Below are 227,070 nucleotides of genomic sequence, written 5' to 3' on the forward strand. Positions count from 1 at the left end.
ATGCGGCGGTCATATTACTATTGACCGTGGTATTGAGGTCGGTCAGGTATTTCAATTGGGCACAAAGTACAGCGAGTCGCTGGGAGCCATGTTCCTGGATCAAAACGGCAAGTCGCACCCCTTTTATATGGGTTGTTACGGTATCGGCGTATCGCGGACGATGGCGGCGACAATTGAGCAAAGTTATGACGACGATGGGATTATTTGGCCGGTTGCGATTGCGCCGTATCAGGTGGTCGTCGTAGCAGCTAACAGCAAAAATGAAGAACAGCAACAGGCGGCGGAACAATTATATAATGAGTTGACTCGGGCGGGCATCGAAACGGTCTTTGATGATCGTAAAGAACGAGCCGGTATCAAATTCAAAGATGCCGACTTGATCGGTTATCCTGTTCGTGTGACCGTCGGTAAAACATTCATTGAAGACGGCGAAGTAGAAATCAAGGTTCGTCGGAGTGGTGAAGTCACGAAAGTGAAGTCTGACAAAGCTTTGTCAACAGTGCAAGACTTGTTAGCATCACTGGCATAAAGGCACAAATAAAAAAGAGTCGATGCATCGACTCTTTTTTATTTGTAGCACTGACGGCTGCGTCAAAGGCCTATGTTATAATAAAGACTTGAAGAGGTGAAACAATGGAATTGTTAGCGCCAGCAGGGTCGCTGGCACATTTAAAAACGGCGGTTGCTGCCGGCGCTGATGCAGTATATCTCGGCGGGAAAGCATTCAGCGCACGCCAAAGTGCAGCAAATTTCGATCACGAGGAACTGCGGGAAGCGGTTACGTTGTGCCACTTACATGATGTGGCCGTTTATGTGACCGTTAATATATTGGTGGCGGATGCGGAAACGGAGCCTTTTAAACATTTTATCCGTGAGCTTGCGGAGCTTTCTGTGGACGCCGTTATCGTACAGGATATCGGTGTTGCCCAAATCATTCGTCGCGAAGCGCCGCTGCTTGCTATTCACGGCAGTACGCAAATGTCGGTAAGCGATCTTGCAGGGGTGGAATTTTTAGCGAAGGAAGGGTTTACGCGAGTCGTTTTAGCGCGTGAGCTTTCCCTGACGGAAATTCAAGAGATTACAGAGCAGGCATCGATTGAGATTGAAATATTTATTCATGGTGCGCTATGTGTATCGTATTCCGGTCAATGCCTGATGAGCAGCTTTATCGGTGGCCGCAGCGGTAATCGCGGCGCATGTGCGCAGCCTTGCCGGATGCCGTATGACTTGGTGGATGCGTCCGGCGGACGTAAGAATCCTGCGGCGGAACAATATGTATTAAGTCCCAAGGATATGATTTCAACGGATGTTATTGCGGAACTTGCGCAAACTAAAGTCGCCTCGCTTAAAATCGAAGGACGAATGAAGCAAATTCCCTACGTATATACTACGGTGAAAACATATTGGCAACTGATCGACGGTGAAATCAATGCGCAGGCCGCGCAAACTATGTTGGCTAAAAGTTTTAATCGCGGTTTTACAAAAGCGTATTGGTACGACTCCGTCGGTCGTGATTATTTAACACGTTTTGCACCGAACTATCATGGCGAACCGATCGGTATTCTTACAAAAATTGATAAAAACAAGGAATTGGCAGTGTTTGCGATGTCGCATATTCCGGCGAACGCAAACGGTGTCTATAAATATATCGCCAAAGACGGTGGTTTATGTTATGTCGCCGGTAAAGATGTAACGTATCAATCTGGGAAAAAAGAGTTGTACTTCCACTATGCCGAATTTCCAAAGGAAGACACAAAACTTTATTGGCAATCTTCGGAGCAGCCGGCAAATGTTACAGCGGATATCATCGCCATTCCTACCTACTGGGATGTGCATGCCGTTGTCGGTGAACCGCTGCGGGTGAAGGTTCGTACAGAAGAAGGTATTGCAGTTGAAATTGTAAGTGATTTCAACGTACCGATGGCTCGCACACAGCCGACAGATCTGAATCTTGTAAAAACGCAACTTTCACGTTTGGGCAACACCGCTTTTGTACTGGAGGGTGTGACTTTAACGGAAGGCCATTTTATGCTGCCTAAAAGTGTTTTGAATCATGTGCGTACGCAAGCACAGACAGCATTAACAGAAGCTATTTTGCAAACCTATAAAGAACGTCATTTTCAGGCGGTACCGACGGTTTACGACAGAGTAAAACCGCATGTGCTACCATCGCTCAAAAGTGCAGTAGTACGAGCTCGAACGCTTGCACAGGTAGAAACGGCATTGGCAGAAAAAGCCAACGAAATTATTTTTGGTGGCGATATATTTACCGGTGAAACGTATACGGCACAAGATTATGCTCAAGTGGTAATGCGTTCGCGGCAGCATCATGCTCGCGTAGGCCTGGCTATGCCGCGTCTGACGCGACAAAAAGAAGCTGCTGAAGTTGACCGTATGCTTCAAGATATGGTTGCCGCACAACCGGATTTTATTTTGATTCATGCGTACAGTGATGCGCAACGATTGGCAGAGTTCGCGCCGCAGATGCCTTTTTATGTAGCGCCGACGCTAAATGTGTTTAATCAGGAATCGTTGCGCTTTTGGCAACAACATGGTGCGAGCGCCATCTTTCTTTCACAGGAGCTTACACTGGCACAAATTCGTGGAATTTTACGCCAATACGACGGCTCATTGGGAGTATACGCTTGCGGTCGCACAGAATTAATGGTGACCGAAAATAATTTATATAGCGCCTATGGAGACGAAAAATGTACAGATCATGGAGTGCGGAATTGGTCACTGCGGGATCGATTGGGAAAGGAATTCCCTTTGCAGACGGATCAGTTCGGGCGTATGCATATTTTCAATTCAGTGCCTACAGATATGGCGCCGGCGCTCGCCCGTCTCTCGCAATACGGTGTTCACAAAGTGGTCATAGATGCGGCATTGCTTTCACAAAATGAGTTGGCGCAAGCAGTCAAAATTTACACGGCTCTATGGTTACAAGACGCCGAGTTTACGAATGAAGTGTTCCCGCAGGCAACGCGCGGACATTTGCAACGAGGGATTATGTAATGGAACGTAAGACGTTAGAGGCCTTAGATTACGGAAAAATTCAAGAACGGTTACGAGAGCGTTGTGCATCGAACGGTGCCAAGGAATGGGCACTGCAATGGTATCCCAGCAGTGATCCGAGAGAGGTTGAACGACGCTTAGCCGAAACAGCGGAGGCATTACTGCTGATTCAAAATGCACAGGCACCGCATTTCGGAGGCTTGCGGATGATTCGGCAGTCGCTGGAACGAGCGCAGAAAAAAGGAATCTTAACGGTGGAAGAAGTGCTGGCGATTCGCTCGTCACTGGAAGCCTATCAAGAAATTCGCGACCGCTTTATGGCGGCGCAGGAAACGCCTCGTTTGACAGCGGTTGCGGCAGAAATTGAGCCGCAACCGCAACTTTTAGCACGGCTTGAGACGATGTTTGATGAACGTGGCCGTATGCGCGACACTGCAAGTCCTAAACTGAATCAATTGCGTCGCACTCAGGAACGGTTGCAGGAACGCGTGAAGCATTCACTGGAAGCAATGATCCAGGATCGTACCACCGCTAAATATTTGCAGGAAGCGTTGGTTACACAACGTAATGAGCGCTATGTCGTGCCGGTTAAAGCGGAATATAAATATGCGGTGCCGGGGATTGTGCATGATCGTTCCGCAACCGGGCAAACGCTTTACATTGAGCCGCTCGTTTCCGTAGAATTAAATAATGATTTGCAAGAAGCAGCTTTGGCGGAGCATACGGAGATTGTGCGGCTAATGACGGTGCTTTCCGAACAGGTGGCCCAGGTCGCGCAACCGTTGATGCATACAGAAAAATGTACCACAGAGCTGGATTTCATTTTGGCACGAGGCTACCTTGCGGCGGAGGATCACGGACGGTCAGCCCAACCTGCCGCCGATGCTGAAATTATTTTAGAGTCCGTTCGTCATCCGCTTTTATCCCAAGAAAGTGCAGTACCCATCACTGTTGAAATCGGTAACGGGTATTCGATTTTGGTGGTAACCGGATCGAATACCGGCGGCAAGACGGTTGCTCTAAAGACGGTGGGTCTGGTAGCGGCGATGAATCAAGCGGGACTTTTTATCCCTGTTGCGGGACGTGCAGTTTTACCTATATTCCAAAATATTTGGGTGGCGATCGGCGACGAACAAAATATGGCGGAAAATCTGTCCACGTTTTCCGGGCACATGAGTCGCCTGATTCAAATCATGAAAGATGCAGGCAGCAACGATCTGGTATTGCTCGATGAGCTGGGATCAGGAACGGATCCTGTGGAAGGGGCGGCGCTTGCAATTGCGATTTTGGAGTACTTCCATCGCTTGGGGTCACTCGCCATGGTAACCACGCATTACAGTGAGTTAAAGCAGTATGTTTATACGCATCCCGGCATGGAAAATGCGCATGTTGAATTTGATGATGAGACACTTACACCCACATACCGTTTGCAGATCGGTATTGCAGGGAACAGTCAGGCGCTCAATATTACAAAACGTCTTGGCATGATTCCTGAAGTATTGGCTCGCGCGCAGGAATTGAAACAAGCTTCCGCGTATTATGAAATGGAAAAGGTACTCGAAGAACTGAATCATAAACGCCGCGAACTTTCCCGTATGGAGGAAGACCTGCAAATGCGGCTTTCCAAAGCGGAAAAATCGCATGCCAAATGGAATGAAAGCAACCAGGAATTGCAACGTAAAAAGCAAGCCATTCTGCAGAAAGCACGTGATGATGCGCGGCAATTAAAGCGTGAGCTTAAAGTAAATGCCGAACAAATCATTAAAGATTTGAAACGCAGCGCTAAAGAGGCAAAAGATAAACAGCAGGCGGTCGTTGATGAGAAGCGGCAAGCGATTGACCGTTTGTCGATACCGAGCGCGAATGAACGAACAAAAATCCCGCTTCGCAAGATCGAAATCGGGCAAGCGGTGTATGTAGATACGTTGGAAAAGGTAGGCACTGTTATTGATATCCAGGGGAAACAGTTTAAAGTTGATTTAGCCGGTCTGCCGATTACGGTGGCGGCCAGAAATTTATTTTACCCGTTACCGCAAGAAGCAAAGCCAAAGGAAGCAAACACAAAAGAACGGATTCGCAGCAAGGCAGTAGCTCCGAAAATGCGTGTGGCCGCGCAAAGCATTAATCTGATCGGAGAGACGGTGGCGGATGCCGAACCGCAAGTAGCTGCTTTTTTGGATGCGGCGATGCTGGCAGGTTTGACCTCGGTGGAAATTATTCATGGGAAAGGTACCGGCGCATTACGCAAAGGGATTCACGCACAATTACGCAAAATTCCTTATGTAAAATCCTTTTCATTCGCACCGGCAGTGGCCGGTGGCAGCGGCGTGACAGTGGTGACACTCGGATGAATAGCGTAGAGGAAAGTTCACGCAGTCGAGCGGTCAAATGGTTGTTGCGCTTAAGCGGAGTGAAGGCACTGACGGAATGGACCGACGGGGATATCCTGAGTTGGATTATCAAGCGACAGTTAGTGTGGGATGCCACCGTACCGCATTGGCTAACACAACGTCACGAAGTAAGCGATATGACAGAGGACGGCATTCGTACTGTCCGTATTGCGGCATCAAAAGAAAGCAACAAACAGTATTTGTACTATGTACATGGCGGCGGCTTTTTAATGGAGATGTATTTCCTGTACTGGCTTTTCGCCGATCGAATCACGTCGTCATTGGGGGCGGAACTCGCCCTGCCGATTTATCCGCTGTTGCCGGAAGCAAATATGGAAGCAGGTTTTCAGGCGGTTCTCGCTTCCTATCAACGCTGGTATAAAACAATTCCCAAGGAGGCCAAGATCCATATCATAGCGGATTCGTCGGGCTGCTCGTTAGCGTTACGATTAGCGCAGGAAACTGTCGCAAGCGGCGTACCGGCTCCGAAAAATTTAATTTTGATCTCGCCTTGGGTGGATATGAACGTATCGGATAAACGCCTCGATATCTATGAACAGGATGATCCTTTTATATCCGTGGAAGCATTACGTGAATGTGCTGCGATGGCGGTGCCCAATCAAGATTACGATGACCCGCGGTATAGTCCTTTATACGGAAATTTGTCAGGTATCGGGCGATTGAGTGTTTTCACAGGAACGGCGGATACACTGTATCCGAATGCATTGGCATTACGAAATCAAGCTACATTAGCGCATGTACCGATCAATTATTACGAACATACCGGGATGTTCCATATTTATCCGCACTTTCTCGTGGAAGAAGGGCGACAGGCATTTGTGATGATTAAAAAAATCATTGCGGGTAAAGCGCCCGATCCGAGAGGTCGCGGATTTACAATTATACGCTAAGGAGACAATTATGTTGAACAGTACAGAAAAGATGGTAGATGTAGGCGGCTTCCCGATTCCTGAGGATCAGGCAGAACAGTTTTGCGAAATGCGCGAAGCAATGGCAGAAGCAGCTACGGAAGTATTAAAAAGCTTTTGCACAAAGGTGGAGCGTAAAAATCTGGATGAAGTGCTGGGAGAAGGCGTTATCGGTTATTTTGCTGACGGTGACGAGGTGCATGTTTCGCTGGACCCCTTTGAAGTGCCGGCGATGCGTGTTGCGCATGAACGCGGTAAGTTGTTGGAATATATTCTGGCAGCTAACGGAATTCCCGTCGAATATTATGAACAACATCTTCGCAGAGTGTAAAAGTTGTTACGAAATACATAATAATGTACAATAATAAGGAAAACGCCCAAAGAGCGTTACGAGAAAGTAAAGGAGATGCGCATGATTCATATTATTTGTGACACCACCGCATGCTTAAGTGATGAATTTGTAGCTAGTCATGGCAATCTGCATATGATCCCCCTGTATATTTCACTTGGGGGCGGTGAAACTGTGAATGACAACAGTATCAGTACGAAAGAAGTTTTTGAAAGCTATGAAGCTACAAAAATTCAGCCGTTGACCAGTCAGCCGTCGATTGGCGAATGGATGCAAATTTTTAATTCGATTCCTGAAAAGGATTCGATCATCATTATCACGATTAGCAAGATCGTCAGCGGTACCGTACAGACGGCCCGGGTCGCAGCGAAGCAATCGAAGCGGAAACATATTGCAGTGATCGATTCGCATTCCACTAACGGCGGTATGCAGATTTTGGTCGAAGAAGCATTGACTATGATTGAAGATGGCAAAGACTTCGATACTATTGTGGCACAACTGCACGAAAATATTGCCAATTCGATTACAATGTTTATGCCCACTGACTTAAAATATTTGCAACGTGGCGGTCGTATCGGCAAAGTCGCAAGTTTAGTCGGTTCGATTTTACAAATCCGTCCAATTCTTTACCTCGAGTCGGATGCAATTGGTATACTTGACAAAGTACGCACGACAAAAAGGGCGATGCAAAAAATGAAAGAAAAAGCGATGTCTCGTCCTATAAAACGTCTTCACGTCGCCACTATTTTAGCGGATGAACTGGGACGCCAATTCCAGAGAGAATTGGAAAGCGAACTTCCGGATGTCACTATTACTCATTCGGAAGGATCGCCGGTCCTAGGGGCACACTTGGGACCGCAAGTGGTCAGTTTAATGTTGGAATGGGAACATGAAGACGGTACCGAGGAGGACACGCATGTACAGTGAAATTGACGGCACACATTATAAACAAATGCTGATTGGCGCTTATCAGGCATTTAAAGAGAATTATGAAAAGATCAATGAATTAAATGTATTTCCCGTTCCGGATGGTGATACCGGTACCAATATGCTGAATACATTACGTTCGATGTACAGCATGATTGTCAATAATGACAGTGAATTTATCGGTGTCATTGCGGAAACGGCAGCCACCGGTGCTATTATGGGCGCACGCGGCAACTCCGGCGTCATTTTATCGCAAATTATCCAGGGCTTGGCGAAAGGTTTGCGCGGTAAAAAACAGGCATCTTCCCGGCAGATGGGCAAAGCATTCCAGTATGGGATTTTATACGCATACCGTTCGGTCGTAAAGCCGGTCGAGGGTACTATTTTGACGGTCGCACGCGGCATTGCGAGAGGAACGCGTGACGTAACTCGCACGGAGCGTGACTTCAGTAACGTTTTGCGCAAGGCGATTCAAAGCGGTCAAGAAGCATTGGCGCAGACACCTGAACAATTGCCGATTTTAAAAGAGGCCAATGTCGTGGACGCAGGTGGACAAGGCTTACTGCTGTTTTTAGAAGGCTGCTTGGCTGGATTGACAGGCGAAGTAAGCATTACTCAGGAACAGGTGCCGGCTGCCGTTAAAAAATTGCAAGTAAAAGGTGAAACGTTCTCGATTGATTATCCTTATTGTACGGAATTTATTCTCCAACCGGCTAAAATCAAAGGTGCGGAAGCGCGTAAAGTACTGGAGGCATGGGGCGAATCGATGGTTGTTGCCGAAGGTACCAACCTGTTAAAAGTTCATATTCACACCCAACGTCCGGGGCATGTACTGGATATGGCAGCCGATTGGGGCACGCTGCATGATATTAAAGTCGATAACATGATGGACCAATTTGAACGAAATAAAAATATCGCTCGCAGTAATGAGAAAAAAGCATTAGGCTTATTGGCTGTGGTATCCGGCGACGGTTGGGAAGAAATCATGAAAAATATGCATGCCGAAGTGTTAAGCGGTGGGCAAACCATGAACCCTTCCGTCCAGGAAATTATGCAGGCGCTGGACGCTCTTTACGCGGACAACTATATTATTTTGCCGAATAATAAAAATATTATTCTTGCCGCCAAACAGGCGCAAAAAATCCTCGGCGAAAAATTACAAATTGTGCCGACTGCAAATCCTGCAGAAGGTGCCGCGGTAGCTATGCAATATGATCCGAATAATGATGTGACCAGCAATGTGGAACGCATGTGCGAAGAGCTTGAACACATCCGTGCGGCAGGAATTACTCAAGCGGTGCGAGACAGTTCGGTAGATGGCGTCAAAATTGCCAAAGATGATTATATGGGCATTATTTCCGGTGAGCGTGTGATTACCGCCACCGAACTTTCCGACGTGTTGGCTGACGTGTTGGAAAAACTGGTGAGTATGCAACCCGATGCCGAATTGATCACGCTTTATTACGGCGCCGATCTGGATGAAATGCAGGCCAATGAATTATTGGCCCAAGCCCAAGCGAAACATACGAATATCGATTTGGAATTACAATATGGCGGTCAGTCGTTGTATCCGTTCTTTATTTCGATTGAATAAAAATAAGAATAATAAAAAAAGACCAACAAGCGTTGGTCTTTTTTTATTATTCTTATTTATCACTGCGATGGGGGCGAAAAGCATTCAAAACCTTATCACGCGTCTTTTTAATTTGTGCTCCGGTAGTTTTTACACGCCGCCATTGGGTCGTATGAGATTTTGTTTTCGGTTTCATATCGCGATTGGGGTCGACTTTGCCCCGTTTGATACTGGTCGCACGAATCTTATCCGGTCGGAATTGGCGGCGGAAAATTTTCATTGTTTGCGTAGGATTGGCATCTGTACGGAATGTGAAGACATCCACAGCTACATATCCTAAATTGGGATAGGAGTGCAGGCAAACGTGACTGTCTTTACCGATTGCAATCACAACGAGTGCTTCATCATATTTATGTACGTGAGTATCATACAAATCTAAATCCAAATCCAAATATGCCATCGCCGTATGAATAGTATCCAGTAAGTCGGGGAAATTATCGACTAGCGAAATACGGCAGCCATAGCAGTCAATCAGAATGTGTTTGCCCATCGATAGGCTCATATGTTCACCTGCTTTCTATGCATCTATTATAACAAATGCAAAAAAGATAAAAAATAGTTGCAAAAAGTCAAAAGGTCAGCTATAATGATCATAAAGACAAAAGGTCAATGGTTATGTAAGTGAGGTGATTCTATGGGTAAGATGGTAGCCGATCGGATTGAACGGTTTATCATGCGCCGATTTTTAGAAGAAAAAGCACAGGAGATTATATTACAACGTAAAGAGATTGCAGATGCATTGAATTGTGCGCCGTCGCAGATCAGTTATGTATTAAGTACGCGTTTTTCCCCGGAAAAAGGTTTCAGCGTGGAATCACGCCGCGGCTTGGGAGGCTTCATTCGGATCACAGTTATTCGCCCGCTGGTCGGGGAAGATAATGATAGATTAACGATCGCTGATATCGATAAAGCGCTATACAATTTACTGCAGGAAGCGGTGATCACACAACGTGAGGCGCAGTTTTTACATGAAGCATTTTTGACTATTTGGCAAGAAACGGAAGGCAATATGCGAAGGCATCTCATGTTGCAATTACAGAAACGAATTAATCAACTTTTTTAGGGAGAAGGTGAGCGATGATGCAATGCGATCGTTGCCATAAGAATGAAGCGGTTTTGCATGTCACTCAAGTTCATAACGGGCATAAAGAGGAGCGACATCTTTGCGAAAAGTGTGCGCAAGAGACAGGGGAACTGCCGCAATGGACACAGAGCCCGTTTGATTTATGGGATACCGATTTTTTCAAAAGTTTGGTAAATCCGCAGCAAAGCCGACCGGAGCAGGCACAATGTTGTCCGCAATGCGGCTTGACATGGGCAGAGTTTAATGAACGCGGACGTCTTGGTTGCGCCCGGTGTTACGAAGTCTTTGCCGATTCTTTATTGCCTTTATTGCAGCGGTTGCAGGGGGCGACGAACCATGTCGGCAAAGTACCTTCAAGAGGGTCCGGTGTTTTTACTACCAATCACCAGATTAAGCGGTTGCAGCAGCAACTGCGTACTGCGCTGGAGAAAGAAGAATATGAAGAGGCGGCGCGCCTGCGCGATGAAATTTACGCGTTGCAACATGAGCCGCCAAGAAAAAAAACGGAGGAGGGGCAGAGATGAATATTCAAAATGTTTTGACGAGCCCCGCTCAGCCGTGGTTTCAGGGAAGCCATCCGGATAGTGATGTCGTGCTTTCCAGCCGAGTTCGTTTAGCCCGTAATATTGCCAATATTCAGTTTCCGAACATGGCCAACGAAAGTGAATTGATGGCCGTGGAAATGGCAGCCAATGAGGCCAAGCAATCTCTTAGCGAAGAGTATCAAGAAGAGATGACGTACGTAAAAATGTCGGATCTGGATCGTGTCGACCGTGAAATTTTATTGGAAAAACATTTAGTGAGCCCGCAACTGATTTCCGTGCCTGTACATCGCGGTATCGTAATCAATGAAGCAGCAGATATAACGTTTATGGTTAACGAAGAAGATCATTTTCGGTTACAAATGTTAGCCGGCGGGTTACAGCTGGAATCATTGTGGGAAAAAGCCAACCGTGCAGACGACGCATTGGAAAGCAAAATAAACTTTGCATTCACAGATAAATGGGGCTACCTAACGGCATGCCCAACCAATGTCGGTACCGGGATGCGGGCCTCGGTTATGGTGCATGTGCCGGCATTAGTCAGGACTAAAAAAATGAAGCGGATTATTCAGGGCATTTTGAAGTTCAGTTATTCTGTGCGCGGAATTTACGGTGAAGGATCGGAGATGCTGGGAGATATTTTACAAATCTCCAATCAGGTCACACTGGGAGTCCGTGAAGCAGAAATTGTAGAAAATTTAACGAACCTGACTCATCAGCTGATAAAAGAAGAAACGGCAGCGCGGGAAGAACTGCGCCGCACACAGGCGGTGGAACTGCGCGATGAAATTTGGCGCGCGTACGGTATTTTACGATATGCTCGAAAACTATCGGGACACGAAGCATTGACATTATTGAGTACTGTGGAGTTGGGGCGCATCTTGGGGTGGCTGCCTCATATTCCCGAAAATTTATTTCGCGAGATGATGGTTACGACACGTCCGGGGTTTCTCCGACGCTATGCCAACACCGCAACACTTAATGAAACGGACCGCGATCGGTGGCGATCAGCTGTCGTTCGTGAAACATTAGACAACAAAGTAAAGGAGTGAAAATATATGAACAATAAATTAACGGAGAGCGCAAAAGCAGCACTGACCTATGCGCAAGAAACCGCGATGGAAGCAGGTTCAGATGTCGTCGGCACGGAACATATCCTGTTGGGGATTGCTTCACAGCCGAAAAGTATCGGTGGCAAAGTATTAAATGAAGTCGGCTTTACGCTTGAAAAAGGTCGTGCCATGTTGCTTGGGAATCGTCCGGCAAATCCGTCTTCCGATATCGGCATGAGTCCGCGCACTAAACGTGTCTTGCAAAGTGCAGTTGGGGAAGCAGCTCGTTTAGGACAAAATTATATCGGTACTGAGCATTTGCTTTTGGGTATTCTGCGTGACAGTGGCGGCATCGCGGTGCGGATGTTGCAGGAACTTGGTATTGGCGGTCGAGAGCTGACCCAAGCATTTCAGAAATATCTCGGCACGGAAACGGATCAGGAAGCCGGCGACACCAATTCGGATTTGGGTGACTTGGGTGAGTATGCACGTGATTTAAATAAAATGGCAGAAGAAGGCAAAATTGATCCTGTCATCGGTCGTGAAAAAGAAATTGAGCGAGTGATTCAAATTTTGAGCCGTCGCACTAAAAACAATCCGGTGCTGATCGGTGAGCCGGGGGTAGGTAAAACAGCGATTGCGGAAGGCCTTGCGCAACGCATTGTGTCAGGTAATGTGCCCGAAATTTTGAGAAATCGTAAAATTATTTCGCTGAACATGTCATCGGCGGTCGCGGGTACTAAATACCGTGGAGAATTTGAAGAACGCTTGAAAAAAATTATTGACGAAGTACGTAAACATGAAGAGTGGATTTTATTTATTGATGAATTACATACCTTAATCGGTGCGGGCAAGACGGAAGGCGCTATGGATGCGGCCAACATTATGAAGCCTGCTTTAGCGCGCGGAGAATTGCAATGCATTGGTGCGACTACGTTGGACGAGTATAAAAAACATATCGAAAAAGACGCCGCTTTGGAACGTCGTTTCCAGCCGGTTTTAGTCGGTGAACCGACCGAAGAAGATGCGGAACAGATTTTATTAGGATTACGGGATCGCTATGAAGGGTTCCATAAAGCTAAAATTACAGATGAAGCGATTCATGCCGCAGTCCAACTTTCGGCTCGTTATATCGCGGATCGATTCTTACCGGATAAGGCAATCGACGTAATGGATGAAGCAGCGGCAAAAGTACGCATTGCGGCCGCGGCTACACCTCCCGACATTAAATCGAAAGAAGAAGAGCTTAATAAGGTATTGAAAGAAAAGGAAGAAGCAGTAACTTCGCAGGAATATGAACGTGCCGCTCAATTGCGCGATCGCGAACACGAGTTGCAGGATGAATTGAATAAAATTAAATCCGGCTGGAATAAAGGGGATGCCGATAATTTGGTCGTCAATAAGTCGGATATTGAAGAAGTCGTCGCAAGCTGGACCGGTATTCCGTTAAAACAAATGCAGCAGGAAGAAACCGAACGATTGCTGCATTTGGAAGAAGATTTACATGCGCGTGTTGTAGGGCAGGAGGATGCTGTACAGGCGGTTGCGAAAGCCATTCGTCGTGCTCGCGCGGGATTGAAAGATCCGAAACGGCCGATTGGTTCATTCCTGTTCCTAGGACCGACCGGTGTCGGTAAAACCGAATTGGCACGCACACTGGCAGAAAATCTGTTCGGGGACGAGAATTCCTTGATTCGTTTGGATATGTCCGAGTACATGGAAAAACATACTGTTTCCCGTCTTGTTGGGGCACCCCCCGGATACGTCGGTTATGAAGAAGGCGGTCAGCTGACAGATGCGGTACGTCGTCGTCCGTATAGTGTTATTTTGCTGGACGAAGTGGAAAAAGCGCACGCTGATTTCTTCAACATCCTTTTACAGGTATTGGACGACGGGCGGCTGACGGACAGTCAGGGACGTACTGTCGATTTCCGTAATACCGTAATTATTATGACCAGTAATTTGGGTTCACGGCGCTTACAGAATGATTCTGCGGAAATGGGCTTTTTGGTAGGAAAAAATAACGATACCTCAAGCGAACGAATTGCCCAAACGGCACGTAAAGAAATCATGGACGAAGTAAAACGCTTTTTCCGTCCGGAATTTTTAAATCGAATTGATGATATCATTATTTTCCACCCGCTGGAAAAAAAGGACTTGGAACATATCATCGATATTATGTTGACAAAGATGAACCGTCGCCTGAGCGAACAGAAAATGACGGTCGAAGTAACGCCGGCGGCCAAGGATTTTCTGATTACGAAAGGCAGCGATACCCAATATGGAGCACGACCGCTGAAGCGTGCTATTCGAAAATTCATCGAAGATCCGATTGCCGAACAGATTTTAGCCGGGAATTTGAAGCTGGGCGCTACCGTTGTAGCAGATAAAAATGATGATGATACATTGCGATTTACATCGAAGCCAGCGATGAAAAACAGCTCGGATGCGGCAACGTCGGATACACCTTCTGAGAGTGAAGAAAAATAGCAAAAAGCCGGTAGATTTTCTACCGGCTTTTTGCTATTTCAACAATACGTCGGCTATGCTAGACTAAAGGGAAGAAAAGAGGAGTGTAATGGCAAAAAATAAAACTGTATTTTATTGCACAGAATGCGGCGCGCAAACGTTGCGTTGGAGCGGTCAATGCATGCAGTGCGGCGCGTGGAATACGCTTGAGGAGCGCGTAGTGAGCTCGAAAACTTCGCGCACTGTGAAGGCGACCTCGGACACGCGCGCATTGCGCTTCAGTGAAGTTAATGCCGATGCGACTCGACGTTGGCCGATCGGTGATCGTGAATGGGACAGGACGTTAGGGGGCGGCATTGTTCCGGGAAGTCTGATCCTACTCGGCGGAGATCCGGGCGTCGGTAAATCCACACTGATTTTGCAAGTAGCCGCTGTTCTTGCGAAAAGTCACTCCGTTTTATACGCCAGCGGTGAAGAGTCTGCGTCTCAAGTGTTGCTGCGGGCACAGCGTTTGGGTATACCCACGGACAATTGTTATCTTCTTTCCATGACTGATTTGGAACAGGTACTGGCCGAAGCAAAACGGCTGGAGACCGATGTTCTTGTTATTGATTCTATTCAAACAATGCAGATGTCGGATGCTGACGGCATAGTGGGCAGTGTCAGCCAAGTCAAAGAATGTACGCAGGCACTGTTGCATTTCGCAAAAGAGACCGGTACAGCGGTCATTATTATCGGTCATGTCACCAAGGAAGGGAATATTGCCGGACCGCGTCTTTTAGAGCATATGGTCGATACGGTTTTGTATTTGGAAGGAGAAGCAGGGCATCCGTTGCGTGTTTTGCGGGCTGCCAAAAACCGTTTCGGAGATACCGCGGAAAGCGGTGTGTTCAGTATGCAAACAGACGGCCTTACCGCAGTCAGTGATTTGTCACGCATGTTGCTCGCCGATCGTAGTGAAGCGCAAATCGGCACGGTGGTATTTGCCGGCTTGGAAGGGATCCGTCCGCTGCTCGCCGAGGTACAGGCGTTGACCGATCCTACTGCATTCGGGTATGCAAAACGCACGGCCGTCGGATATGATCAAAATCGATTGACGGTGTTATTGGCAGTCTTGGCAAAACACGCGGAAGTCGGCGTGACCGAGCAGGATGTGTATGTTAATGTCGCGGGAGGCTTACGTATTACCGAGCCTGCGATTGATCTGGCCGTGGCATTGGCGATTTTCTCCGTGTTGTACAATATCCCGGTTTCCCCGCAAACAGCGGCTATTGGCGAGATCGGTTTGACGGGGGATGTCAGGCGGGTGCCGCAAATCGAAAAACGCTTGCAGGAACTTTCTAAAATGGGATTTAAAACCGTTTTCTTGCCGGCCGCCAATTATGCGGCATTGAAAGAAAAGCCGGATCATTTACAATTAGTTCCGTTAAAGCATTTACGAGAATTACGGCAGAAAATTTTAAACAATCCTGATTTGTAGTCATAATATTGCTGTGCTATGATATTATTTATGCGAAAGGTGGTGAAACTATGATCGAAAAGCTACTGCGCTTTTTGTTTATTGGACTTTTTATTATTCTTGGCGTAGTACTTGCCAATCAACTTCACCCGTATTTAGCGGATTCGGCATTCTTCGGAATTGCATTTTGGCAGTGGGGCGTTTTCGGCGTCACATTGCTTTGGCTGTGCACCATCCTTTTGGGGGCTTTTCTGGGATACGTTGTCGGTAGTGTAGCCGCTCCGTATTTGTTCCGAAAATTACGCGCGTTTACCGCTTGGGGAGAACGTACAATTACCGGGATTTCCTCACTTGACTTGATTCTGGGGATTGTCGGACTTTTTATCGGTCTTATTATTGCCAATTTACTTGGTCTGGCATTTAATAATTTACCCTTGATCGGACCGTATATTCCGATTGTGCTGAGCATTGTTTTAGGATACACGGGGATTTATTTGGCGATCGGACAAAAAAATCAGCTTAGCACCATTATTGCTAATTGGCGTCAGGGACGGGAAAAAGAACCGAAGGAAACAAAATTAGGTCCTTACGGCAAGATTTTGGACACCAGCGTTATTATTGATGGGCGTATTGCCGATATCGCAAAGACAGGATTTTTGGAAGGACCTCTGATTGTACCGGTTTTCGTCTTGGAAGAATTGCAATATATTGCGGATTCATCGGATGTCTTAAAACGCAATCGCGGTCGCCGCGGGCTTGATATTCTCAATGAGATGCAAAAACGTAAAATTATTGATGTCAAAATTGTGACGGAAGACTTTGATGAACAATCGGAAGTGGACGCAAAATTAGTGCAACTCGGTCTGGCACATCAGGCCACCGTGATAACAAACGATTATAATTTGAATAAAGTGGCGGAATTACAGGGCGTTCACGTTTTAAATATTAATGACTTGGCGAATGCGGTCAAACCGGTTGTCATTCCCGGAGAGCAACTTCTCGTGCAAATTGTTAAGCAGGGCAAAGAGGAGGGACAAGGAGTGGCGTATTTGGATGACGGCACGATGATTGTTATCGAAAACGGCAAGTCGCAAATCGGTAATAATGTTTTTGTAGTAGTTACCTCAGTATTGCAAACTTCGGCGGGGAAAATGATCTTTGCTCGGTATGAAGCGCAACAGGGAGGATCATGACAAGTATTATCGTAGTGGCCGCGGGGAGCGGCCGACGCGTTGGTGCCGATGGTAACAAACTGCTGCTACCGGTTGGCGGCCGTCCTCTTTTGGCGTATACGTTATTGGCTGTCAGCAAAGCCCAATGCTGTGACGAAATTGTTATTGCTGTGCACGCGGGCGAAGAAGACATTATCCAAAACATAGTGAATGATTTATTGTTGACGGTTCCCGTAACTCTGGTTACCGGTCGCGAGACACGGCAGGAGTCGGTGCAGGCGGCGCTGGAAGCCGTCGATCCGGCGGCAGAATTTATTTTAATTCATGACGGTGCACGTCCCTATGTTGCACCGGACGATATTGATGCGGTGGCGGCGGCTCTTTGCAGTGCCAACGGAGCACTATTGGTGAAATCCGTGCAAGACACCGTTAAGTACAAGAATTCGCAAACACGTCGCATTACGACGATCCCGCGAGACGATATTTATTTGGCACTTACGCCGCAAGGATTTCGGCGTGAGACGCTTTATCAGATGTATCGGCAAGAACAATCAGTGCTTCAAAAGGCGACCGATGACGCAAGTTTATTGGAACTAATGGGAGAAGATCCTGTGTTGGTGGTAGCACAATCACCAAATAAAAAAATTACGACGTGGAAAGATTATCTTGCATTCCAAGAGTTCGTTGCGCAATCGGGGATCGTTCGCACCGGCAGCGGATATGATATTCATCGCACTAAACCGGGGGATGCAGTAACACTTTGCGGTGTGACCATTCCGGCGCCGTTTGCGTTGGAAGGTCATTCGGATGCCGACTGTGCCTTGCATGCATTGACGGATGCGTTGTTAGCGGCGGCAGGTAAGCCGGATATAGGGACGTATTTTCCCGATACCGATGAACAATATCGTGGAGTCCGGAGTGGTATACTGTTGCGGAGAGTTGTGCAGGAACTGCTTGCGGACGGATTTCTCCTGCAAAATGTAACGATTACTATCATTGCGCAAGCGCCCAAATTACAGAAATATATTTCCGATTGTATCGCAACACTTGCTCAATTATTATGCTTACCTGATGCACGCATTGCCGTGCACGCGACGACCCATGAGAAATTGGGGCCGATCGGCGAAAAGAGAGGAATTGCGGCAATGGCCAGTGCCACTATTATAGAAAGGATGAACAATAAATGACAGAACCAGTACGTGTGCGTTTTGCGCCCAGCCCGACCGGTCCGTTCCATATCGGCGGAGCGCGCTCGGCATTATTTAATTGGTTATTGGCAAAAAACACCAACGGAAGCCTTATTTTGCGCATCGAGGATACGGATTTGGAACGCTCGACACGGGAGTCGGAAGAAAACATCAAAGCCGCGTTGCGTTGGTTGGGAATTACCTGGGATGAAGGTATTGATGTCGGCGGTCCGGAAGAACCGTACCGTCAAAGTGAACGTTTGGATATTTATCGCCGGTATACAGAACAGCTATTAAAAGAGGGGAAGGCATATCGTTGCTACTGTACTGCCGAGGAATTGGAAGCATCTCGACAAAAGCAACTGGACGAAGGTAAAACGCCGGTTTATGACGGTCATTGTGCACACTTAACACCGGAACAGGAAGAAGAGTATAAAAAAGAAGGGCGGGTACCGACCATTCGTTTGCGCTGCCCGCAAAATGAAACACTTTCCTTTGAGGATTTGGTGCGTGGACACGTCAGTTTCGAATCCAACGGTGTCGGTGACTTTATCATTGTTAAATCGGACGGTATGCCGGTCTACAACTATGGTGTTGTGATCGATGATGCTCGTATGCAGATCACGCATGTTATTCGCGCCGAAGAACACTTATCCAACACGCCGCGTCAGCTGGTGATTTATCGTGCGCTTGGCTTTAAAGAGCCGAAATTTGGTCATATTTCTTTGATCCTTGGTAAAGATCACAAGAAAATGAGTAAGCGCCACGGTGCGACGGCGGTAGAACAGTACAAAAACATGGGCTACCTGCCGGAAGCGATCATCAATTTCTTGGCCTTATTAGGCTGGTCAAGTCCGGAGGAAAAAGAAATTTATTCGGTGGAAGAATTGATTCAACAATTCTCTATGGATCACGTTTCGAAAAATCCGGCGGTATTTGATATCGATAAGCTGAACTGGATCAATTTTCATTATATGCAAAACCTGTCTACGGATGAATTGGTAGATATACTGTTGCCGCAGCTGCAAAAAGCAGGATTTGTGTCGGCGGATGTCAGTACAAAAGATCGTGCTAAAGTTGCCGAAATCGGTGAACTTTATCGCAAACATTTATCTTACGGTGAACAAATCATCGAACTTGCGCGTCCTTTGTATGAAGCGGCGCCGGAACTGACAGAAGAAATGCAGGGGGTACTCTCGCAGGATACCAGCAAGACCGTTTTGGAAGCGTATCGCGCGAAGTTGGAAAATGCGCCGGAAGATACGGCTGAATACTACAAAGCTGCTATTAAAGAAGTACAAAAAGAAACCGGCATTAAAGGTAAAGACCTTTACATGCCGTTGCGAATCGCTCTGATCGGTGCAATGCACGGTCCGGATATTGGCGGACTCGTGCACAGTATGGGTAAAACGGAAGCGATATCTCGACTTTCGCAAAAGCAATAAGAACAGCCAGACAGATAGAAAGAGAACACGGTGAATACCACCGTGTTTTTTATTTTGTAAAATATTTGACTTAAAATACATGATTATGTATAATTATAAAAAATATTTCAAGGGTGGTGAATTTCGTTTTATAGATTAAGAAAATCAATAGTATATTTTATTTGACGCAAGGCGATAAAGGAGTGAGAGTTATGAAACAATGGTGGAGATGGATGGTTCTGTGTATCGCGATATTAGCAGTTGCCGGTTGCGGTGGTACAAAATCGGATGCGCCGCAGTCCGCTACATGGAAAGTAGGAACGAATGCCACGTTCGTACCGTTTGAGTATACCGATGAGTCGCATCAATTAAACGGTTTTGATATCGAATTATTTAATGCGATCGCTAAAAAAGCGGGCATGAAGGTAGAATACAAAAACATTTCTTTTGATGGCTTGATTCCTGCTTTGGGAACAAAACAAATTGATGCTGTAATTTCGGGTATGACGATCACCAAAGCTCGTACCGAAAAAGTAGACTTCAGCTTCCCTTATTACCAATCCGGGCTAGGTGTTCTGACGAAAGACGGCACAGCAGTGGAAGACCTCTCCGAATTGAGCGGAAAAAAAGTAGCGGTTCAATTGGGAACAACGGGAGCGGAAAAAGCGTCTGAAATTTCCAACATTGAATTACGGAGCTTTGATAATAATTCCGAAGCGTTACTGGAACTCACAAAAGGCGGCGTAGATGCGGTGATCGCTGACTTGCCGGTATTGCAATACTATCTGACAACAAAAAAAGACAGTGTTGCTAAACTAAGCGTGATTGAAAGCAAGGATCCAGAATATTTCGGTATCGCAGTGAAAAAAGGTAATAAAGAAGTGAAAGATAAAATTAATTCAGCGCTGAAGGAACTTAAAAAAGACGGCACCTTGGATGCGCTGTATCAAAAATATTTCAACCAGGATGCGCCGACTATGCCGGAGAAGTAAGCTTGAAATTTTAAGGGCGATTACGTAAAATAAACGTATTAAAAGATGAGGAGCGTGAACGGAATGGCAAAAAAATGGACACAATTGTTAATGCTGGTCATCTGCTCGCTGGCGTTGTTGATTGCCGGCTGTGGCGGTAATAGTGCGGACAAGGGCGCCGCCGGGGGAGACAAAGTACTACGGGTAGGTGCGGAAACGACATTCCCGCCGTTTGAATTTGCAGATGAAAAAGGCAACTACAGCGGCTTCGATTTGGATTTGATCCATGCAATTGCGGCGGATCTCGGGTACAAGGTCGAATTCAAAAGCATGGGCTTTGACGCGCTGATTCCGGCGTTGAACAGTAAGCAGATCGATGTCATTATTTCAGCGATGTCGATTACGGACGAACGTAAAAATGTGGTTTTATTCAGCGATCCCTACTACAAATCCGGTGTTGCGATTGTTACTAATAAAACGAACCAGGATATTCAAGGCAAAGCAGATCTCGAAGGTAAAACAATTGCTTGCCAAATCGGAAATACCGGTTCCATGCTGGCCTCGGAAATTTCGAACGCCAAAGTGATTAATTTCGATGGAGCTAACCAGGCATTTTTACAGTTGAAAAACGGCGGGGCCGATGCGGTCATGATCGATTTGCCGGTAGCGCAGGATTATATGAAAAAAGATGCGGATAAAGCGTTTCAAGTCGTAGGTGATGTCTTAGAAGCGGAAGATTACGGTATTGCGGTTAGCAAAGAGAATCAAGAATTGATGAAGAAAATCAACGCTTCGCTCAAAAAACTCAAAGACAATGGTGAATATCAAAAGATTTATGAAAAATGGTTTGGTACACAGAAATAACGATAGTCCAGCAAAAAGAACCGTCTGTAGAAGACGGTTCTTTTTGTATAAAACTAAATTATATTATAAAATATGAATAAATCTCCTTGACTTCGTATAAAAATGCAAATATAATAAGACGTATCAAATATTAAAAAAGGTGAGATTATGAGCTTCAACTTGCAATTAATTTGGGATTCGTTGCCGTTACTTTTGGCAGGAGCCCTGGTGACTATCGAAATCACGGCTTTAGCAGTCGGTATCGGTTTTTTTATCGGTTTGTGCGTGGGCATTGCACGCCTTTCGAATATCAAGCCGTTAAAATATTTAGCGATTATTTATGCCGATACCATTCGCGGTACGCCGCTTCTGGTGCAAATCTTTTTGATTTATTTTGCACTGCCGCTTTTAATTCACCAGCAGATTAATCCTTTTACCGCCGCTGTTATTGCATGCAGCATCAACAGTGGTGCGTATGTTTCGGAAATTTTCCGCGCGGGTATCCAGGGGATTGACGCCGGTCAAATGGAGGCGGCCAGGTCGCTGGGACTTACATGGTGGCAAGGCATGCGCCTGATTATTTTACCGCAGGCGTTTGGTAAAATTTTGCCGCCGTTAGGAAATGAATTTATTGCGATGCTTAAAGACACCTCGTTGGTATCGGTCATCGGTTTTGAAGAGTTGACTCGTCGCGGTCAGTTAATTATTGCTAAAACATACGGGTCCTTTGAAATTTGGACCACGGTTGCGATTATTTATTTAATCATGACGGTCTCCATTACACAGTTGGTGGCTTTCTTGGAGAGGAGAAATACGATTCATGATAAGCGTTAACCATTTATATAAAGATTTCGGCTCGTTGAAGGTGCTAAAGGACGTCACTTTCTCCGTTGCGGAAAAAGAAGTCGTCGTTATTATAGGGCCCTCCGGATCGGGTAAGAGTACCGTTCTGCGTTGCATCAATTATTTGGAAACACCGACATCCGGGTCCATCGTTGTGGATGGCTTAGATCTTTCCAATAAGGCGAACTTAAATGATGTCCGTAAAGAAGTCGGAATGGTTTTTCAACGGTTTAATTTGTTTCCGCATAAAACGGTGCTGGAAAATATTATTTTGGCGCCGATGCAGGTGCGCAAAGTAAGCCGCGACGAAGCGGTTGAAAATGCACGCAAGTTACTGCAAAAAGTCGGTCTTGCCGATAAAGAAGGCGCTTATCCGGAACAATTGTCCGGCGGTCAGCAACAACGTGTCGCGATCGCACGTGCATTGGCGATGACGCCGAAAGCACTTTTGTTTGATGAACCGACTTCCGCGTTAGATCCCGAAATGGTGCGTGAAGTATTGGATGTCATGAAAAAACTTGCTTTCGAGGGCATGACGATGGTTGTTGTCACTCATGAAATGGGCTTTGCTCGCGAGGTGGGTGACCGCGTAATCTTTATGGATGACGGTATGCTGATTGAAGAGGGAACGCCGGAACAGATTTTTACCGCACCTCGGGAAAAACGTACGCAGTCCTTTTTGTCTAAAATTTTATAGAAACAGACGAACATACAACATCATCATTAAAAATAAATTGACAATTTGTATTGTATTATGCTAATATACTAAAAGTAACCGCATGTGCGGTAGTTGTTTTGTGTCAGGAGGAATTGGCATGCAAGGTAAAGTAAAATGGTTCAGCGCTGAAAAAGGCTACGGCTTCATCGAACGTGAAGATGGTGGCGACGTATTTGTACACTTCTCTGCAATTCAGGAAGATGGTTACAAAAGCCTCAGCGAAGGTCAAGAAGTAGAATTCGACATTGTCGACGGACCGCGTGGACCGCAAGCTGCGAACGTTTATAAACGTTAAGATTTTCTTTTCAAATATAAACATCAATAAACACATCCTTCGGGATGTGTTTTTCGTTATAAAAAGGATAATGCTTGTCGATGGCGAATATATTATTAAGCAAGAAAAAAGCTATGCAGGGAGGAAATCATATGAAACTATCAGTTCGTGGTAAAAGTATGGATGTAACACCTGCTTTGCAGCAGTACGTTGAAAAACACACGGATAAGATTCAACGCTACTTCGACAAAGAGATTGCTTTGCATGTTCTTTTGTCGGTCACCAAAAACACGCAAAAAGCCGAAGCGACGATGCAGGTGGATGGTATTTTCATTCGTGCCGTAGAAAAATCGGCAGATATGTACAAGTCTATTGATGTCGTTTTTGATAAATTGGAACGCCAAATTCATAAATATAAAACGCGTTTGGCTAAACGGTTTAAAGGTCGTCAGGTCTTGAGTGATAAATTCCTCACGCCCCATACTCCAGCGGCCAATGAAGCGGAAGCAGAAAGTGAATCGTTCGAAGTGGTTCGTCATAAAAGTTTCGGCATGAAACCGATGTCGACGGAAGAAGCGATTCTGCAGATGAGCCTTTTGGATCACGATTTCTTTATCTTTAAAAATGAAGAAACCGATCTGATTTCCGTTATTTATAAACGTGATGACGGAAAATACGGAATTATTGAAACAAAAGAATAAAAAATACAAAAAAGGAGGGGGGGGATAACCCCTCCTTTTTTGACTACAAAATTGCCATCTGATACAATAAATTAGATATGTCCCGTGATAGAGGGAAAATGATCAAAAGGAGTGGGAATTGGTGTTTAGTTTTTTAGAAAAATTATTTGGCGGCTCACAAAATAGCCAACTGAATAAAATGCGCAGTACAGTGGCCGAGATCAATGCCATGGAGGACAGCATCAAACAATTGAGTGATGCTTCTTTGACAGCCAAAACCGATGAGTTCAAGCGCCGTCTTAATAACGGCGAAACATTGGATGATATTTTACCGGAAGCGTTTGCCGTTGTGCGCGAGACCTCGCGTCGTGTATTAGGCATGCGCCACTTCGACGTGCAGCTTTTAGGCGGCATGGTCCTTCACAGCGGTAATATCGCCGAAATGAAAACGGGCGAAGGTAAGACGCTGGTTGCGACATTGCCTGTATACCTGAATGCACTCACCGGTCAAGGCGTGCATGTTATTACCGTCAATGACTACCTGGCCAAGCGTGACAGCGAGTGGATGGGTAAACTTTACCATGCACTGGGTCTTTCTGTCGGTTTAATCGTTCATGATCTGGACTTTGCGCAACGGAAACAAGCATATGCGGCCGATATTACCTACGGCACTAATAATGAGTTCGGATTTGATTATCTCCGTGATAACATGGTCATTCATGCCGAACAAATGGTGCAACGTCCGTTGCATTATTGTATCGTCGACGAAGTGGACAGTATTTTGATTGATGAAGCGCGTACACCGCTCATTATTTCCGGCCCCGGCGAACGCTCTACGGATCACTACTACACGATGGCGAAAGTGGTACCGAAGCTGATCAAAGATGAAGACTATACGATCGATGAAAAAGCGAAAACGATTGCTCCGACCGAGCAGGGTATTGCCAAAGTCGAAAAAATGCTGAATGTAGAGAACCTCTATGACTCGGAAAACCTTGAATATAACCATTTACTCGTCCAGGCATTGCGCGCCCATGCGATGATGGTTCGCGATAAAGACTACGTGGTCAAAGACGGCGAAGTCGTTATTGTCGATGAATTCACCGGCCGCTTGATGTTCGGTCGCCGCTATTCGGACGGTTTGCACCAGGCGATTGAGGCGAAAGAAGGACTAAAAGTTGAACGCGAAAGCCAGACGCTGGCCGCGATTACTTTCCAAAACTACTTCCGTATGTATGACAAACTCGCCGGTATGACCGGTACCGCGAAAACGGAAGAGCAGGAATTCATTAAAATCTACGGTTTGGAAGTATTTGTCATCCCGCCGAATAAGCAAATTCAGCGTGTTGATATGCCGGATGTGATTTATAAAACCAAAACGGCCAAATATCGTGCGGTTATTAACGAAATTCAGAAACGCTACGCGAACGGACAGCCTCTATTGGTCGGCACCACATCCATTGCGCAGTCGGAAGAACTCAGCCGTATGCTCAAAAAACTGGGAATTCCGCATAATGTTTTGAATGCTAAATTTCATGAACAGGAAGCGGAAATTGTCGCACAAGCCGGTCAAAAAGGCCAGGTCACGATTGCCACCAACATGGCCGGACGCGGTACCGATATTGTTTTGGGTGAAGGAGTACCGGAATTAGGCGGTTTACATATTATCGGTACGGAACGTCACGAAAGTCGTCGTATTGATAATCAGTTGCGCGGTCGTTCCGGCCGGCAAGGAGATCCGGGCTCTACGCAATTTTTCCTTTCGCTGGAAGATGACCTGATGCGCATCTTCGGCTCCGACAGTATTTCCAAAATCATGGATAAACTGGGAATGGAAGAAAACGAAGAAATTCAGAGCAGTCTGGTTACGAAATCCATTGAAAAAGCACAGAAGAAAGTGGAAAATCGCAACTTTAATATCCGCAAATACATCCTTGAATACGATGATGTCATGAACCAGCAGCGTGAAGTACTGTATGATCAACGCCGCCGAATTTTGATGGGTGAAGATTTGAAAGATCAGATCCTGTCTATGACCGATCGAATCATATTGGATGCAATGAACCGTTTTGCGGATGAAAAATTATATCCGGAAGAATGGGATTTTCCGGGACTGCTCAAACACTTGGAAAGCTATTACCTCGCACCGGGACAAATTACGCTGGCGCAGATTGAAGATTTAAGCCGTCAGGATATTCTGGATTTACTCTTGGATACCGCGCATCGTATGTATGAAGAGCGCGAAAAACAAATCGGTTCGGAAAACATGAGGGAGCTGGAAAAAGCGATTCTGCTCAAAGTGGTCGATGCCAAATGGATGGATCACTTGGACGCCATGGATATGCTCAAAGAGGGGATCGGCTTGCGTTCCTACGGACAAAAGAATCCGTTGGTTGAATACAAGTTCGAAGCCTACGAAATGTTCCAGGAAATGATGCAGTCGATTCAGGAAACGGTTGTCATGTATCTGTACCATATTCAGATTACGTTTATGCAACCTGTGGAAACCGAAGATCATCTGGAGCACGCGACATCGCACCTCGGCGATGAACCGGCACCGATTGAACCGGTGGAAAAGAAATTACAAAAATAAGGATGTGATGACCACATGCTGGAAGATTTAAAACAGCCGTTGGAAAGTTTGAGAGAGAGAATCATAGAAATCAGGGATTCACTTTGACCTGCCCATACTAAAGGAAAAACTGGTCAATTACGATATCAAAATGAGTGATCCGAACTTCTGGAATGATGCCGACAATGCGAAAAAAGTTTCCAAAGAAGCGACCGATTTGAAAGATACGATCGAAACGTATGAATCGCTTTCGGAACGTATTAAAGAAGTGGAGCAACTTTGGCAGTTGGCTCTTGCAGAAGAGGATGCTTCGTTAGAAGAGGAAATTCAAAGCGAATTGGACGAGCTTTCCGCTATCGTCGAGGCCAAAGAGATCGAGCTTATGTTGTCGGGCGAATATGACGGCAATAACGCGATTTTGACACTGCATGCGGGAGCTGGCGGTACCGAAGCGCAGGATTGGACACAAATGTTGTTACGTATGTTCACTCGTTGGGGTGAGCAGCATCATTTCAAAGTGGATTTGGCCGATATTTTGCCCGGCGATGATGCTGGTGTAAAAAGTGCGACCGTTACTTTTGAGGGCAAAAATGCATACGGCATGTTGCGCGCGGAAAAAGGCGTGCATCGCTTGGTGCGCATTTCACCGTTTGACGCAGCGGCACGGCGACATACCTCATTTTCCGCGGTCGATGTTATGCCGGAAATCGCTGATGATGTAGTCGTCGATATCAATATGGACGAAGTTCGTGTAGATTATTTTCGCGCCAGCGGCGCAGGCGGTCAGCACGTCAACAAAACGAGTTCCGCCGTGCGAATGACACACTTGCCTACCGGTATTGTGGTGCAATGCCAAAATGAACGTTCCCAGATGCAAAACCGCGAGCAGGCCATGCGCTTCTTACGGGCGAAATTGTTTGAGTTAGAGCTGGAAAAACGCGAACAGTTGCGGAAAGATATTGGCGGTTCGCATGAAGCTATTGAATGGGGTAGCCAGATTCGTTCCTATGTATTCCATCCGTATACGATGGTAAAAGATCATCGTACCGGTGTAGAAACCGGTAATGTGCAAGCGGTTATGGATGGTGATTTAGATCCGTTTATCGAAGGCTATTTAAAACAGAAAATGAAGAAATCTGAGGCGAAACCATGAAAAAATTTCTCCTGCTTATCATCATTCTGCTTCTAATCGTTTTTGGGATAGGCTGGTTCGCATTACCGAAAATGGTAGAAAGCGGCCTGGAAGGCTATCTGGCGGAAAAAGTGCCGTCGGAAAAAATCGAAGTCAAAATGGATTTACAAAATCCGCTGCTGCTTCTTGCGGGAACGGTGAGCCATATTCGTGCCGACGGCTCGCGAGTAACGTTAGATCCATTGACGTATGATCACTTGACAATTGATTTAAACCATGTCAAATTCAATATGCTTAAATTAGTTACCGAGCATCGTTTTGAGCCTGAATCTATCGGCGGCGGTACGTTGGGGGCGACATTGACCGCAGCGGATTTGCAAACCTACCTGCAGGGGCGCGTCGATAATATTGATAATTTACAAGTAGAAATCGATGATCGTCAAATCAACGTTACCGGCGATGTCGACTTGGCCGGATTATTATCCGGTACGGTCTTGGTTTCAGGCGAGCCGCTTTTATATGACAATGTCCTGCAAATTCGACCGACTGATTTGAAATTTAACAATATGGGCTTTGCCGGTGTTACGACTAATTTCATGAAACCGATTAAGGTGTATGATTTCCGTGATTTCCCATGGCCGGTTACGGCAAATAAAGTAGAACTCAGTAATCACAGCGTCGTTATGACGGCGTTGGTTCGTTAGGATGTGCCGATGTTTGGTTATTTGAAAAAGTATGCGATTTTTATAGCATTGTTGGGAATTGCATTCATAGCTGCAGGTGCCATCAATTGGCAACGAATGGTTGTCGAAGACGCCAATCACAGTGTAGAGATGGTTTATGATTACGGGCATGTCACGCAACTTGCGGCAAGCGAAGGTAAAACTGTAGACGAGGCGCTCGCCCTGTTCCGCAAGGCAGGCGTCACGTCTTTTGCCGTTTATGACGCTACCGTTGAAAAACTTGTCGATACCGGTTATGTAAAGATAGTATCCCAACTTTCAACAGAGGATAAAGCGCGCTTAGGCCTGACTCCGGAGGCCATTGTCATGACGGCTACCGGGAAACCGGGTGCAAATGAACGTTTGCAGGAGGCAAGCGAAGATTTGATTTTGCGACTGCCACAAGGCGCCGTGACAAAAGTTACATCCCCGGACGGAAAATTCATGCTGGCGGTTAAGGACATTGACGAAAATGCTCTCAATCAAATGAATCTTGGTATTTCGTCTGCTGAAATAAAAGACATTCAGAACCGCGGTTTCGGCGTGGTTGTACGCCCCAAAAATTATACTGCTATGACTAAGGCGAAGGCGGATCATTTTCTGACACGCTTGGATGCAAATGAACCTGTGCGCGCTATTATTTTTGTCGGCCAGGAAGCATTCGGATACCCGGACCAGATGGATTATATCGGCGAAGGATTAAAGGCACGCGGCATACCGGTGGCGTTGCTGGAATCGCCGACACAGTTGCAATTTGAAAAGCAGCTGGGCGCCGTAGATATGGTGAAACACCTGGACTATTATGGTGTGCGCGCTTATAGTATGTTTCGCGATGAACTGGTGAAATTGAGCGCGGAGGAGGCTTCGCAGCGCCATTTCATCAGCGATACGGAACGCAATATCCGATTGAATTTGTTTTCTACGTATAAACGACCGATTCCCGGCAAGACTCTTTTGGAGTCGGACGCGAGCTACATCGCTTTAACGGCTGAAAAACTACAGGCGCACGGTTACACACTCGGTAAAGCAAGCATCATGCCTCGTTTTCATGAAAGTCGTGCTTTACAGTTGCTCGTATTATTGGGTGTGGGAGCATTAACCGGAGCGGCGTTTTGTGCATTGACGGGAGCGCGCCGAAAAATCGGTTATGGGTTGGCACTGCTTTCATTTATTACTTTAGGAGCTTTGCTTTTCACCCACTGGCAAATTCTTGCTCGTCAGGTAGCAGGCTTGTTGATTGCGGTGACTACGCCGACGGTAGCCATGTACGGCGTTTTCCGTTATTGGCGGCAAGTCGATTGGCACGAAATGGAATCGCGTTGGAGTTTATTCGGGAAAGCGATTGGGCAATTGGCGCTTGTCAGTCTGTTTTCTCTTCTTGGCGGCTGGCTTTTAAGTGCAATATTAGCGGCGACGCCTTTCTTTATGGAAATGGAAATTTTCCGCGGCGTTAAAGCGGCATTTTTATTGCCGGTTATATGTGTAGCTATTTTATATTTACGCATTTTCCCGACGTTTCGCAGTCACGCGTACGAGAATTGGCAAGATTTTCCTGATTTCGCTGCTCGGTTTTTACACCTGCCGGTACGCGTAGGAACCCTGATGTTGGCTGGATTTATCGGCATTGCAGGACTGATTTTCATTGGTCGCAGCGGCCATGAAGAAGGAGTACCGGTATCGCAGTTGGAAATTTCATTACGACGTTTCTTGGAATCAACGCTTGCGGTGCGTCCACGGTCAAAAGAATTCTTGATCGGACATCCGGCTTTTTTGCTTGTACCTCTTGCTTTGGCGAAACGTTGGCCGCAGTGGTTGCACTTCTTATTGGTCATCGCTGCGGGTATTGGCCAAGCTTCGATAGTAGAAACGTTTGCACATATGCGCTCCCCGTTATGGATGAGTACGTTACGGGGTGTGAATGGTGTATTGATTGGTATCTTAGTAGGGGTTATTGTGATTCTAGGAACTTATGTGTTAAGTGCATTGAACGGATACAGGAGTCGGGCGAATGAAGAGGCCTAGCATCCTTATATCCGGTTATTACGGATTTGGAAATGCCGGCGACGAAGCGATGCTGACGGCTATTTTGGGCGCATTGTATGAACGTGAACCCAACGCAGTGGTGACCGTCATATCCGGCAATCCTGCACGCACACGTGAAACCCATGGCGTACAGGCCATTTCACGCCTGGCAATGCCCAGAATTTTACGTGAAGTAAGTCGTTGTGATTTATTGATCAGCGGCGGTGGCAGTTTGTTGCAGGACGTAACGAGTAAACGTAGCTTGTATTATTATTTGGGCATTATCCGTCTGGCACTTTGGTGTAAAAAACCGGTATTCTTATATGCGCAGGGCATCGGCCCGTTGTTCCGACCGGCGGCGCGCAATACGGTACGAGATGTCTTAAATCGCACGCAAGCGATTACCGTTCGAGATAAAGGATCGCAAGAACTTTTGACTGAACTGGGTGTTACAACCCCACCGATTACCGTGACAGCGGACGCCGTGTTGGCGATGCATCCGGGGGATCCTGATATCGGCCGCATGTTAATGCGACGGTACGGTATTTCCGGCATTGCACCGAAAATCGGTGTGTCGGTGCGTGAATGGCGTGGAAACGGTCAGTATAAGCAGAAACTTGCACAAGCCTGCGATGAATTACAGCACCGGACAGACGGCCAAATTATTTTTGTACCGATGCAGTATCCGGAAGATAAAGTTGCGGCTGAAGATATTGCAAGTGCCATGAAGAAACCGGCTGTAGTTTTGGACGAAGCGTATACCACAGCAGAGCTCATGGGAATTATCGGCGCCATGGATGTGGTAATAGGTATTCGTCTCCATGCGCTGATTTTTGCCGCTTTAATGGGAGTTCCTTCGGTGGGAATTTCGTATGACCCTAAAGTAGATCGTTTTTTGGAAAGCGTCGGTGAAAACGCCATCGCAACCATTGATAATGTGGATGCCGATGCATTGGCAGAACTTACTTTGAAACGTTTACAGCAAGGTATTTCTGATACGGAGCGCAAACAAGTAGCGATCTTGCGTTCCCGCTCGGAAGCAACAGCAGATTACGCACTCCGGTTATTGGGAAGGGAGAAGCATAATGACAGCACTCACAGATAAACAATTTAAAGAGGTCACAACCTTTGCCCGGCAAATGCGTCGTGATATTTTAAAAATGGTGACAGACGCGAAAAGTGGGCATCCCGGCGGATCACTGTCGATTACCGATTTGCTGGCATTGCTTTATAACGTGGAAATGAATATCGATCCCATGGATTCGCATCGTCCGAATCGTGATCGCTTGGTTCTTTCCAAGGGTCATGCTGCGCCCGGCTTGTATGCTGCCTTGGCCGGAAGAGGTTTTTTTGCCAAAGAAGAGCTTTGGCATTTGCGCAAAATTGATGCCATGCTGCAAGGCCATCCAGACATGAAGCATACGCCGGGGGTAGAAATGACGACAGGCTCTCTTGGACAGGGCTTCAGTGCAGCATGCGGCATGGCCTTGAATGCAAAGCTTGAAAATGACTTGTATCATACGTTCGTTATTGTAGGTGACGGTGAATCGCAGGAAGGGCAAGTCTGGGAAGCCGCAATGTTTGCGGGCCATTATAAACTGGATACCTTGACGGCATTTATCGACTTTAACGGACTGCAAATTGACGGTAAAATTACCGATGTTATGTCGCCGTTACCATTACCGGATAAATTCCGCGCCTTTAATTGGCATACTATTGAAGTGGACGGTCATGATATCAATGCGCTGCACGAAGCAATTACCGAAGCGCGAGAAACAAAAACTATGCCGACTGCTATTATTATGAAAACCGTAAAAGGCAAAGGAATTTGTGAAATGGAGAATCAGGCAGGTTGGCACGGCAAAGCTCCATCGCTCGAAGAATACAACTTGTATATAAAAGAATTGGAGGATGAATAATGGCCAAAGCAACGCGCGATGCATACGGCGAAATCCTGAAAGAATTGGGGGCCGAGAATCCAAAAATTGTTGTTTTGGATGCTGATTTATCTTCGTCTACCAAAACAGCAGAATTTAAAAAAGTCTTTCCTGAACGGCATTTCAACTGCGGTATTGCCGAGCAAAACATGATGGGGGTTGCCGCAGGTTTTGCGACAACGGGAAAAATTCCCTTTGCTTCGACGTTTGCTGTATTCGGCGCCGGCCGTGCCTACGAACAAATCCGAAATTCTATTTGCTATCCTAAGCTCAACGTTAAAATTGCGGTGACGCATTCCGGTCTGACTGTCGGTGAAGACGGAGCGACGCACCAGATGCTTGAAGACATTTCATTGATGCGTACATTGCCGAATATGACAGTAACCGTTCCCGCGGATGCCGCCGAAACGAAGGCTATTATTCGCTGGGCCGCTGACTATGAAGGTCCGGTTTATATTCGTATGGGGCGTGCCAAAGTGGAGGACGTTATGCCCAAAGGCTGTACGTTTACACCGGGCAAAGCGACATTATTGCGTGATGGCGCCGATGTAACGCTTATGGCGTGCGGCGTTATGGTGGCACCGGCATTAGAAGCAGCGGAAATTCTTGATGCGGAAGGCATTTCGGCAAGAGTGGTCAATGTGAGCAGCATTAAGCCGATTGACGCGACGGCCATTCAGGAAGCGGTCAAGATGACCGGTGCGATTGTTTCCTGCGAAGAACACAATATCATTGGTGGTTTAGGGGCGGCGATTGCCGAAGTGTTGGTACAATCTACGCCGGCGCCCATGGAAATGGTAGGTACTAAAGATACTTTCGGGGAATCCGGAACACCGGATGCGTTGTTGGAGAAGTACGGTTTAACGGCAGCACATATTGTACTAGCCGCGAAACGTGTTATCAGCCGAAAGAGTAGGGTATAATGATCCGCTTTGAAAAAGTTACCAAACGATATGGTACTAACATCGCGTTGCGAAATTTAAATTTACATATTGAAAAAGGTGAGTTTGTCTTTCTCGTCGGACCGAGTGGGGCGGGAAAATCTACTTTTATTAAGTTACTTTCCCATGAAACAGTGCCGGATGAAGGCAAAGTTTTCGTCGACGGAATTGAAGTCAACCGTTTGAAAAAAAGCAAGATCCCGTATCTGCGTCGTAAGCTTGGGATTGTTTTTCAGGACTTCCGCCTTTTGCCGAACAAAACGGCATTTGAAAATGTCGCTTTTGCTTTAGAAGTCATGGAAGTTTCGCGCACCGAAATCAAGCAGAAAGTACATAATGCGTTGGAACTTGTCAATCTGACAGCTAAAGCCAACCAATTACCCGCCAATTTGTCGGGGGGGGAACAGCAACGTGTAGCGATTGCCCGCGCACTGGTTAATCGCCCGGTGGTATTAATCGCCGATGAGCCGACAGGAAACTTGGATCCGGCTACAGCACAAACCATTATGGAGTTGTTTAACCACATCAATCATCTCGGCACCACAATTATCATGGTGACGCATGCCAAAGAACTCGTTAATCGTATGCATAAACGTGTTTTGACGATTGAAGACGGAGAGATTGTTCGCGATGTACAGAAAGGGGCTTACGATGAAATTTAGAACCTTTTTGTACTTCCTCAAAGAAGCATTTCGTTCGTTCTTTCGTAACGGCTGGATGACAATCGCTTCGATTTTGACAGTGACCTTATCTCTGTTTATCTTAGGTATGTTCATGACTACGGTCTGGAATTTAAATCACGCTGCTTCTTACCTGGAAAATCAGGTGGAGCTGAGTGTGTATTTAAAAGACGGGCTGACGTCAGAGCAGATTCATGCAGTGGAACAGAAAATTAAAAGCGTTCCTCAGACCAAATCCGTGGTTTTTGTAAATAAGGATCAGGCACTCGCGGAATTTAAAGATCGCTTGGGTGATCAAAGCTACCTGTTGGACTCGTTAAATGGTAATCCGTTGCCATCTTCATTTACGGTTGTTTACGAAACACCTGAAGGAGTTCATCACGGTGCAGAATTATTTGTGAACTATCCGGAAGTGGAAAGCGTTCAATACGGACAAGAAACGATTGAAAAATTATTTCAATTCACTCAGATTGTTAGAATCGGCGGAATGATTTTAATTATCTTCCTGGCCTTTGCTACTATTTTTATCGTTTCCAATACGATTCGTTTGACCGTTTACGCACGGCGTAAAGAAATAGAAATTATGAAATACGTCGGCGCCACTAACGGATTTATTCGTTGGCCGTTCCTTTTAGAAGGCATGATTCTCGGTACAATAGGCGCCATTTTTGCAGGCGTTAGCTTGTGGCAATTGTACGTATCGGCTCTGCGGGAATTAGTTGCCAATGGATTTGCATTTTTGCCCTTGATTCCGGTATATCCTTTTATTGCGCAAGTGGCAGCCATTTTACTTGTGGCCGGTATTTTGATCGGCGTTGTCGGCAGTGCGATTTCGGTGCACAAGTACATGAAGGTATAGCTTATGAGACGATGGAAAAAAGGAGTAGCATGGCTTCTAATATGGGCGTTCTGTCAAGGGTTTGCAGTACCTTCGTTGGCAGAAAACTTAGAAGCTGAGCTTTCTGATGTTCAATCACAAATGAATGAAGCGCAGCACCGTAAAGAACTTGCCGAGGAGCAAATCGGTTCTGTTTCCGAACTGTTGCGTCAGATTCAAAGTGAGCTGGATGTGGCTTTGAATGAGTTGCATGCAATAGAGGTGCAGCAATCGCAAGTCAATGCTCAAATTCAGCAAACTGAAGTGGAACTCACTGCTGCGCAAAAGCGCTTGGACGAACGTGAACGGATTTTAAATAAACGCTTGCGTGACGTGTATATGCACGGCAAGCTGAATTATTTAGAAGTTATTTTAGGTGCGAAAAACTTTACCGATTTCGCCAATCGCTTGGAATTTTTAAAACGAATCGTTTCGGCCGATCTGAATTTGATTACGGAAATTCGCGCCGAACGTGAGCTTATTTTGCAGAAAAAACAGCAGTTGGAAGTACAACGTCAGCAGTTGGCAAAACTGCAAGCCGAAGCGGAAGCAAAGAAGACAGTTGTCGAAAATAAAAAACAGGATCAACTGATCGTCTTAGCACGCTTACAGGATGAAAAGGCGTTAGCAGAAGCGTCTTACGCGGAATTACAAGCCACCAGTCAGGATATAGAAGCACGCATTAGAGCGCGGCAACAACAAGGTGCCAGCGCCGGACAAGTTGTGCATGGCAGTGGTGTTTTCATTTGGCCGACAAGCGGTCCGATCACATCGCCGTTCGGCTATCGTATTCACCCGATTTTTGGCACGCAGATTTATCATTCCGGTATCGATATCGGAGTTGATACCGGTACGCCGATTATGGCAGCGGATAGCGGTGTCGTCGTTGAGGCGGATTGGCTCGGTGGTTACGGCTATGCCGTCGTTATTGATCATGGGAATGGCTTGAGCACTTTGTATGGACATAATTCCGAGCTGGCGGTCTCGCCGGGGCAGAGCGTGCAACAGGGACAGGTTATAGCATATGCAGGATCTACCGGTTATTCGACCGGACCGCATTGCCATTTTGAAGTGCGTGTTGACGGTTCCCCTGTGGACCCGATGGGATATCTCTGATGAAACAGGCATGGGGCTTTAAATACCTGCTGCGTACACTGGTGACGGGGATTGTTTTTGCTATTTTGGTTTTATTGGCAACATCCTATCTTCTGTTTGGCAGTGTTGAAGATGGCGTGCGATTTACGCGTGTGTTGCTTACGGTACGGCATGATTACGTCCATCGCCCCGATCCGGAGCAATTGACTGACGGGGCTATTGGCGGTATGGTGCAAAGTTTGAATGATCCGTACTCCTACTATTTGCCGGCCGGTGAGTTTACCCGTTTTACGCAGTCCATAGAAGGAAAGTTCGTGGGTGTCGGCATTATTTTAACAACCGACAGTGAGTTTCCTCGCATCATGCGGGTTTTACCCGGTGGAAGTGCGGAAGCAGCGGATGTTCCGGTAAACGGATACATTGTTGCTGTAGATGGGGAAACAACTAAGGGAATGCCATTGCCTAAAACAGTGGAAAAAATCACCGGCCCTGCGAATACACAAGTAACGATTACGGTACGAAGTGATAACGGGGACCGAGATTTTACGTTGAAACGTAAAGAGTTTTCTGTTCCGACGGTAACGCATGAGATGATGCCCGAGCAGATTGGCTATTTACGTATCGGTCAGTTTACGGAACATACCCCGGAGGAAGTAAACCGGGCGCTGACGGAATTAAAATATCAGGGTATGCAGCGTCTGGTCTTGGATTTACGCAAGAATCCGGGAGGCTCGCTGGCAGCCGTAACGGCGGTGGCGGATCACTTTGTGTCGCAGGGGGAATTGGTACGAATTGTGCCGCGTTCCGGTAAAACCGAGGTTATCAAAGTGAACGGCAGCAACGAGCGCGTGCCTCTTGTGGTTTTAATTGATCATGACAGTGCGAGCGCCAGTGAAATTTTAGCAGCAGCGATTCGGGATCACCAAACCGGCATCTTGATAGGCACGACAACGTATGGGAAAGGGACCGTACAAAGCGTGCTGCCGGTCTCCGATGAGACAGGACTGCGTTTGACGATCGCAGAATATTACAGCCCGAATGGAAGCAGTATCAACGGGTATGGTGTCACGCCTGATATCGACTTGGGAGAAAAAGTGGATACACCGCAAGCACTGCAGATAGCTATTGAAGAAGTCAAAAAAATCAAATAGAGGCGATAGGTGCCTCTATTTGATTTTTTTGAATGAATTATGTAACATGAAATTAATTTAGTAGAAACTATTACATTAAGCGCTTCATGCGCTTTCAAGAAAGGCGGAACAAGATGTTTATCGACCGCGCAAGAATTTTAATAGAATCAGGTTCCGGCGGCAACGGGATGAGCAGTTTCCGTCGTGAAAAGTATGTACCCAAAGGCGGCCCGAGTGGTGGTGATGGCGGGCACGGCGGTGCTGTCATTTTACGTGCAACGCGCAACATGAACACGTTGATTGATTTTCGCTATCGCAGGATTTTCAAAGCAAAACCGGGTGAAAACGGGCAATCAAGCAATAAATTCGGAAAAGATGCCAATGATTTATACATTGATGTTCCCTTGGGAACATCTGTGTATGATGATGAAAGTGACAAGTTGTTGGCCGATTTAGTAGCGGACGGCGAAGAGTATGTTGCACTTAAGGGGGGACGCGGTGGCCGCGGAAATGCGCGCTTTGCTACCAGCGCCAATCGGGCACCAAAATTTGCGGAGCAGGGGGAACCGGGACAGGAACGTTGGTTGCGTTTGGAATTAAAAGTTTTAGCCGATGTGGGAATTATCGGGTATCCGAGTGTGGGTAAATCCTCACTGATTCGTAAAGTATCCGCCGCTAAACCGGAAGTAGCCGCGTATCCGTTTACTACACTTACGCCGAGTTTAGGTGTCGTTCGTTTGGATGAAGAGAGACAGTTTGTAATGGCCGATATCCCCGGCCTCATCGAAGGTGCCAGCAAAGGTGTCGGCTTAGGACACCAGTTCTTACGTCACGTGGAGCGCAGTAAAGTGTTGTTGCACATGGTGGATATCACTGGTTCTGAAGGGCGAGATCCATTAGAAGATGTTGAAATTATCAACACCGAACTGGCATTATATAGTGATCTGCTGCCCCAAAAACGCCAATTAATTGTTGCGAATAAAATTGATGCTTTGTCCGACGTTGAAGAACTGAGGAATTTTACGAAAATACAAACAGAAAAAGGGCGCGAGGTTTTTCCTATTTCCACTGTGACCGGCGAAGGGATTCCCGCATTGCTGCAGCGGACCTGGGAAGTTTTGCAAGAGGTCGCAATGGAAGCGCAGGAAGAGCCGGCCGTCATTGATGAAGCGATATATGATGAAACACCGCAACCCGATTTTACGGTGACGCGTGGTGATGATGCTGCTTATGAATTACATGGTCGACGGATCGAACGACTGGTTGGTATGACAAATTTTGACGATGATTACTCCGTATTGCGTTTCCAAAAAATTTGGCGCTATATGGAACTTGATGAATTTTTGCGTGAGCATGGCGTGAAGCAAGGCGACACCATTCGCATCGGTGAAGTAGAATTTACTTTTGAGGAGTAATTATGCTAACAAATCAGCAGAAAAAATTTTTACAAAAATTGGCCATGAACATAGATCCGGTGGTACAAATCGGTAAAAACGGTTTGGAGGACACAGTCATTGAAAGCGCGCGTAAGGCCATTGCCAAACGCGAATTGATTAAGGTTAAAATCCATCAGAATTCGCCGGCGGAAAAAGAAGAAACAATGAATGTGCTAGCGTCTGCGTTACATGCTGAAAAAGTACAACAGATCGGTGGGACAGGTGTGTTTTTTCGCGCGAAAGAAAAAGACTCCAAGATTGAGTTGCCTGAGTCATGAACCGGGACTTTCAGGCTGGTAAACGCATTGTTGTGAAAGTGGGCAGTAGCTCTATCACACATGAAACCGGCATTATCGATCTGGCTAAGATTAATGCGCTGGTGTATGATCTGGCAACGCTTGCCGCGGAAGGCTATGAAGTGGTTTTAGTGTCTTCCGGCGCTGTTGCGGCAGGGATGCCGGCATTGAAAATGATTGAACGGCCGCAGCGCTTAGAAGAAAAGCAAGCTGCGGCAGCGGTCGGGCAAGGACTCTTAATTCATATGTATGAGGCAGCGTTTCAGGCTTATGGTATTACCGTGGCGCAAGTTCTTTTGACCAAAGGAGACTACTTACATCCGCGGCGATATATGTATGCGCAACGAACATTGCACTCTTTGTTGCAATTTGGTGCTTTGCCGATCGTCAATGAAAACGATACGATTGCCGTCGATGAATTTAAGGTTGGCGACAATGATAATTTGGCAGCGATGGTCGCGAGTATTATCGGCGCGGATATGCTCATTATTTTATCGGATGTAGATGGTCTGTATACGGCCAATCCGATGACAGATCCTGAAAGTACACTTATTTCTGAAATTACGCAGATTACGCCGGCGGTTTTGGCATTGGCACAGGGCACAGGGAGCAATCGTGGAACCGGCGGCATGCTTACTAAACTGGAAGCGGCAGATATTTGTATTCATTCGGGCGTCCATATGCTCATTTGTGCATCCGATGAGCCGCATGTAGTAACGCGTGCCGTACATGGAGAAAACATCGGCACTTGGTTTAAAGCACGTAAAGTCCATCCCCAAATGCGTAAACGACAATTACTGTTTGGTACGCAGATGAAAGGCACACTGTTTGTGGATGAAGGTTGTAAAGAGGCTATTTTGCAACATGGTTCCAGCATTTTACCGATCGGTATTATCGGGGTCGAGGGAACGTTTGAAGAAGGTGACGGCGTTTCAATTCGCTACCAAGGACAGGAGATCGCTCGTGGAACAGCTGCATTAACCAGTGAAGAATTGATGCAGGTCAAGGGTGTACATTCAGCTGATATTGAAAAACGATTGGGATATACGCCGCGCTTTTTGGTTGCGGTGCACCGAGACAATTTGGTGCGGAAGGGGTAATATGCGAGCGGCAGACTATGGAATGCGTGCACAGGCGGTCAAAAATCATTGCGCAAGCTTGACTACGGAAACTAAAAATGAATTGTTACGTGCTCTCGCAGAACGTTTACAAGTTTCGATGGCCGAAATTCTGGCGGCTAACGAACAGGATCTTGCCGCTACTCATGGACTTTCCAGTGCAATGCAGGATCGGTTGCGTTTAACTGCCGAACGAATTGAAGCGATCGCACAGAGCGTAGAGCAGGTAGCAACATTGCCGGATCCGTTAGCTGATGCACAAGAAAAACGTATCTTTACAAACGGTCTTACTCAATATAAAGTCACCGTTCCTTTTGGTGTGATTGCGATTATTTATGAAGCACGTCCTAACGTAACGATTGATGCGGCGGCGTTGGCTTTGAAATCGGGCAATACGGTGATTTTACGAGGTGGCAAAGAAGCGCAACATACAAATCTGGTGTTGACTCAATGTGTGAGGGACGTTTTGCACGACGCCGGGTTGCCGGAAGATATAGTACAATATGTTCAGACTACCGACCGCAGCCTGGTGGGAGAACTTCTACGGGAGCGTTCCACCATTGATTTGGTGATTCCCCGCGGTGGACGTGGTTTGATTCAGTTTGTGCTGGAAAACAGCACGGTTCCCGTCATTGAAACCGGAAGCGGCATTTGTCATGTATATGTGGATAAAGCGGCGGATCCGATGAAAGCAACGGCGATTGTAATGAACGCCAAAACCCAACGGCCCTCGGTTTGCAATGCACTGGAAACGTTGCTGGTACACCGTGCTGTAGCGCCGCAGTGGCTACCTGTTATAGCAGAAAAACTTACTGCAGCAGGAGTGGAGCTGCGGGGGGATGAAGCAACATGCCGATACGTTTCCGGATGCAGGCCGGTTACCGCCGAGGATTGGGCGACCGAATATAATGATTTGATTCTGTCCGTTAAAGTAGTAGATGATTTGGATGCTGCACTTGCTCACATTGCGAGGTACGGTACGCGCCACAGTGAATGCATTATCAGTGAAGATAGGCATGCCATCGAACGTTTCTTACGCGAAGTCGATGCGGCAGCAGTGTATGCGAATGCTTCCACGCGTTTTACAGATGGTTTTGAATTTGGCCTGGGCGCGGAGATCGGGATCAGTACGCAAAAACTACATGCACGCGGCCCTATGGGATTGGAAGCTTTAGTGACATATAAGTATTGTCTTTACGGTACAGGACAAGTAAGGTCCTGATGTTGCGTAGATGGAAGATTTGGTGGAACTATCACCTCAGAACTGAAAAAGGTCGTCATGATGCCAAAGAATACATACTGCTCATCGTTTTTTTGGTACTGTTGATTGTGATTTTGGGGATAGGAAGATAGCTTATGACAATGCCGCAACGAATCGGAATTTTCGGTGGGACATTTAATCCCATTCACCTTGGCCATTTAGTAATCGCGGAAGCGGCCTGGCAAGAATATGACTTGGCTAAAGTGGTATTTGTTCCGGCTTCGCATCCACCGCACAAACAGCAAGACTCAGATGTCGCGCCGAATGAGCTGCGATATGAGATGGTGCGTTTGGCGATCGCCGACAACCCGCATTTTGACATTTCCGATGTCGAATTGCGACGTGAAGGACTGTCTTATACGGTAGACACGTTACGGTATTTTCACACGCAATATCCCGCCGGCACCGAATTTTATTTCATTATCGGTACGGATACATTGGAACAATTACCGACCTGGAAGTACATAGATGAATTGATTGAATTATGCCATTTTGTGAGCGCGTTGCGGCCTCATTACCAGGTCAACCGGGAACATCTTACGGAACGATTTGGGGATTTGGCGCAAACTCGCATCCATTATTTGGCAACGCCGCAATTGGAAATTTCCGCGACAGATTTGCGCAGGCGTCTTTGCAGAGGTCAGTCTGTACGCTATTTAATGCCGGACCCCGTACGGCGCCGGCTGACAGAAAAGGGAATTTATGACTGTTAAAACAGTTTCCACGAAAGAACTTCGTAAAAAAATGAAAGAATTACTTTCCGAGAAGCGATATCGTCACTCTCTGGGAGTAGCTCACACGGCAAGCGTTCTGGCGCAGCAATTCGGCGGCGATCCCAAACAGGCGGAACGCTGCGGCCTGGTTCACGACTGTGCAAAAGAAATGTCACTTACAGAAATGCAGGAGTTATTGGCAGATCAAAAGCAACAAATTTCGCCGATGATGTGGCATATGCGCAGCTTACTGCACGGTCCTGCAGGTGCTGTATACGCAAAAAATAATTTCGGTTTTACGGACCCTTTAGAATTGGCCGCCATTGCGTATCATACTACGGGGCGAGAGGCGATGAGCCATCTTGAATTAATTATATTTGTAGCCGATTACATTGAACCGACGCGTGAATATGACGGTGTTGAACAGATCCGCGCAATAGCCAAAACGGACTTGCGCAAGGCTGCTTTAGCGGGTATCGATTCGACTATTCGTCATCTTTTGAATTTGGGACAGGAAATTTATACGCCGACAGTAGACGTGCGTAATTATTTAATAAAGGAAACGCAGCACGCATGAATGACAAAAGAATAAAGCATCCGCAGCGGCGACGTAAGAAACGCAGAGGTTGGCGTTGGCGGTTAAAATGGATGGTCATCTTGTTGCTCTTTTTGTTTTTGATCGGTGCAGTATATTGGTTCGGACAGCAAAAAGCACCTGGTAACGCCACGAAAGAGCTGGAGCAAGGAACGGCAGATACACCGATTTATATTTTGGCAACGGGGATTGACCAAAGCGACCCGAAAGCGGCGGATACCATTATGCTCGTTGCCGTTAACTTTCAAAAACAAACCGCGGCCGTGATTTCCCTTTTCCCAAATATGGGAACACCTACCGAAGACGGACATGTACCGCTTTTAAAAGATGCGTATACGGCGGGCGGGATAGCAGCATTAAAAGAACAGGTAGAGCGCTCATTTCAGATTTTTATTCCCTATTATGTGACACTTGACGAAGCACATTTTGCATCTTGGCTTGATACTCGGGGCCCGGTATCACTGTATGTGGAAAAAAACATGGAACACGATGACGGCGTGACTACACCGATTCGCTTGGCACAAGGCTATCAGGAACTCGACGGTAAGCAAGCGGTTGCCTACTTACGTTATCGCGACGATGTTGCCGGTGAACTGGGGCGTACCCAGCGTCAGCAACGATTTTTGAAAGCATATCTTGCGCAATTGCAAAAGCAATATAGTTGGGTAAATTACATGTATACGTATTTTTCGTGGCATCACTTCGCTAGCAATATTTCGGCCGGTGACGGAGCGAAGCTGGTGTATGAATTGACGAAAATGCCACCTGAAAACATTGCTTTTTACATCGTACCGGGAGAACCGCAAACAGCAGGAGAAATCCATTACTGGCAGGTAGATCCGATTGGCAGTCAAACGTTGATCGGCAAAACCTTGACTACGAATATGGCGGAATAGGAAGGAGATAATATGGAAATTAAGCAATTAACGGAACAGATTGTAACCTTACTGGAAAGCAAAAAAGGCAAACAAATCAAAGTTTTAAATATGGAAGGCATCACTGCCTTGGCCGACTATTTCATTTTGGTAAATGCAGGTAATAAAAAGCACTCACAGGCATTGGCTGACGAAGTAACTAAGTTGTTAACTGATAATAATGTGGAACTTTTGCGAGAAAACGGATACCGTGAAGGAACCTGGATTTTGCAAGATTTCGGATCGATTATTGTCCATATTTTTGTGCCGGAAGAACGCACTTACTATGATTTGGACACAATGTGGGGAGACGCCAAAATTGAGCAGCAAATCAGCGGGGCCCAATAACGTAACGCTAAAAGAAAACACACTTGTCTCTCTTAAGGTCGCGCGTACCGGTGAACTGGGAGCTTTTTTGGATGCCGGCACCGGAAATACTTCGGATGATATTCTGTTGCATCATGATCAACAAACGGCTCCGGTCGAAGTGGGAGACATTGTTGATGTTTTCTTGTATCATGATCCCAAAGGCAGGTTGACCGCAAGCATGCGCTTACCCCGCATTCAGCCGGGCCAAATTGCATATGCTGAAGTAATTCAACGGACGCGCTTTGGAGCATTCGTTGATTTGGGAACCGAGCGCGGTATTTTTTTGCCGTTTGCCGAAATGAAAGGAAATCTCCAGGAAGGTGATCGTGTTTGGATTCGCCTTTACGAGGATAAATCCGGTCGACTGGCGGTGAGCATGGATGTAGGTTTAGCCATGCAATCCATTGCCAAACCCAGCGAAGGGATTGAACGAGGCGATGAAGTGACGGCGGCGATTTATAATATTACCGCCGACGGAGCATTGGGAATCACGCCGCAAAAATATTTGGTCTTTATTCATCGCGATGAATGGGACCACACGATTTTGGTAGGAGAAATGGTCAAGGCTCGGGTTACGTTCGTGCGCGAAGACGGTCGCTTGAATGCCTCGTTACGAGCGCAAAAAGAAACGGCCATGACCACGGATGCGGCCACGATCCTTGCCTATTTGGAGGCGCGCGGTGGCGTCATGCCGTATACGGATAAGACCGATCCTACAGTGATTCGCCGACAGTTTAAACTCAGTAAAAGTGCGTTTAAACGTGCGCTCGGGCACTTAATGAAACAGGGAAAAATTACGCAAGATAATGCGCAGACACGCTTAGTGGAGTGAATTATGAAGATTGTGATTATCGGTGCCGGCAAAGTGGGATACACGCTTGCCCAGCGCTTGACGGAAGAAGATCATGATGTCATCCTCGTAGATGAAAATTCCGAGCGGATTGATTTGATTCGCAGTTATCTGGAAGCCATGCTAATGGTAGGCAACGGAGCTAATCCCGGCCTGCTTATGGATATCGGTATGGAAGATACGGAACTTTTTGTTGCGGTGACCGATCGTGATGAAGTAAATCTTTTATCCTGCTATATTGCTAAGCAATTGGGAGCGACACAAACCATTGCCCGTGTTCGTGCCAAAGAATACATCCTGCAAAATAATAATCCGGCGTTGGCTTCACTTGGTCTGAATCTCGTTATTAACACGGAAATGGTTACTGCCAATGAAGTAATGCAGATTATCAAGATGCCGAATGCCTTGGATGTTGAAAACTTTGCGAATGGCAAAGTTAGACTTTTGGAAATTAAAGCACGCGATAATGAAGACATGTTGGGTAAACGAATTCGCGACTTGGAAATTCCCGATAAGGTTCTTATCGGCGGAATTTTTCGGCATGGACGTATGATCATTCCGAACGGTGATGATACGCTTCAAATGCTTGATAACGTTTTCTTCCTTGGCGAACGCAAAGCGATCGAAGGGCTTGAAGAAGAACTGGCGACGACTCGTACGCGAATCCAAAATGTTTTGCTGGTGGGCGCAGGACTGGTTGGCCGTAATTTGGCTATTCTTTTAGAGAGAGCCGATTATCATGTCAAAGTTATTGAAAAAGATTATGAGCGCTGCGAGCTCCTTTCGGCGGAAACCGACAACGTGATCGTCATTAATGGTGACGGCACTGATGTCGATCTTTTGCGTGACGAGGAAGTGGGCGATTATGATGCGATTGTTTGTTTGACCGATGATGATAAACTCAATTTACTCGTCGCATTAATGGCACGTCATTTTGGTGTTCAACGAACTCTTGTACGTGTCGGACGACCCGAATACATAGACTTGATGGAACAAGTTGGGATCGATATCGTATTTTCGCCGCGTTTACTGACTTCGAACGAAATTTTACGACAGATTCGCAAAGGGGAAGTGCTTTCCATCAGTAGTTTTGAGGACTCGAAGGCGGTTGCTTTGGAATTGAAAGTAACCGAGCAAAATCCTCTTGTGCATCGTCCGTTGGCGGAAATTAATTTGCCGGGGACAACCTTACTGGCAGCTATTGTTCGCGGTGAGGAAACGATAGTACCAAATGGACGTACGGTGTGTGAGCCGGGCGATCAAATTGTACTATTCACACTGCCGGAATATAGTGATGCGGTAATTTCGTATATGGAAGCATAGTATGAATAAAAAGATGAAAGCCGTTTGTGCCTTGTTAGGGAAAGTGGTTATGGTGTTTTCCCTTGTCATGCTGGTGCCTTTTTTCTATGGCATTTGTATTAACGAGTGGATTTGGCCGCTTTTCTTTAGTGCTTTAATTACATTGGCATTGGGAATATTGATTGACCGCAACGGTCAAAAAATCACATCCATTTCACTTAGTCAAGGGTTCGTACTGGTTTCGTTTACTTGGATTTTAGCCTCCTTGGTGGGCGCACTGCCCTACTACATGTGGAATGAACTTCCCAGTTTCGTGGATGCGCTTTTTGAATCGGTTTCCGGCTATACGGCGACCGGTGCTACCGTGATTTTGGACGTCGACGGGATGCCACGTCCGTTACTGTTGTATCGCAGTATGACACACTGGTTTGGCGGTATGGGGATCATTATTCTTTTGCTCGCGTTTCTGCGCAGCTTAGGGCCGGAGGCAGCGAACCTTTTTAATGCCGAAGCAGCGATTAACGGCTATGGTCAAATTATGCCGCGCATTCGCAAATACGCCATTACGCTGTGGGGAATCTATTGCCTTTTTTCGGCCGTATTGTTTGGGCTCTTATGTTTGGCGGGAATGCCGATTTTTGAAGCGCTGAATTATGCTATGTCGATTATTGCAACCGGCGGCTTTGCGGCTCGCAGCGCCGGAACGTTTATTTATGAAGAAAATTATGTCATTCAGGCAATTTTTATTTTATTTATGGTTCTTTCCGGCGGTAACTACGGTCTGTATTATTTAGGGTGGAAAAAAGGGTTTCGCCTCATTTTTAAAGATACCGAATTTCGAGTGTATATTTCCATTTTGTGTGTAGGCGCGTTAGTTATTGCGAGCACACTCTTTTTCAAGCAAAATACTACGATTTTAGAGAGTTTAATGGATGGATTCTTCACCATGACATCCATGCAAACCGGCTCAGGGTTTGCAGTAGCTGATTATGATCTTTGGCCCCCGTTTGCCAAAACTATTTTATTTATTGTCATGTTTATCGGTGGCTGTTCCGGATCCACGACCGGCAGCGTCAAAGTGATTCGCTACATTTATATCGGTAAAGCCATTTGGGCCTATTTGCAGCAAATGATTCATCCCGGTATGGTAAAAGTAGTCAAATATAATGGGGAGGCGGTACCGAATAAAAAAGTTATGGTAACGCTTATTTTCTTCATCTTGTACATTTTGATTTTGTTTACATCGACATTATTGGTAACCTTGACCGGCATGCCGATTATGGAATCTCTGACGGGAGTTGCCAGTACTTTGGGTAATGTCGGCTTGGCGTTCGGCCATTTAGGACCGACCGGTTCGTATGCATTGGTACATCCCTGGGCCAAGGTCGTATTTATTGTCGACATGTTGTTGGGACGCTTAGAGCTACTGACCTTGCTGGTCATGTTGCATCCCGGCTTTTGGTCGAACTTTTTGCGCAAAGACAAAAAGCGCTTACAGAATGCAAAAAAGCGACGCTACTTGTAATGAAATCTTGACACTGTACAGGAAAACCGATATACTATCAAAGTAAGTCTTGCGGCCCGGTGGTGTAGTGGTTAACATGCCGCCCTGTCACGGCGGAGATCGTCGGTTCAAATCCGATCCGGGTCGCCATTTTCTTTTTTTATTTGCCTCGGTAGCTCAGTCGGTAGAGCAGAGGACTGAAAATCCTCGTGTCGGCAGTTCGATTCTGCCCTGAGGCACCATCATGCGGGAATAGCTCAGTGGTAGAGCATCGCCTTGCCAAGGCGAGGGTCGCGAGTTCGAATCTCGTTTCCCGCTCCATTGTGGCGGCATAGCCAAGCGGTAAGGCAGAGGTCTGCAAAACCTTTATCCCCAGTTCGATTCTGGGTGCCGCCTCCACATTTGCCGGGGTGGCGGAACAGGCAGACGCAACGGACTTAAAATCCGTCGAATCGAGAGATTCGTACCGGTTCGATTCCGGTCCTCGGCACCAATTTTTGGTCATAAGATTTATTACGAAATAAAAACCGATTCATGCGAATCGGTTTTTTTGTTGCCCCAAATGGCACGAATAAATATGCTGCGAATCAAAAATCGTAGCCGAAGTTTTTAATAGAAACGATTTTGAGTGACATCAACACGCATCATAAATACACAATGACATGATGCGTGTTGTAATATGCTCAAATCAATAATTTATTAAGGATATAAAAGTTTTACGAGTAGCAAGAAATTTGTTCTTAGAGTTGATGAAGCCTTAGTAATAGGACAAAATAATTTACAAAAAAAGAACCGATTGATACGGTTCTTTAACTTTCTTTTTGCGGTGGGACAAGCAACGTTTTTTGGTGAGTATAATGCACAAATCCGGGTGGCGCGCCTTGTGGCTTTTTGATGTATTTACGCAAGGTATAATCGACTTCGACCTTCGGGGCTGTTTTGGCTTTGCTGTAGTACGCAGCCAGTTGCGCCGCATAGGTAATGACCTCCTCGGTGAAGGACTCACCGGGATTGGCAAAAATGATAACGTGCGAGCCTGGAATTTCTTTGGCATGGAGCCAAAGGTCATCAGGACCTGCCGTTTTGAGAGTCAAGGTTTCATTTTGCACATTGTTGCGTCCGACCTCAATCCGGTAACCGTCGTAGTTCAGTGACAGCGGTTGCGATTTTGTGTTTAATGAACGATGATTGTGATTCTTTTGCTTTTTAGGCCGCAAGGCATCCAATTCGTTTTCTAAATCGGTCAGTTCCGGTACTTGCAAAGACTCCTCAAGAAAATACGCAAGGGAATCTAAATACCGGAGATTCTGCTCCGATTTTTTCAAAAAAGGCAAAGCCTGTGTTTTTCTTTTTTTCAAACGATTATACCGCTTGTAATAAAGTTGCGCATTTTCCGCCAGCGACCATTCCGCGCGCAGAGGTATGGTAACATCTTCCTGCTGATCGGAAAGCAAATTGGGAAGTGTAATTTTTGTGCGATATTCATGTGGTAAATACGCATGAATAGACAAAAGATCACCGTATAATTTGTCAGTTTCAAGACGATCCGTTTCCGCCATTTCCCGGCGGATTTTTTGTTGCTTAGTGCGCTCCTTTTTTTGCATAGAGCGAATACGTTGGCGCAGGCGTTGGATGCGTTCTTCGTATTGCGAAAAAAGTTCTGCAGAGGCGAACGCCTGATTAGGATTGGAAAATTCTGCGACTTTATCCATCTGCCATTCCGAAAATAGGAAAGGGGACAGCCACGCTTCGCGGCCACGCTTATAAAAATATACGTTAGATTGCGTCATGAAAAGTTTCTGCAATGTTGCCAAGCATGTCATCAACTCTTTTTTTGACGCAGAGGAAAGCTCTGCCAACGTCATTTCCGGAACGAGTTGTAAGCGTGTGTTTAACAGCCTGGTTAACGGACGAGAAAAACCGTTAAAATAAGTGGCAAGTGTTTGTGTAAGAGTGAGCTCCTGTGGTAATTCGTCGATTAAGTTCAATATTTCCTGTGGTGTCAATTCGAGCCAGAATATTTTTTCGCTGTGCGGCGGTTCACTATAGGTTTGACCGGGAGTGAGGTCACGGCGCGAAGAGGGCTTGCGATGTAACGCATCGATAACTTGTCCGTCAACAGTTAATACCAGATTTGGTGCATTCGGAATCAGTTCTAATTCGAGCTTTTTAGAGACAATTTTTCCTTGGGCTTCAATGCGCTGAAATGTGGCGGTGACCCATTTATCACCATAGCGTGCTGCAATTTCCGTAAGTGTGGCGCCCTCCAGATGTTTGCGTAAAACCATGCAAAAATTGTTGGTAGGAGTATTGTTTCCTGCCGGCTTTTTATGACTCCACCAAGTTCGTGGCGATGACTGTAAGGAGACTTGCCAGGCGCGAGTACCTCTAGGCAAAAGCATTGTTAAGCTGAACGTGGATGTATCTAAAATTCGAATGTTGCCGAGCTTTGCGCCTTGTAATTCTTCTTTTGCAAGTAAAGCCCATTTTGTAAAAAGCAAACTGTCAATATTCATCTAAACCTTCCATTTCCTCCGTCTATATCTGCTAAGTCTCTTCATTTTACATCAGTTACTGAAAATGGTAAAATAGCTTAAATGGAGGTATTGTATGCAGTTTACAAAGTGGCATGGTTTGGGAAACGATTTTGTTTTACTGGACGGACTTATTGAAGAAGTGGTGATAACACCTTCTTTAGCACGCCAACTATGCGATCGTAAACGCGGCATCGGCGCAGACGGTGTAGCGATCATACTGCCTCCCGAAAATTCTCACTATGATTTGGAAATGCGGATTTATAATGCGAACGGAACTATTGCGGAAATGTGTGGCAATGTAACCCGTTGTGTGGCTGCCTATGCAACACAGCAGCAGCCGGACAAAAAGCATTGGCGTATTTTGACAGTTGCCGGAGTCATGCAAGCGGATGTGATTGACCATACGCCGCAGGAATCAGAGGTTACCGTGATTATGAGCGTACCTAAATTACGACGCGGTGACATCGGTATAACTGCGGATAAGGAGCAACCTGCGCAAAATATTCAAATTAATCTCGACGGAAAGGCGCTTACATTTACCGGTGTTTCTATGGGAAATCCGCACGTTGTTACATTCGTTGATGATGTTGATACAGTGCCGGTGGGAGATTGGGGGCCTCGGGTCGAAACCAATCCGCTATTTAGCGAAAAAACGAATGTGGAGTTTGCGCAAATTTTATCTCCGAATGAAATCCGCATGCGTGTTTGGGAACGCGGTGTAGGCATTACGGAAGCGTGCGGAACAGGTTCATGTGCAGCATTGGTAGCAGCTGTTGCCAACCAACTGATAAAAGATACAGCGACGTTAATTTTAGACGGCGGACGGCTGCAAATAACTTGGCCGGGTGTTGGCAAGCCGGTACAAATGACAGGTCCGGTAGTAGAGGTATTCAGTGGCGAATATAAAGGAATCGGAGAAAACGATGATAAATGTACGATTAATTAATATCGGATTTGGCAATATGGTATCTGCCGGTCGACTGATGGCAATTATCAGTCCGGAATCAGCTCCCATCAAGCGTATGATCCAAGAAGCCCGCGAAGAGAGCATTCTGGTGGATGCAACGTATGGCCGGAAAACGCGCGCCGTTCTGATTATGGACAGCGGACAGATTATTCTATCGGCCATCCAGCCGGAAACAATTGCCAATCGCTTACATGAATTCGGCGAAGAATGGGATGAAGAAAAAGAATGAGTGCGGCGCACAAACATGACGAAGGCGTACTTTTAGTGGTCTCCGGTCCTTCCGGTGCAGGAAAGGGCACGATTTGTGATGCGCTGCGCCGACTTCATCCGGAAATTCGTTACTCTATTTCGGTCACTACTCGGCCACAACGAGTAGGTGAGGTTGACGGGGTCAATTATTTTTTTACTTCCGTCGATAAGTTTAAAGATATGCTGCAACAAGATGCCTTCCTTGAATATGCCGAAGTTTATAACAATTACTACGGCACACCGAGAAAGCAAGTACTTGATTTGGTTCATGAAGGTAAAACGGTCTTACTTGAGATCGATATTCAAGGCGCAATGCAGGTCAAGAAAAAATATCCCGAAGGGATTTTTATTTACATTGTCCCGCCGTCTTTACAGGAGCTTTCTCATCGTCTATATGCTCGGGATACTGATTCCAAAGAAGTGATCCAAATGCGTCTTGCGAAAGTGATTAGCGAGCTTGAGTTGGCGCACCAATATGACTACATCGTTGTCAATGATAAATTGGATGAGGCCGTAGACAAGGTTCGCGCCATTATGGTGGCAGAGCGTTGTAAACTGTCTCGTAATAAAGAGCAAATCGATACTATTTTTGAAAAGTATATTACCAGGGAGGTTATGTAGTTATGGTATTCCCATCAATTGATGACTTATTGAAGCGTGTAGATAGTAAATATACCTTAGTTTCTATGGTGGCTAAACGAGCACGCGAACTTACCGAAGGCGCTGAGGCCTTGGTAGAAGCGGATGCGAAAAAGCCGACAACGATTGCTTTAGAAGAAATTTATTACGGTAAAGTCAAGAAAGCGGCTACCCATCCGGCGGGAAATATACAATAATGGGACGCTTACAAGGGAAAAAAGTAGTTCTTGGTGTAAGCGGCGGCATTGCTGCTTATAAAGCACTTTTTTTGGTTCGAGAGCTGCGTCGACATGGCGCGGAAGTTCATGTGATTATGACGGAACACGCAACGAAGTTGGTGACGCCGCTTTCTTTTCGTGAACTTTCCGGTCAGCCGGTTACGACAACGATGTGGGGAGAGATTACCCATTGGAATGTAGAGCACATTGCTCTGGCCAACTTGGCAGATGTTTTCGTCTTGGCACCGGCGACCGCAAATTTAATTGGCAAAGTAGCCAACGGGATTGCCGATGATATGCTGACGACAACCGTAATGGCAACAACTGCCCCGGTAGTTGTCGTGCCGGCGATGAATACCCGGATGTATGAAAATCCTTTTACGCAAAGCAATTTACAAAAGTTGGCCAGTGCGGGCTATACCGTCATCGAACCGGAATCGGGAGATATGGCTTGCGGCACAAACGGTAAGGGGCGCTTCCCGGCCGTAGAGACAATTGTTGCCACCATTGAAAGAGTGGCATCGCAAGGTTTGTTACGAGGTAAAAAAGTGGTTGTCAGCGCCGGTGGAACACGCGAGGCTATTGACCCGGTACGCTATCTCTCCAACCGCTCCAGTGGCAAAATGGGGTATGCGGTAGCCGCTGCTGCAGCTTGGCAGGGAGCCGAAGTGGTCTTGGTCAGTGCGACAACATCGCTGCCGGAAGTTCCCGGTGTACGTACCGTTCATGTCAATAGCGCGCGGGAAATGAAGGACGCCATTGATGCCGAATTTGATACTGCCGATATTGTCGTCAAAGCGGCAGCTGTTGCGGATTATCGCCCGGCGAAAACCGCATCTCAAAAAATCAAAAAACAGGACGAAGATATGCAAATCAAGCTGGTACGCAATCCTGATATTTTATATGAACTGGGCCAACGTAAAAAGCAACAAATTTTGATCGGGTTTGCGGCGGAAACCCAAAATGTTTTGGAATATGCCAAGGGCAAATTGATCAAAAAAAATCTGGATATGTTGGTGGCCAATAACGTAGCGGCCCCCGGCGCCGGCTTCCAGACGGATACTAACATCGTAACGTTCGTCTATCGTGACGGCAGTCACGAATCTTTGGATATCATGACTAAAGACCGGGTAGCGGAAGAGATCATTAAACGGGCCGCGGAATTGGTGAGCGCTTGCAAAAAATAGCATAATATCATAAAATAATAACTGTACTCATCCAGAGTGGTGGAGGGATTCGGCCCGCAGAAGCCACAGCAACCGGTTCAATTCGGTGCTACATCCGACAGGCAACTGGAAGATGAGGGAAATCCCTCATGGAGGGATTTTTTTATGCAAAAGGAGCGAATATTTTGGCAGAAAGAGAATTTTTCACTTCGGAATCGGTAACGGAAGGACATCCGGATAAAATTGCCGATCAAATTTCAGACAATATTTTGGACGCGATTTTGGCACAGGACCCGGATGGACGAGTTGCCTGTGAAACAGTAGTCAGCACCGGTTTAGTACACGTTGTTGGTGAAATATCAACATCTTGCGATATTGATATCAATAAAATTATTCGTGAAACGATTCGGCGCATCGGTTATGATCGTGCGAAATATGGATTTGATGCGGATACTTGCGGGGTGTTGGTGTCGATTGATGAACAGTCGCAAGATATCGCTATCGGTGTAGACAGCTCGTGGGAAGCAAAAGAAAAAAGTGAAGACCGCTTTGACGAAATCGGTGCCGGGGACCAAGGCCTGATGTTCGGCTATGCAGTTCGCGAAACGCCTGAATTGATGCCGTTGCCGATCTCGTTAGCACATCGTTTGGCGCGACGTTTGGCGGAAGTTCGCAAGGACGGTATTTTGCCGTATTTGCGTCCGGACGGTAAAACACAAGTAACAGTAGAATATGTGGATGGTAAGCCGGTACATATTGATACAATCGTTATCTCGACACAGCATAGCCCCGAAGTAGAGATAAAAGAATTACGTGACGATATTATCGAGCAGGTCATCAAGCCTATTTTGCCGGATAACTTGTATGACAATAAAACGAAGCTCTATATTAATCCTACAGGGCGCTTTGTCATTGGCGGTCCGCAAGGGGACGCCGGCTTGACCGGTCGTAAAATTATTGTGGATACCTATGGCGGGATGGCTCGTCACGGCGGCGGTGCATTTTCCGGTAAAGATCCGACAAAGGTGGATCGCTCGGCTGCCTATGCAGCACGCTATGTGGCGAAAAACATCGTTGCGTCGGGGATTGCGGATCGGTGTGAAATTCAGCTGGCATATGCGATCGGTGTAGCACACCCGGTATCGATTTTAGTTAACACCTTCGGCACGGGTAAAGTTCCCAACGAAAAAATCACAGATCTGGTTCGTACTCATTTTGATTTACGCCCGGCAGCGATCATTCATGATCTTGATTTAAAACGACCGATTTATGCACAGATAGCGGCGTATGGCCATTTTGGCAGAACGGATATTGATTTACCCTGGGAACACACCGATAAGGCAGATAAATTGCGTAAAGATGCGGGATTATAAGAAGACGGTACATGCCGTCTTCTTTTTCACATAGGAGAAGCTATGACGGTAGCGGAAATTATCATTAATCGACCGACTAAACATTTGCAAAAATGTTTTTCATATCGTATTCCTACCCACATGGAATACATTACTCCCGGTTGGCGAGTGATCGTTCCATGGGGAACCGGTCACGAAGAGGGTATCGTTTGGAAGACTCGACCGGAAATATCTGAGGATGCAGCGCTTGATCTAAAAAGTGTTTTTGTGACAATAGGAGATACTGCTTGGTTTACATCGGAAATGCTGGCACTTGCAGAATGGATTGCAAGCTACTATGTATGTCCTTTGATCGAAGCTTTGCGTTTGTTTTTAGTGGATAAAAAAACAGTCAAAAGCCAAACTCGCTATACTTTGACGGTATCAGGGCAAAAAAAAATAGCACTGGGGAATATTCCTGCAAACCATCAAAAACTTCTGAAGGAATATTTTCCCAATATGCTGGAGGCGCTTGCCAATGGCTGGATTAAAGGTGAACTAAAACGGCTGAGTGATTCACGATTTGCGAGTGAAGTCGTTTGGGACGCAGCCATTGATCCCGCACTATCACAACTTATGCGTACCCCTCGTCAGCAGGAGTTGGTTCTCTTTTTAACAGAGCATCCTGAGCAAACATCGGCAGAATTAAATGCCGCGGGATTTTCTGCCGCATTACGCAAATCGGCACTCAGCAATGGATATATAAGTACTCACGAAAAGTGTAACACTCATGCCGTTATTCGGGATCATTTGCCCTCACTTACATCGTCACAAGAGCAAGCGTTGGCAAACGTCACGTCAGCGCTAAACGAAAAACGGCACGAAACGTTTTTGCTACATGGAGTGACGGCCAGCGGCAAAACGGAAATATACTTGCGCGCTACCGCTAACGCCGTAGAGAAAGGCAAGAATGTCTTGGTTTTGGTGCCCGAAATTTCGTTAACGGATCAATTAGTTCGTCGATTTACGGCACGCTTCGGAGCGGAAAAAATATTTTGCCAACACAGCGGCCTGACGGAGCGGGAACGCTTTGATAACTGGAGGCGTGTGCGTGCGGGCCGGGGAAATATTGTGATCGGACCTCGTTCCGCCATATTTATGCCGGCAGAAGAAATCGGCCTTATTGTTATCGATGAAGAATACGATGCCAGTTACAAACAAAGTGAGCAGACACGGTATCATGCTAGACGTGTGGCGGAGTGGCGTGCACGTTGGCATCATTGTCCGCTCGTTTTAGGCGCGGCAACACCTTCGATGGAAAGTTATTATCGCGCTGAAAATGGTGAAATCGCTACACTACTGCTCCCGGAACGTATCGGCGGTGTATCCTTACCGAAAATGCATATTGTCGATATGCGCAGCGAGCTGGAGGCGGGGAATCGTTCCATTCTTTCACGGGAATTGTATCAGACGATGCAAACGATGCTTTCGCAGGGACGTCAAATTATTTTGCTTTTAAACCGACGCGGCTATGCCACTCATGTTTCCTGTCGGACATGCGGTTATGTTTTAACCTGTCCTCATTGCGACTTGCCTTATACTTACCATTTACCAACCCATACTTTACAATGCCATCGTTGCGGCGGTGAAAGGGAGATGCCCACAAGCTGTCCGAATTGTGCCAGTAAAGCGATTAAATATTTTGGACTCGGCACGCAACGCGCGCAAAAAGTGGTAGCGGAAGCATTTCCTCGGGCGAAAGTCCTGCGTTTGGATACGGATAATGCAGGGAATGCAAGGCGGCGCGCAGAAATTTTAGATGCCTTTGCGCAGGGGAAAGCCGATATCTTGTTGGGAACGCAGCTGGTGGCGAAAGGCCATGATATTCCTAATGTCGGCTGTGTCGGAATTTTAAGCATCGATGCATTATTAAATCGCCCGCAATATAATACGGCGGAACAGGTATTTCAATTGGTTGTGCAAGCAGCCGGACGCGCAGGACGTAAAGACGGTGACGGGCGCGTCATTGTGCAGACATACCATCCGGGGCATTATGCATTGCAGGCGGCCTGCACCAATGAATGGCAGAATTTTTATACCGAAGAACTTGAACTGCGCGAGTATTTGCATTACCCGCCGTTTTTTAAACGCGCTAAAATCAGTGCTTTTGCGGAGAGCCAAGAAAAAGCGCAAAGTCATTTACAAGTTCTATTTGATGACCTTGTAAAAATCCTTGCAGAAAAAGGGGTAGAAGTGGAATATACGGATATTTATCCTGACTATCAGGCTAAATTGCGTGGCCGGTTCTATATGTCTTTTCAAGTAGCAGCCAAAAATCTTGACGTGGTTAGAGCGCATATGAAGCAAAGCGCTCTATGGCAAGTAAATGGTATAATAATAGATATGGAAATGAGTTAATATACAAAAGAGGTGACACGATTGGCAGTCCGAAAAATTGTGTTGGCGGGTGCGCCCGTGCTGAAAGCAAAGGCGCAACCTGTTACAAAAATGACAAAATCGATTAAAACTTTGCTGAAAGATATGAAAGATACGTTATATGATGCCAACGGCGTGGGCCTTGCAGCACCACAAGTCGGTGAATCCTTACGAATCTTTGTCATTGATGACGGCAACGGTTATGTGGAATATATTAATCCGGAAATTATTACTTTATCTGATGAAAAAGAAGAAATGACGGAGGGGTGCTTAAGTGTTCCCGGTTTTGTGGGAGTGGTCGAGCGCTCTACCGGCGTTACCGTACGATATGAAGATCGAAATGGGCGTACGCATGAGGTAAGCGCAACGGGCCTGTTGGCGCAGGCCATCCAACATGAAAATGACCATATTGACGGTACTCTTTACATCGAACGTGCGAAAAATCTATACAAAGAAAATGAAGGAACGATCGAATGAGAGTTGTCTTCATGGGGACGCCGCAATTTGCTGTACCCTGTCTGGAGTCGGTACTAACACATCCGAAAGCGGAAATTGTCGGCGTATATACCCAACCGGATCGGGTCAATCGTCGCGGTAAAAAAATGAGCTTTTCACCGGTGAAAGAGTGTGCCCTTACGCATGATTTGCCGTTGTATCAGCCGGCAACACTGCGCGATGCCGACGCGCAAAAAGAATTACAGAAACTTGCACCGGAACTTTTGATCGTGGTGGCTTATGGTCAAATTCTTCCGGCGAAAGTTCTTGAAATTCCGCGTCTTGGTGCGATCAATGTTCATGCATCATTATTGCCCAAGTATCGCGGCGCCGCACCGATACAGTACAGTCTGCTCAATGGCGATGAGACGACCGGTGTCACTATTATGCATTTGGATGAAGGCATGGATACCGGCGATATCATCTTACAACGTCGAATTGATATTCCTATTGATTGGGAATTCAATCAATTATCTGCGCACTTGTCCATACTTGGTGCAGAAGCCTTGCAAGAGGTCTTGGCTGACGCGGCTACAGCGATTGGTAATACTACACAGCAAGCACACGATCGGGCCACATATACCGGGAAAATTGCTAAAGAATGGGGACGAATCCACTGGAGTAAAAATGCGCGCACCATTCATAATTTAGTGCGTGCATTGCATACGAATCCGGGAACCTATACATTTTTCCGCGAAAAACGTTTGAAAATTCATCAGACCGTTCTGACAAAAGCGCATGCGAGGCTTTTACCGGGCGAATTATTGGTGGACGGTACGGATATTTTTGTCGGTACGGGTGAGGGGAGCTTGCAGCTTTTGCAAGTGCAGCCGGAAAGCAAACGGAATATGCAGACGGCTGAGTTTATTAACGGATACCAAATAAAATCAGGTGAAGTCCTTGGCGAACAAACAGATTGACGAAACGTTACAAAATCGCAATCTCTACCTGCGTTTGACCTTGTTGACGTGGGTAACATTAGGCGCGATCGTTTTTGCGATTGCGTATTTATTGGCGCCCGGCTTAACTTTGCTGCATCCTATTTTGCCGAATCTTGCATACGTTTTGGCGGCAGCGGGCGTGATCTTCAGCGGCGGCCTGATTGCATGCATCGGCGTGGCGTTGGAAACCCATCACGAATTGCCCTTGGGAATTTTGCGTAGCGCCAGTAAAACGGTACATATGTTTTTACCGTATTGCATTTTGTGGGGCAAAGTATTCCGTATTCCGAAAGAACATGTCGCCCAGTCGTTGGTAGATTTAATTAATACGTTGTCAGAGCGTTATTTGCCGAAACTCAAGCCGGAAGATATTATGCTGCTGACACCGCATTGCTTGCAAAATGATACTTGTCCGATCAAAGTAACGCGCGATGCGTTTGCCTGTCGTGAATGCGGGCGTTGTCCGGTGGGAGGGCTGGTTCATCTTGCCAAAACATATGGAGTTTCCTTATATATCGCCACCGGAGGAACCTTTGCGCGCCTTTTAGTAAAAAAACATCGTCCTAAAGCGATTATTGCGATCGCTTGTGAGAGAGATCTGGTTTTGGGAATGAGAGATGTTTTTCCGATTTTAGTGTTCGGAGTTTTAAATAGTCGTCCCTATGGTCCCTGTTTCAATACCCAAGTGGATCTGCAAAAAGTAGATAAAGTATTAGCTCATTTGTTAGGAGAAAAGAAGTCTGTTGAAAACTGCTCGAGAAATAGCGCTCGTCGTCTTGCGTAAGGTGCTTGTGGAAGAGGCTTATGCAAATATTGCCTTGCAACAAGTATTTACCACATGGCCTGCTGAAGATCGCGAACGCCGGTTTGCCACCGAAATTATTTACGGTGTAATTCGTAAGAAAAATTATTTGGAATGGATATTAGGCCGTTTAAGTCGCCAGCCGTTGGCAAAATTGGATGCGGATGTACGACTCATTTTGTTGTGCGCATTATATCAAATTATTTTTCTAAACAGTGTACCTGCGCGCGCGGCCATTAACGAAGCCGTCGAGATGACGAAAAAAGTATCGCATCGTGGCAGTGCGGGTTTTGTAAATGGTTGCTTGCGTAGCTATTTACGCAAGCAAAAAGAGTTTGAAATTCCCCAACGGACAAATGGTCCTATTACCTATTTAAGTCTTACATATTGTCAGCCCAAATGGTTCGCTCAATGGGCTGTTCGTACATGGGGCATGGAGCGCACGGAAGAGCTGTTTGCTTATTTTACGCAGCCGGCACCACTCACTGTGCGTGTGAATACGCTTATGCAAACACGGGATGAGGTTATAGGAAAATTAGCATCTCGCGGTGTAGACGTAGTAAAACTTGCCGTTCCTGAAGGACTTTCCATTAGCAGGGGAGGGATTGCCGCCATTCGTGAAGAGCTGCAAAGCGGAATTTTATATGTCCAGGATGAAGCGGCTATGTGGGTGGCACATGCGGTTTCTCCACAACCGGGTGAAACCATATTGGATTTATGTGCAGCGCCCGGCGGCAAAACCACTCACTTAGCACAAATCATGGAAAATCAGGGAGAAATTATTGCCTGTGATTTATATTCTCACAAACAACAGCTGATTTGGGATAATTGTAAGCGGTTGGGCGTAACTATCGTTTCTGCAGTGGTGCAGGACGCCACTAAAGAAAATCCGGATTGGCAAAAAAAATTTGATAAAGTACTCGTTGATGCCCCTTGTTCCGGATTAGGAGTTATCGGACGTCGCCCGGATCTTAAATGGCGACGTACGTCAAAGGAATTAAAAGACTTTCCGCTCTTGCAGCAGGCAATCGTAGAACGTGCCGTTACGTATTTAAAACCGGGCGGTCGCTTAGTGTACAGTACCTGTACACTGAATCCGGAAGAGAATGAAGGCGTAAGAGAAAGAATTTCACAAGCACACTCCCGATTGCAGCCGTGCACTATTTCGCTGGAAAATACGATCAATACAGATGAGTATAGATTTTGGCCGCCGGAATCGAAAACAGACGGTTTTTATATTTGCGCTTGGGAAAACAAAATATGAAACAAAATATTTGGGGTAAAAACCTCCCGGAATTACGGACTTTAATGAAGGAACTTGGCGCTCCCGGATACCGCAGTCAGCAGTTGTTCGATTATATGTATAAGCGTGGTATTTTACATTTTGACGAAATGGCGCAATTGCCGAAAGCATTGCGCAACAAACTGATAGAATCGTGGGTCATCGATTTTCCGACCATTGTGCGTGAACAACGGAGCAGCGACCGGAAAACCGCCAAACTGTTGCTGCGTTATAGCGATAACTCATTGATTGAAACAGTACTGATGAACCAGCCGTACGGTTATTCCGTATGCATTTCCACACAGGTAGGGTGCGCGGTCGGCTGTACATTCTGTGCCTCCGGTTTAACCGGTTTGCAACGTAATTTAACGGCCGCAGAGATGTTGGCACAGATTTATTTGTGGCAATTTCTCTATGATATCAAAATTCACTCTTTCGTGTTGATGGGCTCCGGAGAACCTTTGCAAAATTATGACAACGTACTTTCTTTCATGAAAATGTGCCATGATTTTGAAGGATTAACGATAAGTTATCGAAATATGACGCTATCGACGTCAGGTATTACACCTAAAATTTATGATTTGGCTAAAGAAAAATTGCCGATTACATTAGCGCTTTCGTTACATGCACCGAACGATACAATCCGCAATCAAATCATGCCGATCAGTAAATGGTATCCCTTGCCGGAACTATTGGAGTCGTTACAATTTTATACCCAAACCACTCGCCGGCGCGTGACTTGTGAATATATCCTTTTAGCGGGAGTCAATGATAAGCCGGAACATGTCGCCGAGTTGGCGCAAATGATTCGTCCGTTGCGCGCGCATGTAAATTTGATTCCATTAAATGAGAGCCCGGGAATTCCTTACCGACGACCAGAAATGAAACATTCACAGGAATTTTGTGAACAGTTGCAAAAGCAGGGAATAGCCGCTACCATCCGTAAAGAGATGGGAACAGAAATTCAAGCCGCCTGTGGTCAACTCAAAATGAAATTTGTTAGGGATAATGCCTAGTTTGACGCTGTATTTGATAGATGATACGATATTCATATATTGATTAAATTTACTGTTAAGGTGGTTTCATGAAAAGTTTTGGTATCACCAAACGTGGTCTTGTGCGTCCTACCAATGAAGACGCTTTCCGCATCGTTTTGCCATCGCTTTTTATTGTGGCGGACGGAATGGGGGGACACGTTGCCGGTGAGATCGCAAGCCACATAGCCATTGAACGTGTATCGGATTATGTGAGCGGTGAACGTTCGGAGCTTTGGAACGAAGTCACATTAAAAGATGCTGTCAATCAAGCAAATATCGCTATCCGTGAACGTGTTAACAACGAGCCGGATCTGGCCGGTATGGGGACAACGCTTTTAGTCGCGCGTGTCGAAGAAGATTTATTCTTTTGGGCGCATGTCGGAGATAGCCGAATTTATCGCTACTATCGTGGGCAATTAACCCAGATTACAGTAGATCATTCCTTGGTTACCGAAATGGTTCACGAAGGTACATTAACTGAGGAACAGGCGAAATTTCATCCGTCGCGTAATGTAATTACCCGTTCCGTCGGTACAACGGATACTTTGGAAGTCGACACGGGTCGATTGACGCTGCAACCGGAAGAAATGATTATGATGTGCACTGACGGTGTTTATAATATGGTTTCGGACGCAAAATTACGTGATATTTTAATTACGAATGAAAATGCGCCGGAAGCGTGTGCTCGCTCGATAATGCGTGAAGTATATCTCGGCGGGGCCAAAGATAACGCAACCGTGCTCGTAATCAGCAATACGTAAGAGAAAGTGATGGTGTAAAATAATATGATTGGACGGCTTTTAGACAATCGTTACCAGCTGACTGAAAAAATTGGCAGCGGTGGTATGGCTGATGTCTACCGTGCCCAAGACGTGCTACTGGATCGTGTCGTTGCCGTAAAAATACTGCACAGCAACTTTTCCACTGATAACGATTTTGTCGTACGATTCCGAAGAGAAGCGCAAGCGGCTGCAAAATTGTCGCACCCCAATATCGTCAATATTTACGATGTCGGCAAAGACAATGAAGTATATTATATCGTCATGGAATACGTCGGCGGTGAAACGTTAAAAGACTATATTGCGCGTCAGGGGAGACTTTCCAATGAAGCGGCTGTCCGGATTGCGATAGAAATTGCAGAAGCATTGGAACATGCACATGCTAACGGCATCATTCACTGCGATATTAAACCGCATAATATTTTGGTTACCAAAACCGGCCGGATTAAGGTGGCAGATTTCGGTATTGCCCGTGCGATCAATACAGTTACGATTGCCAATAAGCAATCCGTGCTCGGTTCCGTACATTATTTTTCGCCGGAACAGGCCAGTGGGGATCCGTTGACACCACAAACGGATATGTATTCTTTGGGCATCGTGCTGTATGAAATGCTCACAGGACATCTTCCTTTTGAGGGGGAAACCGCTGTCAGTATTGCTTTAAAGCATATGCAGGAAGATATTCCGAAACCGGTAAAATACAATCCAACCATTTCACCAATGTTGGAAGACTGCGTCATGAAAGCGCTACAAAAAGATCCGCATAAACGGTTCAGCGATATTTCGGAAATGATTGCAGAATTACGTTTAGCGCAGGGTTTAGTAACACCCAAAAACACAGCAACCGGTCGACATGATTTTTCTACCGGTCAATTTCCGCGTACCCGGCCGATTCCTAAGAAGGATCTGGAACCGAAAGAAAGTATGTTGACGCCGATTTTATCTTGGCCGGTTCGATGGATTGTTTTGGGCATTGCCGGACTATTCTTATTGGCATCGGGCATTGCTTTTTGGATGTTTGGCGATTTTTGGAGCCCGGACTCAATAACATTGCCGAATGTGGTAGGGCAACAGGTAGAAGTGGCACAAAAAACGTTGACTAGCAAAAAACTAAATGTTCGTATCAGCGAAATTGCGAGTGAAGATGTCCCCATCGGTCAAGTCATTTCGCAAACGCCGAGCGCAGGAATGGAAGTAAAAACGCATCGTATTATTCATCTGACAGTCAGCAAAGGCGGGAGCAATATTTTAATTCCCGACTTAACAGGCTTAACGATTGAGCAGGCTACTGCCAAGCTGAACAGCATTCACTTGCGACTTGGCAAAATTGAAGAGAGGGAAGATAGCAGTCGACCCTTAGATACTATCATCGGACAGTCACCGCTGGCCCCGAATAAAGTGGAAGCGGACACCAGTGTAAATGTAGTTGTCAATAAAAAAGATATGGTCAGCCGTGCAACAACACCGGGGGTTGTTGGCAAAACATGGCAGGAAGCAAAGCAAATCTTAGCCCAGGCAGATTTGACCGTCGGTTCTTTAACGCGCGGCGGGAAAACTGTCACTCCTGCGGATGGCGATTTGGTGACTGCGCAGAATCCATCGGCGGGCCAGGCCATTGTACGCGGCTCAAGCGTAGATTTATCATTTGATAAATCGGAAGATAAAAAGGCGAATGTCGGTATTCGTGTACCTAACGACGGAAAGTCGCATCATGTTGAAATTATTGTCACGGATGACACGGGTACGCATACCGTATTTTCCGCCAATGAAAAAGCAGGAGCTACTATTAATCAGCGAGTTACAGGCAGCGGACAGGTACGGGTTCAAGTGTTGATTGATAACGCTATCGTGCAAGATCAAGAGCTCTAATGGAACAAAAAGGAATTGTGACACGCAATCAGAACGGTTATTTTACAGTTTCTGATTCTCACGGACATGAATACACCTGCAAAAGCCGGGGGCGACTAAAACTGGAATCTTCCGGCATTTTGGTAGGTGATTATGTAAGCATTGATGTGCTTACGGAAACAACCGGTATGATTATTTCCGTACATCCGCGCAAGACGACGTTACAGCGTCCGCATGTTGCCAATGTCACACATTTGATTGCCGTGATGGCAGTAGCACAGCCTGAACCGAATTTGTTTTTACTCGACCGCATTTTAATGATGGCGGAAAAGCAAGGTTTGGATCCGTTAATATGTTGGACAAAAGTGGATTTAGATCACGTAAAAGCGAAACGTCTGACAGCGGACTATGCTAATGTTCCCTACATTACTTTGCAATCCGGTTATGATCAGCCGGTACGCGAACCGTTACTAGCGATCCTACAGGGACACATCAGCGTCTGCTGCGGTCCGTCGGGTGTGGGAAAGTCTACTTTAATCAATCATTTGGCGCAAACAGACACCCTGCGCACGCAAAGTGTCAGTTCAAAAATTGGTCGCGGACGTAATACTACTCGTCATGCCAAGTTGCTGCGACTGGCGCCGGATACATTCATTATGGATACGCCGGGGTTTGCGTCGCTTTCCTACTTACCGCGTGAAGTGACTGATATTGCTGCACGTTTTCGTGATTTTGTGCCCTACTTAGGTCAATGCCGATTTGGTGATTGCCGCCATTTAAAAGAGCCGCACTGTGCTGTCAAAGGGGCGGTAGAAAGCGGTGCTATTTTACAAAGTCGCTATGACTCCTACCAAGCGTTGGCAGAAGAGTGGCTGGAAAAAGAGAGAGGCAGATATCGATGATAAAAATTGCACCATCCTTACTTTCTGCAGATTTTTCTCGCTTGCAGGAAGAGTTGAAAATGCTAACGCAAGCGGGCGCCGATATTGTCCATTTGGATATTATGGACGGCCATTTTGTTCCGAATCTGACATTTGGTCCACCGGTGATCAAAGCGCTACGGCCCCACAGCGATTTAGTGTTTGATGCCCATTTAATGGTCGAACAACCGAGTGATTATATTGAACCACTACATGAGGCCGGCTGTGATATGGTATCTTTTCATTATGAAACAGAACCACATGCGGATCGCGTAGTGCAGCTGATCAAAAAGTACGACATGCAAGCCGGTATGGTATTAAATCCGTCTACTCCTGTAGAGGTATTGCAAGATATTTTGCCGGCGCTTGATTTTGTGTTGTTGATGAGCGTCAATCCGGGATTTGGAGGCCAAAAATTCATTCCTTATGTGACTGCCAAAGTAAAACGTTTAGCCGAACTAATTGAACGCACGAAGAGCTCCGCGTCGATTGAAATCGACGGCGGTGTAGGACCGCAAAATGCGGCTTCGTTGATCGCAGCGGGGGCAAATATTTTAGTCGCTGGCTCCGCTGTATTTAACAGTGCAGATCGTGCCGAGATGATTCGTACATTACGTAATTCGCAATAACTTAATATGTCGTGTCTTTGAGGCAAGGTGAGGGTCAATTGACTCAATTCCTGACCGGCGGTAAAGTCCGCAAGCGCAAGCTGATTCGATGAAATTTCGAAACCGACAGTATAGTCTGGCTGGGAAAGGACAAAAAAGGACACTTTTACGTTGTCCTTTTTTCTTTATGGAGGCATATTATGCAAGCTGATATATCGACAGAAGATATTTTGTACATGGAGCGAGCGCTGCAACTCGCACAAATCGGGACAATAGCCGTACGGCCTAATCCGTTTGTCGGGGCGGTGGTTGTTAAAAACCATACGATTGTCGGGGAAGGATGGCATCAAAAAGCAGGCGGTCCGCACGCAGAAATCTGGGCATTGCAAGACGCAGGCGAAGCAGCGCGAGATGCTACTTTATATGTAACACTTGAACCGTGTTCACATTACGGAAAAACACCTCCATGTACTCAAGCGATCATAACGGCAGGTATCAAACGCGTGGTCTGTGCATGTTGTGATCCGTTTACAAAAGTCAACGGGAAGGGCATCAAGATATTAGAAGAGGCCGGTATAGAAGTAGTGTGCGGCGTTTGTGAAGAAAAAGCACGCAAAATTAACCGCGGCTTTTTTCGTAGCATTGAGCAAAAGCGACCGCAGGTGGTGGCGAAAATGGCGACGACGCTGGATGGCAAAACGGCTACAGTCACTGGAGAATCCCAATGGATTACCGGCAAAGAAGCGCGTCATGATGTGCAGCGTTTGCGTTCTCTTAGCGATGCCATCACGGTAGGTATTAATACCGTACTTGCCGATGATCCGCAGCTTACGGTGCGAGATTTTTCTCGCCCTAAACAACCGTGGCGTGTGATTTGGGACAAAACGGCACGATTACCGCTTACCGCCACGATAGTTACACAGTTGCCTGAACGAACAATTTTATTTTGCACACAGGAGGCTGCCCCAAATCGACTTGAGGCACTGCGTCAGCAGGGAGTCAATGTGGAATTATTATCCTGTAATGCCGAAGGCGAACCGGATATCCGAGCAGGTGTCAAATTACTCCTGGAAAAGTACGAGATTCAAACCGTTTTATTAGAAGGCGGCGCCACACTTATCGATGCGTTTTTACGAGCCGCACTTTTGGATGAAATTTATCTGTATATAGCGCCACTTATGTTCGGTGGAGCGATGGCTAAAGGGATTAGTGCCGGAGCTGGAATTGAGGCGTTGCAAAATGCGCCGCGATATACCTTAATAGATACCCAAATGTTCGCTGATGATATTCGCCTGCATTATGAAGTAAAGGAGTTCGGATGTTTACAGGTTTGATTGAACAAGTTGGCACGATACGGCGGCTGGAACGAAACGGTACCAGCTACTTGCTGACCATTGCGCATCTGCCGTGGGATGAGCCGCTTAAAGCAGGGGACAGCGTCGCTGTTAACGGCATTTGTCTGACGACAGTCGATGTGCAAGCACAGGCATTTAGTGCGACTGCCATGCCGGAAACAGTACAACATAGCGCGATGGCCAAGTGGCAATTGGGGATGCATGTTAATTTAGAACGGGCATTATCGGTAAACGGACGTTTACACGGTCACTTTGTTTCCGGGCATATTGACGGTATCGGCAAAGTCAGCCAAATTCGAAGGGATGAAATAGCGCACCGCATACGGGTTCAAGTGGAACCTGCACTATTACGGCATATTATTCCCAAAGGGTCGATTGCGCTTGACGGTATGAGTTTGACCATAACGGAAACCGGGAAAAATTACTTTGAGATCTCTATTATTCCGCATACCTGGCAACAAACGAATACCCGAGAATATCAAAATGGCAGTATCGTAAATATTGAGACAGATGTACTGGGGAAATACATTGATCATCTGTTGAGAAGTCAAAAAAATACCGATGAAAACCTGCAAAAGATTTTAATACAAAACGGTTTTCTGGATTGAGGAGAGTAAGGTAAATGGATTCGATTCAACAGGCCTTAAATGATTTAAAAAGCGGTAAAATGATTATAGTGGTAGATGACGAGAAGCGGGAAAATGAAGGCGATCTGGTAATGGCTGCTCAATTTGCTACTACCGAGGCTATTAATTTTATGACGAAGGCCGCTCGAGGCATTATTTGCGTACCGATGAAGAGTAAAGATCTGGAGCGTTTGGAGATTCCTCAAATGGTTGAGGAAAATACGGACAACCATCAAACGGCTTTTACAGTTTCCGTTGATCATATTCATACCGGTACCGGCGTTTCGCCGCATGATCGCGCGCTCACTATTAAAGAACTTTTAAATCCTGCGGCCAAAGGCAACGATTTTCGCCGTCCGGGACACGTGTTTCCGCTTCGTGTTCGGGAAGGCGGTGTGTTTGTACGTTCTGGCCATACGGAAGCCTCCATTGACTTGATGGAGTTGGCTGATTTATATCCTGCCGCTGTGATTTGTGAAATCACGGCAGACGATGGAACGATGATGCGTCGTCCGGAATTGCAGCAATTTGCTAAAATACACGGGCTTACCATGATCAGCGTGGCGCAAATATATGAATACCGCAAGCAATCCGAGGAAATGGTACGTCGGGTAGCTACTGCAAAATTACCGACGGCATACGGTGAGTTTACCATTTATGTCTATGAAAACACATTGGATTCGTTTAACCACCTGGCCATCGTGAAAGGCGATATTAACGGCAAGGAGGATGTGTTAACCAGAATTCATTCGGAGTGTTTGACCGGAGACGTATTCGGTTCGTGCCGCTGTGATTGCGGCGAACAACTGCATGCGGCATTGCGTCAAATTGAGGCCGCAGGCGCTGGTGTCGTTATCTACATGCGTCAAGAGGGAAGGGGCATCGGTCTAGTCAATAAAATTCGTGCGTATAAATTGCAGGAAGAAGGCTTCGACACGGTGGAAGCTAATGAACAGCTTGGCTTTCCTGCCGACTTGCGTGAATATTCGCTCAGTGCACGCATTTTAAAAGATCTCGGCGTGAAAAGCATTCGGTTGTTGACCAATAATCCCGCCAAAATCGATAATTTAGAAAAAAATGGGGTTACCGTTACTGCACGAGAATCGATTGTTATTCCGCCCAATGATTTTGATCGCGAATATTTAAAAACCAAAGAAGATAAAATGGGGCACATTTTTTAACGAGGTGACATATGAAAACATACAACGGAAACTTGATTGCTGACGATTTAAAAATGGCGATTGTTGTCGGTCGTTTTAATGATTTTATTACAAATCGACTCTTAAGCGGGGCATTGGATGCACTGAAACGGCACGGCATGAAAGAGGAAAACATTACAATTGCGTACTGCCCGGGGGCGTTTGAATTACCGCTCGTAGCTAAAAAATTTGTTGCTAAAGAGGACGTAGATGCGGTTATTTGCTTAGGGGCTGTGTTACGAGGAGCTACGTCGCATTACGATCTGGTATGCAATGAAGCGGCCAAAGGTATCGCCGCCACTTCGCTTGCTTCGGGAAAACCGATTCTTTTCGGTTTGGTAACTGCTGATACTTTGGAGCAGGCGATTGAACGGGCTGGAACTAAAAGCGGCAACAAAGGCTTTGATGCCGCTATGTCGGCCGTGGAAATGTGCAATTTATTGAAGGAGATATGACATGTGGAAAGATAGTATTAAACATTATCTGGCCCATGAAGGTTTAAAAATCTCGGTGGCGTATACGACCTCTGCTGTCGCGCGCGCACGAGCATTGCATGATCTTTCTCCTGTAGCTACGGCTGCATTAGGACGCGCGATGACGGGTGCATTGCTACTCGCAACTGATTTTAAAAACCAGGAAGGCGTAAGTATTCGTTTCGACGGCGACGGACCGCTGGGCAAAGTATTTGTCGATGCCTATGAGACTAACCGTGTTCGCGGCTACGTGGAGAACGGACAGGTCGATTTGCCGCTTAACGAGCACGGAAAATTAGATGTCGGGCAAGCTGTCGGTCAGGGCATGCTGTATGTCACAAGATACTCTCTCTTGCGGCAGCCTTATCAAAGCGCTATTGAAATTCACTCGGGTGAAATCGCGGAAGACCTGGCTTATTATCTAACACTTTCGGAGCAGATCCCTTCGGCGGTAAGTCTCGGCGTGATGGTAAGTGGCGATGTACAGGTATTAGCCGCCGGAGGCATTTTGGTAGAGGCAATGCCGGATCGTGATGAGGAAGCATTGCAGCAAATAGAAGCCAATTTGGTAAAGCTGGGACCAATTACCAATGCGATGCGTACGCATACGGAAGAAGAAATTATTGAAATTCTCTCCCATGGTTTACATGTAGATTTACTGGCAGAAAAACCAGTGCTTTGGGAATGTACCTGTTCGTCCGAAAAATTTCTTACAGCGTTAAAGACAATTCCGAAAGAAGATCAGGAAGCTTTGCTGCAGGAAGATAAAACGGAATTGGTCTGTCACTACTGCGAACGAAAATATGTTTTTACCAAAGATGAATTAGCAGCTGCCTTTGCTGAAAAGGAGGGGCCTAATGCGTAAACTGGCTATTATTGGAGGGACGGGAGTATATGACCCCGCGTTTCTCAATAATACGAAAACAACGTCCATCAAGACACCTTATGGGGATGCCGTTTATACATTCGGTACTTTTATGGATAAAGAAATTATTTTCATGACTCGTCATGGTGCCAATCACACGATTCCGCCTCATAAAATCAATTATCGTGCCAATATTTATGCTTTGAAAATGCTTGATGTTGTTGCCATTGTAGCGACTACCGCCGTCGGTTCACTCAATCCGGACATGAAGCCGGGTGAAATGGTACTGGTCGATCAATTGCTCGATTTTACCAAATCGCGTGAACACACCTTTTATGACGGCTCTCCTTTGCCGGTAGCGCATGTGGATTTGACGGAACCTTACTGCGGTACATTACGTAAGATGATTGCAGAAGCCGCCAAGAAAGAAAAGTTGCCGTTACATAAAAAAGGGACCTATGTATGTACAGAAGGTCCGCGTTTTGAAACCGCCGGCGAAATTAAAATGTATGCGCAGCTCGGAGGTGATGTCGTAGGTATGACCAATGCCCCCGAATGCCCATTAGCTCGGGAAGCAGAAATCGCATATACTACCGTATCGCTCGTTACCAACTTTGCCGCCGGTATTTCTCCACAGAATCTCACACATAGTGAAGTGGTAGAGGCTATGGAAAAAAATAGCGAGCAGCTGAAAAAACTCCTACAATCCGTCATGACGACATTTGACCCTGCATTTGATAGTCCGGCATTGCATGCCATGGCAGAATACGGTGGCTTTAAAGTAGAGCAGGGAATTAAGTTATGAGACACTTATATTGGGAAAATGGCGCACTCATCTTACTTGATCAGCGACGTTTACCCACTGAAGAAGTGTATATCACCTGCAGAAAGGCAGCCGATGTCACTCATGCGATAGCTACCTTGGCTGTACGTGGAGCGCCGGCCATAGGTGTCGCCGCGGCGTATGCTTGCGTCTTGGCATTTGCCGAAAGCGCAACGTCAGGAAACAGCATCCCACAACAATCTACCTTTAATGCTGCCACCGAAGCTTTACGGGAAGCGCGACCGACGGCTGTCAATTTAGCCTGGGCTGTGGACTTGCAGCGTGAGATGTACGCTACACTGCTTGCACAAAATGCGTCATATGACGCAGCTTACCAAGCATTACTTTTGCAAGCGCAAAAAGTGGATAGCGATGACCTTGCACAAAATAAAGAGATGGCTAAGCACGGCGCTGCACTTTTTGATCGACCGGTAACGATTCTTACTCACTGCAATGCGGGAGCACTTGCTACAGGAGGTATCGGAACTGCGTTGGGAGTTATCCGTGAATTGCATCTCCAAAAAAAATTAATCACGGTCTATATGGATGAAACACGCCCGCTGCTTCAGGGAGCTCGTCTGACGGCGTATGAATTAACGAAAGATAACATTCCCTGCACGTTAATTTGTGACAATATGGCCGCAAGCGCTATTTTAAACAAAAAAATAGATGCCATAATCGTCGGTGCGGATCGTATTACCATGCATGGTGATGTTGCTAACAAGATCGGAACTTACGGTTTGGCTGTGTTGGCGTATTATCACAATATTCCATTTTACGTAGCAGCGCCGAGCTCGACATTTGACTTTACGCTTAAGGACGGTTCACAGATTCCCATTGAAGAGCGTGCTGCCGAAGAGGTGCGCCAATTTCAAGGGGTTTGCAGTGCGCCGCAAAATGTTGCCGTTTGGAATCCCGCATTTGATGTAACTCCCGCTGAATTGGTTACGGGAATAATTACAGAAAAAGGTGTGTTAACCGCACCATATAAGCAGGCAATCACCAAATTAAAAGAGAAGGTGAAACAATGAATTCTATCATCCGAGATTTATCTCTGGCCGCGGAAGGCGAAAAAAGAATTGATTGGGTACAAAGATATATGCCGGTGCTGCAGGAAATTCGGCGAGATTTAACAAAGCGGCAAGCATTTGCAGGTAAAACCATAGTTATGTCGATTCACTTGGAGGCAAAAACGGCATTTTTGGCGACGGTTTTACAGGAAGCCGGAGCCAAGGTCATTGTCACCGGCAGCAATCCGCTTTCTACGCAGGATCCGATTGCCGCCGCTTTGGTTAAACGAGGTCTTACCGTATATGCTACGCACGGTTGTACCGATGAAGAATATACACAATACTTAAACCACGCTCTGGACCACAAGCCGCATCTGATTTTAGATGACGGCGGTGATGTGACGGCGCTTGTTCTGGATAGTCGTAAAGATGCGCAGGAGCGCCTCTTGGGCGGTTCCGAAGAAACGACTACCGGTGTACAGCGTTTGCGCGTATGGGATAAGGAAAAGAAACTGCAATTCCCGATGGTTGCTGTCAATGATTCACTGTGTAAATATCTTTTTGATAATCGCTACGGTACCGGGCAATCCGCTTGGGACGGTATTGTTCGGACGACTAATTTGACGATTGCCGGACGCAATGTGGTAGTTGCGGGGTATGGCTGGTGCGGTAAAGGCGTTGCCATGCGCGCCAAAGGATTAGGAGCACATGTTTATATCACGGAAATCGATCCGATCAAAGCGATCGAAGCGGTATTTGACGGTTTTACGGTGTTACCGATGGAAAAAGCGGCTCGTCTCGGTGATATTTTTGTCACGGTAACGGGGTGTAAGGATGTCATCACTAAAGCCCATTATCCGTTAATGAAAGATGGAGCCATTCTATGTAATGCAGGCCACTTTGACGTGGAAGTAAATGTGCGTGAACTCAGTGAAATTGCCGACAAAGAATTCGAGGCCCGACAAAATATTAAAGGCTATACATTGGCCAATGGAAATACTCTCTTCGTTTTGGCCGAGGGGAGACTGGTCAATTTGGCGGCAGGGGATGGACATCCCGCTGAAATCATGGACTTGTCCTTTGCGTTGCAAGCGTTGGCGTTAGATTATGTACAGACAAATGCGGAATGGCTTTCGCCGAAAGTATATGTCATGCCAAAAGCTATCGATGAAAAGGTCGCACGGATTAAATTAGCGGCGATGCATTATGCCATTGATACATTGACATCTGAACAATATGCTTACTTATATGAGGAAGGAAGTGCCGAATGAGCACATTAATTCAGCATGTGGACCTTTGGACACCGCAGGAAATAAAAATCGACGTTGATATTTTGGTAAGCGACCAACGAATTCAAAAAATCGGGAAAAATCTTGAATGTGAGGATGTTGACAATAAAATAAATGGCAAGAGAATGCTGGCCATGCCGGGCTTAATTAACAGTCATACCCATGTCGCAATGACATTATTTCGCAGCTATGCCGATGATGTTGCCTTAATGGATTGGCTCGAAAACCACATTTGGCCGGCGGAAGCAAAATTGAACGATGAAGTTGTTTACTGGGGTTCACAGTTGGCTTTTGCGGAAATGATTCGGGGCGGCACCACCGCGTTTTGTGATATGTATATGCACATGCCTCAGGTGGCTAAAGCGGCTGTTGATGTCGGCATGCGCGGTAATATTGCACGTGGCTTGGCGGGAACTTCTCCCAATGGAGAGGAAGCGCTGCAGGAAAATGTGGCGCTTTTCCATGAATGGCATCAAGCAGAAAACGGCTTAATTCGTGTAATGCTTGGACCGCATGCGCCATATACCTGTCCGGCAAAATATTTGGAAAAAGTCATTGATGCCGCCGGTAAAGACAATATCGAAATCCATATTCACTTATCCGAAACGCAAGGGGAGGTCGAAACCTGCCGAGAAAAACATGGGCTCAGTCCGATTGCTTATATGGAACAACTCGGTCTGTTTACTCAACCGACCTTAGCCGCACATTGCGTACACGTAGATGCTGACGATATTGCTATTATAGCGGAGCATAATGTAAGGGTTGCACATAATCCGCGCAGTAATTTAAAACTGGCTTCAGGCGTGGCACCGGTTCCTCAGATGCTTGCTGCGAATATAACCGTCGGTTTGGCTACCGACGGTGCATCGAGCAATAATAAGCTTGATATGTGGGAAGAAATGCAGACAGCCGCATTAATTCATAAAGGTGTATCCTACGATCCTACTGCTATTCCGGCACAAGCCGCGGTGGAATTGGCTACATCAGGGGGCGCCCATGCACTTGGGTATAGCGATCTCGGCGAATTGAAAGAAGGCCATTTGGCCGATATCATCTTAATCGACCGCAGCGGTTTCCATTGGCAACCGCAGTATAATGTTACGTCATTGCTTGCCTATGCGGCACAATCGTCGGATGTGGATACCGTTATGATCAACGGCAAGCTTGTTATGCAACATCGCCAACTGCTTACCATTGATGAAGAGCGTTTGCGCAGTGAAATTACAAAAGCGCAGGAGTACTTTAGCAACTTGTCATAAGCAACAAAATGTGATAGCCTATAATAAATAACGATAATTTAACATTATCGTTATTTATTATAGGCCTTTTTAGGTGGTGTATTATGGCTAAACACTTCTATTTACGGGATAATCAACGCATTCAGAACAATTCTTTGCTTTCTTCCGGAAGTAAGGAATTATTTACGTTGGAAAAGTCGCACTCGACAATTGATGCCTATGAATCAGATTGGTCGGACTTCTGTGATTGGTGCAGTTATCGTGGCATTCACTATTTCCCTGCGACTCCTGAGACGATTGTCAATTATATACATGATTTATCCGCTTATGCGAAAGCGAATACCATCGCCCGCCGTGTAAGCGCTCTATCGGAAAATTTTACGGCAGGCGGTTTGATTAAAGATAATCCCTGCCTATCTCCGTTAGTAAAGGCCGCGATGAAAGGTATTCGCCGTAAAATCGGTACCTATCAGCAAGGTAAATCACCGCTTTTAAAAGAAGATTTGGAAGCTATCGTGCAAATGATGGATATTAAAGATCTTACCCAGCATTTAGATAAAACGGTTCTTGTAATCGGTTTTATGGGAGCATTTCGCAGAAGCGAATTAAGTTCTATACGGTATGAAGATATTCATTTTGTACGGCAAGGTATTGAAATCTTTATTCCCCGCTCCAAGGCTGACCAGGAAGGTGAAGGTAATATTGTTGCCTTGCCGAATTTAACGCAAAAAGAATTATGTCCGGTCACGACCTTAAAAAGCTGGCTATCTCGAACTAAAATTACCTCCGGGCCGGTTTTTCGCTCGCCGACTAAAACGGGGAAATTACGTAAAAATGCGCTTTCTGACCAGATGGTCAATCGCATCGTCAAACGCTGGGCGGAAAAAATCGGTTTGGATCCGGCTGATTACGGGGCGCACAGCTTACGCCACGGCTTCGCTACATCGGCCGCATTGGCCGGCATTGAGGAGCGGCGTATTATGCAACAAACGCGACATCATTCCGTTGAAATGGTACGACATTATATTAATGAAGCGGATCGATTTGAGCATAACCCGTTGCGAGATATGTTCAGCAGTAAATAAAAAAAACAGTGCTAAGCACTGTTTTTTATTTTGCGGCAATGTTTATTTCGTCATTAATAGAGGAAGCTTCTACCGGAATATGAATAACCACCCCCGGACGCAATGCACCGGCATCGACTAAATGATTATAGCTTTGAATTTCATACACTACCTCACGAATATCTTTATGCTCCGGTGCGTATTGGGAAGCAATCTTCCATAATGTATCACCGCTCTGAATGCGAATCGGTTGATAATATACTTGTGAAACAGGCTTACTGCTCATAAAGTACATCAGACCTGCGATGACAAAAATGATTAAAATGCCTAATTCCATAAAAATGTTGCTCATTGTTTTTGTCATAATACTCACCATCCCCAAAGCGAACATTTGTTCTTTTGTTATGCTTATCATACTGCCGAACAAATGTTCTGTCAAGTATAATTCGAACATTTGTTTCCTATCTGAGAAAATTTTGTTATAATGCAAGAAAGGATGTGATTTTATGACAAACAACCAACGTCCGCAGTTAACGACACGTCAAAAGGATGTGCTGGAATATATTCGTGATTTTACGTATCGTAACGGTTATGTCCCTTCCGTTCGTGACATTGCACGAGCGATTGGTGTGAAGTCTCCTTCTACCGTACAGGGATATCTCGATGGTTTGGAAAAAGCCGGTTATATTCGCCGTGAGCCTTCGCAAAATCGCTCCATTGTGTTGATTGAGGAAGATGAATGGCGCCAAAAAGAATTGACACCAATTCCCTTGATAGGCAATGTTCATGCCGGTCTACCTGCTACTGCGGAGCAAAATGTAGAAGATGTCTACCCCTTCCCTCTTCAATTCATTGGCAGCGATTCGGCATTTATGTTGGAAGTCAAGGGCGACAGTATGATGGATGCAGGTATTTTGGAAGGTGATGTGCTTTTTGTTAAAGAGCAGCCGAATGCGGAAAATGGTGATATTGTGGTCGCTATGGTCGGTAACGAGGAAGCGACGGTAAAACGGTTTTATAAAGAGTCGGATCATATACGTCTGCAGCCTGAAAATGATGCATATGAACCCATCATCAGTCAAGATGTGAAAATCGTCGGCCGCGTGATCGGGGTATATCGAAAATATAATTGAAATAAAAAAAGAGCCTTAGGCTCTTTTTTTATTAGCAAAGATCGTAGGCGTTCAAAAATTCACGAATAAACTCTTTTTCTTTTTCATTCGCATGTACCAACGGCAAACGGAATTCACCGGCCGGCAAACCGATCATACCCACCGCTTCTTTCACCGGAATCGGATTGGATATGAAGAAAAGCTTCTTCATGATCGGTAGCAATTGATAATGAATTTGTTGTGCCTTTTGCACATCGCCGGCCAAGAATGATGTGACCATTTGGTTTAACTGTTCACCGACGAGGTGACCGGCGACACTAATTACGCCACAACCACCCACAGCTAAAATCGGTAAAGTTAAAGAATCATCACCGCTGTAAATCAGAAATCCTTCCGGACAAAGCCGTGCAATTTCGGAAACTTGATTCAGATTTCCGCTCGCTTCTTTGACCGCAACAATATTCGAAAATTCGTTGGCCAGACGGGCAATCGTTTCCGGTGTCACTTGCGAGGCGGTGCGCCCCGGTACATTGTATAAAATGATCGGTAAAGAGGTGCTTTGTGCAATCGCCGCAAAATGTTGGTAGCAACCTTCCTGCGTCGGCTTATTATAATACGGTACGACAGCCATACAGGCATTTACCCCTGTTTTTTCGGCTTCTTTGGTAAATGCTACAGATTGTTGCGTATTATTTGAGCCGGTATTGGCAACTAAAAATATTTCCGGACCGACCGCTTCACGAATCGTTGCGAAAAGCTTCAATTTTTCTTCCGCAGTCATTACAGCACCTTCACCGGTACTGCCGCAAATGACAAGTCCGTCCGAACCATGGGTAACTAAATGGCGGGCGAGCTGAGCGCTTGCTTGATAATCGACTGCTCCGGTTTCTGTAAATGGCGTAATCATTGCCGTTAAAACGGATCCAAATGACTTCATGACACCGCTCCTTTATTCATAATAAATCGTTTTCCAAAATGTATTCCGCAATCTGCAGTGTATTTAAAGCAGCTCCTTTACGAATCTGGTCGCCGGAAATCCACAGATTTAGTGCATTGGGATCGTACAAGTCTTTGCGCAGGCGCCCGACGCTGACATCGTTTTTAAAAGAAGTATCCAACGGCATCGGATATTGCATCTGCTGCGGGTCATCACAGACGACGACGCCCGGCATCGCGCTCAAGGCCTCTCGCACGGCGGCAACTTCCAACGGTTTTTCCGTTTTTACACGAACCGACATGGCATGACTACGCATAACCGGTACCCGTACCGTGGTCGGTGCCACCGCAATGGTGTCATCGTGCAGAACCTTATGCGTTTCATTGACCATTTTCATTTCTTCCTTGGTATAGTCGTTATCCAGAAAGACATCAATTTGTGGAATCAAATTATAAGCGATCTGGTAATGGGTATCAAGGCTGGCAACCGGTAAATAATTTGCTTGGGGCGTTTCGCCGTTAACGATAGCTTCCACCTGTTTTGTCAATTCTTCCATGCCTTCTTTGCCGGCACCGGATACCGCTTGATAAGTACTGACGACAATTTCCTTAATCGGCGATAAATCATGAATCGGCTTCAACGCCATCAACATAATAATGGTTGAACAATTCGGATTGGCAATAATGCCTTGTTGCGCTTTGACGTCCTCCGGGTTAATTTCAGGAATGACCAAAGGTACATTGGGATCCATCCGAAATGTACTCGAATTATCAATAACAATGGCGCCGCGTTTTGCCGCCTCCGGAGCAAGAGTTTTGCTGACACTGCCACCGGCAAAAAGAGCGATATCGATATCATTAAATGAATCGGGAGTAGCTTCTTCTACGATAATTTTTTTACCTTTTACGGTAAGCTCCTTGCCGGCCGAACGTTTCGATGCCAATAATTTTAATTCGCTATATGGAAAATTACGTTCTTCAATAAGCTGAATAAATTCCTGTCCTACTGCGCCGGTAGCACCTAAAATAGCAACACGTGCGTTACTGATCATGGAGGACCTCCCTATCCCAGATAATGTTCCAAACCATATGTCAGCCCCGGGAATTGACTGATCTTTTTACAAGCAAGCAAAACTCCCGGCATAAATGATTTACGATCCAACGAATCGTGACGCAAGGTGACGATTTCGCCGGTACCACCGAAAAGAACTTCCTGATGGGCAACGTAACCGGGCAAACGAACGCTATGGATATGTACATCCTCAACGACACCACCACGCGCACCTACTAAACTTTCCTGCGTTTTGTCGAGAGCCGGTGCCTGTGTTCTTGCCTTGGCAATTTTTTCTGCAGTAAGGCGCGCGGTTCCGGAAGGCGCGTCGTATTTTTGATTATGATGCAACTCAATGATTTCCGCATTCGGAAAGTATTTTGCCATCAATTCACTGGCTTGCATCAATAGTACTGCGCCGAGAGAAAAATTAGGTGCCACTAAAACACCTACTCTCTTTTCACTGGCAATTTTGGCTAATGCATCGCGTTCGTCAGCAGTGAGACCGGTCGTCCCGATGACAATATTGGTTCCATGCTGTAACGTCGTTTTGGCATTTTCAAAAACAACCTTCGGACTTGTAAAATCGACAACTACATCGGGGCTTGTTGCCTCCAATGCAGCTTGTAAATCATCCATAATTACTACTTGGCAATCGTCATTATTGACAATTTCCGCTACCGGCATACCCGCATTGGACACGTCTACGGCACCGACCAATTGCAATTCTGAATCTTGCCAAACCGCATTTACCACTTCGCGGCCCATGCGTCCTCCGGCACCGCAAACTAAAACAGTGGTCATAATTGTCACCTCATTCATGATTATTTCTCATTTATACTATATTATAACATAGATTTTACGCGGAAAATCCTTGTATACAAAGGTAATCCGTAAATAAAAATGAAACAAAAAAGCGAAAACAATGTTTCGCTTTTTTAGCAGGTTCTTATGATTTGTTTTTTGCACGGAAATACTGCAACCAGCGCGTTACCGTATCTAATGTTGTGCCCGTAAACCGATCCCCTTCAATTAACCGAGCCAACTCCTGCGCACGTTCTGATTCCGGAATCGATACCAAGTGCGTTTGGGTACGTCCCCCGCTGCTTTCCTTGTAAAGGTGGTAATGCGTTTGTGCAATTGCTGCGGTCTGTGCCAAATGCGTAATGCATATTACTTGGGTATGCTGTCCCAGAGTATGAATTCTCTCTGCTACGCGTAGCGCCGCGTTACCGCTGATGCCGACGTCGATTTCATCCAAAACAAGCGTCGGCAAGTCCATTTGCGCCGCAAGAACCGTTTTTAAGGCCAGTGAAATTCGTGCCAATTCTCCCCCTGAACCAACCTCACTGAGTGATTTTGGCGGCTCACCGACATTAGCGCTAAACACAAGCTCTGCCTCAGCTAAGCCTTGCGGAGTTAACGTATCTCCGGGAATGAGAGAATATGACAAGTTGCCATTCGGTAAATCCAAATCGCGCAATGCGATTTCGATTTCTCCGCTTAGTTCCGCCGCAGCGCGATATCGTGTTTCATTCCAAGCATCTCTGGCCGTCTGGGCCTCTTGAAAAGCGGCCGCTGCAGCTTGTGCTAATGCGTCACCGGTTTCCTGCGCATTTTCAAGCTCCATAATCTTTTTTTGTATGATCGCTTGGTAAACAAGAATCTCTTCCAGTGTATCGCCGTATTTTAATCGCAAGTCTCTTAAAAGCTGGGCCCGTTCCTGCAACTGATCCAACCGCTCCGGAGAGTACTCGATTGTATAAAGACTCTCCTGTAAATTACGTGCGACCTCTTCTACATTATAAAAAGCAGTCTCCAAGGTCTGCACGGAAGCCAACAATGCCTCATCGAAGCTACTCGCCTTTTGCAACTCGTTTAATGCTTGTGAAATTGTTTCCAGGCTTCCTCCGGAAGCATTCAATAATTGACTTGCCATTTGCAATGCGGCCGTGATCTTTTCCGCATGCGTCAGTCGTTTAATTTCCGCTTCGATATCCGTATCCTTTTCAGGATTGATTTTAACGGCAGAGATCTCTCTTACTTCTTTATTTAAACGTGCTAGAAGTGTTTCACGCTCCTCTTCCTGCTCTAAAAATTTACGCTGACGTTGGACCGCTTGCTGCCAAGTTTGATAGGCTTTGTGATAAATTTCTTCCGGTTGTCGACCGTCACGATTGAAGGTATCCAGCACATGTAGCTGGTATCGATCGGATTGCAATTTCAAATTGTCGTTTTGCCCGTGAATATCGACCAATAATGATCCTAAACCTGCAAGGGTTCGCAAGGAAGTGAGCATACCGTTAACCAGAATTTGTCCTTTACCGGTTTGCGATAAACGTCGAGAAATGATTAATGGCTCGTCATCGGCCAGTGGTATATTTTGTTCATTACAATAGGTTTGAACAGAAGGCATATCCGTGACATCAAATTGAGCGGTCACAAAAAACTCTTTTGTATCGGTTCGAACATAATCGACGGCGGCGCGATCTCCCAATGCGATTCCCAATGCATCTAAAAGAATCGACTTGCCGGCACCGGTTTCGCCGGTAAAAACCGTTACGCCTTCCTTAAATTCAATATCCAGTTGTTCTATGAGCGCAAAATTGCGAATATGTAACGACTGGAGCACAGCAGCTCACGCCTCTCGTAAAAATGAATACAGACGATCTTTTACTTTCTTCGGATCTTTTCCTTCCGAAACGACCAAAAGGATAGTATCATCCCCTGCAATCGTACCAACAATTTCCTGAATATCGGTATTATCCAAGGCATAGGCCACTGCTTGGGCAGAGCCGGGTAACGTTTGAATTACGACCAGATTACCGCTGTACTGAATACTGGTAATAGTTCCTTGAAATAAGCTGATAAACCGATCTTTTGCAAATAATGCCGGCTGCTCGGGGGAAACTGCATAACGGTAACGACCGTCTTCCGTTGGTATTTTAATAAGCATCAGCTCTTTGATATCTCGTGAGATCGTAGCCTGCGTTACACTGACACCCTCATCAGCAAGTGCTGCTGCCAACTCTTCTTGTGTTTCAATAACTTCTTTTTGAATAATATCCCGTATTTTCGCGTAACGATATTTTTTCTTCATGTTCTAAAATCCCGTCCATTCTATAGCAACTATTGCGCAGCGTGATAAATAGATTTGGTTAATTTGGGGAATAATAAGCGGAAGAAATTTTGATTGGAAAAGTAAACAAAAGGTAATGAATTTGGATGTCTAGTGATCAAAAGCTTCTTTTCATTCGTGAAATAAAAAGATTCGTTGCCGTCAATGGATGCATACAGGTGTCGTTCCCGTTCCGGCATGGTGATGGTGACTTCGTCATCGGCATTCAGCATCAGCGGCGAGCTCTTCAAAAGATGTGGACAAATCGGAATGACCATCATATTAGTTAAATTAGGATGCATGATCGGGCCACCGCAGGATAGCGCATAACCGGTAGAGCCGGTTGCGGTTGAGACGATAATGCCGTCAGCGGGGTACTCTTCTACAAACACGTCGTTAACATATAAGCGCAATCTGGCCATACGTCCCGGCCGGCTGCGACCGATTACCACTTCATTCATGGCGGCGGGAAGCTGCTGAACTTGACCGCTTTCGTGCAGAATGGCCGAAGCTAAAAGACTGCGGTGCCAGATTTTATAATCGCCCGCTTTGATTTGTTCCAGACGTGTATCCAATTCGTCCGGTTCAATCATATTTAAAAAGCCCAGCTCTCCTAAATTAACACCGCAAAGCGGAATATCATACGGCAGTAACAACTTGGCTACGCTGATTAATGTACCATCGCCGCCGAGCGTAAATGCCATATCCATAGAGTCCTGCATTTCCTGCAAAGAAGCCCAGCGATTATCGGTGAAATGGTACTCTCGCTGCTGCGCTTCTTCACGATAAGAATCAATGATGTAGAAATCTATATCCGCATTCTTCAAGTGTTTGCACAAATCATTGACATGATGCTCTATATTTTTTTTGGATAAATTTGGAAAAATTCCTACCAGCATAATGATTAACCTTTCTTACTGCGTCAGCTGTATGATCGTCTGTTGCCAATTAAAAAAGTTCGGTGACGGTACTTCCTTACGCAGCCATGTTAAAAATTCTCGATTACCGTCTGCTCCGCGAATCGGCGAATCTGTTAAACCCCAAATGAAAAATCCCAACTGTTCAATGTCCGATAAAACGTTAATCAGCACTTCGCGATGAACGGCAGACGATTTAATGACACCGCCTTTACCTACTTTTTCCGGTCCAGCTTCAAACTGCGGCTTGATTAAAATCACAGCATCGCCGCTATCTTTCAATAATGGATATGCGGGCGGCAATACTTTTGTGACAGAAATGAATGAAACATCGCAACCAACGAAATCAAGCGGCTCTGGAATCAGATCAGCGGTAACGTCACGCATATTAGTGCGCTCCAGATTGACGACTTGCGGAGAATTACGCAAGGACCATGCCAACTGCCCATACCCCACATCGACTGCATACACCTTCGCCGCCCCATGTTGAAGAGCGCAATCGGTAAAGCCCCCGGTAGAGGCCCCGATATCAAGCATAATTTTACCATCCAACGGTAATGAAAATACTTCTAACCCTTTTTCCAGTTTGAGCCCACCACGACCGACATAGCGAAGAGGCGGCTTGCGCAGACGAATGGCTGCGGTCAAATTGACTTTCGTCCCCGGCTTATCAATCGGTACATCGTCCACCAGGACATCTCCCGTCATAATATACCGGCGTGCTTTTTCACGACTTGTAAAGAAACCTTTATTAACCAGCAAGAGGTCTAATCGTTCCTTGGATTTCATATCAATACCACAGGTAGTAAGAATACGCTACCGCAATTCCCAACAATGCGCCGGCAAAAACCTCCAAGGGTGTATGCCCAAGCAGTTCTTTAAACTTCACATCATTAAATGGGTGCCCTGCCATAAATTCATGAATTAATTCATTCAGAAATTTAGCCTGTTTACCGGCCGCACGACGCACTCCGGCGGCATCGTACATCACGATGGTGGCAAAAAAGAAAGCCAGCGCGAAGAGATTGGAGCTGATTCCTTCCTGAATGCCGATCGAACAGCAGAGAGCCACTACCAAAGCACTATGTGAACTCGGCATACCGCCGGATCCGACCAAGCGCTCAACATCAAAGCGATGATGTTTTACTAAAAATAAAATAACTTTTATAACTTGCGCAATAAGCCATGCGCTAAAAGCGGAGAGAAATACGACATTGCTTGCAATATCGCGAATGTATAATTCCAAATCTATTTCTCCTTACATCGTTCTTCGTAACAAATAATCAGGAAACTGTGCTAAATAAGTATTTTGTAAATTCAATTTGCTTACTATTTTAACCGCTTTTTGCGCTTCTAATTGCGCCCGTTCCTGTGCTCCCTCCAAACCAAGCAGCTGTACATACGTAGACTTAGACTGCTTTTCGTCCTGACCGATACGTTTGCCGAGTTGTTTTTCATCACCGATTTTATCTAAAATGTCATCGACAATTTGAAACAGTAAGCCGAGACGATCTCCTAGCGCAGCAAGCTTGGCTTGTTCTTCTGCATCGATCGCAGCAATAACGCCAGCCATTACCAATGGAGCAGTGATGAGGCGCCCGGTTTTAAGTGCATCCATTAATCGCAGTTGCGAAAGAGTTTGGGCATGTCCTTCCGCTTGCATATCAATAATTTGTCCGCCTACCATCCCGTCGGGACCGGCTGCTTTTGCCAAAATTTGCACTAATTGTAAACGGATAGTTGGCAAAATGTTTTCGGATTTGGCTATAATTTCAAAGGCTACTGTTAACAGTCCGTCCCCTGCCAGCGTCGCAATAGCAGGCGTAAATTTTTTGTGATTGGTCAGCCTGCCGCGACGATAATCATCATCATCCATACATGGTAAATCATCGTGAATCAATGAATAGGTATGCACACATTCAATGGCTGCAGCGATATTTAAATACGGATCCAAGGGAACATCAAATGCTTCCAGTGTGCTGAGGAAGAGAATGGGGCGAACGCGTTTACCGCCCCCCAAGAGGCTATAGTTCATTGCTTCAAACAACACTTTATAGGCATCATCTTGCGGCTTCAAAAGTGTGTACAGAGCAGTTTCAACAGCCTCTTTTCGTGTCTCTAAATAATGTTCAAATGGAATCATTGCCGACTCCGTCCTGTACACTTTGTAAAGCAGTGAGTTCGCTGCGGTAGCTTTCCGCAAGTTCACCGTATTCCGTCAACAGGCTGTCTCCGACACGAGCAAGTTCAGTACCTTCTTTAAATAAGGCAAGCGCCTGCTCCAATGTGAGCTCACCGCTTTCCAATGTCGAAGTGATTTCCGTCAGTCGTTGCATGATTTTTTCAAAATCCTTAGATTCAGAATTCATCGCTTTAAAATCTCCTTCACTTCCGCTACGATGCTCACTTTTTCACCAATAATCGTAAGTTCTTCGCCAAGGTGACATTCGGTAAGCGCGGTAAGGCGATGTTGGTTTTGCTCCAACCAAAAGTAACCGTTACGAAACATTTCTTCAGGAGACAACTGCATCAGTTTCCGCGTTTGCTCCTGTTGACGACTCTTTTCTTTTTCATATAATGATTGCGCTGCTAAAAATAAACGCCATTTTTGTCGTTGCCAAATTTGAGCTGATACTAAATGGCTTTGGGTCACTCCGGTTTGAGCAAACTTCCGAACGAGTTGATGCCATTGGTAAGTACGCTGTTTATCATAATATTGCCAAGCAGTCAACAAGCGTTGCAGAGTATGCTGAAAGGCAACGGCGATCTCCGTCAATGCAGGAACAGCAAGTTGCGCGGCATGCGTCGGCGTCGCGGCACGAACGTCAGTGACCAAATCAAGCAACGGGTGGTCGTTTTCATGACCGATTGCTGAAATCGTCGGAATACGCGACTGGAACGCTGCGGTCAAAACCGTTTCATTGTCATACGGTGCAAGTTCTGCCTGTGAACCTCCTCCGCGAGCAATAATTAATATATCGCAAAGTTCCTTTTCTGCATTGGCAGATATAATAGCATCCGCAATTTCCTGCGCCGCCTCGGCGCCTTGTACACGTGTCGGAAATACGGTAATCTTCACGAGTGGATTACGCTGGCTGATCATACGTTTCAAATCATGCAAAACCGCACCTTCCGGAGAAGTCACAATACCGATCCGCGAAGGATGAGTCGGTAATTTTCGCTTGCGTTCCCATGCGAAAAAGCCTCGAGCACGTAAGTCTTCCACCATTTTTTCTCGTGCCAATGTTTGTGCGGATTTACCTTTAATATTTACACGATCGGCAACCAACCTCAAGCTTTGGTATGCTGACTGATAGTTCAGATTACCTGAAACAACTACCGTTGCGCCGACCTGGATCATCTTTTCAAATAAACGTGCTTTACTTGCCCAAAGCACACAACTGATACGAGATGATGTTGCAGGGTCTTCCAATGAGAAAAAAAGATGCCCTCGCGCCGAACGTCCTGTTTCCGCTACTACGCCTTCAATCCATAATGATTGCAGGAGATAATCCGTATTTATTTTTTTCTCGAGGTAGGATGTTACTTCCGCTACTGTTTGAATGCGCATAATTGATATCTCACCGCGGCGAACGCATTGCCGGTGGCATTGTCGCTACTGTATTCCGGTGCTGCAAGAAATGGTTGCAAATGAAGATTTCTTAAAATCTCCGAAAACTCATTGCGCAAATACATGTTTGCAAATACACCGCCGACCGCAATAAAGGGACGTCCTTGTTCAAAATTTAAACGCTTCGCAGTACGGGCTAAAATACGACAAATGTAATCGAATACGGATACCGCTAAATCCTGCTTTGAGAGATCCCCCTTCTCATATACTTTGCGCAATTGCGTTTCCGCACCGGCAAAACTGAGTGAATCCAGTCTTCGCGGTAGCGACAAGCGATACGAAAGTTTCCCTTGTTGCGCCAACCTTTCCAAAGAAGGTCCGGCAGGAAAAGGCAAGCCCAACATGACGCCAATGCGGTCGATCAACTGTCCGGCAGAAATATCGTCGCTCGTAGCCAACTCGGCAATGGCAAGTCCCTCCGTTTGCCATTTCACTTCCAACCAATCGGTAGTGCCGCCGCTCAGATGCAGCATATAAAGCGGCTCCTGCCAAAGTTCCGGGTAATCGCGAATGGCTGCAAAAACGTGATTTTCCTGATGACTGAAGCGGTACAAAGGAACACGTAAGACACTTGCCAGCGAATGCGCTGTTCCTAATCCGGCCAAAAAAGCCGGCATATAGGAATCTTCCCGACGACGCGGAACAGCGGACACGCCAATCACATCTATCTTTCCGGCGTATTCTTGCCGCAATTGCATGATCAACTCCGGCAAATTACGAACATGTTGGTAAAGCATTTCGGATTGAGAAAGACCGCGTTTTCCCGCCTTAACCTTTAAAAGGCGTCGTGCTTGTGTCACGACTTCGAATTTTTCATTGACAATAGCTACGGATGTAGTGTAACAACTGGTATCAATGCCGAGTGCATGCATAATCAGGAATCTTTCATGGCAGCATCCAATACTCCGTTAACAAATCGTACGGCTTCATCGGTAGAATATTGGCGTGTTAAATCCAACGCTTCATTGATGATAATAGCTGGTGTCAGTTCCTCGTCCTCAATATATTTACTTTCCGCAATCGCCATCCGCAGTAGCACCAGATCCACTTTATTCATTTGTGCAGTGTTCCAGTTTTTACTGTATCGATTGATAAGAACATCAATCGCCGTTTGATTTTGATCAACAGCAGTGATTATTTTTTGCGCATATTCATCATGACCGCTACTCTCCTGATCCGGTAATACAGATTTTTCCGCCTCAGGATTGATTTCATGACTGTAGAGCAATTGCAAAGCCTGAATCCTGGCTTGTCTTCTGGTCATATGGGTTCCTCATTTACAACGGTTTCAATATAAATCTGTATTTCTTTAATGGTAATTCCCTCTTCTTCTTTCCATTTTTGAATGATTTCTGACTGCAGCTTACGACATAGGGGAATGATTTCATAACCGTAATACAAAATCAAGGAAACGGCAATATACCAACCATCCTTGTGTTTGCTTAGAACAATGCCGTGAATCAGCTTACGGCGACTCATTGGTAGCGATGTCATAAATTCATCCATCATATGTTCTGTAATGGCGGCGACACCCGGCTCGGCCATGATCCTATCACGAATCTTCATGGCCATCAGATTATATGCCAACTGCATATTTACGTCGGTAGTTTTGTTATTTGGTGCCATCGTCTGACACGCTTTCCATCGGTTCAAAAGCAATGCTTTGCACATATACATTGATGGCCAGTACGGTAACCCCTGTATACTTTTCCAAAGTGCTGCGTACCGCCTCCTGCAATCGCAAAGTAAGGTCAGGGATTCGCAAACCATACCTCACACGAAGGTAAAGGTCCACTTTTACTTCGTTTTCATTAGAATCAATCGATACTCCCAGTGTATTCGGATCTTTTCCGAACATGGAGCTGATGTCATGGATTAATGTGGACTCCATGCCAACGATATCCGAAAATTCTCTGGTAGCTATTCCCACAATAGCTGCGAGAGCCTGATCGGATATTTGAATATCTCCCCACTCGGTATGCTCTGCTGCAAGTGACATGGATCTCCTTTGATGTAACAAAAGCGATGAAAATCATCGCTTTTGTAGACTTCTAAAATTATGCGCGTTCGATGTAGGCGCCTGAACGGGTATCAATTCGCAAAACGTCGCCTTCATTAATAAACATCGGCACCTTTACAACATATCCTGTTTCTAATTTTGCCGGTTTCGTTCCGCCTGTAGCCGTATCTCCACGAATTCCCGGGTCTGTTTCAACTACCGTCAAATCTACAGAGTTTGGCAGCTCAACACCGATAATTGTGCCGTTAAAGAACAGTACCGTGATTTCCATATTTTCTTTCAAAAAATTCAGAGCTTCCGTTAACTGATCTTTCGTCAGCATAACCTGATCATAGGTTTCTGTATCCATGAAATTGAAGCTGTCACCGTCTGCATAAAGATATTGCATCGGGCGTCGATCCACTTGCGCTTTCGGTAATTTTTCACCCGCGTTAAAGGTGCGTTCTATGACCGCACCGGTTTGCAAGTTTTTGATTTTGGCACGTACGAAAGCGGCCCCCTTACCTGGTTTAACGTGCTGGAAATCCACTACCTGCCATACTTGATTGTCAATTTCAATCGTTACACCCGGGCGAAAATCGTTACTAGAAATCATCTGTTAAGCCTCCACTTCAAATACTCTATTGACTTTTAAAGCTCCATTAATTCATGGGGGAAAAGCGTGATTACCTCAGGTTCTCCCTCTTTTACCACTACTGTATCTTCAATCCGTATACCGCCATATCCGGATATATATATCCCCGGCTCTACGGTAACTACCATATTAGGTTCCAACACGGTTTCACATTTCGGTGATAGTGTAGGTAACTCATGTATTTCCAACCCTACCCCATGGCCAAGCGAATGAATGAAATATTGATTCAGCCCTGCCTTCACGAATTCCTGTCGCGCAAATGCATCGATAGTGTGGGCCGCTACACCGCTTCGAACTTTTTTTACACTTTCTCTTTGTACGTGTGCGACCGCGTCATATAGTTGTCTCTGTCGATCGCTTGCTGAACCGATCACAAAGGTGCGTGTCATATCAGAATGATAGCCGCGATACACTGCGCCAAAATCGATCGTCACGAAGTCACCGATCTCAATGCGCTTGTCGGTTGCCGTACCATGCGGCAATGCGGAACGTTTACCCGAAGCAACAATCGTAGCAAACGCGGTATGTTCCGAACCATGCGCAAGCATGGCCTGTTCCAAAGCAATACGTACTTCATTTTCGGTGCGTTGTGCTGCGATCTGCGGTAAAATATCATGTAACGCATTCGCCGCCATTTGTGCGGCTCTTTTTAAATAGTAAAGCTCCGTATCTATTTTGACTTGACGCAATGGATCTAAATCGATGTTATTTATGACTAGTTCAGGACACTGTTCTTGCAACTTCCAATATGCCATTACCGATAATGAACTTGCTTCTACCGATAATAAGGATATATTTTCCTCTTGTAAGATTTTACTGATGGTGGCATATAATTGTCCTTGATGATTGACAACTTCCCAATCTTCAGCCTCCGCCGTCGCCTGTTCCGTATACCTGGAATCGGTGATTAAAAGATGTCTTTGCGGTGTAATTAAAAGTTCGGTGCTGTCACCGGTAAAATCACTCAGAAATCTGACGTTCTCATCTTTATGCACCCAAATGGCAGAATGATCCTGTGGTTTGGGAAGGTGATTTTGAGCTACCATGTATAACGCCTTCCTGTATATTTATTCAACATAATATTACCATAAAAAGTATTTAAAAACTATGATTTTAACTTATAATTTTTTTTAAATGATGCGTGTCATTGAGAAGTGCCAACAAGTTGCGATCGCCATAATATTCGATCATGGTAACATTGGCATTCGCCTGCCGAAAATTCCAGGCGAGGTCCAGATCTAAACCAAGTAAAGTACACAAAATACAGCGGATAGTGCCGCCGTGACATACAATGGCTACCGCCTCATCCGGATGATTATGAGTGATCTCTTCGATCGTTTTCGCGGCACGATGCTGAACATCGCCAAACGACTCTCCGTTGGAAATACGCACGCTTGACGCATTGGCATACATATGCTCAATGCTTCCCGGCCACTTGGAATTAATCTGCTCATAGGTAAGACCTTCCCAGTCACCGAAATTAATTTCTCGTAATCCCGAACGTAATTCAACAGTAAGACCTTTGGATATGGCCAAAGGTTGTGCCGTTTCCACAGCACGCTCTAAATCACTCGAATAAATGGCGTCTAATGGCAAATCGGCAAAATAATCCACCAAACATTGTGCCTGCCGACGCCCTAAATCACTCAGCGCGACATCCGTCACGCCTTGATACTGACCGGAAAAATTCCAAACGGTTTCACCGTGGCGAATCAAATAAAGTGTAATCACGAGGACTGCGATACCTCCTTAGAAATAGCCGCAAACAACCTGTCATTGGCGGCGGCCTGACGAATAGCAATCCGTACATGGTACGAATCAAGGCCGGGATAATTGTCACAATTGCGAATCATTAAGCCCTGCGCCAATAAACGTTCGGTAAGTTCAGCAGCCGTGAGTTTTCTCTGCAAATTCAGCAGAATAAAATTAGCTGTAGGCGGATATATAAAAAGTTCCGGGAGCGCTGTATATTTTTCATATACACGCTTTTTTTCCTCATAGACAAATTTTTGCGTATTTTGAAAATACTCTATATCATTCAAGGCGGCTTTTAAATAAGAAGCCGCCAGAGCATTTACATTCCAAATGTCGAGATCAGCATGCATGGTTTCCGCTAATTCCGGCGCAGTAAACATGACGCCGGCCCGCAAGCCAGGGATGCCCCAAAATTTTGTCAACGAATGTAAAACCACAAAGTCATCCCGTTTATCGACAAGGCTTCTGGCCGTATCCAGATCAGGATTAAAATCAATAAACGACTCGTCCACCAGAATACGTGCGCCACGTGTGCGTGCCGCTTGTAACCACTTCTTTAGTTGACTGACATCGGTATATACGCCGGTCGGATTATTGGGTGAGCAAATGCAAAGGACTTCCCCCTTGCTCATCTTCGTCACACTGTTTGGGATATCTTCCCATGCAATTTGGCGAATTTCCGCTCCGACCGAAATAGCCGCCCGTGCATATTCACTGAATGTCGGCACGGGGATCCAAACGGTAGACGGCCGCCAATATCTAAAGACAGTAAATAAAAGTTCCGTAGCTCCGTTGCCAAGTACAACTCCGGCCTCATCGTGTTGATAAAACCGGGACAGTGCTTTTCGTAACGTCCTATTATTGGGTTCCGGATAATGCAAAGCCAAGGTTGGCCAATCCTGTAACGCCTCCACGCCTTCCGGCGAAAGGCCTAACGGATTGATATTGGCACTGAAGTCTTCTACTTGCTCCCGTACAGATGGCGGCAATGCATAAATATTGCCGCCATGTTGGAACGAAGTATATAGTGCATCAAGATCTGCGGACAAAATGTATGCCTCCATTATAAACTTTTACACAGTCTAAAAATGTCAGTGTATTGCCAAACTCAACCGACAGACCCTTGCGAATATCGTCCAACTTTTTGAGATCTGTCAATAGTAAACCGCAAACGGTACCGCTATGCGCAACAATAACGCCGTTAGCACCTAACGCTTTCCCCCACGCGTCCAAATCTGCAAGATACGGACGCGGCAATATTCTCTGATTGGCATAGGCACTCATTGTGGCGGCTGTTCCGATTTTTATCATATCACCCTTACGTAAACCTTCTACCAATAAGGTAAGGGCTTTTTGTATTTCTTTTTCTTTAGCGGCGCGCTTACTGATCAAATCTTCGCGGGCATTAAATTCTACTGTGTCGATCACTCCGCCTTGATCAAAAATGCAAATATAGGCTTCCGGAAAATGACCGAGCGGCCGTAAAAAATGTCCTTGCAAATGGTCAAACTGAACAATGCCCGGATAAAAGATGGCATCGCTGGGCTCAATAGACAGTGCTAAACGCGCCAATTCTTGCATCGACAAATGTCGTCCGGCAGCTAAGGCAACCGCTAAACAAACGGCACTAATATCCGCCGAACTGGAGGCCATACCCTTACCGTCCTTCAGTTCGGAATACAATACCACATCAATATCCCGCACAATCCTTAAGTACTCTTTGGTCACCGCTACAGCTTGTTGCGCTTTATACGGAAGCTCATGGGTTTGAGTGGTCGTTTTAGGCCATGCTGTTGCAATGGAATACCGTTCAATCGGGCAGGTAACTAAAAAGTTTTGGCCGTCAATTTGCCCCTGAATTAATTCACCGCATGCTCCCGGAGATTTTACAACAAATTCCATACACCGATCCGTTCCTGCAATAACCAAATCAATAAAATAACAATTTCAGATGTTTCTGTAATGGCACCGTAGGTATCACCGGTAACGCCGCCTAACTTTTCGACGAAATGAATATTCGCCCATTGCATCCAACCAAAGGCAAAAAGCATCGGTAAAATGCTTTTAAGTCCGGCCACCGGGATGGCCAATAAAAGGAAAGCGGTAGCTACCTGTAATGTGTATGCAGGAGCATTGTCCGCAAACGCCTTCCCCATTCCTTGTGGCCGTGCGTAAGGAAAACGTACAATTGTCCAACTCATCAGCCAGCGACTGATCAGCGGCATGATGATGAGTAACGGCCAAAGCGGTCCGGAGATGTTCATGTATAAACCGATTTTTAACAATACTAAGAAAACAAAGCCGACAATCCCCTCCGAGCCGACGCGGCTGTCTTTCATTATCTCCAGCATTCGTTCCCGGCTGCGACCTGAAAAGTAGCCGTCACATGTGTCCATAAATCCGTCTGCGTGCAAGCCGCCGGTAATAATCATTTCGGCTAAGACAAGCAATACCGCCATCAAAAACGAATCCACCCAACTTGCGGTGAGCCAATACAGCAGCGCAAGAAAAATTCCGATGACCAAACCGACTAAGGGGAAATATGCAACGGAAGCACCGAATTGATCATCCGGCCACACTTCCTGACGAACGATTTTAAAACGTGTTAAAAATTGTAATCCGATTAAAAAAGGTTTCATAATTCACCCAGCAGTAATAGCAACGTGATACAAAGCGTCCCGAGAAAAGTACTGGCGTACATTAACTGCACTGTCTTACGAATATGAAAGCGCTGAATTTTCTCATGGGGATCGCCCATGTAACTCCGAAATTCCGTTTTCCCCTGGTATTGATTATAGCCTCCCAGACGAATCCCCAGTGCGCCCGCAACAGTGGCTTCACTGTAACCGCCATTCGGACTGGGATGTGTATGCGCATCGCGACGCATCATCAACCAGGCCTGCCGAGCTGAAAATCCCAGTACGGCACTGCTCACCAACAGTAATCCTGCCGTCAAACGAGCCGGCACCCAGTTGACCACATCATCCAGCTTTGCCGCTGCGCGACCGAAATACAGATACCGCTCATTCTTATATCCCACCATCGAATCCATGGTATTGATCGCACGATATAGAGCGGCCCCCAGCGGTCCCAGCAACCAGAAATAGAATAGCGGTGAAATGATCCCATCGACAATATTTTCTGCTACGGTTTCAATCGTAGCGCGGGCAATTTCACTTTCCTCCAGGTGTGCTGTATCACGGCCCACTATCCAACTTACTTGGCGACGTGCTTCCGGAAGATTTCTATCGGCAAGGCAGCGATAAATTTTTTTTGCATCACGAGCCAAAGCATGCGGTGTAATCGTGATGTAAAGAATGAAAATACAACCAATAATATACGCTGTATAATGAATTTCCGCCAAAATGAACAGAATCATATACACCGGTAAAGCTACACTCAATAAAACGGCGATAACCAAAAATACGCCGTCAGAAATCATCTTTTTAGCACCGGCTGCGGGACGGAAAAAAACGGACTCCCAAAAACTTATCGCTTTGCCGATCAAAACAACCGGATGAAAACGACTGCGGGGATCACCGATGAAAGTATCGACTATCAGCGCCAAAAATGGCACCGCGCAATATAAGTAGGCGGTCATTTTATGGGATTTTTCGTTGGTGCAAATTCCAGCAGTTCATACACCAAATCCATATTCAATGCTTCGCGAACTGTGGCGGCCAAGCGGTCATATTCGGATTCTTTATATTCCTGTAAACGAAATTGAACCGGAAGTGGCGCTAAACCTTTTTTCTTTCGTAATGCGTTTAAAATACCCCGACGCAACTCATCATTATCAAAAATACCGTGAATATAAGTTCCGAAACAATTACCGTCTGCGGTTACTAAGCCGTCTTGGATATCAACTTCATGCAGGCTGCGTTCAGTAATGTGAAAAGCAGCCGTATCATGATGGGTAAAAACACTTTTTCCCATGTGGATTTCGTAGCCCGCAAGGTCATCCCAATTCGCATGTAGATCCAAAAAAGAAAAGTCGCGACAGGAGAATTTTACCTGATTGGTAGTTTTAGTTCCTGCCATTTCTGTGGAAAGTGGTAAAAGTCCGATTCCGTCGATACGGTCGTATTTACTTTCGACGTGTTGCGGATCCGTAATCTCTTCGCCCAACATTTGGTAGCCGCCACAAATTCCTATGACAGGCGTACCTTCTTTAGCAAGACGACGAATTTCATCTACATAACCAAACTGTTGAAGATACAAAAGATCTTCTGTCGTATTTTTGCTGCCCGGTAAAATAATCACATCCGGATGCCCGATACTGTCACCGCGACGAACGTAACGCACTTCTACATCGGGTTCATGACTGAATACGTCAAAGTCCGTAAAATTGGAAATTTTCGGTGTTTGTAAAACTGCGATTTCAAGTTCTTTTGCCTGTGCTGAAAGCTTTTTGTCTGCCAAGGATACGGAATCTTCGTTATCAATCCCCAAATCTTGCAGGTAAGGCACCACTCCAAGCACGGGAATTTTGGTTTTCTCTTCCAAAAAATCGATGGCAGGCTCCAATAACTTAATATCACCACGGAACTTGTTAATAACAATACCTTTTACGTGGGCACGTTCTTCCGAAGACAATAATTCCAAAGTGCCTACCACAGCAGCCAGCGCTCCGCCACGATCGATATCGGCGACGAGAACAACCGGCGCATCCAATTCCAACGCTACACGCATATTGACAATATCTGTCGCTTTGAGGTTCACTTCGGCGGGACTGCCCGCGCCTTCAATCACTACTACATCAAAATGGTTGCGCAGATAATCCATACTTTCCTTGACTTTATCCCACGCAGTCAGACTGTAGTGTTCATGATATTCACGTGCACTGTAAACTCCAACCGGTTTCCCCATTAAGACAACTTGCGACGTCTGATTTCCGGATGGCTTTAAGAGCACGGGATTCATTTGCACGATGGGATCCATCCCTGCCGCTTCCGCTTGTGCGACTTGCGCGCGACCGATCTCATCGCCGGCTTTCGTAACGTAAGAATTCAAGGCCATATTCTGTGCTTTAAATGGTGTCACACGATATCCGTCTTGCAATAAAATACGGCACAACGCTGTCGTTAAAATGCTTTTACCCACATGCGAGCTGGTGCCTTGAAACATAATTGTTTTTGCCATGCGTCCTCCTTATTTGATCCGTTTCGGAATCCCGCAAAGCACAAATTCAACCCGTTGTGCTTGCGCAGCTAAACGCTGATTGGCCAAACCGACTAAATCTCGATAGACCCTGCTTAACGGATTATCCGGCACGATTCCCAGACCTAATTCATCGGAAACAAAAATAAAGTCTTTGTCACTGGAAACAATCGTGTCGATAAGTTTTTGAATCTCCATCTCGACTGCTTCCGTGACGATCTGTAAGCGTTCTTTTGAAATGTTGTTGCCGGGAGTAAGCTCCTCTTCCGTTAAACGGTCCATTAATAAATTATTTACATACATTGTAACACAGTCAAACAGATAGACTTCGCAAACTTGTAGGATCTCTGCTAACGATTTTGACTTAGGGGAATCATACATAAACGTTTGCCATGTATCGGGGCGACGTTCCCGGTGCCAACGTACCCGCAAAGCCATTTCTTCATCCCAAACGCGGGCGGTTGCTATATAACCTTTGCTCACTGCCGGATGTTTCGCTAAAATTGTTTCGGCATAAGCACTTTTACCGCTCCGGGCACCGCCTAATATCATCGTGATGGATCCCACTCATCTTCCTCCTTTATGGCGATCTTAAGTAAAATCGGCTATAATAATAAAAATAAATCAATGAGGTGAAATTAATGGCAGACAACAAGACCTACCGCGTAGATTTAATGCGCACTCTATGGCAACATACGTATCGCGCTACTATTTTTGATGCGAACGATGCGTATGCCGCAACGATCCGAATTATTCTGGGCATCCCTTTGGATCGTGCAGAAGTTCCCGAAAACGCTCCGGAAGTCAAAGATTATATCACGGTATTGGTAGAAGATACTGTGATAAAACCGCAAGATATTATAGCGTTTGAAGAGCAAATTACGCGTTTCATTATGGAAAAATCGGCGAGTGAAGAGTTTCAACCGACACACTGCCTGTTCTTCTATCCCAGTCCGGCCGAAACTTTACTTAAAGAACAGGAAAACAGCAAACCGGCAAATGACAAATAAAATAAAAAAACAACTCCCTGTGGGAGTTGTTTTTTTATTTCAATTCTGACTCTGCACGTCCTAAAATATAGCATACATCGGAAAGACGATTTAAATAGCGAATATCGACTTCGTTAACATCTTCGCCTTCTTCTGTATGCAATTTCCAGTAAGAGCGCTCCGCACGACGCACTACTGTTCTGGCAACGTTCAGAAATGCTTCAGCCACGGTTTCACCCGGAACCAAAAATTTAGTAAGAGGCTCCAGACGTGCATCGTACTTGTCAATCATTTGTTCCAATTCTTCGACCCGCTCATCGGTAATATCCGGATCTTTACCAAGGCTGGCCGTATCTGCCATCAGTATCCACAGATCTTTTTGCAGGGCGTAAATATCATCTTTAACTTCTTGCAGTTGGGCCGCTGCGCGAGCCATGCCCAAAACCGCCTGTGCTTCATCGATAATCCCGTACGTTTCGACACGAGTGCTGTATTTGGGAACGCGTTGGCCTGTATATAACGCCGTCGTCCCTTTATCACCCGTTTTTGTGTATACCTTAGCCATAATAGCCTCCTTACAGTTCCGGGAACCAGAGTGCAATTTCCTGTGCTGCCGTTTCCGGAGCATCCGATGCATGCACAATGTTTTCATCAATCGAAGTCGCGAAATCGCCGCGAATCGAGCCAGGTACCGCTTCGATCGGATTCGTTGCACCGTTAATTTGGCGAACGGCTGCAATAGCATTTTCACCGCTGATTACCATCGCCAGCAACGGACCCGAAGTAATGAATTGAATCAAACCGTCAAAAAACGGTTTGCCTTCGTGTACCGCATAATGTTTTTTCGCTAATTCCGGCGAGATCTGTTCCATGCGAATGGCATCGATCGAAAGGCCTTTACGTTCAAAACGCGAGATCACTTCGCCGCAGATTTTTTTCTGAACTCCGTCCGGTTTTACTAATACTAATGTTTTTTCCATTTAGATCATTCTCCTTTTGTTCAAAAAATAAAAGCCAAAGAGACCTTAGCCCGTCCTCTTTGGCTGATGTATCCTTGACACGGTACCTCTGACAAGGAGGGGACCAGTTAAGGTGGTCGGAACGACATGATTTGAACATGCGACCTCTACCACCCCAAGGTAGCGCTCTACCAAACTGAGCTACGTCCCGACATCTTATTATAGAATATTAATTTTACGTCTCTTTGTCAAGAGGAATCAACGCTACACCGTCGGCGCAAACTGTGACGATATGCACCTGCGCCGCTTCCTCTTCACCAAATTCCATTTGCATAGCTTTTCCCACGGCAGCGGCATGATTCTCATCGCTAACCGCCAATAAAGTACTGCCTGAGCCACTGATAGTCGATGCATACGCGCCTGCCTGCAAAGCAGCTTTCAGTACTTCTTTGCCATGCGGAATGAGCGTCAGGCGGTACGGTACGTGCAAACGATCGGCAAATGCCGCTTGTAAAAGTTGAGGGCGCCGATTCACCAATGCACCGATCAACGCAGCCGCTCCGGAAATGGTTTGAACCGCATCTTGCAACGAAACTGTCTGTGGCATAATCTCCCGAGCCTTTTGCGTCGATACTTCCGAGCGGGGCGATACGACTACAAAACGCCAGTCGGAAGGCACGGAGAACTGCGAAATCTGCCAGTCGGCATCAATATGATGCGCTGAACAAAAGCCGCCTAAAAGGCAAGGTGTAACATTATCAGGATGGCCTTCCAATTCCACCACCAGAGGCAAAAGTTCTTCTTTTGAACGCTGCAGACCGGTAATTTGATTGGCTAAAAACACTCCGCCTACTACCGCCGCCGAGGAACTCCCCAAGCCTCTTGCCATGGGAATACGATGCTTCATCACCAGATGCCCATGGGGTAAATCAACTCCGTAATGAGCGGCGAAAAAGTTCATGCTCTTATAGAAAAGATTCTGCTCATTAAATATGAGCGTACCCGCTCCTTCCCCATGTATTTCGCCGGTAAGAGTCTCCTCGCCGGGAATAAATGCAACTTCATTGTATAAGTCCAGTGCCATTCCGAACACATCAAAACCGCAACCGAGATTTGCCGTCGTCGCCGGTATGCGAATTTTAACGTTCATCATTGCCGCTTTCCCCAAGCACTCGTAAAACATTGGCAATTTCACGTACGCAATTCAAATTTTGCAACCTTGCCCGTACGTTTTGAATAGCCGTATCCCCTGCCGGATATACAACCATAACAATTTCCGCTGTCTCTTCCAAGTTTCCTCGTTGCCACATCGTTTTAATGCTCACGCCGTCTTGGGCAAAGCATTGCGAAATCTCCGACAAAACGCCGGGCGCATTATCAACAATGAGACGGAAATAGTACGATGATAGTACAAAGTTGGGATCCATAAACTGTGCCGGATTATTCTCTTTCAGCCACGCATTTTTGCCGGTTGTATGATGATGCAAATGAGCAGCAATTTCCAACACATCTCCCAATACGGCACTGGCCGTCGGGTACGAACCGGCGCCTTTGCCGTAAAACATAATGTCATCGACTGCATTGCCTACAATGTAGACCGCGTTATACGCACCGCGCACCGCGGCCAGCGGATGATCTTGCGGTACAAACGCTGGATATACTGCCGCCGCAATGCCCTCTGGTTGTTGACGAGCGACAGCTAATAATTTAATGACATAACCGAATTCTTTAGCAAACTGAATATCTTTACTGTCAATTGCTTCAATACCTTCGACAGAGACGTCGTCGCTGGTCACATTAGCGCGGAACCCGATGGAACTTAAAATCGCAATTTTACGGGCGGCATCAAACCCGCCGACATCTGCCGTCGGATCCGCTTCGGCAAACCCCAGCTTTTGCGCATTCGTCAACGCATCCCGGTACGACATATTCTTTTCGGTCATTTCAGTAAGAATATAATTCGTAGTTCCGTTGATGATTCCGACAATTTCTGTAATTTGATTTGCTTTCAGAGATTTTTGCAACGGCAGTAAAATCGGAATACCGCCACCGACACTTGCTTCACACATAAAGTCCGCAGCGTTTTCAACGGCAGTCTTGACAATTTCAGGGCCGTGCAGCGACACCAAGTCTTTGTTGGCACTAACTACACTTTTACCGCGTCGAAGGGCTTCCAAAATAAACTCTTTGGCAGGATGAATCCCACCCATTACTTCCACTACAATAGAAATATCCGGATCGTCCAAAATATCATTGATATCATCGGTAATGGTCAAATCGGAAGGAATATTTAAGTGACCGTATCCATTAACATTTTTGACAAGTGCACGTTTAATTCGAATCGGGCTGCCCAAATCTTCTTCAATGATCGTACGATTTTTTTCTAAGGTATTTAAAACGCCGGATCCTACTGTACCCAGTCCCAAAATACCAATATATATTGATTCCATCGCAGCCTCCTTATTCGTGCCCGATCAAAGTTATTTCCTTGACGCCTTTAATCCGACCGATACGTTTGATAATATCCTCGACGCTTATCTTCATATGCCTCGTTTCAAATGACATCGTTACATTGGCGATATCCTGGAGTGGAATTCCCTGATTAATGGTGATAATGCTTCCGTTTTCCCGTGCGATTAATTGCAATACGCGAGACAATACCCCTGCCTCATGGGAAATCATAATGGAGACGCTGAATACTCGCCCCTGGATTGCCTCGTAAAAGGGTTCCACACGATCTTTATACTTATAGTAAGCGCTGCGACTTAAATCCGCCATTTGCACGGCTTGATGAATCGTTTTTGCTTCGCCGTTACTGAGAAGGTTTTTGACTTGAATCGTTTTTTTGATTGCTTCGGGCAATATACGTTCATCGACCAAATAAAACTGGGTATCTTTTGAGTTATCCACTGCGTTTTACTCCTCCAACCGTTGGGGTAAGTGTCCCGGATCTTGGGTCTTACCCAACAAATATTTTTTCCCGAACAAAGTTAACATAAAATACATCCCTAAAAAGAATGGAATATATTCTGCTATGAAACGCCACATGACGGCAAGTAAACCTACCGTACCCCGAGGCACGTACCCTTTAAATAAAAGTACAAAAAATCCTTCCGCAATACCGGTGCCCCCAGGCGTCGGCGCGAAGTAAAGCATAAAATTTAATACGATCATACGCCCTAACAGGAACAAGTTGCTGACTGCGGTATTACTTTTCCAAAGCAAAGCCGGTAAAACACCGTAAATACAACACAAACTAAGTCCGGAATAAAGAAACACAAGAAGTGTATCCCATGGGCGATCTTTCATAATCTGTAAAGTAACGGTTAAGTCATTCAAAAAACGTAAAAATTTTCGAATACGTTGCTTGGAAAAACCGCAAGTATGTAGCATTACAAACGTCCATTTTTTGCCAGAAGCACCGGAGAACAACCAAAATCCGAATAAGCAAGCCAATAAAAAGGCTATCGCAATATAAAACAAAGTGCTGTTACCTATATACGGAATGTCCAAGTGATCAAAGAAAAAGACAAACGGTAACGCAAACACTAAAAACAGGATCGAAAAAATGGTTCGGATGATAACGATCATACTGCTTTTAGCCACCGGTACGCCGATGCTTCGCAAAATCAGTACTTGTGCAATGGCACCACCGGCAGCGCCGGGGGTCAGCAATCCCATAAAGTAGTTACCGAAAATCACCTGCATAATGCCGATCAGACGCACTTTATAACCGTTCATTGCCACAAGACGTTGCAAACGCAGACCGTCAAAATACATACCGACACTCCAAATTCCAAGCGCCAGTATAATATTGGAAACGGAAAAATACGTAAGTGCGTGCCAGGTAGTAAAGTCGATGGTAAAGTACACCGTGCAAAAGGTCACAATTGCAATCAGTGCAAATAATAAAATACCGTTACGGACGGTATGATTCATGCGCCGATCACTCCAAAATTGATTCTGTGAATGCCTTCATGCATCAACAATTCATAAACATTCGGCGAAGTTAACGCCTGGTACTCTTTTTCCCAGTTATATTCCCAGCCATATTGAGCTCCCAGGTGAAGGTTGCTGCTGCCCGGATGGCACATCAATTCATGGAAACCATCTCGCAATTGCGGGAAAAGTTGCAACAATTTGCGTTCCGTCAAATGGCCGCCATCCATCATCCCCCAAAAATGTTCGGTCGTCGCCATTCCGGCTGCACGTATTTTACGTCGTGCCCGATTCGCTAACACGGTAAGGCCCGTTTTTCCAAACAAGCGACGCCAATCCGCAAGATGTTTACCGTAGCGAATATTTTCGGCCGGAATGCGCATCGCACGAATATGATATTTCTCACATAAGGTCAACACAATCGGTAAGACACGTGGCCAGACATGTAAATGCTGGTGTCCGTCGACATGTGTAATAGTTAATTTTGTTCCCGCAATTTTCGCAAATTGGGCTGAAAGCTCCCGATACACATCATTGTAATCAATTTCTCCGGCCAAATCGCGGCGAATGAATTCACCATAGTCGGCCAATAATTTACCGTTTTCGTCAAGCAAACTTTTGACTTCCGCCGGATCCGCCACCGGGTCTATCCCACCGACTAACGCAGTATGAATGCCCACTCCGAGTCGCGGTAACGTTTCTGCTACGGCGATTGCGTCTTCAAAAGCGGCGCCGCCTGCTAATAAAGTTGTGCTGGTTATAATCCCGTTTTGAAAACCACGAGCAATCGCTTCATTGACAGACGGATGTAAACCGAAATCATCCGCATTCACAATTAAAAATTTCATATTGGCTCCTTATCGATAACGGTCAAACGTTGAGAAGTGCCATTTGCCGATCATTTGTAAGTCTTTTTGTGCATGTTTTTGTGCAAAACTTGCCAAGAACCGGCGCACCATAAACGACGCCCCCTTGGGAAGTGTCGTATAATATTTTCTTCCCAACTCTGCCAGCGTATCTACAAATGCGGCACGGGCCAAGATAGACGCCATTGCCACCGCAGGGTATCGTTCGCCGCGAGGCGTTTGCAAAAGAGGCACGGTAATTTGCGCCGTCGCCCATTTTTTTTGCATTAGTTCTTCGCGAGCGAAACGATCCAAAATAATTTGCTCAGCAGGAAAACACTGTAATAATTTTTTCATATTGGCGAAATGCAAATCAGTCAAAAGATCATTCAAGTTTTTGCCGTTTTTTTGGTAAGCGGCATATTTTTCATTATATAATTGCGGAACAAGTATTGTGACTTCAGCTTGATCCTCATATTGATCCAGAAAACGTTGCGCTAATTTCGTAATTTGGAGATCGGTCAGTTCTTTACTGTCACGAACGCCCCATGATACTACTTCTCGAGCCTGATCTTTGGTAAGGTACACGGCTGCGACAACAAGCGGTCCCAGTACATCCCCCTTACCGGATTCATCACAACCGATCACATACGTGTCAATTACTTTTCTATCTTCCGTTGCCGCTTTGGTTTTCTTTACTTCCGCGCCGGACGAATTAAGATTGGTTGCCAGGGCCTCCAGTTCTTCTTTCCATTCAGGATCCTTGGTTTGGATCACCAGTCGGAAGCCTTTTTTACCGTGATAAGTGTTTAAAATTGCCGTCTTTTCAGCGCGCACAACTTTCCACTGGATACCGTACGGGATCGTTTTTGTATTAGTTATTATTATATCATATTGCTTCAGACGCTGAGCCAATTTCTGACGCAGAACATCCGGCGACTCATTTGGCAAGCCTATCTTCCCCTTTCATTTTCGCTTCCGCTTGCACCTGTCGTAACGGCATGTTTTGCACTCGTGCAATACGGGCACAATCTTCATACTCCGGCTTACATTTATACTCGTTTCCTACGCGAGCGTACTTCACGCGCACCGATTCACCGTATAAGAAAATCTCTGTTTCTTGCGTCGGTAAAACCGTTCGCTCACACGTAAATTCGCGTACTCCCCAACTGGTTGTTTCCTGCAAGATGAAGTCAACCAGCGCTTGCGATTGCTTTTCCTCACAAAGTACACACAAGGTAACTGCCGGACGACTTTTTTTCATAACAATCGGGATATACCAAACATCCGACGCACCTGACGCCAAAAGTCGTTCCTGCACATAGGCAAGCGTTTCCGGCGTCATGTCATCCAGATTAGTCTCCAATTGTTTCATGACGGATCCTTTTCTCGGCAAATTGCTGCAGCTACTCGAGCAGCACCATAACCGTTATCAATATTTACCACTGCGACTTTATCTGCACAGCTGGTAAGCATCCCGAAAAGAGCCGTCATGCCGTTTTGCGCGACACCGTACCCCGCCGAAGTCGGCACGCCGATCACCGGAGCCGAAATTAATCCGCTTATCACCGTAGGGAGTGCGCCCTCCATACCGGCAATCGCAATGCAAACTTGTGCATCCTTCAGTTCTTTACAAACCGCCAGCAAGCGATGTATCCCCGCCACACCGCGATCGTAATATGCTTTCACGGGAATGCCTAAAAACTCAAGTGTTGCCACCGCTTCACGAGCTACACTTTCATCCGCGGCACCGGCGGTTACTACCGCCACGAAAGAGCGTATGGTTTGATGAGAACATTGGCCGTACGAAAATACACGTCCAATCTCGTCCCATTTGGCTTGCGGTGCGAGTGTATGTAAATATTCGCCCATTTCCTTACTCAATCGAGTCAAAAGCAAGGGCTTGCTTTGATTTATTGCATATGAAAGTAACTCTGTAAGCTGTTCTTGCGTTTTCCCGCTGGCCAATACCACCTCGGGAAACCCCTGTCGCTGAACGCGATTATCATCCCAACAAAGGCGATTAATATCCGTAAAACCATAATACTCCCGAATGTTTTTTTCCAATTCAGCCAAATCAAGAGCATTATTTTTCCATGCTTTTAGCCAATTCCCGAGAGGTTCCGTCATAGCCTGTCCCTTCCCTCACCAAGCGATGATGAAATAAAATAATCGCTGCCGCCATGGCTACATTAAGTGATTCTACAGTAGGCGATATCGGAATATGGAAACGCGCATCGGCCTGCTGTAAAATTTCTTCAGGAATGCCTTTACCTTCGTTACCGAAAAGCCAAAAAACATTGCGCTGTGAAGGCATCATTTCATACGATACACTTTCACCAAGTGTGGTAGCCCAAAGCGGCATCTGCCGTTTGCGGGCCGCATCATATAAATCTTTCGGAATAATCTGCTGCACCACAGGAATTTGTAAAATAGTTCCCATGGAACTGCGCACCGCTTTATCGTTAAATAAATCGACAGTACCTTTCGTTGTCCAAACGGCGGCACACTCCGCCGCTGCCGCAAGACGAACTATTGTCCCCGCATTTCCGGGGTCCTGCACACCGCACAATACTGCAATGGGACCCGGTTGTATGTCTGTTTCCTTCGGTAAACTTGCTGTTTTCACAACTGCGGCAATTTCCTGACTGGCTTCCGTTTGCGCGAGTGCTTTGAACATTTTCGAAGGCACTATAAAAAGAGGCACCTTTTCCGCTATGGTAAGGCCGCTCGCCTGCAGCCCCGCCTCGGTAGCCCAGATCTCATATTGCAAACCGGCCGATTGCAAGATAACCTCCACAGCACGTACGCCTTCTACCAGAAACGAACCGTGCTGCTCACGATATTTACGTTGTGATAGCGCACAGACCCGTTTCCAATGCGGATTTTGTAAGCTGGAAATTTCTTTTTTCACGATTCCAACAACTCCCGAAAGTATCCTGATGTATTGGCCAATTCCTGATAGGTGCCGGTCTGAATAATCCGACCTTCCCGAAATACATAAATACGATCCGCATTCCGAATCGTCGACAAGCGATGTGCAATCAAAAGAATCGTACGTTCACCGCGAATACCGGCTAGGGATTTTTGAATTCTTTCTTCCGTAGCGCTATCCATATTCGCAGTTGCTTCATCCAAAACCAACACCGGATACCGTCGCGCCATCACACGAGCTAACGATAACAACTGTCGCTCTCCCGCCGAAAAAAAGCTTCCCAGATATCCCGCCTGGGTATAAATACCTTGCGGTAGTTGTTGAATTTCATCCCAAAGATTTACTTTTTGCAAAGCATGAATAATCCGCTCCGGTGTTAACGTCGGATTATGTAAGCTGATATTTTCCGCCACCGTACCTTTAAACAAATGCTGATTTTGAAAAACGTAACCCAAGAGTGTACGAGTGGAGGCGATCGAATAATCTTCAATCGGTTTGTCGTTTAAAAGAATACGCCCCCGTTGCGGAATATACATGCGCAATGCAAGCGACATCACTGTCGTTTTACCTGCCCCTGAAGTGCCGGCAATACCCACCAACTCTCCATTATCGACATAGAAGGAAACATCTTTCAGCACCCATTTTTCCTCGTCACCATAATGGAACCAGACATTCTCAAACTCCAAAGACCTGAACGGCTCTTCAAAATCCGGGCGATCGTCAATTTCCGTCACGCTCGTTTGCTCCCACATTTCGCCCACGCGATCAACCCCCGCCAAGGCAGACTGCAAGGTATTGTAGCGTTCTGCCATACCGCGAACCGGAGCAAAAAACTTCTCAATATACTGAATAAAAACAAACACGAGTGCCGCATCCGTAATATCGACGGCTAAATTGGTATAACCTAAAATCAGCACTACACAAATAAAATAAGTAAAATCGACAAACGGTCGAAAGACGGAAAATGTACGGACCTCCTGAATTCCTGCCGTGACATAGGCCTGATTAATCGTATCATACTCTTTAATGACTGCTTTTTCCGCATTGTATGATTTGACAATCATGATACCGCTCATCGCTTCCTGAATAAAACTGTTGGAAACAGAAATACAGGAACGCACTTTGCGATACGCTCGACGGCTGTATTGGCGGAAAATATATACCGCAATTCCCAGTAAAATCATTACCGTCAAAGATGCCAAGGCGAGGCGCATATGCATTTGCAGCAAAATTACAATGATGCCGACCATCATTAAAAAGTCACCGCAAAAAGGAATTAAAACCTCGATAAAAAAAGCGCGAATCGCATCTGTGTCATTCGTTACCTTGGTGACTAAATTACCGGTTTTGTAGCGTTTCAGCGAACTTTCCGACTGCACTAAAATGCGTTCGAAAACGTTTTGACGAATGCGATAAATAATATTTTGCCCAACATATTGCAAAGAAAAATTCAACGCATATAAAAGTCCGACGCTTAGAAATACCGTTGTCAAATACAACCAACCGACCCGATATAAAGCGGTAAGATCTTTCACGGGAAATATATCGCTGATTGCGTATTTCAATAGGTACGGACGCAACAGATCGAGTCCCACTGTCACCGCTACCAGTATTCCGGCCAATACCCACCAACCGTAATACGGTTTTGCATAATTAAATAAGAGCCGGAGTTGCTTCAAATCGCGGCGATTTTTTCGTTGTTTATTCGCCATCGCTTATGCCTCCTGCTGATGATATAAAACGTAATACTCGCCGTGCCGATTCCACAGTTCCTCATGAGTGCCCTGTTCAACGATGTGTCCATCTTTAAAAACGAAGATAATATCGGCATCACGCAAGGCATCAATGCGCTGGGAAATAAAAAGGATCGTATATTTTCGACGCAGTTTTAAAATACTTTCTTCAATCATCGCAGCCGTTTGAAAATCGAGTGCCGAAAAAACGTCATCCAAAAGCAACAAGGGTGCCCGTTTGTATAAAGCACGAGCAATTCCGATACGCTGCCGTTGTCCCCCGGAGAGATCCGTACCTGCTTCCTGCAATTTGCTGCTTGGTCCCTGTAAACGATCCTGCAAAGAAAGTGAAATCGCCGTATCATCCATTAACTGTTGGACATAATCCATATCCTGCTCCTGCGCGGGTGCGGGGAAAGTGATATTGTCAGCCACTGTTTTTGAAAAAAGAATTTGCTCCTGCGGAACAAACCCGCTCAGCGCACGCAGGTCTTCTAAACAGTACGAACGCACATCTTTGTCATTAATAAACAACGTACCTGCCGGCGGATTGTACAAGCGAAGCAACAATTTGAAAAATGTAGTCTTGCCGCTGCCCGGTGCGCCGACGAGCCCAACAAATGCCCCTTCGGGAATAGTTAGATTCACATCGCAAAGCGCCGGTGTGTCCGCTTCGGGATAGGTAAAGGTAAGATGTTCTGCTCGAACCTTTGCTTGTGCAGGCACACTGTCTCGATGGTCCGCGCAGTCATCCGTTGCCTGTTCTTCCGGCCACTCAAAATACTCGCGCAAACGATCATATGAGCCCAAGGCCCGATTCATCACTGCAATCAAGCCGCCGACTCCCATCGTGGCCATGATCAACATACCGATATACCCGTTAATAGCAACAAAATCACCGACGGAAATTTCATCGTTGATAACCAGTCTGCCACAAATAAAAAGTGAAACTGCATAGCAAATCATCGGTAAAATACGCATCATCGGTATAAATACAGCTTGCACGCGGGCAAGTGATAAGTTGCCCTGCATATTTTCTTCATTTAATGTTGCAAAATATCGTGCCACGGATGCTTCTTCGACAAGACTTTTAATGATAGGCAAGCCGAGAAACAGCTCTTGCGTATATTCGGTCAGATTACTGAATAGGTCCTGCACATGACGAAACCGTTTACGCACCACACGTCCGAGCAAAACTGCAGCCAGCAAAATTAACGGCATCGGCAATAAAACACGCACCGCCAGCGCTAATGTGATTTGACTTGCCATCATCCAAAGCGCCAAACCGTTTAAAAAGATCGCATCTACCAAAAGCAGCATCCCTAAACCGAATGCAATTCGGATCGACGTTACGTCATTGATAAGTAAAGCCATGATTTTGCCGGGACCATGTTTTTCGTAAAATTGCACCGGTAATCGGATGGATTTTTTGACAATCGCATCCCGCATTAAATATTCACTTTTGCGCATTTGACCGAGAATGCAAAGGCGGTAGCCAAATTTGCACACTAAAATTGCCAGCCCCAACAGCAAAATATTGCCCACATAGCTGGCAAGATGTGTCTTCCCTAAACTGATATCATCTATCGCGGCCCCCAGTAATTTGGGCACCCATAATTGCAATACATCTACTGCAATTAAAAGTAGAATACCCAAAAAGTAGACCGGAAAATGCGGCCATAAAAACCGTTTGAAAAATTGTCGATAATTCATTATTCACTCCTTACGTACAGTTATTGTAACATATTCCTTATGCATCTATTAAAAAGAAGCCGAGGCGCTGCCCCGGCTTCTTTTTAATGCTAAAAAATATTTTCTTTGTACGTATGGTAAAGATCATCCAGCTCCTGCAACTTTTTATCCATTTCAATCTGCATTGCAGAGGCCTGATCATAATCGCCTTCCACCAACAACGAGCGAATTTGTGTAAAAATACTCTTTTTTCCGATATCGTCTTTCGCAAGTTCATTACGACGGGAAACAATTTCTTCCCAACGCTTACGATCCAACTCATTATCCGCCGGTAATTCTTTATACGAACACAAACGGTACATTGCTTCATCAATAATGCGATTGTGCAATTCCAGTTTCCAACGGTTGATGACCCCGGTCAAGAACGATTCCATCAGTCGCTTCGAGAACGCATCTCCTGCCGCTAACGCCTCCTGCTTACCAGGATTCTCGCGCAACATTTTGATATTTTCCCAAACGGTTGCCGGCGGACGCGAGAAATGATGCTGACGTTCCTCTTCGGTGAACATTTCAAAGACATCTTCTTCACTGCGATACGCCCGATCTTTTTCCAAGTAATCGGCGTCATCTCCCGGGGCTTTCGACAATTCTGCCAACAACTCATCGGTTGTTTTACCGCTCTTCACCGCATATTTAATACCGTCCAGTGCGGCGAGGTAGCACAAGGCAATGCAAGTATATGTATTCGTGTACGGATTCGGTGCACGCAATTCAAAGCGAGTGGCCAGCGGGTTCTTAAGGTCACGGATTAAACCGATTAAAATGGTGCGATTTCGCGACGGAATCGCCGGCGCCTGACCAAGGGATGTAACAATACAAACCGGTGCTTCAAAGCCCGGCTGTAAACGATTTAACGCATCCGTTGTGGAGCTGATAAACGGATTCATTGCTTCGTAGTTTTTCAAAATGCCCATGATCGCACCGTAACCGAGTACGCTGACAAAGTCTTCTTTCATATCTTTCGGCGCAAATAAGTTGATTACTTTGCCCGATTTCATTTTTGCAGACAGTCCGATATGTGTATGTTTACCGCTGCCGGCAACACCGTGGATCGGTTTCGCTTTAAAAGTGACCTCTAAACCGTGTTTGCGAAATGTTTCACGAACAATAATACGCGCTTCCAGTTCGTTATCAGCAGTCTGCAGTGGATTGGACGAGAATTTCCAGTCGATTTCCAACTGTTCCAAAATGTTTATAAGGCGCCCGTTGTCATCAATGCGCGGTTTTACACCGCCCACTTCTTTATGACCCATTTCAGGCTGCAAGCCTAATTTTTTCAACAACTCAATGGATTCTTCCATTGCAGTGCGAACCGCTCCATGGGTTCGTTGCCAGTATTGCTCTTTCATGCGCTGCGAAACCGATAATGCACGGCTGTCGATCGGCTGACTCGGCGTTTTTACCCAAAATTCAAGTTCGGTCGCTGTGGTAAATAAAAGTTCGTCAATTTCTTTAACATTAACGTGCTCCATCCCCGGAACCGTATGCGTCGAAAGTAACTCTAAAATCTCCTGTTCAACATACGCAATACTGCGTTTCAAGATCGAACGGGCATCTACCATTTCTCCATTGTGGATCAAAAAAGCCGGAATGCGGAGTGTCCCGATCGGCTTTCCCGTTTGTGGATCCAAATGATCGTAATTGTAGTCGACCACCCAATTTACGTCTGGGTCGGCAATCATATCGATTCGGGCATTATTTAGTGTAGCAATCGTGGGAAGAACCACCGATGAACCATCGGTTTGCACTGCATCACCGGAGAAAAAGTCGTTATAATTTTTAAAAAACAATTCAATCGGAATACGTTCATCGGTATCGTTACCGGCCATATCAATCCCGACAATGGAAACATATTGAATTTCAGGGTACTGTGCTAATAACGAAAGTACACCTTCTTTACCGTATTTGCCTGCGGGAATGACATAAAGAAGTTCTTCATCACGTAACATGTTCATTTGGTTCCTCCTCAATAAAAAGACCTCAACACGATATCGAGTTGAGGTCCCCATTGACCGAATATTCTATTTATTGCTGGCCAACCACTCACGTACAGCTTGGTTGACTACTTTCCCATCTGCCCGGCCTTTTAACCGAGGCATAACAGCCTTCATCAAAGTCCCTATATTTCGTTCTTCAGGTGCTAATTGGGAAGCGGTTTCGACAACAATGTTACCCACTTCTTCTGCACTGACAGGCTGCGGTAAATAGCGACTCAATACTTCAATCTCTGCTTTAGTTTGCGTAATCAGATCATGACGATCCGATTTTTCAAACTCCGCCAAAGAATCTTTCCGGAGTTTCATTTCTTTCGCTAAAATACCTATGACATCTTCTTCTGCTAAAGGCTCAGAACTGTCAATCTCAGCATTTTTAATCGCGGCGCGAGCCATGCGGATGACCGAGAGTGCAAGCTTGCCATCTTCTTTGGCCTTCATGGCCTCTTTCATGTCACGCTGCAGGGTTTCTTGAATGGTCATCAACTTTCACCTTCTCGTTATTTAAATTTACGTTTTCTGGCCGCTTCCGATTTCTTTTTACGACGAACGCTCGGCTTTTCATAATGTTCGCGTTTTCTCACTTCAGAAAGAACCCCGGCTTTTTGGCAGGAACGTTTAAATCTGCGAAGAGCACTATCGAAAGACTCGCCCTTTTTAACTCTGATTTCAGACATTGATATCCCTCCCTCCAAATAGTCGTATGGGGTGCAATTGCACTAATTAAAATTATAAGCCCCGACGCTGCATTTGTCAATCTGCAAACGGAGGCCAACCTAACGCTTTGCCACCGATTATATGCGCATGAAAATGGGGTACCGTCTGACCACCGTCAGCACCTGTATTGATGACGACGCGATAGCCGCTTTCGGCAAGGCCGAGTTGACTTGCCACCGCTTGTACGGTGCTGAAAAAATGTGCAAATTGATCTTCCGTTTCGGCATCCGTAATTTGATTGATGCTTTGAACATGTTGTTTAGGTACGACCAAAACATGTACCGGCGCCGTTGGCGCAAGGTCATTGAAGGCAACAAAATCATCATTTTCAAAAACTTTCGAACTGGGAATCGTACCGTTTGCAATTTGACAAAAAATACAGTCTTTCATGGTTACCCCTCCTCGATTCTTTCGCCGATCAACATGGCTCCGTCGTCAGAGACGACTCGTGTCGAACAAATCATACCTGCTTTCCGCCCCTCGCCTTTGATTGTTAGCTGACAATAATGAGGTGTAAAGCCTTTCCATGCACCATCTTCCGTTTGTTGTTCCAATAAAACATTCGTGGTTTTCCCGATAAAAGAGCGCCGGTAATCGGTGGCCGTTTGCTCCGCCACTTTTTCTGCGGCATGCACTCGCTCCTTTTTAACCGCTTCAGAAACTTGATCCGGAAACGTCGCTGCCGCAGTGCCGTTGCGCTTAGAATAAGGAAACACGTGCACCCCGGCAAAACGCAATTCTTTCAACGTTGCCATCGTTTCCGCAAAAAGCTCTTCCGTTTCGCCGGGAAAGCCTACGATTAAGTCAGTAGTAACTGCCAAATCGGGAATTCTTGCACGTAATGATGAAATAAGATCCACATATTCTTGCAGATGATAATGCCGGCGCATTTTCCGCAAAATTTCTTCCGATCCCGATTGCAAGGGCAAGTGCAGATGTGGACATACACGTTCATTCGTGGCAATCAGATTTACTAATTCTTCAGAAATCTCAACCGATTCAATGGAACCGAGTCGAATTCTTGAAATATGTGTACGCTCGAGCAGCATCTTGACAACGTCAGCCAAGTCTACTTGTCGTCCCAGGTCTACGCCGTAATTCCCCAAATGAATACCCGTTAAAACGACTTCTTTAAATCCTTGCTCATCCAATCTTCGAGCTTCATGATAAATATCTTCCACTCCTCTGGATTTCAATTTACCGCGCGTATAAGGAATAATGCAAAAGGCGCAATAATTGTTGCAACCTTCTTGAATTTTTAAGTATGAACGGGCACGATCGGAAGCCGGATGCGCCCAATGCAATTCTTCGAATTGACTCGTTTCAAAAATATCATGCACCGCATTATGCGCTTGTGAGGAAGATCCGTACGCCTCAATCAAATCGACCACCTTGGTTCGATCCTGCGTACCGATAATCAGATTAACCCCGTCAATTTGTTGAATTGTTTTCGGATCCAGTTGTGCATAGCAACCCGTCACAATAATTTTTGTCTGCGGATTCAAACGTTTGGCACGACGAATCATTTGACGCGATTTGCGTTCACCGATATGCGTTACCGAACAGGTATTAATGACACAAATATCCGCTTTGTCTTTCGCAGATACCTCTTCATATCCGCGCGCCAAAAAAAGGCTGCGCATCGCATCGGTGTCATACTGATTTACTTTACAACCCAGGGTTAAAAACGAAACTGTCTTCAAATTGATTTCCTCTCCGTCGCAATTTAGTAATTTGATTCATTGTAATGTTTTTTTGCTTGGCATGCAAGAAAAACGAGGCGCGTCCGCGTCTCGTTTTTTACTAATTATTCAATTTATCCTTCAGTTTATCAAAAAAAGACGGTTCTTCTTTATTGACGGTGCTGTCGCCCATGCACTCGCTGTATTTCAGCAAAGCCGCTCGCTGCTCGGAGGATAAACTGCGCGGTACGCCGATCGTGACCCGTACATTTAAATCGCCTTTGCGATCGCTTCGCAACGATGGCAGTCCTTGACCGGAAAGACGAAATGTCTTTCCTCCGGGAGTGCCGTGTGGAATTTTTAACTCCACTTTGCCGAACAGCGTGTCGAGCTGAATCGTCCCCCCCATAGCGGCTGTCGGAAACGAGACTTCCGCTTCACAAAAAAGATCCGCACCACGACGTTGGAAACGCGCATGTGGCTGAACATAGATATACACATACAAATCACCCGTTTCCCCGCCGCGTTCTCCTAAGCCGCCTTCACCGGCTAAACGGATCCGCGAATCGGTGTCCACACCGGCCGGAATTTTCACGCGAAGCTTACGTTTTTTCTGAACTTTACCGCTGCCGCGACATTCATGACACGGAGACTCGATAACTTTTCCTCGACCTTGGCAACGCGAACAGGTATGCACACTCATCATTTGACCTAAGGGCGTATTCCGTACGACTTGCTCCTGCCCGGTACCGTGACATTGCGGACAGGTTTGCACGCTGGTTCCCGGTTCGGCACCATCGCCGTGACAATGGGGGCAAACTTCGTCTTTGACAATACTAAATTCTTTTTCTACGCCCACAGCGGCTTCTTCCAAAGTGATTTCCAAATCGTAGCGTAAATCCGCGCCGCGTATCGGCCCCGTTTGCCGAGCTCCACCACCGCCGAAAAAGCTGCCGAAGATGTCGCCCAGGTCACCGAATCCGCCAAATCCGCCTTGCGCTCCGCCGAAACCGCCGAAACCACCGAAGCCGCCCGTTTGACCGGCCTGCTGATACGCAGTATGACCAAATTGGTCATACTGCGCACGCTTGGATTCATCCGAAAGCGTTTCATAGGCTTCATTGACCTCTTTAAATTTGGCTTCCGCTGTTTTCGGATCATCCTTATTTAAATCAGGATGATATTTCCGAGCCATTTTACGGTAAGCTTTTTTTATCTCATCAGCACTGGCGTTCTTATTGACACCCAGTACGTCATAATAATTCTGATCGCTCATGCCAAACTTCCTCTGTCATTATTTTTTATCTTCATCGTCCATGACTTTGTAATCGCCATCGACGGTGCCGTCATTCGTCTCCTGTTGCGTTGTTTGTTGCTGACCGTTATTTGCCTGCGACTGTTGTGCATTGGCCTGTTCATACAACTTGCTTGCCAACTCATGCAGCGGTGTGCTTAATGCTTCCGCCTTCGCCTTAATGGCCTCTACATCAGTACCGGCCAGCGCTTCTTTCAGATCGGCAATCGCCGTTTCTACTTTTTGTTTTTGTGCCGCATCAACTTTATCACCAAGATCTTTCAGCGTTTTTTCTCCTTGGTAAACTAAAGAGTCGGCATTATTGCGAACTTCCACTTCTTCTTTTTTCTTTTCGTCTTCCTCTTCGTGCAATTTCGCCTCTTTTACCATGCGCTCAATTTCATCGTCGGAAAGGCCGCTCGAAGACGTAATTGTAATTGTCTGTTCTTTACCTGTCCCCAAGTCTTTAGCGGATACATGTACAATACCATTCGCATCAATATCAAAAGTAACCTGAATTTGTGGTACTCCACGAGGTGCCGCAGGAATGCCGCTCAGTTCAAAACGGCCCAGCGTCTTATTATCCGCTGCCATGTTACGTTCGCCCTGCAAGACGTGGATGTCTACGGCCGGCTGATTATCCGCCGCGGTCGAGAATACTTGACTCTTCGAGGTTGGAATAGTCGTATTGCGATCAATAATTTTCGTAAATACTCCGCCCAATGTTTCAATACCCAAGGAAAGCGGGGTAACATCCAGCAGCAGCACGTCTTTGACTTCACCGACTAATACGCCTGCCTGAACCGCTGCACCTATCGCTACCGATTCATCAGGGTTAATACCTTTGCTGGGTTCTTTGCCCAAGATTTTTTGAATCGCTTCCTGAACAGCCGGAATACGACTGGATCCGCCAACCAAAAGAATCTTGTCAATGTCACTTACCGCCAGTCCCGAATCTGCAATCGCTTTACGGGTCGGCTCCATAGTTGCCTGTACCAAATCTTCGGTTAATTCATTGAATTTAGCACGGGAAAGATTCAAGTCCAAGTGCATCGGCTGACCGTTGGAATCGGCCGAAATAAATGGCAAGTTGATATTTGTAGAGAGCACGCCGGACAATTCGATTTTTGCTTTTTCCGCCGCTTCTTTTAAACGCTGCAACGCCATTTTGTCCCGGCTCAAATCGACACCATTGGTCTTTTTGAATTCGCTGATAATCCAGTTCATAACCTTTTTATCGAAGTCATCACCGCCGAGATGGTTGTTCCCTTGTGTAGCTTTAACTTCAAAAACGCCTTCGGCCAGATCCAGAATGGAAACGTCGAACGTACCGCCACCCAAGTCGAACACAAGAATGGTATGCGCTTCATCTTTATCAAGTCCATACGCCAATGCGGCTGCCGTCGGTTCATTGATGATACGCAATACTTCCAGACCGGCAATCGCGCCGGCATCTTTTGTAGCTTGGCGCTGGCTGTCTGTAAAATACGCCGGCACTGTGATGACGGCTTTTTCTACTTTTTCACCCAAGTATGCTTCCGCATCCTGTTTGAGCTTTTGCAGAACCATCGCGGAAATTTCCTGCGGCGTATACGCTTTGTCATCGATGTTTACTTTATAATTGGTGCCCATGTGACGTTTAATGGAACTGATTGTACGATCCGGATTGGATACCGCTTGACGTTTCGCAAGTTGTCCCACTAAACGTTCACCGGTCTTCGAAAAACCTACGACCGATGGTGTTAAGCGCGAGCCTTCCGCATTTGTAATAACTACCGGTTCGCCGCCTTCCATGACCGCTACTACCGAGTTGGTTGTACCTAAGTCAATGCCTATTACTTTTCCCATTCTAAATTTCCCCCTTAGTCTTCTTGATGCGCTACTTGTACCTGTGCTGCGCGTAATACTTTATCATTCATGCGGTAACCTTTTTTGAATACCGCGGTAATTTCCCCTTCCGGTTTATCGTCGGTCGCCAAACGCATGACGGCTTCATGATAATTCGGATCCATCTGCTCGCCCAAAGCAACAATTTCTTCCACTTTATAAGCCTTCAACAAATTCACCAACTTACGATAAATCAGTTGAAATCCTTCTAAAAATTTTTCATCAGCACCTTCTACAGGATGTGACAAGGCTCTTTCAAACTCATCTAAAATCGGCAATAAACTTGTAATCACTTTCGCTTGCGCGCTGTCGTTTAGTTCTGCACGCTCTTGACGATAACGTCTCCGGGCATTATCAAAGTCCGCTTGCAAACGCAAGCGCAAGCGTTCACTGTCTTCCCACTTTTGTGTCAACTCAGCGATCTCTGCCGCGCAATCAGCATCTTCCTGTTCACCGACAATTTTCGATTCGTCAACCGTATCTCCATCGCCTTCGGTTGCTTTGTTTTGTTCTTCCTTGTATTCCGGATTCAATTAATGCACCTCATCTCCATCGGTTTTTCCTGTTCGTAAGACGGAATTCACTTTTTGCTGCATCATATGCAACAACGAAACAATTTTATCATATTCCATGCGCGTCGGCCCGATGACCGCTACGCTACCTACCAGTTTTTGTTGATCGAAAAATTGTGCTTGTACCACACTATAGTTATGTAATGCGGCTATCCCGGTTTCCGGCCCGATGCGCACCGTAAGCGCAGTTGACGGCGAATGGCTGATAAGATCTGCGAGTTGCTTGCTCTCTTCCAAAAGTTTCATCAACTCTTGCAACTTGCCCAAGTCCTTAAACTCCGGCTGGCGAATTAACTCACTGACACCGTCGGTAAAAATTTCGCGATTCTTGCCGACCGTGTTCTGAATCGTATCCAGTGTACTGAACATCACTTGGGGCTCAACCCAAAAGTCCTGCTGCAATTCCTGCATAAGTTCTGTAGTAATCTCTCGCAATTCACGCCCATGTAACGCGCGATTCAGCTGCAACGCAAAATCCTGCAGCTTCAACAACGTCACCCCGGCGGGCATTATAAACGTGGAATGATCCACGCTGCCGTCGGTCGTTACGAGGAGCAAAATGGCGCGGTTGTCATCCAGCGGCAAAAATTGGATGTAATTGAAAACCGCATGTTGCGACTCATCTGTCACAGCCAATGAAAGATTATGCGTCAGGCCTGATAAAATACGAGCCGCTTCACTAAAAATTTCTTGTGTTTGCGTGTTCTCAAAGGTAAACCAGTCCTTAATCGCAGTCGCTTCTTCCCGACTGACTTCACCCGGTTGCATTAGGCTGTCCACATAAAACCGATACCCCTTTAGTGAAGGAATACGGCCGGCAGAAGTATGCGGTTGCTCTAAATACCCCATCCATTCCAAATCCTGCATTTCGTTACGAATGGTAGCCGGACTGATACCTAAATCATAAATTCGAGCAATCGTACGTGAGCCGACCGGCTCGGCAGTGGCAATATAGCTTTGAACGATCGCACGTAAAATAATTTGTTTACGTTCTTTCATCGTTATCACCTCTGTCTTATTAGCACTCTTATCTGTCGAGTGCTAAATCTATTACATAATTTATCATGAAAAGGTGAAAAAGTCAAATTATTTTGTTTTTATGTGCGGATGAAGTAAGTAAACACTTGGTTAGACACTGCTGCACCACGGCGTGTAAGTGTTATCGTATCGGCGGTAGCACGATACAAAAGCCTTTCTTCCAGTAGTGTTTGTAATTCTTTTCCATAAGTTTCCTGAAGTGTAACACCAAATTTAGTGGCAAAAGAAGATAAGGAAATACCGCTCCGACGGCGTAAATTCAGGAAGCAATATTCTTCCATTGCGGTTTGACGGTCAATGCTTTCTACGTCTTGCGGTATCCATCGCGCACTGTCGATCTGTTTTATATAGGCCTGCCAATCCGCAACATGGCTGTAGCGAACATTTCCATCAAAGGAAACAGCGGCCGCACCGAACCCGATATACGGTTCATAGCGCCAATATTTTTGATTATGTACTGCTTCGTAGCCTGATTTTGCAAAATTGGCAATTTCATAACGAGAGAAACCATATTGCGGCAACGTACGTACCATCGTTTGATACATTTCCCATTCGGTTTCTTCCGACGGCAAATCCAAGCGTCCTTGCGTAGCCAAACGAGCAAACAAAGTCCCGGGTTCAACAATCAATCCGTAAACGGAAATATGCGTGATCGGTAAGTGCACCGCCTTCACGAGCGACTCTTTAAAGTCGGCGGCGGATTGACCGGGAAGCCCATACATTAAATCAAGAGTGATATTTTTAAAACCAACGTGCGCCGCATCTTTAATGACACGCCGAGCGTCCTGCGCGCGGTGAATACGTCCGATCCGCTGCAGTAAATCATCACGAAAGGTTTGTACCCCTACGCTTAAACGATTAATCCCTGCCGCATAGTAAGCTTCTAAATCACTGCGAGTGATCCCGTCGGGATTCATTTCCAAAGTTACTTCCGCGGTGTTTCGCACAGCAAAGCGTTCACGGAGTGCCAGTAACACGTCATGAATTCGTTGCACGCCAAAAAGGGACGGTGTCCCGCCCCCAAAGTAAATGCTGTCCACATGATCGGAAAAAGAGCTTAGCGGCCGGTTGGCAATTTCTTTCAACAATGCCGCTAAGTAATAATTATACACCTCTTCGCGAACCACCGCAGAGTAAAAATGACAATAGTGGCAGTGACTCGCGCAAAAAGGAATATGAATATAAATTCCTGTGCTCATCTTAATCGTCTTTCAAAATCGCCATAAACGCTTCTTGCGGAATCGTAACGCTACCGACCTGCTTCATGCGCTTTTTGCCCTCTTTTTGCTTTTCAAGCAGCTTACGTTTCCGTGTGATGTCACCGCCATAACATTTTGAAAGTACATCTTTGCGCATCGCTTTAACGGTTTCCCGGGCAATAATTTTATTACCGATTGCCGCTTGAATCGGGATTTCGAACATTTGCCGCGGAATAATATCTTTCAACTTCAGAGCCAGCGCACGACCGCGGGACGGTGCTGAGCTGCGGTGAACAATAGTACTCAATGCGTCCACTAAATCTCCATTTAAAAGGATATCAAGCTTAACCATATCCGCCGGACGATACCCGGAAAGCTCATAATCCAAAGACGCATAACCGCGTGTGCCGGATTTCAGCTTATCAAAAAAATCATAAATAATTTCATTCAACGGTAAATCGTACTCGAGTGCGACTCGAGTCTCGTCAATGTATGTCATTGTGAGATACTCACCACGCCGCTCCTGAGCCAGTTCCATGACGGCTCCGACGAGATCGGACGGCAGCATGATGTTAGCTTTCACAAATGGTTCCTCAATATGATCAATGACCGTCGGATCGGGCAGATTCGCCGGGTTGTCTACCTCGATCATATTTCCGTCCGTGGTATAGACACGATAAATAACCGAAGGCGCTGTCGTGATTAAATTTAACTGATATTCGCGTTCCAGACGTTCTTGGATTACATCCATATGCAACAAGCCGAGAAAGCCGCAGCGGAATCCGAAGCCCAACGCAAGTGAAGTTTCCGCTTCATACACCAACGCCGCATCGTTTAAATGCAGTTTATCCAATGCATCGCGCAGATTGCCGTAATCTTTGCTATCTACCGGATACAATCCGCAATACACCATCGGTGTCGCCTTACGATAACCCGGCAACGGTTCGGCAGCACCATTTTCCACTGTCGTAATCGTGTCGCCGACTCGACAGTCGTGAACATTTTTAATACTTGCTGCTAAATATCCTACCGTACCGCAACTCAATTCCTGGGTAGGCGTCATTTGGGGCGCAAAAAAGCCGACTTCCGTCACCTCAAATGATTTACCGGTCGCCATCATCCGGATCTGGTCTCCCACTTTGACGGATCCTTCGTGGATTCGTACATAAGCAATAATACCTTTATAGGAATCGAAATGAGAATCATATACCAGCGCCTTCAACGGTCGATCACTATAATCCGGCGGAGGAGGAATTCGTTTGACAATTTCTTCCAGCACATCCGGTACACCCAACCCTGTCTTGGCAGAGATCATCGCCGCATCATGTGCATCAAGACCGATAACATTTTCAATTTCGGCTTTTACCAAGTCGGTATTCGCACTCGGCAAATCCACTTTATTAATGACCGGAATAATTTCTAAATCATGATCCACCGCCAAATAAACATTGGCTAAGGTTTGCGCCTGCACTCCCTGGGTTGCATCTACAACCAAAAGCACCCCTTCACACGCGGAAAGGCTGCGGGAAACTTCATAATTGAAATCGACATGCCCGGGCGTATCAATTAAATGCAGCATGTAATCTTTGCCATCTTTGGCATGGTAATGCAAACGAACGGATTGCGATTTAATCGTAATACCCCGTTCTTTTTCCAATTCCATATTGTCCAATACCTGCGCTTGCATCTCCCGCTTAGATAAAGCGCCGGTGATTTCAATCAGGCGATCTGCCAGCGTTGACTTGCCATGGTCAATATGTGCGATGATCGAAAAATTACGAATATATTCAGTGGACACGAATGTTCTCTCCTTGCCAATGATTTGGTCCTATAATAGCGCCGCCAAGTACTCGATCGCCGTCATAGAAGACAATCGATTGGCCCGGCGTTACCGCACGCTGCGGCTCTTTAAAGACTACATGCACGCCATCTTTTACCGGATATACAGTACAGTCTGCTGCCGGTGCCGCGTAGCGGATTTTAGCTTGCGCGGTAAACGGCTCTGTGCAAGTTTCCCATTCCGTAAATGACGGATCCAACGCCCATACTTCCCGTTGGAAAATGGACGCATTAGGGCCGACAATGACACGGTTATGTTTCGCATCGATAGCGACCACGTATAAAGGATGTTCGGCCGCCACACCAAGACCTTTACGTTGGCCGATGGTATATGCCGGTAACCCTTGATGCGTTCCTAATATACTCCCTTCAAGATCGACAATATCTCCCGGTACAAATTGCTCGGGAATACGCTCCTTCAAAAAGCGAATGTGATCATTGTCGGGAATAAAACAGATATCTTGACTCTCCGGTTTATTGTATACGGGTAAGTTCAATTCTTTCGCCAAAGCCCGCGTATCTTCCTTATGCATTTCTCCCAACGGGAACATAATGTGGGGTAACATTTTTTGGTTTAAATGATACAACACATACGACTGATCCTTTTTCAGATCCGTACCGCGACGCAGTTCATAAAGATTACTTTCTTGATTGTAAAGAACGCGTGCATAGTGTCCTGTCGCCAAAAAATCGGCGTCAAGGTCACGACTAAACTCGTACAAACTCCCAAATTTAATCCAATCGTTGCACATTACACATGGATTGGGAGTAATCCCACAAGCATACGATTGTGTAAAATATTGCATAATTTTTTCTTCAAAAGATTGGCGTAAATCCAACACATAATGCGGCACTGCCAATTGATCCGCTACTCGCTTGGCATCCGTAATCGCGGCAGATTCAACTACTTTATTATTTTCCACGGTATCAAAAAGCAGCATGGTGACACCGATAACATCATAACCTTGCGCTTGCAAACGCGCCGTTACTAATGAGCTGTCAACACCACCGCTCATAGCGACCGCTACGCGCTTTTTGCTCATACTATTCCTCCTTTACATACCATTTTATTATAGCATATAGAAAATCTTCTAAACGATTTTTGTATCCAGCACATCGACATCTCATGTATGCCCTCATCATGAATGCTGTATAATAAGATTATTGAAAGTGTTTAAGGAGAATTTATGCATCAATATCTGTTTTTTATCGGCTCATTTCCGATTCGCAGCTACGGATTGTTTTTTGCCATGGGAATTATTACCGGCGGTCTGCTTGCCTATTATTTCACACGCAAAGCAGAGCGTTATTCGGAATATATTTGGGATCTTACCGTCTACTGCGGACTTTGGGGCATTATTGGCGGTCGTCTTTGGGATGTTTTCTTTTTTGACTGGGACTACTACCAAGATCACCTTTTAGAGATTCCGTTTGTATGGCAAGGCGGTATGGCCATTCAAGGTGGTTTGTTGTTCGGTATTTTGGCAGCACTGTACTATTTACGTAAACGCCACGTCGATATTTTGGATTTTGCCGACCTGGTTGCACCTGCCATCGTCATGGGGCAGAGTGTCGGACGCATGGCGAATCTCATGAACGGCGATGCCTTCGGTCATCCGACCGGCGGTTCGTTTGGAATCTTATATCCCGAAACTACACTTGCGTACCACACCTATGGAGCGCAACCCCTATGGCCGGCAGAAATTTGGGAAGGACAGATTGATGTTCTGATCTTTGTCGTTCTGCTCGCTTATTCATTGCGTTCGCATGCCAAAGGACAGGTATTCGCACTTTACATCATGTTGTATTCGCTAGCGCGCTTCGGTTTGGAGTTTTTGCGCGGCGATTACGGAACACTGCTATGGGGTTTAAAATCGGCGCAGCTGACTGCTCTCATTGCTTTTTTCGCTGCCTTGAGTGCATTTGTATATTTCGCGTATCGCAAACCGCAAAAAGCCATTCCACCTGCTCTTACAAAGGCAAGCAAACGTAATAAAAAATGACGTCAATCGACGTCATTTTTTGATTTCAGATTTCGTCATTGGCAATCGCTGCCTGCAATGCTTCCAAGGCCCGATTAGCCAGTACCGTGCTCTTTTCTTTTTTGGGAACCCGCTTAGCCAACGGAGCGATTAAGCCGAAATTTACATTCATCGGCTGAAAATTGTCTTTGTTATCGGTTGAGATATATTGCATCAAACTACCGATTGCTGTTGTTGCCGGCGGTTCCCAAAGCATTTTACCATGCAGCAAACGTGCCGCGTTACGACCGGCAAGCAAACCGGCTGCGGCAGATTCTACATACCCCTCCACGCCGGTAATTTGTCCCGCAAAAAACAAGGTAGGGCGTTTTTTAGTTTGCAATGTCGCTTGAAGCAGCTTTGGAGAATTAATATAGCTGTTGCGATGCATTACGCCGAAACGCGCGAATTCCGCATTTTCCATGCCGGGAATCATGCGGAAAATCCGCTTTTGTTCCCCCCACTTTAGATGTGTCTGAAAACCGACAAGATTATATAACGTGCCTTCTGCATTATCCTGGCGCAATTGAACCACCGCATACGGTTCTTCGCCCGTACGCGGATCCGGCAAACCTACCGGTTTCAACGGCCCGAATCGCATGGTATCTTCCCCGCGATTGCCAAGCACTTCAATGGGCATGCATCCTTCAAATATTTCGCCTTTTTCAAAATGATGTTGACCTGCTACCTCCGCTGCGATAAGTTCTTCGCGAAAGCGCAAATATTCTTCTTTATGGAATGGACAGTTGAGATATGCTGCCGGACCTTTATTGTAACGCGAAGCGCGATACACTATATCTTGGTTCAATGACTCTAAATACACAATCGGCGCCGCGGCATCAAAAAAATGGAAATAGTCTTCCCCACTGAATGCTGCAATCGATTCCGCTAACTTACCATCCGTAAGCGGACCGGTGGCAACGATTACAATACCGTCTTCCGGGATGGACATGACTTTTTCCGTAACCACCTCGATCAACGGATGGTTTTTGATCGCATCGGTCACTGCCTGCGCATAGCCTTCCCGATCCACGGCAAGTGCACCGCCGGCCGGCACTTGATGCGTATCCGCCGCCTGCATGATAAGCGAATTCAATTGTCGCATTTCTTCCTTCAAAAGTCCTACCGCATTCGTAATTGCTGCCGCACGTAACGAATTGCTGCAAACGAGTTCGGCAAAATGCGGCAACGTGTGTGCCGGCGTATACCGTTTCGGTTTCATTTCCAGTAAGCGAACTCGTACCCCTGCTTGCGCCGCCTGCCAAGCGGCTTCACAGCCCGCCAGTCCGGCGCCAATGACGGTAATCACTTCATTTTTTCTTTTGGTTGCCATGCGTCGGGCACTCCTTATTGCTGCAAATAATTTCTTCGCCTCGTTGGCGTGTCTTCTTTTTCACCATAATCGATCCGCATTCCTTGCAAAATTGATCCACCGGTTCATTCCATAATGCCAAATCACATTCCGGATACCGATCGCAACCATAGAAAACACGGCCACGTTTGGATTTACGGCGAACGATGTGTCCTTTTTTGCATTTCGGGCAGGCAATACCGACCGGATCGGTAATCGGCTTAGTGTTTTTACATTCCGGAAAATTCGGACATGCTAAGAATTTCCCGTACCGGCCAAATTTATAAATCATTTTCGCGCCGCATTTATCGCAGATAACATCGGATTCCTGCTCAATAACTTTCACTTTGTCGATTTTTTGTTCCGCATCGGAAAGTTCCTGTGCAAATACTTTGTAAAAACTTTCCAGCAGTTGTTCGTAGCTTAATTCACCATCGGCAATTTTATCCAATTCCTCTTCCATACGCGAGGTGAATTTAACATCAACGACCTTACTGAAAAAGCGTTTCAGAAGATCCACCACAACAAAGCCTAGTTCCGTAGGAATAAATGCTTTGTCACGCTTTTCGACATAGTTGCGCTTTTGAATAGTATCCAAAATCGGTGCGTATGTACTCGGGCGACCGATTCCTTTTTCTTCCAAAAGTTTAATTAGGCTTGCTTCCGTATATCTTGCCGGCGGTTGCGTGAAGTGCTGTTTCGGCTCAATTTTTTTAACCGTCAACGCATCATCTTTGTGCAGCTCCGGTAAAATCGTTTCTTCTTTTTTATCCTTCGTCCCGTAAACTGCGGTGAAACCGTCAAAAATAATATGACGGCCTACGGCGCGTAGCTCAAATTTTCCGGCGCGAATGGTCACGGTTAAACGTTGCGCAATTTGCGGCGTCATTTGACTGGCCAGAAAACGATTCCAAATCAACGTATATAATTTCAGCTGATCCCGATTTAAAAAGGGGGCGACTTCCGCGGGAGAATATGCTAAGGACGTCGGACGAATCGCCTCATGCGCATCCTGACTCTGCTGTTGCTTCGAGTATTTATTCGGTGATTCAGGTACGTACTCTTTACCATAAGTTTCGGTAATGTACTGCTTTGCTTCTTTCTGCATCTCTTCCGCGATTCGTACAGAGTCGGTACGCATGTAAGTAATCAAACCGACATGAGTGCCACGAATATCCAGACCTTCGTACAATTGCTGCGCAATCATCATGGTCTTACGCGCACCGAAATTCAATCGGTTGACACTGTCTTGCTGCATCGTACTGGTAGTGAACGGCGCTTGCGGCCGACGGCGTTGCTGGCCGCGTGTAAGTTTTTCGACATACGCGTCTGCCGCTTTCAATTCTTCAACCAAATCGTTGGCGACGCTTTCCTGCGCAACGGCCAGTTCTTTGTCGTCATACCGAACTACTTTGGCGGTAAATGATTTGCCTTTGCCGGCATGATAATCGGCTTCAATAGACCAGTATTCCTCCGGTACAAATGCCTTGATTTCTTCTTCGCGTTCACAAATCAAACGTACTGCCACCGACTGCACGCGTCCCGCGCTTAGACCACGAAATACTTTTTTCCAAAGAAAAGGGCTTAATTTATAACCGACAAGCCTGTCAAGAACCCGACGTGCCTGTTGAGCATCTACTTTCTGCTCATCAATCGGACGCGGCTGGGCAATCGCTTCTTTGATCGCATGCGGCGTAATTTCATTAAATGTAATTCGCACATTCTCATCCGCCGGAACATCCAACAGCACCGACAAATGATGAGAAATAGCTTCTCCCTCGCGATCAGGGTCAGTAGCGAGGATAACATCGCGCGATCTATTTGCTTCCGCGCGTAAATGGGAAATTACATCATGACGATCGGAAACATTCGTATACCGCGGCATGAATCCGTTTTCCACATCGACACCGAGCGAGTTTTTCGGTAAATCGCGCAAATGCCCCATGCTGGCCATAACTTTATAATTTTTACCGAGAATTTTTTCAATCGTTTTCGCCTTGGCTGGAGACTCCACAATCACGAGATGTTTCCCGCTCGGATTCGGTGTGCGCTCCCATTTCGGTGCCTTGACAACAGCCGGCTTACCGGCACTGTTTTTGCGTCCGATTGAAATTGTGCGTTTAATGGACAATGCTGCCTCCTATCTGGAAATCATTGCCATATATTTTTGATTTCCACATTGTTGTATAAGTCCTTTTAATTCTAATTGTAGCAATATATAGTTGGCTTCGGTCGGGTGTAAAGCGGAACGAAGAATAATCGTATCCATGTCGACTGTTTTCTCCAACTGGCAACAACGGTACACTAATTCCTCGGTCGGTGTCAAATCCGGACCGGCTACCGAGCCCATTTCACGTTCCGTATCCAACCAATTATATTCGCGTAAAATATCGTTTGGTTCCGCGGCCAACGCCGCTCCTTGTCGCAATAAGTGATGCGTGCCCACCGACATCGGTGAAAAAATGCTGCCGGGAACCGCGAACACATCACGCCCCGTCTCCAAAGCAAAGTCTGCCGTAATCAACGTGCCGCTGCGTTTCGCCGCTTCAATGACCAACACCCCGTCGCTCAATCCGCTGATGATACGATTGCGTGCCGGAAATTGTCGCCCCAACGGTTTGGTTCCCAACGCATATTCCGATATCACTACACCGTGTTGCGCGATTTCTTCAAATAATGACTTATTTTCCGGCGGATAGGGAATATCCAAACCACAAGCCAACACACAAATCGTATACCCGTCAGGAAGTGTAGCCCGATGACTTGTGGAATCTATACCGCGTGCACCGCCGCTGATGATAGCAACGCCTGCCTTGCTTAGCTCTCCGGCAAATAAACGCGCGGCATTAATCCCATACGGTGTCGGCTTGCGCGAACCGACGATGGCGATCGCTTTTTCCGGTTCTCGCCACGTACCTCGATATGCAAGTATGGCCGGCGCATGAGGATCATTCTGTAAACGTTTGGGGAAATCGCCATCTTGAAAGGTCAGTAAGCTGACGCCCCATTTTTGATTAGCCTCCCAAATCTTTTCGGGTTCAATCATTTTTCGTTGTGCCAAAAATCCCGCGAGCGATTTTGGTCCTAATGTATGGGACGCCAGTAATGCCTTTTCGGAAGCTTGCCAAATCGCTTCAAAACTACCGAAAAAACGAATTAATTGACGTAATTTGACCGCACCTACATACGCCGTCTTTTGCAGCGCAGCCGCGTATATTTCTTCCCTTTTCATATCCATTTTATTCACCGACTTCAATAAAACACTTTATTCATTGGTGCAGAAAAATATAATGCTTCTCTACTCCTTGTCTTGTGCACGGTAACTTACCGCTTCCGCAATTTGCTCCGCGTCGATGATGTCTTTGCCCTGCAGATCGGCAATGGTACGAGCCACTTTTATGATTCGGTCGTAAGCGCGTGCGCTTAAGTGCAGACGATTAAATACATCCGCCAGAATTTGCTGCGCACGTGGTGTCATTTCACACGTTTCTTTGATCTGGCGGTGTTGCATTTGGGAGTTCGTGCGCATCCCGTAAATAGCCAAACGTTTTGCCTGTCTCTCACGGGCCAATTTAACACGAGCACGAATGACCTCTGACGATTCTTCCGCACGGGTCGCGGTAAGTTCCGTGTACTTCGGTCGTTGCACACTTACATGCAAATCGATACGATCCAGCAACGGTCCCGAAATTTTGCGCAAGTAGCGGCGAATATCACCGCTCGAGCAGGTGCATTCTTTGTCCGGATCACCGTTAAACCCGCAGGGACACGGATTCATCGCACTGATTAAAATAAAATCGGCAGGATACGTTAGGCTGGCATTCACACGTGATATATGGACGACTCGATCTTCCAGCGGCTGACGCAACACTTCCAAAACAGAGCGTGGGAATTCCGGCAATTCATCAAGAAATAATACACCTTTGTGACTGAGTGTAACTTCGCCCGGCTTGGGAATACTACCGCCGCCGATTAAGGCCGCCGTCGATACGGTATGATGCGGACTGCGAAACGGTCGGGCGTGCAATGCAGCTGTCCGCGACACGTCAAACAAGCCTGCCACGCTGTAAATTTTAGTCACTTCCAGTGCTTCGTCATGCGAAAGCGGCGGCAAAATGGAATTGATTCGACGAGCCAGCATCGTTTTGCCTGAACCCGGCGGTCCGATCATTAAGACATTATGCCCGCCGGCCGCGGCAATTTCCAACGCGCGTTTAGCCATAATTTGACCCTGTACTTCCGCGAAATCTTCATTCACTTCCGGGATCTCTTCTTGTTCAGAGTCCGGCACTGCCGTCTTCCAAACGATTTCGCCCTGCAAATAGCGAACTAAGTCACGCAATGAAGTGACTGCATAAACTTCAATGCCGTTACACAAAAGAGCTTCCTGCACATTTTGCGGTGCGACAAAAAAACGTTTCTTGCCGGCTTCTTTGGCGGCAATGACCATAGGCAGGACACCGTTAACGGGGCGCACCGTTCCGTCCAATGCCAGTTCGCCGATACCGACCGCATCTTCCAAACTCTCTCGTTGCAACGTTCCACCGGCTGCGAGTATCCCTATCGCAATCGCCAAATCCAGTCCTGCGCCTTCTTTTTTCAAATCGGCCGGAGCTAAATTCACTGTAATCTTACGCAACGGAAACTCCAGCCCGGAGTTTTTCAGGGCAGGCCGCACTCTTTCTTTGGATTCCCTGACGGCCTGCGTCGGCAAGCCGACAATATCATATGCAGGCAAACCGTTAGCTAAATCCACTTCGACTAAAATCAAATGACCGCTTAATCCGAACGTAGTAGCTCCAAATACTCGTGCAAACATATTCTCCTCCTAAAACGCATTTTTCAGCTGATTTAGTTGATAGGTTCCGTTGGCGTGTATTTGAATTTCCACAACGTCAAAGCGGCACGGTATCTCTTTTGACAGTTGAACTAAATAGGCCATCGCAGTTTTGCGTAACATGTTTTGTTTAAAGGGTGTGACGGCTTCGCGCGGCAGACCGAAACGTGCGGTAGATCGGGTTTTAACTTCGACGAACACAATTGTGTCGCCGTCGCTTGCGATGATATCGATTTCACCTTTACCGCTGCGAAAATTACGTGCTTGAATGCAGTACCCCTGCGTTTCCAAATATGAGGCGGCAAGCGCTTCCCCTTCCGCCCCTAAATCATTATGTCGACTCACGCAAACCTCTTCCTTCGGTGTATTGCGTATCCATTAAATTGCGTTGATCATGCTTTTAATCGGTTCAAAACTTTTGCGATGAGCCGGTGACGGACCATATTTTTTTAACATGCTTAAATGATGTTCCGTAAGATAGCCTTTATGAGTAGCAAAACCGTATTGCGGATATTGTATATCCAATTCTTCCATTAAATGGTCGCGACTGACTTTCGCCAAAATAGAGGCTGCCGCAATGGAAGCACTTTGCGAATCTCCCCGAATAATCGCCTGCACCGGTATCGGTAAGGTAACCGGCATGGCATCCGCCAGCAACACTTGTGCTGCCGGTTGTAATGACATAGTCGCCGCCTGCATACCGTCAAGTACCGCCTGATAAATGTTGACGGAATCAATGACTTCGACAGGAATATGCAAAATCTTATAGGCAATAGCAGTTTCAGTAATTTCTTTGAACAATTTTTCCCGCGTCACTGCCGAAAGCTTTTTAGAATCGTTGAGTCCGTCCAGCATGGCATGTGGCGGCAAAATAACTGCAGCCACCGTCACCGGACCGGCTACCGGTCCACGTCCCGCTTCATCGGTGCCGGCAATATTCAGTTTGCCCTGGGCATACCAATGCTCCTCATATCGATAGAGAGCTCGTAAACGCTCGTGTTCCTGCCGCACCTTGTCCTGGCGACGCGCGTATTGCTGCAAAGCCTGCCGGACGCCCAGGCGACCATCCAAACTCCAGCGCAATAACTCTTCAGGAGTGGGTACTTCTGCCAAACGTGAACGGATCATGGCAATCGTTTCTTTTTTCTCCTCAGCCATTTTGACTTGCCTCGGCAGGCGGGGTCTCTAAACTGATTTTACCCAGCCGTAATTGGCGAAAATCCCCTAAAACGAATTGGCGTGCCTTATGGTAGTCATATTCACCTTTGGGTAGCAATGCGCCTCGTTTTTTAGCGATTTCCGTTAACCATTCATCAGGTGTCCCCGATCCCGTTTGAATTCCATAACGTTCCGTAAGCGTCCCCGGATAATTTTCATTGATATAAGCCAGCAGATTTCTGACTACATCTTCCGCATCAAACACTTCATCGGTGATGGCGCCGGTGGCGGCCAGTTTTTGACCCACCACAGGATCTTCAAACTTCGGCCATAACACACCCGGTGTATCCATCAATTCAACGCCATCCGCCAACTTTACCCACTGTTGGCCGCGCGTTTTACCGGGGCGATTGGCCGTATGCGCGATATAACTTTTCGCCAGCGTATTAATAAGCGTCGATTTACCGACGTTGGGAATCCCTAAAATCATCGTACGCACGGAACGCGCTCGAATACCTCGACGCTTCCAGCGCTCAAGTAATGGTGCCGCCGCTTGCCGAATTTCCTGAATCAGTCGCTTACGACTGGACTTAGACGTGCTGTCTATGAGTAACGTCGTAATCCCCCGATTGGCAAAATATTGTTGCCATTGTGCAGAAATTTTGGGATCTGCTAAATCAGCTTTGTTTAATAATAAAATCCGCGGTTTTGCCTGGATCAGTTCACGCAGCAACGGATTTTCACTCGAAGCGGGCACACGTGCATCTCTCAGTTCCACGACGACATCGATGGCTTTTAGCTGCTCTTTAATCAGACGTTGCGCTTTAGCCATGTGCCCGGGAAACCATTGGATAAGCATGATGCACCTCCTTTATTCATATCCTATGATAAGTAAACAATCAACAATGCCTCTTCTTATTTTATTATATAAAAAAAGGACTGTATATACAGTCCTTTTTACTTACTCTTAGCGACGTTCACGAATACGAGCCGCTTTACCGGTCAAACGACGCAGGTAGTACAGTTTTGCACGACGTACGACGCCGCGGTTTTTGACTTCGATTTTGGCCACACGCGGGGAATGTACAAGGAATGTACGTTCTACACCGACGCCGGACGCAATACGGCGTACTGTGAAAGTTTCACGGACACCGCCATTTTTGCGCGCCAAGACAACGCCTTCAAAAATCTGAATACGTTCACGATTACCTTCGACGACTTTGGCGTGGACGCGAACCGTATCGCCGGCACGGAAATCCGGAATGTCCGAGCGCAACTGTTCTTGTTCCAATTGTTGAATGATGTTCATATCGTTCTCCTCCTACCGGACATTCTTGCCCACCACCTGGTGAACAGAGGACTATCCAAAATAACAGTGGTATTGTATCATATCAACCTTAATAAAGCAAGCTATTCTACTAATTTTTTAATATCGAACCATGTCGTAAGCAAATCGGCAATATTTTGCAAAATCAGTAAACGATTTTGGCGAACTCTTTCACTATCCGCCATGACAATGACATGATCAAAAAATTCATTAATCGGTGCAACTAACGATTGTAATTCCCGATACACGACAGCATAATCCTGTTTCGCATAAGCGGCTTCAATTTTGGGGGCTACCGCTTTATACGCAGCATACAATTTTCGCTCTTCATCATTTTCAAAAAGTTCCGATTGAACTTCTCCCTGCTGCGGTTCTTTTGCCAAATTCACGACACGGCGAAACGCTTGGCGAAGTTCCATATCTTTGACAAATCCGGTGTCTGCCAACGCGTGCGCTTTGCCATAGACACTGTAAATATCAGTATCATCCCCTGCAAGAACGGCATCGATTTGATCGTACGACAAGCCCTCATCGCTCAAAATTGTTTGCAGTCGTTGCATTATAAAAGCAACCACTTGTTCCTGCACATCTGCCGGCACGTCACCGAGTGTTTTGGCAACGGCAGCAACCATTTTACGTAAACACCAGTGAGTTTTACTTTGGACGGCGATTTGCACAATCCCAATCGCCTGCCGGCGCAACGCAAACGGATCCTGTGAGCCGGTCGGTGCGTGTCCCTGGCTGAATGTCGCGACGATATTATCCAATTTATCGGCAAGGCTCAACACTTCACCCAGCTTGGTAGAGGGCAAGATGTCGCCTGCAAATCGCGGTAAGTATTGTTCAAAGATTGCTTGCGCCGCTTCTTTCGGTTCACCGTCCAGCAGAGCGTATTCTTTACCGATTTCCCCTTGCAATTCCGTGAACTCCGTGACAAGTGCTGTCGCCAAATCGGTTTTGGCGAGATGTGTCGCACGTTGTAACAATTCTTTTTCTTCCTGTGTCAGCTCATACGCTTCAGCAAATACTTGCGTAATTTTTTGCAAGCGCTCTGTTTTATCTTGCATGGTCCCGAGATTTTCCTGATAAACGATACGTTGCAATGCATCATATCGCGCAGCCAAACTCTTTTTACGGTCCTCATTAAAGAAGAATTCTGCATCCGCCAAACGAGCGCGCAAAACTCTTTCATTACCCGCCTGCACAGTAGCTAAATGTTCATCGGAACCGTTACGTACTGTCAAAAACAGTGGTAAGAGTCGGCCTTCTCGATCACGCAGCGGAAAATAGCGTTGATGATCTTTCATCGGTGTAACCACTGCCGCTTCCGGCAGCTCCAAATAGCGCTCTTCAAAATGACCGCAAAGCGGTGTCGGATATTCGACGAGGAACACGATTTCCGTTAACAGATCTTCATCTTCCACCACAGTCGCATGCTGCTCTTCAGCAAGCTTTTGCAAACCTTGAGTAATCATCTGACGACGTTCGGCAGGATCGACGATAACATACTGCTCGCGCAATACCTGATCATAATCGCTTGCTTGGGGAACTACGACATTTTCTTCCCCCAGGAAACGATGCCCGCGAGTGGTATTTCCAGAGGCCACGCCCGCGAGTGTAAAAGGAATCACTTCTGCATTAAAAAGTGCCACAAGCCAACGAATCGGACGTACAAAACGGAAACTTTCGTTCCCCCACTTCATGCTCTTGGGAAATTGTAGCGATTGAATCAATTCCGGTAACAAGTTCGCCAAAATGATCTGCGCCGTTTGACCTTCTTTTTTGATATGCGCATACACGTAGTTGTCTCTTTCGATCAGTTCAGAAGGATCGATGCCTTGACCGCGAGCAAATCCCTGTGCAGCTTTGGTCGGGTTGTGATTTTCATCAAACGCGATGGCTACCGACGGCCCACGATTTTCTTCGACCATGTCCGGCTGACGATCTGCTAAATCCTCAACAATGAGTGCCAGACGTCGCGGCGTTCCGACCGTTTTTAACGAGGCAAACGATAAGCGAGCATCGGCAAGCATTGTTTCCGCCCGCGTACGCAATTCATCAAGAATACGCGGCATAAATTTCGCCGGAATTTCTTCCGTACCGATTTCGAACAATAAAGTATTATTCATGCCGAGACGCTCCTTTCAACAACGGATATCCCAGTTCTTCACGCTGTACCAGGTAGGCATGCGCACAGAGTCTGGCCAGTTTACGCACGCGTCCGATAAACGCAGTACGTTCACTGATACTGATAGCGCCACGCGCATCCAAAAGGTTGAAAACATGCGAACATTTCAATACGTAATCATACGCCGGCAAAACTTTACCGGCATCAATAATACGTACTGCTTCCGCTTCATATTTATTGAATAAATCAAACAAAAGGTTAATATCTGCCAACTCAAAATTGTAGACAGACTGCTCATATTCATTTTGATGGAAAATATCGCCGTAAGTAACATCGCCGGACCAGACGATATCATACACATTTTCCTTGCCTTGGATATACATGGCAAGACGTTCCAAGCCGTAAGTAATTTCGACGGCAACCGGATTCATATCAACGCTGCCCACTTGTTGGAAATAAGTGAACTGAGTGATTTCCATACCGTCAAGCCACACTTCCCAGCCTAATCCCCATGCGCCTAATGTCGGCGATTCCCAATTATCCTCGACAAAGCGAATGTCGTGCTCGATTGTGCGAATACCGAGTTTTTCCAAACTTTCCAAGTACATTTCCTGGATCCGATCCGGAGACGGCTTCATAATTACCTGAAATTGGTGATGTTGATACAGTCGATTGGGATTATCGCCATAGCGACCATCCGCCGGACGCCGTGACGGCTCAACATACGCTACGTGCCACGGTTCCGGCCCCAATGCCCGCAAAAATGTCGCAGGATTCATCGTACCGGCACCTTTTTCCACATCGTACGGCTGCTGAATCAAACAACCTGCTTCCGACCAATAGCGTTGTAATGTCAAAATCATTTCTTGGAAGGTCATCATTTCCTCCTCTGCTTTGCAAATAAAAAAGTCCCTGTAACAATTGTTACAGGGACGAGTATACCCGCGGTTCCACCCTCATTGGTCATTGACCCACTTAATGATATCGCGGCCTTTACTATCTTACGATTTCCTGCCGCAGCTCCAAAGCGCCTTCCTTTGTGTGGCAAGCTTCCACTATCCTTGCCTCGCTATCGCCAAAGTACTACTCTTTATCATCGCTTGATTACTAAAAATATAGCAAACTCAAATTTTATTGTCAATGCTCTTTTGCGCAAATGTGAAAACATTCGTAAATTGGGTAGCGATCTCCACATAATTCGTCAAATAATATAATAATGCATCCGCCGCTTCCGTTAATCCCTGCCGAGAAAAAAGTTGCGGTCCATCCTGCCACGTAGCATGTAAAATGGCAAATAGCGTTTGGCGACCTGTATCGGAAAGCGGCAGAAATTGCTTTTCCTGCAAAACCGTCTGCGGATCATAACCGGCAATACCTAAAAGTTGCCAGGAAGCGATTAAAGTTGCTATTGCCAAATCTTTACGGGAAAGCGCCGTCAGGTACTGCTCCCATAAATGATATACCTGTGCATCCGCTTGTCCCGATGCGAAAAGCTCCTCAGTCATGTGTACCAGAAAATAATAAACTTGCCACATAGGATACGTCCATTGCCACGTATCCGTCAGTGCTCGTCCGTCGGCTTGCAACAACCGATAGCCTTCAGTATCAGCTGCTACGGTACAACGTAAAAAAGCAGCCGGTACCAAGTAGCCGATATAATTGGCCTTGCGTCTTGCTTGTGGTGCGAATACAAAAATTCTGCCCGCTTCTTTGGTCAAAAGAGTAAGTTTTTTGCCGGCGGTACCGGCATCCCGTGCTGCCAACACAAACCCTTCATAATTTTGCCAATTATTCGTGTTCGTCATCAACATCAGGCTCCTCGTTGAGCACGCGAGTCACCAAAAGGCGCACAATGCGGAAACCGTTAACTTTAGTGACGCAAAAATCCCAACCGTCAATAACGATATGATCACCGTTGCGCGGAATACGTTCCAATAAGGCAAATACATACCCGCCGATCGTATCCGCTTCCACTTCCGCAAAATCAACATCTAATAATTTTTCTACATCTTCCAAAATAACATTGCCGTCAAATTCAAAGTGATCTTCATCCAACTCAAGAATCGCGGCCAACGATTCGGGTTCATGTTCGTCCTGAATATCACCGACCAGTTCTTCGATAATGTCCTCCAACCCAACCAATCCGACGGTCCCGCCAAATTCATCTACCACCGCCGCAAGATAAATACGCCGGGTACGCATCAATTGCAAGAGATCAAAGATCGGCATAACTTCCGGGATGATGAGAATTTCACTGATAATCTGCTTTAACTGCGGCTTACCGGTAATATACAACTCCATAAAGTTTTTGACGTGGATAAGGCCGATAATATGATCTTTATCACCATCACACAAAGGATATCGTGTGTGGCGTGAAGTGCGAATCGCTTCCCGCATCGTCTCCAAACTGTCTTCATAATAAAGTACCGACATATCAGGACGTGGAATCATTACCTCACGAGCCAAACGGTCCACAAAAGTGAACGCATTTTTGATCAGTTCGCCTTCCCGCTCATCCAATTGGCCGCTCAAATGTCCCTCGTTAAAAAGCAGGCGGATTTCCGCTTCCGTGCGCGGCATTTCCACCTCATTTGTCAGCGTCAGATCATGCGTATGCAAATACATGGTGGCTAAGCGTTCGCCCAGCCATATAATCGGGGCACATATTTGATGTAAAATACGCACGATTCCTGCCGTGCGTGGCAGCCATTTCAATGCATTCTGCAAGGCTACTGCTTTAGGAATCAAATCTGCGACAATCCAAAACAACGTGACGGCAACCAAAAGCACAACCAAAGAAAGTATCCACTCACCCCAGAGCCACTGTATTGTCGGTGGTGTGAGCAGCATCCAACACTGATAAATGCTGTAATAGTAAAGCAGTGTCACAACCAGCAAAACCCATTGAATAGTCCCTAAATACCGATTCGGTGAAGCATAGAAACTCGATATGCGTGACCAGTTCGGCTCTTCTTCCTCCGCTGCAAGTTCTTGCACATATTCACGACGCAAACGGATAAAAGAATATTTCGCAATGACTAAAATAGTTGCCATCATCAAAAAAAGAACTGCCAATATCGACCAAAACGCTCCCCAAGGCGTGAGGAGATGAGCAATGAGCATATTATTATTCATACCCCAATTCTTTTAACATGCGGTCTTTATTACGCCAATCCGGCGCTACTTTTACCCATAAATCCAAGTAAACCGACCCGTTCATTAATTTTTCAATATCCGCTCGGCTTTCTGCTCCGATAGCTCGCAAAAGCGCACCGTTTTTACCGATAATGATCCGTTTTTGTGAGTCGCGTTCTACATAAATAACCGCACGCACATACCATTTACCGTTTTTCCTTTGCGCGATTTCTTCCATTTCCACACCGATCGCATGAGGCACCTCATCCCGTGTCATATGCAGAATTTTTTCTCGAATCAGTTCCGCCATAATATTGCGTTCCGGTCGATCGGTAACCATATCTTCCGGATAATATTGCGGTCCCTCAGGCAAATGATCACGAAGTACATCTAACAATGTGTCGACTTGATAGCCGTCACGCGCCGAAATCGGCACGATTTCAGTAAAGTTAAATTTTTGCCGATAGCCGTCAATTAAAGGCAATAATTTTTCCGGCGTAATCTGATCGATTTTGTTGATCGCTAAATACACAGGAATCGTAAGCGTTTGCAACCGATCTAAAATATACTGCGTCCCCGGTCCGAAGCGCTCGTCAGCCGCCACCATAAAGAGAACCGCATCCACTTCATTCAGTGCATCCAATGCCTCTTTACGCATTTTTTCACCTAATTTATGACGCGGTTTATGAATCCCCGGTGTATCGACAAATACCATTTGAAAATCAGGTTGGGTGTAAACCCCCATAATTTTATCGCGTGTAGTCTGCGCTTTATCCGAAACGATAGAAATCTTTTGCTGCAAAATACGGTTGAGCAAAGTGGATTTCCCGACATTGGGCCGTCCGATTAAAGCGATAAAACCGGAGCGAAATACGTCACTCATTCCAATTGTTCCTTTCCAAAAGCATACGGTAACAAATCTTCTAAAGCAAACTCTTTAAACGCCTGTGATGTTCCCGTGATGAGGCGTGGAATGCCGAATTCCGCCATTACCTGCCGGCAGGCACCGCACGGCATTAGATCCTGTTTCTGCGGACTAAAAAGCGCCAGCGTAACGAATGTCCGCTCGCCCTGCGAAACGGCAGCCATAATCGCATTACGCTCGGCGCATTGCGTCAATCCGTAAGAACTGTTTTCGACGTTACAGCCGGTAAAAACCGCACCGGTTTTCGTCAGCAGTGCAGCGCCGACGGGGAAGTGCGAATACGGCGCATAAGCGTTCTCTGCCGCCTCTTTTGCCGCCTGCAAAAGGTCCTGATCACACGTCATGAATATCCTCCCGCGTAATACCGAGCGCACGCAAAACTTCCTCTTCTGCGACCCGCATTTCTTTTTTATCTTCCGGTTTCTCGTGGTCATAGCCCATAATATGCATCAGACCGTGAATCGCCAAGTACGCCAACTCTCTGGTTTCGCTATGCCCATATTCCTGTGCCTGTGATAAAACCCGATCGACGGAAATGACGATGTCCCCCAATAACATTTCTTCGTCAGACGAATCTTCTTCTCCTTCATTCAAGGCAAACGAAAGCACGTCGGTGGGCCGATCAATGTTTCGATATTCGCGATTTAACATCTGCAGATACTCATCATCACCCAACGTCACGCCGAGTTCCGCTTCCGGTGGGATCTCCTGACATTCGGCTCCTTTACTCAATGTGGTTTCGATAATCTTCGGCCATTCCGAGTATTTCCGTGCCAATTCTTCATTTAAAAAATTAATGATGACTTTCAATTATTTGACATCCCCCTGTTTGGCATACGCATCAATAATTCGTGCCACCAAATCGTTGCGAACAACATCGGCGGCAGTAAAATCCACACGCGCAATCCCGCGCAAATTCTCGACGATTGACACTGCCTGCTCCAGACCGCTTTTTTGTCGAGACGGCAAATCGATCTGTGTCACGTCACCGTTAATGACCATTTTGGAATGATTGCCCAAACGCGTTAAAAACATTTTCATTTGTTCCGGTGTCGTATTTTGTGCTTCATCTAAGATTATGAAGCAATCTTCCAGTGTACGACCGCGCATGTATGCCAAGGGAGCCACTTCAATCGCTCCTTTGGTTTGCAACTGCATATATACATCTCCACCGAATAAATCCCCCAAGGCATCATATAGAGGGCGCAGATAGGGATCCACTTTTTCATTCATGTCCCCCGGCAAAAAGCCGAGACTTTCACCCGCTTCTACTGCCGGACGCGTTAAAATGATTCGATTGACATTATGGTTGCGAAAATAAAATACCGCTAAGGCAACGGCAAGATAAGTTTTGCCGGTACCCGCCGGACCGATGCCGAATGTAATCGTGTTGTTGCGAATGGCATCCACATACGCTTTTTGTCCGGCCGTACGCGGGCGAATAATTTTACCGCCGCGTGTCACCATTACAGTATCATCATGCAAGTCGCGCAGTTTATGCTCTTCCCCCTGGTCAATCATCTGCAGCACTGTTTCCAATTGCCTTTCCGAAATGGTGTTTCCCGATGACAACGTAGTCAAAACATCTTCGATAACGCGCTGTGCGGATGCCAACGAATCCGGCTCGCCGATCAACCGAATAATGCCGCCGCGATCTACCAACTGCGCATCGTAATGTGCTGCAATTTTGGGTAAAATCCACGCGTTTCTTGCGACCAGAAGCTGTTTCTCATGGTCTGCCGTCAGAGTATATGCCGTAGAGCGAATAGGATATCATTCCTTTCCTGTCTGAATAATTGCGAATTATGATAACGTTCTTATCTTTATTTATTATATATTAGTCTTTCGACAGCGTCCAGCATTGCGCCTTTGACGATCAACAATGGTTGGGTATAATAAAGCAGGAGGAAATTATGAATATTGTCGCTTGTACCTCACCCTTGCAAACAGGAAGAATAGATAATAATCTGCAATGGTTTCGATCGCATCATGATGAAATTATGTCACGGGAACCGGATCTGATTGTAATGGCGCAAAACAGCCTCACAGGATTTGTCTCGGACACCTTGTTGCGTGGCACGGATTTTCAATCGAAACTTGACGCGGCACTTTGCGAACTTGCCACATTTTTTTCGGTGCCATTAATCGGTAGTCAGGACCAATGGCTACACGGTCAACGCAAACACCGGCCGTTGTATTTTGAAAACGGCAAGGCAACAGAGCTCGACTTCGCAACCATCTCGTGCGAACGCCAAACGGTGTATATTCGTGCTGACGAAAATGACCCGTTTCCAAACGATTTACCGGTGATCGATCTTTTTAGTCAGCCTGCAACGCTATCCGCGCCCGCATATCATAACAGCATACGTATAGATGCATTGACGGTTGCGGATTGCGGCGGATATTTCGAACCGCATACAGGCTTTTTACATTGCGGCGAAACATGCCACGGTGGCTGGCAGCAAGGAATCTATACAATTACTTTGACGGCGAATGGTTGGCGCACGAGTGCACCGACCACATATGCATGGAAACAAATGGATCTCCTGCGCTGGCAGTTGCAAACCATTTTACAGACACTCTCTTTGCGTGATGTGGTCATCGGCCTTTCCGGCGGCATTGACTCCACGGTCAACGCCCTCCTCTACCAAAGCGTCGTGGAAAAAGACCATATATTGGGCGTTACTATGCCTTCCTCCTACACCTCTTCTGTGACCCGCTCGATTGCGAAACAACTTGCCAAAAATTCCGGCATTTCGTTGCTTACCGTGCCGATTAAAGAATCCGTTGAAGCGACACGCACACAGCTGGAAACGATTGCAAAAGCGACAGGAGTTTCGCTTTCACTCGACGGCTTGCCGTATGAAAATTTGCAAGCGCGCGATCGCACTTCCCGTGTATTAGCTACGATTGCTTCCGCTCGCGGGGCCATCTTCACATGCAATGCCAATAAAACGGAAACCACCGTCGGTTACGGCACAATGTACGGTGATATAGCCGGTGCGTTAGCGGCTACCGCCGACCTTTGGAAACATGAAGTATATGAATTGGCCAAAGATTTGGATGACTTTATGGGTGGAGGTATCATTCCGCGAGAAGTCTTTACGGTCCCCCCCAGTGCAGAGCTTTCTTCTGCGCAGGATGTCACAAAAGGATTTGGCGATCCGCTGATTTATCCTTACCATGACTATCTCTTTGCCAGTTGGATACAAGATACGCCGCTTTCGCTTGCAGAAATTCTTGAATGCTATGAAGAGCACACATTAACGAAACGTCTGGGCGCCACCGTAGAAGTCGAAACGCTTTTTGCCGACGCGGATGCGTTCGTCGCCGACCTGGAGCGCTGGTGGACACTCTACCGCGGCTTAAGCATTGCCAAACGTGTACAGGCACCGCCGATCCTTGCCGCCGGTCCATATCCGTTTGGAAAATATCGTGAAGCGCAAGGAGAACCGCGATATTCTGACCGGTATCTGGCAAAACGAAAAAAACTTTTGAAAAAATAAAAAGAGCCGATCGGCTCTTTTTTTATGCTTCGATTTTTTTCATTGCTTCATCCAACGTATGCCAAGCGAGTACCGCACATTTTACACGCGCCGGTAACTGCGAAACATTTTCCAACACAATCGCCTCTTCCAGCGACTCCCGCTCTTCTTCATTCAACTCTTCCCGTTGGATCAAACGAATGAACCGCTCAATACATGCTTTTGCTTCTTTAACCGACTTCCCGCGCACTACATCACAAAGCATGGAGGCAGATGCCTGACTGATCGCGCAGCCCTGGCCCTCATACGCAATATCTTCAACAATTCCATCGGTAATGATCGCGTTCATGGTTAAGTCATCACCGCAGTTCGGATTATGACCATGCTCCGTTACCGTTGCATTCGTTAACGGGCGATGATTGCGCGGGTCCTGGTTATGTTCCAGAATTAAGTCTGTGTACAATTGCTGGAGATTCATAGTTCCTTCTTCCTATTTAAATCCCATTTGTTTACGTACCAGTGGCAATACTTCTAAAAATCGTGCCACTTCCGCTTCCGTATTATAAATATAGAAGCTTGCTCGATTCGTCGCCGGTGCATGCAAATACGCGCCTAGCGGCTGCGCACAATGATGCCCTGAACGAACCGCAATCCCGTAATGATCCAAAATTGTCGCCACATCATGCGGATGCACACCGTCAACTAAAAATGTAATTACGCCGTGCTTTTCCGCGGGATTTGTCGTGCCGATAATCTTTACAAACGGCATCTCGGAAAGACCCGTAAGAGCCATTTCCGTCAGCTTTTTCTCATGCGCAACAATCGCATCCCAACCGATCGCTTCCAAATACTTTATGGCAGCAGCCAGGGATACCGCACCTTCCACATTTTGTGTGCCGGCTTCAAATTTAAAGGGCAAAGTATTGAATGTAGTGGTCTGTTCTTGCACGTATTCAATCATATCGCCGCCCAAATTAAATGGTTCCATATCATCAAGCAGCGCTCGTTTTCCGTACAATACACCGATCCCCTGCGAAGCGAGCATCTTGTGGCCGGCAAATACATAAAAATCACAATCCAGAGCCTGCACATCGACGGCAAAATGAGGCGCCGCCTGTGCCCCGTCTAAAACCACAACTGCTCCGACGGCATGCGCGCGCTGAATCATCTCTTGGACTGGCACATGCATGCCCAACACATTGCTGGCATGACCGAACGCAACAATTTTTGTCGTTTTATCAATTTTTGCAAAGTCGGACGGATCAAAATGTCCGTCTTCCGTTAAATAAATATATTCCAGTGTCGCTCCGGTCACACGTGCAACTCGCTGCCATGTAACCAAGTTGGCATGGTGTTCGGCGATCGTGATGACGATTTTATCGCCATCCTTGAGATGCGTCTCACCATAACTGCGGGCGATGAGATTTAGGCTTTCCGTCGCATTACGCGTAAAAATAATCTCATCCGAACTTGCGGCATGGATGAAACGAGCCACCACTTCCCGTGCACCGTCATATGCGAGAGATGCGGTTTGCGCTAAACGATGTGCACCGCGATGTGGATTACCATGTTGCGAGAATACGTACTCCTCGACCGCCTCCATGACTTGCCGGGGCCGGTGGGTTGTCGCCGCATTATCAAAATAAATCAGCGGCTCCTCTCCCACTTGTGTTTGTAAAATAGGAAAATCCTTACGTATGTTTTCCAGATCCATCATATCGCTTCCATCTTTGTCTCTACTGCGGTAAGTACCGTTTCACGCAAATCATCGGCAATAATTTTATCAATGACAGGGCGCAACATCGCTTCTACCACTAAACGCTTCGCTTCTTCCTGTGAAAAGCCTCGGCTCATTAAGTAGTATAACCGTTCTTTATCCATTTGGCCGGCACTGGAGGCATGATTTCCCTGCACATCATCTTCCGTACATAAAAGCAAGGGCAAAGAGATATTTTTCGCCTGCGGACTCAAAAGCACGACATAATCTTCCTCGTTGCCAATCGCTCCCGACGATCCGTGCTTGAAGTCAATACAGCCGCGAAAAACTTTTTTTGCCGCATCTCGTAAGGCTCCATAAGTCGCTAAATGAGATTCGGTTTTCTTCCCGAAATGGTTACGATCGTAATACAAGTCAAGATGCTGCTTTTCGTTGGCTACATAAACGCCTTCTTCGGAAAGCGTAGATGCTTCACCTAACAAATCCGCATCGCTGTGATAGATAATGCGCTCCGCACCGAATTCGGCGCCGATAAATGCCGCTTGCGATGCGGTATTAAGCCGAGTGTAACGATGCTCAATCGCAGTCGTCAGAGGCACGCCTGTATGAACCTTAGTAATTTTTAATACGGCATTGTCACCGACAGAACTTAAAATGGCATAGTTCAATCGTCCGTCATTTTTGCTTTCATTGTCAATGGCAATCTCCAACGCTAATTCGGCATTTGCCCGCACGTCGATGACAACTGCACCCAACCAGTGATTTTGTGTTTCCGTGAATGTGAGGTTCAAACGAAGTTGTTGCTTGGTGTCCTCCGGTACGACAATTTTGAATTGCTGCGCTGCGTCACTCATCGTTTCCGCAAACGTTTCAGGATCCGCACCGCGAAATTGCGGTCGTAAAAACGCAAGAGATGCTGTCGTTATTCCTGTAACGCATTCGACTTGTTCTGGCTGCGACCACACTGCCGTAAGTTGTGAGGCGTCTACATGAGCCGCCACATCCAATTCCGTGTAATTGGCTTTCGTCCAGCGATAGGTTGTCATCGGCAGTAAGTTAAATTGTTTTTTCATTTTTCCTCCTACCCGATGGAACCTTCGAATTCCAAACGTATCAAATTATTCATTTCCACTGCATATTCCAACGGCAATTCTTTAGAAATCGGCTCGGCAAAGCCGCGTACCAGCATGGCTTTCGCCTCGTCCTCCGAAAGGCCCCGACTCATCAGATAATAAATAGCTTCATCGCTGATGCGTCCAATCTTAGCCTCGTGTCCCAAATCAACATCGTCGTTTTCAATAGAGATATCCGGTACCGTATCGGAACGTGACTGGTCATCCAGCATCAGCGACTCGCAGCTGACAGAAGATTTAGCCCCTTTAGCCTTCGGTCCGATCCGCAAAAGGCCGCGATAAATCGCTGCACCGCCACTCTTAGATATCGATTTGCTATTGATGTTTGAAGTTGTATTTTTTCCTAAATGAACGACCTTCGAACCTGTGTCTAATGTCTGTCCTTCCCCCGCAAATGTAATACCGGTAAATTCACAGACGGAGTTGTCTCCTTTTAAAATCGTCATCGGATACAGCATGGAAACATGCGAACCAAACGATCCGCTAACCCATTCCATACGTGCGTCCTTGCCGATCAACGCACGTTTTGTATTGAGGTTGTACATATTCTTCGACCAATTTTCAATCGTCGAATAGCGTAATTCCGCACCGTCAGCAACAAATAATTCGACACACCCGGCATGCAAATTCGCCACATTGTAGCGAGGCGCTGAACAGCCCTCAATAAAATGGCACTTCGCCCCCGGTTCCAAAATAATCAGCGTATGTTCAAACTGCCCGGCTCCCGGCGCATTCAAACGGAAGTAACTCTGTAAGGGAATCTTGACATCAACTCCTGCCGGCACAAAAACATATGATCCGCCTGACCATACTGCGCCATGCAAAGCGGCAAATTTGTGATCGTTCGGCGGCACCAGCGTCATAAAGTGACGGCGCACGATATCTTCATGTTCTTTGAGTGCCGTCTCAAAATCCGTATAAATGACGCCCTGTTTCACCAGATCTTCCTGGATATTGTGGTACACCACCTCAGAGTCATATTGCGCCCCAACACCGGCAAGCGAAGTTTGCTCCGCACGCGGAATACCCAAACGATCAAACGTTTCTTTGATATCCTGCGGCACGTCATCCCAACTTGCTTTCATATCAGTACGGGGACGCACATAGGTCACAATTTCTTCCATGTTTAAGCCGGAAATATCCGGCGCCCACGGTGGTACATCCATCTGTTGATAAATCGCAAGCGAGCGCAAGCGAAAATCAAGCATCCATTGCGGCTCATCTTTTTTGGCGGAAATTTCACGTACGATGTCCGGCGTTAATCCCGAATCCGTCTTATAGTCATACGAAAAACTGTCGCGCACGTCGTAAACGCCACGTTCCATGTCGGCAACATATGTTTTTTTGCGTTTTTCTTCAGCCATCATGTCACCTGTTTCGCAAATGATCAAACCCCTGCGCTTCAATCGTATCGATGAGAGACGCATCGCCTTCGGTTACGAAATTTCCGTTCATCATTACATGTACTTTATCGGGGGTGATGTATTTTAACAATTGATTGTGATGTGTGATGATGATAAATGCGTGTTCAGGGCTATGGTAGTCGGCAATTGCCTGGGAGACAATACGGACAGCATCCACATCGAGTCCCGAGTCCGTTTCATCTAAAATAGCCAATTTCGGTTCCAGCATCTTCATCTGTAAGATTTCACTTTTCTTGCGTTCTCCGCCTGAAAATCCGTCATTTACGTAACGATCGGCATAGGCGATATCCATATCTAGGGAACGCATTTCCTGGTGGAGCTTGCGCTTAAACGGAAATAATCGTTGCGGTTCACCGGAGACCGTTACTTTTGCCGTACGCAAAAAATTTTCTACCGTAATTCCGGGTACCGCAAGCGGCGACTGAAAAGAAAGAAAAATTCCCGCTTTAGCGCGTTCATCTACGCTATAGTCAGTGATATCTTTTCCTTCAAAATAAATTTTCCCTTGGGTAACTGTATAGGCGGGATTTCCCATAATGGCGTGCATTAAAGTCGATTTTCCGGCCCCGTTGGTTCCCATCACAACATGCACTTCACCGTGCTCAATGGTGAGATTGACACCATGTAAAAGTTCTTTATCTTCGACCGCTACATGCAGGTCTTCAATGCGTAATAATTCAGACATAAATCCTCCTTGGAGTCGTGCCTTACTATATATAAATTTTTCAATATTCTATATTTTAAGAGTAACGTATTTATGTAGCAAAGTCAATAAATCGGCTCTTCATAAAAAAACACCAATTGCAATTGGTGTTTTCAGCGTGGTAAATCGGGGTAGTCCAGTGTAGCGAAATAATCGCGTAATGTTTCCGGTCGGCGAATTTGTTGCACTTGCCCATTCGATTTCAGTAACAATTCACGAGCGCGTAACTTGCCGTTGTAATTGAACCCCATCGCATACCCGTGTGCGCCGGTATCATGAAGGATAAGAATATCTCCCATCACGATTTCCGGAAGTGGCCGCTGAACCGCGAACTTATCGTTATTCTCGCATAACGATCCGACTACATCATAGATATGATCGCACGGCACGTCATCCTTACCGAGAACGGTGAGATGATGGTATGCACCGTACATTCCCGGACGCATCAGATCCGCCATCGAGGTATCTACTCCGATATAATTTCGATATGTATGTTTATAGTGGATGGCACTGGTGACAAGCCAACCGTACGGTCCGGTAATAGCACGACCGCATTCCAAAGCTAATGCAACATCTTGCAAGCCGCAAGGTGCTAATATTTCTCCATACAGTTTCCGGACACGATTACCATAATCCTGATAGTCAAGAGGTATTTCATCCGGCCGATAGGCGATACCGATACCACCGCCTAAGTCGATAAAGTCAATTCGGATTCCTTCCTCATGACAAATTTCCGCCGCAAGAGTAAACATCATTTTCGCGGTCTGCGCCAACTCCTCAATGTCGAGAGTATTGGACACAATCATCGTATGCAGACCGATCCATTGAATATTTTGTTTTTTTGCCCATCGCACAGCAGCAAAAATCTGCTCTTTGGTCATACCATACTTGGCTTCTTCCGGATGACCGATAATATCATTTCCGTAACCGATTGCTCCGGGATTATATCGAAAACAAATTTTTTCCGGTAACCAGTCTCGTTCTTTCAAATCCGGCAAGTGAGAAATATCATCGACATTTATGATGGTATTATCCTGATACGCTCGTTCGTACTCTGCCGGCGCGGTATTGTTGGAAGAAAAAATAATTTCGTCGTCCCGAAAGCCCACCGCATGCGCAAGCACCAGTTCAGGAAGTGAGCTGCAATCGGCGCCGCAACCTTCTTCACGCAATATTTCCATCAAGTACGGATTAGGATTTGCTTTGACCGCGTAATATTCCCGAAAGCGAGGATGCCAGGAAAAAGCCGCTTGCAGTTGACGCACATTTTCCCGTATACCTTTTTCATCATAGAGATGAAAAGGTGTACCGTACTCTTGTACAAGCTCACACAACGCCGCTTCACTGAGCGGAATCGATTTTTTCATCATTGCGCTGCGTCGGTGCTTTCCAAGAATCGAGCATGAATCAAGGCAACTGCCTTTTCGGCATCCCGCTCGTCTATCAGGCAGGAGATGCTGATTTCCGAAGTGCTGATAATTTGAATATTGATATTCCCGTCTGCAAATGCGCCGAACATGTCCGCTGCAACCCCGGGCGTACCAAGCATACCCGCGCCGACAACCGACACTTTCGCGACATCCGTGGCATATAAAATGTCCTTAATACCATGATCGCGCTTAAACACTTCAAGAACTTCCTGTGCCTGCGGAAAATCACTTTCTGCAATCGTAAAAACAATATCCGTTTTGGAATCATCCGATTCGCGAATACTCTGTACAATCATGTCTACATCAATATTGGCTTTGGCCAGGTAGCTGAAAATCATATGCGCCACGCCCGGCCGATTATCCACGCCCAGAACCGTCACTTTAGCTACATTGGTGTCATGCGCGACGCCACGAATAGCAGCTTGCTTTCCTTCCATGTTGTACTCCTCCTGAATCATCGTTCCTTCTGTTTCCGTAAATGTTGAACGTACATGAATCGGTACACGATAACGGCTTCCCATTTCTACTGCCCGAGGCTGCATAACACCGGCGCCAAGTCGTGCCATCTCAAGCATCTCACCATACGTGATTTCCTTCATCTTGAAGGCTTGTGGAACCACACGCGGATCTGCCGTATAAACGCCATCCACATCCGTAAAAATTTCGCAAACATCCGCTTGCAGTGCGCCGGCTAAAGCAACTGCCGTAGTATCACTGCCGCCCCGTCCCAATGTCACCATATCACCATTGTCAGCAAGGCCCTGGAAGCCGGCAACAATCACGATATTACCTTCGTTAAGAGCGGTGAAAACACGCTCCGGATTGATGTCTAAGATGCGTCCTTTGCCGTAAGACCGACTAGTTTGAATGCCGGCCTGCTGTCCCGTAAAAGAAATCGCAGGCTGTCCCAGCTCTATAAATGTCATCGCAAGCAAAGCGATGGAAACCTGTTCACCGGTGGTAAGCAGCATATCCAGCTCACGACCGTATGCTTTGTGCGTACATTGTTTCGCCAAGGCCATTAAATCGTCTGTCGAATCCCCCATTGCCGAGACGACAACAACGATTCTGTCTGTCGGTTGTTTCGACGCCAAAATGCGCTCTGCAATGTGACGGATTTTTTCTGGCGTTGCTACGGAAGAACCGCCAAACTTTTTGACCTGTAACGTCATACTTTGCCTCCTTAAATATTTAAAAATACTTATTTAACATGGTAACATTAACACCCGCTTGTGTAAAGAACTTATCATATAAAAAAGAGCGGTTTAAACCGCTCTTTTTTATATGATTTACACAGTTATTATTTTTTTAAAATTCAATGCCCCGACGTGCGCGAATACCTTTCTCAAATGCATGCTTGATCAGTTTCATTTCAGTTACTGTATCAGCAATCGCAATAACCTCCGGACGCGCATTGCGTCCCGTCAAAACAATGTTCAATCGTTCCGGACGTTTTTTTATTAAATCGACGACATCTTCCACCCGTAACAGACCGAAATCCACCGCGTAATTAACTTCATCCAAAATAATCAGGTCCCATTGATCCGACATCACTTCGTTTTTGACCGTCTCCCACGCAGCACGTGCTTTTTCCTGATGCTGTTGAAACTCTTTCTGACCACCGTCTTTTTTATTGTGACGTACGAACCCGTTTCCTAAAGGATGAATTTCCACATCCGGCGACAATCGCTCCAACGCACTGAGTTCGCCGTATTTCCAAGCGCCTTTGATAAATTGTAATATCAGCACCTTTTGGCCGTTGCCTACAGCTCGCAAAGCAAGTCCCAATGCGGCGGTAGTTTTGCCTTTACCATTGCCGGTATTTACCAATACTAAACCTTTATCCATTTAATCTCCCCTGCCGATAGTCATGACAAATAGTCAAGAAGCGTCGCGCCGCTTGCGGAGAGCCATCCCACGCCAAATGTAAGTACGATGCCAATACATTTTGTGAAACATACCCTTCCTTATGCGGTGTGACATTGCGACTACCGATCAATTCGTATGCCCATGGATATGTTTCGTCGTTCTCCGGAAGTAACGTTGAGAAGTGAAATTCATGCCCGCGTAGAGTCGCTCCTTTTGTCGCGATAATGCTGTCCTGTTGCGCGGTCGCCGTCACATAGCCGACACGCTGCAACTTATTTTCCATTTGCGTCGTTGCAGGTACGATACCCGTCAACGGGTATCGGGTACCGGCAAAATCCGTCACGCTTTCGCAAAGGTACATCAAGCCTCCGCATTCCGCGTAAATCGGCATACCATCGTCAGCCGCTTGCTTCATTTCCGTAAGCATCTCCCGGTTTTCGCTCAATGCATCCAAAAACATCTCCGGGAAACCGCCGCCCAAAATGATTCCGTCAATATCAGGCGGCAATTCTTTGTCAGTTAACGGACTGAAATGAACTAATTCAGCCCCCAACCGCTCCAAATATTGCAAGCTGGTCGGATAATAAAAGGAAAATGCCGCATCATGCGCTACGGCGATCCTTACCTTTATCGGTTCGTCAAGCTCCTGTCGCGATTCGATACTAAGATCCGGTGCTTGTTCGGCCGCGGCGCGCAAACGATCCAAATCAATAGATTCATGCATGACTTTCGCCATCTGTTGAATCACGGCAGTCGGATCGGTTTCCGTCACCGGCGTCAATCCCAAGTGCCGTTCCGGCGTTTGGAGCAAATCATTACGATGAATAATACCTAAGACCGGAATCCCCAGCTGTTCAATGCTTTCCCGAACCATTTCGGCATGTTTCGGTGAGCCGACACGATTAACGATTACGCCTGCCAACCGAACATCCGGGTCATAATTTTTATACCCAAGCGCAATAGCACCGGCACTTTGTCCCATTGACTGCACATTAATAACCAGTATGACCGGCGCCTGCAGACGTTTCGCGATAGCGGCAGTACTACTGATACCGGCAGAGCCTCCATCGTATAGGCCCATGACTCCTTCAATGATCGAAAGTTCTGCGCCCTCACTTAACCGCGTAAAATTTTCCGCCAGTTTTTCCTCCGGTACCAACCAAGTATCAAGGTTATATGAATCCCGCCCGGACGCCAGCGCATGAAAGCCGGGGTCAATGTAATCCGGCCCTACTTTAAATGGCTGAACAGCATGTCCGGACTGCGTCAATGCCGCGAGCAAACCGGTTACAATCGTCGTTTTTCCTACACCGCTGTTCGTTCCGGCAATCACCACTCGTGGTCGGTGGAAGGTTGTCATTAGTGACTCCGTTTCGCTAAGATTGTCGATAAATAATTTAACTTTGTATCTTCCGGCAAGGCACGCAAATCGCGATATATGATCTCATCCGGCAAGCCTGCACGCGAAATCATAATCGCATCATCAATCAAGTTGTATTTTTCCATCAGCTTTTTAATTATCGGCCAAGTTTTATAAACTTTCATAATAACCAAACTGTCGCTGACCGCAATGACACGTTCCAATTTTTCTGCATCCGCAGTACCGGGTAAAATGGTAATAACGTCTTCCTGATCGCCGACTGTCCGTCCGATACGAGAAGCAATCGCCAAAAAAGCAGGGATGCCCGGAATAGTTTCGATGGGATATTCCGTTTTCTTTAGTGCTCTAAAAATGTACATGTATGTACTGTACAACATGGGATCACCGAGCGTTAAAAACGCGATATCCTTGCCCTCCGCCAACAATCCGGAAATAATTTTACGGTTTTCCTCCCAGGCTCTTTCCTGAACTGTCATGTCCGGAACCATCGGGAAAACGATAGGGATAACTTCCGTTGATTTTTTGATAAAAGGCTTGGCAATTTGGTAGGCAACCGAATCGGTTTTCTTCTCCGTTTTCGGAACGATAATCACGTCGACATGCTCCAGTGTCCGTACCGCTTTAACCGTTAGAAACTCTGAATCCCCGGGCCCTACACCAATTCCATATAATGTTCCTGTTTGCATACTAACCCCCACAAATTTTAAATAATAGAAGGAATCGCCGGTCGCCCATGTGAGCGACCTCGATACCTTTCACTGATTGCATCATCCAAGTGCTGCATATATAGCTTGAGTATATCTTCAATTTGTCCCAAAGACTGCCAATCCTCTTCAACAATAAAACCGTATTCTAACAACTTTTGAACAACACTTTCTTCTTTACTAAATATATCCACACTTACGTGTTCACCCGCATGGAAAAAGAGGGGTTTAACATGAATCTTACGAATTCCCGCAAAACGCATTTGCTTTGCCGCTTCACGCCATTCGGGAAATCCCTCCAGTGTTCCTATCCAGACATTATCATAGCCCAACTGATTCGCTTTAAGTTGTAACGCCGAATAAACCGCCTGCGCAGGATGATTCGTCCCGTGAGCTAATAGCAAGAGTCCTTCCTGCGGTGCGGAGGGGATCACATCCTTCAGCGTGTCTAAAAGCAATTGATAGTCATCCGGCCGTTCGTCCCCCTGACCGATAAAATACAATAAAGGTCGACCGATCACCAAACGTCGAAAAACAAGGTCTGCTTTCCATTTATACACCAGTTGCATTATTTTCGAGTATTCCGCCCCCGGGATAATGTGCAAGGGTTGATACGCTACCTCACGATATCCTTCCGACGCCAAATGGTAAAACATGGCCCGTTCGCTGTAAAACTTTTCCCCTTCTTGTTTCGAGATTCGGTCGATGACAATCCGACTTGTAAAGGCGATGTATACGTCCCAATCCGGATATGCTTTTTGAGTCAAGTTCTGCATATGTTTCAGCGTGCGTCTACGTTCGTCTGTTAGCGTCGTACCAAAACTCGTCAGCACAATCGCTTTATCATTCATCATGTCCCTCCCAAATATTCTGCTCTGTCCCTTATTTCCATTGTGTTGCTTCATTAATGCTTTCCGAATCGGCAGCTCTGCTGGCTTAAAGTACATCATAATTAATGTCGTACTGACTTCCGGCATTAGACAGGCAGGATGGTTTTGACGCCGTATAATGTGTATATTACCAATCCATATAATACCATTGTCGTACAAGCGATGCGAATTACAGTTTCTTAGCGTGAATGTTGTTTCAAGCCAAAGCTTACACGCACACGAGATCGTGTTTCGACCGGGGATCCGTTAACCGTCCCGGGCGCAAAGCGCCATCGATATACGGCATCCACTGCTGCCTGATCCAGCGCTGCATTTCCTGATGATTCGGCTACCCATGCGCTCGTTACGGATCCTTGCGCTCCAATTACCAATTCTACACCTACGGTGCCTTCAATATTGGCTCCACGGGCGGATTCCGGATACTTCGGGTCGGGAGCGGAAAGTATGGATGGGCTTGTAGGCGGAGCAGTATTCGAGCCCACACCAGATCCTGTGCCTGATCCGGTCCCTGAACCGATGCCGGATCCTCTCCCGGAACCGATACCGCTACCCGTACCGCTACCTATGCCCGATCCATGTCCGGTTCCCTGACCTGTGCCGGAGCCGGATCGTGAACGTCGAACACGATGTTTTCGCATCGGCTTTGCCGGGGATTGTTCCGGCGTCGATGCGTAAGCATCATGAATTGGCGCTTCTACGTTTTCATCAATACTTTCTTCTGTGCTTTCCCAATCATCGTATTCATCTAAATCATCCGGAAATGTCGACGTGTTCTGTGCGGCAATATCGGAGCCGCCGCCACCACCGCCACCCGGGTCATAAATCTCGACTACCACGGGATCGAGAGATACGTGTTCCGGTGTTGGTGCAAAGTGAATCGCAACTCCGAATAAAGCAAAAACAATAGCATGCGCCAGAAGAGATCCTGTTATAGGCTTGCCCCAGCCCTCATTTTCACCATAATACATAACAACCTCAAGGTTGCGGCGCAGCCGGCGCCGGTTTCGCCCCATCGGTAGCGATACCGATGCGCGAAATGCCTGACAGCTTTACCTGATCCAAAACATACATAAAATTATTGTATTGCGATTCCGCATCCGCGCGCACCAAAATCGCCAGTTGTGGATTTCTGGCTTTTTCTACTTCAATGCGTCGCCGCAAGTCCTCTGCATGTATTGGTTCCTGTTCAAAGTAAATCGTACCGTCTTTTTTTATACTGATCGGCACGGTAGTTTCCATACTCACTTTAGCGGATTGTGTCTTGGGCAAGGACAAATCCACTGATTTTTGAACCACCATGGTAAGCATACTCATCATAAAAAACACAAGCAAGAAAAAGATGATATCAATCATCGGGATAATCATCAGCTTCGGTTGCTTGCTTACCCGCATTTCTCTAAGCTTCATTTGCCTCACCGTCCACATGGGCCAGGTAAACAGATGCTAAACGCTCCATATCGGAAACAAGATTATCCAAACGGTGCGCCAAATACGTATGCACAACCAGAGCCAAGATGGCCACCAACAAACCGGTTGCCGTTGCTACCAGTGCTTCCCCGACACCGGCAGTGATAGCAAAAGGCTGCCCTTCAGAAACGGATAAAATGCTGAACGAATTAATCATCCCGGTCACTGTGCCCAATAATCCCAATAGCGGAGACATTGTAACGATGACATCCAAATAATTTAAATAGTTGCGCAATAAAGATGCGCCATGGGCGGCGCTGCCTTCGACAACGGCAGTTTGGCTGGCGCCGGTATGAAGATGCCCTACTGCGTCACGAATCGCCATCGCCGGGAATCCGCCATCCTCATCCAAGATCTGCTTCAAACCGCTAAGATCGTTTTGATGCAGCAGGACCGGAATTTCTTCGACTAATTTCGAGATGTCTGATTCTGCTTTTTGGTAATAACGAAATCGCTCAATCCCGATTGCAATGACTAAAATCGAACACAGTAGCAACGGATACATTACCAAGCCGCCTGCATTGAATAAATGAAGTGCGTCACTCATACTGTTCTCCTCCCTGTTCTCATTTTATGATGAGAATTCTCAAAGCATAAAACCATGAAGTTTATAATAAATCACAATATCAAAATACCACAGTTAACGATTGATGTAAATGCATTCCCATCATTTTCTGGCAATGAACCTGACCTATTGAGGATTTCGTGCAAGTATTGAATGGACTCTCCTCCATCTTTAAAACTCCGGTTCGTATGAATAAGATGCCCGTCGCCAACACAGCTCCCGGCTATTCAGCTCAATACATCTAAAAGTTCCACAAGTTCAGAATCGGTAGATTGTATTCCCTGCCACCACAAACTTTTTACAGTCCCTTGAGTCATTTGTAAATAAAAATGTGAAAAAGCAACATCGAAATAACTGTGTTGCTTTTTCACATCTTTAATGTTGGTAGTGATCTTGGACAATGCGTAATACTTTTTCATCCGATAAATCTTTGACGTGATAATAGGTCGCCCCCATGGAAGAGGACAATTTCTTAGCGATCCCCATGCTGATGAAATCTGTTTCGGTATCAATCACCACCATGGCCGCTCCGGTACGACGTAACTTTTCTCCCAGTTCGATCGCCTCGTCCACCGGGTTACCGCCCGAGAGCGAAGAAGTTGCACGGCCGTCAGTCACCAAGAGAAATACCGGTCGTACTTCCGGATCTTGAAATTTCAATTGTGCAAGCACGGCAAGCGACATTTCAAGCGCAGCCGCCAACGGTGTTTTACCGCCCGTAGGTAATTCCTTCAGAGCTTTTTGTGCCAAATCAATACTGCGCGTCACGGGCAATAGAAGTTCCGCCGTATTGCGCCGAAATGTTATCAGACCGATGCGATCACGCTTTTGATAGGCTTCTTGCAAAAGGCCGTAAATGGCCCCTTTTACCGCGCCCATACGATGCTTTGCTCCCATAGACCCCGACGCATCCACACAAAACAAAAACACGGTTCCGGTGCGTTTTTCGCGCACTTTCTGACGTAAGTCATCCTTTTCGAGGGCAATGGCCAAGCCATGCTTTTCCCGTTGCTTTTGGTACGGCGCAGCAGCACGAATGGTTGCATCCAGCGCAAGGTCGGTAACTTCGTGAGCCATCGGCACGGCACGAATGTAGCGCCCCTGTTTTAAATCTGTCTTCGTTCGTTGCCGTTTTCCCGAACCTTTACGCTTAAAACGATCCACATTCATCGTGACTTGCAGCTGTAACGCCGAAAACGCTTTATTGATATCTTCCCAAGTTTCCGGCGGCAGCGGCATTTGTGGATTTGGCGGCGTATCGGCTTCATGGGAGTCATCATCATTGGTATCAAAGTCGTTATCTTCCGGCAAATTGGACGGAGGAGGCGGCAATTCTCGTGCATCATTTTGCGGTGGCATCTCCGCAGAATCATCATCAGACTGATCCGGCGGTTGCGGCGGTTGTTGCTCCGGCTGTTCCTGCGATGCATGTTCGGGTTGATGCATACGATGCGGTAACACAAAATACGCCGCTCGTTCCATGTCATCGGGTATCAAGAAATTGCGGCCGGCAAGAGCCGCTACCGCTTTCGTCGCTTCCAGTAAAATAATGTCCCCGCGATGACCGGCAAGCCACGCATTTTCACTATATACAGCCGCCAACTGCAGCATGGGCGCCGGCACCTCCATTTGCGGAATGATGGCTTGTGCCGTTATTACTTTTTTGCGCAACTTTTCGGTTTCTTCTGCATAGCGTTGTACAAAGGCGATGCGATCTTTTTCGTACGCTAAAACGCGACGAACAATCTCCTGTCGTTTGGCAGGGTCGGTTTCCGCCTGCGCATTGACAAACATCCCGAACCGATCCAAAAGCGCATCGCTCAACGTTCCCTCTTGGGGATTCATCGTACCGACCAGCATGAAGTCGGTAGGATGAGAATAGGAAAGTCCTTCGCGTTCGATTTTGTTTTCATGCGTCTCATGAACCTGCAAAATCGCCGCTAAAAGGTCTCGCCGCAGAAGATTGATTTCATCGATGTATAAAATTTGTTGATCCGCTTTGGCAAGTAAGCCGGGTAAAAATATACGCTTACCATCGGCTAACGTTTTTTCCAAGTCAATATGACCGAAGACGCGGTCTTCCGTTGCGGAAAGCGGTAATTCCACCAAAGTCTGCTCCGTTAATGCCATCGCGGAGCGCAGTAGTGTGCTTTTCGCTGTCGCCTTGCTTCCGGAAATCAGCAGGCCTCCGATCTTCGGATTGACTAAAGCCAGGAGAATGGCTTCTTTTACATCATCCTGGCCGACCACGGCAACAAACGGATAGATATACGGATAGCTCATGACGCTTGGCCGTTCAAAACCTGATCAATCACGGTAAAGTCGATGCCGGTTTCTTCAAACGGTTTACGGCGCATACGGTGCGGCAAAACAAGTTCCGCCGCTGCCTTCAAATCTGCCAACGTCACTTCGCTGCGGCCGTCAAAAGCGGCGATCGTCATGGCGGTTTTGAGCATCGTAATATCGGCTCGATGACCGTCGACGTCTAATGCCACGGAAAGTTCCGCCGTTTTTGCCAGCGCTTCATCAGGAACTTGAACCGTAGGCAGGAGCACACGGGCGCGGTGAATCTTTTTTTCCAATTGCTTTTGTTCTTCCGCGTATTCTTCCGCAAATTTTTCCGGGTCGGCTTCATATGCCAAGCGACGTTTAATAACCTCTACACGTTGCTGCGCATCGTGTTCGCCAACAACTTCGACGGAAAGTCCGAAACGATCCAATAATTGTGGACGAATATCACCTTCTTCGGGGTTCATCGTACCGATTAAGACAAATTTAGCTGGGTGCGACATGGAAACGCCTTCGCGTTCTACGGTATTAACCCCCATTGCGGCGGCATCCAACAATACGTCAACAACATGATCATCCAGCAGATTGATTTCATCCACATATAAAATATTTCGATTCGCATCTGCCAAAATGCCCGGCTCAAATTTCTTTTTGCCTTGCGAAATAGCATGTTCTAAATCCAATGTGCCAACGACACGATCTTCCGTCGCGTTGACCGGCAATTCAACTACTTTCATGCGTGTTTCATAGGTGGCAAGAGTTTCGCCCGCAGCCTGTCGTTCCATACAGTCACTGCAGAAAAGCCCAGGTTCTTCCGGATCACAACGGAATTGGCAATCTTTTACTGCATCAATCGGCGGCAAAACATCGGCCAATGCACGAACTGCAGTAGATTTTGCCGTACCTTTTTCTCCTTTAATAAGAACTCCGCCGATCGCAGGATTAATGGCATTTAAAAGCAACGCTTTTTTCATGCGTTCCTGACCTACAATAGCAGTAAATGGGTAGTTTTGACGTTTCATACGACAACTCCTTTGTGAATAATATCTTTCTGCTCTCGATGAATAAATATTTTCTTTAATACACATTCCGCTTCCTGCGCTTGTTTGCTTTTGACCCAGCGAGCATAACACCCGCCACCGCAAACTTTCAAGCAATCGCATTCACGACATTGCTCGAGCATCTCTTCGAGACGTTCATGAACGGTTTGCATACATTCGGTCTGAATTTCTTCTTTATAAGAGCCCAAGCGAAACTCCGGCTGGCCGGACAAGGAGGCACAGGCATAGCAGTCACCGCTCGGATCCACATATAATGCACGATTGGTAAGGGCATAACAATGACCAAACGGAGCCAATTTTCCATCTATCAATAGGCGAATTCGTTCACTGTGGGAAAAGGTAATTTTTTTACCTGTTTTTCGATAAAACCAATCCGCTTTCTGAAGCACTTTGACCAAAGCAGCCTGCATTTCGTCGCCGGTAACGGTATCGGATACGCTCGCCCGCCCCTGCGGCCGTAAAATATCAAAGCCGATGCGAAATACATTCCCTGCATAATAGGCCATGGGGATTAACGAATCTAAATGCCGGATATTATGCCGACCCACTACACAGGTAATGCCTACGCCCAGACCGGCATCACGTAAAATGGATAGCCCGCGCATGATATGGTGTGCTGTACCTGTATCGTCAGGATAAATTCGAGCCGCATTATTACGTGTTACGTCCCCATCCAAGCTCACACCGATGCCAATTTTGTGCTTCGCAAAATATTCCGCGACGGCCGGCGTAATCAGGCTGGCATTTGTCTGGATTTGCCACTTAATATAGTAATTTTTTTCGGCGGCATACTCAACAGCGTAGCACAATCGGTCAAAAGCCAACAAAGGCTCCCCTCCGGTTAATTGTACAGTCACCGCTTTTCCGTTAGCCGCGGCCATATCCAATGCCCAACGAATGGCGGCATGAGGCAGTTTGACAAGTGCTTGATTCGCTGCATAACAGTAACGGCATTTAAAATTGCAGGCTCCGGTTAACGCCAGAATTACAAATTCCGGAGTCAAATAACACCACTTCCCCTTTTTCTTTTGCACGAAGGTCCTCATGCGCATCGCATACGCGCCAGATTGTGTCCGGTATCGGCAAAGCGCGGAAAGAACCGACGAATTTTTTCAAAGCTGTACTTGGCTCATCAGCAATTGGTTGAGCTTCATTATCATAATACACTGTTTTTGCTTTCGACAAAACAATTTTTAATAAATCATCGTTTCTTGACGTCAATGCCCATAATAAAACATCCTACATTCCTGCAGTTTTGGACTTGCTCCGACCATTTCGCGTAGGTTAATATTGCTGCTTCAAATATTTGCGCCTCATATCTCGCCAAGTTTTATGTTTGTACATTAATCACCGTAAAACATATGACTCTGCGATGCAGTTCCCGCATGGCAGTAACTGCTTGTATATCATTCCCGAGTCCCCGGCAGAGGTTTCCTAATCCCCTTGCATAACTGTGCCGGCCAATGATAATGTGCTGTCTTCTAAAAAAGCACGCAAATATGCGGTAGTCGAACATACCAGATCACTACTGACTGTTCCTGCACAAAAGCTCTCTGCCACCGCAGAGAGCTTTTATATTCCATGACAGCTTATTATTTCCTCCCAACGCAAGCTATCTCGGGCACGAAATTGCGTTCCAACAAATACGTATTTATGAGAATCAACAACTTCCCTAATAAGCTCAACAAATGGGCAATGATTTTAATATTAAGAAAAAATCATTGTGTATGTAAATGCGGTAACAATTATGCCTGACTGACTACTCGAATTTGCTGAGTCTCAAAAGCATCGGCAATATCTTTACGAAATTTTCCTTCCAACATTGTCCGATTTATTTCTCGACGGGTAATCAAAAGCAATCTTTTCCCATCATAATTAATGCGCAATAATGAATTAATGTATGTTTCGAAATCTTTCTTTTCCATTTTCTCTTGCAGTTTTTTTAGAGCGTTTGCAATCGGCCCTTCTTGATATTCAGTGCGCTCCGTTACGGGTACAAAATGTACTTCATAAAGCGAGTCTGAATATCCTTTATCCGCAGTGGAACGTCGTTCGAGATCAATCGCCATATATTTCCCTCCTTATGCGCGCATTATAACATATTTACTTGCATAAAGAGATGTTTTCGATAAACTATTTCAATATAAACTTAGTCAAGTATTGAGAATCTATATTTATATTTATAATATAATTTTTCAAAAATGTTGACAACTGTTTTTGGAGAGATTATCATGATGTTAATTAAAGATTATGCGGTGCACTTAAAACTGGTGCCCGGGGAACATCAGTTTTTGTAGGAGGTGAAGGTGCCTCCCCGCGAAAGTTTTGTTTTTAAATATCAATACAAAGGAGTCATTCAAATGAACAAACAATGGAAACGATTTATGGCGGCTACATTTTGTGCTGCGATTCTGACAGGATTCGGTAGTTTCGGCGTAAACGCAGCATATGAATTAAGTGCTGAAGTAAAACAGCCGACCCCTGCCTTGCTTACTGCCACCGAAATCGGTGTAAAAGTGCGCGAAAACACCGCTATGCAGAATCTGCAAAACAAAGATGCCATTTTAATTACCAGCTTCGGTACTACTTTTAAAGATACTCGCGCCAAAACGATTGACGCCGTAGTAAATAAAATTAAGAAAGCCTTTCCGCACAAAGAAGTTCGTGTTGCCTTTACCAGCCATATCATTATTGACCGCATCATGAAACATGAAGGTATCCAATATTACACCCCTGAACAGGCTTATGATAATCTGAAAAAGGACGGCTACAATCGCATTGCTATCGTTCCTTTCAATATCATCCCGGGAATCGAATATGACTACAGTGTAGAGGCGGCTAATCTCCAACAGAAAAATTTCAAAAAAATCGCTGTAGCAACACCGGTTATGTATTACATGGGTCAGGAAGACCAGCCGGATCAAATCAATGATTTTCTAAATGCGCTTAAATATCAATTGCCGCAACATATGCAGAAAAACGAAGCGGTACTCTTTATGGCACACGGTACCCCGCATCCGGGTAACGCGTTTTACTCCGTTATTCAGGACCGCCTGGAAATGATGGGCATGAAAAATGCTTACGTTTATTCGGTAGAAGGCCGTCCTAATCTCGATGATGTGATTCCGCATCTTAAAGCCAATAAAATTCAAAAAGTAACCTTGATGCCGATCATGATGGTCGCCGGTGATCATGCCAATAACGACATGGCGGGTGACGAACCGGATAGCCACAAAATGATTTTGCAAAAAGAAGGTTTTAAAGTAAATACTTACATTCGCGGCTTGGGCGAAAATCCGAAAATCCAGGACTTGTTTGTAGAACGCGCCCGCGAAGCGGTACAAGCATTAGATACGAAAGAAGCAAAGGTTCCTTACACGCCGATGCATTCCAAAAAGCACTGAGTATGATATAATAAATGCGCCCTCATTGCAGGGCGCATTTATTATTGGAGGTAAATATGAAATCAATGATTAAAGTTTTAGCCTTATTCTGTTGCTTATTACTTTGTGTAGGCTGTAAATCTACATCGACAGATGCCACGCAAAACGGTGCACAAACTTATCAGTTTAAAGATCAATCTATCACTCTGCAAGAACGTCCCAAACGAGTTATTACTCTTTCTGATTCTTTATTAAACATGTACTATGCAGTCGGTGGCACTGTTGTTGCACGCCCGACTTCAAATAATGAATTGCCGGAGGCCGCACAAAATGTTCCTGAAATTGGGCACGTTTCCCATATCAATTCAGAAGCTTTGATTGCCAATAAACCGGACTTAGTACTTGGACTTTCACAACAACACAAAAAATTGGAATCCATTCTCGAAGCCAATCATATTCCCCACCTGCTTCTCAACTACGAAGGAATCGATGACAATGTTCCGCTTTTAGAGTTTTTAGGAAGTGTGGCAGGAAACAAGGATAAGGCAAAATCAGTTATTAGAGATTATGAAAAAAGGATGCAGGAAGTAGCTGCCCTTGGTCATCAGCAAAAGCCGCTGCGTGTTGCTATTCTTCGTGCTACCGGTAAAGATGTGACCGCAGAAACACCTCTTTCCATTACCGCATCCATGATTAACAAGCTCGGCATGCAAAATGTACTTGCCGAAAAATCACTTCCGGCAGATGCGAAAACCATTCCGTACAGCTTGGAAGTACTTACTGCCGATAACCCCGATGTTATCTTTATTGTTACCATGGGCAAAATGGAACAAATTACAGCCCGTATGGCGGAGGAAATGACCAACAATCCCGCTTGGAATCAGTTGCAAGCGGTACAAAAAGGTAAAGTATTCTATTTACCCAGCGAACTATACCTTCTTAATCCGGGCATCAAAACACCTGAAGCAATGCAAAACTTATTGGAAAAAGCGTATCCTGAGTTAAAGAAATAATAATAAAAAAGAGTGCTCATTTATGAGCACTCTTTTTTATTGCGCCGAAAAACGGGTTAAACCGTCAACATAACAATAAGGACTTCCGTCACGATCAGCAATTTCCGCTTCCACTCCGTACACATCACGCATCAATTTTTCCGTTAAAATGGCTTTCGGAGCTCCCCACGCATAAATTCCACCTTTTCCCAATACAAGCAGACGGTGCGAATATTTGGCGGCATGATTAACATCATGCAATACCATGACTACCGTTACTTCATTGCTACGATTAATACGTTGCAAAAGCTCCATGACTTCCAGTTGATGACTTAAGTCAAGATAGGTAGTCGGTTCATCCAGCATAATAATTTCCGGTTCCTGTGCCAACGCCATCGCGATTCGTGCTCGCTGGCGTTCGCCGCCGGACAATGACTGAATATTGCGGTCTTTCAAATGCCATACACGAGTATTCTGCAATGCTTCCTGCACAATTTTACGATCGTAATCACTTTGCGGCTTCCACCACGCCTGATATGGATAGCGTCCACACCCAACCCATTCTTCCACCGTCATGTCGCCCGGCGGCGTAGCTGACTGCGGCAAAAAAGCGACCTTACGTGCAAGCTCAGACGGACTAAACTCTTCTAACGTCTGTCCCGAATACGCAACCTCCCCCTGATCACGCTTCTGAATACCAAGCATGGCACGTAACAGTGTGGACTTACCGCAGCCGTTCGCACCGAGAATCGTCAAAATCTCACCGCGTTCCACTGTGTAGCTGATATCGCGAATGACGTTGTGTCCGCCAAAAGACACCGCCACATTATCTACTTTGATAATACTCATTCGCCCCTCCTCAGCAAGTATAAAAAGAAAGGCGCTCCGAGAAATGCCATAATAATTCCTACAGGTACTTCAATCGGTGCAAAGGCGACACGCCCCAACGTATCCGAAAGTACCATCACAGCAGCACCGCCGAGTACCGATCCCGGCAATAGAAAACGATGATCGCTACCGATCAAAAGGCGTACCATATGCGGTACTACCAAGCCGACAAAACCGATCAATCCGGAGATACTCACAGCGGCGGCGGCAAGCAAAGCGGCTACACCTGTCATAAAAAAGCGTACGCGCTCGACGCGCATACCAAGTGAACGTGCGGTTTCATCCCCCAAACTTAAAATATTCAGCTGTTTTGCGCCCGCAAATGCAATGAGAACACCGAGGATTGTATACGGCACAAGTATTTCCACTTGAGGCCAGCTGCGAGCGGATAAACCGCCGACCATCCACAACAACGCGCCTTGGACTCGGTCACCGTAAAAAATCAGCAATGCTGAAATACCGCTGCCCAAAAAAGCATTGACGGCAACACCGGCTAAAATAATCCGCAACGGACGAATCCCGTTTTTCCAGGCTAACGCATAAACAAACAAAGCCGATCCCATAGCGCCCAAAAAGGCAATGGGCGTGACAAGATACGTAAGATGCGGAAACAACACCAGCATAACGACACCGGCCAAACCCGCACCGCTCGACACCCCGACAATACCCGGATCGGCAAGTGGATTTTTCATAACGGCTTGCAAAATAGCGCCGGCTACTGCCAAATTGGCTCCGACTAATGCCCCAACCAAATTCCGCGGGAAACGGATATTCCAAATAATGGGTCCCGATGTGCCGCTGCGATCTCCTCCCAAGATTTCCAAAATGCGGGAAAGATCAATCGGCGTTGCGCCAAAAGCAAGACTTCCGATCAGCGCCGCTACCAAGATCACAGCCAATGTTATCAGCACAATCCATCGCCACGTGAAACGTTCTCCGCGTTTATCAGTAGCGTCTGCAGCTTTTACATTCATCATAAGAATTATTTATTCGGTTCAATGTACAGCATTTGCGTGCGCTGTACCAATAAATACAATAATGCATTAATCACGGAGGCCGCAATCGGGCTTCCGCCTTTATTCCCGCGAACAGTCACAAAAGGAACCGGCGCCTGCTCCACCAAAGCTTCTTTCGACTCCGCGGCACCGACAAAACCCACCGGAATACCGACGATCAGTACCGGACGAATATTTTCTTCCGAGCATAAACGCAATACTTCATACAATGCAGTCGGCGCATTGCCGATCGCGACAATATTTCCATCCAATCGCTTCCCGTACGCGCGCATTGCTGCAATCGAACGAGTAATACCTTCCGCTTTAGCCGCTTCAGCGATCTCCGGTGCGGAAACCTGGCAAAAAACTTCTCCCCCCAGCTGCGCAAGTGCTTTTTTATTGATACCTGTGCGGACCATTTCAACATCACAGTAAATATCCGCACCATTTTTCAAAGCGTTGAGACCGGCGGCAACGGCATCCTGACTCGTAGTGACCAGTTTGGCATATTCAACATCCCCCGAAGCATGAATGGTTCGTGAGTAGACCGCAATCTCCTCTTCACTCAAATCCATACCTTCTAAATAGGGACGAATAATTTTCATGCTTTTATCTTCAATTTCCTTCGGCTGTTTTACGTACTCCATCATAATTCCTCCCATGCCTTAATAACGTCTTTAACCGATGTCAAAACAGGATATTCAGACCGGTTGATCGGCCGATCGATGACCACAATGGCCGCTCCTGTCTCCATCGCGGCCGTGAGTTTGGTATCGGTACCGCCAACGAGCCCACTATTTTTCATTACAATGACATCTGCCTGCGTATCAGTAAACATCGCTCGATTCATCGCCAATGAAAACGGCCCTTGTATCGCCACGATATACTTGGGCGTTAAGCCCAGGTTTTTGCATTGTGCAACAACTTCCGGCGTAGGCAAAACACGAGCCCATATTTCTTTGCCGGAAAGTGCTTTTGACTGCATAAAAACAGGCAATGTTTTAGAACCGGTCGTCAGATAAATGCGTTTTCCAAGCGATGCAGCAAGCTCAGCCGCTTCATATTCATCTTTCGCATGATATAAACGAGCGTAATCAGGGAGCGGTACTTCAGGACGCTCATATCGCAAATACCGAATGCTTGTAGCTTTGGCTGCTGCCTGCGCCATTTGCGAAACAATCGCCGCATACGGATGACTGGCATCTACCACGCAGTCAATCTGATATGTACCTATCAACTCTTCCATTTGGTCTTGGGTAAGTCGCCCTACCAACACCTGATCAACTCCCGGCGCTGCAAGCAATTTCCCATATTGACTGATTACCGTCACAATGACCTTTTCACCGCTGTGGCGTTTTAATTCTGCCGCCAATTCACGCCCGTCTTGCGTACCGGCAATGACCCAAATCATAATTCGTAGCCGCGCGGCGTAATCATTCGGCCGTTTTTAACAAAGGTACGGCTATTACCGATGATAACTGTCGACTGCATATCCACATCTTGCGCGGCCAATTCAGCTAATGTTGTAATCGTATAGGACATCCCTGCGCGTCCTGCTTTGCGAACGATACCGGCCGGCGTTTGCGGATCTTTAATTGTCAATAAGATATCGCAAATTTCATCCAAATGCTTCGCACGGCCACGACTGCGAGGATTGTATAAGACAATCACAAAATCCCCTTCGCCCGCTAAACGTGCACGTTTTTTGATTAAATCCCACGGCGTCAAAAGATCACTCAAACTGATCACCGCATAGTCGTGCATTAACGGTGCCCCTAAAATCGCACCTGCCGTATTACCGGCGGTGAGTCCCGGAATAATTTCACAATCCGGATGTGCTTGTGCGGGGAGTTTGTCTATTAATTCCAAAACAAGTCCTGCCATACCGTATACGCCGGGATCTCCGGAAGAAACGACAACGACACGCTTTCCCTGACTGGCAAGTTCGACCGCGCGTTGGCAGCGATCAACTTCTTGCTTCATGCCGGTGCCGACTTGTTCTTTATCCGAAATCAGATCGTCAATCAGCTTCATATACGTATGGTATCCAACAACGATTTCTGCATCGCGAATCGCATCATGGGCGCGCGGCGTCAATTCTGCGGCGTGTCCCGGTCCGATTCCCACGACAGCGATGTAGCCTCGGCAATTGCCACCGTCGTTCGTTGAAATTTTGTTTTCGGTAAAAGCAGCTGTGACCTTTTGGTCTTCAGAATGGCTGCTGTTTCGCATACATTTCCCACTCCAATCGTATTCTTTACAAAGGAAGATTCCTCTAAATGATATTGTTCCGCCACTTTGAGTAGTGCTTCCGGCGGATAAAATGCAATCGGCCGCCGATACTGTTCCGCCAATGCAAGCAAACCGGCTTCATGTTCTTTCACAGTTGTCGAAACAATCCCTGCAAGAGCTAACGGACTGCGTCCAATTTGCGAGCACGCTTGGCATAGTGCGTCGGCAAGTATCTCTTGCAAAGTATCTTTTCGGCACCCCATACCGACCACCAACGTCGGTGGTCGCAAATACAGATGCGACAACGCAGGCCTTACATCGGTCCGATCGGTAATGACGACAGCTCCTACTGCCGCAGTTTGTGCAAGCTCTGCCAGCGGTTTTGCCGCAACGCCGAATGACGTCAGAATATTTTTTATCTCTGCTGCCAGCGGCATTCTCTCATCGACGAAATAGTCTACCGTTTCCCCGCGAGCAATCGCTCCATTGATCGTTTTCAAGGCGGAAATCGGCTCCACACGGGCTTGTAAATGACGAGCTATCGCATCCGGCGCAACTTTTCCGTGCACATCGGTCGCGGTGGTAATCACTGGTGTAGCGCCTATTATTTCTGCCACTTCGCGCGCATAGTCATTGGCGCCGCCCAAATGTCCGGAAAGAACCGAAATAACAAATGTTCCCAATTCATCCACACCAAGAATCGCGGGATCTACGGTTTTGTGCTGCACATGCGGCGCAATCGCGCGGACCGTGATCCCCAATGCCATGATGTAGATAATTAAGTCATAGCGCGTAAAAATATCCGTTGTGAGTGCCATAACACGCGTAAAGTACTTCGCTTCGGCACCGCTTGCGTACTCTTTTCTTTCATAAAGATCGACATCTGCTTGCAGCGAGGCAGCTATCTTTTCGGCAAGTTTGGCGCCGGCTTGAGAAACGGATATAATCGCACATTTCATGACTTCGGCACGTCCTCTTTCGCGTCACGGAACATATGACTGAACGATCTGTCATAAAGTTTTGATAAATGGTATTCACTTTGCAGTACTCGCCCGACAATAATCATCGCCTGGCGGATAACGCCGGCCTCGCGGACCTGATCGGCAATCGTTGCAAGAGTCCCACGCAAAATCTTTTGATCCGGCCAAGAGGCTCGAATCACTATCGCCACCGGTGTATCTTCGCTGTATCCGCCTTCGATAAGTTGCTCGACAACGTTATCCATCATTTGTACGGAAAGGAAAATGCACATCGTTGCCTGATGCTGCGCCAAGTACGAAAGGCGCTCCTTCTCCGGCATCGGCGTACGTCCTTCCAAACGAGTGATGATCACTGTCTGCGATACGTTCGGCAACGTATATTCCTGCTTTAATGCCGCCGCGCTGGCCAAAAATGAACTCACGCCCGGAATCACTTCGTATTCAATTCCCAGCGGTTTCAATGCATCCATTTGCTCTTGAATCGCACCGTAAATGGCAGGATCTCCTGTATGCACGCGCGCCACAATTTTACCCTCCGCGCAAGCTTTTTTTGTGACATCAAGAACTTCGTCCAAGTTCATCTGCGCGCTGTTATAAATCGTTGCGTCTTCTTTACAGTAGGTAAGAATTTCAGGATTCACCAACGAGCCTGCATAGATAACAACATCCGCCTCGCTGATAAGTCGCTGACCTTTCATGGTAATCAGTTCCGGATCACCGGGACCTGCCCCAATGAAATAAACTTGCGTCATACTTCCTCCTTCGTCAGTTGCGCCTGCACAATTAAAATTGGGCTGAGCGGTTGGTAAAGATGGTACGGCCCCGCCTTACGCAACCGATTAATCTGTACTTGTACCGCATCATATTGCCATTTCCGTTCTTTGCAAAGGGCAAGCAGCTGCGCCGTCGTTTCCGCAGTCACCGCTGTAGCCACAACTCTTCCACCTGTAGTCAGTAGCTCTTCCAGGCGGGAAAAAATGGCCGGCAATTGTCCACCCGAGCCTCCAATAATAGCGACATCGATAGGCGGAAGATCCCACAAAGCATCCGGTGCTTTACCGTGAATTATTTCAAGGTTGGTGCAACCGAACTGTTCCGCATTACGACGAATTAGTTCAACGCCCTCGGGATTTCGCTCAATCGCATAAACTTTCCCCTTTGTTGCAGCAAGCGCCGCCTCTATGCTGATTGAACCCGTTCCCGCGCCGATATCCACGACCGTGTCTTCCGGCCGGATACCCGCTTTGACCATAACCAGCGCACGAATCTCCGCTTTCGTCATCGGTACATTACCGCGAATAAATTTTTCATCCGCAAGACCAAATACTGAGCTCATCCTTGTACCACCACCACCGCTTCCGTAAAATCGGGCCATTCCGCCCCTTCTTCAAGAGTTCCTTCCTGCTTTCGTTCATCTTCATAGCTAATGCGCTCCAGCATCGCCACATGCGCTTCCTTAGGCCAGCCGGCAGACATCAACACTCGGCAAATAAAAGCACCGGATTGTTTCCGATCTGTCAAAAACGCAACTTTTCGCCCCGGTTCATACGCCAATTCGGAGTCATTCGGTGTACGACCGTGAAAACTCAACCAATCGGCATCCTGCCACGTTTCCGCTAATCGCGCAAATGCGACCTGCACGCTGGAAAGGCCTGGTATCACTTCGATTGCAACGTCCGGAAATGTTCGCTTCAGCCAGCCTAAAAGGCTGTAATAGCCGGGGTCGCCACTGACTAAAACTGCGACGCGAAGATGTTCTGAAAGTCGTTCCAATTCGGTTTTCAAATCGCCAAGCTTTCCCGTAATTGGAATTTTCTGCTGCCATTCAGAGGCCAGTGTGTCCAGTGCTCGGCGGCCGCCTACTACGGCATCGGCGGTGGCTATCTCTTTTTGTGCGGCGGGAATCATATACTCCGGAGATCCCGGACCGATACCGACCACTACGAGTTTCGTAACCACGGTTTAGCCTCCATAAATTCTTTGGCAAAACTGCTTTGCGCTAAAATTTCGCCCTGCATTGTCACAAATATCACGCCTACTTTAGCCTCTTCGTGCACAAAACGTTGGGCGCGCACCTGCGCACGTTCAGCGAGTTGAGGATAAATGGCCTCGAGATTGTTGGCCCGAATAATTTCTGCCGCACCGTCAGTCGTCGAGCAAGCAAGAATTTCTTTTACCGTTGCTGCATCTGCACCGTTCAAAGCGGCGTACGCTGCCAGTGTTTCCATGCGCCCGTCGCTCATGCGATTATGCGTATGAAAGCTCCCTGACGCGACTTTGATCAATTTTCCCAAATGACCGATCAAAATAATCTCTCGGATGTCTTTGTCCACGGCTTCTTCCAGCATAAAACCGATAAAGTTGCTGGTTTCAACGAGGTCGGTGACCGGTAAATCATAAATTTTACGAGCGGCATCATAACCAATCCGGCCGGGAGTCATAACGCACCAACGCTGATGCGCGGCACGCAAAACGGTAAATTGAGGAATTAATGACTTTTTATAGGCTTCTTCACTCATCGGCTTGACAATTCCTGACGTGCCGATAATGGAAATGCCACCCATGACTCCCAACACCGGATTCAGTGTTTTCTTTGCCAATGCTTCACCGGCAGGTACGGAAACAGTCACTTTCCAACCGGTGCCCTCATCCGCCAACTCTTCATAAACTCGCTTCATCATCCAGCGCGGTCCCGGATTGATCGCGGCATCTCCCACTTTTACTTGCAACCCCGGTCGCGTCACTGTCCCTACACCTACACCCGCGATAAAAGTGATTCCGGGCGTCGTTGTTACTTCAAGAGAAACGACAATCGGCGTGCCGTGCGTGACATCCATATCATCACCCGCATCTTTGATGACAGTCGCTGAACCGATGCCCTCAATCACTTGGCTTTTCTCAATTGGCAACGTCAACGCTCGATGCTGGGGCGACTCCACTGTAACAGTTTTTGGGAATTCTCCACGCAAGGCCAATGCAGCTGCTTTTAAAGCGGCCGCCGCACTGGTGCCGGTAGTGAACCCTTCTCGCAATTTTTTCTTTGCCATAATACTCAACGATAATTGACAAACTGTAAATCCACAGGGAAATCGGTTGCCTTCAATACGGCAATTACCTCTTGTAAAGCATCCTTATCTTTCCCCGTAACGCGAACCTGATCCGCCATAATTTGGGCAGTCACTTTAAGCTTCCTATCCTTGATCAGCTTGGTAACTTTCTTCGCGTTATCTTGATCCAATCCTTGTTTTAATTTCCACTCCTGACGAACTGTGCCACCTGAAGCCGGAACAATTTTCCCTTCATCAAGATTTTTCAAACTTACGCCACGCTTCACAAGCTTACCTCGTAACACCTCCTGCACAGCGCCCAATTTATACTCATCATCACTTACCAAAGTAATGGTGTCATCGGCAAATGTAAGTTCGCTTTTACTGTTACGAAAATCGTAACGCGTGGTAATTTCTTTGCGTGCTTGTTGCACTGCATTTGTTACTTCTTGCAAATCAACGGTTGAGATAACATCAAACGAATATTCTTTTGCCATTTCGTTCCTCCTTCAGACCATAGATATATTTATTATAGCATATACGAAAGGCTTTTCCGCTGGGATTGCATGCACTTAAAAAGACCTCACAAATGTGAGGTCTTTTTAAGTGATTAGTGTTTTTGTAAAAAATCCGGAACCGCAATGCCGCCGCGCGCATTCGCTGCGTAGTCCTGTTTTTTCTTCACATCTTCAAAACCGGTTGCAATGACGGTAATTCGTACTTCGTCACCCATCTCCGGATTAATGGACGTACCCCAGATAATATTTGCATCCGGATCAGCCGCGTCCGAAATAATTTGCGCCGCTTCGTTGATTTCGAGCAAGCCCAAATCATCACTGCCCGTAACACTGATAATAATACCTTTGGCACCGTCGATAGTGCGCTCCAAAAGCGGGCTCGAAATGGCCGCTTTAGCAGCATCTACCGCACGGTTTTCACCGCTGGCAGTACCAATACCCATTAGAGCTTCGCCTTGATCGGTCATAATCGTTTTGACGTCGGCAAAGTCAAGATTAATGACACCCGGTACAGTAATCAGGTCGGAGATTCCTTGCACGCCTTGACGTAACACATCGTCGGCCATACGGAACGCATCCTGGATGCTGACTTTTTTATCTACGGCTTGCAACAGACGCTCATTCGGCACAATGATGATGGTATCTACTTTTTCTTTCAAATATTCAATACCGGAATTAGCATTGCGCATACGTACAGTGCCTTCAAACATAAATGGCTTAGTAACTACGGCAACGGTTAATGCGCCCATTTCTTTCGCGCATTCTGCTACGATCGGTGCACCGCCTGTACCCGTACCACCGCCCATACCGGCTGTTACGAAAACCATGTCAGCACCCTGCAACGCTTTCATGATTTCTTCCTTGCTTTCTTCCGCCGCTGCTTCACCAATTTCAGGTTTCGCTCCGGCGCCAAGACCTTTGGTCAGCTTTTCGCCTAATTGTAATTTTTTTTCTGCTTTCGACGTATCCAAAATTTGGACTTCAGTATTGGCCGCAAGAAAATCGACACCTTGCACATTGGCCTCGATCATTCGATTCACTGCGTTATTGCCGGCGCCGCCTACACCGATCACTTTAATATTCGCCAAGTCACCCATCCGACTTCCTCCTTCTGTTTGCCGTGTGTTGATTGTTCTTTGCAATTCACTCATTATGAATTATTTTACACTATTTAACGGGAAAACGCTACTTATCTGACACCGGTTTTTCTTTCATTTAGCCAAATTCTCCGGATGGCCGCCGTGTTATCAAAAATACGCAATCCGAAACTCAACAGCGCCACATAGTAAATATCGATTCCCAATCGACTCCCGATAAAAACAAATAGCATCGCCACTAATGCATTGACAAAGAAACCGCTGAAAAAAATCGTGTGATCGTATTTCCCTTCCATATACGAGCGAACCCCTCCGAACACACTGTCCAAGCAGGCCATAATCGCTACCGAAAGGAACGGAGCATAGGAGATGGGAATCGCCCAGGGAAACCACATTCCCATCACAATTCCGAGAAACAAGCCGCCCAACATTAAGGCTACAATCATTTCGCCACCCCCGGTATTGCCTTTGCAAATTCCTGTTTACTCGGTCCGATATACGGATTGATTTGCAAGTTATTACTGGTCTCGATAGACACATTAATACCCCAATACTTCAAAGTATCTACCACTCCTCCGCGGAACTCCAGCGCCGATCGTAATAACTTCGGATCTCCAATTGCTTTGACTTGAAACGGAGTGCTGAACATTTTGCCGTTTACAGTAACTGTAGGACCGGCACAACGAATTTCACTCGTTCCAATCAAACGTTGTTCGTTTAGCGCAATGGCTTCCGCACCGGCAGCGCGTAATTCATTGATGACTTTTAAAATATCCTCATCATGTACGACATAAAGATTTTGGTTTTCACCCATCTTAAGCGGCTGCTTGCTGTCTTCAATCGTGACCACTACGCCCGGCCCCTCTACCGCAGTCAGACCGGCTCTGAATTTTAATTCATCCTGTTCACGTGTGGCGTCCGGTGTCAAACCTTCTGCCTGCAATTCTTGCAGCTCCTTCACTAAATCAGTTTTTTCCTGCTCGACCCGCATTAATTGCTGATACAAGTCTTCCACACGCATATTCATTGTCGTTGCTTGCATTTCTTTGTTGCTTTTATATTGCAATGACAGCATCATGCCCAAAATAACGCTGACCGCAAGCAACGCAACCGTTTTTGATTTCATTGCTGCCTCATTTCAATTTGATGTAGGGCGCACCTACATTGACGTCCACATAATCAACCGTCAAGTTTCGCAAGCGAATATCTTTCAACATGTTTTCGGATAATGGTGCCTGCTCGGCTGCATTTTCTACTGTGCCCAAATGAATCGGTATGTCATCACGTGTATACGCAATCAACTGCGTCGTGTCCCCGATATTAATTTCCGAGATTTGTTCGCTTCCTTTGAGCGAAAGATAGGACAAATACGCCAGTGCTTTTCGCAAGGCATCATCAGTAACCGTATCACCCAATAAGACATTGCCCAATTTTTTGCCGGTAATGAAAGGCACGTCCGTCCGTGTAATAGTCGGTCCTTCGGCAATAACTAAACCCGTTTTATCAAACACCGCAAAACCAAATTCCGTCGCGACGACGGCAATCGGACGACGTTCTTCCACCTGAATACGAATGGTTGCGGGAAACTCCCGATCCACTTTAGCGGAAGCAATCCGTAAATCACCGTTCAACCGACGGGAAATATCGGCTGTAGCGAGTTGTACAACGTTGATCGGACGTGAAATTTTGGCAACACGAAAAATCTCGTCTTGTGAAAGAACTTGCAGGCCTTCTACTTTAACACTGCCAAATGAAATCGGCGCCAGCGCCAGTAACAACAAAAGTCCAACAATGACCACTGCCAACCAAGCATAGGTGCCGCGTTTTCTATAAAAGGGTTTTTCATTCCGTGATTGCTGTTTCGGTCTTTTGCGTCGTCTTCTACGCGGCGGCTCCGGCTGTCCTTTCTCGACATTTTGTTCCAGTGGAACAACGGATGTTACCTCACCGTGTCGCTGCCGACGGAATGTTTCAAAATCCATATGCTGTGCCATTGATTACAATTTCTGGCACCCGGCGGTGCTTAAAATCGCTTCGCAAAGCGTCAGGAAGTCCATGCCTACAGCGTTAGCCGCCTTCGGCACTAAACTTGTTACCGTCATACCGGGCACAGTATTCACTTCCAAAATAAACGGGTTTCCTTTTTCATCCGTCATAAAATCGACACGTGCAACACCTTCACAATTCATCAAGCGATATGTCTGCTGTGCCAATTCTTGTAATTGCACCTGCAATGAATTGTCAATCGGCGCCGGTACTAAATAATCCGTCGCACCCGCCGTATACTTCGATGCATAATCATATACCCCTGAATGCGGTACGATTTGAATGACCGGTAATGCTTCTCCATTGAGAACAGAAGCGGTAAACTCATCGCCAAATAAATATTCTTCTACGACAATCCACGGATCATACTTAAACGCATCTTGCACCGCACGCGCAACTTCGCTTGCCTCGTGAATCACGCTGACTCCGATCGTTGAACCTTGGTTGGCGGCTTTAATCACAACCGGCAAAGTAAAACGTTCCAAAATATCCGCTACAATCATTTCCATTTCTTCTTCCTGGCGGTAAATGGAAAAAGGCGCCGTCGGCAAATCTGACTGGACAAAAAGTCGTTTACTGATAACTTTATCCATTGTTAAAGCACTGGCCAAAGGCCCCGATCCGGTGTAGGGAATGCCGAGCATTTCCAAAACGTTTTGAATAGCGCCGTCTTCCCCGTACTTACCATGCAACGCATTAAAAACGACTTGCGGTTGCACTTTTTGTATATCATTCAAAAAAGTTCGCGGATTAAATTCAAGCGTAGTTACTTTGTACCCTCCTTCTACCAACGCTTGTGCAATCGCAGCACCTGTGCGTCGGGAAACTTCCGCTTCCGTAGATGGGCCGCCCATAACCACCAAAATATCTTTAGTTTTGTCCCACAGTTTCATCCTGTTGTTCCCACCTTTGTTTAACCAGGTAACTGCATTCATTAATATTGCCCGCTCCCATCATAATAATAAGATCGCCGGGCTTACGAATGGTATCTAAGTACTCCGGAATCGTCGCTATATCCTGCACGTAGCGCGCTTCGTCTCCCGTTGCCTTTACCATATTCGGCAATAAAGTACCATCGACATTATCCCGCGGATCTTCACCGGCAGCGTAAATGTCCGTAAAAACCGTCAAATCGGCATCATGAAATGCGTCTGCAAATTCGTTTCGTAATAAATCCGTACGCGAATAACGATGCGGCTGAAACACACAAATCACTCGCTTCACGCCAATTTCTTTAGCGGCGGCAAGCGTCGCTTTAATTTCTGTCGGGTGATGCGCATAATCAGTAACCAACCAGTAGTTAGCGCTCCGATATAGTGTTTGAAAACGTCGTTTTGTGCCGGTAAAGTGCCCCAATGCCGCAATAATATCCGGTAACGATAAACCGGCCGCAAGAGCCGTCGCAATCGTTGCTAATGCGTTAAGCACGTTATATTTGCCCGAAACCTGCAGCATCACCTTCCCTAAACGTTGCTGTTCTTTGACCAAGGTAAAATGCAGGCAACCGTCGACATATGCTAAATCAGTGGCCGAATAGGTTGCCTCCGGAGAAAACCCGTAGGTAACATAAGCACACTTAACCTGTGGTAAAAGCTTGCGAATGACTTCGTTTTCTATACACAAAATGGCTTGGCCCTGTTTTTCATCCAGAGAATGAATGAATTCCACAAAAGCTGCTTCCAACCTTTCCATCGAGCCGTAGTAATCCAAATGATCATCTTCAATATTGGTAACTACCGCAAAAGCTGGTTGAAGCTTTAAGAACGACCCGTCGCTTTCATCGGCTTCGGCAATAACATGCGGGCCTTTTCCCGCTTTCGAATTGCCTTTTAAGTAATCTACTTCGCCTCCGATAACGATGGTAGGATCGACTCCGGCTTCTTCAAAGACCTGCCCCAGCATGGATGTGGTTGTGGTTTTACCATGTGCTCCGGCAACGGCAATGCCGCACCCGTCATTTAAAATGGCTGCTAAAACATCCGAGCGATGCATGACGGGGATACCTTTTTCTTTTGCCGCCACCACTTCCGGATTGTTCGGACGAATGGCCGTGGATACAACGACTACGTCAGCCCCATCCACATGAGAAGCATCATGGCCAAGATAAATGACCGCTCCGTGATTACGAAATTTTGCAAACACCGCGTCATCTTCCTGATCGGAGCCGGTAACCATATAGCCTCGTTGTAACAAGATATAGGTCAGCGCACGCATTCCCACGCCGCCAATTCCTACAAAATGAAATTTTTTATATTGACTCAAATTCATTGTTTTATCCCATCATTGAAAGCGCTAATTTCGCAATATCTTCCGCCGCTTGCGGTCTACCTAAGGAACGGCTGGCAGACGCCATCGACTCTAAACGTGTTCGGTTTTGTCGCAACGATTCTATCGTCTCATATAACAACGCACCGGTCAAATCTCTATTTTCAATAACCACCGCTGCACCTCTTTGCGCCAAGACCGCTGCGTTACGTCGTTGATGATCCGCAGCTGCATACGGATACGGCACCAAGATCGACGGCCGACCGAGCGCCGTAAGTTCGGCCAATCCCACCGCGCCGGCACGATACACCACCAAATCGGCCGCTGCCAGCGCATCGGGCATAGTATGTAAATACGGATATACCCGCAAATGCTTATGCTTTTCGCCGGTTAACGTGAATCCCTGCATGAACCTTTCGTACTCCTGTTCACCGGTAACATGCATCACTACTATTTCTGTATTCGTTTGGTAACGCGTGAGGACTTCCTGCATCGCTTGGTTAATTACCCGTGCACCGCGACTGCCGCCGGCAGCAAGCAGCACGAATGCATCTTCGGGCAGTCCCAACCGATTTCTGCTGACATCTCGTTGCGCGGCTAAAATTTCCCGACGCACAGGATTTCCTGTCACTACAATTTTTTTAGGTTGATGAAACTGTGCCGCCGCCTCTTCATAGCCAAGCGCAATTTTACGAACCACCTTGGATAGCAGGCGATTGGTGATCCCCGGCACCACATTCTGTTCCTGGATCAGTGTCGGGACACCGCTCAAAGCCGCAGCCAATAACATTGGCCCGCAAACATACCCGCCGGTACCGATCACAATATCCGGACGAAAGTCTCGCAAAATGGCTCCTGCCTTCACTACACTTTGCAAAGCTTCCCAGGCCGTTTTTCCATTTTGGGGTGTCAGTCGGCGCTCAAATCCGTGCAGACGTAAACTTATAAACGGGATATTCGCTTTGGGAACCAGTTCCGTTTCTAAGCCATTTTCACTGCCGACATATAAGAATTCCACATCTGTTACTTGGCGAATCGCATCCGCAATCGTCAGTGCGGGATAAATGTGCCCGCCGGTACCGCCGCCGGAAATAATTACTCGTCGCTTCATTAATTCTCCAACTCCGCTACTAAGCGACAAAAGTCACGCCCACGTTCCTGATAATTATGATACTGATCATAGCTCGATGCGGCCGGAGAGAAAAGCACCACCGTCGCATTATTTTTTTGTGCCAACTTCTGTGCTTTTTTGACCGCCTGCGCTAAATCACCGGCAAGTTCAATATTGGAAATTCCTTCTTTTTGAGCAGCAATAGAGAAACGCTCTTTACTATTCCCTAAGAAAACGATGCCCTTGCATTTCCGGGCAACCTGCATCAAAAGCGTTAAATCTGTTCCTTTATCATACCCCCCGGCAATCCACACGAGCGGCTGACTAAAACTTTGTAAAGCTTTTATTGTGGCATCCGTGTTCGTTGCTTTGGAATCATTATAATAAGTAATTCCTTCCTGTGTGGCTACATTTTCTACCCGATGCGGCAAGCCTTTAAATACACGTAAGACGCCCCGTATTACGGAAAGCGGTACACCCGCATGCTGTGCCATAAGTGACGCGGTGAGAATATTTAACCAATTATATTCACCTTTCAATAAAAGCTCATCGGCACTCAACAATACTTCCGGCACTCCGTTTGCATTTAAATACAATACATTGTCTTCTACATAGGCTCCGTTTTCTACTTTTCCTGCTGTAGAAACCCAAAGAATACGACTTTGCGCCTTCTCGGCAAAAGCGCGGCAATACGGATCCTGCGCATTTAAAATCAACACATCATCTGTTGTCTGGTTTTCAAAAATACGTGCTTTCGCCTGTACGTAAGAATCCATGTCACCATGACGCTCAAAGTGATCCGGTGTAATATTCAAAACCGCCGCCACATGAGGACGAAAGCGATCAATCATTTCCAATTGAAAGCTCGATACTTCAGCCACCACGATACCATCCGGAGAAAGTTCGCTGACTTGTTCAGAAAGCGCTTTACCGATATTTCCTCCGACCACATTTTTAAGTCCGCCGGCCGCAACCATATCCCCTAATAACGTAGTGGTCGTCGTTTTTCCGTTCGTACCGGTAATCGCATAGATCGGTGCCTGTGAGAGTTCATACGCAACTTCAATTTCAGAAACGACCGGAATGCCTGCTTCCGTGGCTGCCACTGCCAAAGGGATCGTCGGTGCAATCCCCGGTGACATTATAATTTGTTCCACCCCTGCCAAAAGACTCGACTTTTGTGCACCGAAAACACATTCAATACCCAGCGCCGTCAATGCTGCCGTTTTTTCTGCCGACAAATCCTTGACATCCGAAAGGATTACATTTGCTCCCGCTTTGGCAAGAGCCCGCGCTGCTCCGATGCCGCTGATTCCGGCCCCGATAACTAAAATTTTTGTGTTCGTATACTTCATGCTTATCACCGCTTCAAATTTTCCGCTCATTCACTCTAGATTGTTAAAGAAATACCGACGCCGACACAAAGTAACGCTGCCAGCCAAAAAGTATGAACCACCCTCACTTCCGACCAGCCTCCCAGTTCAAAGTGATGATGTAAAGGACTCATACGAAACAGGCGACGACCGGTAGTTTTAAATGATGCTACCTGTAAAATAACCGAGACCGCCTCCATTACAAACACACCGCCGATGATCACCAAAAGCAACTCTGTCCGCGTGACCAAAGCCAGTCCTGCAAACGCAGCGCCCAACGCCAATGACCCTGTGTCTCCCATAAAAACCTTTGCAGGATGGTAATTAAATGCCAAAAATCCTAAGCAAACACCGGCCAACGCGGCGGAAAATTGCGCCAATTCTAAATCGCGCGCGCTGAGGCTCAACCAAACAAATGCAGCCGCTACGAATGCGCTGATACCGGCAGCCAAGCCGTCCAAGCCGTCGGTTAAATTAACTGCATTCGTCGTTCCGACGATAACAATCATTGCAAAAAGATAATAAAAGTTACCGAGCGATATATTGGTATCGAGTAACGGTATATGAAGCGATGTCGGTAGCCCCAGAGAATCTGTCAATGCATACGCAAAAATCGCCGCCAAAAAAATTTGTCCGGCCAGTTTTTGTTTTGCAGTCAGCCCCAAGTTGCGATGGTGCAGTGCTTTGATAGCATCATCACTCAGACCGAGAGCAAAATGTCCCAGTATTAAAAAAAGTAACCAACCGTAAGCCGGACTCCAATTCCCGGCCAAAAGCAATGTTGTGAGAAATGCCAAAATCATTAAAATGCCCCCCATGGTTGGGGTGCCTGCTTTTTTGCGATGGGATTGCGGCCCTTCTTCGCGCACTTCCTGGCGCGCATTTAATCGGCGTAAAACCGGTAAACCGATCGCACCGAAAAGCAACATAAACAGTGCGCCGAACACACATACCCAAAAATTTGAATAAATACTCATACGGCCGTCCTTTTATTATTTATTCCATTCAGTTACCAAGGTGTCTAAACGCAGTGCGTGTGACCCTTTGATTAAAACAATATCACCTACCTGCAGCAGCGACTTTAACAGCGGCATTACTTCACTTGTGTTGGTAACACTACGTACATTCACATGCGCCTGTTTTTTTACTGCATCCCCCAGCGCATGGGCTAACGGACCGACGGTAATGAGCTCCGTAATCCCTGCCGAAATCACCGCAGCGGCAAGTTCTTCATGCATAGCCACTTCATCCGGCCCCAACTCCAGCATATCGCCAATCACTGCAACGTAACGTCCCTCGCCAAATTGGGATAAGGATGCCAGCGATGCGGCCATGGAAAGCGGATTGGCATTATACGCATCATTAATGAAACGGACTCCGTTTCGATCTACGACTTCCTGACGAAGCTCTCCGGATACAGCCTCCGCAAGTGCCCGCTGAATGCGATTTGCCGGCAACCCTAAAACACGCGCGACAGCCACCGCCGCTAACGCGTTAGCCACATTATGAGCGCCTAAAAGCGGTAAGGTGACAGGAAATACTTCATCAAAAATTCGGCAGGTAAATTTAGTTTTGCCAAGTCCGTATTGGATATCGAGCGCCTGCACATTTGCCTGCGGCTCAATTCCGTAACTAATCACTCGCCCACGACAAACGGATGCCATGTTGCGTACCCGTTTATCATTCCAGTTTAACACAGCCGTACCATTTTCCGGAATGGATTCAATTAATTCTTGCTTAGCGGCGGCAATGGCGTCCTGACTCCCAAGACGTTCCAGATGCGCCACACCGACATTCGTAACTACGCCGACCGTCGGTGCCGCAATTTCTGCCAAGCGCTTGATTTCGCCGCGAGCACGCATCCCCATCTCAACCACACACACTTCGTCTTCCGGTTGCAATGAAAGTAACGTCTGCGCTAAACCGATTTCGTTATTATAATTTTTTTCAGTCTTATGTACTCTAAACTTTTGCGCAAGTACACTTGCGATCAATTCTTTAGTAGTCGTTTTTCCACTGGAACCGGTAACGGCAATGACCGGCAGCGCAAAACGACGACGATGATACGCGGCAAGATCTTCCAATGCGCGACGTGTTTGCTTGACTCGATACACAGCCACTTCTTTAGGCAACTCCACAATATCCTGATCGCAGAGCACCGCCACAACGCCTTTCTCCACCGCTTGCTGCAGGTAATCGTGTCCATTGAAGCGCTCCCCTTTTAACGGCACAAACAGATCTCCGGAAAGTTCGCCGCGAGTATCCGTACTTATATTGTCTACCGCTACATCTTCAGGCCCTTGCAATTTTACGGCTGCCGTTGCTTGAATGATTTCCGCTTCTGTAAATTCCGCCATATTATTCTCCCCGCAGTGCTTTACGCGCTACTTCACGATCATCAAAATGAATGGTACCGCTATTCAAAATTTGATATGTTTCGTGCCCTTTTCCTGCGATCAAAACGACATCCCCCGGTTGTGCCTGGTCAATAATTTTATGAATGGCGGCGGCACGATCCACTTCGCATGCAATCGCAACTTTTGCAGAAGCGTTTTGTTGTGCGCCGGCATAGACTTCTCGGACAATTTGTTCAGGATTTTCGCTCCGTGGATTATCACTTGTAATAATAATAGAGTCCGCCAGTTTTGCGGCAACACCACCCATAATCGGACGTTTTTTTGCATCTCGATCGCCACCGCAACCGAAGGCCAATAACACTCGTCCATCGGTAATCTCACGGGCGGTTCGCAAAATATTTTCCAAACCGTCCGGCGTATGGGCATAATCAACGATAACTGTAAAATTCTGCCCCTCATCTACCCGCTCAAAGCGTCCCGCCACAGCGATAAAACTGGCCATACTGGCAAGTACTTGCGGCATTGCAATCCCCTCCATAAGAGCGGCACCTACCGCTGCCAAACTGTTGTACACATTAAACATACCGCTACTTTGGATCGTAAAAGGCCATTGTTGTCCACTATAATGCAATGTGCCCTTAGCTCCTTGTGCGGAAATGGCGACGTCGCTGATATATAAAGCGGCGTCTTTATTTTGTCCATATGTAAGCAAACGACAGTGGGAATGCAACACGGGATCTTGCATAACCTTACTATACGAATCGTCAGCATTGATCACTGCCGCCTTCGCTTCATTGCCTTCACTTTCCGCTACCATCGCAAAAAGCTTTGCTTTCGCCGCGGCATAATTATCCATTGTTTTGTGAAAATCCAAATGGTCCTGCGTCAAGTTGGTAAATACCGCGGTATCATATTTGCAGCCGGCCACACGGCCCAATGCCAATGCATGGGAAGATACTTCCATTACAACATGAGTAACGCCCGCCTCACGCATGCGAAATAATGTGTTTTGCAGCAAATCGACGTCCGGAGTTGTATTATGCACCGGCTCGGATACTCCGTTGATTACAATATTTACCGTACCGATAATGCCTACACAATATCCGGCATCTTCTAAAATATGTGCGATCATATGCGTGACCGTAGTTTTACCATTCGTTCCGGTGACGCCGATCATTCGCAATGAGCGCGCCGGATAGTCGTAGAAAAATGGTACCATAGCCTGCATGGCCATCACCGTGTCGGCGACAATGATTTGTGTCAGTTCCGGAAATGCATCCAAGTAATGGTCGCAAATAATCGCAACGGCGCCGTTAGCCATGGCGCTGTCCACAAACTTATGTCCGTCCACATGCGCACCGCGCAAGCAAATAAAAAGTCCATTGGCTTTTATTTTGCGGGAATCGGTGCTGAGGTTAGTAATTTCCCTTTCCTTATTCCCTCGACACACACCATTCTCCAAGACCTCTACTAATTGCGCGACTGTTTTCATCATAAACTCCTTAGTTAGAAAATAAGAAAGCAGCCTCACGGCTGCTTTTAATCCCGAATTTTATCCGATGGAGTAACACTGCGTGCAACCACGGTACTTGCTTTAGCGCTGCTGTAAACAGCCTGTGCGGGAATAGTCATCCCCAATTCCGTCTCCGCGATTCGCTGAATGCGTCCCGGCGCTTTCAGTTGCCCGACTTCCAACCGCAGCACTTCATTTGTCTTTGCTAATTCTACCACACGAGTGCGTACTTGTTGAACTTCGTAACCTTTTTGCGAAATAAAAATGTTGGCTCCATAGAGAACAAAGACAGCCAAGAACACCACAATCGCAACAACAATAGCCACCATTCGATTGCTCGCAGCTTCTTCTCTTACTTTGGGTTGCGAAACGGGTAGAGCTATACGGTGTTCCGCTAATTCATACTGCCAAACTGAACTTTTCGCCAACATTTCTCGTCACCTCATTTAAACTTTTTCTGCCACTCGCAAAATCGCACTCCGCGCTCGAGGATTATCCTCCAACTCCTGCTCGGTCGGCCGAATCGCCTTGCTGACATTTCGTAACGTCGCCTGATGCCCGCATTGGCATACCGGCAACTCCGGCGGACATATACAATCTCTTGCAAGATCTCGAAACGTATGCTTGATAATCCTGTCTTCCAAAGAATGGAAACTGATGATTCCGATTTTACCGCCGGGCTTCAATGTTCTTATCGCATTGCACACGGCTGTTTCTAAATCTCTTAACTCGCCGTTGACTTCGATCCGTATGGCTTGAAAGGTTCGTTTTGCAGGATGTGGTCCGGTACGCCGCGTCGCTGCCGGAATCGCCGCTTTGATAACTTCCACCAATTCTCCGGTGGTGGTAAGCAGGCCATTCTCTCGTCGTGCCACAATACGTTGTGCAATACGATTGGCAAATCGCTCTTCTCCGTACTGACGAATAACTTGCGCAAGTTCTTTTGCAGAATACGTATTGACAACCGTTGCCGCCGTTAACTCCTGGCGTTGATCCATGCGCATATCTAAGGGGGCGTCATGCTGATATGAAAATCCTCGTTCTTCTGTATCCAATTGGTAAGAAGACACCCCTAAATCACAAACGATTCCATCCACACCGGTAAATCCAAGCTCATTGACTACTTCATTTATCTCTATATAATTCCGCTGCACTAAATGAATCCGGCAGCGCATTTGCTCTAATCGTTGGCGAGCCGCCTGCAATGCAGCCGCATCCCGATCAATACCGATCAGACATCCATCTGCGGCAAGTCGCGAAGCAATTTCATGCGAATGGCCGCCACCGCCCAGTGTCATGTCGACGTATATGCCGTGAGGGTTCTGTACGACATTATCGACGGTCGCTTTCAGTAAGACTGTTACATGATGAAACATGTTCACCTACAAACTGAAGTCTATCGGCAGATCAATTCCTGCCGCCACATCACTAATGGAATCTCTGGCTGCCTCTTCCTGTGCCGCCAGCTGAGTTTTGCTCCAAATTTCAAGCTGATTGCCGGTACCGACTACAACTGCTTCCCGCTTGATTTGTGCATAGTCTCGTAAATGCGCAGGGAGCAAAATACGTCCCTGCTTATCGCATTCCACTTCACTACTGCCACCAATCAAAAAGCGAATCAGCATACGCACTTCTTTGCGCGTGCTGGAAAGCTGCTGTAGTCGTTCCGCCACTTGCTCCCACCGTTCGAGCGGATAAACGGTAACGCAAGCGTCCAAGCCGCGCGTAATTACAAAACGTTCGCCCAACTCTGCGCGAAACCCGGCGGGGATAATCATCCTGCCCTTGGCATCCACCGAGTGGGAATATTTTCCCATGAACACTTGCCTCACCCCTTTTCTCCACTTTTAACCACATTCTACCATAATTCCCCACTATGTTAAATTCTGTCTCCACTCGCTCTAAAATTTACTAAGATCCTTATTTTTATAATTTTTGTCTATTCTTAGTACCGTACATTTGTACCTCCACTACATTTTGTTGATATCGAGCAATAAAAAAGATCTTCCTTACTATTACTAGTAGAAAGATCTTTTTTATTTAATTAAATTTTAATCAAATTATAGTCTTACAAGCACGCAGTCTTGAATCACATTAATTCCTGCATTTTTAGCTGCTTCTAAAACACGCGGCGTGTCCGCACCGGGTTGAAACCACATAGTTTTGACTCCTTTTTCCGCACATTCCGCTACGGCTTTTAACCCCGGTTCTTCGCCGACAACGAGATCCACCACATCAGGAACTACAGGCAAATCCAAGACGCTGTGATAGACAGGCGAGCCGTCAATTTCAGTAGCGTTCGGATGTACAGGATAAACTTCGTAGTCATTCTTCTTTAAAACTGTATAGACTTTGTAGCCGAATTTTTCCGGTTTGGGTGTCGCGCCCACTACTGCCCACACTTTTTTCTGTAATGCTTCTTGTACCGTCATAATCCCTCCTTTAGTCGAATCTCAAGTGAATCCAACTGCCATTCTGCAAGATCAATACTCGCCAGTTCCTGCAATGTTTGCGGTTTTCTCTGCGGATTAATCCCTGCCAAGTAACCCAGATACCCTAAGATATCCGAAGGGGTTTTGCCCGCTTTTAACAGCTTGCGAACCGTAATACCGTGCTGCCGTTTTGACAAGCGTATTCCTTCCCGATCACAAAGTAATGGTATATGCCAATACATAGGTGCCGTCAAATTAAGCGCATTCATAAAACGCACCTGCCAGCCTGTCGACTCCGCCAGATCCACGCTGCGAACAACTTCCGTGATACGCATCATCGCATCATCTACCGCCACCGCAAATTGATAGCTGTACACGCCATCGGCTCGCAACACGACTATATCATCGGCGCCTTCCGCCATGGTCGTAAAAATGGTTTCGCCTCGCTGTGATTGGTATGTAACAGTTTCATTGCTGCCACGGTACCTCCATGAAGGCGGCCTTTTCATGCGTTCAGGCACATGCCAACGACAATGCCCGTCATAATCCACATGATGGTCACCACGATGCGGTGCAGACGCAATCGCTAAGCGACGAGCGCGTGAACAAGTACAAGCGTACATTTGTCCCGCCTCACGCCACTGTTCGATGATGTTATTGTAAATGCCCAAACGTTCTGATTGGCGATACGGTCCAGACGGGCCGCCGATATCGGGACCTTCTTCCCATACAAAGCCCAACGCATGCAGATCTTCGTACATTGCATCTTCGTATGTTTTTTGGCAACGCGCCTGATCCAAATCTTCGAGCCGCAAAATCCACTGGCCGTTATTTTGTTGCGCCGCACACCAGGAGATTAATGCCGTCCAGACGTTACCTAAATGTAAGTAACCGGTCGGACTTGGTGCATAGCGACCTCGGTAATTATTTACCGAAGTTGATGATGTCCCTGAAAATTTCACGTTGCTCATTGAGTTTTGTAGCACCACCCATCACGCTGATATGTTGTTGTGCGATGATGCTTTGCAGCAGCGGCGCTTGTGCACGAATATCACTTTGCGTACAGTGAATAATCTCATCCCGAATTTGCTGGCGGAATGTGTCGGGCATTTTGGAAAGCATTCTGTTGACTGCACGTTCTCCGCGCATCGGTAAAGTAAACTGCGTCTGCGTCGGTGCCAGTGCACCGATGACATACTGCCGCATCGCACGATCCGTCGCTTCAAATCGACCGATGGCCGCCGGCATGTCTGCGTATACCTGTAATGTTTCCGCTAAATTAGGATCCCGGTACGAACAAAAAACGCTGTTGCCATTGCTCATGATTTGCGCATGCGCGCCGTACGCGCCACCTAAAATACGTACATTCTGCCAAAGATACTCATAGCGTAAGATATGTTCCAGCACTGTCAGCGTACCGTGATATGTGTGCCCCTCACGACGGAAATTACCGCCTTGCGCGACATACTGTACCTTGCCCACACTGATAAATCCCTCGTTACCGATATGTAAATCCAGCGCGAGAGGTGCATCCGCTGATTTTTCTTGCTCCAAATCCGCCAGCAAGCGGGAACTTTCCTGTTGCCAGGCAGTACTCTCTTCTTCGCCGCCGCAAATCAGCGCGAACGATCCCACCATGCGGAAAATACGCCGGCTCGTTTGCTGCAACGCCGTAATAATTTCTTCCGTGCTATGCTGTGCCAACTTCTGCAAGAAAGCAAAATAAGATAACCCCGACTGATCACGTAAACGCTCCAACGGTGAAACATAGGATAATGCACGGTTCATCATTAACGCGTTCCCCCGACGGAAAAGTTGTAAATTCCAATCGGTCTTCTTTTCATTGATCAGCTCCGTCAATCGTTTCGTGTCGGTGAACAGAGTATGATTGATCAATTCATTGGTCAAAGTAACAAGTTGTGACGTATTGGATGTTAATGCTTTGCCTCGGACCACAAAATATGAGTAGACATCTCTGTCATCATCGTAACGGGAACCGCTTTTCAATCCGACAGTAATCCCGCCGGTATGAAAATTGATTTGCTGCGCCAACTCGGCATAGGTATAACCTCGGGTATCCAGTTCACCAAGCACATCACTCAAAAGAACCGCATATAAATATTCCTGTGTCGTTAAATGCAAAAGAGGAAAATAAAGAGTCGCATATAAAATTCCGTTGCTGTCCCCTGCCATACGGTAGACAGGAAAACCTTCAACATCCTCCTGCAGCAACGCGTCTGAATCGACCTTCTGCGGTAATTCGTCGCGTTCCAGGAGCGGTATGGTAGCGAGTTGCTCCTCATTGTCCGCCGTTTGTTGCCGCCGTTTCAACGTTGCCGTCTGCTCGATAATCCGGCGCTCTTTTTCAGGCGAAAGCGTTTCTTTAAAAGCTGCCAGTTTTTCACGTACCGCCTGCTCCTTTTCTTCCTGCAAACCGACTTGCGGTGCCATGGTAATGACAGCTTGATGCGGGTTACGACAAATCAGATCGCCAATAATAGTATGAAATGTTCCGGCGGTGATCTCTTCACGCAACTCTCGAATAGCTTCTTCGTAACGCAATCCCTGTAAAGGATCGCGATCATACAACCAGAAATCCAATGCACGCAAATTGTAAAACAGTCCTTTGGGGCGACCGTTAAAATCATTTTCCCGCAACGAAAACTCCAGACGATTCAGCGCCGCACTCAGAAGCTCAGACGAAAACCCTTGCGCAGCAATTTTCTGCATAAAGGCATCAAACAATTGCACCAAAGATGCTTGGTGCTCTTGTTCCGAGCCGATCGCCTCAATGTGCCAAACAGGCTGTTTCAAACTATCGATGATACTGCCGGAAACATCCGTCGCCAGCCCTTTCGAGATGATTTCCTGACGTAACGGTGCACCGGGTATAGTCAAAAGCGCATAATTCCAAACTTCCATCGCCATCATTTGCGCCGGACTGAGAGTATCCGGCAAGACGATATCGATGGCATGTAGCGTTTTCCCCTGACGTTCTTCATCCTCCGTCACGCCGTAATAGAATGTCGCTTTCTGTCGTGCAGTAGGCGCGCTTTGCGTAGCGATTTCGCTGTCGATCTCCCGGTAATGATACTCGTTCAAGTATTTTTCCGAAATATACGTCAACGTTTCTTCGAGCGGCATATCGCCGTAGAGGAAAAAGTACGCATTGGACGGGTGATAATATTGTTGATAAAAATCCGTGAAGGCTTCAAATGTCAATTCCGGGATGTGATCGGGGTCTCCGCCTGATTCATATCCGTACGTAGTATCGGGGAAAAGCACCTCCATCGCTTTTTGACCCAATACATCATCTGGCGATGACAACGCGCCTTTCATTTCGTTATACACAACACCTTTATAAATCAAAGGCTGATCCGCATCATCCAATTCATAATGCCAACCTTCCTGCATAAGAATATACGGATCTTTACGCAGATTCGGATGGAAGACGGCATCCAAATATACATCCATCAAATTTTGAAAATCTTTGGCGTTGCGGCTGGCGACCGGATACATTGTTTTATCCGGGAATGTCATCGCATTTAAAAAGGTATTCAACGACCCTTTGACCAGTTCGACAAACGGTTCACGCAGCGGATACTTATCGGATCCGCACAGAGTTGAATGCTCCAAAATATGCGCGACACCGGTGCTGTCAGCCGGCGGCGTGCGAAACGTTACCGAAAACACTTTATTATCATCTTCCGTAGCTAAAAACAGCAGCTTTGCCTTGGTCTGATCGTGTTGCATTATATACGCTTGCGCGCTAATTTCATTAATGTACGATACTTCTTGGACAGTAAAGCCCGCGACTTGATCGTTTTTTTCGTATTTCACAACATCACTCCTCATCTTTCTCTTATTCTTATTGTAACACAGTGCTTATCGGTATCCGAAGGGAGCTTAAGCGTACCGCTTAAACATGGTATAATATAGCCAATCTTGGTAACTGTGAGGATGTATGATTGCGCTGATTTTTGATTATTTAGGAACGATTGCCTTTGCGATTTCGGGCGCATTGGTGGGCATGCAAAGACGCATGGATATTTTCGGCATTGCCATACTTGCCTTAGCAACCGCTGTAGGCGGCGGCATGATCCGCGACACACTCGTCGGTAACACACCGCCGAGCGCTCTCGAAGATGGCAGCTACATTGCGATCTCACTGGTAACGGTGGTAGCACTTCTATTTTCATTCCGAAGGTTGCGCGGCAACTACAAATACCGACGCTATTCCCTCTACCTGTACAACCTTGCTGATACCTTTGGCCTGGCTTCTTTTACAGTAACCGGCGCAATGGTAGGTGTGGCAGCGGATCCCCGTTCGATTTTTCTGTTGCCGGTGACGCTTGGTCTGATTACGGCCTGTGGTGGTGGCATCATTCGAGATATCAGCGCACTGCGCATTCCGGTGGTATTTCGTAATGAAGTCTATGCCTCCGCTTCATTAGCCGGCGGCATCGTTTTTTGTTTGGTACGACAGATCGCCACTTTGGCTTGGGCCGGTCCGTTGGCATTTTTGACTGTCATGCTGATCCGTTTACTGGCAATTCGGTATAAATTGGAATTGCCCAGGGCTCACCGACGAGATTATTTGGGTAAAAACAAAAGGAGCAAATAATGAAACAAACATTTTGGCGTAAAGCGATCCAAACACTAATGATCGGTGTATTTGCTTTTGGTGCCGGTCAAACGGCATGCGCGGCAACAATTTTATATGTACCGCAAGACAATCGTCCCGTCAGCTATGCCTACACTGTGGATACGGCGCAGGCGGCGGGTTACACGGTGCTGACCCCGCCGGAAACGTATCTCTCCGACCAGGGCTACCAAGGCTCGCCGGATAAAATTTGGGAATGGGTCAAACAAAACGTCAATCAGGCAGACGCGCTGGTTCTTTCTACGGACACTTTAATTTATGGCGGTCTGGTGGATTCCCGCAAGCATGATATCAATATTTTAACCTTGAAAAATCGTCTCTCGGAACTGGCCGCTCTGCACAATGCGTATCCGACGCTGCCGATCTATGCATTCGGCACGATCATGCGTTCCCCGCGTGCCAGCGACGGTAAAGTAGAACCTTCCTACTATGCCGACTACGGTCCGAAAATTTTTGAAATCGCTTACTGGCAGGATAAAGCGGATGCGGAAGGCTTGACTGCGGAAGAATCCGCTAAACTTTTATCGTTGCGGATGTCCGTACCGCTGGAATATATGCAGGATTGGTTTGCGCGACGCACGAAAAACAACCAGGTCAACGAAATGTTAATTCAGGATGCCGCCTCCGGTGTGCTCACCTATTTCTGCCTTGGGCATGATGATACGGCCGGTTTTTCGCAGTCTTCATTAGAAGCTCGGTATCTCAAAAAAGCAACGGCTAACCTGTCGCCACGCGTTTACGGCTCCTTTCCCGGTGCGGATCAATTAGGCCTTTTATTAATTGCCCGCTACCATGTGGATCGCTCCCAGACAACCCCCAAAATTCGTGTAATTTACCCGCTCGGCGGCGGCGCTGATACGATGCCGCACTATGAAAATCAAAGTATCGGTAAAACGATAGCCGATCACGTCACTGCTGTCGGCGGTGAAATTGTTACCACGGAAAAGCCGAACCTTTTGCTAGCCGTTAACACCCCGCTCAGTGATGTCACCAGCGAATCGGAAGCCTTTGCCAACCTGGCTATGCCGCGTAAAAGTGCCGCTGCCTTTTTAACTCGTGTGGAAGATGCGCTTTCGCGACACATTCCGGTCAGCGTTGCCGATATCTTTTATTCTAACGGCTCCGATAATACCCTTTTAAAAGAAATGCAAAACGCCAACTTACTCTATAAAATTTCCGCATATAACGGCTGGAACACCGCTTCGAACACGGTAGGCTACGCGGTAGCGCAAGGCATCCTTGCCGCACAAATGCCGGAAAAAGCACAGCATCGCATGCTGACGGAGCAATACTTGGATAACTGGGGTTACCAGGCGAATATTCGTAAAGAAATCTATCGTGAGCAGGAAAATCTGCGCACAGACAACGTCAAATACTCCGGTAAATTAAATCCGCGTCTTTCGGAAATGCTGGTGGAAAAAATCCAAACTTTTGCCGAAGAGCACCTTGACATCAACCCTCGTACTGTAACGGCACGTTTCCCCTGGGGACGTCTCTTTGAAACGCAAATCACGGTAGCTCCGACACCGCAATATCCGTTGATGAGAGATATCCTTGCCGAACGGGCTCGCCAAGAAGCCGTGCGAAAGGCGGCCGAAAAAGCAGCTGCGGAAAGCGCGAAGCAAGCCCAAAATACCAAGAACAGTGACAAGCCTACCCCGGCAGCGCCAAGCGCTTACGGGGGCAAGACTGCAGCACCTATACAAAAGCAATAAAAAAACGCCTCCTGGGAGGCGTTTTTTAATGCAACGTTTTTTGCCGTAAATAACGACGCGCATCACCCAAACAATAAAGCGATCCGCAAACTACAATGATATCCCCCGGTTGCGCGAGTTCTTTCGCGCGTTCCAGGCCGGCAACTACGTCCGCCGCCGGTTCGGTCGTTCCCGGTAAGTATTCACAGATCTCCTCTGCACTGCGTGTGCGTGGCGTCGGTGCAGGTACGGCGATAATAGTATCTTCTTCACGGAATAATTCTTCCGCGATACCTTCAATGTCTTTATCCTTCAACGATGCAAATACGAAAAAGCGTTTCTTATCCGGATATATCTCATTCAGCGTCATGGCAAGTGCCGCCGCTCCGTCAACATTGTGAGCGCCGTCCAAGATCACGGGCACATCGCCCTCAATGACCTCAAAACGTCCCGGCCACTGCGCGCGGGAAATACCTTCGCGCAAATGATCTTCCGTAATCCGTGCTTCCTTTTTCATTAGCACTGTTAAAGCCATAGCCGCTACTGCCGCATTGACCGTCTGGTGCATGCCGAAAAATGGCACAAAGAGCATTGCGTCAGCATTATCCTTGCGTTTAAGAGTGATGATCTGGCCACGATCGAATGTCGTGCGACGCTCGACCGAGAAATCACGATCCCATAAATACATTGGCGCATTCTTTTTGTGTGCGATTTCTTTGATGATTTTCAAGGCGGTGCGATGTGCGGATGTCACCAAGGGAACATTATCTTTGATGATGCCTGCTTTCTCCGTGGCGATTTCTTCCACTGTAGCTCCGAGATATTGCGTATGATCAAGCGATACATTAGTAATCACGGCAACTTCCGGAGTAATAACATTCGTCGAATCCAAGCGGCCGCCCATGCCTACTTCCACTACGGCGTATTCCACTCCCGTCGCCTGAAACGCAAGAAACGCACAGGCGGTCAACAACTCGAATTCGGTTGCCATTTCACCGCCCGCCGCGACATTTTTCTCTGCCACTGTGCGTACCTGACTTAAATATTTCGCAAAATCCGATGCCGAAATATCCGCTCCGTTAATGCGAATTCGCTCAGTATATTCTTCCAAATGCGGAGAAGTAAAACGTCCGCAGGAAATGCCTGCTTGCTGCAAAACACTTTCCAACATGGCGGTAACGCTTCCTTTTCCGTTGGTGCCTGCCACATGAACGCTTTTAAACGCATTTTCAGGATGGCCGAGCCCTTCTAAAAGTGCTTCAATACGTTGTAAGCCGGGTTGGATGCCGAACGCTGCCGTCTCTGTCAGCCAAGCAATCGATTCTTGATAGTTCATGCCTTCTCCTTTGCAAGCGTAGCTAAAAACGCTCTACGCTCCATCAATGTGGCCAGTTTCTCGTTGTAGTTGGCCAGTTTTTCGCGTTCTTTTGCCACAACTGCAGCAGGTGCTTTGGTTACAAACGACTCGTTACCAAGCTTTTTCTCCAAACGTGCGACTTCCTGATGCAACTTATCTTCTTCCGCCTGAATCCGTACATTCTCTTTTTCAACGTTGATAACATCTGCCAGCTTAACATAAATTTCCAAACCGTCGGTAATCGCTGTCAACGCGTTTTCCGGCGCCGGCGCATCATTGGCAAGCAGGTTCACTGCACTCGTATTCGCCAATTTCTCAAAATAGAGCGGATGATCTTCCACCACCGCCGTCAAATCATCTCGTTTCACACGCAACAACAAAGGTACTTTTTGACTCGGCGCGATATCCGCCTCCGCGCGCAAGTTACGTACGGCTTTGATGGCATCCATCAAACGATCCATCTGTTCGGCGGCATCCGCAAAACGCAGCGCCGGATCGGGCGTCGGCCAGGACGCTTTAGCGAGCGTCAAACCTTCATGCGGTAAATGCTGCCAGATATGTTCGGTGACAAACGGCATAAACGGATGTAATAACGCCAATGCGCGTGTCAAAACATAAACCAGTACGCTCTGTGCGACCGCACGGTCGGAAGCGTTATCATCCGCATATAAACGCGGTTTAACGGCCTCTATATACCAGTCGCAGAAGATATTCCAAATGAATTCATAGACACTTCCTGCCGCTTCTCCCAATTCAAATTTTTCCAAATTCGCGGTGACACTTTCTTCCGTCTGCGCCAGGCGTTCCAAAATCCAACGATCTGCAAGTGTTAATTCTTCGGGTGAAAAAGCATGTTTTTCTTCATAGCCTTCTAAATTCATCAATACAAATTTAGCAGCATTCCAAATTTTATTGGCGAAGTTACGGTTTGCTTCGACGCGTTCCATATAAAAACGCATGTCATTACCCGGGGTATTACCCGTCATCAGCGTAAAACGTAAAGCATCCGCACCGTATTCATTGATAACTTCCAGCGGATCAATGCCGTTGCCAAGTGATTTGCTCATTTTACGGCCTTGGCTGTCGCGCACCAAACCGTGAATAAAGACGTGTTTAAACGGTGCTTCCTCCATGAATTCGAGTCCCGTAAACATCATGCGAGCGACCCAAAAGAAAATAATATCGTAGCCGGTTACCAAAGTATTGGTCGGATACCATTGCTTAAGTTCCGGCGTTTGGTCCGGCCACCCCATAGTGGAAAATGGCCACAGTGCCGAACTGAACCATGTATCCAAAACATCGGGATCCTGTGTCACGCCGCCGCCGCAATGCGGGCAAGTTGTGATATCTTCACGGGAAACGATCGTTTCGCCGCATTCGTTGCAATACCAGGCCGGAATCTGATGGCCCCACCAAAGCTGACGGGAAATACACCAATCGCGAATATTTTCAAGCCAATGCGTGTAGGTTTGCGTAAAACGCGGCGGCACAAATTCTGTCCGCTTTTCTTCTACCGCTTGTAACGCGGGTTTCGTCAGCGGTTCCATTTTGACGAACCACTGCCGTGTGGCAAGCGGCTCGATGGTCGTGTGGCAGCGCGAGCAGTGGCCGACCGCATGATCGGCATCCTCGATTTTCACCAGCAGCCCTTTTTTCCGCAATGCTTCCACTACCGCTTTACGCGCGGCATATCGTTCCATACCGTTAAAGGCGCCGGCGTTTTCATTGAGTGTGCCGTTCGGATTCATGATGACAATCGATTCCAATTGATGGCGTTCCCCCATCTCGAAATCGTTCGGGTCATGTGCCGGCGTGATTTTAACCGCGCCTGTACCGAATTCCGGTTCGACATAACTGTCGGCGACCACTTCAATTTTACGATCCGCCAGCGGCACGATAACTTTTTTGCCGATATACTTTGCATACCGTTCATCTTCCGGGTGAACAGCGATACCGGTATCGCCCAGCATCGTTTCCGGTCGCGTGGTGGCAATCTGAATATAACCGTTACCGTCGACCAACGGATAATTGACGTAGTACAGCTTCCCTGCTTCGTCTTCGTATTCGACTTCGATATCCGACAATGCCGTCATGCAACGCGGGCACCAGTTGGTAATCCGGAAGCCGCGGTAAATCAAGCCTTTTTCGTACAGGGAAACAAAGACTTCGCGGACGGCTTTCGAGCAACCTTCATCCAGTGTAAAACGCTCGCGTGACCAGTCACAGGAGGCTCCCAAACGACGAATCTGCTGACCGATCCGGTCGCCGAATTTTTCTTTCCATTCCCAAACGCGTTCGACAAAAGCTTCTCGCCCTAAATCATCCCGTGTCAAACCCTCTTTGGCAAGTTCTTCTTCGACCTTGATTTGCGTCGCAATACCGGCGTGATCTTTCCCCGGTAGCCACAGCGTATTATAACCCTGCATCCGCTTAAAGCGAATCAAAACGTCCTGTAATGTATCATCCAACGCATGTCCCATATGCAATTGACCGGTGACATTCGGCGGCGGTAAAACAATACTGTACGATTTTTCCCCGGGTTTCGGTTCTTCATGAAAAACGCCGTTTTCTTCCCAGAACTGATACCATTTCTGCTCAATTTCAGCGGGATTATAGCTGGTTAAATTTTTATATTTCCCCATCCTGGACCCTCCTTTAAAATAAAAAAATAAACTTTCGCCCACATAGGACGAAAGTTATGCTTCCGCGGTACCACCTAAATTATCCATTGATCCCTTGAGACGCGTAACGTGCGCAACCGGACAGACCTTTCTTTCTGCCGACTCGGGGGTGACATAAAACGCAATTCGGACGATACTTGCAGCCGGTGTATCGCTCTCTGCACCGAAGGGGCGTTTCTTCTTCCCGTCATTGTCATTAACGATTTGCAAGTATTGTACTAAAGCATAGCTTAATTGTCAAATAAAATACACCTCGCCAAATAACGAGGTGTATTTTATGCGAATGTGGCGAGCTTACATCATGCCGCCCATGCCACCCATACCGCCCATGCCTGCCGGAGGCATTGCCGGCTGTTCCTGCGGTTCATCGGCAATCACTGCTTCTGTCGTTAAAACAAGAGCCGCGATGCTGGCCGCATTTTGCAGCGCCGAACGGGTGACTTTAGCCGGATCCACAATACCGGATTTGACCATGTCTTCATACTCTTCCGTCAACGCGTTGAAACCGATACCGGCACCGGCCGCTTTGACTTTATCTACTACAATCGAGCCTTCAAGACCCGCATTGTCTGCAATTTGACGAACCGGTTCTTCAATCGCGCGACGAACAAGCTGTACGCCCGTACGTACGTCGCCTTCGACATCCAATTGGTCCAATGCGCCCTGGATATCAAGGAACGTTGTGCCGCCGCCCGCAACGATACCTTCTTCGACCGCTGCGCGAGTCGCGTTGAGAGCATCTTCTAAACGTAATTTTTTATCTTTGAGCTCGACTTCCGTCGCCGCGCCGACTTCGATCACTGCTACGCCGCCGGCCATTTTAGCCAAACGTTCTTGCAATTTATCTTTATCGAATTCGGATGTAGCCGCTTCATATTGCGAACGAATCTGTGCTACGCGTGCCTTAATATCTTCCGACTGACCCGCACCGTCAACGATCGTCGTTTCGTCTTTCGCTACCCGTACCTGACGAGCCGAACCGAGATCCGCCAAGGTGACGCTGTCCAGTTTACGGCCGAGATCTTCAGTGATCAAGGTCGCACCGGTCAAAATCGCGATATCTTCGAGCATCGCTTTACGACGATCACCGAAGCCCGGAGCCTTGACTGCTACCGCGCGGAATGTGCCGCGCAGTTTGTTGACAACGAGGGTCGCCAATGCTTCGCCTTCCACGTCTTCCGCAATGATCAGGAGTTCTTTACCCGCTTGAACGACTTGTTCCAACGCCGGCAGAAGATCCGCGATCGCGCCGATTTTACGATCGGTAACGAGAATGTAAGGATCGCTCATCACCGCTTCCATTTTGTCGGTATCGGTGATCATATACGGCGAAATGTAACCGCGGTCAAACTGCATACCTTCCACAACAGAAAGTTGCGTGCCCATACCTTTGGACTCTTCCACAGTAATAACGCCGTCTTTACCGACTTTTTCCATCGCGTCGGCAATCATCTGACCGATTTCTTCATCGCCGGCGGAGATCGACGCTACCTGTGCAATGGCATCTTTACCTTCAACGGTAATCGAATGTGCTTTAATTTCTTCAACGAGTTGTTTAACCGCCATTTCAATGCCGCGTTTCAGTACCATCGGATTAGCACCGGCCGCTACATTGCGCATGCCTTCACGAATCATCGCCTGCGCCAAGAGGGTCGCTGTCGTCGTACCGTCACCGGCCACGTCATTGGTTTTGGTCGCTACTTCTTTGACGAGTTGCGCACCCATGTTTTCTACCGTATCTTTGAGTTCGATTTCGCGAGCAATCGTTACGCCGTCATTGGTAATCGTCGGCGCACCGAACTTTTTATCCAGAACAACGTTACGGCCTTTCGGTCCGAGTGTTACTTTGACCGCATTCGCCAGCGTATCGACACCCGCCAAAAGAGCTCGACGTGCTTCTTCATTAAATTGAATTGTTTTAGCCATTTAGTTCGCTCCCTTATTTATATGCTTATATATTTTAATGATTGGTAATCAGCAGAAATCGACTGACTTTTATTTATCTAAAACCGCGAGAACATCGCGTTCTGCAATCAGCAGGAATTTTTCGTTGTTTTCTTCGATGTCCGTACCGGCATATTTGGCAAACAGTACATGGTCGCCCGCTTTCAATTCCATCGGAATCCGCGTACCGTTGTCGGCTACTTTACCCGGTCCTACAGCAAGAACTTCCCCTTTTTGCGATTTTTTTTGCGCTGTATCCGGCAAGAAAATACCGCCTTTGGTTTTTTCTTCTGCTTCTACAACTTTAATCAATACACGATCTGCTAATGGTTTTAACATCTACATTACCTCCTTGAAGGATTATCGGAATTTATTAGCACTCCTATCCATTGAGTGCTAACTACATATATAATAATAAGACACTTGCCTTAAAAAAGCAAGCGTCTTTTTGATTTTTTGTCTTTTTATCTTTTTGGTGATGCTATTTGCTGCACTAAAGCAGCGGCAACATCTTCGATCTTTTTCCCTTTTTGCATGGCAAAATTTCGCAGTTTTTCATAGGCCTGTTCTTCCGTTAAATGGTAACGGCTCATCAGGTATCCTTTCGCACGGTCCATCGTTTTACGGGCCGCCAGCTTTTCTTCCGCACGCGCGCGCGACTGCGACAATTCATTGTGTTCACGATATCGAGCCAGTGCCAGTTGCAAAGTGACTCGTAAATCGATCTCGCGCACCGGCTTGAGTAAGTAGCCGTAGACTCCCGACTCGCCTGCTTTTTGCACCAATTTTTCTTCACTGTAGGCCGTCAGCAAAACAACAGGTCCCAGTCCTTCCGAGCGCAATCGACGGGCGGTTTCAATTCCATCCAAACGCGGCATTTTTAAATCCAAGACAAAAATATCCGGCTGCCATTTTTTGCCAAGCGCGAGTGCCTCTACGCCGTCTTTACCGATACCTACCACATCGTAACCGGATTCTGTCAACATTTCGGCAACATCCATCGCGATCAAGCCTTCATCATCAGCTACGACTACGCGTAAGCGATCCATCATTTTTCCTCCTTGCGCGGAAATTGGCAAATAGCGAGCACACTATTTTTTTCGTTTTGCATGACAAAAGTGCCGCCTAAATGGAATTTCACCAGATTCGCCACAATTTGCAAGCCGAGACGATACCGATCCGGTGAAAAATCAGGCGGCAGCGGCGGACCGAAATTTTGAATGGTCAGTCGTAACCCATCGGTATCACCGTATAAGCGTACATTCACTTGTTGTTGCTTGCTTTCCCCTTTGCCGTGTTCACAAGCATTTTGTACCAGCTCGTGCACCGTCATTCCGATCGTCAGTGCATCTTCGGATGTCACCGTACCCCAGGTGCCGGCAGCCTCCCAAGTAATTTCAACGGCCGGTGCCCATTCCAATCGCAACTGTTGAATCAATCCTTCGATCAATAGGGCAATATCGACTTCATCTTCCACTTGCGCGGCCAACGTGTCGTGAATGGAAGCAATCGCTAAAATACGCCGTTCCGCCTCTTTTAAAGCCGCTTTTGTTTCCTCGCCGCTGCGCCGTTCCTGCATCCGCAAGAGACTGGCAACGGTTTGCAAATTATTCTTAACACGATGATGAATCTCTTGAATAACGACGTCTTTGACAAAAATTTCTTTTTCTTTTTGTCGTAGCATCGTGACGTCGGTTAAGAGCAAAAGCACGCCGGCCACGGTACCTTCCGCAGGAATTGGCAATGCTCTGGCGGCCAATACCGCCTGCGGCAACTCCCATTCCGCCGTTACAATCGCTTTTTCCGTGCGCGCCTGTTCGACCGGCGCCATCACCAGACTGTCGCTCATGCGTAACGCCGTATTTGGCTGCGAAACTTCCCAAAGATGTAATAAACGCTGCCCGATCTCATTCATATAAACAACGCGACCCGCCGGATTATATAAAAGTATGCCATCCTGCGTGGAAACGTTCATTTGCTCCGTCGCGTCCGTCGGATAGGGCAATCCCAGTAAGCGCCAGGCACTATCCAATAAAAGTTGCGGGGTATTATCCGGACTGCCGACGAATGCAATCAACGCCAGCACAAGTCCGGCATTATCCAATACCGGGTATACATCAAACGAAAGACTTACTCCGAGTTCGACTTCCCGTCGACCGCTGATCGGTCGCCCTGTACGCAACACACCGGTCAGAATTTGTTCGTACTTGAGCGGAAACTTCTCACCTACCTGACCGAAATCAATGGCTACACCCACCGCCGGTGCTGCTTTTTCGGTGACAATAACAGCAGTCTTTTCCGCATCCGGCACAAAAAACAAAATATTTTTTTGCGTTAAATCCGCTAAAAATCCCAGCCACGCGGTAAGCTCTGTTAAAATACGCGCGCCGACAGCGGAAACGGATGTTTGCGTAATATACTCCCGCAACGAAAACGACATCACATCGTCCCTCGGAACGGCAATCTGGGGTCTGCATTTAACGTCCAATCCGCAAATTGTCCCGCCTCGTATTGATAAAAAGCACGGGAACCGATCATCACCGCATTATCGGTGCAAAAACGCAAGTCCGGAGTCAGAAGTCGCAACCCCGCGCGTTCGCACGCCGCTGCCAACTCTTGACGCAAGCCGCTGTTGGCTGCCACACCGCCGGCAATGCAGACGATGTCACGATGTTGCTGTTGCGCCGCGCGAATCGTTTTTTCAACCAGCACATTCACCACCGCATGCTGAAATGATGCGGCTACGTCTTCCGGGCGATACGTTTCCCCACGCTGCTCACAATTATGTAAATAATTTAAAACCGCCGATTTTACACCGCTAAAACTGAAATCAAAGTTATCTTCATTACGCAGTGCTTGCGGAAATTCAATCGCATGCGGATTTCCTTCGGCCGCCAAGCGATCGATATGCGGTCCGCCCGGGTACGGATAGCCCATCACGCGAGCGATTTTATCAAAAGCTTCGCCGGCGGCATCATCCTTGGTCTCGCCGAGCAGTTGAAATTCGTTGTACGCCGGCACATCTACCAGCATGGTATGCCCTCCGGAAACAACCAACGTCAAAAACGGCGGCTCTAAGTCCGGATGCGCCACCAGATTAGCATAAATATGCCCCTCCATATGATTTACCGCGAGCAGAGGCTTAGCCGCTGCGAAACTGAGTGCTTTTGCGCAGGCAACACCGACAAGCAATGCACCCACGAGTCCCGGCCCCTGCGTGACTGCAATCGCATCGATATCGGCGAGCGTAAGCCCTGCCGTCGTCAGTGCTTCCGCTACGACCGGCATCACGTCTTCTATGTGGTGACGCGATGCGATTTCGGGAACCACACCGCCGAATCGACGATGGATATCGATTTGCGAGGCGATAATATCCGCCAACACCGTACGACCGTCTTCGATAACTGCCGCCGATGTTTCGTCGCAACTCGTTTCCAATGCCAAAATTTTCACTCTGTTTCCTCCAGTTCCCGCGTCAGTAAATAACCGTCTTCACGGGGGTTACTATATGCATCTTCACGCTTCGTTCGCACGACAAATCCTGCCCGCTGATATAAATCCAGCGCGACGGTATTTGATTCCCTCACTTCTAAATGTAAATACCGTGCTTTACGATCATTCGCTTCTTCAATGGCCCGCGCCAACAATTGCGTACCGATACCCTGTTCCCTTTGGTCGGACACGACCGCAATCCGGATGAGTTGTACTTCATCCGCTACAAACCACAGATTCACGTAACCGATGACTTCCGTCCCGTTGGTAGCAACCAAAAAATTACCGGGGCCCTGCAAGAAATCATGTCGCAACGTCTTTGCCGACCATGGATCGGGAAAGCAATCTTTTTCAATTCGTTCAATAGCCGGCAAATCATCAGTAATCGCGATACGAATATTTATTTTATTTTCCGGCGCTTTTCCCATAGCACTTCCGCCTCACTTTTACGTAAATATTGAGGTACCAGCGTAAATACATCATCACTTCCGCGCTGGGCCCATTCCGCCGACGCACAATCCAAGAGCGCCGCGGCTCGCACTGCCTGTTGGTAGGGCGGCGCCAACCGCAATCCCGCCGCTTTGAGTTCAGCGGCGAAAAGCTCCGCCGCTTCGCCCAGACATATGACATCTTCCGTCTGATCTTTGACTGCGGCAATGACTTCGTTAAGAGGCGCAATGCGACTGTCGATGGCCAATTCCAACCGGCCGTCAGTCCATCTTCCTAAGCTGTAGTAGACATTTCCTTTTTGCGCATCCAATAAAGAAAGCAACGGCCCGGCAGCATTTTTATAATTATACATCAGCGCGTGCATGGTATTCACTCCGACGAGCGGAATCTGCAACGCAAACGCCATTGCTTTCGCCGTCGCCAACCCGATCCGCAGTCCGGTAAATGAGCCCGGTCCGGATGTTACCGCAATACCGGTCAGGTCGACACGATCAAGCCCCGCAAGGCGAAGGACTGCTTCTATATGGGGAACGATTTGTTCGGAATGCGTGCGTTTGCGCCGCACGGAAAGTTCCGCCACTGCTTTTTCCGCCGTCCCCACCGCTACGTTCGAGGTAGCACCCGATGTATCAAGTGCGAGCCACATCTGTCGCCACCTCCTCCAACCATTGTTGCGCTTTCTTATCTTGCGTCCTAACGATAATTTCTCGTGTCATTTCATCTTTCTTATACATTTGAACCTGCACCGCATATTGCGGTAACTCCTCTAAAAATTTATCCGCCCATTCTACCAGCGTCACGCCTTCACGCCCAAATTCTTCAAAACCTATATTGGAAAGTTCCGCCGCACTCTCCAGTCGATATAAATCAAAATGGTGAAACGCAAGCGGCTCTGTATCATACTCATGCAAAATGGTGAACGTGGGACTTGTCACCTCACCCGCAATCCCTAAGCCCTGCGCTACCCCTTTCGCCAATTGTGTTTTCCCGGCGCCCAAGTCGCCTGCCAGTGCCAAATATAATCCGTCATACGCATGCCGAGCAAAAATCGTTCCGAGCTGACGGGTTTCATCCTGTCCCTTAGTAATAAATACTGCTTGCTGTTTCATATGCCTCCAAAATGATTATAGCCGGTGACTTGCAATGCGTGACACGTATCGCCATCGCATATAAATAAGCCGCTTCCTTTTGTAACGCGACCGATCTCATACATTCCTTGCGGTACAGGTGATGTCGCCGGCAGTGTGGCGACGAGTTCAAAGTCTTCGCCACCGTACCAAATCAGGTCTTCCGCACGGAGCGCATGCGAATCCGAACGTTGTGCCAAATCGCTTTGCCAGGTAAGCGCACTTTGTTCGACTTCGAAACGTGCTTCCGACTGTTTTGCCATATCCCCCAAAGCGAACGCGAGTCCGTCACTGATATCGTTCATCGCGGTCGCGCCAAGCTCCCGCAATAATTTTCCTTTGGCCAATTGCGGTCGTGGCGTGTTTTGAAACGCCCGCAACGACGCCTCGGGAGACATCCCGCGCGCAAGCAGATGATATGCCAGCGCCGCGTATCCGGTAGGTCCCGTCAAAACAATTCGATCCCCCGGCTGCGCACCGCTTCGGGTTACAGCCTGACCGCACGGCACATATCCGAGCGCTGTCGCGGTCAGTGTCATGCCATGTCGTGAATGTACGGTGTCTCCGCCCAGGAGTAGCGCATCATACGTGCGCAGGCACTCTCCTAAACCACGATATAACGAAATCATGTCCTCTTTTTGCGTCGTCTGCGGTAGCGCCAAAGCTACAACAATCCCCAAAGGTTGTGCCCCCATCGCCGCAAGATCACTCAAATTGACCGCTGCAAGTTTCCAGCCGAGCTCTTGAAACGTAATCGTCTGCGCCGAAAAATGAACGCCTTCGGTAAGTGTGTCCGTCGTCACTACCAGTTCCGTTTTCGGAGGAATAGCGACAACGGCAGCGTCATCATTCAACGGCACACGAACCGCCGCCCCTTGGGTCGGACATAATGCGGCGATATCCCGAATCAAAGCAAATTCATCACGGATCGCTGTCATCGCATCTCCTCCTTATCTTATGTTATTGTAGCATATTCGCTCCGCCGCTTTACCGGGAACAAAAGAAAAAGCCGCGAATACATTCGCGGCTTTTTAATTATTTGTTTTCGATCAATTGTTCATCCCGTTCCAACGGCTTCGTCAAATCCAAGTGACCCGTGATGGATTCGATCGGCTCGCCTTCCATCGTGAACTGCACACGTTCAATCTCCGGAAAACTTGTCAAGGTATTAACCGTTTCATACACCATCAAAATTTCTCCTAAAGAACCGCCCTGGTTATTTTTGACAGCCTGATTGAGATCTACGGTAGCAAGTTTCTTGTTTTGATTGACCTCGACTTTTTTGACCTTAGCGTCTTTCGGCCAAATCGGATATTCCAGCTTGCGGTCTGCGATCAACATTTCTTCTACCGCCCGGTTCGGCGTGTACTGATCTGACGGCACATTTATCTTTACCGGCACAAGATGCTCTGCATCTTTACTGGGAATATAGGTGACCAGCGTCTTTTCGGTTGTCGCCACCTGCTGCGGTTGACTTGCGCCCATTGTCTTTGTCGATGGTGCCGAAGGCGCGCAGCCGGCGATCATCAAAACCATGCACAGCAGCAATGCGCAGATCGGCCATCTCTTTTCTAAAAAATACAAGCCTTTATTTGTCATCTGGAATGCTCCTCAGCCCGTTTAAAGTATGTTTCTAATCCGTCTACAATGCTCTTCGCCAATGCCTTTTGAACATTCGGTTTTTGTAATTCGGCACGTTCCCGGGGATTTGAAATAAATCCGAGTTCCAACAATGTCGACGGCATGCTGCTGTTGCAAAGTACATAGAAATTCGCTGTGCGTACTCCACGGTCACCGAAATCCACTTCGGCAAGATTTGCTTCATGCAACGATTCCGCCAGCAACTGACCATACAGGGATCCACTGCAATAATAGGCGGTCATGCCGTCAATATCCGGGCGGACAAACGAATCGATATGAATACTGATAAATGCATCCGCCGCATGAGCTTCCGCCACATCCACGCGCGCCTGCAATTCCTCGTCACCGTTAGCATGCGGTCGCGCCACATCGCGATCAGTCTCGCGCGTCAAGTATACTTTTGCGCCCTTTTCTTCCAACATCGGTTTCAAATAAATTGCAATCGGTAAGGTGATGTTCTTTTCATATACATCTCCTTCACCGATAGCACCTACATCCGTGCCCCCGTGCCCGGGATCAATAACAATCGTTTTCCCCTTTAAACCTGCCGTTGTTTTAAACGTGGGCACAGGAACATACTGCGGTATGTCAATCACCACACGATAGGGTTTATTATGTTTTTTATCGCGTTTCAACGGGAATACTTTCACACTGTTTTTCGACAATGCCTGCGGAAATCGAAAATACAAAACGGTATCATCGTTTTCCCTGCTTACATTGAGCTTCGACACCATCGTCGGATTCAATGTGTATTTACCGACAATTTTGTTACCGTCAGTCTTCGCCAGCGTTACTTTCAGATCCTTACCGTCCTTGCTCAATTGGGCATCGATACTGGGCAGACGATCTACATCCATGACTACACGAACAAACGGAACATGGGCATCATTACGGGTGACCCATCGCAATGCTTCCACATGTGCCGCAAACGAAGGGACTGTTTGAGAAAAAAGCAATGTACAGAAAAAACAAAATAAAATCAGTTTTCGCACGGTCCACCTCCTCCAACCGGTTCAATGCCTTTATTATAACATTGAAAACAGCGAATAAGATTAAGCCATTTTAAAAATGGATTTCAATTTTTATGCTTAATCCTTTTTCCGGACATGCGGTGGCAATTTTTCTCCCGCAGCATCCAGCTTGCAACGCAACTGCATGACTTCCATTGCAATATCGGCTGTAGCTTGCCGATCCGTCTGCAAAGAAAGTGTGACCACCTCATTTACGGCGGTTCCCTCAGGCAACCAGTCGCTCGGTAAGCGGATTGTCGTTTCGTCTTCCGCTACCATGTCGGTCCATTTTGCCGTTTGGCGATCAATAACGAGTCGGATCGGCTTCATTGTATTCTCCTTCCACTGTATATGTATTGCCATCGGTACGGACAGTAATGGTTCCATTGCGATCCGTACGATAAATGCGGATCCCTCGTTTTTGCAACCGTTTCAACACCGGTGCATGCGGCACTCCGTAAGGATTTCCGCGGCCGCTGGAAATTGTCGCCACCTGCGGTCGTACCGCAGCTAAAAAGGATTCCGTCGTGCCGGTCTTGCTGCCGTGGTGACCGACTTTTAAAACAGTAGCTGCAAGTTTCTTGCCATGTGCCTGCAAAAGTTCATGTTCCTGTAGCTTTTCTGCATCGCCCGTAAAGAGCATCGTAAATTGATTTGCTACCAATTTCATGACTATCGAGTGGTTATTATAATCCGGCATCCCTTTTTTATACATTACATTTTCCGTCGGCCCGAGTACATCAAAGTACACGCCTGCACCTAAATCAATCTGCATTCCCTGCGTAAGAACATACGGACGCAAACCTTTTTTAGCAAGCGTCTTCAAATACGTGCGGTAAATCGCATTTGTTTTAGTCAGACCGTCATCAAATACATGCTGCACCGGTACGTGTTTCAATACTGCATAGGCGCCGCCTAAATGGTCACCGTCAGGGTGCGTAATGATCAGGTTTTCCACTTCTTTGACACCGTACCGATCCAAATATTGAGTAAGTGCCGAACGATGTTCGACATCTCCCGTATCGATCAACGTCCACTTGCCCTGCCATTCAATCAGAGTGGCATCTCCCTGTCCGATATCCAGACAGCGAATCACCAATTCCTTTGATTCGGTAAGCGATGAAAAAGGATTGGGAAATTTTCTCTGTGCTTGCAAATCGAATGGTGAGCCGCCGGATGGGATCACATGCTGGCAGCCCGTCAATAACATAATAAACGCAGTGACAATCAATATAAATATACTTTTTCTCATTCCATGACCTGTTCCTTATAGATATAAGGTAAAGCATCCGCCACTTCAGTAGCTAAAAAGCCGTAACCGTATTGCCCCGCCAAACGATCAGCGGCAGCGCCGTGCCACCATATGCCGGTCGCCGCCGCATCTGCCGGCGCTAAGCCCTGCGCTAAAAGAGCGGCAATAATTCCTGTCAATGTGTCACCTGTGCCGGCCGTCGCCAATCCGGCATTGCCTGTTGTATTTACCGCTAACCTTGTGCCTTCAAACAATAATGTCGAGGCTCCTTTCAAAACAGCGACCGCTCCCGTAGCGGCGTGCAGTGCTTTCACGTAACCGGGACGATCATTCGCTATTTCCCGGTTCGTCACATGCAACAACCGCGCAGCTTCGCCAAGGTGCGGAGTAATCACACATCGCGCAGGCAATCTATGTCCGGGATGCTGCGCCAGAGCATACAAACCGTCCGCATCACAAACAAACGGACAGGAGATTTTCTCTGTCATAGCAACTCCCCAGTCGGTTGTTTCTTTGGCACGACCGATGCCGCAACCGATAGCGATGGCATCATAACCGGATACGTCGATTTCCGTATCCTTAAGTGCAAAAAAGTCGGTATTGCCGACCGGCTTTACCATTACCTCGGGAATATGGCCAATAATATTTCGTGCCGCGTTTTTCGGCATGAACAATGTGACTTTACCGGCACCGGCTCGCAACGCCGCCTTCGCGCAAAGCAAAGCGGCTCCTTCCATACCGACACAGCCCGCGAAGATGGCAACATGCCCTTGCGTTCCTTTATGACTCAAGGGTGTGCGCCGCGGCCAGGTAATATTTTTCTCCGTAATAAGTACGGTCGATCCGACAAAATCCGCTTTTGTCATGGCTAAGCCAGCCACTTGAAGGTTACCCACATAGGTTCGTGCAGGACACATGCACAGCCCTTGCTTAGCGGCGCCGATCGTTATTGTCAAAGACGCTTTGACGGCGTCACCCATGATATTGCCGGTGTCAGCATTCACTCCTGTCGGCACATCGATCGCCACCACAGGGCAATCCCGCTTCTTTGCCGTTGCATTGATTGCTGCAACGGTTTCCAGCAGATGGGAACGTAACGGTGCAGTTAATCCGATCCCGATCAACGCATCTACGATACCATGCACTTCAGAAATCTCCGGTAATTGTCCGCCGGCAGCGAACGTAACTTGTCCGCCGGCAGCACAAAAACGTTCATAGTTGGTACGCGTGTCCGCAGTCATTTTTTGCGGGTCACCGATATGAATGACGGTTACATATATGCCAGCCGTTGCCGCATAACGGGCCGCCACATAACCATCACCACCGTTATTACCGCTACCGGCAAAAACCACCCAGTGCGCACCGGTATGCGGCGCATATATTTTTTCGATCGTGTCCCAAACGGCTTTACCCGCCTGTTCCATCAAATCAATCAACGGTCGCTGTGCGGACTCGCTCCATGCTTTTTCTAACGCCCGCATTTCTGCCGTATTAACGATTCGCATTCGTCTCTCCCAGTAAAGTAACTCCGGCGATAGCCATTTCTTTTTCATGACTGATGGAAACCGAGGCGCTTATAATGCCAAGGCTTTGCGCTTGCTCCGCGTACACACCGTGCCATTGCAGCATCGGTTGCCCCAGTTCACTCCACGAAATTTCCACGTCCGTAAATTTACCTTTACGGAACCCGGTGGTAAGAGCCTTGACCGCGGCTTCTTTCGCGGCATAAATTCCCGCCAATGACGCCCATTGCATTTGCACACGGCCTTGCGCATGAGCAATTTCGCCGGCCGTAAAAACGCGTTCCAAAAACTGCGGATGCCGCTCACAGGCTTTTTGGATGCGCGAAATTTTCACAATATCGTTACCAAAATAAATTTTCATTACATTCCCATCCTATCGAATGCGTCTATTGCTTGCGCAACTGTTGTCAATATGATAAAATTTTAAGGTATGAAGGCATGGAAATCGAATATACATAAAGGAGGTGACACCATTGCCGCAAATCAAATCCAGCATTAAAAGCATGAAGACCGACGCTGAACGTCGTGCCCAGAACACTGCGACTAAATCTCGTATCCGTACGGCAACCAAACGTACCGTTGATGCGATCGCCGCTGGCGATGCCGAAGCCGCTCAAGCCGCGTTTAACAATGCGTCCAAATTGATCGACAAGGCAGCCTCCAAAGGTGTGATTCATAAAAACAATGCCGCTCGTAAAAAATCGGCGTTGCGCAACAAGCTGCAAGCACAAAACGACGCAGAAGCTAAGTAATAAAGATAAAAAAGCTACTTCGGTAGCTTTTTTATTTTTCTTTTTTACTGCTTTATTCGCCCTGCTCAACCGTCACATCATGGCTCAAAACTTCATAAATCAGCGGCAACTCGATTTTCTCCTGTTGCAATGTAAATGCCTGTTCCACTCGCGTTGCATACTGATCCAGGTCAGTATTTTTAGCGCCGTATAAACATGCCAACGGTGTATTCTTTTCGACATAAGCTCCCGGCTCCGCGCAAAGACGAATCCCCACCTGTGAATTAATGCGATCGCCTTTCGCCCGACGGCAGGCCCCCAGCGACAATGCCACTCCCGCCAAAGCTAACGCGTCGATGGCGGCAAGATAGCCTGCTTGCGGCGCATTTACAGTGAGCGTGTTGACTTTTTTTGTCAAGGGTTCCTGACCGATCCAAGCGGTTTCGCCGCCTTGCGCCGCGATCCATTCCGTAAATTTTTGCAAACCCGCACCGTCAGCTATTGCTTGCCGTGCTTTCGTCAGTCCTTCAGCAAGGGTTCCAACAACACCTGCCGTCAGCAAAAGGGCCGCCGTCAGATGAAGTGACAATGTGACCAAGCGCTGATTACCGCCACCCGAAAGAACCTCGACGGCTTCATCGACTTCGAGCGAATTACCGATAGCGCTCCCAAGAGGCACATTCATGTCTGTGACGAATGCCGTCATCTTCCGACCGGCGGCCTCCCCGATATCTACCATCAGCTGCGCCAATGCTTTGGCCTGCTTGCGATTATGCATGAATGCGGCCGTACCGCATTTAACATCAAGCACGATACCGTCTGCGCCCGCCGCAAGTTTTTTGCTCATAACCGATGATGCGATAAGAGGCATGCTTTCGACCGTTTCCGTCACGTCACGCAGCGCGTAAAAAATCCCATCCGCCGGTGCGAGCTCCGCACTTTGGCCGATAACCGCCAAACCGATCGCATCCACCTGACGGATAAAATCCGCTTCCGTGAGCTGCACTTGAAACCCGGGAATCGACTCCAATTTATCCAGCGTACCGCCGGTAAATCCCAGACCCCGCCCGGACATTTTAGCTAAATGCGCACCGCATGCCGCCGCCAGCGGCGCCACAATCAGCGTAGTGGTATCCGCCACGCCGCCCGTGCTGTGCTTATCCACCAATGAATATCCTAAATTGCGGCCGGCAAACGTCTTACCTGAATGTTCCATTGCCAATGTCAGATCGGTCGTTTCCTTTTTGGTAAGCCCTTGGAAATACACCGCCATTAACCAGGCGGCCATCTGATAATCGGGAACCTCGCCTGCCGTACAGGCTTGTACCCATTTCTTTAATTCGTCCGCGGTAGCCTGCTCTCCCAACCGCGCTTTGCGAATCATTGCCAGTGCATCCATTGATCCTCCTTGTGTAAATAAAAGCGGACTGCTTCGGCAGTCCGCTTTTATTTACGAAAATCACACTACTGACCGGTGCTGCCGATTCCTCCGGTGCGCACACCGGTTGCCTGATCATCCGCCACCAGCAGGTATTGCGAAAAAATTCCCTGCGCCACGCGGTCGCCTTTTTTCACCATGTAGGACTCTTCTCCCGCATTGTAAATGGCAATCATAATATGACCTTCATTTTCTTCATTGTTGTAGTAATCACTGTCAATAATGCCGGCGCCGTTAATCAGCAAAAGCTGATTACGAATCGAAATACCCGAGCGAATAAAAATGGCCAGGTACTCTCCCATTCCCATAAACGCCTTCAATCCGGTCGGCACTAATGTCACCTTACCGGGTAACAGCTCCACATCGGCGGCGCTTTCAATATCATAGCCAGCGCTTTCCGTCGTTTTGCGTTCGGGTAGCGTAATCTCTCGATCGGCATATTCCGTCACTACTTCAAAGCCGCGAATCGGTTGCACTCCGGTTCACTCCTTTGCCTTCGGACCGTTTTCATTTTCATTCAACAGCGCTTTACGCGACAAGTTGATACGGCCCTGCTTATCAATTTCGGTTACTTTAACCATGATTTCATCGCCGATGTTGACGACGTCTTCAACTTTTTCGACACGCTCTTTCGCCAGCTGCGAAATATGAACCAGACCTTCTTTGCCCGGCAATACTTCTACAAACGCGCCAAATTTCATCAAGCGAGTAACCTTACCCAAGTACACTTCACCCGGTTTTACTTCTTTGACGAGTCGTTCGATCATTTCGACCGCTTTTTTACCGCCTTCACCGTCTACCGAAGCGATATAAACGGTACCGTCTTCTTCGATATCAATCTTCACGCCGGTAGCATCAATGATGCCGTTGATCGTTTTGCCGCCCGGTCCGATGACAGTGCGGATCTGATCCACTTTAATCTGCATCGTGATAATGCGCGGCGCATACGGCGAAAGGTCTTTGGCCGGTTCGGTAATGCATTCGGCGATTTTGCCGAGGATGAAATGGCGTCCTTCATGTGCCTGTTGCAGCGCGGAAGCCAAAATTTCACGGGATAAACCGTCGACTTTAATGTCCATCTGGATCGCGGTGACACCCTGTTCGGTACCGGCTACTTTAAAGTCCATATCACCGAGGGCATCTTCCATGCCCTGAATATCCGTTAAAATCGCGTAATCTTCGCCGTCTTTGACAAGACCCATAGCGATGCCTGCGACCGGCGCTTTAATCGGTACACCCGCATTCATCAGCGACATCGTGCTGCCGCAAACGCTTGCCATGGAAGAGGAACCGTTGGATTCCAAAATTTCCGAAACGACACGCAAAGCGTACGGAAATTCCGCTTCTGACGGAATTACCGGTACCAAAGCACGCTCCGCGAGCGCGCCATGACCGATTTCACGACGCCCCGGGCCACGCGTCGGACGTGTTTCACCGACACTGTAAGACGGGAAATTATATTGATGAATATAGCGTTTTTCTGTACGTTCGGAAACGTCATCAATCGTCTGCTTTTCCGAAAGCGGCGCGAGTGTGGTCACCGTGAGCGCTTGGGTTTGACCACGCGTAAACAGTGCCGAACCGTGCGTACGTGCGAGCAAACCGACTTCGCAGGTAATCGGTCGGATCTCGTTCAAGGCGCGTCCGTCCGGACGGATTTTATCGACGGAAATCATGCGTCGTACGATACGCTTGGTCAACGCATCAAGCGCCATACCGACATCCGCCATCTGTTCCGGATAAATATCTTCGAAATGCGCGCGCGCTTCTTCTTTGACTTCGTCCATATGCGCTTCACGCGTTTGTTTATCTTTGTCGAAAATCGCGTTTTTAAGGTTTTCCGCTGCGTAATCTTCCACCGCTTGCGCAATCACTTCATCGACTTTATGCACGTCGTAAACGAGCTTTTCTTTGCCGACTTTAGCGACCATTTCCTGCTGGAAAGCAACCAGTCGACGAATTTCTTCATGGCCGAACATGATCGCGTCCAAGACCGTTTCTTCAGGAATTTCCTGTGCGCCGCCCTCGACCATCAAAATCGCGTCATCCGTACCGGCAACTGTAATCATCAAATCCGATTCTTCGCGTTGCTGCACCGTAGGATTGATGACAAAATTGCCATTGACCCGACCTACCTTAACGCCGGCAATCGGACCTTCAAACGGAATATTCGAGATGGAAAGCGCCGCCGAGGCGCCGAGCATCGCCGCCATTTCCGGTGCATTGTCCTGATCGACGGAAAGCACCGTCGCGACCACGTGCACGTCGTTGCGTACGCCTTTATCAAACAGCGGGCGAATCGGACGATCAATCAAGCGCGCGTTCAAAATCGCGGATTCACCGGGTCGACCTTCGCGTTTTACAAATCCGCCGGGAATTTTCCCTACGGAATACAATTTTTCTTCATAATCTACCGTCAGCGGGAAAAAGTCCGTACCCTCGCGCGGCTTTTTGGCGCCGGTCGCAGTGACCAGCACGGCGGTATCACCGTAGCGCACCATGACGGCACCACTTGCCTGTTTAGCAAACTTGCCGGTTTCGATAACCAGCGGGCGTCCCGCCCATTCTGTTTTGAACACCTCGTTCATGTCATTCCTCCTATTTCCCTTTATAATCCTTAACATTACAATTATGATTTATCATCTGCTATTAGTCAAGTTTTCAGGCACAACGTCCTCATCGTGCATGATTCTGCCTGTAACATAATGGCGATCCACCACAATCGACAACTTATATTCGGGATAACGAGCGTGAATCATCTGCCTTACCTGTCGATAAATGGTCTCGTCATCGTCGCGCGTACCGTCTTCTACTGAAATATCAAAATGAACCGCCCAGATATCGCCCTGTTTTGTCGCAAAAAAGTCATGAACATCCCAACGCGGATTCACCTGCGCGACCAGTCGACGCACATTATTTTCAACCGCCAGTGTCGCCGGATTGGAAATGTTACGCGGATCCACGTGCACGAGTGACTGCGCCTTATACTTATCGCGCAAGCGCCGCTCAATGGAATCCGCCACATGATGCGCTTCCAGTAAATTCATTCGACTGTCGACTTCGATATGAATGCTCAAAAAGCGGAGTCCGGGCCCATAATCATGCACAATTAAATCGTGGGCGCCTTCCACCCCCGGCATATTCGTTACGGCGGCCAATATCTCCTGTTCTTCAGCCAGGCTGATCCCCTTGCCTAAAAGCTTGTCTACGCCCATATAAAGAACTTTCATGCCTGTATATAAAAGCGCAAGCGACACCAATACGCCGGTATATTCATCAATTTGCCAACCGCCAATGTACTGCGCTCCGACGGCCAATAAAACGCCTGCCGTCATTAAGAAATCGCTGGCGGCGTCCGCGGTAAGCGCGGCTAAAATATCCGACCCGTCACGTATTTTTAAGCGGCGAAAAAAAAGAATCAATCCCATTTGTACAGCAAGTGACAACACCAATACCGCAATCAGAACCGGCTCTATGACAAGATACTGCGGATACATAATCCGATGCAATGCTTCCGCACCGACGCCAAATCCGGCCAGTAAAATGATAACGCCGATAACACTTGTCGCCACGTATTCGATGCGGGCCTGTCCGAACGGATGCTCGCGATTGACAGGTTTGCCCATCATATACAGCGACAGCGCAATCATAAAAGAACTGCCGATATCCGTAAGATCATGCAGCCCGTCACCAACGACCGCGACCGATCCGAACCAGTAACCGAGACCCATTTTACCGCCGGAGAGCAATACTTTGATTACGGTATAGACCAGCAATAGAAGGCCGATTTGTTTTCTATGCTGCGTATTTTCCATAACTTCCCCCGGAATAGAAAGACGTCCTACCGAAGTAGAACGTCATGTGTACGTCATTTGTTAAAATTCATCAAAGTCCATTTCGTTCAAAATGTCTTTGAGCTTTAACAACTCTTCTTTTGTCAATGTCAAACCTTTCGTCATGGCGTTATATTCCGGCTCCCAGCTGCGCAAATCAAATTTTGCAGCGCGACCGTTCCAGCTTGTAAAAGTCAGCTGCTTTTTCCAACCGTCACGGTTGGTCGAAAGATCGCCAAGTACTTTTTCAATTTCAAAATTAATTGTGGCCATTTTTTTCACACTCCTATTTTTTCCCAGTATTCTCGCATTAATTACAATCATAGCATATGTAAATGGTGCTTACAACTATTTACCGTTTGGCGCTACTTATCCGGGCAAACTCGATATGCTATCATAATGAGAGAAATATGTTCGGATAAGGAGATTCTTTCATGCTCGCTTTGATTTATCGTACTTTCCCGGCAATGTCGGAAGTGTACTTTCGTCGTTTCTGGCTGAGCCAATGGGTCGCTTTGATCGGTCTATGGATGCAGCTTACCGCCCAGCAATGGCTGGTCTATTCATTGACCGGTTCACCATTGTTGCTCGGTCTTTTAGGCGTCGCTCAATTTGGCCCGATCATGCTCTTTTCATTGCCGGCCGGTGTTGTGGTGGATCGTATCGCCAAACGTTCCCTCGTTCGTTTTACACAGGCGGCTTATTTCGTGCAAGCGCTCCTGCTCGCATTGCTCGTTTTCACCGGTTGGGTCAATTACTATAATGTATTATTTTTAGCTTTCTTATACGGTTGCATTCAAACTATCGACACTCCGGCGCGGCAATCGTATGTCGCGGAATTGGTACAACCGAAAAATCTGCGCAGCGCCATCAGTATGAATTCCGCCAACTTTAATGTCGCCCGTATGATCGGTCCGGCCATAGCCGCGGTAGTGATGGCTAAGTACGGCGCGGGATGGCTCTTTTTCGCCAACGCCGTTTTGATGATCCCGGTGCTTTGGACGTATTGGAATTTGCCGATCGTCGGTGCGCCAAAGGCGAAGGAGCGCGTCCAAACGCCGCTGTCGGATATGCGCGACGGCATTTCGTATGCGGCGCACAACATGCCCGTTTACAGCACGTTGATTGTGCTTTTCATCATTTCCACTTTTATTATGAATTATAATGTTATCTCGCCGGTATATGCGGATTTAATTTTACATCGCGGGGTGACCGGTTTCGGACTAATCACGTCAGCGATCGGTGTCGGTTCTTTTACTGCCGCCCTGCTTTCCGCTTCGCTCGCCGACGGCCGGCCCAGCGCGCGGCTTCTTTTCGGCAGCGCTTTAACGGCCACTTCATTACTGTTCATTTTAGCACTGGTTGATTCATTCTATTTGGCTCTTGGCATGTTCGCCGTGTTCGGCTTTTTCGTCTTGACGTTTTTAATCAGCGCCAATACGTTGGTGCAAATGAATACGGAGCTTGCCTATCGCGGCCGGATTTTATCATTGTATTCGCTTGTTTTCTTAGGCGCGACGCCGCCCGGTAATCTGCTGACCGGTTGGCTGATCGAATGGCTCGGCGTACGTTTCGGCATCATGACTTGCGCGCTGCTCTCTTTCCTGTTGCTTATTCCGATCGGTCGCCATGTTTACCTGCGCCTGCAAAAAGATCCCCATGCGTTTCAGGTAAATCCGTAAAATATTGGCAAACCGGAACATTTACTACGACATGCAGGCATCGCCCTAAACAGTTCTTTAACTCTTAATTTACGGCAATAAAAAAGAGGCGTAAAACGCCTCTTTTTTGTTTCTTCATTAGAAGAAGTAGTTGAGTTCAACGCCCCACATGTTGCCATCACGACCCGCAATATCTTCAGCGTCAGCATCAACATCAATGTTAAATGCGTAGTAAGCGCTCAGCATAACATTCTCTACCGGTACGAAGCTGGCCTGCGCCTGCCAGTAGGTTGTTTTACCGTAGAAAGAGAGCTCCATCGGATCACCGAGCGTCATGGTCGTGCCGCCTAAGTAAGCTCCCGGTTCAACGCTTACATAGTCAGCACCGATTTCGAAGGAACCGACTTTGCTCGTGTCGGCAGCGCCGAAGAGTACTCCCGCGGTCCAGAGTTCCGGATCGTTGTCGACCTTCGTGTTGCGTACATAGTCGCCACGGAGCTGCAGCGCATCGTTGAACCGGTAGTTCAAGCCGGCGCCCCAGAATTCCAAGTCGTCTTTTATAAATACGGGATTACCACCTTGGTCTACGCCATCTTCAAGTTCAGCATCCGGCACGTTCAGGTAGAAAGCGGCAACGCCAAGACCATCCGTCAAGTCGGTCCCCGCCTGTACGAACCAAGCTTTCGGAGCTTTGCCATTAAAGGCATATTCTTTCACCTCATCGGTGAAGTCTTTCATGTAGCCGTAGCCGACTGCCAAGTTGAAGTCTTTACCAAAGTTGATTTCCGCACCATCAAATGTAGAATCATAGAATACGCCCGTCGCGCCGAGAGTCAAGTCGTAACGGCCTGCTTTCGCGCCGAAATTATCGTTGAAACCGTGTTCAATATACAATTGATCAAGGTTCAGTTCCGGGTCTTGATCTTCGCTGTCAAAACCGAAGCTACCCGAGCTGATGCGAGCGGTTACCTTGGTGTTGTCCGATACTTTCGCGTTAGCCTGGAGGCGAACACGCATATCGAAATAATCTTTATCGTTCTCGTCCATGTAACGAACGCGAGCGTCACCGGTCAATTTTACGTTGCCTACACGGTTTTCCAAGTTGGAAACACGTACGCCGAGGCTGTTCAGTTCGTTCGCGAATTCGTCAGCCAAACGGTTCAATTGCGCCTGTTGTTCCGCGTTCAACTGATCCTGTTTTACCATCGCGCGAGCGACCATCTGCGCCATTTCAAAACGGGTAATGTTTTGCTGGCCTTTGAATGTTCCATCCGGGTAGCCTTCGACTACGCCTTCAGCGGCGAGTTGGGATACTGCCTGGTAAGCCCAGTCGTTCGGAGTTACATCCGAGAACGGATTCGGGGCCGCGAATGCTGTCGTTGCGCCGAGGACGCAAGCAGCTGCCAATACTGTTGCCAATTTTTTGTTCATCATTGACACTCTCCTTTTACAAAATATAAATCCCATTGCTCTTTTTGTGCAGGAGAATCTTGGAATGCGAGTTGCCTGGTTTCCTCTATCCCGCGCTTCTCCCATTAAACAAGTCAGAGCTCAACTTGTCTAAATTGTAATAATTATAGCAGATATCCCTAAGAATTTGCTAGTGTTTATCAATTTTATTTTAGTCATTGATTGCATAATTAAAATAACCGCCGGGAATATCTCCTGACGGTTATTTTTAATTCCAGACAATTCTTTTATCAAAGCCAAAAATACAGGCAGGTTGCCACCGCGAGCGCAAAACGATAGTACGCGAACGAAGCCAGGCTTGAATTATTTAAAAATTTCAAGAACCACAGTACCGACGCATAAGCAACGACGGCGGCAGTGACAAAGCCCAATGCAAAAATGCCGAAATCGCTCCAATGCAAATACCGCCAAATTTTCAATAAATCATAGGTGCATGCTACAAACATCAACGGCGCGGCCATGATGAATGAAAAATCCGCGGCCGCTTTGCGGGAAATGCCGAGTAACAGCCCGCCCGAAATCGTCGAGCCGCTACGCGAAAATCCGGGCCATAAAGAAAGAACTTGGAATACGCCGATCAGAACCGCCTGTTTTGTCGTAATGGCGTCGACATCGGCAGTGCGCGTTCGAATATTAACACGTTCCGCAAACAACATCAGAATGCCGCCCAAGATCAAACCGATAACGACCGTTTGCCAGCCGAATAAGTACGTCTTAATAAAGTGATGCGTCAAGTAGCCGATCGCCATCGCCGGCAGCATCGCGCAAACCAGGTTGTAGCAGGAAGTACCGCGTTTTTTGAACCAGTTTTCGCGCCGCAGCATCATTTTAAATTTATCTTTATAAATCAAAAGCACCGACAAAATCGCGCCCAACTGAATAAACACTTCAAAGACGCTTTCTTTCGTGCCGGAAAAGCCGATCATATCTCCGACAATGATCATGTGTCCGGTACTGGATACCGGAATATATTCCGTGATACCTTCCACAATGCCGATGATTAACGCGGCAAAATATTCATACATAATTCGTTCCTCCTGCATGTAATTCTTAGGCTAATAAACCTTGATAAAACAATTTATTCAACACCATTCGATCGGTCGGGAATGCCAGCTCCGGCAAATACCGATAGTGAAAATAACGCGCATCCGCCGCGTCATCCGAGGCTTGCAAATCCCCGCCCGTTACCGTGCACATAAACCAGCAGCCGACACTGAGCGCCGCCGGTTGATGGAAGTTGGACTCTACTTCATAAATGCGCTCGGCCGTAACGGCAAGACCCGTTTCCTCCGCCATTTCCCGAACCAATGCCGCGCGGATATCTTCGCCCCACTCAATATGGCCGCAGGGAATACACCATTTCCCCGGATAGGTTTCGCCGGCGGCGCGTTGGACCAGCAGTATCGCGCCTGTGTCATTCAAAACAATTCCCGCCACCGCCGCCATCGGATTGCGGTACAAAAATTTTTCGCAGTGCGGGCAATACAAGCACGGCGGCTCTTTATCCGTTTTCGTTACCAAGGGTGTGCCGCAATATGGGCAATAGCGATAATCCATGCCGCCTCCACAAAAAAGAAGAACCGCTTCCGCAGAAGCGGTTCCTCAGCTATGGTTACATCAGTCCAGCGTAATGACCTGTTTCGGATCATCAATGTCAGTACTGAAATAATTTTCTTTACTGTTATGTTCCAATTTTAAAGTCTTGCCGTCAAACGAACCGCGCCAGCCAACGATAATGGTATGATCCTGACTGAGCTTTTTAATGATTTCCAGCGGCTCTAATTTAAAGATCGGTGCAAAGAGGATTTCCACGCCGTCTAAAATCACAATGTCCGCAGCAAGCGCCTTGAATGCTTTCACAAAAGATTCTTTAGCTTCCACCTTGCGCTCTTCATTTTCCATTTCAAACAGTTTTTCCATTAAAAGCTCTTTGGCTTCCACGTAAGTATAATCTTCCGCTCGTTCCACTTCCCGCAAAAGTTTACTTTTCCCCGAACCGGCACCGCCGACCACAAAGAGTAACTTTTCCGGTAATTCCTGAACTTCCTGTACACGTGCCTTTACATCTGCAACTGTCACCATGCTATCACGCCCCTGTACAATTTTGTTATGGTTATTATAATATAGATTTTCTGAAATAGCTAGACTTGCGCGTCGGATTTATCTTGTGATGTGCGCGTAAAACCGTAGCGTTCCTCCGGCGTAGCCGCCTCGCTGATCCGCCCTTGCGTCAAAATGATATCCGTTAACTGATCTTTTTGCGTATCCAACACAAAAACCAGGTAGATTCGCTTCGCAAGATTTTGCGGGTAATACAATAATGCCGTTTGCTGTTGATCACCCGCATACACGATGGCATTCGGTTCGCCGTAAATATGTATCACCGTCGAAAGGCTGTCACCAATCGCAATGCCTTTATCCGTCGCCACATTTGTATTGCGTAAAAATACGCGTTTTATTCTTTGCGTCTTGCTTTCTACCGTTACCCCGAAGTCACCATGCATCCAAATTTCGGTTTCTCCCTGCGTCAAATGCGTTTCCCACTCCGACCAGGAGGGCTCTTGATACATTGTTCCCGGAACAAAACCCAATAGCGATGCCGGCGTATTGACGATGAATGACAAGTCATGTTTCTCTTTGGGTACAGCGACATATGCCAGCTGCATGGACTTGACCTGCAATTCATGTATGGCAAAGGTCAATTCATAGTTAATTTCATTTTCGTACAGCCGATAGCGGTAGTACGAAGTTTTTGTCGACGACTCATATTCTACTCGAGAAGGCGTGCCGTATACGCGGATTACATTTTCACGGCTGTTGCCGATGCCGATACCACGCGGTGTCATGAGCTTTGTTTTGGTGACTGTAAGCGCGCTGAGTCCGGTCAGTGTTCGTATCGGTTCCACCCCGATCGTCGCAGCCGTTTTTTGACCATACGGCAAGCTCTGTTGTACTGTCGCTTCCGCCTCTTTAAAATGGTAGCGATCGATACGATTTCCCCGCATGATTGTCAAGGGCGCTCCCAACACGCCGGTTAATCTCTCCGGATCGTCACCGAGACGCAGGCCTCCTATAGAAAAATCTTGCGCCGTAAGCGATTCGTTTTGAATTTTAGCAACACTCCATACGAGCATTTTCTGATTCCCGTCAGGACCCGTTTCCTGGCGCGCGGCACCGGCCTCTGAATTGACTCCCGGCGGCGTCACCGTCTTGGTTGTCATATCCGCTTGTGCTGCGGCAAAACACGGTAATGATATGGCGCAAGCGGCGATCAAGAACTTTTGTAAACTGTATTTTTTCATTATGTCCTCCACGGTACTTAATTTAACCGTTTGTTTCCCTTGCTTTCAATTATACCAAAATACAATGTGGTAAAATATTCTTAGATAGATTCTGTTTTTTAAGGAGGTTTTCCTATGTTACGCAAATGGATTTTAGCAGGCTTACTTGCCACCGGTCTTACCGCCACCGGAATGTACGGCGTGCAGGCCGCTGTAATGGATGCTACGGCGCCGCAACGCACTGTCTCGGTCGAGGGCCAGGCACAACGCGAGCTGGTTCCGAATAAAGCGCAAATGCGTTTCGGTATCGAAGGGCAAGGCGCGGATGCCAAAGTAGCGAAAGAAGCCTACGATCAACGCATGCAATCGGTAGTGGCTGCCCTTAAAGCGGCCGGCGTGAAAGATAAGGACTTGAAAACCGCCAATTTCTTAATTACGCCGGTATATACGTATCCGAAAGATGGCACTGCACCGAAAATCGAAGCGTATCGCGTGACCAACGAAATCGTCTTCGAAACGAAAGACACCGCTCTTTTGAGCCGCGTGTTGGATTCTGTTGTAAACGCCGGTGCCAACACGGTTTCCGATGTTCAGTTTGTCGTGGATCAACCGCAACAGTTGAAAGACGAATTACTGGCCGAAGCCATTGACAACGGTCGGCGCACCGCGCAAGTGATAGCGCGCGCGGGACATGCCCGTCTGGGACGCCTGATGAATGCCAGCGTCGCTCCGACAAATGAATACTGGGCGGCTCCAATGATGGCGCGGGCATCGTTTGATAGCGCACCTTCCACGCCTCTTTTCCCCGGCAGTCAAAAGGTATCGATGCGCGTCAGCCTCGTGTTTGAGTTAGTCGATTAAAGGAGTTCATATGGCAACAGAATGGAATACTCTGACTCCCGCCGAAGCCGCCGCCAAATTTATCGGCGCTGTTCGCGGCGGTGTATTTTTAACGACAGGTACGCTTACCGAAGCCAACTCAATGTATTTAAATTGGGGATCGATCGGTTACCGTTGGCGACGATATGTTGTCACGATTTGCGTAAAGCCGTCACGATACACGCATGAACTTTTAGAAAAAAGGGATGAGTTTACGATCTCCGTCCCCTTGCTTGATGATTATCGCCCAATGCTTCAATATTGTGGCACGCACAGCGGCCGCGATGAAGATAAAATAAGCGCGGCGGGTCTGACTCTTTGCGCTCCCAAACAAGGCAGTACACCGGTGTTAGGCGGCACGGGATGGATGCATTTGGAATGTCGTACTTTGCAGTCGCTGGCATTTCCTAAAGAGAGTTTGGATCCGGAAATTTTCAGTTTCTTTTATGATCGTGATCCGGATGATGTACATACGTTTTACGTAGCGGAAATCATGAGCGCTTACGAAGTATGATTTTTTTGCAAATAGCCGTTCTTTTGAGCGGCTATTTTCTTTTTGTATATCACGAAAATACATTTGTCTATTGTCTTTCCACATTTATTTCGCTATAATAAGCGTATTAAATTGTGGAGGGAAGAATATGATTAAAAACTTTTGGCGCTGGGTCAATGAAACCAGCTTGGTGAAATTGATTCTTGTCGGAATCATTTTGGGGATCCTGCTCGCCGTATTTATTCCCCAATGGGCAGCTTCCATTTCGATTTTGGGTACGTTATTCGTTAATGCCTTAAAAGCGGTTGCGCCTGTCCTCGTATTTGTCCTGGTAATGGCGGCACTGGCTACCAAACGCGCCGGCGCTTCCAGCAACATGCGACCGCTCCTGGTACTTTACGTTGTGAGTACCTTCGTCGCTTCGCTGACGGCCGTCGCGGCTTCGTTCCTGTTCCCGACAATTTTACAACTGCAAGTCACCGATGCGCAGCTCGCTCCGCCGACTAATATTATCGAAGTCATCCGTACTGTTGTTCTGAATATCGTGGATAATCCCGTACATGCACTCATAAATGCCAATTATATCGGTATATTGGCCTGGGCGAGTGTCATGGGAATTGCGCTCCGTCAGGCCAACGACACGACGAAGCAGTTGATCTCGGATTTTGCGCAAGTGATCACACAATTGGTACAATGGGTATTGCGCTTTGCTCCGATCGGTATTTTCGGCTTAGTCGCGTCCACCATTGCCGAAAGCGGCTTTGGCGCCCTCATCGGTTATGTAAAATTACTGGCGGTATTACTGGGTTGCTTCTTCTTCATCGCATTGGTGATGAATCCTTTAATCGCCTTTGTCAAAATGCGTATCAATCCGTATCCGCTTGTTCTGACAACCCTGCGTGAAAGCGGTTTGTACGCCTTTTTCACTCGCAGTTCCGCCGCGAATATTCCGGTTAATATGAACCTTTGCCAAAAACTCGGTTTGGATGAAGATACGTATTCCGTGTCCATTCCGCTGGGTGCCACCATTAACATGTCGGGCGCAGCGATCACGATTGCGGTACTGACACTTTCTGCCGTGCATACACTCGACATTCCGGTCGATTTTGCGACGGCGTTTCTCCTCTGTGTCATTTCTGCCGTCGGTGCCTGCGGCGCATCCGGTGTAGCGGGCGGTTCGCTTTTACTGATACCTCTGGCCTGCAGCCTGTTTGGTATCAGCAATGACATTGCCATGCAAGTCGTCGGTGTCGGGTTTATCATCGGTGTTTTGCAAGACTCCTGCGAAACCGCTTTAAATTCTTCCAGCGACGTGCTTTTTACCGCTGTTGCAGAGTTTGCCGAACGTCGTAAAGAAGGTCGTTTATAGTTATTAAATAAAAAACGGTATCCTTTTGAGGATACCGTTTTTTTCTTTATACTTTACCTTCCACAAAATATCTTGTCCACATCGAAACTTCATTTAAGCTCGGATGCGGTGCCATCGTTTCACTCACCGTTTGCACACGTTGCGGTAAAAGTTCACGCACTAAGCCTCGATCGCGCAATTTTTGCACCGTCTCCGAACCGATCCCCGGATGAATCGGCGTCAGTTCCATAGTCCCCGCATTCAACAAATTCACATACGGCTGGAGTAAAACAGAAGCCTGATACCCCACCATATGAGCGCCCAAAATAATTTGCGTCGGACGATCAATCACCAGCTTGATGAACCCGTCTTCCGGACTCCCGTGCGTGATGCCGAGCGCATAGGCTTTAACAGTATCAGAGTAATAATGTAACGCGGTCTGCACTTTATATCCCTGTTCTTTGGCTGCTTTTTCCGTCAAGCCCACATGCGCCGCTTCCGGATGCGTATAGGTAACGACCGGAACATTCGTGTAGGTTGCCCAGCGCCATTTTTGCGGATCTTTCTCTTCATACAAGTTATGGGCAATAATGTCTGCTTCATAGTTCGCTTTGTGCCGGAACGGCGCCTGCCCATTCACATCGCCCAACGCGTAAACACCCGTCTGGGATGTTTCCAAAAACTCGTTTGTGATGATGTTACCTTTAGCGTCCGTTTTAATCTCCGTCTTCGCCAAATCCAGCCAATCTGTATTGGGAACAATCCCCGCGGCTACGAAAACAACATCCGTGGTAAAGGTCTTATTTTCTTGCGTCGCGCGATCGCTGATCGTACAACGGATCTCCCCACCGTCTTTGCGAACACTTTCGACCGACTGATTGGTATAAACGGTAACACCCGAATTTCGCAAGGACCGCAAAACGAATTCCGAAATTTCCGGTTCTTCACGCGGCACAAGATATTGATTATGCTGCACCAAAGTCACGTTGACGCCCAATGCGGAAAAACTGTGTGCAAATTCGGTACCGATCGGGCCGCCCCCCAAGATCGTCATGGTCTCGGGCAACGTTTTAAGAAAGCGATCACCGAAAAAAGATTCGCTTGTTAAATATGGAATGGTTTCCAAGCCGGGCACATCGGGAATGTTGGTGCGCGCCCCCACTCCCAACACAATGATCGGTGCGGTAATATCTGCCGTCTTACTTGCGTCACAAGTGACTTGGAGTGTATCTTTACCGATGAATTTCGCGGTGCCGTGATAAACATCCAAATTTTCACGTTGCTTATAATCTTTCGCCATAGTTTGCGAGACGTTGATTTGTTTCCAAAGCCGTCGCGAAATAACTTCCCAATCGAGCGTCGGTTTTTCTCCTTTAACTCCCATTTCGGCCCAACGTTCCGTATCCCGCAATGCATCCGCCGCCGTTACCATAACCTTCGTCGGAATGCAGCCGTGATTGAGGCAGGTACCGCCAAATTTAGCACGTTCCACTACTGCTACCTTTTGCCCGCGTTGCAATGCAGTTTCCAACACGGTCAGAGCGGCGCCGGTGCCCACTACGATTAAATCATATTTTTTTACCATGGTATCTCCCATCGTTTGCATTAATGATTACTCATTTCCTTTATTTTAACATGGGGACGAAATAGAATTTTTTAAGATGCTATAATGAAAAAAAGACTACGCAAAGGAGGTTGCTATGACACGCACAAATGCATCCTATCAAGAACGACTGAAAGCATTTCAAGCCCTTTTACAAAATCATCAACGTATTGTTTTTTTCGGCGGTGCCGGCGTATCTACCGAATCCGACATCCCAGACTTTCGCGGGACGCACGGTATCTTTAACCGTGACACGGGTACGCCTTACTCGGCGGAAGAAATGGTCTCGCATCATTTCTATGTTGAGCATCCGGAAGAGTTTTTCAGTAATTACAAAGTACGCCAAGGTATGATGAAGGATGTACAACCGAATCGCGCCCATATAATGCTCGCCAAATTGGAAAAAATGGGTAAACTCCAAGCGATCATCACGCAAAATATCGACGGTTTACACCAACGTGCCGGCAGCCAAACCGTTTACGAACTGCACGGTTCCATTCATCGCAATTACTGTACAAAATGCCATGCATCATATTCTATTGACGATATTATCGAACGCAGCAATCCGATACCGCATTGTGACAAATGCGGCGGCATTATCAAGCCGGATGTCGTTCTATTTGAGGAACCATTGGATAACGATACGGTTTTCAACGCGATTCAAGCGATTCGTGATGCTGATATGCTGATTATCGGCGGCACCAGTTTAGTGGTTTGGCCGGCCGCGGGATTCATTCATGAGTTTAGCGGCGATGCAATAGTGTTAATTAATCAAGATTCCACTCCGCGCGATCAAGCGGCCAATATTTTATTTCGCGAGTCTATCGGTCAGGTATTGGAAGACGCGATCTCGCCTTTACTTACATAAAAAAACACGGCTTGCGCCGTGTTTTTTTGTTTCTGCTGTTTCGTGTTTTCTCATTGATTCTTTTGCGGATGGTGTTTTGCCGCCACTTCCGTGCGACGTTTACGAGCACGATTACGACCGACTTTAATTTGCGGTAACGGTCCGCCGATGACGTGACGTAAATGATCCGGCCAAGCGTAATCGACTGCTAACGCCAACAGCATAGCCAACAACGCCGCTACCGACCAAGGCACGAAAATAGTCAGCGCCTGCTCGCCGATCAGGCACCACAGTAAAAACAGTCCCATCCCGACCTGACCGACATAACCCCAGCCAATGGCATATACATAGCGAAGCCAACCGCTGTTTTTCTTTTGCTCCATTATGGTTCCGAAATAATAGGCAGCGGTGCCGACCGAAATCGCCAGCATCAAATGTCCGGCAATTCCCAGCGGTAACCCCTGCCAATAGCCAACCATAATAAAACCTATAAATCCGACCAATGCGCCGATGATTGGTGCCATGATGAGTGCTGCCAAGTAAGGAGCAAATGCTGTTAAATTAACATACGGAATAATTTGCAAACCCATTCCGGCGATACAAATCATAATATATGCAAAAGTAAATAAGACAAGACGTTGACGTGACATGCAAAAACTCCATTTCTCAGCGTAAGTTATTTAAATTATAGCATTTCACTTCTGCTTCGCCAACTGCACCCAATCACATAATAAAAAAGCGCTGCTCATGCAGCACTTTTTTATTAATGATTATTTTTCAATGGCACTGACAACGCCCGCGCCGACGGTGTGACCGCCTTCACGAATCGCGAAACGCAAACCTTCTTCGATCGCGATCGGCGTGATCAGTTCGATTTTCATCGTTACGTTGTCGCCCGGCATGCACATTTCTGTGCCTTCCGGCAGTTCGATGTTACCCGTTACGTCCGTTGTACGGAAGTAGAACTGCGGACGGTAGCCGTTAAAGAACGGAGTGTGACGGCCGCCTTCTTCTTTCGTCAAGACGTATACTTCTGCCGTGAATTTGGTGTGCGGATGAATGGTGCCCGGTTTCGCCAGTACCTGACCGCG

The 227,070-nt window shown here is 47.0% G+C and carries 227 protein-coding genes, 6 tRNA genes and 2 riboswitches (1 of these 235 cut by a window edge); of the genes, 88 read left to right on the plus strand and 145 right to left on the minus strand.

Going from position 1 to position 227,070, the window contains the following annotated elements:
- The 7 genes from HNR45_RS00635 to HNR45_RS00665 all read left to right on the plus strand — a co-directional run.
- Positions 1-529 carry the 3' end of a proline--tRNA ligase gene (locus tag HNR45_RS00635; RefSeq protein WP_159822025.1) on the plus strand. It extends 1,187 nt beyond the left edge of the window, so the window shows 529 of its 1,716 coding nt (coding positions 1,188-1,716); its start codon lies beyond the left edge, outside the window; its stop codon occupies positions 527-529.
- A 104-nt stretch (positions 530-633) separates the two neighbouring features.
- Positions 634-3,015 (plus strand): U32 family peptidase, encoded by a 2,382-nt coding sequence (locus HNR45_RS00640; RefSeq protein ID WP_159822023.1) that lies wholly within the window; start codon positions 634-636, stop codon positions 3,013-3,015.
- The gene (locus HNR45_RS00645; protein ID WP_159822021.1) at positions 3,015-5,366 is read left to right on the plus strand and encodes an endonuclease MutS2; all 2,352 of its coding nucleotides are present in this window, start codon (positions 3,015-3,017) and stop codon (positions 5,364-5,366) included. Before HNR45_RS00640 ends, HNR45_RS00645 begins: the two co-directional genes overlap by 1 nt.
- Positions 5,363-6,316, plus strand: a complete 954-nt coding sequence (locus HNR45_RS00650; RefSeq protein ID WP_159822019.1) for an alpha/beta hydrolase fold domain-containing protein — start codon at positions 5,363-5,365, stop codon at positions 6,314-6,316. Before HNR45_RS00645 ends, HNR45_RS00650 begins: the two co-directional genes overlap by 4 nt.
- 10 nt (positions 6,317-6,326) lie before the next feature.
- Entirely contained in the window at positions 6,327-6,665 is a 339-nt protein-coding gene (locus HNR45_RS00655) for a hypothetical protein (RefSeq protein ID WP_159822017.1), read from the plus strand.
- 81 nt (positions 6,666-6,746) lie between these two features.
- A complete protein-coding gene (locus HNR45_RS00660; protein WP_159822015.1) occupies positions 6,747-7,610 on the plus strand; it encodes a DegV family protein in 864 nt (287 codons plus the stop codon).
- The gene (locus HNR45_RS00665; protein WP_159822013.1) at positions 7,600-9,204 is read left to right on the plus strand and encodes a DAK2 domain-containing protein; all 1,605 of its coding nucleotides are present in this window, start codon (positions 7,600-7,602) and stop codon (positions 9,202-9,204) included. Before HNR45_RS00660 ends, HNR45_RS00665 begins: the two co-directional genes overlap by 11 nt.
- A 52-nt stretch (positions 9,205-9,256) precedes the next feature.
- On the opposite strand, the gene HNR45_RS00670 is transcribed toward HNR45_RS00665, so the two are convergent.
- On the minus strand, positions 9,257-9,733 hold the full coding sequence (locus tag HNR45_RS00670; RefSeq protein ID WP_159822011.1) for an S-adenosylmethionine decarboxylase family protein: 477 nt from the start codon (positions 9,731-9,733) through the stop codon (positions 9,257-9,259).
- A 144-nt stretch (positions 9,734-9,877) separates the two neighbouring features.
- On the opposite strand from HNR45_RS00670, the gene HNR45_RS00675 reads away from it, so the two are divergent.
- From HNR45_RS00675 to HNR45_RS00875, 41 genes are all read left to right on the plus strand, one after another.
- The gene (locus HNR45_RS00675) at positions 9,878-10,306 is read left to right on the plus strand and encodes a CtsR family transcriptional regulator (protein ID WP_024048836.1); all 429 of its coding nucleotides are present in this window, start codon (positions 9,878-9,880) and stop codon (positions 10,304-10,306) included.
- A gap of 14 nt (positions 10,307-10,320) precedes the next feature.
- Complete coding sequence (locus tag HNR45_RS00680) at positions 10,321-10,851, plus strand: UvrB/UvrC motif-containing protein (protein ID WP_235020563.1); 531 nt, start codon at positions 10,321-10,323, stop codon at positions 10,849-10,851.
- Complete coding sequence (locus HNR45_RS00685; RefSeq protein ID WP_159822009.1) at positions 10,848-11,921, plus strand: protein arginine kinase; 1,074 nt, start codon at positions 10,848-10,850, stop codon at positions 11,919-11,921. Before HNR45_RS00680 ends, HNR45_RS00685 begins: the two co-directional genes overlap by 4 nt.
- A 6-nt stretch (positions 11,922-11,927) precedes the next feature.
- Positions 11,928-14,411, plus strand: coding sequence for an ATP-dependent Clp protease ATP-binding subunit (locus tag HNR45_RS00690; protein WP_159822007.1), 2,484 nt, complete (start codon positions 11,928-11,930; stop codon positions 14,409-14,411).
- Positions 14,412-14,499: 88 nt separating this feature from the next.
- Entirely contained in the window at positions 14,500-15,870 is a 1,371-nt protein-coding gene (gene radA, locus HNR45_RS00695; RefSeq protein ID WP_159822005.1) for a DNA repair protein RadA, read from the plus strand.
- Between the two features lie 50 nt (positions 15,871-15,920).
- The gene (locus tag HNR45_RS00700; RefSeq protein WP_159822003.1) at positions 15,921-17,042 is read left to right on the plus strand and encodes a PIN/TRAM domain-containing protein; all 1,122 of its coding nucleotides are present in this window, start codon (positions 15,921-15,923) and stop codon (positions 17,040-17,042) included.
- Positions 17,039-18,208 carry a 2-C-methyl-D-erythritol 4-phosphate cytidylyltransferase gene (gene ispD, locus HNR45_RS00705; protein WP_159822001.1) on the plus strand — a complete coding sequence of 390 codons (1,170 nt, stop codon included), beginning with the start codon at positions 17,039-17,041 and terminating at the stop codon, positions 18,206-18,208. Before HNR45_RS00700 ends, ispD begins: the two co-directional genes overlap by 4 nt.
- The gene (gltX, locus tag HNR45_RS00710; RefSeq protein ID WP_159821999.1) at positions 18,205-19,653 is read left to right on the plus strand and encodes a glutamate--tRNA ligase; all 1,449 of its coding nucleotides are present in this window, start codon (positions 18,205-18,207) and stop codon (positions 19,651-19,653) included. Before ispD ends, gltX begins: the two co-directional genes overlap by 4 nt.
- A gap of 191 nt (positions 19,654-19,844) precedes the next feature.
- A complete protein-coding gene (locus HNR45_RS00715) occupies positions 19,845-20,624 on the plus strand; it encodes a basic amino acid ABC transporter substrate-binding protein (RefSeq protein WP_159821997.1) in 780 nt (259 codons plus the stop codon).
- 63 nt (positions 20,625-20,687) lie between these two features.
- Positions 20,688-21,467 (plus strand): basic amino acid ABC transporter substrate-binding protein, encoded by a 780-nt coding sequence (locus HNR45_RS00720; RefSeq protein WP_024048845.1) that lies wholly within the window; start codon positions 20,688-20,690, stop codon positions 21,465-21,467.
- Between the two features lie 147 nt (positions 21,468-21,614).
- Positions 21,615-22,280, plus strand: a complete 666-nt coding sequence (locus HNR45_RS00725; protein ID WP_159821995.1) for an amino acid ABC transporter permease — start codon at positions 21,615-21,617, stop codon at positions 22,278-22,280.
- Entirely contained in the window at positions 22,267-22,986 is a 720-nt protein-coding gene (locus HNR45_RS00730) for an amino acid ABC transporter ATP-binding protein (RefSeq protein WP_024048847.1), read from the plus strand. The genes HNR45_RS00725 and HNR45_RS00730 overlap by 14 nt, the downstream gene beginning before the upstream one ends.
- Before the next feature lie 118 nt (positions 22,987-23,104).
- On the plus strand, positions 23,105-23,302 hold the full coding sequence (locus HNR45_RS00735; RefSeq protein ID WP_024048848.1) for a cold shock domain-containing protein: 198 nt from the start codon (positions 23,105-23,107) through the stop codon (positions 23,300-23,302).
- Between the two features lie 131 nt (positions 23,303-23,433).
- Positions 23,434-23,982: a ribosome hibernation-promoting factor, HPF/YfiA family gene (hpf, locus tag HNR45_RS00740; RefSeq protein WP_034436400.1), complete on the plus strand. Its 549-nt coding sequence runs from the start codon at positions 23,434-23,436 to the stop codon at positions 23,980-23,982.
- A gap of 121 nt (positions 23,983-24,103) precedes the next feature.
- The gene (secA, locus tag HNR45_RS00745; protein WP_184327478.1) at positions 24,104-26,554 is read left to right on the plus strand and encodes a preprotein translocase subunit SecA; all 2,451 of its coding nucleotides are present in this window, start codon (positions 24,104-24,106) and stop codon (positions 26,552-26,554) included.
- A 15-nt stretch (positions 26,555-26,569) separates the two neighbouring features.
- Positions 26,570-27,686, plus strand: a protein-coding gene (gene prfB, locus HNR45_RS00750) for a peptide chain release factor 2 (protein WP_338134715.1) whose coding sequence is annotated in 2 segments (ribosomal slippage) — positions 26,570-26,638 and positions 26,640-27,686 — 1,116 coding nt in all. Because the reading frame shifts where the segments join, the coding sequence is not laid out codon by codon here.
- Positions 27,683-28,369, plus strand: a complete 687-nt coding sequence (locus HNR45_RS00755) for an LmeA family phospholipid-binding protein (RefSeq protein ID WP_024048852.1) — start codon at positions 27,683-27,685, stop codon at positions 28,367-28,369. The genes prfB and HNR45_RS00755 overlap by 4 nt, the downstream gene beginning before the upstream one ends.
- Positions 28,370-28,378: 9 nt before the next feature.
- Positions 28,379-30,409 (plus strand): DUF5693 family protein, encoded by a 2,031-nt coding sequence (locus HNR45_RS00760; RefSeq protein ID WP_159821991.1) that lies wholly within the window; start codon positions 28,379-28,381, stop codon positions 30,407-30,409.
- Entirely contained in the window at positions 30,396-31,514 is a 1,119-nt protein-coding gene (gene csaB, locus HNR45_RS00765) for a polysaccharide pyruvyl transferase CsaB (protein ID WP_159821989.1), read from the plus strand. The genes HNR45_RS00760 and csaB overlap by 14 nt, the downstream gene beginning before the upstream one ends.
- Positions 31,495-32,328, plus strand: a complete 834-nt coding sequence (locus HNR45_RS00770) for a transketolase (RefSeq protein ID WP_159821987.1) — start codon at positions 31,495-31,497, stop codon at positions 32,326-32,328. Before csaB ends, HNR45_RS00770 begins: the two co-directional genes overlap by 20 nt.
- Positions 32,328-33,269, plus strand: a complete 942-nt coding sequence (locus tag HNR45_RS00775; RefSeq protein ID WP_024048856.1) for a transketolase family protein — start codon at positions 32,328-32,330, stop codon at positions 33,267-33,269. The genes HNR45_RS00770 and HNR45_RS00775 overlap by 1 nt, the downstream gene beginning before the upstream one ends.
- Complete coding sequence (gene ftsE, locus HNR45_RS00780; RefSeq protein ID WP_159821985.1) at positions 33,269-33,949, plus strand: cell division ATP-binding protein FtsE; 681 nt, start codon at positions 33,269-33,271, stop codon at positions 33,947-33,949. The genes HNR45_RS00775 and ftsE overlap by 1 nt, the downstream gene beginning before the upstream one ends.
- Positions 33,939-34,826, plus strand: a complete 888-nt coding sequence (ftsX, locus tag HNR45_RS00785) for a permease-like cell division protein FtsX (RefSeq protein ID WP_159821983.1) — start codon at positions 33,939-33,941, stop codon at positions 34,824-34,826. The genes ftsE and ftsX overlap by 11 nt, the downstream gene beginning before the upstream one ends.
- 75 nt (positions 34,827-34,901) lie before the next feature.
- The gene (locus HNR45_RS00790; protein WP_260399101.1) at positions 34,902-35,960 is read left to right on the plus strand and encodes a murein hydrolase activator EnvC family protein; all 1,059 of its coding nucleotides are present in this window, start codon (positions 34,902-34,904) and stop codon (positions 35,958-35,960) included.
- Entirely contained in the window at positions 35,960-37,090 is a 1,131-nt protein-coding gene (locus tag HNR45_RS00795) for a S41 family peptidase (protein ID WP_159821981.1), read from the plus strand. Before HNR45_RS00790 ends, HNR45_RS00795 begins: the two co-directional genes overlap by 1 nt.
- A 113-nt stretch (positions 37,091-37,203) precedes the next feature.
- Positions 37,204-38,484: a GTPase ObgE gene (obgE, locus tag HNR45_RS00800; RefSeq protein WP_159821979.1), complete on the plus strand. Its 1,281-nt coding sequence runs from the start codon at positions 37,204-37,206 to the stop codon at positions 38,482-38,484.
- A gap of 2 nt (positions 38,485-38,486) precedes the next feature.
- Positions 38,487-38,783, plus strand: a complete 297-nt coding sequence (gene yhbY, locus HNR45_RS00805; RefSeq protein ID WP_159821977.1) for a ribosome assembly RNA-binding protein YhbY — start codon at positions 38,487-38,489, stop codon at positions 38,781-38,783.
- A complete protein-coding gene (gene proB / locus HNR45_RS00810) occupies positions 38,780-39,901 on the plus strand; it encodes a glutamate 5-kinase (RefSeq protein ID WP_159821975.1) in 1,122 nt (373 codons plus the stop codon). The genes yhbY and proB overlap by 4 nt, the downstream gene beginning before the upstream one ends.
- A 1-nt stretch (position 39,902) precedes the next feature.
- Complete coding sequence (locus tag HNR45_RS00815) at positions 39,903-41,141, plus strand: glutamate-5-semialdehyde dehydrogenase (RefSeq protein ID WP_159821973.1); 1,239 nt, start codon at positions 39,903-39,905, stop codon at positions 41,139-41,141.
- 140 nt (positions 41,142-41,281) lie between these two features.
- Entirely contained in the window at positions 41,282-41,893 is a 612-nt protein-coding gene (gene nadD, locus HNR45_RS00820) for a nicotinate-nucleotide adenylyltransferase (protein ID WP_306769711.1), read from the plus strand.
- Positions 41,883-42,470: a bis(5'-nucleosyl)-tetraphosphatase (symmetrical) YqeK gene (gene yqeK, locus HNR45_RS00825; protein WP_159821969.1), complete on the plus strand. Its 588-nt coding sequence runs from the start codon at positions 41,883-41,885 to the stop codon at positions 42,468-42,470. Before nadD ends, yqeK begins: the two co-directional genes overlap by 11 nt.
- The gene (locus HNR45_RS00830; RefSeq protein ID WP_034436374.1) at positions 42,467-43,384 is read left to right on the plus strand and encodes an LCP family protein; all 918 of its coding nucleotides are present in this window, start codon (positions 42,467-42,469) and stop codon (positions 43,382-43,384) included. The genes yqeK and HNR45_RS00830 overlap by 4 nt, the downstream gene beginning before the upstream one ends.
- Before the next feature lie 12 nt (positions 43,385-43,396).
- On the plus strand, positions 43,397-43,750 hold the full coding sequence (gene rsfS / locus HNR45_RS00835) for a ribosome silencing factor (RefSeq protein WP_159821967.1): 354 nt from the start codon (positions 43,397-43,399) through the stop codon (positions 43,748-43,750).
- Positions 43,722-44,603, plus strand: coding sequence for a CvfB family protein (locus HNR45_RS00840; RefSeq protein ID WP_235020560.1), 882 nt, complete (start codon positions 43,722-43,724; stop codon positions 44,601-44,603). Before rsfS ends, HNR45_RS00840 begins: the two co-directional genes overlap by 29 nt.
- A 3-nt stretch (positions 44,604-44,606) precedes the next feature.
- Positions 44,607-45,944 (plus strand): Trk system potassium transporter TrkA, encoded by a 1,338-nt coding sequence (trkA, locus tag HNR45_RS00845; RefSeq protein WP_034436369.1) that lies wholly within the window; start codon positions 44,607-44,609, stop codon positions 45,942-45,944.
- A 1-nt stretch (position 45,945) separates the two neighbouring features.
- On the plus strand, positions 45,946-47,448 hold the full coding sequence (locus tag HNR45_RS00850) for a TrkH family potassium uptake protein (protein WP_159821963.1): 1,503 nt from the start codon (positions 45,946-45,948) through the stop codon (positions 47,446-47,448).
- A gap of 53 nt (positions 47,449-47,501) precedes the next feature.
- Positions 47,502-47,577: transfer RNA gene (locus HNR45_RS00855), tRNA-Asp, on the plus strand.
- Positions 47,578-47,593: 16 nt separating this feature from the next.
- Positions 47,594-47,669, plus strand: a tRNA-Phe gene (locus tag HNR45_RS00860).
- A 4-nt stretch (positions 47,670-47,673) separates the two neighbouring features.
- Positions 47,674-47,748: transfer RNA gene (locus HNR45_RS00865), tRNA-Gly, on the plus strand.
- 4 nt (positions 47,749-47,752) lie between these two features.
- Positions 47,753-47,826: transfer RNA gene (locus tag HNR45_RS00870), tRNA-Cys, on the plus strand.
- A 5-nt stretch (positions 47,827-47,831) separates the two neighbouring features.
- Positions 47,832-47,920: transfer RNA gene (locus HNR45_RS00875), tRNA-Leu, on the plus strand.
- A gap of 316 nt (positions 47,921-48,236) precedes the next feature.
- Here the strand turns inward: HNR45_RS00875 and HNR45_RS00880 are convergent.
- Entirely contained in the window at positions 48,237-49,943 is a 1,707-nt protein-coding gene (locus tag HNR45_RS00880) for an Rqc2 family fibronectin-binding protein (RefSeq protein ID WP_159821961.1), read from the minus strand.
- A 94-nt stretch (positions 49,944-50,037) separates the two neighbouring features.
- Between HNR45_RS00880 and dapF the strand changes: the two genes are divergently transcribed.
- The 26 genes from dapF to HNR45_RS01010 all read left to right on the plus strand — a co-directional run bounded on the left by dapF (position 50,038) and on the right by HNR45_RS01010 (position 75,645).
- Positions 50,038-50,910, plus strand: coding sequence for a diaminopimelate epimerase (gene dapF / locus HNR45_RS00885; RefSeq protein ID WP_159821959.1), 873 nt, complete (start codon positions 50,038-50,040; stop codon positions 50,908-50,910).
- Positions 50,891-51,160, plus strand: coding sequence for an extracellular matrix/biofilm regulator RemA (gene remA, locus HNR45_RS00890; RefSeq protein ID WP_034436343.1), 270 nt, complete (start codon positions 50,891-50,893; stop codon positions 51,158-51,160). The genes dapF and remA overlap by 20 nt, the downstream gene beginning before the upstream one ends.
- Positions 51,157-51,801: a guanylate kinase gene (gmk, locus tag HNR45_RS00895; protein ID WP_159821957.1), complete on the plus strand. Its 645-nt coding sequence runs from the start codon at positions 51,157-51,159 to the stop codon at positions 51,799-51,801. The genes remA and gmk overlap by 4 nt, the downstream gene beginning before the upstream one ends.
- A 2-nt stretch (positions 51,802-51,803) precedes the next feature.
- Complete coding sequence (gene rpoZ, locus HNR45_RS00900) at positions 51,804-52,016, plus strand: DNA-directed RNA polymerase subunit omega (protein WP_159821955.1); 213 nt, start codon at positions 51,804-51,806, stop codon at positions 52,014-52,016.
- The gene (gene coaBC, locus HNR45_RS00905; protein ID WP_159821953.1) at positions 52,016-53,224 is read left to right on the plus strand and encodes a bifunctional phosphopantothenoylcysteine decarboxylase/phosphopantothenate--cysteine ligase CoaBC; all 1,209 of its coding nucleotides are present in this window, start codon (positions 52,016-52,018) and stop codon (positions 53,222-53,224) included. The genes rpoZ and coaBC overlap by 1 nt, the downstream gene beginning before the upstream one ends.
- A gap of 24 nt (positions 53,225-53,248) precedes the next feature.
- Positions 53,249-53,343: riboswitch (SAM riboswitch) on the plus strand.
- A gap of 45 nt (positions 53,344-53,388) precedes the next feature.
- A complete protein-coding gene (gene metK / locus HNR45_RS00910; protein ID WP_276529514.1) occupies positions 53,389-54,576 on the plus strand; it encodes a methionine adenosyltransferase in 1,188 nt (395 codons plus the stop codon).
- 42 nt (positions 54,577-54,618) lie between these two features.
- Positions 54,619-56,952: a replication restart helicase PriA gene (gene priA, locus HNR45_RS00915; RefSeq protein WP_159821951.1), complete on the plus strand. Its 2,334-nt coding sequence runs from the start codon at positions 54,619-54,621 to the stop codon at positions 56,950-56,952.
- A 12-nt stretch (positions 56,953-56,964) separates the two neighbouring features.
- On the plus strand, positions 56,965-57,447 hold the full coding sequence (gene def, locus HNR45_RS00920; protein WP_371712912.1) for a peptide deformylase: 483 nt from the start codon (positions 56,965-56,967) through the stop codon (positions 57,445-57,447).
- On the plus strand, positions 57,444-58,385 hold the full coding sequence (gene fmt / locus HNR45_RS00925; RefSeq protein ID WP_159821947.1) for a methionyl-tRNA formyltransferase: 942 nt from the start codon (positions 57,444-57,446) through the stop codon (positions 58,383-58,385). Before def ends, fmt begins: the two co-directional genes overlap by 4 nt.
- Positions 58,366-59,190 (plus strand): DUF116 domain-containing protein, encoded by an 825-nt coding sequence (locus HNR45_RS00930; protein ID WP_159821945.1) that lies wholly within the window; start codon positions 58,366-58,368, stop codon positions 59,188-59,190. Before fmt ends, HNR45_RS00930 begins: the two co-directional genes overlap by 20 nt.
- Positions 59,191-59,197: 7 nt before the next feature.
- Entirely contained in the window at positions 59,198-60,472 is a 1,275-nt protein-coding gene (rsmB, locus tag HNR45_RS00935; protein ID WP_235020559.1) for a 16S rRNA (cytosine(967)-C(5))-methyltransferase RsmB, read from the plus strand.
- Complete coding sequence (gene rlmN, locus HNR45_RS00940; RefSeq protein ID WP_159821940.1) at positions 60,469-61,506, plus strand: dual-specificity RNA methyltransferase RlmN; 1,038 nt, start codon at positions 60,469-60,471, stop codon at positions 61,504-61,506. The genes rsmB and rlmN overlap by 4 nt, the downstream gene beginning before the upstream one ends.
- A 68-nt stretch (positions 61,507-61,574) precedes the next feature.
- A complete protein-coding gene (locus HNR45_RS00945) occupies positions 61,575-62,288 on the plus strand; it encodes a Stp1/IreP family PP2C-type Ser/Thr phosphatase (protein WP_024049203.1) in 714 nt (237 codons plus the stop codon).
- 24 nt (positions 62,289-62,312) lie between these two features.
- Positions 62,313-64,175 carry a Stk1 family PASTA domain-containing Ser/Thr kinase gene (gene pknB / locus HNR45_RS00950; protein ID WP_024049204.1) on the plus strand — a complete coding sequence of 621 codons (1,863 nt, stop codon included), beginning with the start codon at positions 62,313-62,315 and terminating at the stop codon, positions 64,173-64,175.
- A complete protein-coding gene (gene rsgA, locus HNR45_RS00955; protein WP_159821938.1) occupies positions 64,175-65,056 on the plus strand; it encodes a ribosome small subunit-dependent GTPase A in 882 nt (293 codons plus the stop codon). The genes pknB and rsgA overlap by 1 nt, the downstream gene beginning before the upstream one ends.
- A complete protein-coding gene (rpe, locus tag HNR45_RS00960) occupies positions 65,053-65,703 on the plus strand; it encodes a ribulose-phosphate 3-epimerase (RefSeq protein ID WP_159821936.1) in 651 nt (216 codons plus the stop codon). Before rsgA ends, rpe begins: the two co-directional genes overlap by 4 nt.
- Before the next feature lie 9 nt (positions 65,704-65,712).
- A riboswitch (FMN riboswitch) is annotated at positions 65,713-65,838 on the plus strand.
- Positions 65,839-65,882: 44 nt separating this feature from the next.
- Positions 65,883-67,016: a bifunctional diaminohydroxyphosphoribosylaminopyrimidine deaminase/5-amino-6-(5-phosphoribosylamino)uracil reductase RibD gene (gene ribD / locus HNR45_RS00965; RefSeq protein WP_024049207.1), complete on the plus strand. Its 1,134-nt coding sequence runs from the start codon at positions 65,883-65,885 to the stop codon at positions 67,014-67,016.
- Entirely contained in the window at positions 67,001-67,645 is a 645-nt protein-coding gene (locus tag HNR45_RS00970) for a riboflavin synthase (protein WP_159821934.1), read from the plus strand. The genes ribD and HNR45_RS00970 overlap by 16 nt, the downstream gene beginning before the upstream one ends.
- A gap of 14 nt (positions 67,646-67,659) precedes the next feature.
- Positions 67,660-68,844, plus strand: a complete 1,185-nt coding sequence (locus HNR45_RS00975; RefSeq protein ID WP_024049209.1) for a bifunctional 3,4-dihydroxy-2-butanone-4-phosphate synthase/GTP cyclohydrolase II — start codon at positions 67,660-67,662, stop codon at positions 68,842-68,844.
- 11 nt (positions 68,845-68,855) lie between these two features.
- Entirely contained in the window at positions 68,856-69,317 is a 462-nt protein-coding gene (ribH, locus tag HNR45_RS00980; protein ID WP_024049210.1) for a 6,7-dimethyl-8-ribityllumazine synthase, read from the plus strand.
- A gap of 1 nt (position 69,318) precedes the next feature.
- Complete coding sequence (gene hslO, locus HNR45_RS00985) at positions 69,319-70,200, plus strand: Hsp33 family molecular chaperone HslO (RefSeq protein ID WP_024049211.1); 882 nt, start codon at positions 69,319-69,321, stop codon at positions 70,198-70,200.
- Positions 70,193-71,005, plus strand: a complete 813-nt coding sequence (gene mtnP / locus HNR45_RS00990) for an S-methyl-5'-thioadenosine phosphorylase (protein ID WP_159821932.1) — start codon at positions 70,193-70,195, stop codon at positions 71,003-71,005. Before hslO ends, mtnP begins: the two co-directional genes overlap by 8 nt.
- Complete coding sequence (mtnA, locus tag HNR45_RS00995) at positions 71,002-72,054, plus strand: S-methyl-5-thioribose-1-phosphate isomerase (RefSeq protein ID WP_159821930.1); 1,053 nt, start codon at positions 71,002-71,004, stop codon at positions 72,052-72,054. The genes mtnP and mtnA overlap by 4 nt, the downstream gene beginning before the upstream one ends.
- Entirely contained in the window at positions 72,051-73,304 is a 1,254-nt protein-coding gene (locus HNR45_RS01000) for an adenosylhomocysteinase (protein ID WP_024049214.1), read from the plus strand. Before mtnA ends, HNR45_RS01000 begins: the two co-directional genes overlap by 4 nt.
- Entirely contained in the window at positions 73,301-74,581 is a 1,281-nt protein-coding gene (locus HNR45_RS01005) for an amidohydrolase (protein WP_159821928.1), read from the plus strand. The genes HNR45_RS01000 and HNR45_RS01005 overlap by 4 nt, the downstream gene beginning before the upstream one ends.
- A gap of 83 nt (positions 74,582-74,664) precedes the next feature.
- Positions 74,665-75,645, plus strand: coding sequence for a site-specific integrase (locus HNR45_RS01010; RefSeq protein ID WP_159821926.1), 981 nt, complete (start codon positions 74,665-74,667; stop codon positions 75,643-75,645).
- 25 nt (positions 75,646-75,670) lie between these two features.
- Here HNR45_RS01010 and HNR45_RS01015 read toward each other — a convergent pair whose 3' ends face one another.
- Positions 75,671-75,988, minus strand: coding sequence for a LysM peptidoglycan-binding domain-containing protein (locus HNR45_RS01015; RefSeq protein WP_159821924.1), 318 nt, complete (start codon positions 75,986-75,988; stop codon positions 75,671-75,673).
- Between the two features lie 142 nt (positions 75,989-76,130).
- Here HNR45_RS01015 and lexA point away from each other — a divergent pair, with 142 nt between their 5' ends.
- Positions 76,131-76,757 (plus strand): transcriptional repressor LexA, encoded by a 627-nt coding sequence (gene lexA / locus HNR45_RS01020; protein ID WP_159821922.1) that lies wholly within the window; start codon positions 76,131-76,133, stop codon positions 76,755-76,757.
- 31 nt (positions 76,758-76,788) lie between these two features.
- On the opposite strand, the gene dapA is transcribed toward lexA, so the two are convergent.
- From dapA to cobU, 24 genes are all read right to left on the minus strand, one after another.
- A complete protein-coding gene (dapA, locus tag HNR45_RS01025) occupies positions 76,789-77,673 on the minus strand; it encodes a 4-hydroxy-tetrahydrodipicolinate synthase (RefSeq protein ID WP_159821920.1) in 885 nt (294 codons plus the stop codon).
- 16 nt (positions 77,674-77,689) lie between these two features.
- Complete coding sequence (locus tag HNR45_RS01030; protein WP_371712913.1) at positions 77,690-78,721, minus strand: aspartate-semialdehyde dehydrogenase; 1,032 nt, start codon at positions 78,719-78,721, stop codon at positions 77,690-77,692.
- 14 nt (positions 78,722-78,735) lie between these two features.
- Positions 78,736-79,527 carry a 4-hydroxy-tetrahydrodipicolinate reductase gene (gene dapB / locus HNR45_RS01035; protein ID WP_024049221.1) on the minus strand — a complete coding sequence of 264 codons (792 nt, stop codon included), beginning with the start codon at positions 79,525-79,527 and terminating at the stop codon, positions 78,736-78,738.
- Positions 79,528-79,672: 145 nt separating this feature from the next.
- Complete coding sequence (gene recN, locus HNR45_RS01040; protein ID WP_159821916.1) at positions 79,673-81,355, minus strand: DNA repair protein RecN; 1,683 nt, start codon at positions 81,353-81,355, stop codon at positions 79,673-79,675.
- 6 nt (positions 81,356-81,361) lie between these two features.
- A complete protein-coding gene (argR, locus tag HNR45_RS01045) occupies positions 81,362-81,823 on the minus strand; it encodes an arginine repressor (protein ID WP_159821914.1) in 462 nt (153 codons plus the stop codon).
- 29 nt (positions 81,824-81,852) lie between these two features.
- Positions 81,853-82,740 (minus strand): NAD(+)/NADH kinase, encoded by an 888-nt coding sequence (locus tag HNR45_RS01050; protein WP_024049224.1) that lies wholly within the window; start codon positions 82,738-82,740, stop codon positions 81,853-81,855.
- A gap of 15 nt (positions 82,741-82,755) precedes the next feature.
- On the minus strand, positions 82,756-83,547 hold the full coding sequence (locus HNR45_RS01055; protein WP_024049225.1) for a TlyA family RNA methyltransferase: 792 nt from the start codon (positions 83,545-83,547) through the stop codon (positions 82,756-82,758).
- Between the two features lies 1 nt (position 83,548).
- Positions 83,549-84,004, minus strand: coding sequence for a divergent PAP2 family protein (locus HNR45_RS01060; protein WP_024049226.1), 456 nt, complete (start codon positions 84,002-84,004; stop codon positions 83,549-83,551).
- 12 nt (positions 84,005-84,016) lie between these two features.
- Positions 84,017-84,901: a polyprenyl synthetase family protein gene (locus tag HNR45_RS01065; RefSeq protein ID WP_159821912.1), complete on the minus strand. Its 885-nt coding sequence runs from the start codon at positions 84,899-84,901 to the stop codon at positions 84,017-84,019.
- The gene (gene xseB, locus HNR45_RS01070) at positions 84,888-85,127 is read right to left on the minus strand and encodes an exodeoxyribonuclease VII small subunit (RefSeq protein WP_024049228.1); all 240 of its coding nucleotides are present in this window, start codon (positions 85,125-85,127) and stop codon (positions 84,888-84,890) included. Before xseB ends, HNR45_RS01065 begins: the two co-directional genes overlap by 14 nt.
- On the minus strand, positions 85,124-86,329 hold the full coding sequence (gene xseA, locus HNR45_RS01075) for an exodeoxyribonuclease VII large subunit (protein WP_024049229.1): 1,206 nt from the start codon (positions 86,327-86,329) through the stop codon (positions 85,124-85,126). The genes xseB and xseA overlap by 4 nt, the downstream gene beginning before the upstream one ends.
- A complete protein-coding gene (locus HNR45_RS01080; protein ID WP_024049230.1) occupies positions 86,311-87,261 on the minus strand; it encodes a glycoprotease in 951 nt (316 codons plus the stop codon). The genes xseA and HNR45_RS01080 overlap by 19 nt, the downstream gene beginning before the upstream one ends.
- A 2-nt stretch (positions 87,262-87,263) precedes the next feature.
- Entirely contained in the window at positions 87,264-87,653 is a 390-nt protein-coding gene (gene nusB / locus HNR45_RS01085) for a transcription antitermination factor NusB (protein WP_159821910.1), read from the minus strand.
- On the minus strand, positions 87,650-88,015 hold the full coding sequence (locus tag HNR45_RS01090; RefSeq protein ID WP_036467705.1) for an Asp23/Gls24 family envelope stress response protein: 366 nt from the start codon (positions 88,013-88,015) through the stop codon (positions 87,650-87,652). The genes nusB and HNR45_RS01090 overlap by 4 nt, the downstream gene beginning before the upstream one ends.
- Positions 88,002-88,388, minus strand: coding sequence for an Asp23/Gls24 family envelope stress response protein (locus HNR45_RS01095; protein ID WP_024049233.1), 387 nt, complete (start codon positions 88,386-88,388; stop codon positions 88,002-88,004). Before HNR45_RS01095 ends, HNR45_RS01090 begins: the two co-directional genes overlap by 14 nt.
- A 58-nt stretch (positions 88,389-88,446) precedes the next feature.
- Complete coding sequence (gene efp / locus HNR45_RS01100) at positions 88,447-89,004, minus strand: elongation factor P (protein WP_024049234.1); 558 nt, start codon at positions 89,002-89,004, stop codon at positions 88,447-88,449.
- A 35-nt stretch (positions 89,005-89,039) separates the two neighbouring features.
- Positions 89,040-90,089 carry a M24 family metallopeptidase gene (locus HNR45_RS01105; protein WP_159821908.1) on the minus strand — a complete coding sequence of 350 codons (1,050 nt, stop codon included), beginning with the start codon at positions 90,087-90,089 and terminating at the stop codon, positions 89,040-89,042.
- Between the two features lie 67 nt (positions 90,090-90,156).
- Entirely contained in the window at positions 90,157-90,774 is a 618-nt protein-coding gene (gene cobC, locus HNR45_RS01110; RefSeq protein WP_159821906.1) for an alpha-ribazole phosphatase, read from the minus strand.
- Positions 90,771-91,847 (minus strand): pyridoxal phosphate-dependent aminotransferase, encoded by a 1,077-nt coding sequence (locus HNR45_RS01115; RefSeq protein WP_024049237.1) that lies wholly within the window; start codon positions 91,845-91,847, stop codon positions 90,771-90,773. The genes cobC and HNR45_RS01115 overlap by 4 nt, the downstream gene beginning before the upstream one ends.
- Positions 91,831-92,700 carry a GHMP family kinase ATP-binding protein gene (locus HNR45_RS01120; protein ID WP_159821904.1) on the minus strand — a complete coding sequence of 290 codons (870 nt, stop codon included), beginning with the start codon at positions 92,698-92,700 and terminating at the stop codon, positions 91,831-91,833. The genes HNR45_RS01115 and HNR45_RS01120 overlap by 17 nt, the downstream gene beginning before the upstream one ends.
- A complete protein-coding gene (gene cobS / locus HNR45_RS01125; RefSeq protein WP_024049239.1) occupies positions 92,685-93,437 on the minus strand; it encodes an adenosylcobinamide-GDP ribazoletransferase in 753 nt (250 codons plus the stop codon). Before cobS ends, HNR45_RS01120 begins: the two co-directional genes overlap by 16 nt.
- Complete coding sequence (gene cbiB / locus HNR45_RS01130; RefSeq protein ID WP_306769712.1) at positions 93,434-94,375, minus strand: adenosylcobinamide-phosphate synthase CbiB; 942 nt, start codon at positions 94,373-94,375, stop codon at positions 93,434-93,436. The genes cobS and cbiB overlap by 4 nt, the downstream gene beginning before the upstream one ends.
- A 20-nt stretch (positions 94,376-94,395) precedes the next feature.
- The gene (locus HNR45_RS01135) at positions 94,396-95,940 is read right to left on the minus strand and encodes a cobyric acid synthase (RefSeq protein ID WP_034436130.1); all 1,545 of its coding nucleotides are present in this window, start codon (positions 95,938-95,940) and stop codon (positions 94,396-94,398) included.
- Between the two features lie 9 nt (positions 95,941-95,949).
- Positions 95,950-96,525, minus strand: a complete 576-nt coding sequence (cobU, locus tag HNR45_RS01140) for a bifunctional adenosylcobinamide kinase/adenosylcobinamide-phosphate guanylyltransferase (protein ID WP_024049242.1) — start codon at positions 96,523-96,525, stop codon at positions 95,950-95,952.
- Positions 96,526-96,599: 74 nt separating this feature from the next.
- Here cobU and HNR45_RS01145 point away from each other — a divergent pair, with 74 nt between their 5' ends.
- Positions 96,600-96,968 (plus strand): hypothetical protein, encoded by a 369-nt coding sequence (locus HNR45_RS01145; RefSeq protein WP_034436127.1) that lies wholly within the window; start codon positions 96,600-96,602, stop codon positions 96,966-96,968.
- A 34-nt stretch (positions 96,969-97,002) separates the two neighbouring features.
- On the opposite strand, the gene HNR45_RS01150 is transcribed toward HNR45_RS01145, so the two are convergent.
- The 26 genes from HNR45_RS01150 to mnmA all read right to left on the minus strand — a co-directional run bounded on the left by HNR45_RS01150 (position 97,003) and on the right by mnmA (position 122,375).
- On the minus strand, positions 97,003-97,515 hold the full coding sequence (locus HNR45_RS01150; RefSeq protein WP_159822397.1) for a cob(I)yrinic acid a,c-diamide adenosyltransferase: 513 nt from the start codon (positions 97,513-97,515) through the stop codon (positions 97,003-97,005).
- 7 nt (positions 97,516-97,522) lie between these two features.
- Positions 97,523-97,927 carry a nucleoside-diphosphate kinase gene (ndk, locus tag HNR45_RS01155; protein ID WP_024049245.1) on the minus strand — a complete coding sequence of 135 codons (405 nt, stop codon included), beginning with the start codon at positions 97,925-97,927 and terminating at the stop codon, positions 97,523-97,525.
- A 113-nt stretch (positions 97,928-98,040) separates the two neighbouring features.
- A tRNA-Pro gene (locus HNR45_RS01160) sits at positions 98,041-98,117 on the minus strand.
- A gap of 24 nt (positions 98,118-98,141) precedes the next feature.
- On the minus strand, positions 98,142-99,059 hold the full coding sequence (thrB, locus tag HNR45_RS01165) for a homoserine kinase (RefSeq protein ID WP_159821900.1): 918 nt from the start codon (positions 99,057-99,059) through the stop codon (positions 98,142-98,144).
- Complete coding sequence (locus HNR45_RS01170) at positions 99,046-100,356, minus strand: homoserine dehydrogenase (RefSeq protein ID WP_159821898.1); 1,311 nt, start codon at positions 100,354-100,356, stop codon at positions 99,046-99,048. The genes thrB and HNR45_RS01170 overlap by 14 nt, the downstream gene beginning before the upstream one ends.
- A gap of 10 nt (positions 100,357-100,366) precedes the next feature.
- The gene (locus tag HNR45_RS01175; RefSeq protein WP_034436117.1) at positions 100,367-100,816 is read right to left on the minus strand and encodes an ACT domain-containing protein; all 450 of its coding nucleotides are present in this window, start codon (positions 100,814-100,816) and stop codon (positions 100,367-100,369) included.
- Between the two features lie 6 nt (positions 100,817-100,822).
- A complete protein-coding gene (locus HNR45_RS01180; RefSeq protein WP_159821896.1) occupies positions 100,823-101,845 on the minus strand; it encodes a lysylphosphatidylglycerol synthase transmembrane domain-containing protein in 1,023 nt (340 codons plus the stop codon).
- Positions 101,842-102,693 (minus strand): ChbG/HpnK family deacetylase, encoded by an 852-nt coding sequence (locus HNR45_RS01185; RefSeq protein ID WP_159821894.1) that lies wholly within the window; start codon positions 102,691-102,693, stop codon positions 101,842-101,844. Before HNR45_RS01185 ends, HNR45_RS01180 begins: the two co-directional genes overlap by 4 nt.
- Positions 102,694-102,702: 9 nt before the next feature.
- Positions 102,703-103,641 carry a ribonuclease HIII gene (locus HNR45_RS01190; protein WP_159821892.1) on the minus strand — a complete coding sequence of 313 codons (939 nt, stop codon included), beginning with the start codon at positions 103,639-103,641 and terminating at the stop codon, positions 102,703-102,705.
- On the minus strand, positions 103,631-104,065 hold the full coding sequence (larC2, locus tag HNR45_RS01195) for a nickel pincer cofactor biosynthesis protein LarC2 (protein ID WP_024048947.1): 435 nt from the start codon (positions 104,063-104,065) through the stop codon (positions 103,631-103,633). Before larC2 ends, HNR45_RS01190 begins: the two co-directional genes overlap by 11 nt.
- Positions 104,062-104,820 carry a nickel pincer cofactor biosynthesis protein LarB gene (larB, locus tag HNR45_RS01200; RefSeq protein ID WP_159821890.1) on the minus strand — a complete coding sequence of 253 codons (759 nt, stop codon included), beginning with the start codon at positions 104,818-104,820 and terminating at the stop codon, positions 104,062-104,064. The genes larC2 and larB overlap by 4 nt, the downstream gene beginning before the upstream one ends.
- Positions 104,777-105,604 carry a TrmH family RNA methyltransferase gene (locus HNR45_RS01205; RefSeq protein WP_159821888.1) on the minus strand — a complete coding sequence of 276 codons (828 nt, stop codon included), beginning with the start codon at positions 105,602-105,604 and terminating at the stop codon, positions 104,777-104,779. Before HNR45_RS01205 ends, larB begins: the two co-directional genes overlap by 44 nt.
- The gene (locus tag HNR45_RS01210; protein ID WP_159821886.1) at positions 105,601-107,337 is read right to left on the minus strand and encodes an ABC transporter ATP-binding protein; all 1,737 of its coding nucleotides are present in this window, start codon (positions 107,335-107,337) and stop codon (positions 105,601-105,603) included. The genes HNR45_RS01205 and HNR45_RS01210 overlap by 4 nt, the downstream gene beginning before the upstream one ends.
- Before the next feature lie 3 nt (positions 107,338-107,340).
- A complete protein-coding gene (locus tag HNR45_RS01215; RefSeq protein ID WP_159821884.1) occupies positions 107,341-109,071 on the minus strand; it encodes an ABC transporter ATP-binding protein in 1,731 nt (576 codons plus the stop codon).
- An 89-nt stretch (positions 109,072-109,160) separates the two neighbouring features.
- Positions 109,161-111,059 carry a type I glutamate--ammonia ligase gene (locus HNR45_RS01220; RefSeq protein ID WP_036467471.1) on the minus strand — a complete coding sequence of 633 codons (1,899 nt, stop codon included), beginning with the start codon at positions 111,057-111,059 and terminating at the stop codon, positions 109,161-109,163.
- Between the two features lie 72 nt (positions 111,060-111,131).
- Positions 111,132-111,587 carry a GatB/YqeY domain-containing protein gene (locus HNR45_RS01225; RefSeq protein ID WP_159821882.1) on the minus strand — a complete coding sequence of 152 codons (456 nt, stop codon included), beginning with the start codon at positions 111,585-111,587 and terminating at the stop codon, positions 111,132-111,134.
- A 17-nt stretch (positions 111,588-111,604) separates the two neighbouring features.
- Complete coding sequence (gene rpsU / locus HNR45_RS01230; RefSeq protein ID WP_024048955.1) at positions 111,605-111,781, minus strand: 30S ribosomal protein S21; 177 nt, start codon at positions 111,779-111,781, stop codon at positions 111,605-111,607.
- Positions 111,782-111,857: 76 nt separating this feature from the next.
- Positions 111,858-112,211, minus strand: coding sequence for a histidine triad nucleotide-binding protein (locus HNR45_RS01235; protein ID WP_159821880.1), 354 nt, complete (start codon positions 112,209-112,211; stop codon positions 111,858-111,860).
- Positions 112,212-112,213: 2 nt separating this feature from the next.
- On the minus strand, positions 112,214-113,524 hold the full coding sequence (gene mtaB, locus HNR45_RS01240) for a tRNA (N(6)-L-threonylcarbamoyladenosine(37)-C(2))-methylthiotransferase MtaB (protein WP_024048957.1): 1,311 nt from the start codon (positions 113,522-113,524) through the stop codon (positions 112,214-112,216).
- A 100-nt stretch (positions 113,525-113,624) separates the two neighbouring features.
- Positions 113,625-114,779 carry a molecular chaperone DnaJ gene (gene dnaJ / locus HNR45_RS01245; RefSeq protein ID WP_024048958.1) on the minus strand — a complete coding sequence of 385 codons (1,155 nt, stop codon included), beginning with the start codon at positions 114,777-114,779 and terminating at the stop codon, positions 113,625-113,627.
- Between the two features lie 18 nt (positions 114,780-114,797).
- The gene (gene dnaK, locus HNR45_RS01250) at positions 114,798-116,645 is read right to left on the minus strand and encodes a molecular chaperone DnaK (RefSeq protein WP_159821878.1); all 1,848 of its coding nucleotides are present in this window, start codon (positions 116,643-116,645) and stop codon (positions 114,798-114,800) included.
- Positions 116,646-116,659: 14 nt separating this feature from the next.
- The gene (gene grpE / locus HNR45_RS01255; protein ID WP_024048960.1) at positions 116,660-117,217 is read right to left on the minus strand and encodes a nucleotide exchange factor GrpE; all 558 of its coding nucleotides are present in this window, start codon (positions 117,215-117,217) and stop codon (positions 116,660-116,662) included.
- Positions 117,218-118,255 carry a heat-inducible transcriptional repressor HrcA gene (gene hrcA, locus HNR45_RS01260; RefSeq protein ID WP_159821876.1) on the minus strand — a complete coding sequence of 346 codons (1,038 nt, stop codon included), beginning with the start codon at positions 118,253-118,255 and terminating at the stop codon, positions 117,218-117,220.
- Positions 118,256-118,353: 98 nt separating this feature from the next.
- Positions 118,354-119,493, minus strand: a complete 1,140-nt coding sequence (gene hemW, locus HNR45_RS01265; RefSeq protein WP_024048962.1) for a radical SAM family heme chaperone HemW — start codon at positions 119,491-119,493, stop codon at positions 118,354-118,356.
- 1 nt (position 119,494) lies between these two features.
- On the minus strand, positions 119,495-121,291 hold the full coding sequence (lepA, locus tag HNR45_RS01270) for a translation elongation factor 4 (protein WP_024048963.1): 1,797 nt from the start codon (positions 121,289-121,291) through the stop codon (positions 119,495-119,497).
- Positions 121,281-122,375 (minus strand): tRNA 2-thiouridine(34) synthase MnmA, encoded by a 1,095-nt coding sequence (gene mnmA, locus HNR45_RS01275; RefSeq protein ID WP_159821874.1) that lies wholly within the window; start codon positions 122,373-122,375, stop codon positions 121,281-121,283. Before mnmA ends, lepA begins: the two co-directional genes overlap by 11 nt.
- Before the next feature lie 144 nt (positions 122,376-122,519).
- Here mnmA and lgt point away from each other — a divergent pair, with 144 nt between their 5' ends.
- Positions 122,520-123,335: a prolipoprotein diacylglyceryl transferase gene (gene lgt, locus HNR45_RS01280; protein WP_159821873.1), complete on the plus strand. Its 816-nt coding sequence runs from the start codon at positions 122,520-122,522 to the stop codon at positions 123,333-123,335.
- Between the two features lie 25 nt (positions 123,336-123,360).
- Here the strand turns inward: lgt and trmFO are convergent, their stop codons facing one another.
- The 16 genes from trmFO to HNR45_RS01360 form a co-directional block, all read right to left on the minus strand.
- Positions 123,361-124,686, minus strand: a complete 1,326-nt coding sequence (trmFO, locus tag HNR45_RS01285; protein WP_159821871.1) for a methylenetetrahydrofolate--tRNA-(uracil(54)-C(5))-methyltransferase (FADH(2)-oxidizing) TrmFO — start codon at positions 124,684-124,686, stop codon at positions 123,361-123,363.
- Positions 124,664-126,835, minus strand: a complete 2,172-nt coding sequence (gene topA, locus HNR45_RS01290; RefSeq protein ID WP_024048967.1) for a type I DNA topoisomerase — start codon at positions 126,833-126,835, stop codon at positions 124,664-124,666. The genes trmFO and topA overlap by 23 nt, the downstream gene beginning before the upstream one ends.
- A gap of 9 nt (positions 126,836-126,844) precedes the next feature.
- A complete protein-coding gene (dprA, locus tag HNR45_RS01295) occupies positions 126,845-127,942 on the minus strand; it encodes a DNA-processing protein DprA (RefSeq protein WP_159821869.1) in 1,098 nt (365 codons plus the stop codon).
- Positions 127,943-128,002: 60 nt separating this feature from the next.
- Positions 128,003-129,523, minus strand: a complete 1,521-nt coding sequence (locus tag HNR45_RS01300) for a YifB family Mg chelatase-like AAA ATPase (RefSeq protein ID WP_024048969.1) — start codon at positions 129,521-129,523, stop codon at positions 128,003-128,005.
- Positions 129,524-129,532: 9 nt separating this feature from the next.
- Entirely contained in the window at positions 129,533-129,886 is a 354-nt protein-coding gene (locus HNR45_RS01305; RefSeq protein ID WP_024048970.1) for a YraN family protein, read from the minus strand.
- A 33-nt stretch (positions 129,887-129,919) separates the two neighbouring features.
- Positions 129,920-130,699 (minus strand): ribonuclease HII, encoded by a 780-nt coding sequence (locus tag HNR45_RS01310; RefSeq protein ID WP_159821867.1) that lies wholly within the window; start codon positions 130,697-130,699, stop codon positions 129,920-129,922.
- Positions 130,692-131,558 carry a ribosome biogenesis GTPase YlqF gene (gene ylqF, locus HNR45_RS01315; RefSeq protein WP_024048972.1) on the minus strand — a complete coding sequence of 289 codons (867 nt, stop codon included), beginning with the start codon at positions 131,556-131,558 and terminating at the stop codon, positions 130,692-130,694. The genes HNR45_RS01310 and ylqF overlap by 8 nt, the downstream gene beginning before the upstream one ends.
- 108 nt (positions 131,559-131,666) lie before the next feature.
- Positions 131,667-132,008 carry a 50S ribosomal protein L19 gene (rplS, locus tag HNR45_RS01320; protein ID WP_024048973.1) on the minus strand — a complete coding sequence of 114 codons (342 nt, stop codon included), beginning with the start codon at positions 132,006-132,008 and terminating at the stop codon, positions 131,667-131,669.
- Between the two features lie 101 nt (positions 132,009-132,109).
- Positions 132,110-134,155 carry a glycine--tRNA ligase subunit beta gene (glyS, locus tag HNR45_RS01325; RefSeq protein WP_024048974.1) on the minus strand — a complete coding sequence of 682 codons (2,046 nt, stop codon included), beginning with the start codon at positions 134,153-134,155 and terminating at the stop codon, positions 132,110-132,112.
- Positions 134,148-135,032 (minus strand): glycine--tRNA ligase subunit alpha, encoded by an 885-nt coding sequence (gene glyQ / locus HNR45_RS01330; RefSeq protein ID WP_034436071.1) that lies wholly within the window; start codon positions 135,030-135,032, stop codon positions 134,148-134,150. Before glyQ ends, glyS begins: the two co-directional genes overlap by 8 nt.
- Positions 135,033-135,278: 246 nt before the next feature.
- The gene (recO, locus tag HNR45_RS01335; protein WP_159821865.1) at positions 135,279-135,965 is read right to left on the minus strand and encodes a DNA repair protein RecO; all 687 of its coding nucleotides are present in this window, start codon (positions 135,963-135,965) and stop codon (positions 135,279-135,281) included.
- Entirely contained in the window at positions 135,943-137,289 is a 1,347-nt protein-coding gene (locus tag HNR45_RS01340; protein ID WP_316096394.1) for a hemolysin family protein, read from the minus strand. Before HNR45_RS01340 ends, recO begins: the two co-directional genes overlap by 23 nt.
- Positions 137,282-138,178, minus strand: coding sequence for a GTPase Era (gene era / locus HNR45_RS01345; protein WP_200841489.1), 897 nt, complete (start codon positions 138,176-138,178; stop codon positions 137,282-137,284). Before era ends, HNR45_RS01340 begins: the two co-directional genes overlap by 8 nt.
- The gene (locus tag HNR45_RS01350; protein WP_024048980.1) at positions 138,169-138,558 is read right to left on the minus strand and encodes a cytidine deaminase; all 390 of its coding nucleotides are present in this window, start codon (positions 138,556-138,558) and stop codon (positions 138,169-138,171) included. The genes era and HNR45_RS01350 overlap by 10 nt, the downstream gene beginning before the upstream one ends.
- Positions 138,548-139,024: an rRNA maturation RNase YbeY gene (ybeY, locus tag HNR45_RS01355; RefSeq protein WP_024048981.1), complete on the minus strand. Its 477-nt coding sequence runs from the start codon at positions 139,022-139,024 to the stop codon at positions 138,548-138,550. The genes HNR45_RS01350 and ybeY overlap by 11 nt, the downstream gene beginning before the upstream one ends.
- The gene (locus HNR45_RS01360; RefSeq protein WP_235020552.1) at positions 139,025-139,876 is read right to left on the minus strand and encodes a PhoH family protein; all 852 of its coding nucleotides are present in this window, start codon (positions 139,874-139,876) and stop codon (positions 139,025-139,027) included. It lies immediately after the preceding gene.
- 251 nt (positions 139,877-140,127) lie between these two features.
- On the opposite strand from HNR45_RS01360, the gene nadE reads away from it, so the two are divergent.
- On the plus strand, positions 140,128-141,720 hold the full coding sequence (gene nadE / locus HNR45_RS01365; protein ID WP_159821861.1) for an NAD(+) synthase: 1,593 nt from the start codon (positions 140,128-140,130) through the stop codon (positions 141,718-141,720).
- Positions 141,721-141,742: 22 nt separating this feature from the next.
- On the opposite strand, the gene sufU is transcribed toward nadE, so the two are convergent.
- The 18 genes from sufU to HNR45_RS01460 form a co-directional block, all read right to left on the minus strand.
- Complete coding sequence (gene sufU / locus HNR45_RS01370) at positions 141,743-142,177, minus strand: Fe-S cluster assembly sulfur transfer protein SufU (RefSeq protein ID WP_024048984.1); 435 nt, start codon at positions 142,175-142,177, stop codon at positions 141,743-141,745.
- A 12-nt stretch (positions 142,178-142,189) separates the two neighbouring features.
- Complete coding sequence (locus HNR45_RS01375; RefSeq protein ID WP_276529515.1) at positions 142,190-143,416, minus strand: SufS family cysteine desulfurase; 1,227 nt, start codon at positions 143,414-143,416, stop codon at positions 142,190-142,192.
- On the minus strand, positions 143,413-144,489 hold the full coding sequence (locus HNR45_RS01380) for a SufD family Fe-S cluster assembly protein (protein WP_159821859.1): 1,077 nt from the start codon (positions 144,487-144,489) through the stop codon (positions 143,413-143,415). Before HNR45_RS01380 ends, HNR45_RS01375 begins: the two co-directional genes overlap by 4 nt.
- Positions 144,490-144,497: 8 nt before the next feature.
- Positions 144,498-145,913 carry a Fe-S cluster assembly protein SufB gene (sufB, locus tag HNR45_RS01385; protein ID WP_184327503.1) on the minus strand — a complete coding sequence of 472 codons (1,416 nt, stop codon included), beginning with the start codon at positions 145,911-145,913 and terminating at the stop codon, positions 144,498-144,500.
- 4 nt (positions 145,914-145,917) lie between these two features.
- Entirely contained in the window at positions 145,918-146,658 is a 741-nt protein-coding gene (gene sufC / locus HNR45_RS01390; RefSeq protein ID WP_159821855.1) for a Fe-S cluster assembly ATPase SufC, read from the minus strand.
- Between the two features lie 131 nt (positions 146,659-146,789).
- A complete protein-coding gene (gene lysA, locus HNR45_RS01395) occupies positions 146,790-148,046 on the minus strand; it encodes a diaminopimelate decarboxylase (protein ID WP_159821853.1) in 1,257 nt (418 codons plus the stop codon).
- Positions 148,043-149,278, minus strand: coding sequence for an aspartate kinase (locus HNR45_RS01400; RefSeq protein ID WP_034436053.1), 1,236 nt, complete (start codon positions 149,276-149,278; stop codon positions 148,043-148,045). The genes lysA and HNR45_RS01400 overlap by 4 nt, the downstream gene beginning before the upstream one ends.
- Before the next feature lie 136 nt (positions 149,279-149,414).
- Positions 149,415-149,954: a cob(I)yrinic acid a,c-diamide adenosyltransferase gene (cobO, locus tag HNR45_RS01405; protein WP_159821851.1), complete on the minus strand. Its 540-nt coding sequence runs from the start codon at positions 149,952-149,954 to the stop codon at positions 149,415-149,417.
- A complete protein-coding gene (locus tag HNR45_RS01410) occupies positions 149,947-151,335 on the minus strand; it encodes a cobyrinic acid a,c-diamide synthase CobB (RefSeq protein ID WP_159821849.1) in 1,389 nt (462 codons plus the stop codon). Before HNR45_RS01410 ends, cobO begins: the two co-directional genes overlap by 8 nt.
- Positions 151,335-152,042: a precorrin-2 C(20)-methyltransferase gene (cobI, locus tag HNR45_RS01415; protein WP_034436049.1), complete on the minus strand. Its 708-nt coding sequence runs from the start codon at positions 152,040-152,042 to the stop codon at positions 151,335-151,337. The genes HNR45_RS01410 and cobI overlap by 1 nt, the downstream gene beginning before the upstream one ends.
- A gap of 17 nt (positions 152,043-152,059) precedes the next feature.
- Positions 152,060-152,911, minus strand: coding sequence for a sirohydrochlorin cobaltochelatase (locus tag HNR45_RS01420; RefSeq protein WP_034436047.1), 852 nt, complete (start codon positions 152,909-152,911; stop codon positions 152,060-152,062).
- Positions 152,912-153,129: 218 nt separating this feature from the next.
- Positions 153,130-153,918 (minus strand): energy transducer TonB, encoded by a 789-nt coding sequence (locus HNR45_RS01425; RefSeq protein ID WP_052098441.1) that lies wholly within the window; start codon positions 153,916-153,918, stop codon positions 153,130-153,132.
- Positions 153,919-153,925: 7 nt separating this feature from the next.
- On the minus strand, positions 153,926-154,357 hold the full coding sequence (locus tag HNR45_RS01430; RefSeq protein WP_034436045.1) for an ExbD/TolR family protein: 432 nt from the start codon (positions 154,355-154,357) through the stop codon (positions 153,926-153,928).
- Positions 154,347-154,964 (minus strand): MotA/TolQ/ExbB proton channel family protein, encoded by a 618-nt coding sequence (locus tag HNR45_RS01435; RefSeq protein WP_200841478.1) that lies wholly within the window; start codon positions 154,962-154,964, stop codon positions 154,347-154,349. The genes HNR45_RS01430 and HNR45_RS01435 overlap by 11 nt, the downstream gene beginning before the upstream one ends.
- A 393-nt stretch (positions 154,965-155,357) precedes the next feature.
- Entirely contained in the window at positions 155,358-157,265 is a 1,908-nt protein-coding gene (locus HNR45_RS01440; RefSeq protein ID WP_024048998.1) for a VWA domain-containing protein, read from the minus strand.
- On the minus strand, positions 157,262-158,293 hold the full coding sequence (locus tag HNR45_RS01445) for a magnesium chelatase ATPase subunit I (protein WP_024048999.1): 1,032 nt from the start codon (positions 158,291-158,293) through the stop codon (positions 157,262-157,264). The genes HNR45_RS01440 and HNR45_RS01445 overlap by 4 nt, the downstream gene beginning before the upstream one ends.
- Positions 158,290-159,366 carry a radical SAM/SPASM domain-containing protein gene (locus tag HNR45_RS01450; protein WP_159821847.1) on the minus strand — a complete coding sequence of 359 codons (1,077 nt, stop codon included), beginning with the start codon at positions 159,364-159,366 and terminating at the stop codon, positions 158,290-158,292. Before HNR45_RS01450 ends, HNR45_RS01445 begins: the two co-directional genes overlap by 4 nt.
- Before the next feature lie 711 nt (positions 159,367-160,077).
- Positions 160,078-160,401, minus strand: a complete 324-nt coding sequence (locus tag HNR45_RS01460; RefSeq protein ID WP_159821845.1) for a hypothetical protein — start codon at positions 160,399-160,401, stop codon at positions 160,078-160,080.
- A gap of 291 nt (positions 160,402-160,692) precedes the next feature.
- On the opposite strand from HNR45_RS01460, the gene HNR45_RS01465 reads away from it, so the two are divergent.
- Together HNR45_RS01465 and HNR45_RS01470 are read left to right on the plus strand one after the other, a co-directional pair.
- On the plus strand, positions 160,693-161,736 hold the full coding sequence (locus tag HNR45_RS01465; protein WP_159821843.1) for a sirohydrochlorin cobaltochelatase: 1,044 nt from the start codon (positions 160,693-160,695) through the stop codon (positions 161,734-161,736).
- Between the two features lie 56 nt (positions 161,737-161,792).
- Entirely contained in the window at positions 161,793-162,728 is a 936-nt protein-coding gene (locus HNR45_RS01470; protein WP_159821841.1) for an ABC transporter substrate-binding protein, read from the plus strand.
- Positions 162,729-162,764: 36 nt separating this feature from the next.
- Here HNR45_RS01470 and HNR45_RS01475 read toward each other — a convergent pair whose 3' ends face one another.
- From HNR45_RS01475 to HNR45_RS01610, 28 genes are all read right to left on the minus strand, one after another.
- On the minus strand, positions 162,765-163,556 hold the full coding sequence (locus tag HNR45_RS01475; RefSeq protein WP_159821839.1) for an ABC transporter ATP-binding protein: 792 nt from the start codon (positions 163,554-163,556) through the stop codon (positions 162,765-162,767).
- Positions 163,553-164,569 carry a FecCD family ABC transporter permease gene (locus HNR45_RS01480; RefSeq protein WP_184327505.1) on the minus strand — a complete coding sequence of 339 codons (1,017 nt, stop codon included), beginning with the start codon at positions 164,567-164,569 and terminating at the stop codon, positions 163,553-163,555. Before HNR45_RS01480 ends, HNR45_RS01475 begins: the two co-directional genes overlap by 4 nt.
- 8 nt (positions 164,570-164,577) lie before the next feature.
- Positions 164,578-165,237: a precorrin-8X methylmutase gene (locus tag HNR45_RS01485; RefSeq protein WP_036467446.1), complete on the minus strand. Its 660-nt coding sequence runs from the start codon at positions 165,235-165,237 to the stop codon at positions 164,578-164,580.
- Entirely contained in the window at positions 165,237-166,001 is a 765-nt protein-coding gene (cobK, locus tag HNR45_RS01490) for a precorrin-6A reductase (RefSeq protein ID WP_024049007.1), read from the minus strand. Before cobK ends, HNR45_RS01485 begins: the two co-directional genes overlap by 1 nt.
- Positions 165,998-166,687 carry a precorrin-3B C(17)-methyltransferase gene (cobJ, locus tag HNR45_RS01495; RefSeq protein ID WP_036467498.1) on the minus strand — a complete coding sequence of 230 codons (690 nt, stop codon included), beginning with the start codon at positions 166,685-166,687 and terminating at the stop codon, positions 165,998-166,000. Before cobJ ends, cobK begins: the two co-directional genes overlap by 4 nt.
- On the minus strand, positions 166,684-167,781 hold the full coding sequence (locus tag HNR45_RS01500; protein ID WP_024049009.1) for a cobalt-precorrin 5A hydrolase: 1,098 nt from the start codon (positions 167,779-167,781) through the stop codon (positions 166,684-166,686). Before HNR45_RS01500 ends, cobJ begins: the two co-directional genes overlap by 4 nt.
- Positions 167,778-168,554, minus strand: a complete 777-nt coding sequence (gene cobM, locus HNR45_RS01505; RefSeq protein WP_024049010.1) for a precorrin-4 C(11)-methyltransferase — start codon at positions 168,552-168,554, stop codon at positions 167,778-167,780. Before cobM ends, HNR45_RS01500 begins: the two co-directional genes overlap by 4 nt.
- On the minus strand, positions 168,551-169,138 hold the full coding sequence (gene cbiT / locus HNR45_RS01510; protein WP_159821835.1) for a precorrin-6Y C5,15-methyltransferase (decarboxylating) subunit CbiT: 588 nt from the start codon (positions 169,136-169,138) through the stop codon (positions 168,551-168,553). The genes cobM and cbiT overlap by 4 nt, the downstream gene beginning before the upstream one ends.
- Positions 169,135-169,761 carry a precorrin-6y C5,15-methyltransferase (decarboxylating) subunit CbiE gene (gene cbiE, locus HNR45_RS01515; protein ID WP_024049012.1) on the minus strand — a complete coding sequence of 209 codons (627 nt, stop codon included), beginning with the start codon at positions 169,759-169,761 and terminating at the stop codon, positions 169,135-169,137. The genes cbiT and cbiE overlap by 4 nt, the downstream gene beginning before the upstream one ends.
- The gene (cbiD, locus tag HNR45_RS01520; protein ID WP_024049013.1) at positions 169,743-170,849 is read right to left on the minus strand and encodes a cobalt-precorrin-5B (C(1))-methyltransferase CbiD; all 1,107 of its coding nucleotides are present in this window, start codon (positions 170,847-170,849) and stop codon (positions 169,743-169,745) included. The genes cbiE and cbiD overlap by 19 nt, the downstream gene beginning before the upstream one ends.
- 5 nt (positions 170,850-170,854) lie before the next feature.
- Entirely contained in the window at positions 170,855-171,346 is a 492-nt protein-coding gene (locus tag HNR45_RS01525; protein WP_024049014.1) for a YajQ family cyclic di-GMP-binding protein, read from the minus strand.
- 113 nt (positions 171,347-171,459) lie between these two features.
- Entirely contained in the window at positions 171,460-172,464 is a 1,005-nt protein-coding gene (gene ftsZ / locus HNR45_RS01530) for a cell division protein FtsZ (protein WP_024049015.1), read from the minus strand.
- 92 nt (positions 172,465-172,556) lie between these two features.
- The gene (locus HNR45_RS01535; protein ID WP_024049016.1) at positions 172,557-172,910 is read right to left on the minus strand and encodes a small basic family protein; all 354 of its coding nucleotides are present in this window, start codon (positions 172,908-172,910) and stop codon (positions 172,557-172,559) included.
- On the minus strand, positions 172,907-173,590 hold the full coding sequence (locus HNR45_RS01540) for a DUF881 domain-containing protein (protein WP_024049017.1): 684 nt from the start codon (positions 173,588-173,590) through the stop codon (positions 172,907-172,909). The genes HNR45_RS01535 and HNR45_RS01540 overlap by 4 nt, the downstream gene beginning before the upstream one ends.
- Before the next feature lie 7 nt (positions 173,591-173,597).
- Entirely contained in the window at positions 173,598-174,446 is an 849-nt protein-coding gene (locus HNR45_RS01545; RefSeq protein ID WP_184327492.1) for a cell division protein FtsQ/DivIB, read from the minus strand.
- 15 nt (positions 174,447-174,461) lie between these two features.
- Positions 174,462-175,403 (minus strand): D-alanine--D-alanine ligase, encoded by a 942-nt coding sequence (locus HNR45_RS01550; protein ID WP_159821833.1) that lies wholly within the window; start codon positions 175,401-175,403, stop codon positions 174,462-174,464.
- Complete coding sequence (gene murC / locus HNR45_RS01555) at positions 175,381-176,778, minus strand: UDP-N-acetylmuramate--L-alanine ligase (RefSeq protein WP_159821831.1); 1,398 nt, start codon at positions 176,776-176,778, stop codon at positions 175,381-175,383. The genes HNR45_RS01550 and murC overlap by 23 nt, the downstream gene beginning before the upstream one ends.
- A gap of 4 nt (positions 176,779-176,782) precedes the next feature.
- Positions 176,783-177,886, minus strand: a complete 1,104-nt coding sequence (gene murG, locus HNR45_RS01560) for an undecaprenyldiphospho-muramoylpentapeptide beta-N-acetylglucosaminyltransferase (RefSeq protein WP_159821829.1) — start codon at positions 177,884-177,886, stop codon at positions 176,783-176,785.
- Positions 177,886-179,241 (minus strand): UDP-N-acetylmuramoyl-L-alanine--D-glutamate ligase, encoded by a 1,356-nt coding sequence (gene murD / locus HNR45_RS01565; protein WP_159821827.1) that lies wholly within the window; start codon positions 179,239-179,241, stop codon positions 177,886-177,888. The genes murG and murD overlap by 1 nt, the downstream gene beginning before the upstream one ends.
- Positions 179,242-179,276: 35 nt before the next feature.
- Positions 179,277-180,236 carry a phospho-N-acetylmuramoyl-pentapeptide-transferase gene (gene mraY / locus HNR45_RS01570; RefSeq protein WP_159821825.1) on the minus strand — a complete coding sequence of 320 codons (960 nt, stop codon included), beginning with the start codon at positions 180,234-180,236 and terminating at the stop codon, positions 179,277-179,279.
- Between the two features lie 15 nt (positions 180,237-180,251).
- Positions 180,252-181,616: a UDP-N-acetylmuramoyl-tripeptide--D-alanyl-D-alanine ligase gene (locus HNR45_RS01575; RefSeq protein WP_159821823.1), complete on the minus strand. Its 1,365-nt coding sequence runs from the start codon at positions 181,614-181,616 to the stop codon at positions 180,252-180,254.
- 1 nt (position 181,617) lies between these two features.
- Positions 181,618-183,108, minus strand: coding sequence for a UDP-N-acetylmuramoyl-L-alanyl-D-glutamate--2,6-diaminopimelate ligase (locus tag HNR45_RS01580; protein WP_159822389.1), 1,491 nt, complete (start codon positions 183,106-183,108; stop codon positions 181,618-181,620).
- A gap of 47 nt (positions 183,109-183,155) precedes the next feature.
- Positions 183,156-183,557 carry an FtsB/FtsL family cell division protein gene (locus tag HNR45_RS01585; protein WP_159821821.1) on the minus strand — a complete coding sequence of 134 codons (402 nt, stop codon included), beginning with the start codon at positions 183,555-183,557 and terminating at the stop codon, positions 183,156-183,158.
- A gap of 18 nt (positions 183,558-183,575) precedes the next feature.
- Positions 183,576-184,505, minus strand: coding sequence for a 16S rRNA (cytosine(1402)-N(4))-methyltransferase RsmH (rsmH, locus tag HNR45_RS01590; RefSeq protein ID WP_159821819.1), 930 nt, complete (start codon positions 184,503-184,505; stop codon positions 183,576-183,578).
- Between the two features lie 6 nt (positions 184,506-184,511).
- Positions 184,512-184,946, minus strand: a complete 435-nt coding sequence (gene mraZ / locus HNR45_RS01595) for a division/cell wall cluster transcriptional repressor MraZ (protein ID WP_024049028.1) — start codon at positions 184,944-184,946, stop codon at positions 184,512-184,514.
- Positions 184,947-185,189: 243 nt separating this feature from the next.
- Entirely contained in the window at positions 185,190-185,561 is a 372-nt protein-coding gene (locus HNR45_RS01600; protein ID WP_159821817.1) for a CoA-binding protein, read from the minus strand.
- Complete coding sequence (locus HNR45_RS01605; protein WP_159821815.1) at positions 185,558-186,532, minus strand: glutamate--tRNA ligase family protein; 975 nt, start codon at positions 186,530-186,532, stop codon at positions 185,558-185,560. Before HNR45_RS01605 ends, HNR45_RS01600 begins: the two co-directional genes overlap by 4 nt.
- Positions 186,486-189,401 (minus strand): insulinase family protein, encoded by a 2,916-nt coding sequence (locus HNR45_RS01610; protein WP_159821813.1) that lies wholly within the window; start codon positions 189,399-189,401, stop codon positions 186,486-186,488. The genes HNR45_RS01605 and HNR45_RS01610 overlap by 47 nt, the downstream gene beginning before the upstream one ends.
- 124 nt (positions 189,402-189,525) lie before the next feature.
- On the opposite strand from HNR45_RS01610, the gene HNR45_RS01615 reads away from it, so the two are divergent.
- Positions 189,526-190,185, plus strand: a complete 660-nt coding sequence (locus HNR45_RS01615; protein WP_159821811.1) for a trimeric intracellular cation channel family protein — start codon at positions 189,526-189,528, stop codon at positions 190,183-190,185.
- A complete protein-coding gene (locus HNR45_RS01620) occupies positions 190,185-191,939 on the plus strand; it encodes a DUF4127 family protein (RefSeq protein ID WP_235020547.1) in 1,755 nt (584 codons plus the stop codon). Before HNR45_RS01615 ends, HNR45_RS01620 begins: the two co-directional genes overlap by 1 nt.
- A gap of 25 nt (positions 191,940-191,964) precedes the next feature.
- On the opposite strand, the gene HNR45_RS01625 is transcribed toward HNR45_RS01620, so the two are convergent.
- The 17 genes from HNR45_RS01625 to acpS form a co-directional block, all read right to left on the minus strand.
- Positions 191,965-193,254 (minus strand): bifunctional folylpolyglutamate synthase/dihydrofolate synthase, encoded by a 1,290-nt coding sequence (locus HNR45_RS01625; RefSeq protein ID WP_159821809.1) that lies wholly within the window; start codon positions 193,252-193,254, stop codon positions 191,965-191,967.
- Positions 193,251-195,917: a valine--tRNA ligase gene (locus tag HNR45_RS01630; RefSeq protein WP_159821807.1), complete on the minus strand. Its 2,667-nt coding sequence runs from the start codon at positions 195,915-195,917 to the stop codon at positions 193,251-193,253. Before HNR45_RS01630 ends, HNR45_RS01625 begins: the two co-directional genes overlap by 4 nt.
- Positions 195,918-196,250: 333 nt before the next feature.
- Positions 196,251-197,882, minus strand: coding sequence for a chaperonin GroEL (gene groL / locus HNR45_RS01635; RefSeq protein ID WP_159821805.1), 1,632 nt, complete (start codon positions 197,880-197,882; stop codon positions 196,251-196,253).
- 69 nt (positions 197,883-197,951) lie between these two features.
- Complete coding sequence (gene groES / locus HNR45_RS01640; protein WP_024049037.1) at positions 197,952-198,239, minus strand: co-chaperone GroES; 288 nt, start codon at positions 198,237-198,239, stop codon at positions 197,952-197,954.
- A gap of 125 nt (positions 198,240-198,364) precedes the next feature.
- The gene (locus HNR45_RS01645) at positions 198,365-198,952 is read right to left on the minus strand and encodes an ANTAR domain-containing response regulator (RefSeq protein WP_024049038.1); all 588 of its coding nucleotides are present in this window, start codon (positions 198,950-198,952) and stop codon (positions 198,365-198,367) included.
- The gene (locus HNR45_RS01650; protein WP_159821803.1) at positions 198,949-200,340 is read right to left on the minus strand and encodes a sensor histidine kinase; all 1,392 of its coding nucleotides are present in this window, start codon (positions 200,338-200,340) and stop codon (positions 198,949-198,951) included. The genes HNR45_RS01645 and HNR45_RS01650 overlap by 4 nt, the downstream gene beginning before the upstream one ends.
- Positions 200,340-201,353, minus strand: coding sequence for a tRNA (adenosine(37)-N6)-threonylcarbamoyltransferase complex transferase subunit TsaD (gene tsaD / locus HNR45_RS01655; RefSeq protein ID WP_159821801.1), 1,014 nt, complete (start codon positions 201,351-201,353; stop codon positions 200,340-200,342). Before tsaD ends, HNR45_RS01650 begins: the two co-directional genes overlap by 1 nt.
- A complete protein-coding gene (gene rimI, locus HNR45_RS01660) occupies positions 201,350-201,820 on the minus strand; it encodes a ribosomal protein S18-alanine N-acetyltransferase (RefSeq protein WP_159821799.1) in 471 nt (156 codons plus the stop codon). Before rimI ends, tsaD begins: the two co-directional genes overlap by 4 nt.
- A complete protein-coding gene (tsaB, locus tag HNR45_RS01665; protein WP_159821797.1) occupies positions 201,793-202,488 on the minus strand; it encodes a tRNA (adenosine(37)-N6)-threonylcarbamoyltransferase complex dimerization subunit type 1 TsaB in 696 nt (231 codons plus the stop codon). Before tsaB ends, rimI begins: the two co-directional genes overlap by 28 nt.
- Positions 202,472-202,951, minus strand: coding sequence for a tRNA (adenosine(37)-N6)-threonylcarbamoyltransferase complex ATPase subunit type 1 TsaE (gene tsaE, locus HNR45_RS01670; RefSeq protein WP_159821795.1), 480 nt, complete (start codon positions 202,949-202,951; stop codon positions 202,472-202,474). The genes tsaB and tsaE overlap by 17 nt, the downstream gene beginning before the upstream one ends.
- The gene (gene thiL, locus HNR45_RS01675) at positions 202,948-203,907 is read right to left on the minus strand and encodes a thiamine-phosphate kinase (RefSeq protein ID WP_159821793.1); all 960 of its coding nucleotides are present in this window, start codon (positions 203,905-203,907) and stop codon (positions 202,948-202,950) included. The genes tsaE and thiL overlap by 4 nt, the downstream gene beginning before the upstream one ends.
- A 97-nt stretch (positions 203,908-204,004) precedes the next feature.
- The gene (locus tag HNR45_RS01680) at positions 204,005-204,568 is read right to left on the minus strand and encodes a GerMN domain-containing protein (protein WP_184327494.1); all 564 of its coding nucleotides are present in this window, start codon (positions 204,566-204,568) and stop codon (positions 204,005-204,007) included.
- Positions 204,565-205,602: an N-acetylmuramoyl-L-alanine amidase family protein gene (locus HNR45_RS01685; protein WP_159821789.1), complete on the minus strand. Its 1,038-nt coding sequence runs from the start codon at positions 205,600-205,602 to the stop codon at positions 204,565-204,567. Before HNR45_RS01685 ends, HNR45_RS01680 begins: the two co-directional genes overlap by 4 nt.
- 96 nt (positions 205,603-205,698) lie before the next feature.
- Positions 205,699-205,950: a hypothetical protein gene (locus HNR45_RS01690; protein ID WP_159821787.1), complete on the minus strand. Its 252-nt coding sequence runs from the start codon at positions 205,948-205,950 to the stop codon at positions 205,699-205,701.
- The gene (locus HNR45_RS01695; RefSeq protein WP_159821785.1) at positions 205,925-206,872 is read right to left on the minus strand and encodes a ComEC/Rec2 family competence protein; all 948 of its coding nucleotides are present in this window, start codon (positions 206,870-206,872) and stop codon (positions 205,925-205,927) included. Before HNR45_RS01695 ends, HNR45_RS01690 begins: the two co-directional genes overlap by 26 nt.
- Positions 206,869-208,377 carry an NAD(P)H-hydrate dehydratase gene (locus HNR45_RS01700; protein ID WP_159821783.1) on the minus strand — a complete coding sequence of 503 codons (1,509 nt, stop codon included), beginning with the start codon at positions 208,375-208,377 and terminating at the stop codon, positions 206,869-206,871. Before HNR45_RS01700 ends, HNR45_RS01695 begins: the two co-directional genes overlap by 4 nt.
- Entirely contained in the window at positions 208,364-208,756 is a 393-nt protein-coding gene (acpS, locus tag HNR45_RS01705) for a holo-ACP synthase (protein ID WP_024049050.1), read from the minus strand. Before acpS ends, HNR45_RS01700 begins: the two co-directional genes overlap by 14 nt.
- Before the next feature lie 112 nt (positions 208,757-208,868).
- On the opposite strand from acpS, the gene rpsT reads away from it, so the two are divergent.
- Positions 208,869-209,147, plus strand: a complete 279-nt coding sequence (gene rpsT, locus HNR45_RS01710; RefSeq protein WP_024049051.1) for a 30S ribosomal protein S20 — start codon at positions 208,869-208,871, stop codon at positions 209,145-209,147.
- A 52-nt stretch (positions 209,148-209,199) separates the two neighbouring features.
- Here rpsT and HNR45_RS01715 read toward each other — a convergent pair whose 3' ends face one another.
- The 5 genes from HNR45_RS01715 to HNR45_RS01735 form a co-directional block, all read right to left on the minus strand.
- On the minus strand, positions 209,200-210,525 hold the full coding sequence (locus HNR45_RS01715; RefSeq protein ID WP_159821781.1) for a thymidine phosphorylase: 1,326 nt from the start codon (positions 210,523-210,525) through the stop codon (positions 209,200-209,202).
- 65 nt (positions 210,526-210,590) lie between these two features.
- On the minus strand, positions 210,591-211,040 hold the full coding sequence (gene dut, locus HNR45_RS01720) for a dUTP diphosphatase (protein WP_159821779.1): 450 nt from the start codon (positions 211,038-211,040) through the stop codon (positions 210,591-210,593).
- Positions 211,041-211,046: 6 nt separating this feature from the next.
- Positions 211,047-213,152 carry a polyribonucleotide nucleotidyltransferase gene (locus HNR45_RS01725; RefSeq protein WP_159821777.1) on the minus strand — a complete coding sequence of 702 codons (2,106 nt, stop codon included), beginning with the start codon at positions 213,150-213,152 and terminating at the stop codon, positions 211,047-211,049.
- A 51-nt stretch (positions 213,153-213,203) separates the two neighbouring features.
- The gene (locus tag HNR45_RS01730) at positions 213,204-214,379 is read right to left on the minus strand and encodes a cation diffusion facilitator family transporter (RefSeq protein WP_159821775.1); all 1,176 of its coding nucleotides are present in this window, start codon (positions 214,377-214,379) and stop codon (positions 213,204-213,206) included.
- Positions 214,380-214,439: 60 nt separating this feature from the next.
- Positions 214,440-214,670: a YdbC family protein gene (locus HNR45_RS01735; protein WP_024049057.1), complete on the minus strand. Its 231-nt coding sequence runs from the start codon at positions 214,668-214,670 to the stop codon at positions 214,440-214,442.
- Between the two features lie 161 nt (positions 214,671-214,831).
- Here HNR45_RS01735 and HNR45_RS01740 point away from each other — a divergent pair, with 161 nt between their 5' ends.
- A complete protein-coding gene (locus tag HNR45_RS01740) occupies positions 214,832-216,079 on the plus strand; it encodes an MFS transporter (protein WP_159821773.1) in 1,248 nt (415 codons plus the stop codon).
- 117 nt (positions 216,080-216,196) lie between these two features.
- Here HNR45_RS01740 and HNR45_RS01745 read toward each other — a convergent pair whose 3' ends face one another.
- The 5 genes from HNR45_RS01745 to HNR45_RS01765 form a co-directional block, all read right to left on the minus strand.
- Positions 216,197-217,492, minus strand: coding sequence for an S-layer homology domain-containing protein (locus tag HNR45_RS01745; protein ID WP_235020546.1), 1,296 nt, complete (start codon positions 217,490-217,492; stop codon positions 216,197-216,199).
- Positions 217,493-217,758: 266 nt separating this feature from the next.
- Positions 217,759-218,553: an undecaprenyl-diphosphate phosphatase gene (locus tag HNR45_RS01750; protein ID WP_159821771.1), complete on the minus strand. Its 795-nt coding sequence runs from the start codon at positions 218,551-218,553 to the stop codon at positions 217,759-217,761.
- Positions 218,554-218,578: 25 nt separating this feature from the next.
- On the minus strand, positions 218,579-219,085 hold the full coding sequence (locus tag HNR45_RS01755; protein WP_159821769.1) for an NUDIX hydrolase: 507 nt from the start codon (positions 219,083-219,085) through the stop codon (positions 218,579-218,581).
- Between the two features lie 60 nt (positions 219,086-219,145).
- On the minus strand, positions 219,146-219,610 hold the full coding sequence (gene brxF, locus HNR45_RS01760) for a BREX-3 system P-loop-containing protein BrxF (RefSeq protein ID WP_024048643.1): 465 nt from the start codon (positions 219,608-219,610) through the stop codon (positions 219,146-219,148).
- Positions 219,611-219,669: 59 nt separating this feature from the next.
- Entirely contained in the window at positions 219,670-220,830 is a 1,161-nt protein-coding gene (locus tag HNR45_RS01765; protein WP_159821767.1) for a hypothetical protein, read from the minus strand.
- 114 nt (positions 220,831-220,944) lie between these two features.
- On the opposite strand from HNR45_RS01765, the gene HNR45_RS01770 reads away from it, so the two are divergent.
- The 3 genes from HNR45_RS01770 (at position 220,945) to sstT (ending at position 223,550) form a co-directional block, all read left to right on the plus strand.
- Positions 220,945-221,670 carry an SIMPL domain-containing protein gene (locus tag HNR45_RS01770; RefSeq protein WP_159821765.1) on the plus strand — a complete coding sequence of 242 codons (726 nt, stop codon included), beginning with the start codon at positions 220,945-220,947 and terminating at the stop codon, positions 221,668-221,670.
- 10 nt (positions 221,671-221,680) lie between these two features.
- The gene (locus HNR45_RS01775; protein WP_159821763.1) at positions 221,681-222,202 is read left to right on the plus strand and encodes a flavin reductase family protein; all 522 of its coding nucleotides are present in this window, start codon (positions 221,681-221,683) and stop codon (positions 222,200-222,202) included.
- Between the two features lie 127 nt (positions 222,203-222,329).
- Positions 222,330-223,550: a serine/threonine transporter SstT gene (gene sstT, locus HNR45_RS01780; protein ID WP_159821761.1), complete on the plus strand. Its 1,221-nt coding sequence runs from the start codon at positions 222,330-222,332 to the stop codon at positions 223,548-223,550.
- Between the two features lie 46 nt (positions 223,551-223,596).
- On the opposite strand, the gene HNR45_RS01785 is transcribed toward sstT, so the two are convergent.
- The gene (locus tag HNR45_RS01785; protein ID WP_159821759.1) at positions 223,597-225,114 is read right to left on the minus strand and encodes a dihydrolipoyl dehydrogenase family protein; all 1,518 of its coding nucleotides are present in this window, start codon (positions 225,112-225,114) and stop codon (positions 223,597-223,599) included.
- Between the two features lie 115 nt (positions 225,115-225,229).
- On the opposite strand from HNR45_RS01785, the gene HNR45_RS01790 reads away from it, so the two are divergent.
- The gene (locus HNR45_RS01790) at positions 225,230-226,000 is read left to right on the plus strand and encodes an NAD-dependent protein deacylase (RefSeq protein WP_159821757.1); all 771 of its coding nucleotides are present in this window, start codon (positions 225,230-225,232) and stop codon (positions 225,998-226,000) included.
- A gap of 50 nt (positions 226,001-226,050) precedes the next feature.
- Here the strand turns inward: HNR45_RS01790 and HNR45_RS01795 are convergent, their stop codons facing one another.
- Entirely contained in the window at positions 226,051-226,629 is a 579-nt protein-coding gene (locus HNR45_RS01795) for an ECF transporter S component family protein (RefSeq protein ID WP_159821755.1), read from the minus strand.
- A 120-nt stretch (positions 226,630-226,749) separates the two neighbouring features.
- The coding region (locus HNR45_RS01800) for an EF-Tu C-terminal domain-related protein (RefSeq protein WP_478219582.1) at positions 226,750-227,070 on the minus strand (321 nt) is incomplete at its 5' end.

It is taken from the genome of Negativicoccus succinicivorans (assembly GCF_014207605.1).
Lineage (GTDB): Bacteria > Bacillota > Negativicutes > Veillonellales > Negativicoccaceae > Negativicoccus > Negativicoccus succinicivorans.

What these genes read in the sequence shown, in the direction of transcription:
- nadE (WP_159821861.1), top strand. Translation starts at nt 140,128, where the DNA reads ATGAATATTGTCGCTTGTACCTCACCCTTGCAAACAGGAAGAATAGAT.
- HNR45_RS01755 (WP_159821769.1), bottom strand. Translation starts at nt 219,085, where the DNA reads ATGGATTATCGCTATTGCCCATATTGCGGCACACCCTTGGTAACGAAA.
- HNR45_RS01470 (WP_159821841.1), top strand. Translation starts at nt 161,793, where the DNA reads ATGAAATCAATGATTAAAGTTTTAGCCTTATTCTGTTGCTTATTACTT.
- HNR45_RS01050 (WP_024049224.1), bottom strand. Translation starts at nt 82,740, where the DNA reads ATGCTGGTAGGAATTTTTCCAAATTTATCCAAAAAAAATATAGAGCAT.
- glyS (WP_024048974.1), bottom strand. Translation starts at nt 134,155, where the DNA reads ATGAATAATACTTTATTGTTCGAAATCGGTACGGAAGAAATTCCGGCG.
- cobM (WP_024049010.1), bottom strand. Translation starts at nt 168,554, where the DNA reads ATGACGCAAGTTTATTTCATTGGGGCAGGTCCCGGTGATCCGGAACTG.
- HNR45_RS01180 (WP_159821896.1), bottom strand. Translation starts at nt 101,845, where the DNA reads ATGAATCATACCGTCCGTAACGGTATTTTATTATTTGCACTGATTGCA.
- HNR45_RS01215 (WP_159821884.1), bottom strand. Translation starts at nt 109,071, where the DNA reads ATGAATTATCGACAATTTTTCAAACGGTTTTTATGGCCGCATTTTCCG.
- rimI (WP_159821799.1), bottom strand. Translation starts at nt 201,820, where the DNA reads ATGGGAAAAGCGCCGGAAAATAAAATAAATATTCGTATCGCGATTACT.
- HNR45_RS01740 (WP_159821773.1), top strand. Translation starts at nt 214,832, where the DNA reads ATGCTCGCTTTGATTTATCGTACTTTCCCGGCAATGTCGGAAGTGTAC.
- ribH (WP_024049210.1), top strand. Translation starts at nt 68,856, where the DNA reads ATGAAAACATACAACGGAAACTTGATTGCTGACGATTTAAAAATGGCG.
- HNR45_RS00715 (WP_159821997.1), top strand. Translation starts at nt 19,845, where the DNA reads ATGAAACAATGGTGGAGATGGATGGTTCTGTGTATCGCGATATTAGCA.
- HNR45_RS01105 (WP_159821908.1), bottom strand. Translation starts at nt 90,089, where the DNA reads ATGGTAGCTCAAAATCACCTTCCCAAACCACAGGATCATTCTGCCATT.
- HNR45_RS00850 (WP_159821963.1), top strand. Translation starts at nt 45,946, where the DNA reads ATGAATAAAAAGATGAAAGCCGTTTGTGCCTTGTTAGGGAAAGTGGTT.
- sufB (WP_184327503.1), bottom strand. Translation starts at nt 145,913, where the DNA reads ATGGCTGAAGAAAAACGCAAAAAAACATATGTTGCCGACATGGAACGT.
- lgt (WP_159821873.1), top strand. Translation starts at nt 122,520, where the DNA reads ATGCATCAATATCTGTTTTTTATCGGCTCATTTCCGATTCGCAGCTAC.
- HNR45_RS01400 (WP_034436053.1), bottom strand. Translation starts at nt 149,278, where the DNA reads ATGACGTTACAGGTCAAAAAGTTTGGCGGTTCTTCCGTAGCAACGCCA.
- HNR45_RS00975 (WP_024049209.1), top strand. Translation starts at nt 67,660, where the DNA reads ATGGATTCGATTCAACAGGCCTTAAATGATTTAAAAAGCGGTAAAATG.
- murG (WP_159821829.1), bottom strand. Translation starts at nt 177,886, where the DNA reads ATGAAGCGACGAGTAATTATTTCCGGCGGCGGTACCGGCGGGCACATT.
- dapF (WP_159821959.1), top strand. Translation starts at nt 50,038, where the DNA reads ATGCAGTTTACAAAGTGGCATGGTTTGGGAAACGATTTTGTTTTACTG.
- HNR45_RS01535 (WP_024049016.1), bottom strand. Translation starts at nt 172,910, where the DNA reads ATGATTGTAGCCTTAATGTTGGGCGGCTTGTTTCTCGGAATTGTGATG.
- HNR45_RS00755 (WP_024048852.1), top strand. Translation starts at nt 27,683, where the DNA reads ATGAAAAAATTTCTCCTGCTTATCATCATTCTGCTTCTAATCGTTTTT.
- HNR45_RS01735 (WP_024049057.1), bottom strand. Translation starts at nt 214,670, where the DNA reads ATGGCCACAATTAATTTTGAAATTGAAAAAGTACTTGGCGATCTTTCG.
- HNR45_RS01770 (WP_159821765.1), top strand. Translation starts at nt 220,945, where the DNA reads ATGTTACGCAAATGGATTTTAGCAGGCTTACTTGCCACCGGTCTTACC.
- HNR45_RS00970 (WP_159821934.1), top strand. Translation starts at nt 67,001, where the DNA reads ATGTTTACAGGTTTGATTGAACAAGTTGGCACGATACGGCGGCTGGAA.
- rpe (WP_159821936.1), top strand. Translation starts at nt 65,053, where the DNA reads ATGATAAAAATTGCACCATCCTTACTTTCTGCAGATTTTTCTCGCTTG.
- HNR45_RS00690 (WP_159822007.1), top strand. Translation starts at nt 11,928, where the DNA reads ATGAACAATAAATTAACGGAGAGCGCAAAAGCAGCACTGACCTATGCG.
- sufC (WP_159821855.1), bottom strand. Translation starts at nt 146,658, where the DNA reads ATGTCTGAATTATTACGCATTGAAGACCTGCATGTAGCGGTCGAAGAT.
- HNR45_RS01090 (WP_036467705.1), bottom strand. Translation starts at nt 88,015, where the DNA reads ATGGCACCAAATAACAAAACTACCGACGTAAATATGCAGTTGGCATAT.
- radA (WP_159822005.1), top strand. Translation starts at nt 14,500, where the DNA reads ATGGCAAAAAATAAAACTGTATTTTATTGCACAGAATGCGGCGCGCAA.
- priA (WP_159821951.1), top strand. Translation starts at nt 54,619, where the DNA reads ATGACGGTAGCGGAAATTATCATTAATCGACCGACTAAACATTTGCAA.
- HNR45_RS01750 (WP_159821771.1), bottom strand. Translation starts at nt 218,553, where the DNA reads ATGTATGAATATTTTGCCGCGTTAATCATCGGCATTGTGGAAGGTATC.
- trmFO (WP_159821871.1), bottom strand. Translation starts at nt 124,686, where the DNA reads ATGGCAACCAAAAGAAAAAATGAAGTGATTACCGTCATTGGCGCCGGA.
- HNR45_RS01460 (WP_159821845.1), bottom strand. Translation starts at nt 160,401, where the DNA reads ATGGCGATTGATCTCGAACGACGTTCCACTGCGGATAAAGGATATTCA.
- HNR45_RS01680 (WP_184327494.1), bottom strand. Translation starts at nt 204,568, where the DNA reads ATGACAAATAAAGGCTTGTATTTTTTAGAAAAGAGATGGCCGATCTGC.
- mtnP (WP_159821932.1), top strand. Translation starts at nt 70,193, where the DNA reads ATGCGTAAACTGGCTATTATTGGAGGGACGGGAGTATATGACCCCGCG.
- HNR45_RS01380 (WP_159821859.1), bottom strand. Translation starts at nt 144,489, where the DNA reads ATGAAAAAACAATTTAACTTACTGCCGATGACAACCTATCGCTGGACG.
- dnaK (WP_159821878.1), bottom strand. Translation starts at nt 116,645, where the DNA reads ATGGGAAAAGTAATAGGCATTGACTTAGGTACAACCAACTCGGTAGTA.
- glyQ (WP_034436071.1), bottom strand. Translation starts at nt 135,032, where the DNA reads ATGACCTTCCAAGAAATGATTTTGACATTACAACGCTATTGGTCGGAA.
- HNR45_RS01775 (WP_159821763.1), top strand. Translation starts at nt 221,681, where the DNA reads ATGGCAACAGAATGGAATACTCTGACTCCCGCCGAAGCCGCCGCCAAA.
- HNR45_RS00665 (WP_159822013.1), top strand. Translation starts at nt 7,600, where the DNA reads ATGTACAGTGAAATTGACGGCACACATTATAAACAAATGCTGATTGGC.
- proB (WP_159821975.1), top strand. Translation starts at nt 38,780, where the DNA reads ATGAACCGGGACTTTCAGGCTGGTAAACGCATTGTTGTGAAAGTGGGC.
- HNR45_RS01095 (WP_024049233.1), bottom strand. Translation starts at nt 88,388, where the DNA reads ATGTCACTTGCAGCAGAGCATACCGAGTGGGGAGATATTCAAATATCC.
- HNR45_RS00645 (WP_159822021.1), top strand. Translation starts at nt 3,015, where the DNA reads ATGGAACGTAAGACGTTAGAGGCCTTAGATTACGGAAAAATTCAAGAA.
- HNR45_RS01625 (WP_159821809.1), bottom strand. Translation starts at nt 193,254, where the DNA reads ATGAACTATCAAGAATCGATTGCTTGGCTGACAGAGACGGCAGCGTTC.
- HNR45_RS01350 (WP_024048980.1), bottom strand. Translation starts at nt 138,558, where the DNA reads ATGACGTGTGATCAGGACCTTTTGCAGGCGGCAAAAGAGGCGGCAGAG.
- HNR45_RS01550 (WP_159821833.1), bottom strand. Translation starts at nt 175,403, where the DNA reads ATGAAACTGTGGGACAAAACTAAAGATATTTTGGTGGTTATGGGCGGC.
- csaB (WP_159821989.1), top strand. Translation starts at nt 30,396, where the DNA reads ATGAAGAGGCCTAGCATCCTTATATCCGGTTATTACGGATTTGGAAAT.
- HNR45_RS00760 (WP_159821991.1), top strand. Translation starts at nt 28,379, where the DNA reads ATGTTTGGTTATTTGAAAAAGTATGCGATTTTTATAGCATTGTTGGGA.
- HNR45_RS01015 (WP_159821924.1), bottom strand. Translation starts at nt 75,988, where the DNA reads ATGACAAAAACAATGAGCAACATTTTTATGGAATTAGGCATTTTAATC.
- HNR45_RS00685 (WP_159822009.1), top strand. Translation starts at nt 10,848, where the DNA reads ATGAATATTCAAAATGTTTTGACGAGCCCCGCTCAGCCGTGGTTTCAG.
- HNR45_RS01730 (WP_159821775.1), bottom strand. Translation starts at nt 214,379, where the DNA reads ATGGAAAATACGCAGCATAGAAAACAAATCGGCCTTCTATTGCTGGTC.
- HNR45_RS00720 (WP_024048845.1), top strand. Translation starts at nt 20,688, where the DNA reads ATGGCAAAAAAATGGACACAATTGTTAATGCTGGTCATCTGCTCGCTG.
- hrcA (WP_159821876.1), bottom strand. Translation starts at nt 118,255, where the DNA reads ATGAAAGAACGTAAACAAATTATTTTACGTGCGATCGTTCAAAGCTAT.
- hslO (WP_024049211.1), top strand. Translation starts at nt 69,319, where the DNA reads ATGTGGAAAGATAGTATTAAACATTATCTGGCCCATGAAGGTTTAAAA.
- trkA (WP_034436369.1), top strand. Translation starts at nt 44,607, where the DNA reads ATGAAGATTGTGATTATCGGTGCCGGCAAAGTGGGATACACGCTTGCC.
- recO (WP_159821865.1), bottom strand. Translation starts at nt 135,965, where the DNA reads ATGTTGATGACGAACACGAATAATTGGCAAAATTATGAAGGGTTTGTG.
- gltX (WP_159821999.1), top strand. Translation starts at nt 18,205, where the DNA reads ATGACAGAACCAGTACGTGTGCGTTTTGCGCCCAGCCCGACCGGTCCG.
- HNR45_RS01475 (WP_159821839.1), bottom strand. Translation starts at nt 163,556, where the DNA reads ATGAGTATTATCAAAGTAGATAATGTGGCGGTGTCTTTTGGCGGACAC.
- HNR45_RS01145 (WP_034436127.1), top strand. Translation starts at nt 96,600, where the DNA reads ATGGCAGACAACAAGACCTACCGCGTAGATTTAATGCGCACTCTATGG.
- HNR45_RS01480 (WP_184327505.1), bottom strand. Translation starts at nt 164,569, where the DNA reads ATGAATGTAAAAGCTGCAGACGCTACTGATAAACGCGGAGAACGTTTC.
- HNR45_RS01000 (WP_024049214.1), top strand. Translation starts at nt 72,051, where the DNA reads ATGAATTCTATCATCCGAGATTTATCTCTGGCCGCGGAAGGCGAAAAA.
- HNR45_RS01135 (WP_034436130.1), bottom strand. Translation starts at nt 95,940, where the DNA reads ATGGCAAAAACAATTATGTTTCAAGGCACCAGCTCGCATGTGGGTAAA.
- coaBC (WP_159821953.1), top strand. Translation starts at nt 52,016, where the DNA reads ATGGGACGCTTACAAGGGAAAAAAGTAGTTCTTGGTGTAAGCGGCGGC.
- HNR45_RS01580 (WP_159822389.1), bottom strand. Translation starts at nt 183,108, where the DNA reads ATGAAAACAGTCGCGCAATTAGTAGAGGTCTTGGAGAATGGTGTGTGT.
- HNR45_RS01690 (WP_159821787.1), bottom strand. Translation starts at nt 205,950, where the DNA reads ATGAAGCCGATCCGACTCGTTATTGATCGCCAAACGGCAAAATGGACC.
- efp (WP_024049234.1), bottom strand. Translation starts at nt 89,004, where the DNA reads ATGATTTCTAGTAACGATTTTCGCCCGGGTGTAACGATTGAAATTGAC.
- HNR45_RS01185 (WP_159821894.1), bottom strand. Translation starts at nt 102,693, where the DNA reads ATGAAATTTTTAATTGTGAATGCGGATGATTTCGGTTTACATCCGTCT.
- HNR45_RS00830 (WP_034436374.1), top strand. Translation starts at nt 42,467, where the DNA reads ATGAATGACAAAAGAATAAAGCATCCGCAGCGGCGACGTAAGAAACGC.
- HNR45_RS01235 (WP_159821880.1), bottom strand. Translation starts at nt 112,211, where the DNA reads ATGAAAGACTGTATTTTTTGTCAAATTGCAAACGGTACGATTCCCAGT.
- HNR45_RS00730 (WP_024048847.1), top strand. Translation starts at nt 22,267, where the DNA reads ATGATAAGCGTTAACCATTTATATAAAGATTTCGGCTCGTTGAAGGTG.
- HNR45_RS01120 (WP_159821904.1), bottom strand. Translation starts at nt 92,700, where the DNA reads ATGGAATTTGTTGTAAAATCTCCGGGAGCATGCGGTGAATTAATTCAG.
- HNR45_RS01340 (WP_316096394.1), bottom strand. Translation starts at nt 137,289, where the DNA reads ATGAATAATAATATGCTCATTGCTCATCTCCTCACGCCTTGGGGAGCG.
- HNR45_RS01005 (WP_159821928.1), top strand. Translation starts at nt 73,301, where the DNA reads ATGAGCACATTAATTCAGCATGTGGACCTTTGGACACCGCAGGAAATA.
- HNR45_RS01310 (WP_159821867.1), bottom strand. Translation starts at nt 130,699, where the DNA reads ATGGCTGAGGAGAAAAAAGAAACGATTGCCATGATCCGTTCACGTTTG.
- argR (WP_159821914.1), bottom strand. Translation starts at nt 81,823, where the DNA reads ATGAAGAAAAAATATCGTTACGCGAAAATACGGGATATTATTCAAAAA.
- HNR45_RS00660 (WP_159822015.1), top strand. Translation starts at nt 6,747, where the DNA reads ATGATTCATATTATTTGTGACACCACCGCATGCTTAAGTGATGAATTT.
- rpsU (WP_024048955.1), bottom strand. Translation starts at nt 111,781, where the DNA reads ATGTCTGAAATCAGAGTTAAAAAGGGCGAGTCTTTCGATAGTGCTCTT.
- dapA (WP_159821920.1), bottom strand. Translation starts at nt 77,673, where the DNA reads ATGAAGTCATTTGGATCCGTTTTAACGGCAATGATTACGCCATTTACA.
- ylqF (WP_024048972.1), bottom strand. Translation starts at nt 131,558, where the DNA reads ATGCTTATCCAATGGTTTCCCGGGCACATGGCTAAAGCGCAACGTCTG.
- mraZ (WP_024049028.1), bottom strand. Translation starts at nt 184,946, where the DNA reads ATGGGAAAATATTCCCACTCGGTGGATGCCAAGGGCAGGATGATTATC.
- HNR45_RS01225 (WP_159821882.1), bottom strand. Translation starts at nt 111,587, where the DNA reads ATGACCATTCAAGAAACCCTGCAGCGTGACATGAAAGAGGCCATGAAG.
- HNR45_RS00880 (WP_159821961.1), bottom strand. Translation starts at nt 49,943, where the DNA reads ATGAATATTGACAGTTTGCTTTTTACAAAATGGGCTTTACTTGCAAAA.
- rsmH (WP_159821819.1), bottom strand. Translation starts at nt 184,505, where the DNA reads ATGTTTCATCATGTAACAGTCTTACTGAAAGCGACCGTCGATAATGTC.
- lexA (WP_159821922.1), top strand. Translation starts at nt 76,131, where the DNA reads ATGACAAACAACCAACGTCCGCAGTTAACGACACGTCAAAAGGATGTG.
- nadD (WP_306769711.1), top strand. Translation starts at nt 41,282, where the DNA reads ATGCCGCAACGAATCGGAATTTTCGGTGGGACATTTAATCCCATTCAC.
- cobO (WP_159821851.1), bottom strand. Translation starts at nt 149,954, where the DNA reads ATGGATAAAGGTTTAGTATTGGTAAATACCGGCAATGGTAAAGGCAAA.
- HNR45_RS01410 (WP_159821849.1), bottom strand. Translation starts at nt 151,335, where the DNA reads ATGACAACCTTCCACCGACCACGAGTGGTGATTGCCGGAACGAACAGC.
- lysA (WP_159821853.1), bottom strand. Translation starts at nt 148,046, where the DNA reads ATGATGAAAAAATCGATTCCGCTCAGTGAAGCGGCGTTGTGTGAGCTT.
- groES (WP_024049037.1), bottom strand. Translation starts at nt 198,239, where the DNA reads ATGTTAAAACCATTAGCAGATCGTGTATTGATTAAAGTTGTAGAAGCA.
- HNR45_RS01700 (WP_159821783.1), bottom strand. Translation starts at nt 208,377, where the DNA reads ATGCGAATCGTTAATACGGCAGAAATGCGGGCGTTAGAAAAAGCATGG.
- ftsX (WP_159821983.1), top strand. Translation starts at nt 33,939, where the DNA reads ATGAAATTTAGAACCTTTTTGTACTTCCTCAAAGAAGCATTTCGTTCG.
- HNR45_RS00655 (WP_159822017.1), top strand. Translation starts at nt 6,327, where the DNA reads ATGTTGAACAGTACAGAAAAGATGGTAGATGTAGGCGGCTTCCCGATT.
- cobK (WP_024049007.1), bottom strand. Translation starts at nt 166,001, where the DNA reads ATGATTTGGGTCATTGCCGGTACGCAAGACGGGCGTGAATTGGCGGCA.
- HNR45_RS01435 (WP_200841478.1), bottom strand. Translation starts at nt 154,964, where the DNA reads ATGAGTGACGCACTTCATTTATTCAATGCAGGCGGCTTGGTAATGTAT.
- HNR45_RS01465 (WP_159821843.1), top strand. Translation starts at nt 160,693, where the DNA reads ATGAACAAACAATGGAAACGATTTATGGCGGCTACATTTTGTGCTGCG.
- HNR45_RS01605 (WP_159821815.1), bottom strand. Translation starts at nt 186,532, where the DNA reads ATGAGCAACGTGAAATTTTCAGGGACATCATCAACTTCGGTAAATAAT.
- obgE (WP_159821979.1), top strand. Translation starts at nt 37,204, where the DNA reads ATGTTTATCGACCGCGCAAGAATTTTAATAGAATCAGGTTCCGGCGGC.
- HNR45_RS00700 (WP_159822003.1), top strand. Translation starts at nt 15,921, where the DNA reads ATGATCGAAAAGCTACTGCGCTTTTTGTTTATTGGACTTTTTATTATT.
- HNR45_RS01010 (WP_159821926.1), top strand. Translation starts at nt 74,665, where the DNA reads ATGGCTAAACACTTCTATTTACGGGATAATCAACGCATTCAGAACAAT.
- HNR45_RS00650 (WP_159822019.1), top strand. Translation starts at nt 5,363, where the DNA reads ATGAATAGCGTAGAGGAAAGTTCACGCAGTCGAGCGGTCAAATGGTTG.
- HNR45_RS00680 (WP_235020563.1), top strand. Translation starts at nt 10,321, where the DNA reads ATGATGCAATGCGATCGTTGCCATAAGAATGAAGCGGTTTTGCATGTC.
- xseB (WP_024049228.1), bottom strand. Translation starts at nt 85,127, where the DNA reads ATGAATTCTGAATCTAAGGATTTTGAAAAAATCATGCAACGACTGACG.
- ftsE (WP_159821985.1), top strand. Translation starts at nt 33,269, where the DNA reads ATGATCCGCTTTGAAAAAGTTACCAAACGATATGGTACTAACATCGCG.
- HNR45_RS01745 (WP_235020546.1), bottom strand. Translation starts at nt 217,492, where the DNA reads ATGATGAACAAAAAATTGGCAACAGTATTGGCAGCTGCTTGCGTCCTC.
- HNR45_RS01065 (WP_159821912.1), bottom strand. Translation starts at nt 84,901, where the DNA reads ATGATTCCATTTGAACATTATTTAGAGACACGAAAAGAGGCTGTTGAA.
- HNR45_RS00795 (WP_159821981.1), top strand. Translation starts at nt 35,960, where the DNA reads ATGAAACAGGCATGGGGCTTTAAATACCTGCTGCGTACACTGGTGACG.
- murD (WP_159821827.1), bottom strand. Translation starts at nt 179,241, where the DNA reads ATGAAGTATACGAACACAAAAATTTTAGTTATCGGGGCCGGAATCAGC.
- gmk (WP_159821957.1), top strand. Translation starts at nt 51,157, where the DNA reads ATGAGTGCGGCGCACAAACATGACGAAGGCGTACTTTTAGTGGTCTCC.
- sstT (WP_159821761.1), top strand. Translation starts at nt 222,330, where the DNA reads ATGATTAAAAACTTTTGGCGCTGGGTCAATGAAACCAGCTTGGTGAAA.
- HNR45_RS01695 (WP_159821785.1), bottom strand. Translation starts at nt 206,872, where the DNA reads ATGAGAAAAAGTATATTTATATTGATTGTCACTGCGTTTATTATGTTA.
- HNR45_RS01630 (WP_159821807.1), bottom strand. Translation starts at nt 195,917, where the DNA reads ATGGGGAAATATAAAAATTTAACCAGCTATAATCCCGCTGAAATTGAG.
- fmt (WP_159821947.1), top strand. Translation starts at nt 57,444, where the DNA reads ATGAGAGTTGTCTTCATGGGGACGCCGCAATTTGCTGTACCCTGTCTG.
- HNR45_RS01445 (WP_024048999.1), bottom strand. Translation starts at nt 158,293, where the DNA reads ATGAAACGTCAAAACTACCCATTTACTGCTATTGTAGGTCAGGAACGC.
- HNR45_RS01645 (WP_024049038.1), bottom strand. Translation starts at nt 198,952, where the DNA reads ATGATGGATCGCTTACGCGTAGTCGTAGCTGATGATGAAGGCTTGATC.
- hemW (WP_024048962.1), bottom strand. Translation starts at nt 119,493, where the DNA reads ATGAGCACAGGAATTTATATTCATATTCCTTTTTGCGCGAGTCACTGC.
- larB (WP_159821890.1), bottom strand. Translation starts at nt 104,820, where the DNA reads ATGACGGAACCTCTCGGGAATTGGCTAAAAGCATGGAAAAATAATGCT.
- HNR45_RS01430 (WP_034436045.1), bottom strand. Translation starts at nt 154,357, where the DNA reads ATGAAGCTTAGAGAAATGCGGGTAAGCAAGCAACCGAAGCTGATGATT.
- HNR45_RS01725 (WP_159821777.1), bottom strand. Translation starts at nt 213,152, where the DNA reads ATGAACGAGGTGTTCAAAACAGAATGGGCGGGACGCCCGCTGGTTATC.
- HNR45_RS00670 (WP_159822011.1), bottom strand. Translation starts at nt 9,733, where the DNA reads ATGGGCAAACACATTCTGATTGACTGCTATGGCTGCCGTATTTCGCTA.
- tsaE (WP_159821795.1), bottom strand. Translation starts at nt 202,951, where the DNA reads ATGAAACAGCAAGCAGTATTTATTACTAAGGGACAGGATGAAACCCGT.
- cbiT (WP_159821835.1), bottom strand. Translation starts at nt 169,138, where the DNA reads ATGAGCTCAGTATTTGGTCTTGCGGATGAAAAATTTATTCGCGGTAAT.
- tsaB (WP_159821797.1), bottom strand. Translation starts at nt 202,488, where the DNA reads ATGTGGCTCGCACTTGATACATCGGGTGCTACCTCGAACGTAGCGGTG.
- HNR45_RS01300 (WP_024048969.1), bottom strand. Translation starts at nt 129,523, where the DNA reads ATGTTTGCACGAGTATTTGGAGCTACTACGTTCGGATTAAGCGGTCAT.
- HNR45_RS01795 (WP_159821755.1), bottom strand. Translation starts at nt 226,629, where the DNA reads ATGTCACGTCAACGTCTTGTCTTATTTACTTTTGCATATATTATGATT.
- HNR45_RS00725 (WP_159821995.1), top strand. Translation starts at nt 21,615, where the DNA reads ATGAGCTTCAACTTGCAATTAATTTGGGATTCGTTGCCGTTACTTTTG.
- HNR45_RS01375 (WP_276529515.1), bottom strand. Translation starts at nt 143,416, where the DNA reads ATGATGGATCTGGAAAACATACGTAAGGATTTTCCTATTTTACAAACA.
- HNR45_RS00735 (WP_024048848.1), top strand. Translation starts at nt 23,105, where the DNA reads ATGCAAGGTAAAGTAAAATGGTTCAGCGCTGAAAAAGGCTACGGCTTC.
- HNR45_RS01615 (WP_159821811.1), top strand. Translation starts at nt 189,526, where the DNA reads ATGATTGCGCTGATTTTTGATTATTTAGGAACGATTGCCTTTGCGATT.
- brxF (WP_024048643.1), bottom strand. Translation starts at nt 219,610, where the DNA reads ATGGTGACAGTTGCAGATGTAAAGGCACGTGTACAGGAAGTTCAGGAA.
- thrB (WP_159821900.1), bottom strand. Translation starts at nt 99,059, where the DNA reads ATGATGAACGTTAAAATTCGCATACCGGCGACGACGGCAAATCTCGGT.
- HNR45_RS01715 (WP_159821781.1), bottom strand. Translation starts at nt 210,525, where the DNA reads ATGGATGCACTGGCAATGATTCGCAAAGCGCGGTTGGGAGAGCAGGCT.
- cobS (WP_024049239.1), bottom strand. Translation starts at nt 93,437, where the DNA reads ATGAAACCTTTTTTAATCGGATTACAATTTTTAACACGTTTTAAAATC.
- HNR45_RS01785 (WP_159821759.1), bottom strand. Translation starts at nt 225,114, where the DNA reads ATGGTAAAAAAATATGATTTAATCGTAGTGGGCACCGGCGCCGCTCTG.
- HNR45_RS01600 (WP_159821817.1), bottom strand. Translation starts at nt 185,561, where the DNA reads ATGACGGTACAAGAAGCATTACAGAAAAAAGTGTGGGCAGTAGTGGGC.
- HNR45_RS01170 (WP_159821898.1), bottom strand. Translation starts at nt 100,356, where the DNA reads ATGGAATCAATATATATTGGTATTTTGGGACTGGGTACAGTAGGATCC.
- mraY (WP_159821825.1), bottom strand. Translation starts at nt 180,236, where the DNA reads ATGAGTATTTATTCAAATTTTTGGGTATGTGTGTTCGGCGCACTGTTT.
- HNR45_RS01765 (WP_159821767.1), bottom strand. Translation starts at nt 220,830, where the DNA reads ATGAAAAAATACAGTTTACAAAAGTTCTTGATCGCCGCTTGCGCCATA.
- HNR45_RS01080 (WP_024049230.1), bottom strand. Translation starts at nt 87,261, where the DNA reads ATGCATGCACTCGGCATTGATACCAGTTGTTACACTACATCCGTAGCT.
- HNR45_RS01545 (WP_184327492.1), bottom strand. Translation starts at nt 174,446, where the DNA reads ATGGATTTTGAAACATTCCGTCGGCAGCGACACGGTGAGGTAACATCC.
- HNR45_RS01440 (WP_024048998.1), bottom strand. Translation starts at nt 157,265, where the DNA reads ATGAGCTATCCGTATATCTATCCGTTTGTTGCCGTGGTCGGCCAGGAT.
- HNR45_RS01575 (WP_159821823.1), bottom strand. Translation starts at nt 181,616, where the DNA reads ATGGCGGAATTTACAGAAGCGGAAATCATTCAAGCAACGGCAGCCGTA.
- hpf (WP_034436400.1), top strand. Translation starts at nt 23,434, where the DNA reads ATGAAACTATCAGTTCGTGGTAAAAGTATGGATGTAACACCTGCTTTG.
- HNR45_RS01485 (WP_036467446.1), bottom strand. Translation starts at nt 165,237, where the DNA reads ATGGAGTACGTAAAACAGCCGAAGGAAATTGAAGATAAAAGCATGAAA.
- yhbY (WP_159821977.1), top strand. Translation starts at nt 38,487, where the DNA reads ATGCTAACAAATCAGCAGAAAAAATTTTTACAAAAATTGGCCATGAAC.
- acpS (WP_024049050.1), bottom strand. Translation starts at nt 208,756, where the DNA reads ATGAAAATTTATTTTGGTAACGATATTGTGAAAATTTCGCGCATCCAA.
- rpoZ (WP_159821955.1), top strand. Translation starts at nt 51,804, where the DNA reads ATGGTATTCCCATCAATTGATGACTTATTGAAGCGTGTAGATAGTAAA.
- nusB (WP_159821910.1), bottom strand. Translation starts at nt 87,653, where the DNA reads ATGACCAGAAGACAAGCCAGGATTCAGGCTTTGCAATTGCTCTACAGT.
- rsgA (WP_159821938.1), top strand. Translation starts at nt 64,175, where the DNA reads ATGGAACAAAAAGGAATTGTGACACGCAATCAGAACGGTTATTTTACA.
- mtnA (WP_159821930.1), top strand. Translation starts at nt 71,002, where the DNA reads ATGAGACACTTATATTGGGAAAATGGCGCACTCATCTTACTTGATCAG.
- ndk (WP_024049245.1), bottom strand. Translation starts at nt 97,927, where the DNA reads ATGGAAAAAACATTAGTATTAGTAAAACCGGACGGAGTTCAGAAAAAA.
- HNR45_RS00815 (WP_159821973.1), top strand. Translation starts at nt 39,903, where the DNA reads ATGCGAGCGGCAGACTATGGAATGCGTGCACAGGCGGTCAAAAATCAT.
- HNR45_RS01790 (WP_159821757.1), top strand. Translation starts at nt 225,230, where the DNA reads ATGACACGCACAAATGCATCCTATCAAGAACGACTGAAAGCATTTCAA.
- ribD (WP_024049207.1), top strand. Translation starts at nt 65,883, where the DNA reads ATGCAAGCTGATATATCGACAGAAGATATTTTGTACATGGAGCGAGCG.
- HNR45_RS01420 (WP_034436047.1), bottom strand. Translation starts at nt 152,911, where the DNA reads ATGAATGATAAAGCGATTGTGCTGACGAGTTTTGGTACGACGCTAACA.
- mnmA (WP_159821874.1), bottom strand. Translation starts at nt 122,375, where the DNA reads ATGAGCAAAAAGCGCGTAGCGGTCGCTATGAGCGGTGGTGTTGACAGC.
- larC2 (WP_024048947.1), bottom strand. Translation starts at nt 104,065, where the DNA reads ATGAAACAATTGGAGACTAATCTGGATGACATGACGCCGGAAACGCTT.
- HNR45_RS01525 (WP_024049014.1), bottom strand. Translation starts at nt 171,346, where the DNA reads ATGGCAAAAGAATATTCGTTTGATGTTATCTCAACCGTTGATTTGCAA.
- cbiD (WP_024049013.1), bottom strand. Translation starts at nt 170,849, where the DNA reads ATGGCAAAGAAAAAATTGCGAGAAGGGTTCACTACCGGCACCAGTGCG.
- HNR45_RS01425 (WP_052098441.1), bottom strand. Translation starts at nt 153,918, where the DNA reads ATGTATTATGGTGAAAATGAGGGCTGGGGCAAGCCTATAACAGGATCT.
- yqeK (WP_159821969.1), top strand. Translation starts at nt 41,883, where the DNA reads ATGACTGTTAAAACAGTTTCCACGAAAGAACTTCGTAAAAAAATGAAA.
- HNR45_RS01650 (WP_159821803.1), bottom strand. Translation starts at nt 200,340, where the DNA reads ATGTCGTTTTCGTTGCGGGAGTATATTACGCAAACATCCGTTTCCGCT.
- sufU (WP_024048984.1), bottom strand. Translation starts at nt 142,177, where the DNA reads ATGAATCTCCAGCAATTGTACACAGACTTAATTCTGGAACATAACCAG.
- HNR45_RS00675 (WP_024048836.1), top strand. Translation starts at nt 9,878, where the DNA reads ATGGGTAAGATGGTAGCCGATCGGATTGAACGGTTTATCATGCGCCGA.
- rlmN (WP_159821940.1), top strand. Translation starts at nt 60,469, where the DNA reads ATGAAACAAAATATTTGGGGTAAAAACCTCCCGGAATTACGGACTTTA.
- HNR45_RS01620 (WP_235020547.1), top strand. Translation starts at nt 190,185, where the DNA reads ATGAAACAAACATTTTGGCGTAAAGCGATCCAAACACTAATGATCGGT.
- thiL (WP_159821793.1), bottom strand. Translation starts at nt 203,907, where the DNA reads ATGACAGCGATCCGTGATGAATTTGCTTTGATTCGGGATATCGCCGCA.
- dapB (WP_024049221.1), bottom strand. Translation starts at nt 79,527, where the DNA reads ATGACCACTGTTTTAGTTTGCGGTGCCGGAGGACGCATGGGCCGCGAA.
- dnaJ (WP_024048958.1), bottom strand. Translation starts at nt 114,779, where the DNA reads ATGAGCGATCAGAATTATTATGACGTACTGGGTGTCAATAAGAACGCC.
- HNR45_RS00640 (WP_159822023.1), top strand. Translation starts at nt 634, where the DNA reads ATGGAATTGTTAGCGCCAGCAGGGTCGCTGGCACATTTAAAAACGGCG.
- HNR45_RS00775 (WP_024048856.1), top strand. Translation starts at nt 32,328, where the DNA reads ATGGCCAAAGCAACGCGCGATGCATACGGCGAAATCCTGAAAGAATTG.
- pknB (WP_024049204.1), top strand. Translation starts at nt 62,313, where the DNA reads ATGATTGGACGGCTTTTAGACAATCGTTACCAGCTGACTGAAAAAATT.
- HNR45_RS01210 (WP_159821886.1), bottom strand. Translation starts at nt 107,337, where the DNA reads ATGGCGAATAAACAACGAAAAAATCGCCGCGATTTGAAGCAACTCCGG.
- ispD (WP_159822001.1), top strand. Translation starts at nt 17,039, where the DNA reads ATGACAAGTATTATCGTAGTGGCCGCGGGGAGCGGCCGACGCGTTGGT.
- groL (WP_159821805.1), bottom strand. Translation starts at nt 197,882, where the DNA reads ATGGCTAAAACAATTCAATTTAATGAAGAAGCACGTCGAGCTCTTTTG.
- HNR45_RS01220 (WP_036467471.1), bottom strand. Translation starts at nt 111,059, where the DNA reads ATGTTACGTGATGAAGAACTTCTTTATGTCATTCCCGCAGGCAAATAC.
- rsfS (WP_159821967.1), top strand. Translation starts at nt 43,397, where the DNA reads ATGGAAATTAAGCAATTAACGGAACAGATTGTAACCTTACTGGAAAGC.
- murC (WP_159821831.1), bottom strand. Translation starts at nt 176,778, where the DNA reads ATGAATTTGAGTCAATATAAAAAATTTCATTTTGTAGGAATTGGCGGC.
- xseA (WP_024049229.1), bottom strand. Translation starts at nt 86,329, where the DNA reads ATGCGCATTCAAACAGTAGCGGAAGTAACATCCTACCTCGAGAAAAAA.
- ftsZ (WP_024049015.1), bottom strand. Translation starts at nt 172,464, where the DNA reads ATGGGTGACTTGGCGAATATTAAAGTGATCGGTGTAGGCGGCGCCGGC.
- HNR45_RS01540 (WP_024049017.1), bottom strand. Translation starts at nt 173,590, where the DNA reads ATGAAATCAAAAACGGTTGCGTTGCTTGCGGTCAGCGTTATTTTGGGC.
- HNR45_RS00945 (WP_024049203.1), top strand. Translation starts at nt 61,575, where the DNA reads ATGAAAAGTTTTGGTATCACCAAACGTGGTCTTGTGCGTCCTACCAAT.
- HNR45_RS01500 (WP_024049009.1), bottom strand. Translation starts at nt 167,781, where the DNA reads ATGAAATGTGCGATTATATCCGTTTCTCAAGCCGGCGCCAAACTTGCC.
- cobI (WP_034436049.1), bottom strand. Translation starts at nt 152,042, where the DNA reads ATGCAAACAGGAACATTATATGGAATTGGTGTAGGGCCCGGGGATTCA.
- rplS (WP_024048973.1), bottom strand. Translation starts at nt 132,008, where the DNA reads ATGAACATCATTCAACAATTGGAACAAGAACAGTTGCGCTCGGACATT.
- dprA (WP_159821869.1), bottom strand. Translation starts at nt 127,942, where the DNA reads ATGGATATGAAAAGGGAAGAAATATACGCGGCTGCGCTGCAAAAGACG.
- HNR45_RS01055 (WP_024049225.1), bottom strand. Translation starts at nt 83,547, where the DNA reads ATGAAATCCAAGGAACGATTAGACCTCTTGCTGGTTAATAAAGGTTTC.
- HNR45_RS00770 (WP_159821987.1), top strand. Translation starts at nt 31,495, where the DNA reads ATGACAGCACTCACAGATAAACAATTTAAAGAGGTCACAACCTTTGCC.